185 protein-coding genes and 1 pseudogene (2 of these 186 only partly in view) are annotated in these 230,686 nt (G+C 72.4%); 70 read left to right on the top strand and 116 right to left on the bottom strand.

What is annotated here, in order from left to right; translation table 11 throughout:
- Positions 1 to 12 carry the 5' portion of a carbohydrate ABC transporter permease gene (locus tag SM573_RS18230; protein WP_474609772.1) on the bottom strand. 918 nt of this gene lie to the left of the window's left edge, so the window shows 12 of its 930 coding nt (coding positions 1-12); the start codon lies at positions 10 to 12; its stop codon lies off the left edge, out of view.
- Positions 13 to 73: 61 nt separating this feature from the next.
- Entirely contained in the window at positions 74 to 1,315 is a 1,242-nt protein-coding gene (locus SM573_RS18225) for an ABC transporter substrate-binding protein (protein WP_474616661.1), read from the bottom strand.
- 149 nt (positions 1,316 to 1,464) lie between these two features.
- Between SM573_RS18225 and SM573_RS18220 the strand changes: the two genes are divergently transcribed.
- Positions 1,465 to 2,802, top strand: a complete 1,338-nt coding sequence (locus tag SM573_RS18220) for a Gfo/Idh/MocA family protein (protein ID WP_474616660.1) — start codon at positions 1,465 to 1,467, stop codon at positions 2,800 to 2,802.
- Positions 2,803 to 3,180: 378 nt separating this feature from the next.
- On the opposite strand, the gene SM573_RS18215 is transcribed toward SM573_RS18220, so the two are convergent.
- Positions 3,181 to 3,876, bottom strand: a complete 696-nt coding sequence (locus tag SM573_RS18215; RefSeq protein ID WP_474609775.1) for a DUF1275 family protein — start codon at positions 3,874 to 3,876, stop codon at positions 3,181 to 3,183.
- Between the two features lie 91 nt (positions 3,877 to 3,967).
- Between SM573_RS18215 and SM573_RS18210 the strand changes: the two genes are divergently transcribed.
- Positions 3,968 to 4,669 (top strand): GntR family transcriptional regulator, encoded by a 702-nt coding sequence (locus tag SM573_RS18210; RefSeq protein WP_474609776.1) that lies wholly within the window; start codon positions 3,968 to 3,970, stop codon positions 4,667 to 4,669.
- On the opposite strand, the gene SM573_RS18205 is transcribed toward SM573_RS18210, so the two are convergent.
- From SM573_RS18205 to SM573_RS18155, 11 genes are all read right to left on the bottom strand, one after another.
- Positions 4,651 to 6,441 (bottom strand): gamma-glutamyltransferase family protein, encoded by a 1,791-nt coding sequence (locus SM573_RS18205; protein ID WP_474616659.1) that lies wholly within the window; start codon positions 6,439 to 6,441, stop codon positions 4,651 to 4,653. The two genes, SM573_RS18210 and SM573_RS18205, sit on opposite strands and share 19 nt — an antisense overlap.
- Positions 6,438 to 7,439, bottom strand: coding sequence for an ABC transporter ATP-binding protein (locus SM573_RS18200; protein ID WP_474609778.1), 1,002 nt, complete (start codon positions 7,437 to 7,439; stop codon positions 6,438 to 6,440). The genes SM573_RS18205 and SM573_RS18200 overlap by 4 nt, the downstream gene beginning before the upstream one ends.
- Positions 7,436 to 8,488: an ABC transporter ATP-binding protein gene (locus SM573_RS18195; RefSeq protein WP_474609779.1), complete on the bottom strand. Its 1,053-nt coding sequence runs from the start codon at positions 8,486 to 8,488 to the stop codon at positions 7,436 to 7,438. Before SM573_RS18195 ends, SM573_RS18200 begins: the two co-directional genes overlap by 4 nt.
- Entirely contained in the window at positions 8,485 to 9,369 is an 885-nt protein-coding gene (locus tag SM573_RS18190; RefSeq protein WP_474609780.1) for an ABC transporter permease, read from the bottom strand. Before SM573_RS18190 ends, SM573_RS18195 begins: the two co-directional genes overlap by 4 nt.
- Positions 9,366 to 10,322, bottom strand: a complete 957-nt coding sequence (locus SM573_RS18185) for an ABC transporter permease (RefSeq protein WP_474609781.1) — start codon at positions 10,320 to 10,322, stop codon at positions 9,366 to 9,368. The genes SM573_RS18190 and SM573_RS18185 overlap by 4 nt, the downstream gene beginning before the upstream one ends.
- Positions 10,323 to 10,329: 7 nt before the next feature.
- A complete protein-coding gene (locus SM573_RS18180; protein WP_474616658.1) occupies positions 10,330 to 12,006 on the bottom strand; it encodes an ABC transporter substrate-binding protein in 1,677 nt (558 codons plus the stop codon).
- 129 nt (positions 12,007 to 12,135) lie between these two features.
- Complete coding sequence (locus SM573_RS18175; RefSeq protein ID WP_474616657.1) at positions 12,136 to 13,644, bottom strand: pyridoxal phosphate-dependent decarboxylase family protein; 1,509 nt, start codon at positions 13,642 to 13,644, stop codon at positions 12,136 to 12,138.
- A 57-nt stretch (positions 13,645 to 13,701) separates the two neighbouring features.
- Positions 13,702 to 14,436 carry a cupin domain-containing protein gene (locus SM573_RS18170; protein WP_474616656.1) on the bottom strand — a complete coding sequence of 245 codons (735 nt, stop codon included), beginning with the start codon at positions 14,434 to 14,436 and terminating at the stop codon, positions 13,702 to 13,704.
- 12 nt (positions 14,437 to 14,448) lie between these two features.
- On the bottom strand, positions 14,449 to 15,234 hold the full coding sequence (locus SM573_RS18165) for an ABC transporter ATP-binding protein (protein ID WP_474616655.1): 786 nt from the start codon (positions 15,232 to 15,234) through the stop codon (positions 14,449 to 14,451).
- 5 nt (positions 15,235 to 15,239) lie between these two features.
- A complete protein-coding gene (locus SM573_RS18160) occupies positions 15,240 to 16,244 on the bottom strand; it encodes an ABC transporter substrate-binding protein (RefSeq protein ID WP_474616654.1) in 1,005 nt (334 codons plus the stop codon).
- Between the two features lie 53 nt (positions 16,245 to 16,297).
- Positions 16,298 to 17,236 carry an ABC transporter permease gene (locus SM573_RS18155; protein WP_474616653.1) on the bottom strand — a complete coding sequence of 313 codons (939 nt, stop codon included), beginning with the start codon at positions 17,234 to 17,236 and terminating at the stop codon, positions 16,298 to 16,300.
- Between the two features lie 440 nt (positions 17,237 to 17,676).
- On the opposite strand from SM573_RS18155, the gene SM573_RS18150 reads away from it, so the two are divergent.
- Complete coding sequence (locus SM573_RS18150; RefSeq protein ID WP_474616652.1) at positions 17,677 to 21,138, top strand: ThuA domain-containing protein; 3,462 nt, start codon at positions 17,677 to 17,679, stop codon at positions 21,136 to 21,138.
- Positions 21,139 to 21,234: 96 nt separating this feature from the next.
- On the top strand, positions 21,235 to 22,407 hold the full coding sequence (locus SM573_RS18145) for a sugar phosphate isomerase/epimerase family protein (protein WP_474616651.1): 1,173 nt from the start codon (positions 21,235 to 21,237) through the stop codon (positions 22,405 to 22,407).
- Between the two features lie 62 nt (positions 22,408 to 22,469).
- On the opposite strand, the gene SM573_RS18140 is transcribed toward SM573_RS18145, so the two are convergent.
- The 5 genes from SM573_RS18140 to SM573_RS18120 all read right to left on the bottom strand — a co-directional run bounded on the left by SM573_RS18140 (position 22,470) and on the right by SM573_RS18120 (position 31,095).
- Positions 22,470 to 23,750: an L-lactate MFS transporter gene (locus tag SM573_RS18140; RefSeq protein WP_474616650.1), complete on the bottom strand. Its 1,281-nt coding sequence runs from the start codon at positions 23,748 to 23,750 to the stop codon at positions 22,470 to 22,472.
- A gap of 694 nt (positions 23,751 to 24,444) precedes the next feature.
- Entirely contained in the window at positions 24,445 to 25,908 is a 1,464-nt protein-coding gene (locus SM573_RS18135; RefSeq protein WP_474616649.1) for an NYN domain-containing protein, read from the bottom strand.
- Positions 25,895 to 26,983, bottom strand: a complete 1,089-nt coding sequence (locus tag SM573_RS18130) for a hypothetical protein (RefSeq protein WP_474609792.1) — start codon at positions 26,981 to 26,983, stop codon at positions 25,895 to 25,897. The genes SM573_RS18135 and SM573_RS18130 overlap by 14 nt, the downstream gene beginning before the upstream one ends.
- A 9-nt stretch (positions 26,984 to 26,992) precedes the next feature.
- Positions 26,993 to 30,067 (bottom strand): hypothetical protein, encoded by a 3,075-nt coding sequence (locus SM573_RS18125; RefSeq protein ID WP_474616648.1) that lies wholly within the window; start codon positions 30,065 to 30,067, stop codon positions 26,993 to 26,995.
- A 131-nt stretch (positions 30,068 to 30,198) separates the two neighbouring features.
- On the bottom strand, positions 30,199 to 31,095 hold the full coding sequence (locus SM573_RS18120; RefSeq protein WP_474616647.1) for a hypothetical protein: 897 nt from the start codon (positions 31,093 to 31,095) through the stop codon (positions 30,199 to 30,201).
- A 138-nt stretch (positions 31,096 to 31,233) separates the two neighbouring features.
- Here SM573_RS18120 and SM573_RS18115 point away from each other — a divergent pair, with 138 nt between their 5' ends.
- Positions 31,234 to 31,740 carry a VOC family protein gene (locus SM573_RS18115; RefSeq protein ID WP_474609795.1) on the top strand — a complete coding sequence of 169 codons (507 nt, stop codon included), beginning with the start codon at positions 31,234 to 31,236 and terminating at the stop codon, positions 31,738 to 31,740.
- A gap of 48 nt (positions 31,741 to 31,788) precedes the next feature.
- Here SM573_RS18115 and SM573_RS18110 read toward each other — a convergent pair whose 3' ends face one another.
- From SM573_RS18110 to SM573_RS18095, 4 genes are all read right to left on the bottom strand, one after another.
- On the bottom strand, positions 31,789 to 32,304 hold the full coding sequence (locus SM573_RS18110; RefSeq protein WP_474609796.1) for a hypothetical protein: 516 nt from the start codon (positions 32,302 to 32,304) through the stop codon (positions 31,789 to 31,791).
- Between the two features lie 115 nt (positions 32,305 to 32,419).
- Positions 32,420 to 33,139, bottom strand: coding sequence for a hypothetical protein (locus SM573_RS18105; protein ID WP_474609797.1), 720 nt, complete (start codon positions 33,137 to 33,139; stop codon positions 32,420 to 32,422).
- Positions 33,132 to 33,713, bottom strand: a complete 582-nt coding sequence (locus SM573_RS18100; RefSeq protein ID WP_474616646.1) for an RNA polymerase sigma factor — start codon at positions 33,711 to 33,713, stop codon at positions 33,132 to 33,134. Before SM573_RS18100 ends, SM573_RS18105 begins: the two co-directional genes overlap by 8 nt.
- A gap of 42 nt (positions 33,714 to 33,755) precedes the next feature.
- Positions 33,756 to 35,336 (bottom strand): alkaline phosphatase D family protein, encoded by a 1,581-nt coding sequence (locus tag SM573_RS18095; protein WP_474609799.1) that lies wholly within the window; start codon positions 35,334 to 35,336, stop codon positions 33,756 to 33,758.
- Positions 35,337 to 35,541: 205 nt separating this feature from the next.
- On the opposite strand from SM573_RS18095, the gene SM573_RS18090 reads away from it, so the two are divergent.
- The 3 genes from SM573_RS18090 to SM573_RS18080 all read left to right on the top strand — a co-directional run bounded on the left by SM573_RS18090 (position 35,542) and on the right by SM573_RS18080 (position 40,121).
- Positions 35,542 to 36,108, top strand: a complete 567-nt coding sequence (locus tag SM573_RS18090; RefSeq protein ID WP_474609800.1) for a hemerythrin domain-containing protein — start codon at positions 35,542 to 35,544, stop codon at positions 36,106 to 36,108.
- Between the two features lie 689 nt (positions 36,109 to 36,797).
- Positions 36,798 to 39,239 (top strand): hypothetical protein, encoded by a 2,442-nt coding sequence (locus SM573_RS18085; protein ID WP_474616645.1) that lies wholly within the window; start codon positions 36,798 to 36,800, stop codon positions 39,237 to 39,239.
- 141 nt (positions 39,240 to 39,380) lie between these two features.
- Positions 39,381 to 40,121 (top strand): hypothetical protein, encoded by a 741-nt coding sequence (locus SM573_RS18080; RefSeq protein WP_474616644.1) that lies wholly within the window; start codon positions 39,381 to 39,383, stop codon positions 40,119 to 40,121.
- A 44-nt stretch (positions 40,122 to 40,165) separates the two neighbouring features.
- On the opposite strand, the gene SM573_RS18075 is transcribed toward SM573_RS18080, so the two are convergent.
- The 5 genes from SM573_RS18075 to SM573_RS18055 form a co-directional block, all read right to left on the bottom strand.
- Positions 40,166 to 41,074, bottom strand: a complete 909-nt coding sequence (locus tag SM573_RS18075) for a siderophore-interacting protein (RefSeq protein WP_474616643.1) — start codon at positions 41,072 to 41,074, stop codon at positions 40,166 to 40,168.
- 29 nt (positions 41,075 to 41,103) lie between these two features.
- Positions 41,104 to 43,203 (bottom strand): iron ABC transporter permease, encoded by a 2,100-nt coding sequence (locus SM573_RS18070; protein WP_474616715.1) that lies wholly within the window; start codon positions 43,201 to 43,203, stop codon positions 41,104 to 41,106.
- Between the two features lie 5 nt (positions 43,204 to 43,208).
- Positions 43,209 to 44,192, bottom strand: coding sequence for an ABC transporter substrate-binding protein (locus SM573_RS18065; RefSeq protein WP_474616642.1), 984 nt, complete (start codon positions 44,190 to 44,192; stop codon positions 43,209 to 43,211).
- Between the two features lie 35 nt (positions 44,193 to 44,227).
- Complete coding sequence (locus tag SM573_RS18060) at positions 44,228 to 45,061, bottom strand: ABC transporter ATP-binding protein (RefSeq protein ID WP_474616641.1); 834 nt, start codon at positions 45,059 to 45,061, stop codon at positions 44,228 to 44,230.
- Positions 45,062 to 45,551: 490 nt separating this feature from the next.
- The gene (locus SM573_RS18055) at positions 45,552 to 47,516 is read right to left on the bottom strand and encodes a potassium transporter Kup (protein ID WP_474616640.1); all 1,965 of its coding nucleotides are present in this window, start codon (positions 47,514 to 47,516) and stop codon (positions 45,552 to 45,554) included.
- A 163-nt stretch (positions 47,517 to 47,679) separates the two neighbouring features.
- Here SM573_RS18055 and SM573_RS18050 point away from each other — a divergent pair, with 163 nt between their 5' ends.
- Complete coding sequence (locus SM573_RS18050; protein WP_474616639.1) at positions 47,680 to 48,570, top strand: bifunctional helix-turn-helix transcriptional regulator/GNAT family N-acetyltransferase; 891 nt, start codon at positions 47,680 to 47,682, stop codon at positions 48,568 to 48,570.
- Between the two features lie 39 nt (positions 48,571 to 48,609).
- Here SM573_RS18050 and SM573_RS18045 read toward each other — a convergent pair whose 3' ends face one another.
- Together SM573_RS18045 and SM573_RS18040 are read right to left on the bottom strand one after the other, a co-directional pair.
- The gene (locus tag SM573_RS18045; RefSeq protein WP_474616638.1) at positions 48,610 to 49,239 is read right to left on the bottom strand and encodes a TetR/AcrR family transcriptional regulator; all 630 of its coding nucleotides are present in this window, start codon (positions 49,237 to 49,239) and stop codon (positions 48,610 to 48,612) included.
- 85 nt (positions 49,240 to 49,324) lie between these two features.
- Positions 49,325 to 50,425 carry an aldo/keto reductase gene (locus SM573_RS18040; RefSeq protein ID WP_474609809.1) on the bottom strand — a complete coding sequence of 367 codons (1,101 nt, stop codon included), beginning with the start codon at positions 50,423 to 50,425 and terminating at the stop codon, positions 49,325 to 49,327.
- Positions 50,426 to 50,591: 166 nt separating this feature from the next.
- Here SM573_RS18040 and SM573_RS18035 point away from each other — a divergent pair, with 166 nt between their 5' ends.
- A complete protein-coding gene (locus SM573_RS18035; protein WP_474616637.1) occupies positions 50,592 to 51,848 on the top strand; it encodes a HEAT repeat domain-containing protein in 1,257 nt (418 codons plus the stop codon).
- Positions 51,849 to 51,923: 75 nt separating this feature from the next.
- Here SM573_RS18035 and SM573_RS18030 read toward each other — a convergent pair whose 3' ends face one another.
- Positions 51,924 to 52,889: a hypothetical protein gene (locus SM573_RS18030; protein WP_474616636.1), complete on the bottom strand. Its 966-nt coding sequence runs from the start codon at positions 52,887 to 52,889 to the stop codon at positions 51,924 to 51,926.
- 228 nt (positions 52,890 to 53,117) lie between these two features.
- Here SM573_RS18030 and SM573_RS18025 point away from each other — a divergent pair, with 228 nt between their 5' ends.
- The 3 genes from SM573_RS18025 (at position 53,118) to SM573_RS18015 (ending at position 56,009) form a co-directional block, all read left to right on the top strand.
- Complete coding sequence (locus SM573_RS18025; RefSeq protein ID WP_474609812.1) at positions 53,118 to 53,900, top strand: alpha/beta fold hydrolase; 783 nt, start codon at positions 53,118 to 53,120, stop codon at positions 53,898 to 53,900.
- Positions 53,897 to 55,216, top strand: coding sequence for a cytochrome P450 (locus tag SM573_RS18020; RefSeq protein ID WP_474616635.1), 1,320 nt, complete (start codon positions 53,897 to 53,899; stop codon positions 55,214 to 55,216). Before SM573_RS18025 ends, SM573_RS18020 begins: the two co-directional genes overlap by 4 nt.
- Before the next feature lie 100 nt (positions 55,217 to 55,316).
- Positions 55,317 to 56,009 (top strand): SanA/YdcF family protein, encoded by a 693-nt coding sequence (locus SM573_RS18015; RefSeq protein WP_474616634.1) that lies wholly within the window; start codon positions 55,317 to 55,319, stop codon positions 56,007 to 56,009.
- A gap of 62 nt (positions 56,010 to 56,071) precedes the next feature.
- On the opposite strand, the gene ggt is transcribed toward SM573_RS18015, so the two are convergent.
- Positions 56,072 to 57,862: a gamma-glutamyltransferase gene (ggt, locus tag SM573_RS18010; RefSeq protein ID WP_474616633.1), complete on the bottom strand. Its 1,791-nt coding sequence runs from the start codon at positions 57,860 to 57,862 to the stop codon at positions 56,072 to 56,074.
- 136 nt (positions 57,863 to 57,998) lie between these two features.
- Between ggt and SM573_RS18005 the strand changes: the two genes are divergently transcribed.
- The gene (locus SM573_RS18005) at positions 57,999 to 58,526 is read left to right on the top strand and encodes a MarR family winged helix-turn-helix transcriptional regulator (RefSeq protein ID WP_474609816.1); all 528 of its coding nucleotides are present in this window, start codon (positions 57,999 to 58,001) and stop codon (positions 58,524 to 58,526) included.
- 15 nt (positions 58,527 to 58,541) lie between these two features.
- Here the strand turns inward: SM573_RS18005 and SM573_RS18000 are convergent, their stop codons facing one another.
- The 6 genes from SM573_RS18000 to SM573_RS17975 all read right to left on the bottom strand — a co-directional run bounded on the left by SM573_RS18000 (position 58,542) and on the right by SM573_RS17975 (position 66,497).
- Entirely contained in the window at positions 58,542 to 59,585 is a 1,044-nt protein-coding gene (locus SM573_RS18000; protein WP_474616632.1) for an LLM class flavin-dependent oxidoreductase, read from the bottom strand.
- Positions 59,575 to 61,881, bottom strand: coding sequence for an LLM class flavin-dependent oxidoreductase (locus tag SM573_RS17995; RefSeq protein WP_474609818.1), 2,307 nt, complete (start codon positions 61,879 to 61,881; stop codon positions 59,575 to 59,577). The genes SM573_RS18000 and SM573_RS17995 overlap by 11 nt, the downstream gene beginning before the upstream one ends.
- A 152-nt stretch (positions 61,882 to 62,033) precedes the next feature.
- Positions 62,034 to 63,383: a hypothetical protein gene (locus SM573_RS17990; protein WP_474616631.1), complete on the bottom strand. Its 1,350-nt coding sequence runs from the start codon at positions 63,381 to 63,383 to the stop codon at positions 62,034 to 62,036.
- A 205-nt stretch (positions 63,384 to 63,588) separates the two neighbouring features.
- Positions 63,589 to 64,494, bottom strand: coding sequence for an NAD-dependent epimerase/dehydratase family protein (locus tag SM573_RS17985; RefSeq protein WP_474609820.1), 906 nt, complete (start codon positions 64,492 to 64,494; stop codon positions 63,589 to 63,591).
- 140 nt (positions 64,495 to 64,634) lie between these two features.
- A complete protein-coding gene (locus SM573_RS17980; protein WP_474609821.1) occupies positions 64,635 to 65,516 on the bottom strand; it encodes a peptidase M23 in 882 nt (293 codons plus the stop codon).
- A gap of 342 nt (positions 65,517 to 65,858) precedes the next feature.
- Positions 65,859 to 66,497 (bottom strand): hypothetical protein, encoded by a 639-nt coding sequence (locus SM573_RS17975; protein WP_474616630.1) that lies wholly within the window; start codon positions 66,495 to 66,497, stop codon positions 65,859 to 65,861.
- A gap of 206 nt (positions 66,498 to 66,703) precedes the next feature.
- Between SM573_RS17975 and SM573_RS17970 the strand changes: the two genes are divergently transcribed.
- Positions 66,704 to 67,777 (top strand): hypothetical protein, encoded by a 1,074-nt coding sequence (locus SM573_RS17970; protein WP_474616629.1) that lies wholly within the window; start codon positions 66,704 to 66,706, stop codon positions 67,775 to 67,777.
- 47 nt (positions 67,778 to 67,824) lie between these two features.
- On the opposite strand, the gene SM573_RS17965 is transcribed toward SM573_RS17970, so the two are convergent.
- Together SM573_RS17965 and SM573_RS17960 are read right to left on the bottom strand one after the other, a co-directional pair.
- On the bottom strand, positions 67,825 to 68,802 hold the full coding sequence (locus SM573_RS17965; RefSeq protein WP_474616628.1) for a LuxR C-terminal-related transcriptional regulator: 978 nt from the start codon (positions 68,800 to 68,802) through the stop codon (positions 67,825 to 67,827).
- A gap of 141 nt (positions 68,803 to 68,943) precedes the next feature.
- Complete coding sequence (locus SM573_RS17960) at positions 68,944 to 69,309, bottom strand: MarR family winged helix-turn-helix transcriptional regulator (RefSeq protein WP_474609825.1); 366 nt, start codon at positions 69,307 to 69,309, stop codon at positions 68,944 to 68,946.
- 5 nt (positions 69,310 to 69,314) lie between these two features.
- On the opposite strand from SM573_RS17960, the gene SM573_RS17955 reads away from it, so the two are divergent.
- Entirely contained in the window at positions 69,315 to 69,689 is a 375-nt protein-coding gene (locus tag SM573_RS17955) for a DUF6262 family protein (RefSeq protein ID WP_474616714.1), read from the top strand.
- Between the two features lie 61 nt (positions 69,690 to 69,750).
- On the opposite strand, the gene SM573_RS17950 is transcribed toward SM573_RS17955, so the two are convergent.
- Positions 69,751 to 70,113 (bottom strand): nuclear transport factor 2 family protein, encoded by a 363-nt coding sequence (locus SM573_RS17950; protein WP_474609826.1) that lies wholly within the window; start codon positions 70,111 to 70,113, stop codon positions 69,751 to 69,753.
- Positions 70,114 to 70,179: 66 nt separating this feature from the next.
- Positions 70,180 to 71,148 (bottom strand): NADP-dependent oxidoreductase, encoded by a 969-nt coding sequence (locus SM573_RS17945; protein ID WP_474609827.1) that lies wholly within the window; start codon positions 71,146 to 71,148, stop codon positions 70,180 to 70,182.
- Positions 71,149 to 71,239: 91 nt separating this feature from the next.
- Between SM573_RS17945 and SM573_RS17940 the strand changes: the two genes are divergently transcribed.
- Both SM573_RS17940 and SM573_RS17935 read left to right on the top strand, forming a co-directional pair.
- The gene (locus tag SM573_RS17940; protein ID WP_474609828.1) at positions 71,240 to 71,839 is read left to right on the top strand and encodes a TetR/AcrR family transcriptional regulator; all 600 of its coding nucleotides are present in this window, start codon (positions 71,240 to 71,242) and stop codon (positions 71,837 to 71,839) included.
- A gap of 135 nt (positions 71,840 to 71,974) precedes the next feature.
- Entirely contained in the window at positions 71,975 to 72,826 is an 852-nt protein-coding gene (locus SM573_RS17935) for an ATP-dependent DNA ligase (RefSeq protein WP_474616627.1), read from the top strand.
- 196 nt (positions 72,827 to 73,022) lie between these two features.
- Here the strand turns inward: SM573_RS17935 and SM573_RS17930 are convergent, their stop codons facing one another.
- The 4 genes from SM573_RS17930 to SM573_RS17915 form a co-directional block, all read right to left on the bottom strand.
- A complete protein-coding gene (locus SM573_RS17930) occupies positions 73,023 to 74,003 on the bottom strand; it encodes an NAD(P)/FAD-dependent oxidoreductase (RefSeq protein WP_474609830.1) in 981 nt (326 codons plus the stop codon).
- 65 nt (positions 74,004 to 74,068) lie between these two features.
- Complete coding sequence (locus tag SM573_RS17925; RefSeq protein ID WP_474616626.1) at positions 74,069 to 74,863, bottom strand: SDR family NAD(P)-dependent oxidoreductase; 795 nt, start codon at positions 74,861 to 74,863, stop codon at positions 74,069 to 74,071.
- 86 nt (positions 74,864 to 74,949) lie between these two features.
- On the bottom strand, positions 74,950 to 76,410 hold the full coding sequence (locus SM573_RS17920) for an MFS transporter (RefSeq protein ID WP_474616625.1): 1,461 nt from the start codon (positions 76,408 to 76,410) through the stop codon (positions 74,950 to 74,952).
- A 98-nt stretch (positions 76,411 to 76,508) separates the two neighbouring features.
- Positions 76,509 to 77,210, bottom strand: a complete 702-nt coding sequence (locus SM573_RS17915) for a type 1 glutamine amidotransferase domain-containing protein (RefSeq protein WP_474616624.1) — start codon at positions 77,208 to 77,210, stop codon at positions 76,509 to 76,511.
- 129 nt (positions 77,211 to 77,339) lie between these two features.
- Here SM573_RS17915 and SM573_RS17910 point away from each other — a divergent pair, with 129 nt between their 5' ends.
- Both SM573_RS17910 and SM573_RS17905 read left to right on the top strand, forming a co-directional pair.
- A complete protein-coding gene (locus SM573_RS17910) occupies positions 77,340 to 78,263 on the top strand; it encodes a LysR family transcriptional regulator (protein ID WP_474609834.1) in 924 nt (307 codons plus the stop codon).
- A 69-nt stretch (positions 78,264 to 78,332) separates the two neighbouring features.
- Positions 78,333 to 78,965, top strand: coding sequence for a CG0192-related protein (locus SM573_RS17905; protein ID WP_474616623.1), 633 nt, complete (start codon positions 78,333 to 78,335; stop codon positions 78,963 to 78,965).
- Positions 78,966 to 78,996: 31 nt separating this feature from the next.
- On the opposite strand, the gene SM573_RS17900 is transcribed toward SM573_RS17905, so the two are convergent.
- The 15 genes from SM573_RS17900 to SM573_RS17830 all read right to left on the bottom strand — a co-directional run bounded on the left by SM573_RS17900 (position 78,997) and on the right by SM573_RS17830 (position 94,876).
- Positions 78,997 to 79,716, bottom strand: coding sequence for an SDR family oxidoreductase (locus SM573_RS17900; RefSeq protein WP_474609836.1), 720 nt, complete (start codon positions 79,714 to 79,716; stop codon positions 78,997 to 78,999).
- A 10-nt stretch (positions 79,717 to 79,726) separates the two neighbouring features.
- The gene (locus tag SM573_RS17895; protein WP_474616622.1) at positions 79,727 to 80,524 is read right to left on the bottom strand and encodes a helix-turn-helix domain-containing protein; all 798 of its coding nucleotides are present in this window, start codon (positions 80,522 to 80,524) and stop codon (positions 79,727 to 79,729) included.
- Positions 80,525 to 80,544: 20 nt separating this feature from the next.
- Positions 80,545 to 81,795 (bottom strand): multiple monosaccharide ABC transporter permease, encoded by a 1,251-nt coding sequence (gene mmsB / locus SM573_RS17890; RefSeq protein ID WP_474609838.1) that lies wholly within the window; start codon positions 81,793 to 81,795, stop codon positions 80,545 to 80,547.
- Positions 81,792 to 83,351 carry a multiple monosaccharide ABC transporter ATP-binding protein gene (mmsA, locus tag SM573_RS17885; RefSeq protein WP_474609839.1) on the bottom strand — a complete coding sequence of 520 codons (1,560 nt, stop codon included), beginning with the start codon at positions 83,349 to 83,351 and terminating at the stop codon, positions 81,792 to 81,794. The genes mmsB and mmsA overlap by 4 nt, the downstream gene beginning before the upstream one ends.
- Positions 83,352 to 83,431: 80 nt before the next feature.
- The gene (chvE, locus tag SM573_RS17880) at positions 83,432 to 84,574 is read right to left on the bottom strand and encodes a multiple monosaccharide ABC transporter substrate-binding protein (protein WP_474609840.1); all 1,143 of its coding nucleotides are present in this window, start codon (positions 84,572 to 84,574) and stop codon (positions 83,432 to 83,434) included.
- A gap of 198 nt (positions 84,575 to 84,772) precedes the next feature.
- A complete protein-coding gene (locus SM573_RS17875) occupies positions 84,773 to 86,299 on the bottom strand; it encodes an aldehyde dehydrogenase (NADP(+)) (protein ID WP_474616621.1) in 1,527 nt (508 codons plus the stop codon).
- Positions 86,296 to 87,795 (bottom strand): FAD/NAD(P)-dependent oxidoreductase, encoded by a 1,500-nt coding sequence (locus tag SM573_RS17870; protein WP_474616620.1) that lies wholly within the window; start codon positions 87,793 to 87,795, stop codon positions 86,296 to 86,298. The genes SM573_RS17875 and SM573_RS17870 overlap by 4 nt, the downstream gene beginning before the upstream one ends.
- Positions 87,779 to 88,081, bottom strand: a complete 303-nt coding sequence (locus SM573_RS17865; RefSeq protein WP_474616619.1) for a (2Fe-2S)-binding protein — start codon at positions 88,079 to 88,081, stop codon at positions 87,779 to 87,781. Before SM573_RS17865 ends, SM573_RS17870 begins: the two co-directional genes overlap by 17 nt.
- Positions 88,078 to 89,235: an NAD(P)/FAD-dependent oxidoreductase gene (locus tag SM573_RS17860; protein WP_474609844.1), complete on the bottom strand. Its 1,158-nt coding sequence runs from the start codon at positions 89,233 to 89,235 to the stop codon at positions 88,078 to 88,080. The genes SM573_RS17865 and SM573_RS17860 overlap by 4 nt, the downstream gene beginning before the upstream one ends.
- On the bottom strand, positions 89,232 to 89,912 hold the full coding sequence (locus tag SM573_RS17855) for a GntR family transcriptional regulator (protein ID WP_474609845.1): 681 nt from the start codon (positions 89,910 to 89,912) through the stop codon (positions 89,232 to 89,234). The genes SM573_RS17860 and SM573_RS17855 overlap by 4 nt, the downstream gene beginning before the upstream one ends.
- The gene (locus SM573_RS17850) at positions 89,909 to 90,910 is read right to left on the bottom strand and encodes a proline racemase family protein (RefSeq protein ID WP_474616618.1); all 1,002 of its coding nucleotides are present in this window, start codon (positions 90,908 to 90,910) and stop codon (positions 89,909 to 89,911) included. The genes SM573_RS17855 and SM573_RS17850 overlap by 4 nt, the downstream gene beginning before the upstream one ends.
- Positions 90,907 to 91,812: a dihydrodipicolinate synthase family protein gene (locus SM573_RS17845; protein WP_474616617.1), complete on the bottom strand. Its 906-nt coding sequence runs from the start codon at positions 91,810 to 91,812 to the stop codon at positions 90,907 to 90,909. Before SM573_RS17845 ends, SM573_RS17850 begins: the two co-directional genes overlap by 4 nt.
- Before the next feature lie 44 nt (positions 91,813 to 91,856).
- On the bottom strand, positions 91,857 to 93,182 hold the full coding sequence (locus SM573_RS17840; protein ID WP_474609848.1) for an aminopeptidase P family protein: 1,326 nt from the start codon (positions 93,180 to 93,182) through the stop codon (positions 91,857 to 91,859).
- Positions 93,175 to 94,521 carry an alpha/beta fold hydrolase gene (locus tag SM573_RS17835; protein ID WP_474616616.1) on the bottom strand — a complete coding sequence of 449 codons (1,347 nt, stop codon included), beginning with the start codon at positions 94,519 to 94,521 and terminating at the stop codon, positions 93,175 to 93,177. The genes SM573_RS17840 and SM573_RS17835 overlap by 8 nt, the downstream gene beginning before the upstream one ends.
- 166 nt (positions 94,522 to 94,687) lie before the next feature.
- Complete coding sequence (locus SM573_RS17830) at positions 94,688 to 94,876, bottom strand: ribonuclease (protein ID WP_474609850.1); 189 nt, start codon at positions 94,874 to 94,876, stop codon at positions 94,688 to 94,690.
- A 117-nt stretch (positions 94,877 to 94,993) separates the two neighbouring features.
- Here SM573_RS17830 and SM573_RS17825 point away from each other — a divergent pair, with 117 nt between their 5' ends.
- On the top strand, positions 94,994 to 95,734 hold the full coding sequence (locus SM573_RS17825; RefSeq protein WP_474609851.1) for a hypothetical protein: 741 nt from the start codon (positions 94,994 to 94,996) through the stop codon (positions 95,732 to 95,734).
- Entirely contained in the window at positions 95,731 to 96,075 is a 345-nt protein-coding gene (locus tag SM573_RS17820; protein WP_474609852.1) for a winged helix-turn-helix domain-containing protein, read from the top strand. Before SM573_RS17825 ends, SM573_RS17820 begins: the two co-directional genes overlap by 4 nt.
- Positions 96,076 to 96,140: 65 nt before the next feature.
- Here the strand turns inward: SM573_RS17820 and SM573_RS17815 are convergent, their stop codons facing one another.
- The 7 genes from SM573_RS17815 to SM573_RS17785 form a co-directional block, all read right to left on the bottom strand.
- Positions 96,141 to 96,848, bottom strand: coding sequence for a sirohydrochlorin chelatase (locus tag SM573_RS17815; protein ID WP_474609853.1), 708 nt, complete (start codon positions 96,846 to 96,848; stop codon positions 96,141 to 96,143).
- Positions 96,845 to 97,987 carry a uroporphyrinogen-III synthase gene (locus SM573_RS17810; protein WP_474616615.1) on the bottom strand — a complete coding sequence of 381 codons (1,143 nt, stop codon included), beginning with the start codon at positions 97,985 to 97,987 and terminating at the stop codon, positions 96,845 to 96,847. The genes SM573_RS17815 and SM573_RS17810 overlap by 4 nt, the downstream gene beginning before the upstream one ends.
- Complete coding sequence (gene nirD / locus SM573_RS17805) at positions 97,987 to 98,331, bottom strand: nitrite reductase small subunit NirD (RefSeq protein ID WP_474609855.1); 345 nt, start codon at positions 98,329 to 98,331, stop codon at positions 97,987 to 97,989. Before nirD ends, SM573_RS17810 begins: the two co-directional genes overlap by 1 nt.
- Positions 98,328 to 100,763 (bottom strand): nitrite reductase large subunit NirB, encoded by a 2,436-nt coding sequence (nirB, locus tag SM573_RS17800; protein WP_474616713.1) that lies wholly within the window; start codon positions 100,761 to 100,763, stop codon positions 98,328 to 98,330. The genes nirD and nirB overlap by 4 nt, the downstream gene beginning before the upstream one ends.
- 23 nt (positions 100,764 to 100,786) lie before the next feature.
- Positions 100,787 to 102,223, bottom strand: a complete 1,437-nt coding sequence (locus SM573_RS17795; protein ID WP_474616614.1) for an FAD-dependent oxidoreductase — start codon at positions 102,221 to 102,223, stop codon at positions 100,787 to 100,789.
- Positions 102,220 to 104,274, bottom strand: a complete 2,055-nt coding sequence (locus SM573_RS17790) for a molybdopterin oxidoreductase family protein (RefSeq protein WP_474609857.1) — start codon at positions 104,272 to 104,274, stop codon at positions 102,220 to 102,222. The genes SM573_RS17795 and SM573_RS17790 overlap by 4 nt, the downstream gene beginning before the upstream one ends.
- A 151-nt stretch (positions 104,275 to 104,425) precedes the next feature.
- The gene (locus SM573_RS17785; RefSeq protein ID WP_474609858.1) at positions 104,426 to 105,847 is read right to left on the bottom strand and encodes an MFS transporter; all 1,422 of its coding nucleotides are present in this window, start codon (positions 105,845 to 105,847) and stop codon (positions 104,426 to 104,428) included.
- A gap of 219 nt (positions 105,848 to 106,066) precedes the next feature.
- Here SM573_RS17785 and SM573_RS17780 point away from each other — a divergent pair, with 219 nt between their 5' ends.
- Positions 106,067 to 108,025 carry an ABC transporter ATP-binding protein gene (locus SM573_RS17780; RefSeq protein ID WP_474609859.1) on the top strand — a complete coding sequence of 653 codons (1,959 nt, stop codon included), beginning with the start codon at positions 106,067 to 106,069 and terminating at the stop codon, positions 108,023 to 108,025.
- A gap of 114 nt (positions 108,026 to 108,139) precedes the next feature.
- The gene (bla, locus tag SM573_RS17775) at positions 108,140 to 109,090 is read left to right on the top strand and encodes a class A beta-lactamase (protein WP_474616613.1); all 951 of its coding nucleotides are present in this window, start codon (positions 108,140 to 108,142) and stop codon (positions 109,088 to 109,090) included.
- A gap of 92 nt (positions 109,091 to 109,182) precedes the next feature.
- Here the strand turns inward: bla and SM573_RS17770 are convergent, their stop codons facing one another.
- Positions 109,183 to 112,281 (bottom strand): beta-L-arabinofuranosidase domain-containing protein, encoded by a 3,099-nt coding sequence (locus SM573_RS17770; protein WP_474609861.1) that lies wholly within the window; start codon positions 112,279 to 112,281, stop codon positions 109,183 to 109,185.
- Positions 112,282 to 112,796: 515 nt separating this feature from the next.
- Here SM573_RS17770 and SM573_RS17765 point away from each other — a divergent pair.
- Positions 112,797 to 113,987 carry a cytochrome P450 family protein gene (locus SM573_RS17765; RefSeq protein ID WP_474616612.1) on the top strand — a complete coding sequence of 397 codons (1,191 nt, stop codon included), beginning with the start codon at positions 112,797 to 112,799 and terminating at the stop codon, positions 113,985 to 113,987.
- Positions 113,988 to 114,094: 107 nt separating this feature from the next.
- Here the strand turns inward: SM573_RS17765 and araA are convergent, their stop codons facing one another.
- The 8 genes from araA to SM573_RS17725 all read right to left on the bottom strand — a co-directional run bounded on the left by araA (position 114,095) and on the right by SM573_RS17725 (position 123,775).
- Positions 114,095 to 115,606 carry an L-arabinose isomerase gene (araA, locus tag SM573_RS17760; protein WP_474616611.1) on the bottom strand — a complete coding sequence of 504 codons (1,512 nt, stop codon included), beginning with the start codon at positions 115,604 to 115,606 and terminating at the stop codon, positions 114,095 to 114,097.
- A gap of 30 nt (positions 115,607 to 115,636) precedes the next feature.
- Positions 115,637 to 116,314 carry an L-ribulose-5-phosphate 4-epimerase gene (locus SM573_RS17755; RefSeq protein ID WP_474609864.1) on the bottom strand — a complete coding sequence of 226 codons (678 nt, stop codon included), beginning with the start codon at positions 116,312 to 116,314 and terminating at the stop codon, positions 115,637 to 115,639.
- Position 116,315: 1 nt separating this feature from the next.
- On the bottom strand, positions 116,316 to 117,992 hold the full coding sequence (gene araB, locus SM573_RS17750) for a ribulokinase (protein WP_474609865.1): 1,677 nt from the start codon (positions 117,990 to 117,992) through the stop codon (positions 116,316 to 116,318).
- On the bottom strand, positions 117,989 to 119,008 hold the full coding sequence (locus tag SM573_RS17745) for a LacI family DNA-binding transcriptional regulator (protein ID WP_474609866.1): 1,020 nt from the start codon (positions 119,006 to 119,008) through the stop codon (positions 117,989 to 117,991). The genes araB and SM573_RS17745 overlap by 4 nt, the downstream gene beginning before the upstream one ends.
- Positions 119,005 to 120,018 carry a galactofuranose ABC transporter, permease protein YjfF gene (gene yjfF / locus SM573_RS17740; protein WP_474609867.1) on the bottom strand — a complete coding sequence of 338 codons (1,014 nt, stop codon included), beginning with the start codon at positions 120,016 to 120,018 and terminating at the stop codon, positions 119,005 to 119,007. The genes SM573_RS17745 and yjfF overlap by 4 nt, the downstream gene beginning before the upstream one ends.
- Entirely contained in the window at positions 120,015 to 121,115 is a 1,101-nt protein-coding gene (locus tag SM573_RS17735) for an ABC transporter permease (protein ID WP_474609868.1), read from the bottom strand. Before SM573_RS17735 ends, yjfF begins: the two co-directional genes overlap by 4 nt.
- On the bottom strand, positions 121,112 to 122,677 hold the full coding sequence (locus tag SM573_RS17730) for a sugar ABC transporter ATP-binding protein (RefSeq protein ID WP_474609869.1): 1,566 nt from the start codon (positions 122,675 to 122,677) through the stop codon (positions 121,112 to 121,114). The genes SM573_RS17735 and SM573_RS17730 overlap by 4 nt, the downstream gene beginning before the upstream one ends.
- A 117-nt stretch (positions 122,678 to 122,794) precedes the next feature.
- The gene (locus tag SM573_RS17725; protein ID WP_474609870.1) at positions 122,795 to 123,775 is read right to left on the bottom strand and encodes an ABC transporter substrate-binding protein; all 981 of its coding nucleotides are present in this window, start codon (positions 123,773 to 123,775) and stop codon (positions 122,795 to 122,797) included.
- Positions 123,776 to 124,394: 619 nt separating this feature from the next.
- Between SM573_RS17725 and SM573_RS17720 the strand changes: the two genes are divergently transcribed.
- Positions 124,395 to 126,434: a hypothetical protein gene (locus tag SM573_RS17720; protein ID WP_474616610.1), complete on the top strand. Its 2,040-nt coding sequence runs from the start codon at positions 124,395 to 124,397 to the stop codon at positions 126,432 to 126,434.
- Between the two features lie 145 nt (positions 126,435 to 126,579).
- On the opposite strand, the gene SM573_RS17715 is transcribed toward SM573_RS17720, so the two are convergent.
- Positions 126,580 to 130,272: a S8 family serine peptidase gene (locus SM573_RS17715; protein ID WP_474616609.1), complete on the bottom strand. Its 3,693-nt coding sequence runs from the start codon at positions 130,270 to 130,272 to the stop codon at positions 126,580 to 126,582.
- A 155-nt stretch (positions 130,273 to 130,427) separates the two neighbouring features.
- Between SM573_RS17715 and SM573_RS17710 the strand changes: the two genes are divergently transcribed.
- Positions 130,428 to 131,396, top strand: a complete 969-nt coding sequence (locus SM573_RS17710; protein ID WP_474609873.1) for a TrmB family transcriptional regulator — start codon at positions 130,428 to 130,430, stop codon at positions 131,394 to 131,396.
- Positions 131,397 to 131,480: 84 nt separating this feature from the next.
- Here the strand turns inward: SM573_RS17710 and SM573_RS17705 are convergent, their stop codons facing one another.
- Together SM573_RS17705 and SM573_RS17700 are read right to left on the bottom strand one after the other, a co-directional pair.
- Positions 131,481 to 134,381, bottom strand: a complete 2,901-nt coding sequence (locus tag SM573_RS17705) for a beta-L-arabinofuranosidase domain-containing protein (RefSeq protein ID WP_474616608.1) — start codon at positions 134,379 to 134,381, stop codon at positions 131,481 to 131,483.
- Between the two features lie 355 nt (positions 134,382 to 134,736).
- The gene (locus SM573_RS17700; protein ID WP_474616607.1) at positions 134,737 to 135,738 is read right to left on the bottom strand and encodes a zinc-dependent alcohol dehydrogenase family protein; all 1,002 of its coding nucleotides are present in this window, start codon (positions 135,736 to 135,738) and stop codon (positions 134,737 to 134,739) included.
- Positions 135,739 to 135,850: 112 nt separating this feature from the next.
- On the opposite strand from SM573_RS17700, the gene SM573_RS17695 reads away from it, so the two are divergent.
- Positions 135,851 to 136,432 (top strand): TetR/AcrR family transcriptional regulator, encoded by a 582-nt coding sequence (locus SM573_RS17695; RefSeq protein ID WP_474609876.1) that lies wholly within the window; start codon positions 135,851 to 135,853, stop codon positions 136,430 to 136,432.
- Between the two features lie 178 nt (positions 136,433 to 136,610).
- On the opposite strand, the gene SM573_RS17690 is transcribed toward SM573_RS17695, so the two are convergent.
- The gene (locus SM573_RS17690; RefSeq protein ID WP_474616606.1) at positions 136,611 to 137,570 is read right to left on the bottom strand and encodes a helix-turn-helix transcriptional regulator; all 960 of its coding nucleotides are present in this window, start codon (positions 137,568 to 137,570) and stop codon (positions 136,611 to 136,613) included.
- A 61-nt stretch (positions 137,571 to 137,631) separates the two neighbouring features.
- Between SM573_RS17690 and SM573_RS17685 the strand changes: the two genes are divergently transcribed.
- The 3 genes from SM573_RS17685 (at position 137,632) to SM573_RS17675 (ending at position 139,604) form a co-directional block, all read left to right on the top strand.
- Positions 137,632 to 138,216, top strand: coding sequence for a DinB family protein (locus SM573_RS17685; RefSeq protein ID WP_474609878.1), 585 nt, complete (start codon positions 137,632 to 137,634; stop codon positions 138,214 to 138,216).
- Position 138,217: 1 nt separating this feature from the next.
- Complete coding sequence (locus SM573_RS17680; RefSeq protein WP_474609879.1) at positions 138,218 to 138,655, top strand: VOC family protein; 438 nt, start codon at positions 138,218 to 138,220, stop codon at positions 138,653 to 138,655.
- An 88-nt stretch (positions 138,656 to 138,743) separates the two neighbouring features.
- Entirely contained in the window at positions 138,744 to 139,604 is an 861-nt protein-coding gene (locus SM573_RS17675; RefSeq protein ID WP_474609880.1) for a haloalkane dehalogenase, read from the top strand.
- A 19-nt stretch (positions 139,605 to 139,623) separates the two neighbouring features.
- Here the strand turns inward: SM573_RS17675 and SM573_RS17670 are convergent, their stop codons facing one another.
- The 3 genes from SM573_RS17670 to SM573_RS17660 form a co-directional block, all read right to left on the bottom strand.
- Complete coding sequence (locus SM573_RS17670) at positions 139,624 to 141,516, bottom strand: DUF2207 family protein (protein ID WP_474616605.1); 1,893 nt, start codon at positions 141,514 to 141,516, stop codon at positions 139,624 to 139,626.
- Positions 141,517 to 141,762: 246 nt separating this feature from the next.
- A complete protein-coding gene (locus tag SM573_RS17665; protein WP_474609882.1) occupies positions 141,763 to 142,344 on the bottom strand; it encodes a GNAT family N-acetyltransferase in 582 nt (193 codons plus the stop codon).
- Positions 142,345 to 142,408: 64 nt separating this feature from the next.
- On the bottom strand, positions 142,409 to 142,660 hold the full coding sequence (locus SM573_RS17660; RefSeq protein ID WP_474609883.1) for a hypothetical protein: 252 nt from the start codon (positions 142,658 to 142,660) through the stop codon (positions 142,409 to 142,411).
- 296 nt (positions 142,661 to 142,956) lie between these two features.
- On the opposite strand from SM573_RS17660, the gene SM573_RS17655 reads away from it, so the two are divergent.
- From SM573_RS17655 to SM573_RS17585, 15 genes are all read left to right on the top strand, one after another.
- On the top strand, positions 142,957 to 143,847 hold the full coding sequence (locus SM573_RS17655) for a helix-turn-helix domain-containing protein (RefSeq protein WP_474616604.1): 891 nt from the start codon (positions 142,957 to 142,959) through the stop codon (positions 143,845 to 143,847).
- A complete protein-coding gene (locus SM573_RS17650; RefSeq protein ID WP_474616603.1) occupies positions 143,840 to 144,037 on the top strand; it encodes a DUF397 domain-containing protein in 198 nt (65 codons plus the stop codon). The genes SM573_RS17655 and SM573_RS17650 overlap by 8 nt, the downstream gene beginning before the upstream one ends.
- A gap of 19 nt (positions 144,038 to 144,056) precedes the next feature.
- Entirely contained in the window at positions 144,057 to 144,584 is a 528-nt protein-coding gene (locus tag SM573_RS17645) for a DUF488 domain-containing protein (RefSeq protein WP_474616602.1), read from the top strand.
- Positions 144,585 to 144,669: 85 nt separating this feature from the next.
- Entirely contained in the window at positions 144,670 to 146,334 is a 1,665-nt protein-coding gene (locus SM573_RS17640) for an SLC13 family permease (protein ID WP_474616601.1), read from the top strand.
- Positions 146,331 to 147,389 (top strand): tartrate dehydrogenase, encoded by a 1,059-nt coding sequence (locus SM573_RS17635; protein ID WP_474616600.1) that lies wholly within the window; start codon positions 146,331 to 146,333, stop codon positions 147,387 to 147,389. The genes SM573_RS17640 and SM573_RS17635 overlap by 4 nt, the downstream gene beginning before the upstream one ends.
- Positions 147,390 to 147,604: 215 nt before the next feature.
- Positions 147,605 to 148,426 (top strand): alpha/beta fold hydrolase, encoded by an 822-nt coding sequence (locus SM573_RS17630; protein ID WP_474609889.1) that lies wholly within the window; start codon positions 147,605 to 147,607, stop codon positions 148,424 to 148,426.
- A gap of 66 nt (positions 148,427 to 148,492) precedes the next feature.
- The gene (locus tag SM573_RS17625) at positions 148,493 to 149,194 is read left to right on the top strand and encodes a VOC family protein (protein WP_474616599.1); all 702 of its coding nucleotides are present in this window, start codon (positions 148,493 to 148,495) and stop codon (positions 149,192 to 149,194) included.
- A 127-nt stretch (positions 149,195 to 149,321) separates the two neighbouring features.
- Positions 149,322 to 150,161, top strand: a complete 840-nt coding sequence (locus tag SM573_RS17620) for an AraC family transcriptional regulator (protein WP_474616598.1) — start codon at positions 149,322 to 149,324, stop codon at positions 150,159 to 150,161.
- A 66-nt stretch (positions 150,162 to 150,227) separates the two neighbouring features.
- Positions 150,228 to 150,809, top strand: coding sequence for a dihydrofolate reductase family protein (locus SM573_RS17615; RefSeq protein WP_474616597.1), 582 nt, complete (start codon positions 150,228 to 150,230; stop codon positions 150,807 to 150,809).
- A gap of 50 nt (positions 150,810 to 150,859) precedes the next feature.
- Positions 150,860 to 151,321: a pantetheine-phosphate adenylyltransferase gene (gene coaD, locus SM573_RS17610; RefSeq protein WP_474616596.1), complete on the top strand. Its 462-nt coding sequence runs from the start codon at positions 150,860 to 150,862 to the stop codon at positions 151,319 to 151,321.
- Between the two features lie 135 nt (positions 151,322 to 151,456).
- Entirely contained in the window at positions 151,457 to 151,858 is a 402-nt protein-coding gene (locus tag SM573_RS17605) for a YbaB/EbfC family DNA-binding protein (protein ID WP_474616595.1), read from the top strand.
- Positions 151,845 to 152,165 (top strand): type VII secretion target, encoded by a 321-nt coding sequence (locus tag SM573_RS17600; protein WP_474609895.1) that lies wholly within the window; start codon positions 151,845 to 151,847, stop codon positions 152,163 to 152,165. The genes SM573_RS17605 and SM573_RS17600 overlap by 14 nt, the downstream gene beginning before the upstream one ends.
- Positions 152,162 to 153,442: a WXG100 family type VII secretion target gene (locus tag SM573_RS17595; RefSeq protein WP_474616594.1), complete on the top strand. Its 1,281-nt coding sequence runs from the start codon at positions 152,162 to 152,164 to the stop codon at positions 153,440 to 153,442. The genes SM573_RS17600 and SM573_RS17595 overlap by 4 nt, the downstream gene beginning before the upstream one ends.
- A gap of 3 nt (positions 153,443 to 153,445) precedes the next feature.
- Positions 153,446 to 153,676, top strand: coding sequence for a hypothetical protein (locus SM573_RS17590; RefSeq protein ID WP_474616593.1), 231 nt, complete (start codon positions 153,446 to 153,448; stop codon positions 153,674 to 153,676).
- Between the two features lie 320 nt (positions 153,677 to 153,996).
- Complete coding sequence (locus SM573_RS17585; protein WP_474616592.1) at positions 153,997 to 154,728, top strand: hypothetical protein; 732 nt, start codon at positions 153,997 to 153,999, stop codon at positions 154,726 to 154,728.
- Between the two features lie 76 nt (positions 154,729 to 154,804).
- On the opposite strand, the gene SM573_RS17580 is transcribed toward SM573_RS17585, so the two are convergent.
- Positions 154,805 to 160,798, bottom strand: a complete 5,994-nt coding sequence (locus SM573_RS17580; RefSeq protein WP_474616591.1) for a DUF4011 domain-containing protein — start codon at positions 160,796 to 160,798, stop codon at positions 154,805 to 154,807.
- A gap of 119 nt (positions 160,799 to 160,917) precedes the next feature.
- Here SM573_RS17580 and SM573_RS17575 point away from each other — a divergent pair, with 119 nt between their 5' ends.
- The gene (locus SM573_RS17575; protein ID WP_474616590.1) at positions 160,918 to 161,403 is read left to right on the top strand and encodes a hypothetical protein; all 486 of its coding nucleotides are present in this window, start codon (positions 160,918 to 160,920) and stop codon (positions 161,401 to 161,403) included.
- A 70-nt stretch (positions 161,404 to 161,473) separates the two neighbouring features.
- Here the strand turns inward: SM573_RS17575 and SM573_RS17570 are convergent, their stop codons facing one another.
- Together SM573_RS17570 and SM573_RS17565 are read right to left on the bottom strand one after the other, a co-directional pair.
- Positions 161,474 to 161,725, bottom strand: a complete 252-nt coding sequence (locus SM573_RS17570; RefSeq protein WP_474616589.1) for a hypothetical protein — start codon at positions 161,723 to 161,725, stop codon at positions 161,474 to 161,476.
- Positions 161,722 to 161,973 (bottom strand): annotated as a pseudogene (locus SM573_RS17565) (DivIVA domain-containing protein); the annotation flags it as partial. The gene SM573_RS17570 and the pseudogene SM573_RS17565, both read right to left, overlap by 4 nt.
- Positions 161,974 to 162,313: 340 nt before the next feature.
- Between SM573_RS17565 and SM573_RS17560 the strand changes: the two are divergent.
- On the top strand, positions 162,314 to 162,550 hold the full coding sequence (locus SM573_RS17560; RefSeq protein ID WP_474616588.1) for a GntR family transcriptional regulator: 237 nt from the start codon (positions 162,314 to 162,316) through the stop codon (positions 162,548 to 162,550).
- A gap of 148 nt (positions 162,551 to 162,698) precedes the next feature.
- On the opposite strand, the gene SM573_RS17555 is transcribed toward SM573_RS17560, so the two are convergent.
- The 3 genes from SM573_RS17555 to SM573_RS17545 all read right to left on the bottom strand — a co-directional run bounded on the left by SM573_RS17555 (position 162,699) and on the right by SM573_RS17545 (position 165,815).
- Positions 162,699 to 164,585 (bottom strand): GmrSD restriction endonuclease domain-containing protein, encoded by a 1,887-nt coding sequence (locus SM573_RS17555; RefSeq protein WP_474616587.1) that lies wholly within the window; start codon positions 164,583 to 164,585, stop codon positions 162,699 to 162,701.
- A gap of 264 nt (positions 164,586 to 164,849) precedes the next feature.
- A complete protein-coding gene (locus SM573_RS17550) occupies positions 164,850 to 165,119 on the bottom strand; it encodes a DUF7669 domain-containing protein (RefSeq protein WP_474616586.1) in 270 nt (89 codons plus the stop codon).
- Positions 165,120 to 165,290: 171 nt separating this feature from the next.
- Positions 165,291 to 165,815, bottom strand: a complete 525-nt coding sequence (locus SM573_RS17545; RefSeq protein WP_474616585.1) for a hypothetical protein — start codon at positions 165,813 to 165,815, stop codon at positions 165,291 to 165,293.
- 180 nt (positions 165,816 to 165,995) lie between these two features.
- Here SM573_RS17545 and SM573_RS17540 point away from each other — a divergent pair, with 180 nt between their 5' ends.
- From SM573_RS17540 to SM573_RS17490, 11 genes are all read left to right on the top strand, one after another.
- Positions 165,996 to 168,056 (top strand): SAM-dependent DNA methyltransferase, encoded by a 2,061-nt coding sequence (locus SM573_RS17540; protein ID WP_474616584.1) that lies wholly within the window; start codon positions 165,996 to 165,998, stop codon positions 168,054 to 168,056.
- Between the two features lie 65 nt (positions 168,057 to 168,121).
- A complete protein-coding gene (locus SM573_RS17535; protein ID WP_474616583.1) occupies positions 168,122 to 169,690 on the top strand; it encodes a type I restriction-modification system subunit M in 1,569 nt (522 codons plus the stop codon).
- A gap of 1 nt (position 169,691) precedes the next feature.
- Complete coding sequence (locus SM573_RS17530) at positions 169,692 to 170,909, top strand: restriction endonuclease subunit S (protein ID WP_474616582.1); 1,218 nt, start codon at positions 169,692 to 169,694, stop codon at positions 170,907 to 170,909.
- A gap of 31 nt (positions 170,910 to 170,940) precedes the next feature.
- The gene (locus SM573_RS17525) at positions 170,941 to 174,150 is read left to right on the top strand and encodes a type I restriction endonuclease subunit R (RefSeq protein WP_474616581.1); all 3,210 of its coding nucleotides are present in this window, start codon (positions 170,941 to 170,943) and stop codon (positions 174,148 to 174,150) included.
- Positions 174,151 to 174,522: 372 nt separating this feature from the next.
- Positions 174,523 to 175,050, top strand: coding sequence for a DUF4352 domain-containing protein (locus SM573_RS17520; protein WP_474616580.1), 528 nt, complete (start codon positions 174,523 to 174,525; stop codon positions 175,048 to 175,050).
- Between the two features lie 96 nt (positions 175,051 to 175,146).
- Positions 175,147 to 176,901, top strand: a complete 1,755-nt coding sequence (locus SM573_RS17515) for a DUF6119 family protein (RefSeq protein WP_474616579.1) — start codon at positions 175,147 to 175,149, stop codon at positions 176,899 to 176,901.
- 88 nt (positions 176,902 to 176,989) lie between these two features.
- On the top strand, positions 176,990 to 177,592 hold the full coding sequence (locus tag SM573_RS17510) for a hypothetical protein (RefSeq protein WP_474616578.1): 603 nt from the start codon (positions 176,990 to 176,992) through the stop codon (positions 177,590 to 177,592).
- Between the two features lie 11 nt (positions 177,593 to 177,603).
- Positions 177,604 to 178,413, top strand: coding sequence for an RNase H family protein (locus SM573_RS17505; RefSeq protein ID WP_474616577.1), 810 nt, complete (start codon positions 177,604 to 177,606; stop codon positions 178,411 to 178,413).
- A 134-nt stretch (positions 178,414 to 178,547) separates the two neighbouring features.
- Entirely contained in the window at positions 178,548 to 180,983 is a 2,436-nt protein-coding gene (locus SM573_RS17500; protein ID WP_474616576.1) for an AAA family ATPase, read from the top strand.
- Positions 180,980 to 181,387, top strand: a complete 408-nt coding sequence (locus tag SM573_RS17495) for a hypothetical protein (protein ID WP_474616575.1) — start codon at positions 180,980 to 180,982, stop codon at positions 181,385 to 181,387. The genes SM573_RS17500 and SM573_RS17495 overlap by 4 nt, the downstream gene beginning before the upstream one ends.
- A 114-nt stretch (positions 181,388 to 181,501) precedes the next feature.
- A complete protein-coding gene (locus tag SM573_RS17490) occupies positions 181,502 to 183,418 on the top strand; it encodes a glycerophosphodiester phosphodiesterase family protein (RefSeq protein ID WP_474616574.1) in 1,917 nt (638 codons plus the stop codon).
- A gap of 140 nt (positions 183,419 to 183,558) precedes the next feature.
- Here the strand turns inward: SM573_RS17490 and SM573_RS17485 are convergent, their stop codons facing one another.
- The 3 genes from SM573_RS17485 to SM573_RS17475 form a co-directional block, all read right to left on the bottom strand.
- Positions 183,559 to 183,744, bottom strand: coding sequence for a hypothetical protein (locus SM573_RS17485; RefSeq protein ID WP_474616573.1), 186 nt, complete (start codon positions 183,742 to 183,744; stop codon positions 183,559 to 183,561).
- Between the two features lie 106 nt (positions 183,745 to 183,850).
- Positions 183,851 to 186,223, bottom strand: a complete 2,373-nt coding sequence (locus SM573_RS17480; RefSeq protein ID WP_474616572.1) for a glycoside hydrolase family 95 protein — start codon at positions 186,221 to 186,223, stop codon at positions 183,851 to 183,853.
- A gap of 701 nt (positions 186,224 to 186,924) precedes the next feature.
- Complete coding sequence (locus SM573_RS17475; protein WP_474616571.1) at positions 186,925 to 189,519, bottom strand: M64 family metallopeptidase; 2,595 nt, start codon at positions 189,517 to 189,519, stop codon at positions 186,925 to 186,927.
- 284 nt (positions 189,520 to 189,803) lie between these two features.
- On the opposite strand from SM573_RS17475, the gene SM573_RS17470 reads away from it, so the two are divergent.
- Entirely contained in the window at positions 189,804 to 190,316 is a 513-nt protein-coding gene (locus SM573_RS17470; protein ID WP_474616570.1) for a hypothetical protein, read from the top strand.
- A gap of 36 nt (positions 190,317 to 190,352) precedes the next feature.
- Here the strand turns inward: SM573_RS17470 and SM573_RS17465 are convergent, their stop codons facing one another.
- The 3 genes from SM573_RS17465 to SM573_RS17455 all read right to left on the bottom strand — a co-directional run bounded on the left by SM573_RS17465 (position 190,353) and on the right by SM573_RS17455 (position 193,065).
- Entirely contained in the window at positions 190,353 to 190,745 is a 393-nt protein-coding gene (locus SM573_RS17465; protein ID WP_474616569.1) for a RidA family protein, read from the bottom strand.
- Between the two features lie 105 nt (positions 190,746 to 190,850).
- Positions 190,851 to 192,296 carry a serine/threonine-protein kinase gene (locus SM573_RS17460; protein ID WP_474616568.1) on the bottom strand — a complete coding sequence of 482 codons (1,446 nt, stop codon included), beginning with the start codon at positions 192,294 to 192,296 and terminating at the stop codon, positions 190,851 to 190,853.
- 172 nt (positions 192,297 to 192,468) lie between these two features.
- Positions 192,469 to 193,065 carry a TetR/AcrR family transcriptional regulator gene (locus tag SM573_RS17455; RefSeq protein ID WP_474609920.1) on the bottom strand — a complete coding sequence of 199 codons (597 nt, stop codon included), beginning with the start codon at positions 193,063 to 193,065 and terminating at the stop codon, positions 192,469 to 192,471.
- Positions 193,066 to 193,148: 83 nt separating this feature from the next.
- Between SM573_RS17455 and SM573_RS17450 the strand changes: the two genes are divergently transcribed.
- A complete protein-coding gene (locus tag SM573_RS17450) occupies positions 193,149 to 193,979 on the top strand; it encodes an NAD(P)H-binding protein (RefSeq protein WP_474609921.1) in 831 nt (276 codons plus the stop codon).
- A gap of 208 nt (positions 193,980 to 194,187) precedes the next feature.
- Here SM573_RS17450 and SM573_RS17445 read toward each other — a convergent pair whose 3' ends face one another.
- The 8 genes from SM573_RS17445 to SM573_RS17410 all read right to left on the bottom strand — a co-directional run bounded on the left by SM573_RS17445 (position 194,188) and on the right by SM573_RS17410 (position 207,602).
- Positions 194,188 to 200,187, bottom strand: coding sequence for a ThuA domain-containing protein (locus tag SM573_RS17445; protein ID WP_474616567.1), 6,000 nt, complete (start codon positions 200,185 to 200,187; stop codon positions 194,188 to 194,190).
- A gap of 93 nt (positions 200,188 to 200,280) precedes the next feature.
- Positions 200,281 to 201,132: a sugar phosphate isomerase/epimerase family protein gene (locus tag SM573_RS17440; protein ID WP_474609923.1), complete on the bottom strand. Its 852-nt coding sequence runs from the start codon at positions 201,130 to 201,132 to the stop codon at positions 200,281 to 200,283.
- Positions 201,129 to 202,304 carry a substrate-binding domain-containing protein gene (locus SM573_RS17435; protein WP_474616566.1) on the bottom strand — a complete coding sequence of 392 codons (1,176 nt, stop codon included), beginning with the start codon at positions 202,302 to 202,304 and terminating at the stop codon, positions 201,129 to 201,131. Before SM573_RS17435 ends, SM573_RS17440 begins: the two co-directional genes overlap by 4 nt.
- A gap of 31 nt (positions 202,305 to 202,335) precedes the next feature.
- Positions 202,336 to 203,346 carry an ABC transporter permease gene (locus SM573_RS17430; protein WP_474609925.1) on the bottom strand — a complete coding sequence of 337 codons (1,011 nt, stop codon included), beginning with the start codon at positions 203,344 to 203,346 and terminating at the stop codon, positions 202,336 to 202,338.
- Positions 203,343 to 204,368: an ABC transporter permease gene (locus tag SM573_RS17425; RefSeq protein WP_474616565.1), complete on the bottom strand. Its 1,026-nt coding sequence runs from the start codon at positions 204,366 to 204,368 to the stop codon at positions 203,343 to 203,345. Before SM573_RS17425 ends, SM573_RS17430 begins: the two co-directional genes overlap by 4 nt.
- Positions 204,365 to 205,867: a sugar ABC transporter ATP-binding protein gene (locus tag SM573_RS17420; RefSeq protein ID WP_474616564.1), complete on the bottom strand. Its 1,503-nt coding sequence runs from the start codon at positions 205,865 to 205,867 to the stop codon at positions 204,365 to 204,367. Before SM573_RS17420 ends, SM573_RS17425 begins: the two co-directional genes overlap by 4 nt.
- Positions 205,864 to 206,991, bottom strand: a complete 1,128-nt coding sequence (locus SM573_RS17415) for a Gfo/Idh/MocA family protein (protein WP_474616563.1) — start codon at positions 206,989 to 206,991, stop codon at positions 205,864 to 205,866. The genes SM573_RS17420 and SM573_RS17415 overlap by 4 nt, the downstream gene beginning before the upstream one ends.
- A gap of 179 nt (positions 206,992 to 207,170) precedes the next feature.
- Positions 207,171 to 207,602: a VOC family protein gene (locus SM573_RS17410; protein ID WP_474609929.1), complete on the bottom strand. Its 432-nt coding sequence runs from the start codon at positions 207,600 to 207,602 to the stop codon at positions 207,171 to 207,173.
- A gap of 161 nt (positions 207,603 to 207,763) precedes the next feature.
- On the opposite strand from SM573_RS17410, the gene SM573_RS17405 reads away from it, so the two are divergent.
- On the top strand, positions 207,764 to 208,738 hold the full coding sequence (locus SM573_RS17405) for a hypothetical protein (RefSeq protein WP_474616562.1): 975 nt from the start codon (positions 207,764 to 207,766) through the stop codon (positions 208,736 to 208,738).
- A gap of 20 nt (positions 208,739 to 208,758) precedes the next feature.
- Here SM573_RS17405 and SM573_RS17400 read toward each other — a convergent pair whose 3' ends face one another.
- A complete protein-coding gene (locus SM573_RS17400) occupies positions 208,759 to 209,616 on the bottom strand; it encodes a patatin-like phospholipase family protein (RefSeq protein WP_474616561.1) in 858 nt (285 codons plus the stop codon).
- A gap of 242 nt (positions 209,617 to 209,858) precedes the next feature.
- Here SM573_RS17400 and SM573_RS17395 point away from each other — a divergent pair, with 242 nt between their 5' ends.
- The 4 genes from SM573_RS17395 (at position 209,859) to SM573_RS17380 (ending at position 213,867) form a co-directional block, all read left to right on the top strand.
- Entirely contained in the window at positions 209,859 to 211,079 is a 1,221-nt protein-coding gene (locus SM573_RS17395) for a sensor histidine kinase (RefSeq protein ID WP_474616560.1), read from the top strand.
- Positions 211,076 to 211,729 carry a response regulator gene (locus tag SM573_RS17390; protein WP_474609933.1) on the top strand — a complete coding sequence of 218 codons (654 nt, stop codon included), beginning with the start codon at positions 211,076 to 211,078 and terminating at the stop codon, positions 211,727 to 211,729. Before SM573_RS17395 ends, SM573_RS17390 begins: the two co-directional genes overlap by 4 nt.
- A 159-nt stretch (positions 211,730 to 211,888) precedes the next feature.
- Entirely contained in the window at positions 211,889 to 212,713 is an 825-nt protein-coding gene (locus SM573_RS17385; RefSeq protein ID WP_474609934.1) for an SDR family oxidoreductase, read from the top strand.
- Positions 212,714 to 212,832: 119 nt separating this feature from the next.
- Positions 212,833 to 213,867 (top strand): SEC-C domain-containing protein, encoded by a 1,035-nt coding sequence (locus SM573_RS17380; protein ID WP_474609935.1) that lies wholly within the window; start codon positions 212,833 to 212,835, stop codon positions 213,865 to 213,867.
- A gap of 52 nt (positions 213,868 to 213,919) precedes the next feature.
- Here the strand turns inward: SM573_RS17380 and SM573_RS17375 are convergent, their stop codons facing one another.
- On the bottom strand, positions 213,920 to 214,585 hold the full coding sequence (locus SM573_RS17375) for a hemerythrin domain-containing protein (RefSeq protein WP_474609936.1): 666 nt from the start codon (positions 214,583 to 214,585) through the stop codon (positions 213,920 to 213,922).
- Positions 214,586 to 214,740: 155 nt separating this feature from the next.
- The gene (locus SM573_RS17370) at positions 214,741 to 218,133 is read right to left on the bottom strand and encodes an ATP-binding protein (protein WP_474616559.1); all 3,393 of its coding nucleotides are present in this window, start codon (positions 218,131 to 218,133) and stop codon (positions 214,741 to 214,743) included.
- A 241-nt stretch (positions 218,134 to 218,374) separates the two neighbouring features.
- On the opposite strand from SM573_RS17370, the gene SM573_RS17365 reads away from it, so the two are divergent.
- Both SM573_RS17365 and SM573_RS17360 read left to right on the top strand, forming a co-directional pair.
- Complete coding sequence (locus SM573_RS17365) at positions 218,375 to 219,211, top strand: aldo/keto reductase (protein ID WP_474609938.1); 837 nt, start codon at positions 218,375 to 218,377, stop codon at positions 219,209 to 219,211.
- 143 nt (positions 219,212 to 219,354) lie between these two features.
- Positions 219,355 to 220,395: a methyltransferase gene (locus SM573_RS17360; RefSeq protein WP_474616558.1), complete on the top strand. Its 1,041-nt coding sequence runs from the start codon at positions 219,355 to 219,357 to the stop codon at positions 220,393 to 220,395.
- A 21-nt stretch (positions 220,396 to 220,416) separates the two neighbouring features.
- Here SM573_RS17360 and SM573_RS17355 read toward each other — a convergent pair whose 3' ends face one another.
- The 7 genes from SM573_RS17355 to SM573_RS17325 form a co-directional block, all read right to left on the bottom strand.
- The gene (locus tag SM573_RS17355; protein ID WP_474616557.1) at positions 220,417 to 221,361 is read right to left on the bottom strand and encodes a hypothetical protein; all 945 of its coding nucleotides are present in this window, start codon (positions 221,359 to 221,361) and stop codon (positions 220,417 to 220,419) included.
- A complete protein-coding gene (locus tag SM573_RS17350; protein WP_474609941.1) occupies positions 221,358 to 221,849 on the bottom strand; it encodes a hypothetical protein in 492 nt (163 codons plus the stop codon). The genes SM573_RS17355 and SM573_RS17350 overlap by 4 nt, the downstream gene beginning before the upstream one ends.
- Before the next feature lie 2 nt (positions 221,850 to 221,851).
- Positions 221,852 to 223,066: a macrolide family glycosyltransferase gene (locus SM573_RS17345; RefSeq protein WP_474609942.1), complete on the bottom strand. Its 1,215-nt coding sequence runs from the start codon at positions 223,064 to 223,066 to the stop codon at positions 221,852 to 221,854.
- A gap of 355 nt (positions 223,067 to 223,421) precedes the next feature.
- Positions 223,422 to 224,036, bottom strand: a complete 615-nt coding sequence (locus tag SM573_RS17340) for a GyrI-like domain-containing protein (RefSeq protein WP_474616556.1) — start codon at positions 224,034 to 224,036, stop codon at positions 223,422 to 223,424.
- Positions 224,020 to 224,553, bottom strand: coding sequence for a PadR family transcriptional regulator (locus tag SM573_RS17335; RefSeq protein ID WP_474609944.1), 534 nt, complete (start codon positions 224,551 to 224,553; stop codon positions 224,020 to 224,022). Before SM573_RS17335 ends, SM573_RS17340 begins: the two co-directional genes overlap by 17 nt.
- Positions 224,554 to 224,674: 121 nt before the next feature.
- Complete coding sequence (locus SM573_RS17330; protein ID WP_474609945.1) at positions 224,675 to 225,304, bottom strand: TetR/AcrR family transcriptional regulator; 630 nt, start codon at positions 225,302 to 225,304, stop codon at positions 224,675 to 224,677.
- A 151-nt stretch (positions 225,305 to 225,455) separates the two neighbouring features.
- On the bottom strand, positions 225,456 to 226,214 hold the full coding sequence (locus tag SM573_RS17325) for an SDR family NAD(P)-dependent oxidoreductase (RefSeq protein WP_474616555.1): 759 nt from the start codon (positions 226,212 to 226,214) through the stop codon (positions 225,456 to 225,458).
- Positions 226,215 to 226,523: 309 nt separating this feature from the next.
- Here SM573_RS17325 and SM573_RS17320 point away from each other — a divergent pair, with 309 nt between their 5' ends.
- Both SM573_RS17320 and SM573_RS17315 read left to right on the top strand, forming a co-directional pair.
- Positions 226,524 to 226,688 (top strand): hypothetical protein, encoded by a 165-nt coding sequence (locus SM573_RS17320; RefSeq protein WP_474609947.1) that lies wholly within the window; start codon positions 226,524 to 226,526, stop codon positions 226,686 to 226,688.
- A 92-nt stretch (positions 226,689 to 226,780) separates the two neighbouring features.
- A complete protein-coding gene (locus tag SM573_RS17315) occupies positions 226,781 to 227,494 on the top strand; it encodes a hypothetical protein (protein WP_474609948.1) in 714 nt (237 codons plus the stop codon).
- Between the two features lie 268 nt (positions 227,495 to 227,762).
- On the opposite strand, the gene SM573_RS17310 is transcribed toward SM573_RS17315, so the two are convergent.
- Both SM573_RS17310 and SM573_RS17305 read right to left on the bottom strand, forming a co-directional pair.
- The gene (locus tag SM573_RS17310) at positions 227,763 to 230,012 is read right to left on the bottom strand and encodes an FUSC family protein (protein WP_474616554.1); all 2,250 of its coding nucleotides are present in this window, start codon (positions 230,010 to 230,012) and stop codon (positions 227,763 to 227,765) included.
- 76 nt (positions 230,013 to 230,088) lie between these two features.
- Positions 230,089 to 230,686, bottom strand: partial view of a glutathione-independent formaldehyde dehydrogenase gene (locus SM573_RS17305; RefSeq protein WP_474616553.1) — the 3' portion only. 548 nt of this gene lie beyond the right edge of the window; only the last 598 of its 1,146 coding nucleotides appear in the window; the start codon falls outside the window, past its right edge; it ends in the stop codon at positions 230,089 to 230,091.

The following is a 230,686-nucleotide window of genomic DNA, read 5'->3' as shown; positions in this document are numbered from 1 at the left end:
TAGTGCAACCATCTGAGAAACCTTTCTCGGCGGCTCGCGGTGGGTCGGTCGCCCACCGCGAGCCACGTGGGGATCAGCCGAGCAGCGGAGCGGCCGCCTTGGCCGCGTCGTCGAGCGCCTGCTCCACCGACTTCTTGCCGAGCAGGGCGGCCTGGATCTCGGGGAAGAGGACGCCCTGGACGTCGCGGGCCTTCTCGTGCAGCGGGCCGACGGTGCTGGCGGCCACCTGCTTCTCCTGCTCGCCCAGGAGGGGGTCGCCGGCGTAGAGCGTGCCGGTGGACTTGCGCGGCGAGAAGAAGTTGGAGGCGAGGTCGTACTTCTTGGTGTTCTCGGCGTTGGTCGCGAACGCGATCCACTTGCCGGCGGCGTCCTTGTCGTCGGCGCCCTTGAGCATCGACAGGGAGCCGACGGTGCCGTAGCCGATCTGCTTGGTCTCGGTGAAGTGCGGGACGGCCTGGATGTTCTCCTTGCCCCAGAGCTTCTCGACCTCGGCCACCGGCACGTGCCAGACGCAGCCGACCTTGCCCTGGCCGATGCGGGTCTGCTCCATGGGCGGGACGTTGGTGATGAGCGTCTTGTCGACGTAGCCGCCGTCGACGAGCTGCTTGACGAAGGTGAGCGCCTTCCGCCCGGCGTCGCTGTCGAAGGCGACCGACGTGCCGTCCGGGCCGAAGACGTCACCGCCGGCCTGCCACAGCAGGGGGTAGAAGGTCTGGTTCAACGTCTGCTTGGAGTCACCGGCGTAGGCGGTGATGTCGTAGCCCTTGGCCTTGAAGGCGGGAGCCATGGCGAGCAGGTCGTTCCAGCTCGTGGGGTAGGTCGCCTGGCCGACCGCGGCGAAGACCTTCTTGTTGCAGATCGGTGTGGCCGCGCTGGTGAGGATGGGCGCGCCCAGCATCTTGCCGTCGACGGTCACGGACCGCACCACGTTCTCGTGGTAGTCGCTCCTCGCCGCGTCGTCGAGGTACTTGTCGTTGGGCTCGATATTGCGGGCGTACTTCGGCAGCTGGTCCGGGATCAGGTAGACCACGTCCGGCCCCTTGTTGCCGGCGATCGCCGTCGCCAGCGCCTGGTCCCGGTTGGCCCAGGGGAAGATCTCCACCTTCACGTCGATGTCCGGGTTGGCGGCCTTGAACGCCGTGATGGTCTCGTCCCAGTGCGCGCGGTGTTGCGCCTCGTCGACGATCACCGGATATGTCCACATGGTCACGGTGGCCTTGCCGGAGCCACCGGAGTCGGAGCCGCCACAACCCGTGGCCGCGAGTGCGGCGACGAGCGCCACCGCGACGGCCGACAGGCTCTTGCGAACACGCATCTCGCATCCTTCCGGGGGAGTCAGGTTCGCAGTACATTAACTTACGGTCCGGGCCGATACTAGGGTCGAAAAGTATAGAGGTCGCATCGTTACTGTTCGTACGAATTCCTGGCCAGATCGATCCAGCCCCGTAATAGCGAAGGAATCCGATGACCGTCTCCCTCGCCGTCGTCGGCGCCGGAAACCGCGGCAGCACCTACGCCGGCTACGCCCTGCGATCCCCGGACCGCGCGCGCGTCGTGGCCGTGGCCGATCCGCGCGAGGCGCACCGCACCACGCTCGCCGACGCCCACGCCGTGCCGCCGCGGGGACGCTTCGACTCGTGGCGGTCGCTGGCCGCGCACCCCCGGCTCGCCGACGCCGTCGTGCTCGCGACCCCCGACCGCGAACACGCCGAACCCGCCGCCCGGTTCGCCGAACTCGGCTACCACGTGCTCCTGGAGAAACCGATCGCGCCGACGGAGGCCGAGTGCGTGGCGGTGGCCGAGGCGGCCGAGCGCACCGGCGTCCTGCTCGCCGTCTGCCACGTCCTGCGCTACACCCGCTACACCGACGTCGTGCGGCGGCACGTCGAGGCGGGCGCACTGGGCCGCGTCGTCGGCGTGGAGCACCTGGAGCCGGTGGGCTGGTGGCACTTCGCCCACTCCTACGTCCGCGGCAACTGGCGCCGCGCCGACACCTCCTCCAGCAGCCTGCTCGCCAAGTGCTGCCACGACCTGGACTGGCTGCGCTACATCGTGGACGACACCCCGGTGCGGGTCAGCAGCGTCGGCGGGCTGCACCACTTCCACCCCGGCAACCGGCCCGCCGGCGCCGCCGAGCGTTGCCTGGACTGCCCCGTCGAGTCGCGGTGCCCCTACTCGGCCGCCCGCTTCTACCGGGAGTGCCTGGCCGACCCCGGCCGGCACGAGTGGCCGCTGTCGGTGGTGACCCGCGAGTTGACCCCGGACGGCGTGACCGGGGCGCTGCGCGACGGTCCGTACGGCCGCTGCGTCTTCACCGGCGGCAACGACGTGGCCGACCACCAGACCGTCACCATCTCCTTCGCCGGCGGTGCGACCGCGACCCTCACGATGAGCGCGTTCACGCCCGGCGGCCACCGCCGCACCCGCATCATGGGCACCCACGGTTACCTGGAGGGCGACGGCGAGCAGGTCACCGTCACCGACTTCGTCACCGGGACCACGGTCACCACCGACACCCGGGCCGGTGGCGCGGACGCCGGGTCCGGGCACGGCGGCGGTGACCTGCGGTTGATGGCCGCGTTCGTCGAGGCGGTCGCCACCGGCGACCGGTCCGTGGTGCGGTCGGGGCCCCGGGAGTCGCTGGACAGTCACCGGATGGCCTTCGCCGCCGAGCGCAGCCGGCTCGCGGGCGGCGTCCCGGTCGCGCTCACCGCGCCCGACCCGTCGGCCGAGCGCGTACCGCGGCCCGGTGGGCCCGCGAGGCCTTCGCGCCTGCCGGTCGATGTCGAGCCCTCCGGGTAAGGGCGGCTCGCCGCCCGAGCAGCCCCGCTCTCCGGGGAGGGCGGGGCTGCTCCCCCGTTCGGCACTGCTGCCAGGGCGCGCGGAGGAACGCCGAAGACGCGGGCGCGGCCGGCGCGCCCGCGGCCGTGCGCGACCGGGCCCGGCGGCCCGTTGACCCGCGCGGGCCGCCCGAGACGTCGAGGCGAACACCGGCGGCGGCACCCGGCGGGCCGGTGGTTCCCCTCCGGACCACCGGTCCGCCGTGCTTGCCGGTGGGCAGGTCCCGCACTCCGCCGGGTGCGGGATTACGACAGAATCGGTCAAGCCCGTAATTACTCTAAGTGGACGTTCCGGGGCCCGTCAACGCACCGGCCCTCGGCGCCGACGGCCGGCGGTCGGTCACCTCGGCAGGCGCCGCGACACGGCGAGGACGGTCACCAGGGGCACGATCAGCAGCGTCGGTGCCCACGCGGGTTGGTGCAGGGCGAGCAGGGCACCGGCGGCGGCGCCGACCATGAGGGCCAGCAGGATCTCCGCCTTGGGTCGCAGCCGGTGCCAGGGGCTGCGCGCGGCGACGCCGCCGATCAGGGTGGTGAGGGTGCCGGTGAGGTACGTGGAGGACAGGCCCGGCACGCCGAACCGTTGGATCGCGCTGCTCTGCACACCCAGCGCCGCCGCCGACAGCATCAGCAGGGCGAGGTCGACGTGCTCCGAGTGTTCGGGCAGGTTGACCTCCCAGACCACGAGGAACACGGCGAAGAGCAGGAGCTCCAGCAGGAGGGCCCGGTTGACCGGGCGGGGCCAGACGGGGTCGTCCGGCTGGTGCACCCCGGCGAGGCGGGCACCCGCGAGCACACCGGCGATGAAGCTCACGATGGCCGCGCCGGCGGTGACGGCGAGTTCCGCGTTCCCCCGGCCCGCCGAGAGGCCGAGCAGGACCATGTTCCCGGTCATGACGCTGGAGAAGGCCCCGCCGAGCGAGAGGAAGCCGACCGCGTCGGCACTGCCGGTCAGGAAGGTGAGGACGACGACGAGGGCGTGCCTGCGGCGCAGGAGGATCTCCCGCTCGGTCGTTCGGGCACCGGAAGGACTCACGTCTGGCGGTGTATTCGGCACTGTCGGCCGCCCTTCACAGATTGTTCTTCGTATACGCTTTGCCGGCACGGTTCACGGAGAGGCGATAAGGGTGGCGGAAGACCTGCGGGGCAAGCTCGGCGCTCAACACCTGCCGCTACGCGACCAGGTCCTCGTCGCCCTGCGGACGGCCATCATCAACGGCGACTACCTGCCCGGCGAGCGGTTGACCGAGGACCGGCTGGCCGAGGACTTCGGCGTCTCGCGGAACCCGGTGCGGGAGGCGCTGCGCGTCGCGGAGGCGGAGGGTTTCGTCGTGATCCTGCCGCGCCGGGGTGCGGTGGTCGCCTCGCCGAGCAGCGGCACCATCGCCGACATGTTCGCCGTCCGCGAGCGTCTGGAGGCGCTGGCCGCCCGGCTGGCCGCCGAGCGGGCCACGGCGGCGGACGTGGCCGCGCTGCGGGAGTTGCTCGACCAGGGCCGCGAGGCGACGCAGCGGCAGGACCTGCGCCGGGTCGCCGAGCTGAACAGCGCCCTGCACCTGCGGATCCTCCAGATCAGCGGAAACCCCTGGCTGTCGTCGATCGCCAAGGCGTTGTACCTCCATGTGCAGTGGGTGTTCCGGTTGGGCGCCGCGGAACGCGCGCCGCACTCGTGGGCCGAGCACATCCAGCTCGTCGACGCCATCGAGTCCGGCGACGGGGACCGCGCCGAGCTGGCCGCCCTCGCCCATCTTGATGCCGCCTCCGCCGCGGCGTACGAGAACGCCGAGGGCGGGTACGGCGCGGCGGGTGGTCACCGGCCGCAGGCGTAGCCCTGCATGCCCCGCGGGTTGGCGCCGGCCGCGAGCACGCCGGTGGCCGGGTCGCGGGTCACGGCGCAGAGCCGGCCCAGGCTCCACGCGCCGGAGAGCCGCACCTCGTGCCCGTACGAGCGCAGCGTCGCCAGCACATCCTCGTCGAGCCGGTCCTCCACGACCAGGACGCCGGGTTCGATGTCCCGGGGGTAGAAGGACGCGGGCAGGCTCGCGGTGTGCCACATGGGCGCGTCGATCGCCTCCTGGAGCGACCGGCCCCCGGCGAGGTGCCGCAGCAGGAACAGCAGCTGCCACTGGTCCTGCTGGTCGCCGCCGGGAGTCCCGCACGCCATGACCGGCTCGCCGTCACGGTGCACCAGGGTCGGGCTCAACGTCGTCCGCGGCCGGCGGCCGGGAGCGAGCGACGACGCCAGCCCCTCCTCCAGCCAGAACATCTGCAGCCGGCTGCCGAGGGGGAAGCCCAGCTCGTCGATCGTGGGCGAACTCTGCAGCCAGCCGCCGCTCGGGGTAGCGGAGATCATGTTGCCCCAGCGGTCGACGACGTCGACGTGACAGGTGTCGCCACGGGTGACGCCGTCCGACCTGACCGTCGGCTCGCCCGTCGTGGGGTCGGTCAGCTCGGCGAGCCGTCCGGCACCGCATCGGGCATGGGCCGGCAGCCGGGGATCGAGCCCGTCGGGACGCCCGGGGCGCAGCTCCGCCGACGCCCGCTCACCGACCAGCTCGGCCCGCTCCCGGGCGTACTCGCGGGACAGCAGCGCCGTGGTGGGCACGTCGGCGCTGTCGCCGTACCACGCCTCCCGGTCGGCGAAGGCGAGCTTGAGCGCCTCGGCCTGCGCGTGGATACCCGCGGCCGTCGACGGGTCGTACACCCGGGGGTCGTCGAGCGCCTCGAGGACCGCCAGGGCCTGTAGCAGCACGGGGCCCTGGCCCCAGAACCCGGTCTTCGCCACCGAGTAGCCGTGCCAGTCGAGGGTGACCGGCTCCTCCCAGGTCGCCGAGTAGGCGGCCATGTCCGCGCCGGTGACGAGACCGGGGTGCGCGCGGCCGCTGGAGTCCTGGAACGGCCGCCGGCTGAAGCGGTCCACCGCCTCGGCCACGAAGCCTTCCCGCCAGGCCCGGCGGGCGGCCTCGATCTGGGCCTCCCGGTCGGCCCCGGCCGCCCGACCGGCGTCGACCAGCCGCCGCAGGGTCTCGGCGTACGCGGGGTTGGCGAACATCTCCCCTGCCCGCGGCGGCCGGCCGTCGCGGAGCCAGAGCTGCGCGGAGGTGGGCCAGTGCTCCTCGAAGAGCGCGCGGACGGCGGCCACGGTCTCACCCACCCGCGCCACGAGCGGGTGGCCGGAGCCGGCGTAGCCGATCGCCGGCTCCAGCACCTCGGCCAGGGAGAAGGTCCCGTGGTCGCGCAGCAGCAGCAGCCAGGCGTCCACGGCGCCGGGAACGGCCGCCGCCAGCGGGCCGGCGCCCGGCACGAGGTCCATGCCGAGGGAGCGGAAGTGCGCGATGGTGGCACCCGCGGGGGCGGGCCCCTGCCCGCACAGCACCTTCGGCGTCGGCTCCTGTGCGGTCGTCACGATGGCGGGCACCTCGCCACCCGGCCCGTTGAGGTGCGGCTCGACGACGTGCAGGACGAAGCCGGCGGTGACCGCGGCGTCGAAGGCGTTGCCGCCGCGTTCGAGGATGCCCATGGCGGCCTGGCTGGCGAGCCAGTGGGTCGAGGAGACCATCCCGAAGGTGCCCTGGAGGGTCGGCCTGGTGGTGAACGTCATGAGAGAACCTCGCTCGTGTCGGCGGCGCGTACGTCGGGCCGGGTGCCGTCCGGCTGGACCAGGTGGCAGGCGGCGACGCCGTCGCCGTACGGCACCAGCGCCGGGACCTCTTCGGCGCACCGGTCGAACGCGAGCGGGCACCGGGTGCGGAACCGGCAACCGGACGGCGGGTCGAGCGCGGACGGCAGGTCGTCGCCGAGCAGCACGGGCTGCCGCTGCCGCTGACGGACCGGGTCGGCCACGGGGGCGGCCGCCAGCAGGGCCTGGGTGTAGGGGTGCGCGGGCCTCGTGAAGATCTGCGCCCGCGAGCCGGTCTCGACGAGCTGACCGAGGTACATGACGGCGATGTCGTCGGCCAGGTACTCCACGGCGGAGAGGTCGTGGGTGATGAACAGGCAGGCGAAGCCGATGTCCCGTTGCAGGTCGGCGAGGAGGTTGAGCACCGACGCCTGCACGGACACGTCGAGTGCGCTGGTGGGCTCGTCGGCGATGAGCAGCATCGGTTCGGAGATCAGCGCCCGCGCGATGCTGACCCGCTGACGTTGGCCGCCGGAGAGCTCGTGGGGATACCGGCGCGCCACCTCCGCACGCAGGCCCACCCGGCCGAGTTCCGCGGCGACGCGGGCGTCGCGCTCGCGCCGGGAGACGCGCCGGCCCGACAGCCGCAGGGGCTCGGCCACGATGTCGCCGACCAGCATCCGGGGGTCCAGCGAGCCGGCGGGGTCCTGGAAGACGATCGACACGTCGCCGCGGTGGCGGCGCAGTTGCCGCCGGGTGAGGTGCGTGACGTCCGCGCCGGCGATCCGTACCGTGCCGCCGGTCGGCTTCACGAGCCGCACCACGCACCGGCCCACGGTGGACTTCCCGGAGCCGCTCTCCCCCACCAGCGCCGTGACCTGGCCCTTCGGGATGGTGAGGGAGACACCGTCCACGGCGCGGACCGGCCCGAAGTGCATCACCAGGTCCTCGATTTCGAGGGCGTTCGTCTGGGGGGTCATGCGCTCGTCTCCTCCGGCTGGGTGCGGGGCGCCGGGCAGGGGTGCCAGCAGGCCGCGAGGTGGCCGCCGGCCGTCGCACCGACCGCCTCCAGGGGCGGCGCGGCCTCCCGACACCGGGTGTCCGCGGCCGGACACCGGTCGGCGAAGGTACACGCGTCGGGCTGGGTGGACAGGACGGGGACGAGACCGGGGATCTCCTGTAGCCGCTGGCTGCCGGCGTGCACCCCCGGCGTGGGCGAGGCGGCCAGCAGCCCGGCGGTGTACCGGTGGTAGGGGTGGGCGAAGAGGTCCGTCACCTGCGCCCGCTCGACCACCCGCCCCGCGTACATGACGACGACGCGGTCGGCGATGTCGGCGATCACGCCGAGGTCGTGCGTGATGATGAGGATGGTGGTGCCGAGGCGGTCGCGCAGGTCCCGGAGCACCTGGAGGATGCCGGCCTGGACCGTGACGTCCAGGGCCGTGGTGGGTTCGTCGGCCACCAGGACCTTCGGGCCGCACGCCACCGCCATGGCGATCATGACGCGCTGGCGCATGCCCCCGGAGAGCTGGTGGGGATAGTTGTCGACTCGTGTCGCCGCGGACGGGATCCCCACCAGCGACAGCAGCTCCACGGCGCGGGCCCGGGCGGCGCGTCGGGACATGCGTTCGTGGACCTGCAGGACCTCGGCGATCTGGCGTCCCACGGTGAGCACCGGGTTCAGCGACGTCATGGGCTCCTGGAAGATGTAGGCGATCTCCTTGCCGCGGACGCGACGCAGCACCGACTCGCGGGTGCCCACCAGCTCGGTGCCCTCCAGCAGCACGGAGCCGGTGGTCCTGGCGCTGTCGGGCAGGAGACCGGCGATGCTCATGGCCGTGACGCTCTTGCCGCAGCCGGACTCCCCCACCATGCCGACGATCTCACCGGCGGCGAGGTCCAGGCTCACCCGGTCGACCGCCGAGACCGTGCCGCTCTCGGTGCGGAAGGTGACCGACAGGTCACGTACCCGCAGCACGGGCGCGCCGGCCGTGGCGACGTCGGGTCCCACCCGTTCGGCCGTGGTCATCGCCGGTCTCCCTTCGGGTCGAGGGCGTCCCGGAGGGCGTCGCCGAAGACGTTGAACGCCAGCGCCAAGCCCATGATCACGACGCCGGGCAGGACGGCCGCCCACGGGGCGCGGGCGGCGAACTGCTGGGCGGTGGCCAGCATGGTGCCGAGGCTGGGCGCCGGCGGCTGGATGCCCAGGCCCAGGAACGACAGGACCGCCTCGCCGAGGATCGCGGCCGGGATGGCGACCGTCGCCTGCACGAGGATCACGGAGGTCGCGTTGGGCAGGATGTGTCGGGCGAGAACCCAGAGGTCGCTGGCGCCGTCCACGACCGCCGCGGCTACGAAGTCGAGCGACTTGAGCCGCAGGGTGTCCGACCGCACCACCCGGATCACGCCCGGGATCTGCGCGATCCCGATGGCCACGGCCGCGTTGGTGAGGCTGGCACCGCGGATGGCGGCCAGGCCGACCGCCATGATCAGGAAGGGGAACGCGAGCAACAGGTCGGTGAAGCGGGAGATGACGGCGTCCCAGGCCCGGAAGTAGCCGGCCGCGAGGCCGAGCGGCACGCCGACGACCAGGGAGGTGGCCACCGCGAGCAGCGCCACCTGGAGCGACGCCCGCGCTCCCAGCATGATGCGGGACAGCACGTCGCGGCCGAGGTCGTCGGTGCCGAGCACGTGGCCGGGCGTGCCCGGCGGCGCGAACGTGTGGGCGAAGTCGGTCTGCTCGACCGCGTACGGGGCGAGCCAGGGCGAGAGCACGGCGATCGCGGCCGCCAGCGCGAGGACGACGAAGCTCACGACGGCGAGGGGGTTGCGCCGCAGCCGGCGCAGCACCCGGGCGCGGCGTGTGACGTCGGCGGCGGGCTCCGCCATCGGTACGGTGAGGACGGTCATGCCGGGTCCCCCGTCACGCGGATACGCGGGTCGATGACCGAGTAGAGCAGGTCCACGAGGAAGTTGATGACGATGTAGGCGGTGGCGGTGAGCAGGACGACCGCCTGGATCACGGGGTAGTCGCGCTGGAACACCGCGTCGATGGTCATCTTGCCGAAGCCCGGGAGCCCGAAGATCTGCTCGGTGACGACGGCTCCGGAGATGAGCCCGCCGAGTTGCAGGCCCACGATCGTCACCACCACGATGAGGCTGTTGCGCAGGGCGTGGCGGGTGACGACGGCACGCGGGCGCAGGCCCTTGGCCTTCGCGGTGCGGACGTAGTCCGACGAGAGCGAGTCGAGCATCGCCGACCTCGTCTGCCGCATGATGATCGCGGCGAGCCCGGTGCCGAGGATGACGGCGGGCAGGATGACGTGGTGCAGGTTGTCCACCGGGTCCTCCAGCAGCGGCACGAATCCGGAGGCCGGGAAGAGCCCCGTCGCCACGGAGAGGTAGAGGATCGCGAGCAGTCCGAGCCAGAAGTGCGGCACGGACAGGCCCACCAGTGCCAGGCCGTTGGCCAGCCACTCCGCCGGGTGCCCGCGGCGGACCGCCGCGAGCACGCCGGCGCCGACGCCCAGCGCCGCGGCGATGAGGATCGCCAGGAGCGCCAACTCGACCGTCACGGGCAGGGCGGTGGTGAGCATCGACGAGACCGGTATCCCGGTGCGGATCGACTCCCCGAAGTCGCCCTGCGCCACCCGCCCGACGTACTGCGCGAACTGGATCGGCAGCGGTTGGTCCAGGCCGTAGTGGTGCCGGATCGCCTCCAGCGCCTCCGGGGACCGGTCCTCGCCCGCGAGGGCGAGGGCCGGGTCCCCGGGGAGCGCGCGTACGCCGAGGAACACCACGACCGTCGACAGCAGCAGGGTCAGCGCCGACTGCCAGGCACGTGTGATGAGATACCGGGCCACGGGCGACCTACTTGGTGAATCCGGCGAAGGCGGCCCGGATCACGCCGTCCGGGAAGACCTGCAGACCCTGGATCTTGTTGGTGAACGCGGTGAGGTTGCGCTGCCGGTACAGGTAGATGAGCGCGTCGTCCTGCTGGAGGATCGTCACGGCCTGCCCGTAGAGCTTCCTGCGCTGCTCGATGCCGTTCGCCTGCCGGGCCTGGGTCAGCACGTCGTCCAGCTGAGGGTTGCTGTAGCCGGCGACGTTCTGGCTCGCGCCGGTGCCGACGAAGTTGGTGATGTTGGCGTCCGGGTCGATGCGACCGCTCCAGCCCAGTTGCAGCAGCTCGAAGTTGCCACGGTCCTGCTCGTCGAGGAGCGATGAGTACTCCACCGGGTTGATCTTGAGGTCGAAGCCGCCCTCCTTGACCATGGCCTGCAACGCCTGCGCGAGGCGCAGCGTGTCGGGGGTGTTCGACGCCAGCATCGTGACCGGGTACGGGGTCTGGACGCCGGCCTCGGCGAGCAGCTGCTTGGCCCTGGCGGGGTCGTGCGCGGGGCAGGTCTGCGCCTCGGGCGAGGAGAACGGGCTCGCGGGCGAGATCGGCGAGCAGGCCTCGGCGTGGATGCCGTTGAAGACCGCCTGCACCAGCGCCTTGCGGTCGATCGCGTGCTCGAATGCCTGCCGGATCTTGGCGTTCTGCGCGATGGGCCGGTTGATGGCCTTGGGCGGCGTACCCACGCCGTCGACGTTGCCGACGTTGAACGTGAGGCCCTGGTAGCCCAGCGACTGCGACTGCAGGACGGTGAGGGAGGAGTCCTGCTGCAGCGCACCGACGTCCTGGGTGGAGACGCTGTCGGCCACCTGTGCGTCGCCGGAGCGCAGGTTCGCGGCGCGGATGCTCGCGTCGCTGAGGATGCGCCACGTGATGGCGTCGAGATGGACCTTCGTGGCGTCGTAGAAGTTCGGGTCCTTGACGACCTCGATGGAGTTCTGCGGCACCCGCTTGGCGAACTTGAAGGGCCCCACGCAGACCGGCGCCGAAGCGAAGTTGTCGCCGAGGCTCTGCAGGGCGGTCGGGCTCATGACCATGCCGGCGCGGTCCGCGAGGGCGCCGACCAGGGGCGCGAACGGCTGCTTCAGGCGGATGACGACGGTCTGCGCGTCGGGCGTGTCGACGGCCTCGATGGGGCCGAGCTCGCTCTTGCGCGCCGACCGCGCGTTGGTCAGGTGACGCTCCAGGGTGGTCTTCACCGCGGCGGAGTCGAACGGCGTGCCGTCGGCGAAGCGTACGCCCTGGCGCAGCGGGATGGTCACCGTCCTGCCGTCACCGCTGGTGGTCGGCAGCGCGGTGGCCAGCTGCGGTACGACCTGGGCTTTCTCGTCCACGTCGTAGAGCTTCTGGCACATGGCCTGGAAGACGTAGCGCGAGTAGAGGCTGCGGGACAGGGTCGGGTCGAGCGCGTCGGGCTCCGCGGAGAGCGCGATGACGAGCGTGCCGCCGTCGCGCACCGCGGCCGGGTCGGCCGGCGTGCCGAACGAGTCCTCGCCGGTCGGCCGGTCTCCACCGGACCCGGTGCCGCCCCCGCTGTCCGACACCGGTGAGCAGGCGGCGACGGCGCAGGCCACGGTGACGGCGGCGAGCGCCGTCCGGAGTGGACGCAGCCTCGGTGGACTCGATCTGCGGAAGGGGAGGTTCGTCATCGAGAGCTCCTCTCGGGGGGCGATTCGGGGAGCGTATGTTGTATACGAAGCCGGCGCAAGACCTCCTTCGATGGCCGCGAAACCACCCAGCGTGCATGGCCGAACCGGGGCGAAGCGGGCGTTACCGGGTCAGCTCCCGCTACCGGTCACCTGCTCCGCGGCACGGCGGACGTCGTCCAGCAGGACCTCCATGTCGCGCCGGGTGGTGCGGTAGTTGAGCACGCAGCCGCGCAGCGCGAAGCGCCCGTCGACCGTCGCGTTCGAGAGGTAGGAGCTGCCGGCCTGTTGCAGCGCCACCATGATGCGCTCGTTGAGGCGGTCGAGGGCCGCCTCGTCGGCCTCCGTCCGTGACCCGGCTCGGGCCGAGGGAGGCAGGTAGCGGAAACAGAAGATCGAGAGCCCGACCGGAGCCAGCAGCTCGAAGTCTTCGCTCGCCTCCACGAGGTGCGCGAGGTGCCGGGCACAGTCGAGGTTGGCCTCGATGGCCTCCCCCACCGCCCGTGAGCCGGCGTGGGCCAGCAGCATCCAGACCTTGAGCGCGCGGAACCGCCGGGACAGGTCCGGGCCGTAGTCCCAGAACGCGAACGCCTCGGCCGGCTCGGTCTGCGTGACCCGGGTGTAGTCCGCGTCCAGGCTGAACGCGCCCCGCGTCGCGTCGGGATCGCGGTAGACGAGGCAGCCGCAGTCGGCGGGCAGATAGAGCCACTTGTGCGGGTCGAGCGCGATCGAGTCGGCCTCCGCGAGCCCGTCGAAGAGGGGGCGGGCCGACGGCGCGAGGCTGGCGAAGCCGCCATAGCAGGCGTCGACGTGCATCCACAGCCCGTATCGCCGGGCGACGGCGGCGATGTCGGCGATCGGGTCGACCGCGCCGGTGACCACCGTGCCGGCGGTCGCCACCACGCAGAGCGGCTCGGCGCCCGCGGCCCGGTCCTCCTCGATGGCGCGCACGAGTGCGTCGACGTCCATCCGGAAACGGTCGTCGACGGGGACCTCCCGGACGTTCGCCCGGCCGATGCCGAGCAGCGCGGCCGCCTTGTGGATCGAGTGGTGCGTCTCGGTGGTGACGTAGACGCGCAGCGGCGCGGGGTGGGCGCCGGCGCCGTGCGCCGCGACCGTGTCGCCGCAGTGGCGGTGGCGGGCGGCGGCGAGGGCGGTGAGGTTGGCCATCGAACCGCCGCTGGTGAAGAGGCCGCCGGCCGAGGAGTCGCAGCCGAGCGCCTCCTTGATCCAGTCGATGGTGACGTGCTCCAGCTCCGTGGGGGCGGGCGCCGACCGCCACGCGGGCAGGTTGGCGTTCAGCGCCGACGCGAGAAGGTCGGCGACGGAGGCGACCGCGGTGCCGGGCGCGGAGACGTACCCGAAGAAGCGGGGGTGACCGTTGTGCCGGGTGCCGGGCACGATCACGTCGCGGAAGACGTCGAGCAGGTCGGTGAAGTCACGACCCTCGACGGGGAGCGGCTCGGCGAGCCGCTCCCGCAGGGCGGCGGCGGAGGTGCGCGGCGCGATGGGCAGGTCCCGGATCGAGTCGTGGTAGGCCGCGACCCACTCCACGGCCCGCGCGCCCATCTCGCGGATCCGGGCGGCCGACGGGTCCAGCGGGGAGTCGCCGCTCCCCTGCGCGGGCGAGATCGAATTCATGGGCCCGGAGGGTAGCGGGTCCCTACGACGTCGTGGTGCCCCCGCGACGGTGCCGCGTCAGCCCGTCGGGTACGTGTCCAGGAGGCCGCACATGCCGTGGCGGCCGCGCTCGTGCGGCGCACCGACGTGGTGCACCTCCGCCTCGGCCAGGTGCGGCGCCTCCCCGCGGGCCAGGGCGTCGAGCTGGTGGCCGGTCTCGGTGGCCGCCCGCATCGCGCCGCCCAGCCACCGCTCCCGCCAGGTGTCGACGAACGGGCGGACCAGCCGGACGGCCGCGGTGTGGAAGTCGCGCAGCGGGCCGAGGTCACCGTTCACCGTGGCGGCCCGCAGCCGCACGAATCCGCGCACGGCGAGGTCACGCCGGGCGTACGCGGCGGTTAGGTCCGTGCCGGGTGCGCCACCGCCGGGCAGGCTCGTGGCGGCCGCGTACGCCGCCGCGTCGGTGAGGTGCTCCGGTGGCAGCGTCAGCACGGCGTCACCCGCCTCCGGCAGGCCACTGTTCTGCATGAGCACGACGATCCGCAGGCCGCCGTGGTTGACCAGCCGGTGGATGGTGCCCGGGCCGAACCAGACCACCGCACCGGGGCGCAGGGGCGTCTCCCGGTAGCCGGAGAGGGTCAGGGTCTGCACGAGCCCGGCCCCGGCGGCCACCACGTACGCCTCCGCGCAGCACAGGTGCAGGTGCGGCGTGCCGCCGATCTCGCCGTCGGGCGCCACCGTGTCGTAGACGCACAGGCGGGAGACGCCCACGCCGCCGGGCAGCGGCGCGGCGGGCGCGGCGTGACCGCTCATTCGGCCGTCCTCTCAGTGGTTGGCGCCGGCGCCGAGCAGAGCGCGGATCTCCGCGGCGAGGCGGTCGAACCTTCCGTCCGACATCACCTGCACGTAGTCGCGCTCGGGCGGGATGTCGACCGGGAAGGTGCGGACGATCCGGCCGGGCCGGGGGCTCATCACCTCGACCCGCGTGCCGAGGAAGACGGCTTCGGCGATGGAGTGGGTGACCAGCAGGACGCTCGTGCCGGTGTCCCGCCAGATGCGGTTCAGCTCGGTGTTGAGCTGCTCGCGGGTCAACGCGTCGAGCGCGCCGAACGGCTCGTCCATGAGCAGCACCGGCGGGCGGTGCAGCAGTGCGCGGCACAACGCCACCCGCTGCTGCATGCCGCCGGACAACTCGTGCGGCAACGCCTTCTCGAAGCCGGTCAGGCCGGTGAGGGCGATCAGCTCGTCGGCCCGGCGTCCGGCCGCCGCCCGGTCCAGGCCGCGCATCTCGGCCTGGAGGAGGATGTTCCGTCGTACGCTGCGCCACTCCAGCAGGGCGGGTCGCTGGAACACGAAGCCGATGTCCTGCTGTGGTCCGCGCACCGGCTTGCCGAGCAGGGTGACCGCGCCGCTGGTGGGCCGTACCAGACCGGCGACGACCTTGAGCAGGGTGGACTTGCCGCAGCCGGACGGGCCGACGATGGTGACGAACTCGCCGGGCTCGACGCGCAGGTCGATGTCCTCGACGGCGGTGGTCCGGGACCGCTTGGACTGGAAGCGGACGGTCAGGCCGCTGATGTCCACGGCGGTGCCGGTCAGGGTCGCGGGCACGGCGGTCACCCCTCGTTGCCGTAGGAGCCGTCCCAGTACGTCGAGGCGCCGCCCCCGTCCTGGAGGCCGGCGTACCGGGTCATGAGGTCGATCGTCTCGGTCCACTTCGCCTCGGGGTTGACGCCCGGCCGGCCGCCGGCGCCGATCTCGAGCAGGGGCACCGCCAGCGTGAGCTGCTCGACCAGCACCTGCTTGTCCGGTTCGTTCTCGGCCAGTTCGGCCATGGCGTCCGTGGCGCCGGTGATGTCCCCGGCCGCGTCGGTCCACGACTTCTGGGTGGCGCGGGTGAACGCGCGGACCAGCTCCGGGTCCTCCTTCAGGGTGTCGTCGTGGACCACGAGACCGGTGCCGAGCATGTTCATGCCCCAGTCGGCGTAGAGGAGGTAGTCGACGTCCTTGCCGGTGCGGGCCTCGATCGTCGGTGCCTGGTCGTGGAAGAAGCCCTGGATCGCGTCGACCCGGCCCTCGGCCAGCGCGGCGATCTTGCCCGCCGCGTCGAGGTTGACGACCTTCACGTCCGACTCGGACAGTCCGTTGGCCTTCAGCCAGGCGGGGAAGGTCGCGTAGATGGCGTCGCCCGGAGTGCCGCCCACGGTCTTGCCCCGCAGGTCGGCCGGGGACTTGATGCCCTCGTCGGCGAGGAACTCGATGGAGGCCGGCCCCTTCTGGAGGAAGACGCCCACGCTCTTCACCCGCATGCCGCTGGCGATGCCCTTGAGCAGGGGCGGGGTGTCGGCCCAGCCGAAGTCGGTCTGCCGCTGCGCGACGGCCTGGATGGTCTTGCCGGAGCCGCCGCCGGGGCTGATCGTGAGGTCGATGCCCTCGGCGTCGTAGTAGCCCTTCTTGAGGCCGTAGTAGAAGGGCGCGTGCTCGCCGTAGGGCACCCAGTTGAGCGTGAGCGTCACCTTCTTCTTGCCGTCGGCGGTCGTCGGGCGTTCGCCGCCGCTGCCGCAAGCGGCTGCCGAGACCGTCAGCAGGAGCGCGACGGCCGTGATCACGAGACGTCTCATGGGTGATGCCTCCTGGAGCATTCGGCGGGAAGCGGTGCGGGTGCGCGCGGCGATCAGGACGTGGCGAGCGGTACGCCGGCGCGGCGACTCGCGTGCCAGGGAATGAGCAGCGCCTCGGCGACCTCGACCACGGCGAAGAGCACGATGCCGATCAGCGACATGAGGAACAGGTCGGCGAAGAGCAGGGCCGCGTCGAGGTTGCCGTTGGCGAGCAGCAGCACGTAGCCGAGGCCCTCGTCGGCTCCGACGAACTCGCCGACGACGGCGCCGACGACGGCGAGCGTCACCGCGACCTTCAGCCCGGACATCAGGTGCGGGAGCGCGTGCGGAAACCGGATCTTGCGGAAGGTCTTCCACGGCCCGGCGCCCATGGTGGCCGACAGGTCGAGCAGCTCCGGATCGGTCGACCGCAGGCCGGCCACGCCGGAGATGACGACCGGGAAGAACGCGATGAGCACGGCCAGGACGATCTTCGGCGCGAGCCCCACACCGAACCACACGACGAGCAGCGGCGCGATCGCGATCTTGGGAATCACCTGGGCGAAGAGGACGATCGGGTAGACCGCCTTCTCCATGGTGCGGGAGTAGACGATCAGTACGGCGGTGCCGAGGCCCAGCAGGGCGGCCAGCACGAAGCCGATGACGGTCTCGTACAGCGTCACGTAGGTGTTGCGCATGAGGAAGGACCAGTCCTCGGTCGTGGTCTGCCACACCTGCCCTGGGGTGGGCACCAGGTAGTTCGGCATGTACTCGCGCTCGGCGACGAACCACCAGCCGACGAAGACGGCCGCGAGCAGCAGCGCCGGCCGCCAGAGCGCCTCGACGACACGCAGCAGGTACGCGCCGGCCGGACGGGCGGCGAACCGTCGCCGCGCTCGTGCGGGAGCGCCCGTCGGCGGTGCGACGACCGCCGTGGACGCCGTGGCGTGCGCCGCCGCCGGCTGGTCGTCCGCGGTGAGGGCGGCGCTCCGGTCAGCCGCTCGGTGTGACACGGGCACTCCTCCTCGATGTCGGAACGCGGCGTCGGGCGGCTGCGCGGTCGGCCCGTCTGACGTCCCGGAAAGGGCTTTCCCGCAGCGGTTCATCCGACCGTAACGACGACGAGCGATCCCGTCAACGGCCCGAAACGGTCGGGACACCCCGATTCCGCTCGATGGGATTCTCACCAACAACATTGTCGCCGGCGAATGGGTAGTCCCTGGCGCCGCTGCCCGTGGGGCAGGTTCGGCCTGCCGCCTCTCGGGCCGCGCCAGACAACGAACCCGTCGTCGACGGCCTCCGGTTCCGGCCGGGCGACGCGCGAGCGTCTCAGTCGACGGAACACGCTCCCGTCGACATCGCCTCGGACATTGACCTATCAGAATGCGTCTCGTAGGGTGGTACGGCGGCTGGAAAGCGCTTTCCACTCCCGTCCCTCCCAAGGAGCGCGCGCATGAGACGCCAACGCCAGCTACTTCTCGCCCTGCTCGCGACCGTCGCTCTCGTGTTGACCGGCACGACGGCGACCGGCGCGAGCGCCGCCGGCACCGCCCCCAGCCCCCACTTCCGGGTCCTGGTCTTCTCCAAGGTCACGAACTACCACCACGACTCGATCCCGGCCGGCATCGCCGCCATCCGCAGACTCGGCGCGCAACACGGCTTCGCGGTCGAGGCCACCACCGACGCGGGCGCGTTCACCGACGCCAACCTGGCCCGCTTCGACGCCCTCGTGTTCAACAACACCAACTCCACCCCGACCTCTGGCGACCTGCTCGACGCCGACCAGCGGGCCGCGCTGCAGCGGTTCGTCCGGGGCGGCGGGGGGTGGGTCGGCCTGCACGCCGCCTCGGCGAGCGAGCGGGACTGGACCTGGTACGAGGGCCTCGTCGGCGCCATCTTCGACAACCACCCCGACTTCTCCGGCACGGGCGGCACCTTCCCGGGCCGGATCAAGGTCCTCGACCACGCCCACCCCTCCACCAAGGGCCTGCCGGAGCTCTGGGAACGCAGCGAGGAGTGGTACAACTGGCGGGTCAACCCGACGGGCAAGGTGCACACGCTCGCGCAGATCAAGGTGCGCGACGGCATCCCCGGCCTCGACGAGGGCGTGGACCATCCGTACTCCTGGTGCCAGAACTACGACGGCGGCCGTTCCTGGTACACCGCCGGCGGGCACAGCTCCTCGTCGTTCACGGAGCCGACGTTCCTCAAGCACCTGCTCGGCGGGATCCGCTGGGCGGCGGGCGCGGTGGCCGGCGACTGCGGCGCGACGCGCACCGACAACTTCGAGCGGATCCCCCTGGTCACGCAGGACCTCTCCGACCCGTTCGAGCTCGCCGTGGCACCGGACCGCCGGGTCTTCTACATCGAACGCACCGGCGCGCTCAAGGTCGTCGACCAGGACACACTCGCGGTCACCACGCTGATCGACTTCGCCTACACCCCGGAGCAGACGAGCCAGTCCGACGGCCTGCTCGGCCTCACCCTCGACCGGAACTTCGACCGGAACAGCTGGCTCTACCTGCTCTGGTCGGACAAGGTGGAGAAGCAGCTCAACCTCTCCCGGTTCACGGTCGACGGCGACAGCGTCAGGCTCGACTCGGAGAAGCGCCTGCTCACGATCCCGACCTGGCGCGGCGAGGCCCGCGCGAACTCGCACATGGGCGGCTCCCTGACGATGGACCGGCAGGGCAACCTCTACGCGGCCATCGGCGACAACACCGACCCGTTCGAGTCCAGCGGCTTCAGCCCGATCGACGAGCGGAGCGGCCGTCGGGCCTTCGACGCCCAGGCCACCTCGGGCAACACCAACGACCTGCGGGGCAAGATCCTGCGGATCAGGCCCCTGGCGAACGGCACGTACGCCATCCCGCGCGGGAACCTCTTCGCCCCGGGGACGCCCCGCACCCGACCGGAGGTCTACGCGATGGGCATGCGGAACCCGTTCCGCATCACCGTCGACTCGAAGACCGGCGCCGTGCTCGTGGCCGACTACGGCCCCGACGCCCGCTCGGCCAACCCGAACCGCGGGCCGGAGGGGACCGTCGAGTTCAACCGGATCACGAGCGCCGGCAACTACGGCTGGCCGTACTGCGTGGGCGACAACATCCCGTTCAACGACTACGACTTCGCCACCGGCACGTCCGGGCCGACGTTCGACTGCGCGGCGCCGGTCAACGACTCGCCCAACAACACGGGCCTGAGCCGGCTCCCCGCGGCCAAACCGGCCCTGGTCTGGTACGCGTACTCGGCCTCGCCCGAGTTCCCGGAGCTGGGCACGGGCGGCGGTGGTCCCATGGCCGGCCCGGTCTACGACTACGACCCGTCGAACACGCGGGTGACGAAGTTCCCCGCGTACTTCGAGGACAAGTGGTTCGTCTACGAGCTGACCCGCAGGTGGTTCAAAACCCTCTCGGTCCACGAGAGCGCCCAGCGGTTCCGTGATCCGCGCTTCGGGCCCACCCGGCCGGGTGACCTCCAGTCCATCAACTCCGTCCTCGGCGGCATGTCGTGGATCCAGCCCTTCGAGGCCGAGTTCGGGCCGGACGGCTCCCTCTACGTGATCGACTTCGGTGAGGGCAGCGGCAGCGGTCGGGGTGGCAGCAACGAGGGCGCCGGCATCTACCGCATCGACTACGTCGCGCACAGCCGGCCCCCGGTCGCGAAGCTGACCGCCGACAGGGACAGCGGCCCCGCACCGCTGACCGTCGCCTTCTCCAGCGAGGGCTCCCGCGGGCCGGACGGCACCGCCATCTCCTACGCGTGGGACTTCGACGGCGACGGCAGCGTCGACTCCACCGCCCCCGATCCCCGCCACACGTACGGCACGCCGGGGCGGTTCACCGCCCGACTCACCGTGACCGCCGCCAACGGCCAGACGGCGGTGGCCGTGCAGGAAATCACGGTCGGCAACACCCGCCCGACGGTGACCCTCAGCGTCCCCGACGGCGGCTTCTTCGAGTTCGGTGACCGTATCCCGTACACCGTGACGGTCACCGACCCGGAGGACGGCGTCGTCGACTGCTCCCAGGTGGTCGTGCAGACCCAGCTCGGCCACGACTCGCACACCCACCCCATGGACAACTACATCGGGTGCAGCGGGGTGGCCGTCACCGAGACCAACGGCGGCGACGGGCACGGACCGGGGCAGAACCTCTACACGGTGCTCACCGCGCAGTACACCGACGGCGGCGCCGACGGTGCGCCGTCACTGGTGGGCTCGACGAAGGCGGAGTTGCAGACCCGCAGCAAGGAGGCCGAGCACTTCGACGGTCAGAACGGCATCCAGGTGCTCGACCGGCCGACGGCGAGCGCCGGCAAGCGGATCGGTGACATCGACCACGGGGACTGGATCAGCTTCGCTCCCGTCAACCTCCGCGACATCGACTCGGTCACCGTCGGCGTCGCCTCCGGCAGCGGCGGTGGCGACATCGAGTTCCGGGCGGACTCCCCGACCGGTGACCTCCTCGGCCGGGCCACCATCGGCGGCACCGGTGGTTGGGACAACGTGGTCTCACCGACCGTCGACCTGACCGACCCGGGCCGGACGACCAGCCTGCACCTGGTCTTCGTCAACCCGAACCAGTCCGGGGGCACCCCCGACCTGATGGCGGTGGACTGGCTGCGGTTCAACGGCGCCGGCGTACGCGAGCAGACCGGGGCGACCGTCTCCGCCTCGGCGACACCCGCCACCGGGACGGCGCCGCTGCAGGTCACGTTCACCGGTGCCGCGACACCCGCGCCCGGCCGCACCATCACCGACCACGTGTGGGACTTCGGTGACAACACGACCGCCGTGCACGGGGCGTCGGCCGGTCACGCGTACGCCCGTGCCGGCACCTACACGGCGCGCCTGACGGTCACCGACAGCCTCGGCGCGACGATGGCCGCGACCGTCGTCGTCACGGTGAGCTGAGTGCCGGTGGTGGCGGGGCTCGACGCGGCCCCGCCACCACCGGCCGCGCCGCCCCGCACACCGCCCGATCGAGATCTCGTCCACCTGGGAGGAAGCATGGATCGAAGCCACGCCCGTCCGTCCCGCTCGCTGGCGCGGCCCCTGCTGGCCGTGGCCCTCGTCGCGGCGCTGCTGCCGTTCGCGCCCGCGCCGGCGTCCGCCACCGCGGCCGCCTCCGCGCCGGCCACGACCGACGGCTGCCCCTGGGGCTACACCACCTCGGCCACCGTGTTCTTCGGCGACGGCGCCGACTCGGGCGTGCCCAACCGCGATCTCGGCACCGGCTGCACGGTCATGGACGCCGTATGGGCCGAGGCGCCCTTCGCCACCCACGGGCACTTCCTGCACACCGTCACCCGCCTCACCGCCACGCTGCGCGAGGACGGTGTGATCACCTCCTGGGAGGGGCTGCGCATCCTGCTGGCGGCGGCCGTCTCGGACGTCGGCCGGCGCCCACCCGCGCCCGGCACCCGGCCGGTCCCCGACGACCGGATCGGCCTGGTGCTCTACACGGTGCGGGCCACGATGCCGGCCGCGCCCGAGTCCACGCTGGCCGCCCTCGCCGCCTGCGGGTACCGCAACGCGGAGCCCTCCGGCGGGGTGGACAACTTCTACGGCAGGACAGCCGCCCAGCTGGCGCCCGTCGTGGCCGGGGGCGGCCTGTCCGTCCCGTCCATCGGCATCGGCCTCGGCGACCTGGAGAACAACCTCGACGGCGTGATCGCCAACGCCCGAGCCTTCGGCGCGAGGTACGTCCGCATCTCCGGCTCCGGCTCCTGGGGGCTCGACGACTACTCGCGGGTCGCCGCGACCCTCAACACGGTCGGCGCCAGGCTCAGGACGGCGGGCATCACGGTGGCGTACCACAACCACGGGTTCGAGTTCACCCCGCGCGACGGCGTACGCGGCTACGACGTGCTCGTGCGGGAGACCGACCCGAACCTCGTGGCGATGGAGCTCGACCTCTACTGGGCGGCCAGCGTCGGTGTGGACCCGGTCGAGCTGATCCGGCAGTACCCGGGCCGGTTCCCGCTGTTGCACGTGAAGGACCTGGCCGCCGACGGCTCCTTCGCCGACGTGGGTGAGGGCACCATCGACTTCGCGCGCATCTTCGCGTACAGCAGGATGGGCGGCGTCGAGTACTACCTCACCGAGAACGACAGCCCCCGCCCCGACGGCGTCTCGTCCGCCTGCGACAGCTACGCCAACCTGCGCGCCCTGCGCTACTGACGACCGCGCCGGCCCGCGGGGCACCGCGGGCCGGCGCGTCCGTCGTCGCTGCTCCGGGCCCGTCAGGGGCCGGTGACCTCGTTGTTCGGACGCACCCGCCCCGGCTGGCTCGGCAGCTTGGTGATGGGCGGCAGGATCAGGCCGACCAGGGCGATGATCCCGATGATCGTGAAGGGCAGCGTGTAGCTGTTGCCGCTCGCCTCGAACAGCAGCGACGTGATCAGCGGGCCGACGACGCCGCCGATGCTCCAGGCCACGATCATCGCCCCGTACACGGCGCCCGCGTTCGGCGTGCCGAAGTAGTCCGCCGCGGTCGCGGGCATCGTGCCGAAGCCGCCGCCGTAGGCGAGGTAGACCACCGCCGCGAGCGCGGCGAACAGCGCGAACGCCGACGCGTGCGGCAGGATGAAGAAGCAGATCGCCTGCAACAGCAGCATCCCGATGAACGCGGGCATCCGGCCGATACGGTCCGACAGCCAGGCCCAGGCCACCCGTCCGCCGCCGTTGAACAGGCCGAGGATGCCGACCATCGTGGCGGCCGTCGCGGCGCTCACCCCGGCGATCGACTGCGCGGCGTCGGCCGCCTGGGAGATCAGGGCGATGCCGCAGGCCACGTTGAGGGTGAGGATCGCGGTGAGCATGTACCACTGCGGCGTCCGCAGTGCCTCGCCGAGCGTGTAGACCCGGGTCCCGGCGACGGCCCGGCCCTCGGTCTTCGGCGTGAACCCGGGCACCTGGTAGCCAGCGGGTGGGTTGCGGAAGAACGACGCGCCGAGCAGGACCGCGATGAGGTACGCGATGCCCAGCGGCAGGAACACGCTGGTCTTGTCGGTGGTGCCGTTGAGCAGCGACTTGGCAACCGGAGCGACGATCACGGCGCCGAAGCCGAATCCGGCGACGGCGATGCCCGTGATCAGGCCCCGGCGGTCCGGGAACCACTTGGAGAGCATGGCGATCGGGGTGATGTACACGGCGCCGAGGCCGATACCGCCCAGGACGCCGTACGTGAGCACGAGTAGCCAGAGCTGGTCGCCGGACGAGGTGAGCGACGCGAGGATGTTGCCGACGCCGTAGAGGATGCCGCCGCCCAGCGCCACCGGTCGCGGCCCGCGGCGGTCCTGGATGCGACCGCCGACCAGGCTGCCGATGAAGATCGTTCCGATCGCCACCTCGAACGGCAGCACCGCCTGGGCCTTGCTCCAGCCGAACTGCTCCTGCAGGGGCTGGTTGAACACGCTCCACGCGTACACCGCGCCGAGCGCCAGCTGCACGAGCACCGCGGCGACGACGAGCCCCCACCGCCCCCGGGTCGGTGTGGTGGTCTGCGGACGTGAGTGGGCCATGAGCGATGTCCCCCGTGTCTGCTCATGGGCTGGCACCGGTCGGTGGCCCGCGGCGCGGGTCGGGCCCGAAGGCACCCCACGGTTCGATCCGCCGGCGCCCCGCCTTCGGCCTCGTCTCGCACCCGTCGCGCTCGTCGAGCGCGCGGGAACGGCGGGTCGGGGCGGCACGTGCGGGCCGGTGTACCAGCTGCGGCGCGTACGGACCCGGCCGGGACGCCCGACCGAGCGCGCGGGCCGCGTGCGCTGGCGGTTGACCGGCCTGCCCTCGGTCCGGGTGCGCGGACCGCATGCGGTATCTGGTGGAAATGCGAGCAATTCTGACGATAGAGGATTCGCGAGGCCGCCGCAGAGCGATGGGCACTTCCCCACCGACACGACCACCGGTCCGGTCGTGCGGAGCGTGGAGCAGGCGGCGGCCCGCCGGACGGGAGCGCGACCCGAACCCGGCTCCCCGCGACGGGCATGGGCCGGACGCGGGCGCGCAGCCGGGGCCGGGGCCGGGGCCGGGGCCGGGGCCGGGGCCGGGGCCGGGGCCGGGGCCGGAGAAAGCGAAAGCCCCAGCCAGAAGGCTGGGGCCGGGTAATGAGTCAGATCGGACTTCGGCTACGTCAATTCACCGTCGCCATCCACTGCTCCCCTAACGCACAAGGCTAGCATCCATCACCATCGTCGTCAACCGTACGTGCCGGCTTCGTCACGGCCGCCGGCTCAGGCGGGCGCCCGCCTGCCCCCAGGCGGAGTGCTGGACCGTCACCTGGCCCTGCCGCCACAGGATCAACCGGGACTGGCTGAGGATGCGCAGGATGCGGTGACGGTCGCGGTTGTCGAAGCCGAAGACCGGGTCCGCCCGGTCCCGGTCCCGGTCCTCCATGAAGTGGAGCACCTCCAGCTCCGGCACCGGCTCCCCGGCGGGGGCGAACGACCGGTACAGCTCGTGGTAGGCGTGCTCGAACGGCCGGCAGAACGCCGAGACCGGCGCCATCGCGTGCCGCTTGCCGTCGACGGCCACCACGTCGATCGCGCCGGCGGCGCGCGCGTAGGTGATCGCCGCGTGGATGCGGTTGGCGGCCCGCTGGTCCTGGCCCTGACCGATGCCGCCCTTGTTGAGCAGGAACTCGACCTGGTTGTACGGGATGCTGCCCGTGCCCCGCCGGTAGCACTCCGCGGAGACCGCGCTGTACACGCGCCACAACGGTTCCACGTAGCCCGGCGTCAGGTCGGACGGGACGACACTGTACTTGTTGTCGGCGCTCAGCCGGATCGCCTCGACGGTCAGCAGGGCGTCCAGCGCACGGTCGAGCAACGTGCCGTCGTCGGTGCGGAAGGGGCCGGTGCGCAGGCTGGCGATGGGTAGGCCCTGCGGGCGCGCCAGCAGGCTGCGTACGACGTGGTCGATCGCGCGTACGTCGGCCATCCGCGCGGCGTCCACCTTGAGGTACGTCCGCCAGGACCCCTTCGCGACCCAGTCGTTGCCGACCTTGACGGCCGCCTCCTGCCGGAACACCCGCTCCGCCAGCGAGTCGACCAGCGAGCGGTACTGCGCGTCGTCCTCGTTGGGCAGGAGCCCCCAGCGCGCCAGCGTGGCCGTGCGGCCGTCGCGTTCGGGCCCGCCGAGGATCGTGCCGCGACGCTGGAGCTCCAGGAGCCCGAGCAGGGACCGGCTCCCGGTCTCCTGCCGGCGCTCCCTGAGTTCGGTGATGCTGTCGATCTCGATCGACTTCAGGCCGGGCGTCGCGAACGTGTGCCGCAGCTCGACGGCCAACCGGTTGGGGTCACCGTAGATGACCAGCACCTCGCTGTTGTCGTCGCGCAGGCGCTGGATCAACGGGATGAAATCCTGATCCCCCGTGACCAGGATGAACCGGCGACACCCCTGGTGCAGGTAGTCCATCGCGAGCACGGTCAGCTTGATGTCGGCCTGCTCCTTCGTGCTGCGGACCTCGTCGGCGGTGATGAACCGCTCCCGCATGGCCGTCGCGATGGACGGGTCGAACCGGGCCGCGGCCATGTGGGCCTGCATCTGGCCGCCGCACTCCGCGGTCGCGTACCTCCAGAGGTCGTCGACGATCTGGCGGGTGACCGCCTTGCCGCGACCGATGATGGCGCCGGCCAGGTTCTCCCAGTCGACCAGCAGAACACCCGTCTCATTTGCCACCATCGACCGCCTCCTCGACCCGCCGGTGGACCGGTGCGTCCGCGCCCACCGGCTCCCATGTCTCTCGCAAACCGTTGATCGTGCTCTCGATGTCACCGAGCCCGCGGATGAGCTCGTCGACGAGCGGCCGCAGCAGGGTGACCGGAAACTGGTGCCGTTCGGGGTGCGCCTCCCACGTGAAGTACTCGCAGGTCGCCGCGATCGTGGTCAGCACATGTAGGCCGAACTGCAGGGGCGCTCTCCCACCCACCGCGGCGGTGCCGTTGAGCAGCCCGAGCAGACCCTGACGCCAGGGCCGCAGCTGGCCGTCGTCGGTGACGCCGAGCGCCGCCGCGAGTGCGCCGGCGCAGACCTTCAGGTCCTGGGTGCTGACCTTGCGGCTCGCGTCCCACAGCCGGGCGACGACCGACCTGCTGTATCGGACGGTGGGCCGGTAGCCGTCGGCGTTGACGATGGTCCGCCGGTCCGCGTCCGCGTCGGACAGGACGGAGAGCCACGCGGGGTCGCCGCGCCGGCGGATGACGCCGAACAGGTCGTCCTGCGCCTCCGGTGTCGTCTCGTGCACCTCCACCAGGCGGCGGACGAGCGCGCACTCGACGGCGAACATCTGACGATGCAGGTCGGGCAGGCCGAGTTCGGGGGCGTCCACGGGCACGTCGACCCGCCACGACAGGTCGCAGACATGGCAGTGGATGACGTGGCCGCCCAGGCGCGGCACCCAGTCGGGCAGGGTGACCGGGGAGGAGGACTGTGAGACGACCAGCGGTGTGCGCGCCAGCAGGACGAGAGCGAACCGGTCGGAGCCCGGACCGTTGTGGAGGACCTCGAGGCACTGCGGCTTGTTCCGCTCCAGGATCTGCACCAGCTCCGACATGATGGCGTTCGGGTTGTCGAAGCGTTCCGAGCGGATGATCAGAGGAATGATCGGCAGGTTGGCGAACTCGTCGGCGAGCGCCAGTGCGTACTCGTCCCGGCTGCCGTCGACCGCCACCCAGTAGGCGCACACCTGCCCGGTCTCGCGGGCGAACCGGTCCCGGACGGTGCGGGCGACGTGGGCCACGGCGGAGGCGTCGTGCATCTGCGCCCCTCAGACCGGTGTGACCGCGGCGGCGATCCGGGCCAACAGGGGGATGCGCGGCCGCACCATCACGCCGTCGAACGCCAGGAAGTTGGCGGCCTCGGCGGTGGCCAACAGGTCGGTCGGCGACGCGATCCGTTCCCGCGCCGCGAACGCGTGGTAGTCGTCCTCCGTGAACGACAGCGTCGCCGGCGACTCCAGGCACAGGGCGCGCAGGATCGAGTAGACCGAGTGCAGCCACGGGTTGTCGCGCCGGTCCTGAGCGGAGAGATGCGCCCGCGCGACGGCCTTGAAGAAGTCGTAGTGCCGGCTGAAGACGATCCGGTTGCTCGTCAGGTTCTCCTTCGCGAAGGCGGCGAACAGCTCGGCCCGTACCGGGTGCAGGTGGGCCACCGGGTGGTTGTTGTCGATCAGCCACTGCATGAACGCCACGAGGAGCTTGACGGTGAGGAACGGATGACCGCCGGTCTCCCGGTAGACCATCGTCACGAATTCCGGCTCGAGGTCGACGTAGTTACTCATCACCTTGTGGAGCAGTTCGTAGAACTCACCCGACGTCGCCGTCGCCGCGTCGTGCGTGAACAGCGGGAAGGAGTCCTGCTCGACCACCGGACTGAGCTGGTTCTGGTCGAGCAGGATGAAGTGCGCGTTGGGCTGCTGGCCCACGAAGACCAGGAGGTTGTCACGGGTGAACTCGACCAGTTGGTTCAGCAGGGGCTGGATCACCAGGTAACGCAGCTCCGGCCGGCTCACCAGGTAGGAGTTGAGCACGCCGAACAAGGTCTCGTACTCGTCGAGCACCAGCACGAATCGCGCGGCACCGCCGCCGGCCTGCCCGGTCAGGCACTGGGTCACCGCGTCCGTGACGAACCCGGCCGGCAACCTCTGCCCCCTGTCGAGCGCGTCCTTCACCTGGTCGTAGAAGACACCGCCGCTGGGCAGCTGACCCGTGTCGTCGCAGGTCTGGGTGATCACGACGGAGGTCCCCGTGGTCGACCCGAGGTCAGCCGCGCACGCCGTGGTCTTGCCGCTGCGCCGCACGCTGCACCACAGTCGCACCCCGTTGCGACGCTCGAACGAGTTCATCAGCTTCCGGACGCTGTGCCGGTAGACGTGGTTGTAGGTCAGCGCGTAGAAGGGGTTCTCGATCGGGAACGCGAGTGCGAAGTTGTAGTCGATCGGCCGGTCCAGCTTCGTGTCGTCCGCCGACTTCCAGACCGTACGCTCCAGCATGGAGCTCAGTTGGGTGACAGCACTCACGTCACTGGTCAGCCCGCCGGTCGGCACCACGATCTTCGCCAGCCGTTCCACGGCCGCGACCCGGGCGCGCATGTCCGGCCGCAGCGGCGCGATGACCACGCTGACGCCACGGGCCGCGGCCTCCTCGATGTGATGCCGCTCGACGAAGTCGGCGAGCAGGTAGCACTGCACCTCGACCGGCCGGGCGTCGCTCGCGTTGAGCGCCGGCCGCAGTGACACGTCCAGCCGGCGTGACGCGGGGGCGTACTGGGACAGCGCGGGTAGCGGGGCCCTCGTCGGATCCTCGCGGAGGAACCTGTCCACCACCTCGACGAGCGGCAGCATCGACTCCTGGATGCCTTCCAGGAACTGGCCGGGCTCGATCTGCGTGAAGAGCTCGCTGAGGTCCTCCGCGGTGAGGAACGGCAGCACGTAGGCCCAGGAGCGGGGAAAGCGCGGCAGGATCTGTCTGCCGGTCAGCTCGAAACGCACCTCGGAGTAGCCGTGCAGGATGCCGAAGACCATTGCCGAACAGAGCCGGCGCAGCGACCAGGCGGTGCCGTTGCGGTGCGCGTCGGCGAGGCGGGACGAGTACAGCTCCAGCGGCAGGTCGAGGAACCGCTGCAACCCGCTCAGGGACTTGGTGACCGCGTTGTGCTCAGAGGAGCCCTGGGTCGTGGTCAGGTGGGTGTAACCCTTGGTGAAGATCTCCCGTGCGTGGTGCACCAGGGCGCTCTTCGCGATGTCGAGCACCGGGGTGCGCTCGTCCTCGATGAGCTCGACCAGGAACGCCTCGAAGTACTCGGACAGCTCGTCGCGGTAGAAGGTTGCCCACTGGAAGATGTGGAACCTGCTGAGGCTGTCGAGCGCGTCGGTGAAGCGGTAGCGGATGTACGCCGGGTCGGGGCGCAGGCTCGTGCCGCTCGGACGGAAGGCCGTGCTGCGCCGCGGGGGCACCCGGGGCGGCTCCGGTGTGGGCATCGGCTCGCCCGGCGCGGGCTTCTCCCGCTCGGCGGCGTCGGGCACGCTCGGGGCGTGCGGCAGGGCCGGCGCGAGCATCTCCTCGAGCAGGTCGGTCAGCTCGCGCCGGCGCTTCGGGAGGAACTGGTCGAGAGCCCCCCGCAGCCGGGTCGCGTGACGGCGGAGCGCGTCGTCGTCCAGCTCCTCGACGAGTGCCCGGAAGGCATCGGCCGCCTGGAGCGGCTTCACCTGGTGGAGCAGGTCGGAGACCTCGGCCAGGCGCGCCACGACGGCGGAGTCGGTGAGCCCGTCCCCCGCGGTGGGTGGTGCCGGCGCGGTCCTGGGCGCCGGCACGGCCGGAGCCGGTGCGAACCGGGGCAGCGTGACCGGGTGCGGCGGGTGGCCCGGGCGGACGCGAGCGAGGTCGGTGGGCGTGGGCGTCCCGGCCCGGCCCGAGGGCGCGGGGTGCGGAACGGGAGTCGGGCGGGGCGGGATCGACGGCGCCGGAGCGGGGTTGCCCGCGACCGCCGGGGCGGGGCCCGGCGACTCAGCCGGCGGCACGGAAGGGGCTCCCACCGGACGCGCCGGCCCGGGGCCCGGTGCGGGCGGAGTGGCCGTCGCCGGGCCGGGCGCCGCCGGGGCGGGTGAGGTCGACCCCGAGGCGCCCGAATCGGTCGTGCGGCGGTCGGCGAGCGCGGCCAGGAGCGCCTTCCTGCGCTTGGGCAGGAAGGTCTCGAGAGCCGCCTGGATCTCCGCGTCCCGGACTCGCAACTCCGCCTCGGGCCACCGCTCGACGAGCCGCCGGAACCGCTCCTCCGCCTCGGCGGGCCGAACCGCGTGGTTCAGGTTGATGATCTCTTCGAGATCCGGATGCCGCGCGCCCACGGCGCCATGTTACGTAAGGCATGCAAATGATTGAATTCTCTGCAACGGCAGAGAGATCGGCCGGATGGGTGATCGATCAGTAGCACCATTCCGTGCGGAGCATGAGCTTTTCGCGCCGGTGACCACGGAATTCAGGTGAGGCGCAGCGTGGACACGTTCTCGTGTGAACCGCGGTCGTCGGCCCAACGGACGACACACCGCACCTGCTGCGCAATTCCCATCTGCGTAAGGAGCGCGAATCGCACCTCCCCGCCAGGAGCTATCACGTCGATCGACGGGTCACCGGGCCGGTTGAGCGTCACGGTCCACAGATCTCCCGGGTCCATGAGGTCCTTCTCGAAGCCGAACGTCACGTTGCGCGCCGGGCGGCTCCCGGTGTTGTGGAGCACCAGGTAGCGACTCCGGGTGCCGCCGGCCCACCGACGGTCCGCGGCACTCGTCCGGTCCTCGGACTGCACGCGGGGCCAGACCTCCGCGCCGGGTGGGCCACTGGGGATGCTCAACGTGGCGGCCCTCGTGCGCTGCGCGGAGACGGCCGCCACGAGAATCTTCTCGACGTGGTCGTGCAGGTCGGCGTCGTCGACGTACGCGAGGACCAGCGCCCTGGACTTCAGGCCCTCCAGATAGTCGTTGAGCCTCGACATCTGCGCGACGTCGATCCGACCCGGATCGACCGGCCGGCGGGAACGCAGCACACCGACGTACTTCCCGGCGGCGCCCAGCCGTTCGATCTCCTCGGCGGTGCCGGATGTCGCCGACGCCGTCGGCGTTCCCATCCGGGAGGAGAACATCGCGATACAGACGTCGCACCGGTCGACTATCTGGTCGTTCAATTCCTCCTGCGGTGGTCGGCCGAACGCCGCGGCCGCGTGGGCGCTCCACATGATCGGGATGACCGTGGCGCCGAAGTTCTCGCCGTAGATGCCGTTCCACCTGGTGATCGCCTGCTGGACGATCCGGATGTCCTTCTCGGGAATGTCACCGGGACAGGAGACCAACAACCGGATGGCCAGAGCGCTGTACGGCACCGGAACCTCCACGGCCAGGCTTCGAGACGCGTCGTCGCCACGGTAGTCGACGGGAGGACGGTCGCATGTCCGGCCGGTCGAGGGGTAGGACCCGGTGGGAACGACGAAGAACGCGCAACGTCCGTAAGGAGACTCAGCGTGACAACTGTGCCCGACCCGTCGAAGGTGTCCATCGGTCTTCGGGAGGCGGCCCACGTGGGAATCGCCGTCAGCGATCTCGACCGGTCGGTCGCGTTCTACCAGGCCCTCCTCGGCATGGAACCGGTGGTCCGCGACGAGAGCATGCACGGCCCGGGATTCGCGCAGTCGCAGGGGCTGCCGAGGACCCAGCTGCGGTACGCCACCTTCAACCTGGAGAACATCGGCATCGACCTGATCCAGTTCCAGGATCCGGTCGACGAGCCCTCGCAGCCCGCCGCCAACCGGCCCGGCTCGATGCACCTCTGCTTCACCGTCGACGACGTCGCGGCGGTGTACGAGCGCATGAGCGATGCCGGGTTCGGCTTCCTCGGCCGGCCCTACACGTTCGCGGAGGGAGAGGTGTACCCGGCCGAGGCGCTGGGCACCGAGGTCGCGTACTTCAACGACCCGGACGGCACGAACCTGGAACTCATCGCGCCGAAGGGTGGCTTCGCACGCTCGTAGATCACCTCCGTACGCCCCGGGCGGCCGCCGCCCGGGGCGTACACACGCCTAGCCCTGCGCGTACACCAGGTCCATCGTGTCGGTGTGCCCGGACCAGCGGAGGTCGAGGTGCCAGCAGCCGGCCTGCGGCATGTCGATGATCGACGGGCCGGGGCCACCGGCGACCTCCCGGGTCACCCGGACATCGGTGCCGTCCAAGGTGGCGGTGATGACCAGGTCGGGCGACCTCGACGGGTCGGGTGAGCTCACATCAGGACGGGAGACCCAGAGGATCTTGTTGCTCGATCCGTCGTCCACCAGGCTCAGGGGGTGCCCGAACAGCGCCGCGACGATGTCACCGTTGTCGCCCATGACGTGCGCCATCCGGGCGTCCCCGCTGAACCCGGCGCGGGCCCACTCCGGCAGGGGGCCGGTTTCTACCGGCGAGTCGCAGCCGCCCGCCCCGCTCCCTGACGCCGGGGCGGCCGGCGCGCCGGCCGGACCGGTGGGCCCCGCCGCACTGCTGCACCCGGCCAGCAGGATCACCGCCGCCGCCGGAACAAGGAATCTCTTGCCGGAACCCATCTCGCCCTCCCGTTGACCACCAGGCCTGCCGGTGGCCCGGCAGGTGCTCGCTGCTATCCGGACACCGGCCGCGCGCCCCGGGTTCCGCATCCGTGCCCCGTCGGGCCGGGCGCCCTCACCAGAGCGAGGCCGCCAGGTCGATGGCGTCCTGCTTCGGTAGGTCGCACTCCAGCCGGTAGGTCACGCCGGCCTCCTCCCAGATCAGGGTCGAGGCGGCGAGCCGCGCGGTCTCGACGCGGGTGACGCCGGCACGGTCGACGTAGGTCAGGTCGTGCGGGCCGGCGACCCAGACGGCGAACGCGCCGTCGACCTGCACCCACTCGGTTCCGGGTCCGGTGATCCGCTTCAGGTAGACGACGTCGACCCGGCCGTCGAAGGCATCGAGTCGTAGGGTGCCTCCCCGGTAGACGAGGGTCGCCACCCGGTGGGCGCCCGTGCTGTCGGGATCGGCGACCAGTACCTGCTCGGGTGGTCCCATCCCGGCCGGCGCGCGCAGCGGGAACCGCACCTCGCGCCGGGCCTCCTCCAGGGCCACGGACCGCTCGGACGGCAACGGGGAGGGTGTGCCCCCCGGTGGTGCCGCCGCGGGCGCGGTGCGGACGGTGACGCCGGCGAAGCGCAGCAGCCCGGTCACCGCGTCGGCGAGGGCGGCCCGGCCGGGCGGGAGCAGGGCGACCAGCAGACCGGCGAGCAGGACGGCGAGGGGGTGACGCCATCGGCGCCAGCGCGACCCGGGGGCGGCGATCCGCGCGCGTACGCGGCCGGTCACGTCCGGCGGGTCCGGTGTCCGCAGCCACGGGGACAGGTCGCGCAACTGCGTCTCGAGGTCATCCATGGCGGACCTCCTCCGCGTCGAGCATGGCGCGCAGCTTGGCCAGCGCCCGCGACGTCCGCGACTTCACGGTGCCCCGTGGCCAGCCGAGAACGGTCACCGTCTCGTCCTCGTTAAGGTCGAGGAAGTACCGGCACACGATCACCTCGCGGTCCTTCGCCGGCAGCCGCCGGATCGCCTGCACCAGCATCGTCCGGCGCTCCGCGGCGAGCACGGCGCTCACGGCGTTGTCCCCCGTGTCCTCCGGGTGCGCGCCGACGGCCGCCGCTCGAAGGACGAGGCCGTCCCGCCGGGTGCGGGACCGGTGCAGGTTGCGGGTCTCGTTGGCCACGATCGCCAGCAGCCAGGACCGGAAGGACGCCTCGCCCCGGTACCGGGCGAGCTTGCGGTATCCCTTCACGAAGGCGTCCTGGACGACGTCCTCCGCGTCGGCTCCGGCGCCGAGCAGGACCGCCGTGCGGTGCGCGGACGCGGTGTGCCGGGCGACCAGAAGCTCGTACGCCTCCAGGTCGCCGTGCCGCGCGCGGGTCACGAACTCGTCGTCGTCCAGTGGAACCTCCGGTCCGGTCCCACTCATGACACCGCCCGCGGCGCGCAGGTTCCACCCCGAACCGGCGAGTTACGCCGACACGTGCGCCACGCCGGGCCGCCCGCTCTGCACATGGACACGGGCCCGCGTCGTCACGGGTGCGCCGGGGGCGTTGACGAACGGCACGACCCGGTAGTCGGTGTGCATCTCGTCGCGGCCGAGGTGGCACACCTGGTATCCGCGCTGGGAGTTGTGGAACGTCATGTGCGGGTTCTCGGTCAGCCAGGTCACGCCGAGCGCGTCCATGTCCGTGCCGTTGCCGCCGGAGCTGATCGACGTGCCGAGGAACTCGGTGCCGACGGTCGGCGAGTTCTCGTCGGAGAAGTCCAGCTTGAGGTCGGCGGCCACGCTCCGGTGGGCGTCGCCGGTGATGATGACGAAGTTCTCGACGCGACGCCGCACCACCCCGTCGAACAGCCGCTGACGCGCGGCGGCGTACCCGTCCCAGGTGTCCATACCGAACGTCTCGGCGGGGCCGTCGGTGTGGTCGGCCTCCATCGCGAAGATCTGGTTGCCGAGGACGTTCCAGCGGGCGGTGGACGCGGCGAGCCCGGCCAGCAACCACGCCTCCTGCTGCGCGCCGAGCATCTGCCGGTTCGGGTCCCAGCGCAGCGACTGGTCGGTGAGCTGCTGGTCCCGGAACCGGCGGGTGTCGAGCACGTCGAGCTGCAGCAGGTCACCGAAGCGCAGCCGCCGGTAGACCTGCATCTCCGGACCGTGCGGCAGGGACGACCTGCGCAGCGGCAGGTTCTCGTAGTACGCCTGGTACGCCGCGGCCCGGCGGAGCCGGAACACCGCCGGGTCCTGGTCCGGCTCGGTGTCGGGCTGGGAGTGGTCCCCGGCCCAGTTGTTCTCCACGTCGTGGTCGTCCGGGGCGACCACCCAGGGCGCCGCGGCGTGCGCGGCCTGCAGGGCGGGGTCGAGCCTGTACTGCGCGTACCGGATCCGGTAGTCCGTGAGGGAGAAGGTCTCCGTCGCCGGAAGATGCGCGCGCCCGATGGACCCCGCGCCGCCTCCCTCGTAGATGTAGTCGCCCAGGTGCACCACCAGGTCGAGGTCCTCGCGGGCCATGTGCTCGTAGGCGGTGAAGTAGCCGTCGGTGTACGCCTGGCAGCTGGCGAAGGCGAAGGTCAGCGACCGCAGGCGGGTCTCCACCCGGGGGGCGGTACGGGTGCGTCCCACCGGGCTGACCTGGTCACCGACGCGGAACCGGTACCAGTAGGCACGGTCGGGACGAAGGCCGTGCACCTCGGCGTGCACCGAGTGCCCCCACTCGGGCGTGGCCCGGTGCGCGCCACGGCGTACCACCCGGCGGAAACGATCGTCCTCCGCCACCTCCCACCGGACGGTGACGGCCCGGTGCGGCATGCCGCCGAGACCGTCGAGGGCGAGTGGCTCCGGCGCGAGGCGGGTCCAGAGCACGACCCCGTCCGGTGTGGGGTCGCCGGACGCGACGCCGAGGGTGAAGGCGTAACCCGGCAGGGCGATCCGGTCGTCCGCGACGGCGCTCGCCGCCGACGCGGGCTCGGCGGCGAGGATCGCCGCGCCGGCGGCGACACCGCCCAGGGCGAGGAAGCGACGACGAGGCAGCATCAGGGGGGACTGCGACATGGTGGGGAATGCCTTCCGGACGACGTGGTTGGTGCTGTTGCTCCCCCTCATCACAACTGCCCGATGTGAAAGCGGGCCGAACGCGCCGTGAACAGCGTCGATCTTGGCGAGCGCGCGGTCTGTGCCGTAACTCGGTCGCGCGCTTGGGCGGTCGCTGCGGGGGTACGTGACAGGTGTCCCGACGAAGAAACCCCGGAGGTACACGGTGACCACAGCAGCGCAGAAGCAGGACGTCGTCGACCTGCTGCTCCAGCAGCATGAGGAGATCAAGTCCTTGTTCGCGCAGGTCAAGGCGTCCAGGGGCGACCAGAAGCAACAGGCGTTCCACCAGCTCGTCCGGCTGTTGGCGGTGCACGAGAGCGCCGAGGAGCAGGTCGTGCACCCGGCTGCGCGCGACGACGCCGGCGACGCGGTGGTCGACGCCCGCCTGCACGAGGAGCACGAGGCCAAGGAGACCCTCTCCGACCTCTACGATCTCGGCGTCGACGCACCGGATTTCGATGCCAGGTTCGCGGAGTTCGAACAGGCGGTCCTGGCCCACGCCTCGCGCGAGGAGCGGGAGGAGTTCCCGGAGCTGCGTCGCCGGACCGACCCGGACCGGCTGCGGCAGATGGCCGGTGCCGTTCGTGCCGCCGAGGCGGTGGCGCCCACGCGGCCGCACCCGGCGGCCGGCGAGTCCCCGGTGAGCAACATGATGGCCGGGCCGCCGGCGGCGATCTTCGACCGGCTCCGCGACGCCGTACGCGACTGGCGGCAGTCCCACAAGAGCTGACCGTACGACCGCAGGGCCGGGCGCCGTGGTGACACGGCACCCGGCCCGACGCGCGTCCGGCGTCCTCGCGCGAGCCGCGGGACCGCCGGTCCATCCGTCCGTCCACTGTCGAGGGCGTTGCCCACTCCCCCACCACCGGGCACCATTTCCGGGGCAGCGCCGCAGTCGGGAACCGGTCAGGACCGCGACCGATTCCCGGCGTATTCGGGTCACGTTCACCCCCGCGACGCCCGCGGTGATTGTCCGGCCGCATCGGGACGCAGTGCCCCGTTTTCCGATCGGGCTCGTTTTCGGCGTCGATGGACACGGTTTACACCGTGATATCGAACCGTCCGGCAATTCCCACGGTTGGAAATGGCTCCAGGGCCTCTCACCCGCATACCGCGTGACCTGGGATGACTCCCCACTCCCGCGCCGTCAGCCGCGTGCGGGACACGATGGTGTCCGAGAATCGACACGTCCCCCGACCCGGGAAGGTCGCCGTCACGACCGGAACGCGTAGCCGGGCGAACCCGCGCTTTCCGGCGATTCATGCGATCGACCATTGACAATTCGCGGCGGTCTACATGTCGCCAACCGGTCAAACGCTTTGTCGACCGGCTTCGAATACGCATGCTTCCTCTCGGGCCGAACGCGGCCCGTGTCCACGCAGGGCCGAGCGTCGGCCCACTGTGGGGGGAGGAACATCGATGTTCGACAAGTTGGCCACCAGGCCCGCGAGAACGGCGCTCGCCGTGATCGTGCCGGGCGTCATGGTGGCACTCGCGGGCGCAGCCGTGCCGGCGCACGCCGCGGACCCGGGGGAGGCCGCGAAGGCCCGCAACGCGCCGGCCTACCAGTTGGCGCGCGGCGACGCGTGTGGACTGCGCCCGTCGGCGAGCAAGAGCGCCAAGGACGAGACGCTGAGCTGCCTGGGGGTCGAGGCGAAGCTCGACCGTACGCCCGCGGTCGGTGAGACCGCGACCCTGCGGGTCACCGTGCGCGCCGCGGGGAAGATCGGCCCGAGCGAGATCAGTGTCACGCTCCCGTCCGAGCTGGAGTGGGTGCAGGCGCCGACGGAGCTCGGTGTCCAGGAGCGGCGCAGCGTCCAGCCCGAGCGGGCCGGTGACGTGTCCGTCGCGCGGACGACCCGCGCCCTGAAGGCCGGCGACGACTTCTCGTTCAGCGGCGTGGTGCGGGCGGTCAAGGCCGGCCGGGTACAGATCCAGGCCCGGGCGACGGCGCCGTACGGCAAGGACGTCCAGGCCGGTCAGGACGACGTCTTCCTGACCATCGGTGACAAGGCGGGCCTGTCCCGGTTCGGGCACGCCCCGGCGACGAGCGACAACACCACGACGCGCGTGCCGACCACTGAGCGGGCCCCCCGACTGGCCGGGCAGGCGTCCAAGAGCGTCGGGGTGCAGAGCGTGACCGGTGAGGCGCGCGCCGAGGCGCAGGCCAAGGGGCTCACGGTCATCAGCCCGCAGGCGCCCTGCGACACCCGGGTCGCCGGCAACTGGAGCTTCCAGGACCAGACGGGCGCCTGGCACAACCAGATGAACATGCAGGTCCAGGTCTGGGACGACGACACCTTCGGCGACACGCTGCTGGCCACCGGCGTGACCGACGGCGCCGGCAACTACAACATCTGCTTCGACTCACAGGTGGAGGGCTTCCCGGACAGCGGGCGCGCCGACATCTACCTGCGCTTCATCACCTCGAACTCGCTGTGGCGGGTGCAGCGCGGCGGCAACCCCCTGTCGTTCCAGACCGGTACGACCAACGACGTGCCCACCGGAAGCACCCTGAACCTCGGCTCGCTCACCGCGGCGGACGGGGCGCTGCAGCGCGGCCTGCACGCGTACGACTCGGCCAACGACGCCTGGCTCTGGGTGCCGAAGCCGAACAACCTCTGCTGGGACCAGGACGACGCGAGCTGCCGCCAGGTGGTCATCAACTGGGCGCCCGACTCGACCGACGGCACGTACTACAACCTCGGCAGCAACCAGGTCCACCTGGCCGCCGACGACCCGAACGCGCCGACCACCGTGGTGCACGAGATCGGCCACGCCGTGATGGACGACCTCTACAACGACAACTACCCGTCCGCACCCAACTGCAACCCGCACAGCGTCACCGGCACCAGCTCCGCCGGCTGCGCCTGGACGGAGGGCTGGGCCGAGTGGTTCCCGGCCACCGTCTACAACGACCCCTTCTTCCGCTGGCCCAGCGGCGCCTCGCTCAACCTGGAGAACGCCAGCTGGGGCAACGGCTGGGGCGAGGGCGACACCACCGAGGGACGGGTCGCCGCGGCGCTTATCGACATCACCGACTCCACGAACGAGGCGACCTGGGACCGGTACGGCGAGGGCCCGTGGAACATCTGGACCACGTCGCGGCGGCACAACTCCACGACCTTCGCGAACTTCTGGGCCAACCGCGCCGCCGACGGGTTCAACGTCAGCGACGCCGGGGCGCTGGCCTCGGTCTACCAGAACACCATCGACTACCAGTTCCGCGACCCGCTGGGCAGCTACGCCCCGCTGACCCGTCCGACGCCGACGCCGCCGCACAACTTCGGCTTCTCGACCTCGTCGCCGTACTGGTCCGTGGTGGCGCTCAAGCCGAACTCGGGCGACCTGGACGTGAGCCTCTACGACGACCGGGCGCAGGGCGTCTACCTCAACGGCAGCGCCTACGGCGGCACCACCATCGACTTCGTGGCGGTGGACTCGAACCGTCGGGCGTTGGGCGACTACTACCCGCGGGTGTCCAACTGGTCGGGCGGCGGCGGCTACCGGGTCGAGCTGGCCCAGGGTTCCACGGTGCTGAACGCCGGCAGCAGCACGATCACCATGGGCACGAACAACGTCGTCACCGTGCGGGACACCTATCTGACGGCCGGGGTGCCGGTCACCATCTCGGTGGCGGCCACCAACGCCGGGCAGGACGCCGAACTCTTCGTCCTGGACAGCGACCCGGCCAACTCGGCCACCTGGATCCGGGCCCGGTCGGGCGCGGTGGGCGCCGCCACGAGCGGCGGTGCCGGTGCGACCGAGACGATCACCCTGACCCCGGTGCGCACCGCCTGGTACGGAGTGGTCGTGGTCAACAAGGCGGGTTCCGGCAACTACACCCTCACCCGCTCCTGACCGTCGAGGATCGGTGACCCGGTCCGGGAGCGCCCTGGTGGCGCTCCCGGACCGCGGCCCGTACCCGGCCGGGCCGGTCGAACGGAACCGCGGTCGGCGCGGTGGCGTCCGATCGGCGTGACCCGACACGGAAGGCGACCCGTGCGTCGACTCTTGGCCCTGCTCACCGCGCCGGCCCTGCTCACCGGCGCGGCGGCGGTCGCGGGCTGCGCCGACCGGGGCGACGCGGCGGACCCGCCGACCGGCGGCACCGCTCTGGTCCTGCGCGTGAGCGAGCTGCCCGGCATGCTGCCGCCCGGCGGGACGGCGGCGTCGACCCCGCGGTTCTCCCTGTACGGGGACGGCCGGCTGATCAGTGTGCCGGCCGGGGCCGCCGGTGGTTGGCCGGCGCTGCGCGAGGACAGGGTGCCCTCCGACGACGTACGCGACCTGTTCCGGCAGGCCGCCGCGCTACCGCGGGCGACGACGGCGAATGACCCGGACGGGCCCGTCGTCCGGGTCGTGGTCGGCTCGACGAGCGGGCGGCGCACCGTCACCCTGCCCCGCGCCGACCCGGCGGTCGCACGGCTGCGGGCGGCGCTGGCCGGCCACGCCGACGGGCCACCCGAGCCCTACCGGCCGGCGGCCGTCGCCATCGTCGCGACGCCCGCCGACCCCGTCGAACCGGCCCGGCCGTGGCCGTTGCCGGCGCTGGCCGGCGAACCGCTCGGCGGCACGTCGGCCGGGTCGGCCTGCCTCGTGCTGCGCAACGCCGACCTCGACACGGTCCGGCGGGCGGTCGGCACGGCGGACGCCGCGGCCCGGTGGCGCGGCGACGGACAGGTCTGGCAGGTGGCGCCACGGCCGCTGCTGCCCGACGAGGCGGGCTGCGCCGACCTGTAGCGCCGCCGCCCCGGGGGAGCGGTGCGGCGGCGCCACCGGCCGGCTCAGGCGACGTCGGCGCGGCCGAGTCGCCAGTACCCCATGAACGCCACCGCCCGCCGGTCGAGGCCCCGCTCGGCCACGAGGTGACGCCGCAGCGTCCGGATGACACCCGCCTCCCCCGCCAGCCACGCGTACACCGGCGTGGGCGGCACCTCCGCCGGCACCTCCCAGAGGATCTCGGCGTCCACGTCCACGTCGCTGACCGGGGCGGCGGCGACCGGGGCCCCGGCGCCGGCCACCAGGTCCGCGGCCGCGGCCTCGACGGCCGGCACGAGCCGGCTGCCGTACGCCCCGGCGCCCCGGGACAGCCAGGTCACCTCGACCCCGGGTGGTCCCACCAGCGGGAGCGCGTCGCCGTCCTCCGGCACCTCGATGAGCGCCCGGCCGCACACGTCCAGCGGGAGGCGCTCCAGGATGGCGGCGATCGCCGGCGCGGCCGTCTCGTCCCCCGCGAGCAGCAGCCGTCCCGCCGAGCGGAGCCGGAACTCGATGCCGCCGTGGTCTCCCGGGTAGCCGGCGTCCGGGCCGATGATCGCGGTCGCGTCACCGGGACGGGCCCGCTGCGCCCACCGGGACGCGGGGCCGCCGTCACCGTGCAGGACCAGGTCGATGTCGACCTCGGCCAGGTCCGGGCGGACGGCCCGCACGGTGTAGGTGCGGATGGGGTGGCGCTGCTCGTCCGGCAGCGCGCGCCACTGCGCGTACCAGTCGGGCCCGTCCGGCAGGCTCACGCCGTCGCGCCCCGGCAACGGCAGGGCGAGCTTGATCCGCTGGTCGTAGCCGTTGTCGGCGAACCGGTCCAGATCGGGGCCGGTGAACGTCACCCGCACGAAGGACGGACTCAACCGGTGTACCGCGCGGACCTCGACGGCGAAGACACGCCAGGGGGCGACGGGCAGGGTCTGGGTCATTGGTGCCTCTCTGTGTCGGGGGCGTCGCTCTACCGGGAGGTGGCCGCGGTGGCGCGGGAGCGCCACAGCAGCCAGACGAAGTACGGGGTGCCGATCATGGCGGTGACCAGGCCGGCGGGGACCTGTGCGGGGGCGATGACCGTGCGGCCGAGGGTGTCGGCGACGCTGACCAGCGCGGCACCGAGCAGCGCGGCGACGGGCAGCACCCGTGCGTGCCGGCCACCGACGAGCGCCCGCGCCATGTGGGGCGCGACCAGGCCCACGAAGCCGATGACGCCGACTGCGGAGACCGCGGTGGAGGTGAGCACCGCCGCCGCGGCGAGCGCGACGAGGCGGGTCCGTTCCAGGCGGACACCGAGCACCCGCGGCGTGTCGTCGTCGAGGGCGAGCAGATCGAGTTCCCGGCGCGCGGCGGCCACGGCGGGGGTGAGCACCAGCAGGGCGACGGCCACCGGCAGCACCTGTGTGGCGGTGCGCCCGTAGGTGGAGCCGGAGAGCCAGGTCAGCGCCTTGCCGGTGTTCCACGGGTCGAACGCGACGATCAGGAAGGTGATCACGGCGAGGCCGCCCTGCCACGCCCCGAAGCCGATGAGGACCAGCCGGTCGGAGCTGAGGCCGCCCCGCCAGGCCACGCCGTAGACGAGGGCGAAGGCGAGGACGGCGCCGAGCCCGGCCACGCCGGAGATCGCCCAGACACCGGCCAGCGGGACGAAGGTGAGCAGCGCGACCGCGCCCAGGCCGGCGCCGGCGGTGATGCCGAGGATTCCGGGTTCGGCGAGCGGGTTGCGGCAGACGGCCTGCACGGTGGTGCCGGCGACCGCGAGGGCCGCGCCGGCGAGCACCGCGGCGGCGACGCGCGGCCACCGCTGGTCCAGCACGAAGGTGTACGCCGGCCCGGTGCTGCCGTTGACCCAGTTGACGATGTCACCGACCAGGACCCAGGTGTCGCCGGCGAGCATGCCGACCACCACGGCGGACACGGTGACCGCGGCGGCCACGACCACCACGGTGCGGTGGAACGCCGGGGAGCGGACCGCCGCGTGGCCGCCGGGCGGGCGGCGGGTCGGGCCGGCGTCGCGGTGGCGGCGGGCGAGCCAGATGAGGATGGCGGCGCCCAGCAGCGTGGTGACCACGCCGGTCGGGATGTCCACGCCCGCCTGCCCGCCCATGACGGCGCGGAGCAGGACGTCGGAGCCGAGCACGACGAACGCCCCGACGATGCCGGAGAGCGGCAGCAGGAACCGGTGCCGGTGCACGCCGGGCGCGACGGGGGCGAGCAGCCGGACGATGACGGGCGCGCAGAGGCCGACGAAGCCGACGGGACCGGTGAGGGTGACCGCGGCGGCGGAGAGCAGCACGGCCAGCAGGGTCGCGACCAGTCGGGTCCGGCGCACGTCGAGGCCGAGCACGGTGGCGGTGTCGTCGCCGAGGCCGAGGATGTCGAGGCGGCGGCCGAGCAGCGTGAGGGCGACGACGGCGGCACCCATGACGGGGGCGAGCTGGGTGAGGGCGTCCAGGTCGCTCTGCACGAGCGAGCCGTTGCCCCACGCGAACAGGCCGATGGTGGCCTGCTCGAACAGCAGCAGGAGCAGGGTGGTGACGGAGCTGAGCGCCAGCGCGGTCGCCGAGCCGGCGAGGATGAGCCGGGTGGTGCTGGCCTGACCGCCGGCCGACATGGCCATGACCAGTCCCGCCGCGGCGAGCCCTCCGCAGAAGGCGAGGCCCCCGGCGGGCAGCGCGGGCAGGGAGATGCCGAACGCGGCGACGGCGACGATGGCCAGGTGTGCGCCCGCGTTGACGGCGAGGGTGTCCGGGGACGCGAGCGGGTTGCGGGCGATCGATTGAAGGGTGGCGCCCGCGTAGCCGAGCGCCACGCCGATGGCCAGTCCGGCGAGCAGCCGGGGCAGTCGGGCGGCGACCAGCACCCGGGCGGCCTCGTCGTCGCCGCCGGTGGCGAGCCGCAGCAGGTCGAGGGCGCCGACTGAGGAGGTGCCCTGGGTGAGGTGGACGGCCGCGACGACGATCAGGAGCGCGATCGCGGCGACGAGGACCCCGAGGACCCGGGGGGTGGCGAGGCGCCCGGCCGGAGCCGGCTCGAGAGCCGGCTCCGGGCGCGGGGGTGCGGTCAGGGTGGTCACACCGCGTACGTCTTCACGAGCTGGTCGATGTACTGCTTGCCGGACAGCGGGCCGCCGAAGGTCCAGATCCCGTCGGGCATCCGGTGCAGGTTGCCCTTCTGCACGAAGGGCAGGGACTTCCAGATCGCGTTGCCGGCGAGACCGTCGGCGAAGACGTCGGTGCCGTCGGAGGCGTTGTAGAAGAAGTGCAGGTTCGGGTCCTTGAGCGTGGTGAGGCCCTCGACGTCGGTCTGGCCGAGACCCCACGCCTCGTCGGTCTTGCCGGTCCAGGCGTTGGTCAGGCCGAGCTGGATCCCGAGCTGGGAGACGAGCGAGCCCTGCCCGAACATGCGGATGCTGACCGTGCTGCCCTCCTTCCAGCCGTCGGCGATGGCGAACGGGTGACCGGCCGCGCCGGCGTCGGCGATCTTCTTCTTTCCGTCGGCGAGGGCGGCGTCGAAGTCGGCGAGCAGCTTGTCGGCCTCGGCCGTCTTGCCGACGGCCTTCGCGATCATGTTGAGGTCGCTGCGCATGCGGCCGAGGTTGTCCGTGGCGTCGCTGCCCTTGGTGACGAGGACGGGGACGTACTTCTCCAGCTGCGTGACGAGCGCGCCGCCGCGGTCGTCCTCCATCACCACCAGGTCGGGCTGGAGGGCGACGACGGCGTCGACGCTGGGCTCGCCGCGGGTGCCGACGTCCTTGACGCCGGCGTCCAGCTTGGCGGCGGTGACCCAGGTGCCGTAGCCCTTGGTGTCCGCGACGCCGACGGGCATGACGCCGAGGCTCACCAGCATCTCGACCTCGCCCCACTCGAGCCCGACGACCTTGGTCGCCGGAGCGTCGAGCTTGATCTCCCTGCCGCGACTGTCGGTGACCGTCACCGGCCCGGCCGACGAGGCGGACGGCTCGGGCGTGGCGGCCTTCTCGGTGGTGCCGCACGCGGTGAGCAGCAGGGCGGCCGCCGCGCTGACGGTGGCGGCGATGACACGGCTACGCTTCATGTCGTTCTTTCTGCGATCAGGTACGGGGATGCGTTTCAGCCCGGGATCCGGGCCAGGTGGCGGCCGACGGGACGGGTGGTCACCAGCCCGCTGACGGGGTCGGCGATCACCTCGATGCGGATGCCGTAGGTGTCGGTGAGGGCCTGCTCGGTGAAGACCTCGGCGGCGGGGCCGGCGGCGCGGACGCGGCCGTTGTGCAGCAACACCACCTCGTCGGCCACCGCGGCGGCCTGGTTGAGGTCGTGCAGGACGACGCCCACCGCGACGTCGTGGTCGTCGGCGAGGTCCCGGATCAGGTCGAGGATCTCCACCTGGTAGCGCAGGTCGAGGAAGGTGGTGGGCTCGTCGAGCAGCAGGGTGGGGGTGTCCTGCGCGAGGCAGGTCGCCAGCCACACCCGCTGCAGCTCGCCGCCGGACAACTCGTCGACGGGACGGTCCGCCATCGCGGAGACCCCGGTGACGTCCATGGCGCGGGCGATGGCCGCCGGCCCGTCCGGGTCGTCGGCCCGCCAGCGTCCCCGGTACGGGTGGCGCCCGTAGCTGACGACGTCCCGGATGGTGACGCCGCTCGGCACGGGCCGGGTCTGCGCGAGCAGCGTGACCCGGCGGGCGAACTCCCTGGCCGGCAGGTCGGCCGCTGACGCGGCGCCGGCCAGGTGCACCGTGCCGCCGGCGACCGGGTGCAGGCGGGCGAGTGCGCGCAGCAGGGTCGACTTGCCGCTGCCGTTGGGGCCCACGAGCGCCGTCACGGTGCCAGCACGCAGCGCGATCGACGCTCCGTGCACGACGGGCTTTCCGTGGTAACCCAGGCGCAGGTCGGCGGCCCACAGGCTCCGCCCGCCACCGTCCGGGTCAGGTCCGGTTGACATGAGGTTAGGCTAACCTTAGTCGCGGTTCCCATGTCAAGCCGGTCCTTCCAATCCTGTCCGAACGACCCGGCCCAGCGCTGCCACCACGCTCCGTGTCCGTCTCGCCGCCGCCGACACCTCGCCCCGCCCCCTTTGCTCTGCACCCGCGGACGCACCAGGCACGGTGAGTAACACGCGATCCTCCGCGAGGGACGACCCCGGCCACCAGGTAAGCAGCTCAACGGGGTGGTGCAGATTGGACAGCAGAGCAAAGGCGGCGAGGGAGCGATGGCCTCTCCATCGAGGGAACCGCGCAGGGTACCGAACCATTGCCGTCACGCAGCGTGCTCGCCAGGACGGGGCGGCCCGGCCACCCCAGGCTCGCGCGACCACGCGCCGCGCGCCGACGGCGCCGCTCCTCGGCGCCTCCACCGCACCGTGCGCCGGCGGCACGCAACCCCCGACCGCGCGCGGGAGCGCACCCCCGCCTCCGGGCGGAGGGAAGCGACGATCACAGGTCGATGCGCGAGCCCATGATGACGGTACGGTCGCGTGGCAGGCAGAAGTGTTCGGCGGCGTCGGCGGTGACGTAGGAGGTCGCGAGGAAGAGTCGCTTGCGCCAGCGGGACATCGTCCGCCGGTCGCCGACCCGAATGTCGATCTTGGACAGGAAGTAGGAGGCACCCTCGACCTGCACCTGCCCCTCGGTCGCGTCGGCGTCGAGCTTGCGCACGATCTCGGGCACGTTCGGTGTCTCCATGTAGCCGAACCGGGCGGTGACGTGGGTGATCCCGTCGTCGGCGTAACCGAGGTCGTCGACGACGATCTGCCGCTCCGGTGGCACCCGGGGCGTGGGCTCCGTGTCGATCGAGAGGATGACGACGTGTTCGTGGCGGACGTGGTTGTGCTCGACGTTGGCGCGCATGGCGAGCGGCACGGTCTCCCGGCCGCGGTTGAGGAAGATGGCGGTGCCCGGGACACGGCGTGCCAGCGTCCCGTCCCGTCTCAGCCTCTCGACGAAGTCGCGCAGCGGGCCCTCACGGCGTCGGCGTTCCTCGCTGATGATCTCGCGACCGCGCTGCCAGGTGGTCATGACCAGGAAGGCGGCCAGCCCGATGACCAACGGCACCCACGCGCCGTGGAGCAGCTTCGTCCCGTTGGCCGAGAGGAACAGGAGGTCGACCAGCAGGAGCGGGACCGCGCCGAGGCCGAGCAGCCACAGCGGGACCTGCCACCGCCAGCGGCCCACGTAGAAGAACATCAGGGTGGTGATCGTGATCGTGGCGGTCACCGCCATACCGAAGGCGAAGGCCAGCGCCGTCGAGGTGCGGAACGCGAGGACCAGGGTGAGCACCCCGACCAGCAGCAGCCAGTTGACCCACGGGACGTAGACCTGGCCGACCGCCGACTCGGAGGTGTGCGTGATCCGCAGCCGCGGAAGATAGCCCAGCTCGGCGGCCTGCGACGCGACCGAGAACGCTCCGCTGATCACCGCCTGGGAGGCGATCACCGTCGCCGCGGTGGCCAGCAGGACCAACGGCAGCCGCCCCCAGCCGGGCACGAGCAGGAAGAACGGGCTGCTGATGTTGCTCGGGTCGTCGAGGATCAGCGCACCCTGCCCGAGGTAGCTCAGCACGCAGGCCGGGAACACCAGGGACACCCAGGCGCGGGTGATGGACCGGCGGCCGAAGTGGCCCATGTCGGCGTAGAGCGCCTCGGCGCCGGTGACCGCGAGCACGATGGCGGCGAGCGCGAAGAAGGCGGCTTCGAAGTTGCCGAACAGGAAGGTCAGCGCGTAGGACGGCGACAACGCCCTGAGGATGCCCGGGTGGGCGGCGATGCCCCGCACCCCGCAGAGGGCGATGACCGAGAACCAGACGATCATGATGGGCCCGAACAGGCGGCCGACCGCCCCGCTCCCCCGACGCTGGGCCAGGAACAGCACCACGATGATCACCACGGTGATCGGCAGGACGAGGTCGTGCAGCGGCGGGTCGACGACCCGGAGGCCCTCGACGGCGGAGAGCACCGAGATCGCCGGAGTGATCATGCTGTCGCCGAAGAACAGCGCGGCGCCGAAGACGCCGAGCGCGGCGAGCACCCTCGCCGAGCGCCTGCTGCGGCGGGCGTTGCGCCGCAGCAGGGTGATGAGCGCCATGATGCCGCCCTCACCGTCGTTGTCGGCGCGCATGGCGAGCAGGACGTACGTGACGGTCACGATGATCATCACGGACCAGAACACCAGCGACACCACGCCGTACACGTTCTCCGTGCCGACCTCGACGGGATGCGGGTCGGCCGGGTTGAAGACCGTCTGGAGCGTGTAGATCGGGCTGGTGCCGATGTCGCCGAACACGACCCCCAGCGCGCCGACGACCAGCGCCAGTCGCACGGTGTCGCGCCCGACCGGACTCGCCGCACCCAAGGACCGCGCCACCGGCCCGGTGTCCGGCGCCGGTTGCTGCCGCTCGCTCACGGCGATCCCCCTGCGGCCGGCGACGACATCCCTCGACGCCCTGACACACCCCGCCTGGCGCCGCAATCGGGACATTACCGACGGGCGGCGCGGTGCGCAGCGGGTTCCACGAGCGTCGCCCCCGGAGTGACCGCCGGAGAGATGCCTGACTAAAGTCAGGTACATGACGTCGGAGTTGGTCACCGCGGTACGGCGGTTCAATCGCACGGTCACCCAACGGGTGGGGGCGCTCGACGACGAGTACATGGCGCGGGGTCGCCCCCTGGCGCAGGCACGCCTGCTGTGGGAGATCGGCCCCGGCGGCGCGGAGGTCGCCGCGCTGCGCGCCCGACTCGGCCTGGACTCCGGGTACCTCAGCCGCCTGCTGCGCACCCTGGAGAACGACGGCCTGATCACGGTCGGCCCCGCCGGCGGGGCCGGTGACGCCCGGGTCCGCGCGGCGACGCTCACCCCCGCCGGCCGGGCGGAGTGGACGGAGCTCGACAAGCGGTCCGACGCGTTCGCGTGGTCCATCCTGGAGCCGCTCGCCGACCAGCACCGCCGGCGGCTCGTCGCGGCCATGGCCGAGGTCGAACGCCTGCTCATGGCGTCGATGGTGGTCATCGAGCCGTGCCCGCCGGCCGACCCGCGGGCCCGGGCGTGCCTGCGCGCGTACGCCCGTGAGGTCGCGCGACGTTTCGACGCCGGGTTCGACCCGAGCCTGAGCAAGCCGGTCCGCGACGACGAGCTGGTGCCGCCCGCCGGTGTGCTCCTGTTGGCCACGCTCCACGGTGAACCGGTGGGGTGCGGCGCGGTCAAGCTCCACCCGAACGCGCCCGCGGAGATCAAGCGCGTCTGGGTGGCGGACAGTGTGCGCGGCATGGGGGTCGGGCGGCGGATGCTCGGCGAACTCGAGAAGTACGCGGCCGAGCGCGGCTGGGACACGGTACGGCTGGACACCAACCGCCACCTGACCGAGGCGATCGCCCTGTACCGCGCCACCGGCTACCGGGAGATCGAGCCCTACAACAGCGAGCACTACGCCGACCACTGGTTCGAGAAGCGGATCGCCTGACGGTGGTTGCCGCCGCACCCGGTCCGGCCGTCGTACGGCTCACCAGGGCGGCGGAGCGGCCTCCGGTGGCCCGGCGGTGGCCGGCCGGAGGCTGTCCACGGCGCGGTCGAGCGCCGCTTCGAGGTGGTCGGTGGTCCCGGTGGCGAGCATCAGCAGTACGCCGCCCTGGATGCCCGCCAGCAGCGCGGCGGCGGCACGGTCGGCGTCCACCCCGGCGGTCATCTGACCGGTCGACTGCATGTGCCGGATGCCGTCGGCGATCGCGTCCTGCCACCGTCTCATCAGCCCCACGAGCACGGCGCGGGCGGCCGGGGCCCGTCGGCCCGTCGGCCCGAGCAGCCCGTTGAGGGGGCACCTCTCGCCCTGTTCCCGGTAGCGCCGGATCAACAGGTCCCGCCACGCCTGCCAGGTGTCCCAGGACGTGAGGTCCCCGAGCATCGGCTGCTGGTCGTCGAGCACCTGGTCGGCCTCGTGCTGGGCCACCGCGAGCAGCAGCTCCTCCTTGCCGCCGGGGAAGTAGTGGAAGAGCTGGCTCTTGCTGGTGCCGGTGCGCGCCATCACGTCCTCGAGGCGGACCTCGTCGACGCCGCGTTCGCGTACCTCCGCGGCCGCCCCGGCGACGATGCGCGCCCGGGTCGCCTCCCCCTTGCGGGTCAGCGCACGTGTCACCGCGGCCTCCTTCCGGCACGTCCGGTCAACGGTATCCCCGCGACGACCTCCGCGGTGGGCGCGCGGGCGCCCACCGCGGGGGGTCTCAACCGACCGGCTGGGCGGCGCCGTTGAACACCGGCGGCGCGTACCCCGCCGGCTTGTCGCCGATGCCGAGGCCGGGGCTGACGATCCAGGACTGGTACTCGGGCGTGAACATCGAGTACGGGGCCGGCAGCGGCTCGGCACTTGCCTTGTCGAGCCGGTCGCGCAGCTCAGCGGGGATCTCGAAGTCGAGCGCCGCGACGTTGCCGTCCACCTGCGCCGGGCCGCTCGCCCCGATGATCACGGACCCGACGGCGGGCTGCGTGGCGACCCAGTTGATGGCGACCTGGGCCATGCTCCGGCCCAGGTCGGTGGCGACGCTCTCCAGCGCGCCGATCACCCGCCACTCCCGGTCGGCGACCGGCCGGCCGTTCGCCCCGGTGACGCCGAGACGGCCGGCGCCCTCCAGGCCGTCCGCGGTCCGCCGGTACTTGCCGCTGAGCAGCCCGCCGGCGATGGGACTCCAGGCGGTCAACCCCAGGCCGAGGGCCTGCGCCATCGGCGCGTACTCCGGCTCGATGCCCCGCGCCAGCAGCGAGTACGGCAGCTGCAGGTTGATCATCGGGGTCAGCCCGTGGGCCTCGGCGAAGCTCTGCGCCCGAGCGGCGTACCAGGCCGGAACGTCGGACAGGCCGGCGTAACGGATCTTGCCGGCGCGCACGAGGTCGTCGAAGGTGCGTACGACCTCCTCGACCGGCGTGATCCGGTCCCAGGTGTGCAGCAGGTACAGGTCGAGGTAGTCGGTGCCGAGCCGTCGCAGGGACGCCTCCACCGCGCGGATCATGTGCTTGCGGCCGTTGCCGCCCGCGTTCGGGTCCGTGGGATCGATGGTGTTGGTGAACTTGCTGGCCAGCACCAGCCGGTCGCGCACGCCGGCGGTCGCGATCAGCCGCCCGAGGATCCGCTCGCTCTCCCCGGCGGTGTAGAAGTCCGCGGTGTCGACGAAGTTGCCGCCCGCCTCGAGGTAGCGCCGGAAGATGGGCTCGGCCTCCGCCTCGGTCCTGCCGTACGCGGCGTGGAACCCGGCGGTGCCGAAGTTCATCGTGCCCAGCGCCAACCGGCTCACCCGCAGCCCGGACCGGCCGAGCAGGTAGTAGTGCATGGTCTGGTACTCCAGTGCTCGTCTGTCTGGTTCGTGGCCGGTCCCGTCCGGACCGCCTGACCGCGACTGTGTCGCGGAAAAAATGGACCGGCAAGTCCAGAATTCGGGGAGAGAAGCGTCGTCGGCCCGCTGCCGTCAGGCGGGAGGCGATGCGCGATCATGAGCCATGCTCGACGGACTCGACGACATCGAGTGGCGGCGGCTCGGCCACGCCTACGGGGCGGCCGACGACGTGCCGGACCTGATCCGCGCCCTGCGGTCCGCCGATCCGGAGACTCGGGACGGCGCCCTCGGCACCCTCTACACCAACGTCTTCCACCAGGGCACCCGCTACCAGGCGAGCGCGTACGCCGTGCCGTTCCTGCTGGAGTTGCTCGCCGACCCGGCCACCCCGGACCCGGCCGGCGTCCTCGCCCTGGTGACCTCGCTCGCGATCGGCTACGACGAGGCATCGCTGCCGGACGGTTTCCCCGTCGGCGAGTACCGCCGGGCGGCCGAGGGCGGACGGGACCTCCTCGTCGGGAAACCCGCTCCGTGGGTGGGCGGGGAGGGCGACACCAAGGAGTACGTGGAGTACGCGTACGTCGAGTCCCTGGACGTGGCCGACCAGAACCGGATGTGGGCGTACATCCACCTCGCGGTGTACGACGCCGCGCGTGCCGGGGTGCCCCTCTTCCGCCGCCTGCTCGGCCACCGCGACCCGTGGGTGCGGACCGGGGCGGCGTACGCCTTGGCGTGGTTCCCCGAGGAGGCGGCCGGCAGCCTTCCCCCGCTGACCCAGGCGGCGCGGGCGGCCGCAGCGACGGAAGCCGCGCGGGAGGTCGCGCCGGCCGGGCCGGGGGCGGGCGAGGCGGCCACCATGCTCGTCGCCGCCGGGTTGCTCGGCGTGGCCCCGGACGTGCGGCTGCTCGCCGATCCGCACCCGGTGATCCGCTGGGCCGCCGCGGTCGGACGGGCCCGGGTGCTCGGCCCGCAGGCCGACCCCGCGACGGTCGAGGAGCTGCTGACCTGGGCCGCCGGGCCGCCCGTCGGGGCGGAGAGCCCGACGAGCGACGGCGGCTTCGTGCCCTTCCTCGACGGCGACCTGAGCGGCTACGCGGGTCTCGCCCTACGGCAGCTCGGCGCCCGGCACGCCCCGCGCGCCTTCGACGCGCTGCTCGACCGGCTGCCCGCGGTCAGCGGCGACCGGTCGCTGATCGTGTTGGGCGAGACGCTCCGGCTGGCGTTCCCCGACGGACCGCTGCCGCCGGGCGTGCCGGCCGCGGGGCTGGCGCCCCGGCAGCGGCGGCTGGTCGAGGTGCTGAGCCGCGCCACCGAGCCGTGGCTCATCGACGGGCAGGAGTTCGGCAACGTCGCCATGCTCGTCGAGGAGTACGGGCTGCCGGACAGCCGCGCGGCACTGTCCGCGTACCTCGCCGACTAACGGACGCCGGTCAGCGGCTCAGGGCACACCACAGCGGGTGGCCGGAGTGAGCCGCCGGTCCCGGCGACCGTCGGGTCACTGTTCGAACTGGCCCGGACCGAGCACCCTCCAGGCCGGCGCGGCCGGGGCGCTGATCGACCGGAACGGGACGGTGAAGCTGAGCGCCTGCTTGGCCGAGCGCTTGATCGTCCACAGCCTGGAGCGGTCGCCCGCGTGCTCCCAGGCGATGCCCTGACCCTCCACGCCGGGCAGGGTGACGGTGCCGGCCCACACCAGTTCGGAACCGGCCGACGGCAGCGTCATGACGTACGCCTCGCCGAGGTCGTGCCCGGTGAGCCAGAGCCGGCCGTCCGGTCCCCAGGACCCCCCGGAGTTGCTCATCGGCTTGAACCGGTCGAGGATCGGCTTGGGGATGGTCCACGCCTCGACGACCTGGAAGCGGTCGTCCAGCTTCACGACCTGCGTCTGGTAGGTGCCACCGTAGGGCTCGGTGCCGCCGTCCGGGATCTCGTCGTAGTTGGCGAAGCCCGCCCACCACGCGCCGTCGTGGCGGTCCAGCCAGGTCAGCGAGCCGCGGTAGATGCCGAAGCTGTGCGTCGCGACGTGCCGCATCGTGCGGGTGTCGAAGACCTCGATCGAGCTCTCCATCGGGGACTCGTCGTAGTTCGAGTGCGACGCGTAGAGCTTCCCGTCGACCACGACGGCGCTGTCCAGGTGGATGAGGGGTCCGTCCGGATCGGAGACGAACTGGAGCAGCGGCCGGCCGGTCGCCTTGTCGTGCTTGGTGATGCTGCGGTTGTCCGCGACGTAGAAGTACCGGTCGTCGACGGCGATGCCCTGCCTGGCGTCGAACGCGTCGTAGGCCCTGGCGAGGGTGGCGGTGACGACCGGCGGTTCGGTCACCGCGGTGGCGGCGGCCGGCACCGGGCCGGGGTGGGTCGACGCGGACGTCTGGACGGGCACCAGGCCGGCGGCCAGGGCCACCGCGCCGGCGGCGGCCGAGGTGGCCAGGCCGGCGACGATCCGGGTACGGGTAGACATTGACTTCCTCCGTACGGTTTTCGGGGACGCCGGGACGGCGTCCCGTCGACCCTGTCCGGCCGTCCGCTCCATCCTCCGAACCGGACGGGTCACCCGGATGAACTGCTCGTGACGGGGCGGCCGGTCCGCCCTTCCCTTCGGTCGACGCACGGACTACGGTCGCTTACACATCGCCAGCACCTCGTCGCGGACCGTCCACGTGGGCCGCGCCAGCGGGAGGGTCGCGTCATGACGATCAGCCACCACAGCACCGGTGACGCCGTCGGCCCGGTCACGATCGGCCACGGGCCGCACAAGGTGCTGGCCCTGCACGGCTGGTTCGGTTCCGCCGAGGGCTGGGGCTGGCTACCGCAGTTGATCGACCCTGAGCGCTTCACCTGGGCGTTCCTGGACTACCGCGGCTACGGGGCGCGCGCCGAGGTGGCAGGCGAGCACACCCTCGCCGAGATCTCCCGCGACGCGCTGGACCTCGTCGACACGCTCGGCTGGGCGACCTTCTCGGTCGTGGGGCACTCCATGGGCGGCATCGCCGCCCAGCGGGTCCTCGCCGACGCGCCGGGGCGGGTCGGGCACCTCGTCGGCATCAGCCCGGTCCCCGCCGGCGGCGTGCCGTTCGATCTGCAGAGCTGGGCGCTGTTCGACGGGGCCGCGGCGAACGCCGACAACCGGCGCGCGATCATCGACCTCACGACCGGCAACCGGCTGTCCGGTCGCTGGCTGGACGAGATGGTCCGCTTCTCGGTCGACCACTCGGCCCGGGAGGCGTTCGGCGCCTATCTCACGGCCTGGGCCCGCACCGACCTCACCGACGAGGTGAAGGGCAACCCGGTGCCCGCCCTCGCGATCGTCGGGGAGCACGACCCGGCGCTGGGCGCCGACATGATGCGCGAGACCTGGCTGCGCCACTACCCCAACGCCCGCCTCGAGGTGCTCGCGAACGCGGGCCACTACGCGATGTACGAGACCCCGGTGCGCCTCGTCACCGTGATCGAGGAGTTCCTCGCGCAGTGAGGGCCGACCCCACCCCTCTGGTCGATCCCCGCACCTACGTCGACGGCGTCCCGTACGACCTGCTCGCCACGCTGCGCGCGAGCGATCCCGTGGTCCGGGTGGCGGAGCCGCCGCTGCTCGGGCTGCCGGGCGGGCCGGGCTTCTGGCTGGTGCTCCGGCACGCCGACGTCACCGACGTGCTGCGGCGGCCGGCGCTCTTCTCGTCCTGGCTCGGGGCGACCCAGATCCGCGACCCGGCGACCGCCGAGGATCTCGGTTACGTGCGGCGGATGATGCTCAACATGGACCCGCCGGAGCACGGCCGCCTGCGCCGTCCGGTCGCCCGGTCGTTCACCCCGCGCGCGGTCGCCGCGCTGGAGGCGTCGATCCGCGCGAACGCCGTGGCCCTCGTCGAGCGGGCACTCGGCGACGCGCACGAGGGCACCTGCGACTTCGTCGGTGACCTCGCCGCCGACCTGCCGCTGCTCACCCTCGCGGACGTGCTCGGCGTGCCCGAGCCGGACCGCTGGCTGCTGTACGACTGGTCCAACCGGGTGATCGGCTTCCAGGATCCGGACTACGCCGGGTCCGCCGTGTTCGATCCGGGCACCGGCACCGCGGCGGCGCGCGAGGCGCTCCGGCACCGGCCCGTCCCCGACTCCGACGGACGGATGCCCGACCCACGTACGCGCGCCGGCATGGCGGACCTCTACGCGTACGCGCACCTGTTGGCCGAGTCGAAGCGCCGCGACCCCGGCCCGGACATCATGTCCGTCCTGCTGGCGCAGCGGGGTGACGACCGGCTGTCGGTGGCGGAGTTCGAGAACATGTTCTGGCTCTTCGCGGTGGCCGGCAACGAGACGGTCCGCAACGGACTTCCCGGCGCGATGATCGCCCTGTTGGAGAATCCGGAGCAGATGCGCCGTCTGCGGCGGGAGCCGGCCCTGTTCGACACCGCCGTCGACGAACTGCTGCGCTGGTGGACGCCGGTGATGGTCTTCCGGCGTACCGCCACCGCGGACACCACCGTCGCCGGGGTTCCGGTGCGCGCCGGGGACAAGGTGGTGGTCTCCTTCGCCTCGGCCAACCGGGACGCGCGCGTCTTCGCCGACCCGGACCGGCTCGACCTCGCCCGCCACCCCAACCCGCACCTCGTCTTCGGGCACGGGCCGCACTTCTGCCTCGGCGCGCACCTGGCCCGCTGCCAGGTCCGTGCGCTGCTGGCGGCGCTGCTCGCCCGCACGGCCGACGTCACGTACGCGGGCCCTCCCGTCTACCTGCGGTCGAACTTCCAGCGCGGGGTGAAGCGCCTGCCGATCCGCTGGCGCCGCCGCTGACCGGGCCCACCGCGACGGCTGCCGCCGCTACGCTGTTCACCGGTTGCCGGTTGGCAGGAGGGACACGAGCGGGTGCGACGGCTGTCGGGGGAGGCCGCGCGTGGGTGAGGTGACCGTGCCCGCCCGTCCGTCGGCGTGGCGGCGGCGCCTCGTGTGGGCCGGCGCGCTGGCCCTGGCCGGCGCGCTGCTGAGCAGCGTGCCGTGGCTCTGGACGACGATCGGCGCGCGCGCCCACGTGTACGAGGAGGCCGACGCGCCGAGTGCCGACGTCGTGATCGTGTTGGGCACCGCCGTGGCGGAGGACCGCCGCGCACCGGGGGTGCGGCTGGCCGGTCGTCTGGAGACCGCGGCCGAGTTGGTGCGCAGCGGCCGGGCCCGGGCAGTCCTGGTGTCCGGGGACGGCGGCGGAGCCTCCGGGGACGAGCCGGCGGTCATGACCTCGTACCTGACCGAGCGGCTGGGGATCGATCCGCGGCGGGTGGTGGCCGACCCGTTCGGTCTGGACACGTACGACAGCTGCCTGCGGGCCCGCGAGGTGTACGGGGTCGAGCGGGCGCTGGTGGTGACCCAGTCCTACCACGTGTCGCGGGCGGTCACGCTGTGCCGGCACGTCGGCATCGACACCGACGGGGTGGTCGCCCGCTGCGCCGAGTGCGGGCCCGCCCTGCTCGCCGAGAAGACGATCCGGGACTACCTGGCCAGCGGCAAGGCCGTTCTCGACGCCGTCCGGGACAGGCCGCCCGCGGTCAGCTCACCGGCCGATCCGGCCGTGCGGGACGCGCTGCGGCCCTGACCGGTCGGCGGCGACGACCGCGCGGGGTGAGCCGTCGCCGCCGACCGGTCGGCCGAGGGGTGTCACCAGCGCGCGACCACCGCGGCCGCGCCGCCGCCGCGGCGTACCGGCTCGGCCGCGGCGAGCATGCGCCCGTCGCGCAGGAACTCGATGCCGGTCGCCGCCCCGATCTCCGCGGTCTGGGAGAACGCGTGCCCGGGCGGGAGGGCGTCGGCGTACGCGGCGACGAACGCCGGTTCCGCCTGCGTGGTGCCGTTGCGCTGGGAGGCGCGCGGCGCGGCCAGCGCCTCCGGCAGGGTCATGCGGAGGTCGACGCGGTTGACCAGCATCTGCAGGACGGTCGTGATGATCGTGGCGCCGCCGGGGGTGCCGACGGCGAGGAACGGGCGTCCGTCGGCCAGCACGATGGTGGGCGCCATGGAGCTGCGGGGGCGTTTGCCCGGCGCGGGCAGGTTCGGGTCGGGCGCGTCGCCCTGGGTGGGCGCGAAGTTGAAGTCGGTCAGCTCGTTGTTGAGCAGGAAGCCCCGGCCCGGGACGACCATGCCGTTGCCGCCGGTCGCCTCGATGGTCAGCGTGTACTCCACGACGTTGCCCCACCGGTCGGCCACGGTCAGGTTGGTGGTGCTCTTGCGGTCGTCCCGGGTGTCGGCGGCCGGCGCCGCCGCGCATCCGCCGTAGGTGCCGTCGGGCACCCCGGGCGCCACCGGCTTGGGCAGCGCCGCCGAGGGGTCGATCAGGCAGGCGCGGTCCTTGGCGTACGCGTCGGTGCGCAGCTCGCGGAGCACGCGGGCCGGGGTGTGGTCGCCGACGTACCGGTTGCGGTCGGCGAACGCGAGCGCGCTGGCTTCCAGGTAGTGGTGCATGGCCTGGGCCGGCGTCATGCGGCGCAGGTCGTAGCGTTCGAGGATGTTGAGGGCCTCCGCCACGGCGGTGCCGCCGCTGGACGGGGTGGACATGCCGTACACCTGGAGCCCGCGGTAGTCGGAGCGGGTCGGCGCGGGGAAGCGGGTGCGGTAGCCGGCCAGGTCGGCGGCGGTCATGCGGGCCGGGCGGATCGGGTACGGCCAGCTCTGCGTGGGCCGGGCCGCCAGCGGCGGGTGCTGCACGGTGGCGGCCAGGTCCCGGCCGACCTCGCCGCGGTAGAACACGCCGGTGCCCTTGCGGGCGATCAGCTCGTAGGTGTCGGCGAGGTCGGGGTTGCGGAAGGTGCTGCCGACCGCCGGCGGCCGACCGCCGGGCAGGTAGAGGTCGCTGGTCGAGCTGAACTGCGCGAACGCGGCCTGGTTCGCCGCGACCTGACCGGCGAAGGTCTCGTCGACGGTGAAGCCGGTCTCGGCGACCCGGGCGGCGGGCCGGAGCAGCTGCGCCAGCGACCGGCTGCCCCACCGGTCCAGGGCGTCCTCCCAGGTGCGCAGCGTGCCGGGGACGCCGACCGACAACCCGCTGATCCGGGCCTCGTCGAACCGGTACGGCGCTCCGGTGGCCGGGTCGACGAGGCTGGTCGCGGTCATCGACGCCGGGGCCGCCTCACGGCCGTCGATGGTGTGCACCCGCCCGGTCCGCGCCTCGTAGTAGAGGAGGAAGCCGCCACCGCCGATGCCGGCCGAGAAGGGTTCGGTGACGCCCAGCGTGGCCGCCGCGGCGACCGCCGCGTCGACGGCGTTGCCGCCACGGCGCAGCACGTCCAGGCCGACCGCGGTGGCGGTCGGATCCACGGTCGACACCGCGCCGCCGCGCCCGAGCGCCACCGGCTCCTTCGGCGGTGCGGCGGGCTTCGCCTGGGCGGGGACGCCGGTTCCGGCGAGGAGGGTGGCCAGCGCGACGGCCGCGGTGAGGAGGGCGCGAGGTCTCATGTCGTCTCCCGGGATCGACATCGGTGGACCTTCTGCCTACTCCCCCGGCGGGCGGGAGGCAACCGCTGGCGGCGGCGACTCGGGTTGGTCGGCAACCGATCTACTGATCAACACATACGGCGCTAAACTTGGGCGCATGTCCGTCACCGCGAATCCGTCCGACCCCACCGGCCGCCAGCGCGGCTCCAACTTCGGCTGGTCCCTCGGCATGGTGCTGCGCCGGTGGCAGGAGTACGTCGAGGAGGCCCTGACGGACCTCCCGCACGGCAGCCGGGGCTACCACATCCTGTCCGTGGTGGTCCACGAGGAGGTGCCGACGCAGGGCGCCCTCGCGGCCCGGCTGGTGATCGACCGCAGCGTGCTGACGTACGTGATCGACGACCTGGAGAACGCCGGCCTGATCGAGCGACGGTTGGACCCGCGCGACCGGCGGGCCCGCCGGATCGTGGCCACCGAGCACGGGCGGCAGGTGCTCGCCGAGGCCGAGAAGCGCGTGGCGCACGCCGAGGACCACGTGCTGGGCGGGCTCCCCGAGGAGCAGCGGAACGCGTTCCGCGACTTCGCCGAGCGCGCCGCCGAGGCGATCCACACCGCCGCGCCCGGCACCGACCCGTGCGTCGCGGTGTCGAGCGTCCTCCCCTCGGCCGACGAGCCCGCCCGTTGAGGTGCGCGCGCCGGGTCAACTGAGTTCCCGGCGGAGCACCGGGGCGACCTCGGTGGCGAGCCGCTCCACCGACGCGAGGAGCTGCGCCTGGGGCATTCCCCCGAAGCCCATGTGCAGCATCACCCGGCTGATGCCGTACGCCTGGTGGTAGGCGGCGATCTTGTCGATCACCTCCTGGGCGCTGCCGACGACGAGCGCGCCCCGTGGCCCGGTGAATCCCTCGAACCGCTCCGGGGAGAGCACGAACCCCTGACCCCGCTGGTGGTTGTTGTCACGGAAGCCGGCGGTGAAGTACGGGTACATCGTCCGCCGGGCCTCCTGGCTGGTGCCGCCCACGTGGCCCTGCACGCTCAACCCGACCCGCAGGCTGGCCGGGTCACGGCCGGCCTGCTCGGCGGCGCGCCGGTAGAGGGCGACGATGCCGGAGTGCCCGCCGACGGTGCCGAGCAGCACGCCGAGCATCATGGGCAGGCCCCGGGCGCCGGTCTCGACGGCCGAGCTGGGGGTGCCGCCGACGCCGACCCATACCGGCAGCTCCGGCTGGAGGGCGCGGGGTGCGATGTCCGCCTCGTGCAGCGGCGGGCGGAAGCGCCCGCCCGGCCAGCTGAGCGGATTGCTCTCCCGGATGCGCAGCAGCAGGTCCAGCTTCTCCCGGAACAGCGCCGCGTAGTCGGCGAGGTCGTAGCCGAACAGCGGGAAGGACTCGGTGTACGACCCACGCCCCGCGATGATCTCCGCGCGGCCCCCGGAGAGCAGGTCGAGGGTGGCGAACTGCTCCCAGACGCGAACCGGGTCGTCGGAGCTGAGCACGGTCACGGCGCTGGCCAGGCGGATCCGCTCGGTGCGCTCGGCCATCGCCGCCAGGACCACCGGCGGCGCGGTGGCCACGAAGTCCGACCGGTGGTGCTCGCCGACCCCGAGCACGTCCAGACCCGCCTGGTCGGCGACCTCGGCCAGCTCGACGACGCCGCGCAGGTGCCGCGCCGGATCGGGAACGCGGCCGGTGGTCGGGTCGGCGGTGAGTTCGCCGAACGTGATCAGGCCGATCTCAAACGTCATCGTCGGCCTCCTCCTCGGTGGGCACGCCGGAGGCCGGCGGGATGGGGAAGTTGCGGTTGAAGACGTTCTCCGGGTCGTAGGTGGCCTTGACGGCACGCAGCCGGCTGAGCGTGGGCTCGGGCCAGGCGTCCAGGAGCCGTTGCGGGCTCGTGTCCGACTCGAAGCTGAGGTACATGCCGTCGAGGTGCTCGTACAGGTCGGCCCAGAGCTTGTCCAGCTGGCGCCGGCGGTCCGGCACGGTGGCCGCGAGCACCGAGAAGTTCTGCTCCCGGTGCGGGTAGGCGGTGGCGTCGCGGGCGACGTCGTTGACCGCCCCACCGACGGACCGGAACTGCATGACCATGACGTCACCGGAGCGGATCATGGTCGCCATGGCGTCCGCCGCCTCCGGCGTGATGTGGTGCAACAGCCCGCTGTGGGTGTCGACCAGGCCCTGGCCACGATGCTGGTTTCCGGGTGGCGCGACGATCGCCGGGTACGGCACGAGCTCGGCCCGCTGGTCGAGGATCGGCCCCATGCCCAGGAACGGGGTGAGCGCGGCCTGGGCCGCCGCCACGTCGTCCCCGGCGTAGACGAGGGTCGCCTGAGCCATCGGTGGGTTGCCGCGACGCCCGGGGAAGAGGGACAGGAAGCTGGTCAGCTCCCGCGGCGCGTCCTCGACGAGCTGGCCCCAGCGACGCAGCACGTCGGCGGCGTCGGTCGCGTCGACGACGAGCTGGGCGAAGACGACATCGCCGACCTCGTACGCCTCCAGTTCCAGGGCGGTGACCACGCCCATGTTGCCGCCCGCGCCGCGGACGGCCCAGAACAGGTCCGGGTGGTGCTGCTCGTCGACCCGCAGCAGCCGGCCGTCCGCGGTCACGATCTCGGCCGCCACCACGTGGTCGATGGTCAGGCCGTACTTGCGCGCCAGGTAGCCGACGCCGGCGGTGGTGGCGAGGCCACCGACGCCCACGTCGCCGTAGTCACCGGAGCTCATCGCCAGGCCGTGTGGGGCGAGGGCCTTGGCGACGTTGCCCCAGCGGGCGCCCGGCTCGACGCGGATGCGGCGGGTGGCCCGGTCGAGCACCTCGACCTTGTTCATGCGGGACAGGTCCAGGACGATCCCGCCGTCGTTCGTCGACCGGCCGCTGATGCCGTGGCCGCCGCTGCGTACGGAGATGGGGACGTGCTGCGCCCGCGCGTACGCCAGGGCGTCGACCACCTCGGCGGCGGTCGCGGGGCGGATCACCAACCCGGGGGACCCCGTCCAGCTGTAGCTGTGGCGTACCCGCTCGTACTCCGGGTCGCCGGGTTCGACCGCCGTGGTGGCCAGGGACGGGGGCAGCCCGTCGTAGTCGATGCCGGGCTGCCGCTTGGCCAGGGCGATGGCCGGCCGCACGGGTCCGGTGACGGTCCCGCTCCCCCGGCGTTCCCGGGCGACCGCCTCGCGCAGCGCCGGCGCGACCTCCTGCCCGAACGTCTGGATGAGGCGCGGGTCGTCACGCCCGACGAGGAACGCGCTGAACCCCTCGTCGAGGACGAGCGGGAGCAGCTGCTCCACCCACTGCTCCGGCCGGCCCTGGAGGAAGCCCTCGGCGTCCTGCCCGAAGGCGACCTGGAAGAGGTTGAGCAGGCGGCGGATCTCGCGGGGATCGCGGCCGGCCTCGACGGCCGCATCGTCGATCATCCGGTTGGCGGTGACACGGTCGGGCGACCGCAGGTACTCCAGGGTCGGCAGCCAGCCGTCGGCCTTGCGGCCGGTCAGCGCCAGCATCCGCGGCTGGTACGACCCCAGCCAGATGCCGATGTCGTGGGCCGGCGCGGGGCCGCGCCGCATCCCGGGAACGGGATAGTGCCGGCCCGGCAGGCGCAGCGGCTCGTGGGCCGTGTCGTCCCATACGCCGCGCAGGATGTCGATGGCCTCGCTGAGCGCCTCGACCCCCTGGCCGGCGGTGAGCCGCCGGCCACCCATGCCCTCGACCCCGTCCCAGAACGCGCCGGCGCCGAGGCCCAGCTCGAACCGGCCCTTGGAGAGCAGGTCCAGGCTCGCCGCGGCGCGGGCCAGCACCGCGGGCGGTCGCAGCGGCAGGTTCAGCACGTTGGCCGAGACGCGGAGCCGCTCGGTGCGCGCGGCGACCCAGCTCAGCAGGGTCCAGGTGTCGAGGAACTCGGAGTTGTACGGGTGGTCCTGAAAGGTGGCCAGGTCCAGGCCCGCGGCTTCGGTCAGCTCTGCCAGCGCCACCACGCGGTCGGGGTCGTGTGCGCTGGGCGTGATGAACGTCCCGAACAGCAGTTCGTGGCCGTAATCGGGCATAGCCCTACTCCCTCATGCTTGGTCTGGCATCAAGTCTAGGTGGCAAATCTTTTGGTTCACAACCTAGTTGAGGGCACGCCTATTCCACCCCGCCCACGACTGATCGACCGCCCGGCAGGCGGGTTGCGGAGGGCGGGCCGGGCCGGCCCGGGTCACCCGCGGGTGAGACGTCCCGTCCGGTGGCGGCGCCAACCGCGGCCACGCCGGGCTCTCATCCCGGCCCGGTTCATGGCACGGACCATGAACCAGCAGACGAGGGAGAGCGAGCCGAGCAGGACGAGGGTCCAGACCCGCCACGCGGTGTTGAGTTCGAACAGGTCCGGATAGAGCCCGACGACCCCGGCGACGGCGGCCACGGCGAACAGCAGTTGAAGGCGCCGCTGGAAGGACGCGGTGCGCAGGGTCGAGACCTGTTCGAGGATGGCGCGTACCTGCTCCAGCCGGCGCTGGGCCGCCTCCGCGTGCCGCTCCACGCGCAGCGCGTCGATGAGAAAACGGGCGACGGCCACCCGCACCGGATCGCGGAACATCAGGTCCACGTTGCCGATCTCGGCCAGCCCGTGCACGAGTTCCAGCTGCACCCGCGCCAGGTGCGCGACCCGGCGATCGCTCGTCTCGGCCGGGTTGGTGATCAACCGCTCGTCCTCGTGGTCGCCCGGGTCGACGCCGATCCAGAGCTGGCAGAAGAACCACTGCGCGTGGATCTGCCCGTACATCTCCTGCACGATGTCCAGCGCGTCGGTCGTCGCCGCGCCGCGCAGCACCGCCACGGTGGACCAACCGCTGGACCGCACCACGACGTCCTCGACGCGGAGTTCGGGCCACTGGTCGACGGATCCGTCCCCGGAGCGCGGAGTCCGCGCGGTGAGCCCGAGCAGGACGTCGACCAGGTCGAGGTCCGCGGGCTCCTCCGCGACCTCGCGCAGCACGAAGAACTGCCGCATGTTCTGGAAGGGGTAGCAGCGCTCGCGCGGGCGGAACGCGGGGCAACCGAGCAGCGCCCGGCGCAGCCGGGTGACGTGCGGGGCGACCACCCAGCCCGCGTGCGCGCTCCGGTTCTCCTCGGCGGAGCGGCGGTAGGAGGCCAGGTTGGCCGACAGCACGCCGACGTCGTCGAGGTAGTCGAAGTAGTCCGCGTTGTTGGCGGCCACGTGGTCGCCGTAGAAGCGTGGGAGATCGTCCTCGGTCAGCGGCCGCGACGGTCGGGACAGGCGCAGGTCGACCGACACCACGCCCAGGGCGGAGTACACGACCAGTTCGGTGCTCACCTGCCAGGTGACGTCGCGCAGGCGCACCTCGGAGTCGGGCAGCCGGATCGTCAGCGTGGGCGGGTGGGTCGCCAGGTAGGAGATGTTGTAGGAGCGGGCGTCCCGGTCGTCGACGGCGTCGATGGACACCTCGCCGAAGCCCTGGAGGACGGGCATCACCTGCCACACGTCCTCGATGACCCCACCGAGGTCGAACTTGACGGGCACGTAGACGTGATCGATTTCCAGCGACACGCGGACTCCGGAGTGATCGAGGACGATGCCCGACCCTAACCTGCCGGCGCACGCGGTCAGCCGCGGTCGTCCACACCGGACGGCGTCCGGCCGGTGTGGACGAACCGGGCCACGGCGCCGGTCACCCGACCGGTGCGCCCCCGAGGGCGCCGGCGGGCGCCGGATCCTGAGCCTGCCGGTAGCGGCTCACGGCTCGGGAGCGGAGCTACCGCGCGTCCTCGCGCACGTGGTCGCGCCACGAGTGCCGGGGCTCGTAGCCCAGCATCCGGCGGGCCTTGCCGATGCTGAGCAGGGTCTCGTGCTCGCCGAGATCCTTGCGGATCTCGACACCGGGGTACACCTCGGCCATGAGGTCGGCGCTGGACCGGCTCATGACCGTGTCCGCGTTGGCGATGATGAACACCTCGGCCCCGGGCCGGTCGTACGCGAGCGCCCGCTCGACCGCCTGCGCGCCGTCACGGGCGTCGATGTAGCCCCACAGGTTCCATCGACGCAGCCGAGGGTCGGCGTCGAAGGACGGGAACCGCGCGTAGTCCTCGACGTCCATGACGTTGGAGAAGCGCAGGCCGACCATGACCAGCTCCGGGTCCCAGCGGCAGAACTGCCGCGCCATCTCCTCCTCGAGCACCTTGTTGAGCGCATAGGTGGACTCCGGGCGCGGCGGGTACTCCTCGTCCACCGGCGCGTACGGCGGTGGGGTGTCGAACGGCAGCCCGAGCACCGTCTCGCTCGACGCCCACACCACCCGCTTGATGCCCGCCGCCCGGGCCGCGGCGAAGGTGTTGTACGTGGCCGCGGAGTTGTTCGCGAAGGTCGAGGCGTTGGAGAGCAGCCCCGGTGCCGGGACGGCCGCCAGGTGCACGACCGCGTCGATACCGCCACCATGTTCGTCGACGCCGCCGGTGAACGCCTCGACCACCTGTCCGTAGTCGGTGAGGTCGACGAGGAGGAACTCGCCGTCGACGTCGCGGGGATCGCGCCCGGCGGCGCGGTCCACCGCGAGCACGTCGACGCCGACGTCGCGCAGGTGCGCCACCACGGCGCGACCGAGTTTGCCGGTGGCCCCGGTGACGACGACGCGCCGAGGACGCGCGGAGATCGCTTCGCTCATGGTCACATCCTCGCTCCCGTCACCCGGCGACGGGAACCCGGCCTCCGGTGCGGCGACGCGACGGGTCGCGTCCCGCGGCCGGCCTCCGCGACACCCCCGGTCCGGGGAGGGCGCGACGAGCGCGGACGCGACCGGCCGGCTCAGGCGAGGATGGCGTCGACCACCTCGGTGGCGCGCCACTCGTGCTGGGCGTACAGCCAGCCGAACGCCGACACCTGCACGGCCTGGGCCGCGTCGGTCAGCGGGAGGTCCTGCCAGCCGGGCACCTGCTCCAGCGCGGCGAGGAACTGTCGGGTGGCGTACGCCGGGTCCATCAGGTCCTCGACGCTGCCCCAGCCGGAGCTCGGACGCTGCTGGAAGAGCCCGACCGAGTCGTGGTCCCAGCCGATGGCCTGGTGGGGGTAGTTCTGCGACTCGGGCAGCACGCCGCTGGCGTAGTTGTAGAGGTTGCTCTCCTGCATCGCGGTCGCCACCGCGATGACCAGCGCGCGCCGGGGCACGCCCATCTCGCGACCGGTGCGGACGATCGTCTTCGCGTTGTTCATCTGGGCCTGGTCCAGGCCGGCCACGGGAAGGATCCGCTTGCGCTTGGGGGTCGTCTTCTTCTTGGCGGTGGGCTTCGCGGCCGGCGAGGAGGAGGGCACCGGGGCCGTGGTGGCGGGGGCGGAGGTCGGGTCCACGGGCTGCCGGGACAGCCCCCGGGAGGCGGCGTCGGCCTCCGCGCGCTGGGCGATCTCGGCGCGCTGGTCGGGGGTGGCGGACCGGCCAACGGGGTCCGCGCCGATCAGGGTGACGCCGACCAGGCCGAGGCAGCAGACCGCGCCGGTGGCGACGGTCATCCGGTTGCGGCGGGGACGGGCGATGAGGCGGTCGCCCAGGCGGGCGAGGCGGGTGCGGAGCGATCCGACCGAGAGCCGGGGCGGAAACACGCTCGCCGGCCGATCGGTGGAGGTCGTGTCGTCCGAACGGTCAGCCGGGGTGCCGGGGCCCTGGGGGTCGTCGAGGTTGCCGTCGTTACGCATTCGACGAGGCTAGACAGGAGTAACCGCCGTGACCCGGGGTGATGGGGTGGGAGGTGTCACACTTTCCGCCGCCACAACGGGAGTCCCGGGGCCAGGCCGCCGACGCCGGGGACGACCCTCACGATCAGGGCGAATAACCCATCGGCGTTCCCGGGCGTCGCCGCGGGCAGGAAGGGCACGGAAGACCGGAGGCCACACGGTGATCCACTAACTCACCCTTTCGGGTGAAGTCCGATTCCCTCTTTCGGGAGGGTCTCGTCCGTAGATCGTGGCATTCGCCCGGCAATGGGCGCTCGTTCTGAACGGTGATCATTTGCCGGCACGGTGGCGATCCGTCCACCTTCACGCCGGTACCGGCCTGGGCCGCCGGGACCCGGCCCAGCGGCGCCGGCAGGACAGGACCACGATGATCAGGATCAGGGACAGCAGCGGCATCGGGTGGCCCAGGACGAGGGCGAGCGTCAACTCGGCGATCCCGCCGAGGACGGCGGCGACGAAGACCCAGCGCGGCCCGGTCCCCGCCACGGCCCGTCGGCCCTCGCGGACGGTGCCCCACGGCTTGCGTACGGACAGCCACCCCTGGAACGCGATCGCGCCGGCCATCAGCGCCGTGCCGACGACGAGGCGCAGCGAGGGCCCGGCGGTCATCGACTCCGTCAGCGTCGGCGACAGCACGAAGATGCCGAGGTAGACCTGGACCATGCTGATCGCGAACTTGATCAGCACCCACCAGTGCACGAAGAAGCCCCAGGGCGTGGCCGCGGCGAGAACGATGCCGGTGCAGGCCGAGACGCCGGCCATCGGGGCGAGCAGGCGGCCGTCGACATGGTGTGCCATCGAGGTCGCCGCGTCACGCACGGCCAGGTCGTCCGCGGCGAACCCGACGGCGAGCAGCACGCACAGCGTCATGGCCTGCGCCATCCACCCGACCGAGGTGAGGATGTGCAGCCACACCGTGAGTTGACGCCAGCGCTTGACCATGCGTCCGATCGTCCCCGCGGCCGGGCCCGACCGTCATCGGAGAAAACCCGGGAACCGGTGCCAGGGTTCTCCCGGAGACGAGTGCCCACCGTCGATCCCTCCTGTCGAATGCCATCTATGTTCCCGTCGCCGTACGGACACGGACCGGGCGTCCGGGACCGCGATAATCCATCGCAGTCCATCGATCCCTCGGACGAGGAGCGCACATGCTCGACAAGAACAGGACGTCCCGGCGCCGCCGGGTGGTGAGGGCGCTGGCGGCGGCCGGCGCCGCGACGGTGCTGGCGGTGACGCCGGTCGCCGCACCCGCGCCGGCGAGCGCCGCCGTCAGCCGGGCCGACCTCGCCCTCCGCTGGGCGCCCATCCACTACCAGGACGTCGACGCGACCGGCGCCCACGCCCTGGGCGGCCGGGCCGACTACATCACGAAGGTCGACTTCGACGGCGACCTGAACGGACGCAACAACTGGGACCGCGCCGGTCAGGCCGGCACGTCGCTCGCGGCGCACGCGTACTACTCCGTCGTCGAGACCAGCACCCACTGGTACATCACGTACCTGTTCTTCCACCCGCGGGACTGGACCGACCACCCGTTCTTCGAGACCGAGCACGAGAACGACGGTGAGGGCGTGCTGCTCGCGATCGAACGGGACGGCTCCACGTACGGCGTCCTGCGCGCGGCCGTCACCGTGGCGCACAGCGACTTCTACTCCTACACGCCCAGCGGCAGCACCTGGGCCTCGGGGCGGGAGTCCGTCGACGGCACCCTCCAGTTCCAGCCGTCACCGCACGACGCGTTCACTCATCCGGTGACCGCGCAGGAGGCACAGGGCCACGGCCTGAAGGCGTACCCGCAGTACACGATCAACGGCGACGGCCTGGTCTACTACCCGTCAACCGTGGCCGAGACGCCGAGCGACGGCAACGACCGGGACGTGCGGTACGAGCTGATCGACATCTTCGCCGCGGACGGCCTGTGGGCGCAGCGATCGAACTCGACCCTCTTCGCCGGCCTCGGCACGTTCGCCGGCGACACCTCGGGCGACTGCGGATCCGGCACGTGGAGCTGCTCCACCAACTCCGCCAACGCCCCCTGGGGCTGGGACGACGGCAACGACCTGCCGGCCCGCGGTGAGATCGCCAGCGACCCGGCGAAGCTGTCCGCCGAGTACTTCACCGTCCCGGCGGGCCTCGCCCGCAGCTACACCTACAACCCGTACGCCGGTGCCGCGGCCGCCCTCGCGGAGGCGGCCCGGACCGCACCGCCCGTCGTCGACTGACCGGCGCGGCGGGGGCGTGGCCCGTCCGGCCACGCCCCCGCCCGGCCTCACGCCCACCCCTCCTGGCTCAGCCGGATGCCGAGCTGGAGCCGGTTGTGGACCCCGTAGGCCTGCATGATCCGGTGCACCCGCCGCTGCACGGTCCGTTCAGCCAGGGCGAGCTGGCGGGCGATCGCCTTGTCGGTCAGCCCGGTGACCAGCAGGTGGACCACCTCCTGGTCCTCCGGGTCGAGGCGGGACCCGGCCTGTGACGTCCTCGTCGCCGGTTTCGGGGCGAGCGGCGTGGCCTGCTGCCAGAGCGTCTCGAACAGCAGGCACAGCGAGTCCAGCAGGGACGACGGGTGGATGACGGCGGCGACCGAGATGGCCTCCGGCGCGGTCTCCATGGGCAGCATCGCGATCCGCCGGTCGCCGATCACCATCTTCAGCGGTATCCCCCGGATCACCCGGGCCACCTCGCCGGCGTCGATGAGGGTGCGGATCGCCTCGTACTTGCCGGGCACGTTGAGGGCGGTGTGGTCGTAGAGGCAGCGGTAGCTCGTCGTCCCCTCCGCGAGCAGCTGGCTCTCCAGTGGGTTCCCCGGCTCGTCGCTCGCGTACGGCGGCGCGTCGATGATCAGGACCTCGCTGGAGGTCCGCTGGATCTGCTCGAAGCGTTGCAGGCTGGCGCCGCGGCCCACCGCGATCTCGATGAGTTCGGCGGGCGCGGTGGCGCGTCCCGCCCGGCGCCACCGATCGGCGAGCTTGCCGGCGAGGGCGCGGGCCTTCGCGATCTCCTGCTCCCGCACCCGGGCCAGGTTGTCGAGCGCGACGTCGGGGGCCACCGCGGTGTGCCGCGTCGGCAGCCCGGCCAACGTGGTGACCAGTCCCTTGGCCTCCAGTGCCGCCAGCACGGCGGCGGTGGAGCCGGCCGAGGCCGGGCTCCAGCTCGCGGCCAGCTCGGCGGCGGTCACCGCCGGCCGGTCCACCAGCAGAAGGTAGAGCGACGTCTCGTCGGCCGTCAGGCCCAACGGTTCGAGATCCACCGCCACCGCTCCCCGAGGCTGACATGTTCCCGCCGATGGCGTGAAGACGATCGGTCGATGCTAGCCGACATTGATCCACACCGCGATCCGGCGCTGCGCGGGCCCTCGCCTCGCCCGCCAGGCCGGCCCGCGCCGGCACCCTCAGGAGACGGGACGGTCCTGACGACCGCTCCGGCCCCGGTCCGGCTGGCCCGGCGCGCCCTCGTCGAGGACCGTCAGCAGCCGGCGTACGGCCGGCAGGGCCTGGCGGATCGCGTCCCGCTCGGCCTCCTCCAGACGCGCCAACGCCGCCGACAGCACCTCCTCGCGGGCCCTCCCCCACCGCGCCAGCCGGTCCTCGGCCGCCGCGGTCAGGTGCAGGCGGGCGACCCGACGGTCGGTCTCGTCCCGTACCCGGGTCAGCAGCCCCGCCGTGACCAGCTCCCCCACGATCGTGGACACCGTGTTCGGCACGAGCTGGAGCCGCTCCGCGACCCCGCCGGTGCCGATGCCCGGGTGCTCCTCCACCGCGCATCGCGGCAGCGCGCCGACGACACGAGCAAACCCTCGCCCGTGCCCGCACAGCACTGCGCCAGTTCGAAACCACCGGCGAGCCCGTCACCTACGCCAAGGTCGCCGCGGCGGCGAAGGTCAGCCGGGCCCGGCTATACAGCCAGCCTGACGTCCGAGCAGCAGTGGAACGGCTACGCGATATCAACAACCGATCCACTGGCGTCGCCGTCCCCACCCGTCAGCGCACGAGCGAAGCCAGCCTGGTCCGCCGCCTTGAGACGGCGCACCGCCGCAACCGGGAACTCACCCGGCAGGTCGCCGAGCTCCGAGAACTGCTTGCCGCTGCCCATGGGGAATTACGCGATAGCCGCGCCGGACGCACCACACCTATGTGATGAGCAGCGGTTTCACTCACGCGCACGGCGCTGCGTCGGCTTGGGTTTGCGGATGAGTCGTTCAGGCTGGGTCGCGCGAACTGAACTGGATGCCGGCGAGTCGCCACCCGTCGGGTAGTTCGATCCATGTCTGGCTCAGGCGGACTGTCAGTGTCATCACTTCACCACGCCAGGTCGCCCGGCTGAGCTGGACGCAGCGCACGATCGCGGCGCGGTCGTAACAACGTACGTCGAGTTCGGTTGTCGTCAGGGACAGGTAGGCGAAGTCGGCGTGTCGGTCGATCCACTGCCGTTTGTCCAGCAGGTAGCCCCGCTCGCCGATGGACATGAAGTCATCCGCCAGCAGGGCGTTCAAACGGTCCGTGTCGGCGTGCAATTCAGCGTGGTCGAATGCTCGCTGGAGTTCGCGGATGTCGGCTGTCACGTGAGGGTCCTGTCGCGCGTGTTGTCTGGGTAATCGGATTGCGAGAAGCGCCGATGGCAGTGTGTTTCACATCGTGACGACGAGTTTCCCGGTCGTGTGCCGGCGGACGAAGTCGACGCATGCTTGAGCGCCCTGGTTGAGGGTGTAGCGGCGGCCGATCGTGGCCGGTAGTTCTCCGCGGATTGCCAGTTCACCGACCTCGCGCATCCCGCCGAAGGTGCCGTCCATGTCCAGTACGAAATGCAGACCGACGTCGTCGCGGCCGATCCAGTCCTGCCGCGGTACCGGGTAGGTGATCGTGAGGAGGCGTCCACCCGAGCGGATGACGCCGGCGACTCCGGCAAGGTGGTCACTCGGCAGGACCAGGTTGAACGCGATGTCGACGTCGGAGGGGTATTCGGATTCCGCGTACCCGATGGTGTTGTCGGCGCCGAGAGCGCGGAGGATGCCAGCGTCAGCGGCGGTCGCGGTGGCGATCACCCGCGCCTTCGCGGCGGCGAGCAGCGGGATCACCGCGGTTCCGACGCCGCCGGTGGCGCCAATGACCAGGGCGGTTTCGCCGGGTTTCACCTTGGCAGTGGCCATCAGCGCGCGTGCGGTCAGGCCGACGGTGGGCAGGGCGGCCGCCTGTTCGATGTCGAGGCCGGCCGGGCGGTGCGCCAGGAATGGGGTGTCGGCCTCGAAGACCGCGTACTCGGCCAGTGAGCCGGTGCTCAGCGACGGCCGGGTCGCACCGGCCATCGCCCGCAGCGCCCGCGGCACGGCCTGGCCGAAAATCTCGTCGCCGACCTGGTAGGCCGTCACGCCCGCGCCGACCTCGCTGACCGTGCCTGCGAAGTCGTTGCCCGGAACGTGTGGGAACTCCAGTGGCACGACGTCACGGAAATCGCCGCTGGGCAGCCGGACGTCCGCCGGGTTGATCGAGGCGGCGGCGATCCGGACCTGGATCTGCCCCGGCCCAGGCTGGGGCACCGGCACATCTCCCACGGTGTATTGCTCGGGCGGCCCGTATCGGGTCACGACAACTGCCTTCATGCGTTCCTCCATAAACGGACCGATCGGTCATGTTATTGGTGGCGAAGCTAGCAATAAACGGACCGCGCGGTCAACTTGTTAGGGTGGCAACGTGACCTCGACCCGCCCGTTGCGTGCTGACGCCGCCCGCAACCGACGGCTGCTACTGGCAGCCGCCGCCGATGAGTTCGCGGAGCGTGGCCTTGACGTCTCGGTCGCCGACATCGCCCGCCGGGCCGGTCTCGGCAAGGGCACCCTGTTCCGTCACTTCGCCACGAAGGATGACCTGCTCGCCGCGATCGTCCTCGATCGGATTGGCGCGCTCAACGCCGTCGGCGAACAGCTGCTCGACGCGGCGGACCCGGGCGCCGCGCTGCTGGAGTTCCTCACCGTCGCCGCGGACCAACAACGGCAACGCGACCTGTCGTTCCTGCAGGAAGCCGGCGAGCTGAACGCGGACGTGATCAGGGCCCGCGAGCGGATGTTCCGGATCGTGCACGAGCTTGTCGACCGGGCTCGTGAGCACGGCGCCGTACGAGCCGACGTCACCGGCGCCGACGTCATCCTGCTGATGTGCGCACCCAACTACGTCACCAGCTACGCGCCAGACGCCCCTCCCGACCTCTGGCGGCGATACCTCGCCATCATCTTCGACGGCCTACGCCCAGAAGGGGCCCACCCGCTGCCCCACCCGCCGCCAGCCGCCCCTTGACGCCGCAACACAGGGTCTGACCGCTGGTGCTGCTGGCGCGTCTGGGTTCGCTCGGCTGAACGCACTTACGGGGGAACGGAGACCGCCGGTTGCACCTGGTTGAGCACGTTGGCAAGCAACGTCATGGACATGTCCATGACGCAACATCACCGCACGAGCCACCAGCCGATTGGCCGACCCGAGATAAACGGCGAACTCGTCGTGTGGGACCGCGGCCGCACCAGCTTCGCGCAGCTCCAGCGCCGCGTCACGGCCGGGCGGGGACTGCTGCGCGTGACGCACGAGCGCCCCGCCCACTATGTCCTGTTCGACCTGCTCGCCGACGCCGGCGGGCAGCCGATCCTGGACCTCCCGCTGTCCCAGCGGCGGGCCCGCCTGGAGCGGTTGCTCGCCGGCGCCCCCACCCAGCTCACCCTCACCCCACAGACGACGGACATGCGGCAGGTGGCGGACTGGCTGACCCACTGGACCGTCGCCACGGGCATCGAGGGGGTCGTCAGCAAGCGACGCGGCGGTCGGTACGAACCCGGCCGGCGTGGCTGGTCCAAGTACCGCACGCGAGTGACCACCGAGGCGATCGTCGGTGGGGTGACCGGCGGCATCGGCGACCCGGAGACCGTCCTGCTGGGTCGCTTCGACCGGCGCGGGGCCCTGCGGTACACCGGCCGGACCCATCCGCTCGGTGCCGACCAGCGGGCCGAGCTGGGGGCGCTGCTGTCCCCGCCGCGCCTGCCGCGTCGCGGCGCCGGCGGACATCCCTGGCCAGAGCCGCTGCCGGCGGCCTGGTCCGGGCAGCTCGACCACGCGGAGCCGCTGCCGTACGCGCGGGTGGATCCCACCGTGGTGGTGGAGATCGACGCCGACATGGCCTTCGAGCACCAGCGATGGCGGCACCGGGTGCGGTACACGAGGGCCCGGCTCGACATGTCGGTCTACGACGTGCCGCTGCTCCTCGGCGAGGAGGAGGGCTACTTCGGCGAGCCGTGACACCGCCCGGTGACGGCGGGGCGGCGGTGACGAGGTCGGGGTCCGCGAACGCCGGCGTGCCACGGCGGCGTCCGTCGCCCGCGGCGAGCTGACCCAGCGGAGTCCGCGCCACCGTCCGCGACGAGCGCCCGCGCCCGGTCGCGGGTGCTCGTCGCGGAGAAGCCCGGCGTCGACGACGAGCGGCACGCCGACCCGGTCACGCAGCCCCTGCACCGGCGAACCCGCCGGCTGGGGGTGCACCACGCCCGCGATCGGCCAGGGCGAGCCGGATGTCGTCGAGGACCAGTGCGTGGTGCAGCGCGCCAGCGGCGGCCGCGCCCGCGCCGATCGACATGGCCACGTTCGCCATGGCGTTCACCACGTTCCCGGCCGCCCACACGCCGTCGACGCTCGTCCGGCCGCTCTCGTCGACGGTCACGAACCAGCCCCACGGGTGCTCCGTGCGGTCGGCACCGAGCTGCCGGAGGGGCTCGTCGCGGGGGATCAGCCGCGGGATGGTGAAGATGGCGTCCAGCTCGACCTGCCGGCCGTCGGCCATCTCCACCCCGACAAGCCGGTCGTCGCGGGAGACGACACGCCGCACCGGTCCTTCCTCGATCCGGATGCCGCGCGCCTCGAACGCCGCGAGCGCCTCCTCGTCGGGCACGCCGACCGCGTCGGGCAGGTAGGTGATCGAGGCGGACCACTGCCGCAGCAGCTGGGCCTGGAACACGCTGCCCGGGCCGGTGGCGAGGATCCCGATCCGCTGGTCCCGCACCTCGTAGCCGTCGCAGTACGGGCACACCGCCACGCCGCGACCCCACCGTTCGGCCAGGCCGTCGAGGTGGGGCAGCTCGTCGCGGGCCCCGGTCGCGACCAGGAGCGTGCGGGCCCGCACGATCTCGCCGTCGGCGGTCTCGACGGCGAACCCGTCGCCGTCGCGTCGGGTGGTCGCCGCCGCGGCGTCCAGGATCGTGCCACCGTACGACTCGACCTCGCGCCGCCCCGCCGCGAGGAGGTCCGCGGGCGGCTTGCCGTCGTGGCCGAGAACAGCGTGCATGTGCGCGGCGAACCGGTTGCGCGGCGCGCCGCTGTCGAGCACCACGACCCGGCGCCGCGCTCGCCCGAGGGTGAGCGCGGCGCTCAGGCCGGCGGCGCCGCCGCCGATCACCGCGGCGTCCCAAGAGATCTGATTCATGCGTCCACGGTGCGCCGGACACCTTCACACCGCAAAGAAAGTTGCTATTTCCGCAAAATGAGCGGTCAGCGACCGGCCAGCAGGTCCGCCGTCAGCGCGCGCAGCCGCCGCCGGAAGCGCGGATCGTAGGCCTCGTCCGCGGCGCGCGCCTCGTGCCCGCTGTCGAAGTAACGGCCGGTCACGCCCGCGAGGTCGGCACCGTCGACCAGCCGCCGCACGGCGGACACCCCCTTCTCCAGGGTGTCGACGACCTCCAGGCCGGTCCGGCTGGACATGGTCGTCGGCATGTACGACGCCGGGTGGACGCTGTTGGCGGTGACGCCGCTGCCCGCGAGCTCCTCGGCCAGGTCGATGGTGTGGCTGATCAGCGCGAGCTTCGATCGGCTGTACGCGGCCGGCTCGCTGAAGTCGTGCGCGAACTGCGGGTCGTCGAAGTCGATCGGTTGCTGACCGATCGAGGCGACGTTCACCACGCGTGCGGCCGGCGCGCGGTGCAGCAGCGGCAACAGTTCCCGGGTGAGCAGCACGGGCGCCAGGTAGTTCACCGCGAGACGCAGCTCGTGGCCGTCGCGGGAGAGCTGTCGGGTGGTGCCGTCCACGTGGAAGCCGACGCCGGCGTTGTTGACGAGGACGTCCAGGCTGGCGTGCGCGCCGGCGACGTGCGCCGCGAGGCGCTTCACCTCGTCGAGAGAGGAGAAGTCCGCGCGCAGTGGGGTGCCACCGGTGGCCCGGGCGACCTCGGCGAGCCGCCCGGCGTCCCGCCCGTGCAGCAGGAGCTGGTGCCCGCCGGTCGCGGCGAGGTCCTCGGCCAGCGCGCGGCCCAGGCCGTCGGAGGCTCCGGTGATCAGAATCAGTGACATCGTCCGGTCCTTTCGTGGAGTGCGCTGCCGTGGCAGCGTGGGATGAGCGCCCGGCGGGCGAGGCGAGGGAGTCGCGGGCGCCCGGCTCACGGCACGGCGGGCGCGGCGGGGTCGGGCCGCCCGGCCGGTGGGCGACGCCGGCGTCCGACCAGCGCGACACCGGCGACGATCGCGAAGGCGACGGCCGCCAGGGCGAAGGCGAGCGTGAACCGGCTCTGCTCGGGCGGGGCGGCCGACGCGCCGCCCGTACGGTCGGCGCCCCCGGTGACGAGCAGGGCACCCAGCAGGGCGCTGGCGAGGGAGCTGCCGACCGAGCGGAAGACCGAGTTCACGCCGTTGGCGGCGGCGGTGTGCGTCAGCGGGACAGCCTCGTGCAGGACGGCGGGCAGCGTGGCGAACCCGAAGCTCACCGCGACACCCACGAGCACCCCGCCGGTGAGCACGCCGGCGGCCTCGGTGAAGGCGGCGGACAGAATTCCGAAGCCAACCACCCCGGCCGCACCGCCGGCGGCGAGCGTGCGGCGTGGTCCGACCCGGCGGGCCAGCGCGCCGGCGATCCGGGCTGCGGCGAGCGAGGCCACCGCGGGCGGCAGGAGGTAGGTGACGGCGGCCTGCGACACGCTCGCCCCGAGACCGTAACCGGCGGGCGCGGCGGGGATCTGGACCACCGCCGAGACACCGATGAACTGCATGAACATGGCAAATCCCAGGAGGAGACCGGCGAGGTTCGCCAGCGCCACGGCGGGCCGGGCGAGGATCGACAGGTCCACCACCGGGTCCGGCCGTCGGCGTTCCACCGCGACCCACGCGGCGGCGAGCACCACGGCGCCGGTGAGGCAGCCCAGACCGGCCGCTGAGGACCAGCCCCAGTCGGTGCTCCGTGACAGCGGCAACAGCAGCGATGTCAGCACCGCCGCGAGGAGCAGCGCGCCGAGCCAGTCCGTGCGCCGCGCGCCGGCGCTCACAGTCGCGGGAACCACGAGGGCGGTGCCGGCCAGGGCGAGCGCGCACACGGCCGCCGCGAGCCAGAACACGAGGTGGTAGTCCGCGGCGGGCTCCCGGCCGAGCAGGCCCGCGCCAGCGAGCGCGACGCCGTTGCCGACGGCCAGCGCGCCGCTGATCGTTCCCATGCCGGCCGGTAGCCGGCCGGCGGGCAGTTCGCGCCGCAGCACCGCCTGGGCGAGCGGGAAGACCGCGGTGGACGAGCCCTGCATCGCCCGGGCCGTGACGAGCGAGGGCAGGGTGTCGGAGACGGCGGCGATGACGGACCCGGCGAGGGCCAGCGCCAGGACACCGATCAACACCCGGCGGGCGCCGTACTGGTCACCGAGCCGTCCGGCCAGCGGTGTGCTGACGGCCGCCGCGAGGAGCGTGCCGGTGGTGAGCCACGTGACGTCCGCCGGGGAGGCGTGCAGATCACGCTGGATCACCCCGAGGAGCGGCACGACGAGGGTCTGCATCATCGACACGGTCACCGCGCCGAGCGCGAGGACCGCGACCAGGGCCGGTGCGGCGGAGCGGGGGTTCGGAGGTACGTCGGATGTCATCAGGGATGGGCCTTCGGGGCTCGGGGGCCCGGCCCCCGGGTGTGCGCCCGCGCGGGACGTTCCCGCACCCGGGGCCGGGGGGTAAGGGTCGCGCCGGGTCAGACCGCGCCGAGCCGGGCGCCCAGGGCGGCGGCCAACTCGGCGGAGGAGCCGGGGTTCTGCCCCGTCAGGAGGTTGCGGTCGGTCACGACGTGCGACGACCATGCGGCGCTCTCGGTGAAGTGCAGGCCCAGTGCGACGAGCCGGTCCTGCAACAGCCACTTCGCGCGGTCGCCGAGGCCCGTCTGCGCCTCCTCGGTGCGGGTGAATCCGGTGACGCGGTACCCGCGCAGCGGCGAGCGGCCGTCGGGGCCCTCGGTGGCGAGCAGCGCCGCGACGCCGTGGCACACCAGTGCCAGGGGTTTGCCGGAGTTCAGGGTCGCGGTGATCACCCGGGCGGACTCCGGGTCGGCGGAGAGGTCCTCCATGGGGCCGTGGCCCCCGGGGTAGAAGACCGCCGCGTAGTCGGCGGGGTCGACGTCGGCGAGCGGGACCGGTCGGCGCAGCGGCGCGGCGCTGTCGAGCAGCGCGCGTACGGCGTCGGCGCCCTCCTGGCCGCCGTTCATCTCCGGGGTCAGGCTGACCCGGTCGACGGTGGGGACCACCCCGCCCGGGGTGGCGACGGTCACCTCGTGGCCGGCGTCGGTGAGCGCCCGGTACGGGGCGGCGAACTCCTCCGCCCAGAACCCGGTGGGGTGCTTCCCCCCGTCGGCCAGCGTCCAGTGGTCGGCGCCCGTCATGACGAACAGAATCTGTGCCACTTCGCGTACTCCGTTACTCGTTCCCGGGCCTCGGCCCGGAGATCCGGCGGTCGGCGCGGAGCCACCGCGCCGGTTGACGGGCTCGACGCTAGGTCGGCGCGCGCTCAGTCCACCAATAGGATTGCTGGCATGGCCCCAAAGAATTCCGATGGCTCCGCGACCGGCAGACCGCTGGACCTCACCCAGTTGCGCACGTTCCTGACCGTCTATCGCGCGGGGTCCCTCACCGAGGCCGCGCGCCGCCTGGGGCTGGCGCAGCCGACGGTGACCGGCCAGATCCGCGCGCTGGAGCAGCAGCTGGACCGCCAACTGTTCGAGCGTCTGCCCCGCGGGGTGGCCCCGACCGCCGTCGCCAACGATCTGGCCGCGCGGATCTCGGCGCCGATGGACGAGCTGGCCCTGGTGGCGGACCGTGACGCGACGGCACCGACCGAGCCGGTGCAGCTCGGCGGTCCGGCGGAGATGGTGGCCGTCCGGGTCCTTCCGGCCCTCGCGCCCCTCGTCGCGCGGGGCGTACGGGTCCACGTGACCGCGGGGCTCGCCGACGACCTGCTCGACGGTCTGCGCGCCGGTCGCTTCGACCTCGTCCTGTCCGCGGTCCGGCCGCGTGGGCGGTCCGTCCTGGCCGTCCCGCTGATGGACGAGGAGTTCGTCCTGGTGGCCGCGCCGACGTGGCGGGACCGTCTCGGTCCCATCGGCGCGGCCGACGCGGCGGCGCTCGACGGCGTGCCCCTGATCAGCTACGCGGAGGACCTGCCGATCCTCCGCCGCTACTGGCGACACGTCTTCCGGCAGCGCCTGGCCGCGCGACCGGCCCTGGTGGTCCCCGACCTGCGGGGCGTGCTGGCGGCCGCCGTGGCCGGCGCGGGCGTCACGGTCCTGCCGCGTTACCTGTGCGCCGGGGAACTGGGCAGCGGTGCCCTGGTGGCCCTGCTGGAGACCGACGACCCGCCCATCAACACCGGGTTCATCGCTCACCGGGCGAACACGGCGCTCGGGCCGGAGGTGACCCGGGTCCGCGACACGATCCTGCGCGCCGCCCGCGACTGGTGAGCGTGCGGGGGTGGTCCCGGCCGCCGCACCGCTGCCGCCGCCCGCGCCGCCCCTCCCTAAGATCACCGTATGGCGTTGCTACACCGGGCCGAACTGCGCCCCACGAAGCTCGAACTCCTGGCCGCCTGGCTGCCGGGCCGCCCGTGGTTCCAGGGTGAAGCGGGAGCGGACCTGAACCGGGTCGCGTCGTACCGCTTCGACGATCCGGCCGGGGAGGTCGGGATCGAGACTTTGCTGGTATCCGCCGGCGGCGGGCCCGTCCACCACGTGCCCCTGACCTACCGGGGCGCGCCGCTGGCCGGGGCCGAGTCGTGGCTCGTCGGCACCTGCGAACACTCGGTGCTGGGTCCGCGCTGGGTGTACGACGCCTGCGGCGACCCGGTCTACGCGGCCGCCCTGGCCGAGGCGGTCCTCGCCGGCACCGGCCAGGCCGAGGAGTACTTCGAGGTCGACGGCCGGCGGGAGTCCCGCGAGCCGAGCATGGGAATCGGCAGCGACGGCACCCGGCCGGCGGACCTCCCCGTGATCCGCGCGATCGAGCGGATCGAGAACGGCGATCCGACCCGCGTCGTCGCCGACTCCGTGGAGCTGGCCGTGGTCCGGCGGCTCGGTGGCGACACCGGACTGCCGGGGAACCGGCTCACCGGCACCTGGCAGGGGCAGGCCACTCCCCTGCCGCTGGCGTACGTCACGCTGCGCTGACGGCCGGCGTCCGGCCCCACCCGGTCGTCGCTCAGAGCAGCAGCCCACCCGTGGCGCGGATGTTCTGACCGGTGATCCAGCGCGCGTCCGGCCCGGCCAGGAACGCCACGACGTCGGCGATGTCCTCGGGGCGGCCGAGCCGGCCGAGCGCCGTGAGGGCCGGCGTCTGGGCCAACGCCTCGGGCGGGTTGGATTCGCGCAGCAGGTCGGTGTCGGTCGCGCCCGGCGACACCGTGTTGACGGTGATGGACCGCCCGCCCAGTTCGCGCGCGGCGACCGCCGTGAACTGTTCCAGAGCGGCCTTGCTCGCGCAGTAGAGGGCGTGACCGGGCGCCGGCACCACGGTGTTGAGCGACGAGATGGTGATGATTCGGCCGTGGTCGCGCATCATCTCGGCGGCGCGTCTCATGGCCAGCACCGGGTACTTCGTGTTGGCCGTCATGACGCGGTCGAAGTCCTCGCCGGTCAGCTCCGCGAGCGGGACGCGCGGGTTGATCGCGGCGTTGTTCACCAGGATGTCCAGGCCGTCGGGCACCGCCGCGAACAGCGCGTCGAGGGTGCCCAGGTCGGCCTGGTCGGCGCGCACGGCGGTCACCCCGTCCAGCTCGTCGGCCAGCGCCGCGGCGGCGGTCGTGTTCTCCCGGTAGCTGAAGACGACCGACGCCCCGTCCCGGGCGAGGCGCCGCACGACGGCCCGGCCGATCCCCCGCGAGCCTCCGGTCACCACCGCCGTCTTACCGCGCAACGTCATGCCCGGGACGCTAACCGGCCGGCTCCCGCAGGTCTTGAAGGAATGCGAACAGCGCACCCGGCGTGACGCCCGTCATCGCGCGGCACTCGCGGGTGAAGTGCGGCTGGTCGGCGTACCCGCACCCGGCCGCGACGGCGAGCCCGGCGCCGGGCCGACCGAGCCGGTGCACGGCGCGCTGGAGGCGGGCCACGCGCGCCACGGTCTTGGGTGACATGCCGATGCGCCGCCGGAACCCGAGCTCCAGGGCGCGCCGGGTCAGGCCCACGTCGGCCGCCACGTCGCCGACGGTCCACCCGGGCCGCTGGAGCCGCCACCAGGCGCGGGTCACCGCGTCGTGCGCCGCCCGGTCAGGCCGCAGCCAGCGGCTCAGGAGGGCGTCCAGCAGCGCGAACCGGGTGGGCCAGTCGGGTGCCGAGCCCAGCCGGTCGGCCAGCTCGCCCGCCCGGGGGCCGAGCAGCGTCTCGGGGCGCACCGTCGCGCCGACCAACTCCGGCGCGGGTACGCCCAGCAGCGCGGCCACCCCGGCGGGGGTCAGCCCGATCGCCACGCCGTGCCGCCACTCGGCCAACTCGTGTACGACGTGGACGCTGCGCGGGCCGGTCACCCAGCCGCCCGGCCCGGCGAAGTCCACGATGACCGTGGTGACGGTCAACGGGAGTATCCGGCGTCGCAGCCGCCCGTCGAGGAGGGTGCGGAAGCCGCCGTAGCCCAGGACGTACGGGCGCAGGGCACGGTGGGCGAGTCGGCTCGCCGTCTCCCCGCAGCGGGGTGACGGCTCGGCCGGCAGGGAGTGCAGCAGTGGCAGCACCCCCTCATGGTGCCTCGTCGTCAGCGGCTCGCCCCGGCACGGCGCTTGTTGTACACGTCGAAGGCCACGGCGACGAGCAGGACGAGCCCCTTCACCACCGACTGCATGGACTGGTCGACGCCCATGAGCTGCATGCCGTTGCTCATCACCGCCATGATGAGGCCGCCGACCATCGCGCCCACCACGGTTCCCACGCCGCCGGTGACCGCCGCACCCCCGATGAACGCCGCCGCGATCGCGTCGAGCTCGAACATGTTGCCCGCGGCCGGCTGCGCTCCGTTGGAGCGGGAGGAGTAGATGACTCCGGCCACCGCCGCCAGGAAGCCCATGTTGACGAACATCCAGAAGTTGACGGTGCGGACCTTCACGCCGGAGAGGGTGGCCGCGGAGAGGTTGCCGCCGATGGCGTACACCCGGCGACCGAAGACCGTGCGTCGGGTGACGAGGCCGTAGACGAGCACGAGGACGGCGAGGACGATCAGCACGATCGGCAGACCGCGCGCGTGCGCCAACTGCCAGGCGAAGTACATGATGACCGCGCCCACCAGCACGACCCGGGCCACGAAGAGCGGGAACGACTCCACGGGCTGCTGGTAGCGGACGCGGGCGAGCCGGGTGCGGAACACGCTGACCGCGTAGCCCGCCACCGCGACCGCGCCGATGAGCAGGGTGAAGGCGTCGTAGCCCTGGCCGCCGAGGAGCCCGTTGAGGAAGCCGGCCGCGACCCGCTGGTACTCCGAGGGGAACGGCGACAGCGAGATGTTGTCGAGCACCCGCAGGGTGAGACCCCGGAACAGGAGCATGCCGGCGAGAGTGACGATGAACGCGGGGATGCCGGCGTACGCCACCCAGAAGCCGTGCCAGGCGCCGACCGCGATCCCGACGGCCAGCGCGGCGAGGATGCCGATCCACCACGGGTAGCCCTCGCGGATGACGAGCACCGCGGAGACCGCGCCGGTCAGGGCGACCACCGACCCCACCGACAGGTCGATGTGACCGCCGATGATCACGATGACCATGCCGATGGCGAGGACCAGGATGTACGAGTACTGCAGGACGATGTTCGTGATGTTGCCGGGGCTCAGCGAGACACCGTCGGTGAGGATCGCGAAGAGGGCCACGATCACGACGAGCGCGATGTAGATGCCGCTCTGGCGCAGGTTGCCCAGGATCAGGGCGCGCGGATCGCTGGTGCCGGTGTGCAGGGCGGCGCTGGCTCCGTCGTCGGACGACGCCCGCTGCGGGGTCGCCGACGGCTTGGTGGTGGTCATCGGACGAGCTCCCTGTCCATCGTCATGAGCTCCATGAGGTTCTCCTGGGTGGCCTCGCCGACCGGCATCTCGCCGGTGATCCGGCCGGCCGCGAGGGTGTAGATCCGGTCGCACATCCCGAGCAGCTCGGGCAGTTCGGAGGAGATGAGGACGACCGCCTTGCCGTCGGCGACCAGCCGGTTGACGATCGTGTAGATCTCGAACTTGGCGCCCACGTCGATGCCGCGCGTGGGCTCGTCGAGGATGAGGACGTCCGGGTCGGTGAAGAGCCACTTCGACAGGACGACCTTCTGCTGGTTGCCGCCGGAGAGCTTGCCGACGACGGCCATGACGCTCGGCGCCTTGATGTTCATGTCGCGCCGGCCGTCCTCGGCGACCTTGATCTCCTCGTTGCCGTTCACCCAGCCGAGGCGGGCGAGCCGCTTGAGCGCGGCGGCCGAGATGTTGCGGCGCACGTCGTCGATGAGGTTGAGCCCGAAGCGCTTGCGGTCCTCGGTGGCGTACGCGATGCCGTTCTCGATGGCCTCGGCGACCGTGCGGGCCCGGACCTCCCGGCCACGGACGAACAGCCGGCCCGCGACGTGCCGCCCGTACGACCGGCCGAACACGCTCATGGCCAGCTCGGTGCGGCCGGCGCCCATGAGCCCGGCGATGCCGACGACCTCGCCCGCGCGGACGGTCAGGTCGACACCGTCGACGACCAGGCGGTCCTGGGTGGGGTGGCGCACGGTCCAACCTTCGACGCGGAGCACCTCCTCGCCGGGTGAGGACACCCGCTCGGGGTAGAAGGTCGACAGGTCCCGCCCCACCATGCCCCGGATGATCCGTTCCTGCGTCGCCTCCGGGGCGGCCATGTCGAGGGTCTCGACGGTCCGCCCGTCCCGGATCACCGTGGTGGAGTCGGCGATCGAGGTGATCTCGTTGAGCTTGTGCGAGATCATGATGCAGGTGACGCCCTCGTCGCGCAGTCGCCGCAGCAGGTCGAGCAGGTGCGCCGAGTCGATGTCGTTGAGGGCGGCGGTCGGCTCGTCGAGGATGAGCAGGCGCACCTTCTTCGACAGCGCCTTGGCGATCTCGACGAGCTGCTGTTTGCCCACGCCGAGCTGGATGATCGGAGTGACCGGGTTCTCCCGCAGCCCGACGGAGGCGAGCAGTTCGGCCGCGTCGGCGTTGGTCCGGTTCCAGTCGATGAGGCCGCCCGCGCCCCGGCGCTCGTTGCCGAGGAAGATGTTCTCGGCGATCGACAGGTGGGGCACCAGGGCGAGTTCCTGGTGGATGATGACGATCCCGTGTGCCTCGCTGTCGCGGATGCCGCGGAAGTGCACCGGGGCGCCGTCGAAGACGATCTCGCCGTCGTACGACCCGGTGGGGTGGACTCCGGAGAGCACCTTCATGAGGGTGGACTTGCCCGCGCCGTTCTCGCCGCAGATGGCGTGGATCTCGCCGCGCCGCACGGCGAGCGAGACGTCCTGGAGCGCCGTCACCCCGGGGAAGGTCTTCGTGATGTGACGCATCTCGAGGATGTTGTCGGCCGTCGCGGCCGTCCTGTCGGTCATCGTCACCGTCCTGGTCGTACCCGTCATGGATGGTCCCGCGGGGCCCGGTGCCGGCACGGCGGCACCGGGCCCGGGGTGCGTCAGCCCTTGGCCTGGCCGCTGGCGACCTCCTCGGCCGTCCAGTAGCCGGAGTCCACGAGGACCGGCTTGATGTCGTCCTTGTAGACGGTCTGGACGGGCAGGAGGTACGACGGGACGACCTTGACCCCGTTGTTGTACGTCGTGGTGTCGTTGGCCTGCGGGTCCTTCTCCTGCAGGAACGCCTCGGCCGCGATCACGGCCTGCTCGGCCAGCAGCCGGGTGTCCTTGAAGACGGTGGAGTTCTGCACGCCGTCGTTGATGAGCTTGACCGAGGCGATCTCGGCGTCCTGGCCGGTCACCACGGGCATCTTGGCACCGGAGCCGCCGTAGCCGGCGTTCTGCAGGGCGGTGATGATGCCGCGGGACAGGCCGTCGTAGGGCGAAAGCACACCGTCGACCTTCGTGCCGTCGTTGTAGCTGGAGGTCAGCAGGTCCTCCATCCGCTTCTGCGCGGTCTCCTGCTGCCACCGCAGGATCGCGACCTGCTCGATGGCGGTCTGGCCCGACTTCACCCGCAGCGACTTGGCGTCGATGAACGGCTTGAGCGTGTCCATCGCGCCGTCGAAGAAGAAGTGGGCGTTGTTGTCGTCGAGCGAGCCGGCGAACAGCTCGATGTTGAACGGGCCGGTGGCGCTGCCCTTCGAGCCGTCCTTGTTCTGCAGGCCGAGGCCGGCGAGCAGGGCGGTGGCCTGGGCGACTCCGACCTTGTAGTTGTCGAAGCTCACGTAGAAGTCCACGTTGGGGCTGTCGCGGATCAGCCGGTCGTAGGCGATGACCGGGATCTTGGCGTCGGCGGCGGCCTGCAACTGCCCGCTGAGGGCCGTGCCGTCGATCGCCGCGATGACCAGGACGTCCGCGCCCTGCGTGATCATCTGGTCGACCTGCTGGGACTGGGTGGGGATGTCGTCACCGGCGTACTGCAGGTCGACCTTGTAGCCCTTCGCCTCCAGCTTCTCCTTCACCGCGTTGCCGTCGGCGATCCACCGCTCCGACGTCTGGGTCGGCATGGAGACGCCGATGGTCAGGTCGGAGGGCTTGTCACCGCTGGTGTCGCCGCCGCCACCGGCACCCTCACCGCTGCACGCCGCGAGGCCGAGCGCCAGCACCGCCGCACCTGCGGCGGCCAGGAATCGTCTGCCCACGTTGTCTCTCCTCTCCGGACTCGCCGGAATCACGGGTGGCACTGCCGCAGTGTTAGCGCTCACATCGATGGCGTCAACACCTCCTCTCGAAATACTCCCGTCACGGTCTCGTAACGGTGTCGCCGCCGCGTCGAGCACCTCGCGGGGCGCGCCGGCCCGTCGTGGCGGCGTGACCCTCCGTCGCCGGCCCGGCCGCCGTCAGCCGACGCGGACCCCGTCCACGGTGCGCGGCAGGCGCAGCGGATTGGCCTCGCGCAGCTCCGGCGGCAGCAGCGGATCAGGGACGTCCTGATAGCAGACCGGGCGCAGCCAGCGCTCGATGGCGCTGCTGCCCACCGAGGTCGAGGTGCTGGTGGAGGCGGGGTAGGGGCCACCGTGCTGCATGGCCGGCGAGACCGTCACACCCGTCGGCCATCCGTCCACCACGACCCGACCGGCGAGCCGGCTCACCGCGGCGACCAGGTCCGCCGCCGCGCCGTCACGCTCGTCGGCGGCCAGGTGCACGGTGGCCGTGAGGTTGCCGGGCAGGGCGTCGAGCAGCGCGTCCCGCTCGGCCGTGGAGCCGTAGCGCACCAGCACGGTGACCGGTCCGAAGCACTCCTCCAGTAGCTCCCGGTGCGGCCCGTCGTCGAGGAGGCGGGACGCCGCGACGGTCAGCACACCCGGTCGTACGGCCAGCGGGGCCGCCCCGTCGCCGGCCTCGGCCGCGACGAGCGGTTGCCCCACACCCGGCAACGCGGCCCGGGCGCGGACCCCGGCGAGGAACGCCGCACGCATGCGCGGGTCGAGCATCGGCCCGGACGGCACCGTCGCCGCGACGACCGCCCCGACGAGAGCGTCGCCCGCCGGTCCATCCGGGAGGAGGACGAGACCCGGCTTGACGCAGAACTGGCCCATACCCAGGGTGTACGAGACCACCAGCCCCGCGGCGATCTCCTCGGCCCTGGTCTCGGCCGCCCGCTCGGTCACCACGACCGGGTTGAGGCTGCCCAGCTCGCCGTGGAACGGGATCGGTCGCGGCCGGGAGGTGGCGATGTCGAACAGGGCGCGGCCACCGCGCACCGAGCCGGTGAAACCCACCGCCGCGGTCAGCGGATGGCGTACCAGCTCCGGCCCCGCGTCGAAGCCGTGGACCAGGCCGACGACCTCCTCGGGCAGCCCGACCTCGATCGCCGCCGACCGGAGGATCCGGGCACAGAGGACGGAGGTGGCGGGATGGTCGGGGTGCGCCTTGACCACGATCGGGCATCCCGCCGCGAGGGCGCTCGCGGTGTCGCCGCCGGGCACGCTGAAGGCCAGGGGGAAGTTGCTCGCCGCGAAGACCGCCACCACGCCCAGCGGCACCTTGTGGCGACGCAGGTCGGGGCGGGGCGCGGGCTGCGCCGACGGGTCGGCGTGGTCGATGGTCACGTCCAGGTACGCACCGGTCTCCACCACGTCGGCGAACGCCCGGAGCTGATAGCACGTCCGGGCGAGCTCACCGCGCAGCCGCACCTCGCCGAGCGCCGACTCCGCGTCGGCGGTCGCGACGATCTCCTCGCCGTTCTTCTCCAGGAGTGCGGCGGCGCTCCGGAGCAGCTCCACCCGGCGGGGGCGGTCCCCCAGCGCCTCGCTCGCGGCCGCGGCGGCCCGCACCGCCCGGTCCACGTCCCGCGCGGTCGACTCCGTCGTGACGCGTCCCCGTGGCCTGCCGGTACGCGGGTCGACGCTCAGCACGTCACTCACCGTCTCGTCTCCTCTCCTCGGTCTTCCTCGGCGGGTGGTGTGTCCTCGGCCAGAGCGGCGAGCTCCCCGAGGGGCACCGGCACGGCGAGGCTGCGGGTGGCCAGCGGGCGCAGATCCTCCGACGTGGTCTCCCGCCCCGCCAGCCAGGCCGCGATCCCCGCGGTGGCGAGGCCGCACACCCGGCCCTGACACCAGCCCATCCCCGGCCGGGCCAGCATCTTCACCGTGCGCGGCTCCGCCGCGCCCAGCTCGTCGTGCGCGCGGCGCAGGTCACCGTAGGAGACCTCCTCACAGCGGCACACCAGGGTCGTCTCCGACAACCACTGTGGCCAGGCGGGCGGCACGGGATACGTGCGGTGCAGGGCGGCGGCGAAGCGGCGGCCCCGCCGGACGGCGCGGTGCGACCGCCTCCGCACGCCCGGATCGGTGGGGCGGCCCCGCGCGGCGGCGACGGCGAGCGCCGCCGACCGTCCCTCGTGGACGGCAAGCGTCGCGCCGCCCACACCCGTCGCCTCGCCGGCCACGTAGAGCCCGTCGACGCTGCTGCGCTGGCCCTCGTCGACGGCCACGACGAGCGATCCGTCGGCGTCCCGGGCCGTGTCGGCGCCGAGCATGAGCGGCAGTTCGAGTGAGGGGGTGAAGCCCCAGCCGAACGCCACGAGGTCGACGGCGATTTCCTCGTCCGGCCCGGTGGCGCGGCCGTCGCGGTCCACCCGGGCGACGCGGACCGCCTCCACCCGGTCCCGCCCGAGCACCTCCCGGACCACGGTCCCCGTCCGGTACGGCACGCGATGGCGGGCCATGAGGGTGGCGTACCGCAGCGCCTCGACGGCCTTGCCCGGCGCGGACATGGCACCGACCGGATCTCGCAGCCAGCCCCGGGTCCGGTTGGCCTCGACCACGGCGGCGACGGCGACCCCGGCCCGCGCGAGACCGGCGGCCACGGGAAGCAGGAACGGGCCGGTACCGGCGACGACCGCGCGCCGTCCCGCCGCCGTGCGATGCCCCTTGAGCAGGGCCTGCGCTCCGCCGGCCGTCAGCACGCCGGGGAGGTCCCAGCCCGGCACGGGCAGTTGCCTGTCGTATCCGCCGGGGCAGAGGATCAGTGCCCGGGTGACGATGCTCCGGTCCCCGCCGTCGGGCACGCCGGCGGGGGCGGGAACGGTGGACGTGGCGGCCGTCAGCCGGAGGGTGAACGCGCCGGTGTCGTCGCGGGTGACGAGCCAGACCTGGTGGCCGGGGAGGTAGCGGATCCGGCCGGCGTCGCGCAGCGCGGCCAGCCGGCCCCGCAGCCGCAGGAAGAGCGGCCAGCCGTGGTGGCCGGCGCGGTCCTCGGGGCGGGCGTGGGCGGCGTCGTAGTGCCGCCAGTACTGGCCGCCGGGCTGCGCGGCGGTGTCGACGAGGGCGACGGTGAGCCCCGCCTCGGCGGACTCGACGGCGGCGGCGAGGCCCGCCGGCCCGGCGCCGACCACGGCGACGTCAGGGGTGTACGGCATCGTCGTCCCCCTGCTCGACGGGGCGGTCGGGGTCGGTGCCCGGCCCGGCGTCGTCGCCGAGGCGCATGCCGTCCGCGGCGGTGACGAGGCAGGCGCGCTGGTCGGGGACGCCGTCGACGGTGATGAGGCAGTCGAAGCAGATGCCGATGCCGCAGAACAGCCCGCGTGGGCGGCCGGCGCGGGTGGTGCGCCAGTCCAGGATCCCGGCGGCGATCAGTGCGGCGGCCACGCTCTGGCCGGGCTCGGCCGGCACGTCGGCGCCGCGGAACGCCAGGTGGCGGGTCATCGGGTGACCCCCTCGACGTCCGGGAACCGGTCCGGCGCGAACGGGGTGAGGTCCAGGTCCGTGTCCCGCCCCACGAGTGCCTGGCCGACGAGCTTCCCGGTGCCGACGGAGAGGCCGATGCCGGCGCCCTCGTGGCCGCACGCGTGCCAGAGCCCGGGCGCGCGGGGGTCGGGGCCGATGACGGGCAGGTGGTCCGGGCAGTAGGGGCGGAAGCCGAGGTAGGTACGCATGGCCCGCACGTCGCGGAGCATCGGGAACAACGCCACCGCCTTCGCCGCGAGCGCGCCGATGGCGGGGACGGACACGGTCCGGTCGAAGCCGACACGCTCGCGGGACGCGCCGATGAGGATCGTGCCGGCGGGTGTGCCCTCGACGACGGGCGAGGTCTGCAGCGCCGCGTCGGAGCTGGCCACGTCACCCACGTACTCGGCGGCGTACACCTTGTGCCGGATCGTCCCGGGGGGCATCGGCTGGGTGACCAGGACGAAGCCGCGCCGGGGCAGCACGGGCACCCGCACCCCGGCGAGGCCGGCCACGTCGCCCGCCCAGGTGCCGGCGGCGTTGAGCACCGCCCCGGCGGGGATGTCGCCGTCCGGCGTCCGCACGCCCGTCACGCGGGTGCCGGCGCGCAGGAATCCGGTGACCTCGGTGTGGGTACGCACCCGCGCGCCCCGCTCGCGGGCCAGTCGCAGCAGGTGGGCGGTCACCAGCATCGGCTGCACCTGGGCGTCCTGCGGGTAGTACGCGCCCCCGGCGAGCCGTGGGGACAGGTGCGGCTCGTGGTCGCGCAACTCGGCCCGCGGGACGTCCCGCACCTCGACGCCGCAGCGACGCTGGTGGGCGGCGAGGTCGCGCAGCGCCGCGAGGCTCCGCTCCGACGCCGCGACGACCAGGCCGCCCTTGGCCTCGAACTCCCACCGGTCGCCGTGCTCGGCGAGGTCGTCGCGCCAGACCCGCTGGGAGTACAGCGCCAGGTCGAGTTCGGGGCCGGCCTCCTTGTCGGACACCAGCACGTTGCCCTCGCCCGCGCTGGAGGTGCCGCCGGCGATCGCGCCGCGGTCGACGACGACCACTCGCAGGCCGGCCCGCGCCGCGAAGTACGCGCAGGCCGCGCCCACCACGCCCGCGCCGACGACCACCAGGTCCGCGGTCACGCCGGGTCCCTGCCGCCGGCCCACAGGCCGCGTACGTGGCCGATGTGGCGGTGCATCAGCAGCTCGGCTCCGGCCGGGTCACGCGCCTCGACGAGATCCAGCAGCTCGTGGTGCTCCGCGGCCGAGCGGCCCAGCCGGCCGCTCTCCAGCAGCGGGGTCAGGCCGAACAGGCGGGTCCGCGACCGCAGGTCGGACACGACGTCCACCAGGTAGCGGTTGCCGCTGTAGCCGAGCAGGGTCAGGTGGAAGACGTGGTCGGCCTCGATGTAGCCCACGAGGTCGCCGCGCTCCGCGGCCTCGACGATGGCCTGCGCCAGGTCGCGCAGCCCGGGGAAGTCCTCCTTCGGGATCACCGGCACCACGTTGCGTACGGTCGGCGGCTCGATGAGCAGCCGCACGGCGGCCAGGTTGTCGAGGTCCTCGTCGGAGACGTCGGTGATCCGGAAGCCCTTGTTCGGATGGGGGACGACCAGCCCGGCGGTCACCAGGTCGAGCATGGCCTCGCGCACCGGGGTGGGCGAGACGCCGAGCTGCGCGGCCAGCGCCGGAGCCGAGTAGACGACACCGGGCTCCAGGCGCCCGGAGATGATCGCCGCGCGCAGCGCCTCCCTCGTCCGGTCGCGGAGGTTCTCCCTGGGGCCGACGCCGGGCAGGTCCGGCACGGGGGCGGGGCTCACAGCCGGAACCCCGCGGGAAACGGGTCGGTGGGGTCCAGGTGGAACTGCGCCGTCGCCGTGACCCAGGCCCGGCCGGTGATCGACGGCAGCACCGCGGGCCGCGACCCGACGGTGGTCTCGCCGAGCAGCCGCCCCGTGAAGCGGGTCCCGATGAAGGACTCGTTGACGAAGTCCTCGCCGATGCCCAGTTCGCCGCGCGCGTGCAGTTGCGCCATCCGGGCGCTCGTGCCCGTGCCGCAGGGGGACCGGTCGAACCAGCCGGGGTGGATCGCCATGGCGTGCCGGGACAGCCGGGCGGTCGAGCCGGGGGCCTTCAGGTAGACGTGGTGGCAGCCGGTGATGTCGGCGCGCTCGGGGTGGACCGGGGGGTCCTGCGCGTTCACCGCATCCATGATCGCGAGTCCGGCGGCCAGCAGGTCGCCGGCGCGGGAGCGGTCGAAGGGCAGCCGCAGGTCCGCCAGGTCCACGATGGCGTAGAAGTTCCCGCCGAAGGCCATGTCGTACGGGACGGCGCCGAAGCCCGGCACCTCGACCTCCCGGTCGAGGGCGTGCACGAACGACGGGACGTTGCGGATGGTGACCGACTGCGCCGCGCCGTCGCGCACCGCCACCTCGGCGACGACCAGCCCGGCGGGGGTGTCGAGCCGGATCGTGGTCACCGGTTCGACGACCGGCACCATCCCGGTCTCGACGAGGACCGTCGCGACGCCGATGGTGCCGTGCCCGCACATCGGGAGCAGGCCGGAGACCTCGATGAACAGCACGCCGTAGTCGGCGTCGGGTCGGGTGGGCGGCTGGAGGATCGCACCGCTCATCGCGGCGTGGCCGCGCGGCTCGTACATCAGCAGGGTGCGGACGTCGTCGCTGTGCTCCATGAACCACAGCCGCCGCTCGGCCATGCTCGCCCCGGGGATCGTGCCCACGCCACCGACGACGACCCGGGTGGGCATGCCCTCGGTGTGCGAGTCGACGGCGTGGAACGTGCGGCGGGACCTCACTTGTAGCCCTTGGCGAGGACGGCTTCGGTGTCGGCCGTGATCCTGGCCGCGATGTCGGACGGCAGCGGCAGGCGCGGCGGCCGGCAGGGGCCGCCCCGACGACCGCAGACGTCCATCGACAGCTTGATCGACTGGACGAACTCGGTCCGGGAGTCCCACCGCAGCAGCGGGTGCAGGTCACGGTAGATCGGCACGGCCCGGGCGATGTCGGCCGGGTCGCCCGAGGTGACGAGCCGGTAGAGCGCCACGGTGCTCTCCGGGATCGCGTTCGGGTAGCCGGCGATCCAGCCCACGGCCCCGGCGACGCCCAGTTCGAGCAGCACGTCGTCGGCGCCGACGAGCAGGTCCAGGTCGGGGGCGAGTTCGGCGATCTGGTACGCCCGGCGCACGTCGCCGCTGAACTCCTTCACGCCGACGATGAGTCCCTCGCCGAAGAGTTCGGCGAGCAGGTCCGGGGTCAGGTCGACCTTGGTGTCGATGGGGTTGTTGTAGGCGACGACCGGCAGCCCGACGGCGGCGACCTCGCGGTAGTGCGCGACGACCGCGTGGCAGTCGGCACGGTAGGCGTTCGGCGGCAGCAGCAGGACGGAGGTGGCCCCGGCCTCGGCGGCCTGCTCGGCCCAGCGGCGCGCCTCGATGGCGCCGTAGGCGGCCACGCCGGGCATCACGCCGAATCCGGCGGGGGCGGCCTGGACGGCGGTCTCGACGACGCGTGCCCGTTCCTCGGGGGTCAGCGTCTGGTACTCGCCGAGCGAGCCGTTGGGGGTCACCCCGTCGCAGCCGCCGGCCGCGAGGAACCGGACGTGCTCGGCGTACGCGTCGTAGTCGACGGACAGGTCGTCGTGCAGGGGCAGCGCCGTGGCGACGTGGACGCCGCGCCAGGGCCTGGTGGGGGTGGTCATGCTGGCTCCTCAGCGATCGTAGGGGGGTGTCGCGCCGCGCGACATCACCGGGATTGAGCGGCCATCCACGTCTGCAGACCGGCGGCGTCCAGGGGCAGCGCGCCGGAGAGCACCTCCGCGCCGTCGCGGGTGACGAGCAGGTCGTCCTCGATGCGGACGCCGATGCCGCGCAGCTCCGGGGGCACGGTCAGGTCGTGGGCGTGGAAGTAGAGTCCGGGCTCGACGGTGAGCACCATGCCGGGCGTCAGGACCGCGTCGTGGTACGCCTCCGGCGTGGCCCGCGCGCAGTCGTGCACGTCCAGCCCGAGGTGGTGGCCGATGCCGCACACCAGGTGCCGCCGGTGGTGCTGCCCGGTGTCGGCCAGGGCCTCGTCGACGGAGACCGGCAGCAGTCCCCAGTCCGCCAGGCCCCGCGCGATCACCTCCATCGCGGCGTGGTGGAACTCGGCGAACCGGCGGCCCGGGCCCACCGCCGCGAGCCCCGCCCGATGGGCCCGCTCCACCAGGTCGTGCACCTGCCGCTGCACGGGCGAGAAGCGTCCGGAGGCGGGGAGGGTGCGGGTGACGTCGGCGGTGTAGCAGCTGGTCGCCTCGACGCCCATGTCGAGCAGGACCAGCTCGTCGCGCCGCACCGGGCCGTCGCAACGCACCCAGTGCAGGGTGGTCGCGTGGCGGCCGCCGCCGACGATCGTGGCGTAGCCCGGCCCGTTGCCGTACGCCCGGGCGTAGCGGTCGAAGGTGCCCTGCAGCCACCGCTCCCCCGGGCCCTCGACGGCCGTGGGGAGCTCGCGGACGACGGCGGCGAAGCCCTCGACCGTGCGGTCCACGGCCTCCCGGAGCTGGCCGACCTCCCACGCGTCCTTGTGCATCCGCAGCTCGGCGAGGGTCCGGGCCACGCCCTCGTCCCGGGTGACGTCCTCGGTCAGCTCGGCGAGGGGTCGGACGGCGACGCCCAGTGCCCGCGCCCAGTCGGCCGGACCGGGGGCGGCGCCGACCCACAGCTCGCCGTGGCGGGGGTCGGCGAAGAAGCCGGGGTCGCCGGGCCGGGCGGGCGGCGGGAGGTAGAGGGTGGCGTCGCCGTCGCGCAGCACCACGACGGCGTTCTCCACGGCACAACCGGTCGTCCAGAGAAAGTCGCTGTCGGGCCGGAAGTCGTACGTCGTGTCGTTGCTGCGCACCGGCGCCCGCCCGGCCGCCAGCACGATCGTCCGCCCGGGCAGCGCCTCGGCGAGGCGGGCGCGGTGGGCGGCGGCCGCCTCGGCCGCGCCGGGCACGACCGGCGGCGTGCGGTCGGGCACGCCCCAGCCGGTGGCCATGTACTCGCGGAAGGCCGGGACCTCGGACAGCCTCGGCGGCCGGGTGTCACGCACCGGACGCCCCCTCCTCCGCCGGCCCGGAGGGGCGCGGGCCGCCCCGTCCGTCGTGGATTCCGCCGCCAGTGGCCCGGACCAGCTCCGTGAGCCGGACGAACACCCGCTCGTCCTCCCGTACGCCGTCGTGTTCGTACTCGTTCGTGATCCAGGTCTGGACGTTCCCGACCCGGGCGGCGGTGTCCAGTTGCAGGCCCGCGTCCACGTACATGTCGTCGTGGTAGACGGCGGCGGCCACCGGGATCTCGTTGCCGGCCAGCCGGTCGGGGTCGTAGAGCGGCGGCCACTCGTCCCGGGTGGCCAGCAGCTCGACGGCGCCCCGGAAGGGCCGCAGCTCGGCGATCTCCTCGAACATCCAGGGATAGATCATCTCGCCGGTGAACAGCAGCGGCCGGGCGTCCTCGGCGAACTGCGGATGCCGCGCCCGCTCGGCCTGCGCCGCCCAGCCCGTGGCGCCCGCGCCGTGCCCGTAGATGCTCTCGTGTAGGGCCGCGAACAGCGGGTTGTCGGCGTACGACGTCCGGGCCAGCACCTCGTGCAGGAACGTCGCCGACAGGTCGTCTCCGGTGAACGCCTCGTCCAGCAACCAGTGCAGGCGTTCGAGTCCGGGTTTCATGCCGAGGTCCATGCCGAGGGACTGGAACCGTCGCACGGTGAGCACGTCGCCGTCCGGCAGCCGCACGTCGCCCTCGGCCAGCCGGTCGGCGATCCGGCCGGCCTGGGCGACCTGGTGCGGGTACCGCCGGTGGAACTCGCGGTTCTTCGCCTCCACCCGGGGGTAGGTGCGCCGGTAGACCTCCGCGGCGGACGGGTCGAGCGCGGGCAGGCCGCCGGTGACGTAGCAGGCGCTGAGGCCGTCCGGAGCCGTCGACAGGTAGGTGAGGGTGAGGAAGCCACCGTACGACTGCCCGAGGGTGGACCAGCGCCGGCCGCCGAAGACCGCCTTCCGCAGGTGCTCGTGGTCGGCCACGATGGAGTCGGCCCGGAAGCACGCGAGGTAGTCGGCGGCCTCCTCGGCGGTCGCGAAGGCGCTCATCCGGCGGCCGTCGACACGGCTGCTGCGGCCGGTGCCGCGCTGGTCGACGAGGACGACGCGGTGCTCGCGCAGCGCGTGGCCGAGCCAGCCGGAGCGGGTGAGGGGGCGGGGCGCCTTCCCGCCGGGCCCGCCCTGGAGGTAGACCAGGCAGGGCAGGTCCTCGTCGTCCCGGACCGGGTCGACGACCTCACGGGCGAAGACCTGGATGGTGCCGCGTCCGGGATCGGACCAGTCCAGCGGCACATCGCTGACGTGGTCCCGGACGCGCATGCCGGGGATGGTGTAGGTGGCGGTGACGGTCATGGGCGTGCCGCCGGGCCGGACGGCCGCCGGACGTCATGCCACTCCGCAGTACGGTGTGCCATTGCACTGATCGTAGGTGCGGAAGTGATCTCTGCCAAGAGCGCGGCCGCGCCGACGCCGGGCCCCCGGCGCCGCGTCGGGCCTGGCCGGCTCCCCGCCGCGTCGGCTAGTCCTCCGGCACGCCCGGTCCGACCTCGCCGCGGCTCAGGTGCTCGGCGTTGCGGTCGGCCTCGCTGTCGGCGTTCGCGATCCCGGCCCGAGGGTCCCGCGTCCGTCGCCCCTCGGCGTCCTGGAAGACCTCACCGCGTTCGAGTGCTTCTTCCTGCCGCTGGGGGCTCGCATCAGGTGTCGTCACGACGACCCACCTACCCCACAGCGGCACCGGCAAACGAGGCACCCGGTGGCGGCATCGGTCCGGTAGACTTTGCTTTGCAAAGCTATCGCTGCCGCAGAGCACGGATCGAGGTGCGTCATGGACCGGAGCGCCACCGCACATGCCGAGCAGACCCTCGCCCACCTGACGCGGCTGCGTCGACGCGCCCACCGCCGTGCCCACGCGGGTGTCTGGCTGCCCGCCATGGGCGTGGCCGTGCTGCTGCTCGCCAGCACAGCCCTCTACCGGCACCCCTTCGCCTCACCGCCCTCCATCGTGGCCGAGCACCCCTGGTGGGCGGGGCTGCCCGACGAGCAGCGCCACCCGGTCGCCTCGTACGCGTTCTGGTTCGTGGGCACGCCGGTGCTCTTCGCGGCCACCGGCCTCTGGTACCGCCGGCGTGCCCGCCGGCTCGGCGTACGGGTGGCCTGGCCCCTCGTCGTCGGCACCGGTCTCGGCGTGTTGGCGTTGCTGGCCGTGCTCGCGGCAGTGCCCACCGGACCGGCGCCGGAGGGGCTCACGACGGTCGACGGACCCTACTGGCCCGGGCTGCTGACACCCCTCCTGCCGCTCGCCGCCGCGGTCGTGGTGCTCGGCTGGGCGGAGCGCAGTCCCGCTCTCGTCGCCGCCGGCGGATGGATGGCCCTGCTCACGGTCTGGCTCTGCACCTCGTACCCGCTGGGCGCCCTGCCCGGCTGGGCCAGCTCGCTGCTCGGGGCCGGCCCGTCCCCGGGTGGGCAGCTCGCGCTGCGGCCCGGTCACTGTCTTGTCCTGATGGCACTGCCCCCGCTCGCCGTCGCCGCCGTCCGGTTGCTGTCCGGCCTCCGGGGCCGCGCGTGACAGGGCCGCAACCCCCGCATCCCGCCACCGCCCTCGACGACGTCGTCCACCAGCGGGTGCGGCTGGGCATCCTCACCGTGCTCAGCGAGGCACACGAGTGCCGGTTCGCCACCCTGCGCGACGAGCTCGGCCTGACCGACGGCAACCTCAACCGGCATCTGCGGATCCTCGAACAGGCGGGGCTGCTCCAGGTGACCAAGGGCTACGAGGGGCGCCGTCCGTGCACGTGGCTGCGGCTGACCCGGCAGGGGCGGGCCGCGCTGCGCGCGGAGGTCGCCGCGTTGGAGCAGCTGGTCGCACGGATCCGCACGGCGACGGACCGCCCGGACCCCGGCTCCTGAGCCGGGACCGCGTCGCCGTCCGCACGGCCCGCTCCTCCTCGCTGGGCTGCGTGGACGGAGCCCCGTCAGCCCGGCGGGGCGGCGGGTCCGCCCGCAACTGCGCAGGCTGTGTGCCGGTCCGCCGCGGCGGCGTAGCGGCGCAGCACCAGTCGGGCGATCGCCGGGTCCGTCACGAGTGGCTCGGTGACGACGTCCGCCTCGGCGCGACGTACCTGGCGGTGGAAGAGCCCGTCGGCGAGCAGGTACGCCGCGACCAGGATCCGCCGGGCACCGCCGGCGCGCAGCCCGGCGACCACCTCCGGGATCGCGGGGCCGCTCGTCGCGGCGTACCCGACGTGGACGGGCACGGGTAGCGCCCGGGCGACCGATGCGACGTCGGCCCGGGAGCGGGCGTCGCTGGAGCCGGCGGCGGCGAGCACCACGGCGTCCGCCGGGCCGGCGGAGGTGATCCGCCCGGCGAGCACGTCGACCAGCGCCGGATCCGGACCGAGCGGCGGTGTGACGGCGACGTGGCGGCCGGCAGTGGCGCGCGGGATGTCCACTCGGACGTGGTATCCGGCGGTGAGCAGCAGCGGGACCACGACGGCGGGACGGTCCAGCTCCGCCATCACCTCCGCCAGTCGCGGTCGCTGCACGTCCAGGTAGGACAGCCGCACGGCCAGCCCCCGCGCCCGCCGGGCGACCGCCCGCGCCAGCTCGCGGATCTGGGCCTGACCGACCGGTGCCCGGGTGCCGTGCGCCGCGAGGAGCAGGACCGGCCGCGCGCCGGTCATGCGTCGACCCGGAGGCGGAAGCCGCGCTTGACGACCGTCTCGACGTAGCGGTGGGAGCCGAGTGCCGCCCGCAGCCGGGCCACGGCCTGGTTGATGGCGTGGCCGTCCTCGCCGCGGGGCAGGGCGGCGGAGAGCTGCGCCCGGGAGACGACGGCGCCGGGCCGGGCGGCGAGGCGGGCCAGGATCGCCATCGACGCGGGAGGGAGGGTGCGCAGTTCGCCGTCGATCACGACGGCGTGCCCGCGCAGCTCGACGAGGGTGCCGGCGACCGGAATCCGCCGGGCGCGGCGGGGCAGCTCGTCGGTGACCGCCTTGACCAGGGCGCCGAGTCGGGCGCGGTCGGGCGTCAGCACCGGCGCGCCGTGCGCGCGCAGCGGTGCGGCGGTGACCGGGCCGACGCAGGCCGCGAGGATCCGCTCGGAGAAGAGCCGCAGCAGCCGTGGCGCCCGAGGGCCGGCCGCGTCGAGGAGCGCCCGCGCGGCCGGGGCGCTGGTGAAGGTGACCGCGTCCACCTGACCGGCCAGGGCCAGGTCGACCAGGCGGTGCAGCGGGCCGGTGTCGTCGGGGACCCGCCATCGGTAGACGGGCACCTCGACCACCTCGGCCCCGGCCGACCGTAACGCCCCGACGAAGTCGTCCTGGGGCCCGCCGTGCAGCTGGACGGCGATCCGCCGGCCGGTGACGCCCTCGTCGAGCAGGCGGCGCAGGATCTCCTCGCAGGACTCCGTCGGTGCCGACCACTCCTCGCTCAGCCCGGCGGCCCGGATCGCGCCACAGGGTTTGGCGCCGCGGGCCAGCAGCCGGGCCTGACGCAGCCGAATCCGCAACGGGTCGCCGACGCCCCACCCCTCGGCGGCCTCCAGCCAGCCGCGGAAGCCGATGCCGGTGGTCGCGACCACGATGTCCGGCGCCTGCCCGACGCACGCGAGGGTCGCGGCGTGCAGCGCCGCGTCGTCCAGGAGCGGCACGATGGTGATGGCGGGCGCGGCCACCACCCGGGCGCCACGCCGGCGCAGCAGCGCGGCCAGCTCGTCGCGCCGCCGCTCGGCGGTGATCGCCACGGTGAAGCCGGCCAGCGGCGGTGTGTCGCCGCTGGCCGGTGCGGTGCGGCCGCCGGGGTCGGCCGGGCCGCCAGCCATCACCGCACCACCACTTCGACCAGGCCGTCGCGGACCCGGGCCGGGTAGGCCGGGACGGCCACGCCGGGCAGGTCCAGGCACTCCCCGGTCGCCAGGTCGTACGCCTGCTTGTGCATCGGCGACACGACGATGTCCCGCCCGCCCCGGGTGCCGACGATGCCCCGGGAGAGCACGTTGGCTCCGCAGAGCGGGTCGTGGTTGCCGATTGCCCGCACCGTGCCGTCGTGCAGCCGGAAGACCGCGACCTGGACGTCGCCGAGCAGCGCGGCCGCGCCGCGTTCGGGGAGCAGGTCGGCCAGGCGGCACACCTGGCTCCAGCGGGTGCCGACCGTGGTCGTCGTCATGGGGTCACCTCCGGCATTCCGAGCATCACCTGGGTTGGGGCCGGCACCGGTTGGTCGCGTTCGACGACGAAGGTGATCGACGGGTCCGGCGCGGCGGGGTCGTTGACGAACGAGACGAAGCGGCGCAGCTTCTCCGGGTCCTCCAGCACGGCACGCCACTCGTCCACGTAGGAGGTCACGTGCCGGGCCATCGCCGCGTCGAGGTCGCCGCAGATGCCGAGGCTGTCGTCGACGATGACCGCGCGCAGGTGCTCCAGCCCTCCGTCGAGGGATTCCAGCCAGGCGGCGGTTCGCTGGAGCCGGTCGGCGGTGCGGATGTAGAACATGAGGAAACGGTCGATGGTGCGGATCAGCTCCTCGGTGTCGAGGTCGGCGCGGAACAGGTCGGCGTGGCGGGGGCGGAAGCCTCCGTTGCCGCCCACGTAGAGGTTCCAGCCGTTGTCGGTGGCGATGACGCCGAAATCCTTCCCCCGCGCCTCCGCGCACTCGCGGGCGCAGCCCGAGACCGCGGCCTTGATCTTGTGCGGCGCGCGTAGCCCCCGGTAGCGCAGCTCCAGCGCGATGGCCAGCCCGACCGAGTCCTGGACGCCGAAGCGGCACCAGGTGGAGCCGACGCAGGACTTGACGGTCCGCAGCGCCTTGCCGTACGCGTGGCCGGATTCGAATCCGGCGTCGACCAGGCGGCGCCAGATCGCGGGCAGTTGCTCGACCCGGGCGCCGAACAGGTCGACGCGCTGCCCACCGGTGATCTTCGTGTACAGGTTGTAGTCGCGGGCCACCTCGCCGAGGACGATGAGCCTCTCCGGGGTGATCTCGCCGCCGGGCACCCGGGGCACGACCGAGTACGTCCCGTCGCGTTGCAGGTTCGCCAGGAAGTGGTCGTTGGTGTCCTGCAGCGCCGCCTGCTCCCCGTCGAGGACGTGTCCACCGCCGAGGGAGGCGAGGATCGAGGCGACGGCCGGTTTGCAGACGTCGCAGCCCCGCCCGGTGCCGTACTGGCCGATCAGGGCCGAGAAGGTGGCGATTCCCCGCACCCGGATCAGGTCGAACAGCTCCTGCCGGGAGTGGGTGAAGTGTTCGCAGAGCGCGGTGGACTGGGCCACGCCGTGCTCGGCGAGCAGCGTCCGCAGCAGCGGCACACAGGACCCGCAGGTCGTCCCGGCGCGGGTGCGCCCCTTCAGGCTCGGCACGTCGGCACAGCCGTCGGCGATCGCCGCCACGACCTGATCCTTGGTGACCGCGTTGCAGCTGCACACCTGGGCGGCACCCGGCAGCGCCACGTCGGATGGGCCGGCGGCGAGGAAGTCGGCGAGCTTCCCGGGCACCGGGCCGCCGACCGCCGCGCGCAGCACCGGGTACGCCGAGGTGTCCCCGACCAGCACGCCACCGAGCAGGGTGCGGGCATCGTCGGTGAGGACGAGCTTGGCGTAGAGGCCGTGGGCGGGGTCGGCGTAGACCACGTCGAGCGGTCCGGTGGTGGCGCCGAAGCTGGCGACGTCCACGCCGAGCAGCTTGAGTGTGGTGGCGGTGTCGGCGCCGGGGAACACCGCGTCGCCGTCGACCAGCCGGTCGGCCACCACGTCGGCCATGGCGTAGCCGGGGGCGACCAGCCCGTAGCAGCGCCCGTCGACCGCGGCGCACTCGCCGATCGCGAAGATCCGCTCGTCGGCGGTGCGGCACGTCGCGTCGACCAGCACGCCGCCGCGCGGGCCGAGCGGCAGGCCCGCCGCGCGGGCGAGGTCGTCGCGGGGGCGCACCCCGGCCGCGAAGACGACCAGGTCGGTGTCGAGGGTGAGCTGCCCGGCGGTGCGTAGCCGCAGCCGCTCGCCGGTGGCGCTGATGCCGGTGACGCCGGTCCCGCAGTGCACGGCGATGCCCATCTCCTCGATGCGACGCTGGAGCATCCCGCCGCCGGCCCGGTCGAGCTGCATCGGCATGAGGTGCGGCGCGAACTCCACGATGGAGGGGCGCAGCCCGAGCAGGCGCAGGGCGTTCGCGGCCTCGAGGCCGAGCAGTCCCCCGCCGACGACGACTCCGGCGTCGCGGCCGGTGGCGTAGCCGCGCAGCGCCTCCAGGTCGTCGAGCGTCCGGTAGACGAAGCGGCCGGGTCCGTCGGCGCCCGGCACCGGCGGCACGAACGGCCGCGAGCCGGTGGCGAGCACGAGCACGTCGTACGGGTGCGCGCCGCTCGCCGTACGCACGACGCGGGCGGCCCGGTCGACGGCGACGGCGGGCTCGCCGAGGCGGAACTCCACCCCCGCGGGCACCCCCGCGGGCGCGAGTGTCAGCTGCTCGGCGGTGACCCCGTCGAAGTACGCCGAGAGCCGCACCCGGTCGTACGCCGGCCGGCGCTCCTCGGCGAGCACCGTCACCGACCAGCGCCGGCCGGTGTCCCGGGCCGCCAACGCCTCGACGAAACGCTGGCCGACCATGCCGTTGCCGATCACCACGAGTCTCACACCGACACCTCCTGGGTCGCGTCCGCCGGGGCCGGGTCCACGGTGGCCAGCCAGTCCACGATTCCGGTGACCGCGTCCGCGCAGCCGCCGCAGCCGGTGGTGGCCCGGGTCGCGGCCACCACGTCGGCGATCCCGCGGGCACCGGTCCGCCAGCAGGCGGTGATCGCCGCCTTCGACACGCTGTTGCAGCGACACACCACCGCCTGGTCGGGCATGAAGGCGGGCGACTCGACCGGCACGGAGGACGCCCCGAGCGCCCGGCCCAGCAGCAGGGACCGCCGGTCGGCGGGCAGTTCGCCGTCGCGGTCGAAGAGCTGCACGAGCGTGCCGACGGTCGGGTTGTCGCCGAGCAGCACCGCGCCGGCGAGCCGGCCGTCGCGGACCACCAGCTTGGCGTACGTGCCCCGGGCCGGGTCGGCGTAGCTGATCGTCTCGGCCTCCGGACCGCCGTCGAGGCAGCCCATGGCGGCCAGGTCCACGCCGCCGGCCTTGAGCCGGGTGACCGGCCGGGAACCCCGGTAGCGCGTGGCACGGCCGGTGAGCCGGTCGGCGACCGCGGCGGCCTGCTCCCAGGCGGGGGCTACCAGACCGTAGACGGTGCCACGGTGTTCGGCGCAGTCACCGATCGCGTAGACGTGCGGGTCGCTGGTGCGCAGGTGGTCGTCGACGAGCACACCCCGGTCGACGGCGAGCCCGGCCGCGGCGGCCAGCGCGGTGTCGGGGCGTACGCCGCAGGCGACGACCAGCAGGTCGGCGGGGAGGGCGCTGCCGTCGGTGAGGCGCAGCGCGTCGCCGGTCCATTCGGCGGCGCGCACGCCGAGCCGCACCCGCACGCCGAGGTCGGCGAGGGTGCGGCGGAGCACGGCGCCGGCCTGGGGGTCGAGTTGGCGCTCCAGGAGGTGGGTGCCGCCGTGCGCCAGGGTCACGTCGATTCCTCGGCCGGCCAACCCCCGGGCGGCTTCGACGCCGAGCAGCCCGCCGCCGAGCACCACGGCGGTGTCGGCCTCCCGCGCGTCGGCGGTGATGCGCCGGCAGTCGTCGAGGGTGCGGAAGAGCGACACCCGGTCGGCGGGCACCTCGTCGCCGCCCGACCGGGTGAGCCCGGCGACCGGCGGCAGCACGGGGCGGGCACCGGTCGCCAGCACCAGCGCGTCGTACTCGTGCTCGTCGTCCCCGGTACGCACCACCCGGCGGGCCGGGTCGAGTGCGGTGACGGTCACCGCGAGGCGTACGTCCACGCCGGAGGGCGGTGCGGTCACCGGCAGGTCCTCCTCGTGGACCTTCCCGGCGAGCAGGGTCGACAGGAGGATCCGGTTGTACGCCGGGTGGGCCTCGGCGCCGAAGGCGGTGACCTTGACGTCGGCGTCGCGGGTGGGCAGCTCGGCGGCGAGGCGGGCGCCGGCCATGCCGTAGCCCACGATGACCACCCTCATGAGGGCCCCCCACCTGGTGCGGTGGCGACGGTGATCCGTGCCGCGCACACCTTGAACTCCGGCATCCGGGAGATCGGGTCGAGGGCGGTGTTGGTCAGGGTGTTCGCGCGGGCCGCGCCGGGATAGTGGAACGGCATGAAGAGGGTGTCGGGCCGGATGGCCTCGCTCAGTCGGGCCGGGGCGGTGGCGCTGCCCCGGCGGGTGCTGACCACGACGGGCGCGCCGTCGGTCACGCCGAGCCGGTCGGCCAGCTCGGGGTGCAGCTCGACGTACGGCTGGCCGGGGAGCGCCGTCACCCTGCGGGTCTGCGCCCCGGACTGGTACTGGGTGAGGACCCGGCCGGTGGTCAGGTAGAGCGGGTACGCCTCGTCGGGCTCCTCGGCGGCGGGCCGGTGCTCGACGGCGACGAACCGGGCCCGGCCGTCCGGCGTGGGGAAACGGTCCAGGAACAGCCGGGGGGTGCCGGGGTGCTCCGGGGCCGGGCAGGGCCAGTGGACCCCGTCCTCGGCGTCGATGCGCGGGTAGGTGATCCCGGAGTAGTCGGCGGGACCGCCGGCGCTGGCCCGGCGCAACTCGTCGAAGACGGTCTCCGGGTCGTCGCTGGCGGGCACGCCGAGCCGGGTGGACAGTTCGGCCAGCACGCTCAGGTCGGTGCGTACGCCGGGCGGCGGGCCGGCCAGGCGGCGACGCCGGATGACGCGCCCCTCCAGGTTGGTCATCGTCCCGTCCTCCTCGGCCCACTGGGCGACCGGCAGCACCACGTCGGCCAGTTCGGCGGTCTCGGAGCGGACCACGTCGGCCACCACCAGCAGGTCGAGGGCGCGCAGGCGGCGTTCCACAGTCGTCGCGCGGGGGGCGGAGACCACCGGGTTGGAGCCGAACACCAGCAGCCCTCGCGGGCCGCCCGGGGTGCCGAGCGCGGTGAGCAGCTCGTACGCCGACGGCCCGGGCCCGGGGATGGTCCGCGGGTCGACACCCCAGACCGCGGCGACGTGCGCCCGGGCCGCCGGGTCGTCGATGCGGCGGTAGCCGGGGAGCTGGTCGGCCTTCTGGCCGTGCTCGCGGCCGCCCTGCCCGTTGCCCTGGCCGGTGAGGCAGCCGTACCCGGAGCCGGGGCGCCCGGGCAGGCCCAGGGCGAGCGCCAGGTTGACGAAGGCGGTGACGGTGTCGGTGCCCTTGGCGTGCTGTTCGGCCCCGCGGGCGGTGAGGACCATCGCCGTCGGTGCGGCGGCGAGATGTTCCACGGTGGCGTACAGGTCGGCGATCGGTACGCCGGTCAGCCGCTCGACGCGGGCGGGCCAGTAGCCGGCGACGGTCCGGCGGACCTGGTCGAAGCCGGTGGTGCGCCGGGCCACGTACTCCCGGTCGACGAGCCCCTCGGTGACGGCGATGTGCAGCAGTCCGTTGGCGAGTGCCAGGTCGGTGCCGGGGGTGGGTTGCAGGTGTCGGGTGGCCCGCCGCGCGGTCGGGGTGGCCCGTGGGTCCACCACGGTCAGCCGGGCCGGGTCGAGGTGGCGCAGGAACGGCGGCATCGTCTCGGCCGGGTTCGCGCCGACGAGCAGCACGGCCTCGGCGTCGGCGATGTCGGTCACCGGGAAGGGCAGGCCCCGGTCGATGCCGAACGCGCGGGCGCCGGCCGCGGCGGCGGAGGACATGCAGAACCGGCCGTTGTAGTCGATCATCCGGGTGCGCAGCGCGAGCCGGGCGAGGCGCCCGAGCGCGTACGCCTTCTCGTTGGTCAGCCCGCCGCCGCCGAAGACGGCGATGCCGTCGCGCCCGTGCCGGCGTTGGATCTCGGTGATCCCGGTGACGATCCGGTCGTATGCCTGCGCCCAGCTCGCAGGGCGCAGCCGCCCGTCCTCCCGCAGAAGCGGAGTGGTGAGGCGCCGCGGGTGGTGCAGCAGTTCGGCGGCGGTCCACCCCTTCTGGCAGAGCCCACCGCGGTTGGTGGGGAAGTCGCGGGCGTGCACGGTCACCGCGCCCTCGACGCGGGTCAGGGTCATCGCGCACTGGAGGGCGCAGTAGGGGCAGTGGGTGGCCGCCGCCGTCATGTCGGCAACGCTCGGCGCTGGCTGTTTCCGCGCCGACAAGCCTTCGTTACCGGTCTGGAAATCACGTGTCACATCGGTCTCCCGGCGGTGGTGAACCCCGACCGGCCGCAGCGGTGCTCGGCGGGGCGGGCGTCGGTCTTTTTGGTGGCCGTCAGACGGCCGCGTCGGCCAGGCTCGGCGAGAACCGGACCAGCACGGTGCGGAGGTAGAACCACCAGGTGACGGCGAGGAGGGCGGCGTAGGCGGCGAGGAAGGCCAACAGCGCGGCGTCGATCGAGCCGGTCCGCGCGACCGACATGCCGAAGGCGCGCGGGATGAGGAAACCGCCGAGCGCCCCGACTGCCGAGGCGACGCCGATGACCGCGGCCGCCTCGGTGCCCGCCCGCGCGACCGCGTCGGGCTCGCCGCCCGGGTCGGCGCCGGCCCGGCGGGCGGCCTCGCTGCGGAAGATCGCGGGGATCATCCGGTACGTCGAGCCGTTCCCCACGCCGCTGGCCACGAAGAGGAGCAGGAAGGCGGCGAGGAAGGGACCGAAGCGGTGTGCGGTGAGGCCGGCCAGCACCGCACCGACACCGAGCGCCATGAGCAGGAACGTCGCCGCGGTGACCCGCGCGCCGCCGAGGCGGTCGGCGAGCCACCCGCCGGCGGGCCGGGCCAGCGACCCGACCAGCGGGCCCAGCGCGGCGTAGAGGAGGCCCTGCCGCTGCGGGAACTGCGACGTGATCAGCAGGGGCAGCGCCGCGGAGTAGCCGATGAAGGAGCCGAACGTCCCGATGTACAGCCCGGACATGATCCACGTGTGCCGGTTGCGCAGTACCCGCACCTGTTCTGCCAGGGAGGCCCGGACCACGCTGAGGTTGTCCATGAAGAACCAGGCGCACAGCGCGGTCACGACCACCGGGGCGAGCCAGAGCAGTGGGGCGTTCTGCAGCCACAACCCGTCGGCCTGCGGGCCGCCGAGCAGCGGTACGGCGACGACCAGGGGCACCACGAACTGCACGACGGCGACCCCGACGTTTCCGCCGGCGGCGTTGAGGCCGAGCGCGAAGCCCTTGCGCCGCTGCGGATAGAAGTACGAGATGTTCGCCATGGAGGAGGCGAAGTTGCCGCCGCCCAGTCCCGCGGTGGCCGCCGCCACGAGGAAGCACCAGTAGGGCGTGCCGGGTCGGGTGACGCAGGCGGCGAGCAGGGTGATCGGCAGCAGCAGCAGGACGGCGGAGACGACGGTCCAGTTGCGGCCGCCGAAGCGGGCCACGGCCGCGGTGTACGGGATCCGCATGGCGGCGCCGACCAGGTTCGGAAGGGCGACCAGCCAGAAGAGCTGGTCCACGGTGAAGGGGAAGCCCGCGGCGGGCAGGCTGACCGTGACGGCGCTCCAGAGCAGCCATACCGAGAATCCGACGTGCTCGACGAGGATCGAGTGGATCAGGTTGCGGCGGGCGATGCGGTGCCCGGGACCGTTCCAGAACGCCTCGTCCTCCGGGTCCCAGTGGGTGATCCAGCGGCCTCGGCCGGTGGCCGGGGCGGCCGTCGCGGTGCCCGGTGCGGCGTGGGGGGCAAGCGTGGCAGGCATGGCGGTAACCTCCGGTCCCGGCGTTGCGGGGCGGTGACCCGGGCGGTGCCGGTTGCGTGAAATAGCCGTCACCACCGTGCGGAGCCGATGGTGACCTCCCGGCGTTGTCCGTCTTGGCACGTACCGATCAGCGCCGATGACTATCCGTATTGGCTTCGATGCGAGCCGCAACGAGAATGCGGGTGGCCAGCCCAGACGCCGATCCCGGGAGGTACGCCCATGACCGAGACCGCGACCACGGAGGCGGCACCACCGCCGGCTCGGCGCGCCGAGCCGACCCGGACGGAGTCGGTGCTGCCGGAGCTGCGGGAGATGTGGTGGGAGAGCGGCATGCGGGCGCGGGCCCAGGCCGGCATGTCCGCCGTGTTCGCGGAGTTGCCCCAGCTGGTCTGGGCGGCGTTGAAGGTCAGCTGGCGGGCCGACCGGGCCCGCACGGCGGTGGTCGCGCTCACCACGGTCGGTGCGGGCGCGATGGCCGCGTTCGGTCTGCTCGCCACCCAGCGGGTGCTGGTGGAGTTGTTCGCCGGCGGGCCGACCGCGGACAAGGTCGTCGCGGCGCTGCCGGCGCTGGCGGCGCTCGCCGCGGCCACCGCGCTGCGCGCCGGCATGGCCACGGCGATGGGGTACGCCCAGAACGGCCTGACCCCGAAGGTGGATCGTGAGGTGGAACGGGGCCTGTTCGAGGTGACCACCGCGGTGCGGCTGGAGGCCTTCGACGCCGACGCGTTCGCCGACGACATGGAACGCGCCACCCGCGGGGCGGAGGAGACGACCGAGCTGGTGCAGGCCTCGATGAACCTGCTCGCCGGTCTGACCGGGCTGCTCGCCGTGACCGTGGCCGTCGTGGTGATCCACCCGCTGCTGCTGCCGGCGCTGCTGGTCGCGACGGTGCCCAACGCGTGGGCGTCGCTGCGGGCGGGGCACCTGCGCTACCAGACCTACGCGGCCGGCTCGGTGCGCCGTCGGCGGATGTGGCTGCTGCACCGGCTGATGGCCGAACGCGTCTCCGCGCCCGAACTGCGCTCCTACGGCCTGCGCGGGTTCCTGCTCGACCAGTACGACCGCGTCATGGGCGTGGAGACCGACATCCAGCTCCGGCTGGCGCGGCGGGTCACCACGACCACCACCGTCGGGTCGGTGATCGCCGGTGTGGCCACCGCCGCGGTCTACGTGCTGCTGGGGCTGCTCCTGATCGACGGGCAGATCCCGCTCGCCGCCGCGGCGACCTGCGTGGTGGCGGTGCAGTCGGCGCAACGGTCCCTGGCGATCGCCACGTTCCAGATGGACCGGGTCTACACGGAGGGCCAGCACTTCCGCGACTACACCGGCTTCATGGCGCGTGCCGCCGCCTACCTTCCCGAGCCGGCCCCGGACGGCGCGGCGTCGCCCGGCCCGCTGCGGGAGCTGGCCATCAGGGAGGTGAGCCTCCGCTATCCGGACCGGGACGCCCCGGCCGTCGACCGGGTGAGCCTGACCATCGAGGCCGGGCAGACGGTGGCGTTCGTCGGGGAGAACGGCTCCGGCAAGTCGACCCTCGCCGCGATGATCGCCCGGCTGCGCCGCCCCACCGAGGGCACCATCCGGTGGAACGGCCGTCCGCTGTCGGAGTGGCATCCCGACGCGCTGAACGCCCGCATCGCGGTCGTCACGCAGGAGTACCACAAGTGGCCGTTCACGGCGGCGACGAACATCGCGATCGGCGAGGTCGACGCCGAGCCCCGGCAGGAGCGTATCGAGGCGGCCGCCGCCCGCGCCGCGGCCGATGAGATGATCAAGGAGCTGCCGCACGGCTACGAGACGCTGCTGGACCGCACCTTCGCCAACGGCCAGGACCTCTCCGGCGGCCAGTGGCAACGCATCACCGCCGCGCGCGGCTTCCTGCGCGACGCCGAGCTGCTCATCATGGACGAGCCCTCCTCCGCCCTCGACCCGCGCGCGGAGGACGCGCTCTTCCAGGCCATCCGCGACCGGCAGGGGCGGCTCACCACCATCCTCATCACCCACCGGCTGGCCAACGTCCGCCACGCCGACCGGATCTACGTGCTGCACCAGGGACGCCTGGTGGAGGCCGGCAGGCACGACGACCTCATGGCCGCCGGCGGCCGCTACGCCGAGCTGTTCACCCTTCAGGCGGCCGGCTACCAGGCCGCGCCGCCGCCGGGAACCACGTCCCCCTGAGCCGGGCGCCGGGGCGTCGGTGACGCCGGCCCGGCGGGATGCAACCGCACCCACCGCCCCGCGCGTACTCCCCCTGTGGCTTCGCGATCGTCGACTCAGCAGCGGAGGGCGAGCATGACCTCCACCCGACCGGCCGTCTCCCGGCGCCTCCTCCTGGGCGCCGCCGCGCTCCTGCCGGTGGCCGCGTGCACCCGGGGCGGCGGCTCACCGTCGCCCCGCGCCGCGACGCCGTCCGCCACCGCGCCCTCCCCCGCCGCTCCCTCGCCGTCCGCCGCCGGCGGGACGGACCGGCACGACCGCCTGGTGGGGCTGGAGCGGCGATTCCACGCCCGGCTCGGGGTGTACGCCCTGCACACCGGCACGGGCGCGACGGTCGCCCACCGGGCGGACGAGCGGTTCGCGTTCTGCTCCACGTTCAAGGGGCTCGCGGCGGCGGCGGTCCTGCACGCGCACCCGATGTCGCACCTGGAGACGGTCGTCCGCTACGGCGAGGGCGATCTCATGAAGAGCTCCGTCGTCACCCGGCGTCACGTGGGCACCGGGATGACGATCGGGCAGGTGTGCGACGCCGCGGTCCGCTTCAGCGACGGCACGGCCGGCAACCTGCTGCTGCGCGAGCTCGGCGGTCCGGCGCGGCTGACGGCGTACGTGCGCGGGCTCGGCGACGTCGTCACCCGGATGGACCGGGTGGAGCCGGCGATCGTGACCGCGACACCCGGCGACCCCCGGGACACGTCCTCGCCCCGGGCCATCGGCACCACCTACCAGAGGATCGTGCTGGGCGACGCCCTGCCGGACGACAAGCGCGCCTACCTGCGCGATTTGCTGGTGCGCAACACCACCGGCGCCCAGCGCATCCGGGCCGGCGTCCCGCGCGGGTGGACGGTGGCGGACAAGACCGGGACCGGTGACCACGGCACGCTGAACGACATCGGCGTGGTGTGGCCACCGGGATCGGCGCCGCTGGTCGTCTCGATCATGTCCAGCAAGGAGAGCCGGGACGCCCGCTACGACCAGAGGCTGCTCGCCGAGGCCGCCGCGTACGTCGTGGCGGTGCTGACGTGAGCCGTCCCGCCACCGTGTGACGGCGGTCCGGTCGAGCGGGTCGGCCGGACCGCCGCCAACTGGGCCTCTGCGGCCCCGTAGAGGCACGGCACCTACGGAGCGAGTTCCTTGTTGGCTCGGGCGGCGGCCACGAGCACGCGCGCCGCCTCCTCCGGAGTGAACACCCGCGCCTTGACGAACGCCTCGGTGGTACGGGCCACGACCGAGACGAACTGGCCGTGGTTGGCGAACGGCGCCTCGTCCCAGACCAGGTCGAGGAAGGTCGGGCCGTCCGTGCCGGGCGAGGGGATGCCCGTCACGGGGACGTCGTAGCGGGGCAGCCCGTCGTTGCGCTTGCGGTTGGGCACACCCGTGTCGACGGACCCGAACACGATCGTCGGCTCGACCCGGCGGAAGTACGACGAGACGGGCTGGGTGTCGCTGATGTAGTACGGCCGCAGGGTGAGCTCGTGCGTGGTGAAGAGCATGTCGCCGGCGTCGGTGGTGCTCGCGTGCGTGATCGCCGAGCGGGCGTAGTCACCGTCGCGCTTGAGGTGGCGGTAGAGGGACAGCTCGCGGTAGCCGCCGGCTCCCGGGTCGCCGAGGATCTGCAGGAGCACGGGCCCCCAGAAGATCGCCTGCGTGTCCGGGCGGTCCAGGGCCCGCTCGACGCGGATGCTGAACGGCATGCGGATCTCGACGACGTCGCCGCGCTTCCACGTCCGGCTCACCGTCAGGTAGCTGCCCGGCTTGGCCTTGGTCTTGACCGGGGTGCCGTTGACGGTGACGAAGAAGCCCTTCTGCACCCAGCCCGGCACGCGCAGCTTCAGGTCGAGCCGGCCCTTGCCGTTGATTACCAGCTTCGTGCGGTCGCTGCGCGGGTAGGTCGTCTCCTGGGTGACGGAGAAGCCCTTCTCCGCCCAGGTCAGGGTGGACGGCAGGTACAGGTTGACCCAGAGGCTCCGCCCGTCCGCGGACTTGAAGTAGATCGTCTCCTGGTACTTGGTGTGGTTCTCCAGGCCGGTGCCGCCGCAGCAGGTGCCGGTGTTGCCGTAGCTGCGGTTGGCGCCCGGGGTCAGCGGCTGGAAGTAGGTGACCTGCGGGTTGCTGACGCTCGCGGTGTCGGCCCGGGAGCCGGTGATCATGTTGAGCAGCCCGCGCTCGTAGTAGTCCATGTACGCCGGGTCCTGCTCGTGCAGGAACAGGTTGCGGGCCAGCTTGATCAGGTTGTAGGTGGTGCAGGTCTCCGCGCCGCCCTGGGCGATGGCGTTCGCGATGTTGTCCCGGTTCTGGAACATCTCGATGTTGTTGTTGGAACCGGGGTAGTTGCCGCCCGTGCCACCGTTGGCGAACATGCGGTGCGGGACGACCATGCCGAAGAAGTTCTTCGCGGCCTGGAAGTACTCGTGGTCGCCGCTGTGCTCGTACACGCGCAGGTACCCGATGAACTGCGGCACGTGCGTGTTGGCGTGCAGCCGGTCGGGGCGCCGGCGGCCGGGCCGGTTCTCCGGCGTCACGACGAGGATGTCGCGGTTCTGCACGGCGGCGTCGAAGAGCGACTCCCGGTTGTCGAAGCACCTGGCGGTCTCCAGGTGCTTCGCGTCGCCGGTCAGCGCGTAGATCTCCGGGAAGACCTCGTTCGCGCCGCCGAACTCGCCGGCGATGTAGAGGTCCCACATGTAGTTGAGGTTGTCGCGCGTGATCGGGCCCGCGTAGTCGGGGTGGTTCTTGTCCCCGACGGTCAGCGCGAGGTGCGCCCAGTCGGCCATCTTGACGGCGACGTCGAGCGCCTTCTGGTTGTCGGTGTGGTAATAGGCGTCGAGCAGGCCCCGCAGGATCTTGTGCTGGGTGTACCAGGGCGCCCACGTGTTGGTGCTCAGGTTGCCGCCGTAGACCGCGTACCGGGGCGGGCCGAGCCGCAGCACCGCGTCCTCCGGGATGGCACCCAGGTATCCGGGGTGGGTCGGGACCCACAGGGCGGCCCCGTCGCCCTGGCTCGCCACGATGCCGCCGTCGCGGCCGTTGGGCGAGGAGTCCTTGATGGTGGAGCCGTCCGCCTCGTCGAAGCGATACCACGCGATGGTGCCGCCGCCGGTGGTGCCGGCGGGCGAGTCGACCAGGGACCGGACCTCCTGCGCGTTCAGCGCGCGGTCGAAGATGTGGAACTCGTCGATGGTGGCGTCCAGGAACGGGTCGCCGTACTGCGAGCGTCCGATCCAGCGGTTGCCCGGGTTTCCGAGATGGGACGGGTTGAGGGTCATGTTCGCGTTGGTGCCCGCGACCTCACCGTTCACCCAGAGCGTGCCGGTGTTCTGCGACAGCGTGACGGCCAGGTGCACCCACTGGTTCGTCGGCAGCGCCGTGGTGCCGTTGATCTGCTGCTCCCCGCCGGAGCCGCCGACGGTGATCGCGAAGCGCGGCACGTTGCCGGTGACACCGGCGCGCGCGGTCAGGAACATGTTGACGGTGCTGTTCTGACCGAAGTCGAACACCCGGCTCCAGTTCTGGGCGGACCCGAGGTTCACCCAGGTCGCGATCGTGAAGTCGGTGAGCTGGCTGATCGCCTCCTGGGGAAGGGTGACGTGCTCCGCGGCGCTCGGGCCGTTCAACCGCAGGCCGTTGCCGAACTTGCCCGGCACCCGCCCGATCTGCGGCTCCTGCGGGTCCTCGCCGCCGGGGCCGCCGTTGCCCATCCGGGCGGTGATCGCGTCCTGGCAGGCCGCGAGCTCGTCGACCATCCAGTCGAGCTTGCTCTTGAAGATCGGCTCGCCCTGGTCGGCGTAGGCCTGCGCGAGGGCGGTCAGGAAGTGGCCGGCCCAGTGGCCGCTGAGCAGGCCGCCGTCCTCCCAGCCGCCGGGGACCGCGACGCCGGCCGGGTTCGGTCGGCCGGCCTGGTTGTTGAAGAGCACGAGGAAGCGGCGCTCGTCGTACTGCCGGAGGTAGTTCTTGATGCGGTCGCGCTTCTCCTGGAGCAGGCCGTCGCCCAGCCGGACGTCGCGCAGCTGGAACGGTCGGACCGGGGCCGTGCCGCCGGGACCGGGGTCGGGCGGGATCGGGCCGTGCGCCGCCGGGGCGGTCGCCGGTGCGCTGTCCGGCGCGGCCTGGGCGGGTGTCGCCACGAGGGCGCCGGAGGAGGCGACGGCGACGGCGCCGGCCGCGGATGCCTGGAGCAGCTGGCGTCGGTTGACGGAGACCTTGTCGGAGTGGGCCACTTCTGGGTTCGTCCTTCCACGTGGGTGTGTGGGGCCGATCGCGTGCTCGGGGGGCTGCTCGCGGCACCCGGGTCCGTGGTGCGCCGGGCTCGCGCCCGTGGCGCCGGCCGCCCGGGTCGCGGCGGCGACGCCGGTCGTCCGTGTCGCGTCCGTTGGCGTCCGTTGGTGCGGCCGGGGACGGCGGAGGTCCGTTGCGGAGGGCTCGCCCGACGCGGTGGTCGCGTGTGGTGCATCGGCCTCGCCGTCGACGCCGGTGATCCGGGGCTGGGCGTCGGTGTGGAGTTCGACCGATGTCAGGAGTGTGAGCGTTAACAAACGGCTTCGTCAATCCCTACGAACAAGTAAGGTCCCAGGATTGACACGTTCCGGAAACCTGCCTATGTTAGCGCTCACCTCCCTTCCTCCGGCCTTGCGAACCGCCCTCGCCGCACGACGCCCGTCGATGAGTCGGCCGCCGAGAGCGGCGCCGCACCCTCCCCGCGGGCACCGCGGACTTCCCTGATCGAGGAGGCGGCGTGACCGCCAGGTTCGGCACGTCCGAGTTGTGGGACCCGGCGGTCCGCCGCGATCCGCACGAGTTCTACGACCGGGTCCGCGACAGCGGACGGCCGGTGCTCCAGATCGATCCCGCGGGCGAACGGTTGTGGGTGGTGGCCGGCCACGCGGACGTCCTGGCCGGGTTGCGTCACCCGGCGATCGGGCACGAGGTCCACCGCCACTGCCCCCGGATGGGCCCGCCCGCCCGGCACCACCTGCCGGCGGTGGCCAGGATCGAGGCGCGCCAGCTCATCACGATCGACCCGCCCGACCACACCCGACTACGGGGACTGGTCAGCGGTGGCTTCACGGCGCGGGCGGTGGCCCGGCTGGAGCCGTGGATCGGCGACCTCGCCGACCGGTTGGTCGCCGACGCCCGTGGGCAGGGGCACATCGACGCGGTCGCCCACCTCGCCGACCCGGTGCCGGTGAACGTCATCGCCGAGCTGGTCGGCGTTCCCGAGGCGGACCGGCCGCGGTTCCGCGCCTGGTCCGCCGAGATCGTGTCGGCCGGCCCGGGCGGCCCGGCGGCCACCCTCGAGTTCGCGGCGTACCTCGACGAGCTGGCGGTCCGGCGCCGGGCGGCGCCGGAGGACGACCTGATCTCCACGCTCGTGGCCCTCACCGACGACGGCGACCGGCTCGACCGCGACGAGCTGGTGGCGCTCGTGCAGCTGCTGCTCATCGCCGGTCAGGAGACGACCGTCGACCTGATCGTGAACGGCATCCGCCTCCTGCTCACCCATCCGGAGCAGTGGCAGGCGCTGCGCGCGCAGCCGGCGCTGGCGGCCGCCGTGGTGGAGGAGACCCTGCGGTTCCGCGGCCCCGTCGAGATCGTGCCGCCCCGGTACGCGTTCCAGGACATCGAGCTGGGCGGTGGACGGATCCCGGCGTACGACCGGGTGGGGTTGTCGTTGTGGGGAGCCAACCGCGACCCCGCCGTGTTCGACCGGCCGCACGTGTTCGACATCCACCGCACCGACGTGCGCCGGCACATCGCCTTCGGCCACGGGATCCACTTCTGCCTCGGCGCACACCTGGCCCGGCTGGAGAGCCGGGTGATGTTCGAACGGATCGCGCGGCAGCTCCCCCACCTCCGTCTCGCGGTCGACCCCGGGGCGCTGGACTCCTTCCGGCTGCACCACGGCGGCCTGCCGCTGCGGGTGTGAGCCCCCGCGCCGGCCACGGCGGAGCCGGCGCGACGCCGCGCCCGCCCGGTGCGGTGTCGGGCCCGCGGTCACGCCCTCGGCGGCGGCACAGGCGGATTCGCGGGGTGTCAGAGCCGAGCGGCGAGGCGGTGGTAGGCGGCGCTCCACCGCAGTTCCCGTTGGAGCTCCTCGGGCGTGGTGGTCGCGTCGATGACGACGAGTTCCGTGCGCAGCATCTCGGCCAGCTCGCGGAACTCCTGCGTACCCACCGCCTTGGACAGCACCGTGTGGTGCGGACCGCCGGCGAGCAGCCAGCACTCGGCCGAGGTCGACAGGGTCGGGCGGGGCTCCCACACGGCGCACGCGACCGGGAGCAGGGGCAACGCCTCGTCGGGCTCGACGACGTCCACCTCGTTGAGGGTCAGGCGGAACCGGTCGCCGAGGTCGCTCAGGCCCACCACCACGGCGGGGCCGGGGGCGGCGGTGAACCGCAGCCGGACCGGGTCCTCCCGGTTGCCGATGCCGAGCGGGTGGACCTCGAGGGTGGGCCGGCGCCCGGCGATGCTGGGGCAGACCTCCAGCATGTGGGCGCCGAGGATCTTCTCCTGCCCCGGCACCAGGTGGTAGGTGTAGTCCTCCATGAAGCTGGTGCCACCGGGCCGGCCCGCCTCCATGGCCTTGGCGGCGCGCAGCAGGACGGCCGTCTTCCAGTCGCCCTCGCCGCCGAAGCCGTAGCCGTCGGCCATCAGCCGCTGCACGGCCAGGCCGGGCAGTTGGCGCAGCCCGCCGAGATCCTCGAAGTTGGTCGTGAAGGCGCGGAAGCCGCCGTCGGTGAGGAAGGTGCGCAGGGCCGCCTCGATCCGGGCGCCGTAGCGCAGCGAGTCGTGCCGGTCCCCGCCCGGGCGCAGTTCGGCGGCCACGTCGTAGCTGTCGAGGTATTCGCGCACCAGGTCGTCGACCACCGCCTCGGAGACCTGGTCGACGACCTCGACCAGCTCGCTCACCCCGTACGTGTTGACGGAGACCCCGAAGCGCAGCTGCGCCTCGACCTTGTCCCCCTCGGTGACGGCGACGTCGCGCATGTTGTCGCCGAACCGGGCCAGCCGCAGCGTCCGCAGCTCGTGCGCGCCGAGGGCGGCGCGGGCCCAGGTGGCGACGCGGTCGACGACCGCCGGGTTGCTCACGTGCCCGGCGACGATCTTGCGAGCCACGCCGAGCCGCGCGGTGAGGTAGCCGAACTCCCGGTCGCCGTGGGCGGCCTGGTTGAGGTTCATGAAGTCCATGTCGATGGTGGACCAGGGCAACTCCGCGCCGGCCTGGGTGTGCAGGTGCAGCATCGGCTTGCGCAGCGCGTCCATGCCCGCGATCCACATCTTCGCCGGGGAGAACGTGTGCATCCAGGTGATGACGCCGATGCACCCGCCGGCGGCGTTGGCCGCCAGGATCTGGGCGTGGATGGCGGCCGCGTCGGTGAGGACCGGCTTCCAGACGACCTTGGCGGGCAGCACGCCGCTCGCGTCGAGGTGCTTGGCGATCGCCTGCGACTGCTCGGCGACCTGGCGCAGCGTCTCCTCGCCGTACAGGTGCTGGCTGCCGGTCAGGAACCACAGCTCCGGGGCGGGGTGGGGGTCAGCACGCATGGGTGGGTCTCCTCGAGTTGCCGGGGCGGATCAACGCTGCCCGTAGACGTTCTGGTAGCGGTCGTAGAGGGAGTCGATGTCACGCTGACCGATGGGCAGCGGCTGGCCGAGCTGACGGGCGATGTGGACGGTGCGGGCGACGTCCTCGCACATGACGGCGGCCTTCACGGCGGCGCGGGCGTTCGGGCCGATGCTGAAGACACCGTGGTTGCGCATGAGCACCGCGGGCGACCGGCTCTGCGAGAGGGTCTGCACGATCCCGCGCCCGATGGAGTCGTCGCCGATGAGCGCGAACGGGCCGACGGGGATGTCGCCGCCGAACTCGTCGGCCATCATCGTCAGCACGCACGGGATCGGCTCGCCCCGCGAGGCCCAGGCCGTCGCGTACGTCGAGTGGGTGTGCACGACGCCGCCGACGTGCGGCATGTGGCGGTAGACGTAGGCCTGGGCGTCGGTGTCGGACGAGGGGGCGTGGTCACCGTCGACGACGGTGCCGTGCAGGTCGCAGACGACCATGTTCTCGGGGGTGAGCTTGTCGTACGCCACGCCGCTGGGCTTGATGACCATGAGGTCGCGGCCGGGGACGCGCGCCGACACGTTGCCGGCGGTCCACACCACGAGTTCGTAGTGCGTCAGCTCGGCGTGCAGCCGGCACACCTCCTCCCGGAGGTTGCGGATCGTCGCGTCGACGTCGGTCAGGACGGTCACGTCAGATCTCCTCTCGGGCGGCGCCGCCCAGGGCGGAGCGGCGGATCTCCTTGAGCCGCTTCATGACCGGGTTCGCGCCCCGGCCGAAGTAGTCGTGCAGCGTCAGGTACTCGGCGTACAGGGCGTCGTAGGCCGCCGCCCGCCCCTCGTCGGGCACGAACGCGGCCCGGGTGACGCGGCCCATGGTCTTGGCCGCGGTCGTGATACCGGGGTACGCGCCGGCGGCGACCGCGGCGTGGATCGCGGAGCCGAGGGCGGGGCCCTGCTCCGAGCGGAGGATCGACAGCGGCATCCGGGTGACGTCGGCGTAGATCTGCATGAGCAGGCGGTTCTTCGTGAGGCCGCCGGCGACGATGAGCTCCTCGACCGGCACGCCGCTGTCGCGGAAGGTCTCGAGGATCACCCGGGTGCCGAAGGCGGTGGCCTCCAGCAGCGCGCGGTAGACGTCCTCGGGACGGGTCGCGAGGGTCTGCCCCACGACGACTCCGGAGAGTTCGTGGTCGACGAGGACGGACCGGTTGCCGCTGTGCCAGTCCAGGGCGACCAACCCGTGCTCACCGACGGCCTGGCGGGCGGCCCGCTCGGTGAGCAGCTCGTGCACCGAGACGCCGCGTTCGGCCGCCTCGGCCTCGTACGCGGCGGGCACGCCCGTGCGGGTGAACCAGCCGAAGATGTCACCCACACCGGACTGCCCGGCCTCGTAGCCCCAGAGGCCCGGAACGATGCCGCCGTCCACGACGCCGCACATGCCCGGCACCTCGCGCAGCACGCTGCTGGACACGACGTGGCAGGTGGAGGTCCCCATGATGGCCACCATCTGGCCCGGCTCGGTCGCCTGGGCGGCGGGCGCGGTGACGTGGGCGTCGACGTTGCCGACGGCCACGGCGATCCCCTCGGGCAGCCCGGTCCAGGCAGCCGCCTGCGCGGTGAGCCGCCCGGCGGCCTCGCCGAGCTGGCCTACCGGGTGCGCGAGCTTGTCGACGACGAAGTCCGCGAAGCCGGGGTTGAGGGCGGCCAGGTACTCCGGTGTCGGGTACGTCCCGTCCTGGAGGATGCCCTTGTAGCCGGCGGTGCAGGCGTTGCGGACGTACCTGCCGCACAGCTGCCACACGATCCAGTCGGCGGCCTCCACCCAGCGCTCGGTCGCGGCGTACACCTCGGGGTCCTCCTCCAGGACCTGGAGCGCCTTGGCGAACTCCCACTCGGAGGAGATGAGCCCGCCGTAGCGTGGCAGCCACGCCTCCCCTCGCTGGCGGGCCAGCTCGTTGATGCGGTCGGCCTGCCCCTGGGCGGCGTGGTGCTTCCACAGCTTCACGTAGGCGTGCGGCCGGTCGGCGTACGGCGGCAGCTCGCACAGCGGTGTGCCGTCGGCGGTGGTCGGCAGGACGGTGCAGGCCGTGAAGTCGGTGGCGATGCCGATGACGTCGGCCGGGTCGATGCCCGCGTCCCGCACCGCGGCCGGCACCGCCACCCGGAGCACCTCGCGGTAGTCCTGGGGCACCTGCAACGCCCACTCCGGCGGCAGCGCCGGCCCGGCGGGGAGGGCGTCGGTGAGGACGGCGTGCGGGTACTCGTGCACGGCCGAGCCGAGTTCGGCGCCGTCCGACACCCGGACCACGAGGGCCCGGCCCGACAGGGTCCCGAAGTCGACGCCCACCACGTACTTGTCACTGGTCATGTGCTGGTCCTTGTCGGCGGCGTGGTGCTCTCGCGCACCACGAGCGTGGGAATGACCAACGGCGAGGGGTGCAGCTCCTCGCCCCTGATCGCCTGCGTGACGACCTCGATCGCACGGCGACCGACGGCGTCGAAGTCCTGCTGGATGGTGGTCAGCGGCGGGATGAGGTAGGCGGCCTCGGGGACGTCGTCGAACCCGACGACGGAGATGTCCTCGGGCACGCGCCGGCCCCGCTCGTGCAGCGCGCGCAGCACCCCGATGGCCATCTGGTCGTTGGCGGCGAACACCGCGGTGGTCTCGCTCATCTCCGAGATCCGCAGCCCGGCGGCGTACCCGCTGCGGGAACTCCAGTCGCCGGGTACGGGTTCGGCCGGGCGCAGGCCGGCCTCGGTCATGGCGAGGCGCCAGCCTTCGACGCGGGCGCGGGCCTCCGCCCAGTTGAGCGGGCCGCTGACGTGCACGATCTCCCGGTGCCCCAGCCCGAGGAGGTGCTCCGTCGCCAGGCGGGCCCCGAGCACCTGGTCCACGCCGACGGTGAGGGACGCCTTGGACAGGTCCCCCTCCACCACGACGAAGGGGACGCGGGAGGGCTGCATGCGGACGACCTCGAGGGCCTCGTCGTGGCCGGCGATCATGACGATGCCCTCCACGCCGACGCGCATGAGGTGCTCGGTGGCGTCGCTCAGGGCGTTCCTGGTCACCTCGCTGAGGCTCACCGAGGTGGCGAAGAACCCGGCGGAGCGCGCCGCGTCCTCGACGCTGCGGTGGATGCTGGTCGGGCCGAACAAGGTCCGGGCCGTGCCGATGATGCCGATCATCCCGGAGCGTCCGCGCACCAGCGCGCGGGCGGCGGTGTTGGGGCGGTAGCCGAGCCGTTCGATGGCCTGGAGGACCCGCTCCCGGGTTTCCGGCTTGATGCTGGGCGATCCGTTGATCACCCGTGACACGGTCTGATGGGACACGCCCGCCAGGCGGGCGACGTCGGCCATCACCGGCGCCCGGGAGGCAGCCGTCACCGCTGCCTCCGCATGGAGATTCGCTGCATGACGACGAAGAGGAGCAGCAGGGTTCCGATCGCGATTTTCGTCCACCATGAGCTGAGCGTGCCCTGGAAGGAGATCAGGGTTTGGATGACGCCCAGGACGAGCACGCCGAGCAGCGAGCCCAGGACGTAGCCGACGCCGCCGGAGAGCAGGGTGCCGCCGATGACGGTGGCGGCGATGGCGTCCAGCTCCATGCCGACGGCGTGCAGTCCGTAGCCGGAGAGCATGTAGAGCGAGAAGAGGAGCCCCGCGAGCGCGGAGCAGAGCCCGCTGATGACGTAGACGCCGACCTTCACCCGGGCGACGGGCAGGCCCATGAGGGTGGCGGAGCCCTCGTTGCCGCCGATGGCGTACGCCGTGCGGCCGAAGCGGGTGCGGTGCAGCACCCAGACGGCCACCGCCACGACGGCCAGGGCGAGGACCACGCTCCAGGTGATCGTCACGTCACCGGTCAGCGGGATGGCCGTGGTGGCGAAGGTGCGGAACGTCGGGTCCTTGATGGAGATCGACTCGACGCTCACGACGAAGCACAGACCGCGGGCGAGGAACATCCCGGCGAGCGTCACGATGAACGGCTGGATCTCGAAGTAGTGGATGACCAGGCCCATGAGCAGGCCGAGTGTCGATCCCATGAGCAGCACCAGCAGCACCACGAGCGGCATGGGGATGCCCGCCCGCAGGCCGGCGGCGGCCACCATGGTCGACAGCGCGACCACGGCGCCCACCGACAGGTCGATGCCGCCGGTGACGATGACGAAGGTCATGCCGACGGCGAGGACGATGAGGAAGGCGTTGTCGATGAACAGGTTGGCCACGACCTGGCCGGACATGAACCCGTCGTAGCGGGCGGTGCCGACCCCGAAGAGGAGCACGAACAGCACGAACGTGGCGATCACGGGGACGACCCGGGCGGAGAGCGACCGGCCGTTCGGAAGGGCTCCGATCGGGGCCTTGCCCTTGACGGGCGCTGTCGAGGTCGTCATGGCTGGGCCACCTTCTCCACCATGGGCGTGGTCGGGGTCTGCGGGTGCTGCGGGGCGTCGGTCCCGGCGTCGGGCGGCGCGTGGCGTCGCCGGGTGCGGCGCAGCAGGGCGGCCCGCGCCTTGGGCGCCTGGAGCAGGCACACGGCGATGACGACGACGGCCTTGAAGACCAGCGTGATCTCGGGGGCGATGCCCATGCTGTAGACGGTCGTGGTGAGCGTCTGGATGATGAGCGCCCCGAGCAGGGTGCCGGTGAGGCTGTAGCGGCCACCGGCGAGCGAGGTGCCGCCGATCACGACGGCGAGGATGGCGTCCATCTCGATCCAGAGCCCGGCGTTGTTGGCGTCGGCGGCGCTGACGTTCGAGCTGATCATCAGGCCGGCGACGCCCGCGCAGATCGCGGCGAACACGTAGACCGTCCACTGGATGGTGGCCGAGCGCAGGCCGGCCAGCCGGCTGGCCTCGGGATTGATGCCGACGGACTCGATGAGCAGGCCGAGCGCGGTTTTGCGGGTCACGAGGGCGACGAGCGCGAACACGGCGACGGCGATGAGGATCGAGACGGGCAGCAGCAGGAAACCGGCCCCGACCGTACGGAAGGTCGGGTTGCGTACGGTGATGATCTGGCCGTCGGTGATGAGCATGGCGATGCCCCGGCCGGCCGTCATGAGCACGAGCGTCGCGATGATCGGTTGGATGCGCAGGGCGGCCACGAGGAATCCGTTCCACAGGCCGAGCACGGCGCACAGCGCCAGGGCGATGCCCATGCCGGCCAGGGCGGTGCCGGCGCTGGTCGGGTCGCCCGCTCCGGCGATGAACCAGCAGGTGACCGCGCCGGAGATGGCGACGACGGCGCCGACCGAGAGGTCGATGCCCCGGGTGGCGATGACCAGGCACATGCCGAGGGCGATGAGCATGGTCGGCGCGCCGTTCTTCAGGATGTCGATGAGGCTGCCGTAGAGGTGGCCGTCCTGGATGCGCAGGGCCAGGAACGACGGGCGTACGACGGCGTTGGCGGCGAGCAGCAGCACGAGGGCCACGAGGGGCCAGAGCAGCCCGCTGTCGCGGAACCGGTCGAGGGCGCGCGTGGAGGTCATGCCGCCACCGCCTCGGAGGACTCGTCGACGTGGGCGATGAGCCGCATGATGTCGTCCACGGTCGCGTGCTGGTCGAGTTCGGCGACCTTGGCCCGGTCCTTCATCACCACCACGCGGTGGCTCAGGCGCACGACCTCTTCGAGCTCCGCGGAGATGTAGACCACGCCCATGCCTTCCTGCGCGAGCTCGGCGACGAGCTTCTGGATCTGCGCCTTGGCCCCGACGTCGATGCCGCGGGTCGGCTCGTCGAGGATGAGCAGCTTCGGCCGGGTGACCAGCCAGCGGGCGAGCAGCACCTTCTGCTGGTTGCCGCCGGAGAGCCGGCCGACGAGCGCGTCGGGGTTCGCCGGGCGGATGTCGAGCGCCTTGATCCACTTCTCGACCAGTTGGTCCTTGGTCCGTCGCGGGATGGGCCGGGCCCAGCCGTTGGCGGCCTGCATGGCGAGGATCAGGTTGTCGCGGATGCTGAGGTCGGCCACGACGCCCTCGCCCTTGCGGTCCTCGGAGCAGAAGGCGATGCCGGCGGCGATGGCGGCGCGGGGGCTGCGCAGGTGGACCGCCTTGCCGTCGACGGTCACCTGACCGCTGTCGGGCCGGTCGGCGCCGAACAGCAGCCGGGCGAGTTCGGTGCGGCCGGAGCCGAGGAGGCCGGCGAGGCCCACGACCTCGCCGCGGTTGATCTGGAGGTCGAACGGGGCGACGGAGCCCTTGCGGCCGACGCCGGTGGCCTTGAGCAAGGGGACGCTGCTGGCCTCCTCCCCGGCCTGTTCGGCGAGTCGCTCGACCTCGGCCAGCGTGCCGAGCTCCCGTCCGATCATCAGGGAGACGAGGTCGAGCCGGCTGAGTTCGGCGGTGCGGTACTCCCCCACGAGCCGGCCGTTGCGCAGCACGGTCATCCGGTCGGAGATCTCGTAGACCTGCTCGATGAAGTGGGAGACGAAGAGGATGGCGACGCCGCGTTCCCGCAGGACGCGCATGATGCGGAAGAGTTCGGCGACCTCGTCCTGGTCGAGGCTGGAGGTCGGCTCGTCGAGGATGAGGACCTTCGCGTCCACGGCGACGGCGCGCGCGATGGCCACGAGCTGCTGGACGGCGATGGGGTGCTCGGCGAGGACGGACCTCGGGTCGATGTGCAGGCCCATGTCGGCGAGCAGTTGCGCGGCGCGGGCCCGGGTGGCTCTGCCGTCGATGGCGCCGAAGCGCCGGGGTTCGCGTCCGAGCAGGATGTTCTCGGCGACGGTGAGGTTGGGGCAGAGGTTCACCTCCTGGTAGACGGTGCTGATCCCCGCGTCCTGGGCCTCTGCCGGGCCGGAGAAGGACACCGTCCTCCCCTCGAGGGTCGTGACGCCGGCGGCCGGGGTGTAGACACCGGTCAACGCCTTGATGAGGGTCGACTTTCCGGCGCCGTTCTCGCCCATGAGGGCGTGCACCTCGCCGGGGAGCAGCCGGAAGTCCACCTCCTGCAGGGCCTTCACGCCCGGGAACTCGACCGAGATCCCGCGCATCCGCACCAGGGCGGCCGGTTCGGCCGCGTCCGGTGCCTGCTTCGCGTCCACCGACATGGTGGTCCTCCATCAGGTGCTACGTGCCATGGCCGGCCACGGGCCGGACGTCGGGGGTGGGCGCCCCCGCCGTCCGGGTGGACGGCGGGGGCGCCGGTGGGCGGGGTCCGCCCGACCTCAGTACTTGCGGTTGGGCAGCTCGGTCTTCGCCTGCTCCTGAGTGAACGTCGTCTCCTCGGTCACCACGCGCGGCGGCACCTCCTCGCCGTTGACGACCTTCTTGGCGAGCTCCATGAGCTGGGGGCCGAGGAGCGGGTTGCACTCCACGATGAAGTTGATCTTCCCGTCGGCGAGGGCCTGCATGCCGTCACGCACGGCGTCAACCGTGATGATCTTGATGTCGACACCCGGCTTCTTGCCGGCCGCCTCGATGGCCTCGATCGCGCCCAGACCCATGTCGTCGTTGTGGGCGTACACCACGTCGATCTTCGGGTTGGACTTGAGGAACGCCTCCATCACCTGCTTGCCGCCGGAGCGGGTGAAGTCACCGGTCTGCGAGGCGATCACCTTGATCTGCGGGGCGGCCTTGATGGCCTCGGCGAAGCCCTCCTTGCGGTCGATGGCGGGAGCGGCGCCGGTGGTGCCCTGGAGCTCGACGACGTTGACCTCCGGCTTGCCGGCCGACTCCTTGACCAGCCACTCGCCCGCCTTCTTGCCCTCCTCCACGAAGTCCGAGCCGAGGAAGGTCTTGTAGAGCGAGGTGTCCTCCGAGTCGACCGCGCGGTCGGTGAGGATCACGGGGATGTTGGCGCGCTTGGCCTCCAGCAGCACGGCGTCCCAGCCGGTCTCGACGACCGGGCTGAAGGCGATGACGTCGACCTTCTGCTGGATGTAGCTGCGGATCGCCTTGATCTGGTTCTCCTGCTTCTGTTGAGCGTCGGAGAACTTGAGCTCGATCCCGGCCTCCTTGGCCGAGTCCTGGACGGACTTCGTGTTGGCCGTACGCCAGCCGGACTCGGCGCCGACCTGGGCGAAGCCCATCGTGATGGTGTCATTGCCGGAGCCGCCCGCTCCGGACGAGGACGACTCACCGCCACACGCGGTCAGGCTCGCGGCCAGCACCACGCCGGCGACGACCGCGAGGAACTTCTTCGACATCGGTCTTTCCTCCAACTTTCTGACGCCTTGGTGGGCCCTTCCGTGCGGCCGGCACCGCGCTCCGCCGCCTGGCAGCCACTGCCCATCTGGCGCAGAAGTGTGAGCGTTAACATCAAGTCGTGTCAACCCCCCGTGTCCACTTTGTCAACGGGAGATGTCCTCGCAGGTGGGAGTATTGACACGATCGAATGCAATGCGTATGTTGACCCTCGCCTCAGCGCATGTTAACGCTCACTTCGCAGGTCACGCGTCCACCGCCGGCCCCGTGACCGCCCCGACATCACCCGGGCCACCCACCGATGCCCGGTCGCCGGAGCTGTCCGACCGGCCCGGTGTCGACGTCCGCCACGACAAGGGCAGCCTGACGGTGGGCGGACCGTCCGGTTCCAGGTCGACGTTCTGGCTGAGCCGACGGCGCACGGGCCCCACCGCGAACCGGTGCGGTCGGCCGGGTCACGGCTCGTCGCGTCGAACGACCCCCGCGGCCCGGCCCGTCGGGGCCGCTCTTGCCTCCCGATCATTCGCGGGCGTAGGAAGAACAACACCGCCGCGCCCCGACCCCTGATCCACCGCCACCGCCGGCGCGGCGCACCGTCCCCTCCGTCCACCATCGAAGGAAATGCGTGTGACCCTCCCCCGACGGCTCCGTCTCGCCGCGTCGGTGCTGGCGACCGCCGGTCTGGTGCTGGCCGGCACCGCCGCGGCCGCGGCGCCCCCGCTACGGCCCCAGCCCCCCGCGCACGGCGACTGCGACCCGATCGACCCGACCGCCTGCCTCCTGCCGTTCCCGAACGACTACTTCACCGTTCCCGACCCGGCCAGCCCCACCGGCAAACGGGTGCGGTTCGCGCCCTCCTCGATGCCGGCCAACGTGCAGGGCAGCCCGATCGACCCGACCGAGTGGAACCGGCAGGACGGGTTCAGCCCGGGCTCGCCGATCCTGGTGCACGTGCCCCGACTCGACGCCACGGCGACGGGGATCGCGCCGGTCACCGACATCGGCCGCTCCCTGGCCCGGGACGCGCCGATCGTGCTGCTCGACACCACCACCGGTCAGCGCACGCCCTACTGGGCCGAGTTGGACGCGCACGCCGCCGACCGACCCGACCGGCAGGTGCTCATCATCCGGCCGGCGGTCGCGCTGACCGAGGGCGCCCGGTATGTCGTGGGCCTGCGCGACATGCGCGACGGTGACCACGCGCGCATCCCGGCGCCGAGGGCGTTCCGGGCGTACGTCACCGGCGGCGGGATCTCACCCCGCGACCGTCGCGCCCCACAGATGAAGCGGATCCTCGCCGACCTCGGCCGGGCCGGGGTCAAGCGCGGCGAGCTCTACCTGGCGTGGGACTTCACGGTGGCGAGCCGGAAGGGCCTGACCGGGCGGATGCTGGCCGTGCGCGACGACGCGTTCGGCCGGCTCGGCCGGGCCGCGCCGACGTTCACGGTCGACCAGGTCACCGACTACACCCCGGAGCAGGACCCGCGGATCGCCCGGCAGGTGACCGGCACCGTCGACGTGCCGTCCTACCTGACCGGCGACGGCGGCCCCGGCTCGCGGTTGCACTACGGGCCGGCCCACGGTGACGGGACCGCGCGCACGCCGTACGCCCTGCCCACACCGTCGGGCACCACGCTGCGGGCGGACTTCGTCTGCAACATCCCGCGCAGCGCCTCCGCCGCCCGGCCCGCGCACCTGTCGCTCTACGGGCACGGCCTGCTCGGCCGGCCCACCGAGATCAACGCGGGCAACGTCAAGACCATGTCGGCCACGTACGACTTCACCTTCTGCGCGACCAGCTGGATCGGCATGGCGGCGGCCGACGTCCCGTTCGTGGCCGGCGCCTTCACCGACCTCAGCGTCTTCCCCGCGGTGGCGGACCGGCTCCAGCAGAGCTTCCTGAACTTCCTCTTCCTGGGCCGGACGATGATCCACCGCGGTGGGTTCGCCGCGCACCCGGCGTTCCAGGACACCCGGGGGCGTCCGCTGATCGACGTGCGGGGTGGGCTGCACTACGACGGCAACAGCCAGGGCGGCATCAACGGCGGCGCGCTCACCGCCGTCGCGCAGGACTGGACGCGCTCGGTGCTCGGTGTGCCCGGTATGAACTACTCGACGCTGTTGCAGCGCAGCGTCGACTTCGCGCAGTTCCAGCAGATCATGGACGGGTACTACCCGGACCGGGTCGACCAGCAGCTGATCTTCGCGCTGTTGCAGATGCTGTGGGACCGCGCCGAGGCCAACGGGTACGCCCAGCACATGACCGACGACCCGCTGCCGCGTACGCCGGCGCACCAGGTGTTGATGCACGTGGCCTTCGGCGACCACCAGGTCTCGCCCGCCGCGGCCGAGGTCGAGGCGCGCACCATCGGCGCCCGCCTGCACACCCCGGCTCTCGCCCCCGGCTGGTCGCACGACGTGGAGCCGTACTGGGGCATCCCGCCGATCCGCCGGTACCCGTACGCGGGCTCGGCGATCGTGATCTGGAACAGCGGCGCGACGTCGGCGCCACCGCCGACGAACCTCGCCCCGGTCGGCCCCGAGTACGGCGACGACCCGCACGAGCACCCGCGCGCCCAGCCGGGCGCGCAGCGGCAGAAGGCGGTCTTCCTGCTCACCGGCAAGGTCGTCGACGTGTGCGGGGGCGGCCCCTGCGCGTGATCGCGGCACGAGACGGTGCCGGGCGACGGAGGGTGGAGTCGCCCGGCACCGCCGTGCCGTGGAGAGCGGCCGGAGAACACCCTCCACGGGTGCCGTCGGGTCCCGCGTCGCTCGTGTCCGCGCCGCGGCCCGACGGCGGGTCAGGTCAGGGCAGCACCTTCCAGGCCCGCGTGATGGTCTGGTCGATGCGATTGCCGTCGCGGTCGGTCGCGGTGACCCGGACGGTGGCGAACCGAGCGCCGGCCGGGGCGGCCGGCATGGTGGCGGTCACGGTCCCATCGCCGCGTGTGGGCACGGCGTGCCAGTGGGCCCCGTCGTCGTGGGACACCCACACCCGCACCTCGAACCGGCCGCGGCCGGTCGCGCCCGGCTGGTAGCCCGGCGTGAGCCGCAGCGGGTACGGCCGCCCGGCGCGGACGGCGTTGGTCAGGTCCGTCCCGATCGCGTACCCGATCTGGGGCAGCGGCAGCACCGACGGCTGCTCCCCCTTCGGCCGCTGGGAGCGGAACGTCCAGGTGGTGGACGTCGCGATCGAGGTGGTCCACCAGACACGGTCGGGGAAGGTGTCCCGGGTGACGTCCAGCGTGAGCTGGTAGGTCCGGTTGCCGTTGTCGACGGTGAACTGGTGCGACGACGCGGTGGTGGTGCCGATGACCCGGTCGCCGCGGCGCAGCGTCAACCGCGCCCGGTCGGACCGCCCGTCGATCCAGCCGTACGTGCCGGCGGCGCCGTCGGCGTACTGGGGGACGGCCACCCGGATGGTGTCGTGCCAACGGTTGATCGGGGTGCCGTGCGCGTAGTCGGGCGAGGCCGCCGGCACGGCGGGTCGGGTCAGGGCGGGGAACCACACCGCTCGCGCCCGTTCGCCGGGGGCGTACGCCCGCAGCGGGCCGTGCATGGCGCCCTGGGTGCCGCCGAGGTTCTCGGCCTCGGCGGTGGCCTCCGCCCGCCAGAGCACCCCGCCGGTGACGTGGTCGGTGCGCCGCTGCCCGGCAGTCACCGGCCGGTTGAACGAGAACGCGACGTCCACCCCGGTCGGGTAGCCGGCCCGCGACTCCAGCGCCCGCAGGTCCGACCCGTGCTGGTGGAACTCGCTCTCCACGGTGGCCAGCGCCAGTTCCCGCGGCGTGTAGTGCAGGTCGGCGGGGATCCGGCCGGGCTCGGCGAGCAGCAGGTCGTAGTGGTAGGGACTGCGCGCCACACCCGTGAGGGCGAGCGTGGTCGCGCCGGCGGCCAACCGCTCGCGCAGCCGTCGGCCCTCGTCGTGGTCGATCTGGTAGGCGGGCACCGACGAGCCGGCGCCGTTCGGGAGGATCGTGACCGGTTCGGTGGGTGCGAAGAAGACGACCGTCGCGCCGGCCTCGGCGGCGGCCCGCAGCTGTCGGGCGACCGCCTCGTCATCGACGTACCGCAGCAGCAGCGCGGCGCCGCGGGCCGCGCCCAGCTCGGCCGGCGTGCCGTCGCCGCCGTCGACCAGCGGCAGGGTGCGGACGCCGTCGAGCAGTGGCGCGTTGTCGACGGGCAGTGGACGGGTCAGGCGGAAGCCCCCGGCACCGGTCACCCGGGCGGTCAGTTCGGGTGCGCTCAGGTCCCATCGGCTGAAGAACTGGAACGTGCCGGTCTGCACCGGCCGGGTGGGCACGGCGTAGACCCGCCGGACGTTGCGCGGGTTGAACGACCAGCCGGACACGGTCGAGTGGGGGCCGGCGGTGCGCTGCCAGGAGACCGCGCCACGGGTGACGACCGTCGCGTCGGGGGTGTCCATGCGGATCTCGTGGCCGGCGCGCGCGTCGAAGCGGACGGTGCGGTCCCGGTCCACGACGAGTTCGGGCTCGCCGGTGAATGTGAGGTCCTTCTCGACGCCGCTGGCGTCCAGGCTGTGCACGTACGCCATCACCGCGTACCGGCCGGCCGGCAGCTCCACTCTGGCCGGGGCGCCGGTGAAGAACGCGTAGGACAACTGCCCGGTGTCGAGGTTCCACAGCTCGGCGCGGCTGCTGAATCCGGATGCCGGCCGGCCGTCCCGGTCGGTCGCCTCGATGGTGAGCGTCCGCGTCGGCGGGGTCACGGTGACGCCGACGGGAGTGCGCAGCCGCTGGCCGGCAGCGGTCGCGGTGAGCGTCCCGGCGTACCGGTTCGGGCTGGTCGCCGTGGCGTCCAGCCGTACCGTCGCGGTCGCGCGCCCCCCGGCGGGGACGGTGAGCCGGGCGGGCGTGACGGTCAGCGCGGCGGCCCGGCCGGTGGCACCGGTGTCGGCGGCGGTCACGGCGAGATCCAGGGTGACCCGCTCGCGGCCGGTGTTGCGGTAGACCACCTCGGCGGTGCGGGGTGCGGCACCGGCGGGCACCTGCCCGAGCACGAGGTTGGCGGTGTCGACCCGGACGGTCTGCGCCAGCGCCGCCGGCACGTCGACCCGACCGACGCCCTGCGCCCAGACCGGTGCGCTGCCGCCCGGCCGGGCGCTGGCGACCAGTGCGGCCTTGAGCTGCTCGCCCCGCCAGTCGGGATGGGCCTGTGCGAGCAGCGCCGCCGCGCCGGCCACGTGCGGCGCGGCCATGGAGGTGCCGGACATCGCGGTGTAGGAGGCGTCGACCACCTCCCCGAGGGAGGTGCCCGCGGCGCGCGCCGCGACGATCCCCACGCCCGGTGCGGTGATCTCGGGTTTGACGGCGCCGTCGTCGGCGCGCGGCCCTCGGCTGGAGAAGTCGGCGAGTTCGTCCCGGTCGGAGACGGCGCCGACGGTCAGGGCGGCGGTGGCGGTGCCGGGCGTGCCGAGGGTCTGTGCGCCGGGGCCGGAGTTGCCGGCGCTCACCACGAAGAGGGCGCCGGAGGTGGCGCTCAACGCGTCGACGGCCTCGCTGACCGGGTCCGGCCCGTACGCGGGCGCGCCGAGGCTCAGGTTGACCACGCGGGCACCGTGGTCGACCGCCCACTCCATGCCGGCGATGACCGCCGAGAGGTCGCCGGAGCCGGTGTCGTCGAGGACCTTGCCGATGAGCAGCCGGGCACCCGGGGCGACGCCCTTGCCGCCGGCCCGTCCCGCACGTCCGCTGCCGGCGATGGTGGCCGCGACGTGGGTGCCGTGCCCGACCCGGTCGATCGCCGTCGGGGTGTCGGAGGTGAAGTCGGCGGTCGCCGCGACGCGTCCGGCGAGGTCGGGGTGCGTGGGGTCGTAGCCGCTGTCGAGCACGGCCACGGTGACCCCCCGCCCGTCGTACCCGGCCTGCCACGCCGCGGGCGCGCCGATCCGCGGCACGCTGTCGGTCAGGTCGGCGCGGACCCGCCGGTCCAGCCAGACACGTCGGGCACCGCCGGCGAGGGTGCGCGGGCCGGTGGTCAGCGAGTCCCAGAGCGCCGCCACCTCGGTCTTGGGTTCGGTGACGGCGACCGCCCCGATGCTGGACAGGACGCGGGTGCGGGTGGCGCCGGGCGGTGCCTCGGGGACGGCCGCGCGGGTCCGGGCGGTGGCGGGCGCCCCGGCGACGAGCAGCGGGAGGGTCGGGCTGGCCGCGTCGTGGTAGCCGTCGGCGACGAGGTCCGTGATGTTGAACAGGGCCTGGTCGACGAGGCCGGCGGAGACGTACGGCAACGCCTCGTCCGGCACGACGTAGACGTCACCGTCGCGTTCGGACAGGTGGAAGCCGCGCCGGTCGGCGCGTCCCCGGTCGTCGATGCTGGCCTGCTGCCGGCCGTCGGCGAAGCGGGTGAGTCGGACGACGTCGCCGGTGATCAGCGTGACGGTGTGGGTCGCTCCGCCGGGTGGGGCTGGCGCAACTGTGTCAGTCGCGGTGGCGGCGCCGGCCGGTGGCATGGCGGTGAGGACGGTGATGACAGCCACCGTGACGGCGAGCACCTTGCGTAATGAACCGACCACAGTATCCCCCTTGACGTGCCGGCGGTACGGCAGGCAGCGTCACACTTCGTCAGGGAGGCGGGAAGGATCTAGGGCCAGCGCAGCTGCGCCATGGCCCAGATGCGCCAGGGAGGACGATCGTGCTGGGACCGGCGGGGCTGAGCGTCGCGGAGGAGTCCACCTACCTGGCGCTGGTGCGGCAGGGTGGGGCCGCGGTGACGCAGCTCGCCACGCGGACCGGTCTCACCGTCGCCCAGGTCCGCCGTGCCGTGCTCTCCCTGCACCGCAAGGGTTTCGTGCACCACACGCCGGGTCCGGAGGAGCGGGTCGTGCCGGTGCCTCCGGAGTTGGCTGTGGAGCAGCAGGTCCGCCGACGGCAGGAGGAGCTGGAGGGCGTGCGGGCGGCGGCGCGGCGGCTCGCGCAGGAGGCCCGTAGCCGGGCCGCCAACCGGCGTACCGAGGAGCTCATCGAGATCGTCTCCGGTCGGGCGGCGGTCGCGCAGGCCTTCGAGCGGTTGCAGCACGTCGCCCGGCGGCAGATGCGGGTGCTGGTCGCTCCGCCGTACGCGGTGCCGAAGGCGGTCAACCGCCAGCAGCTCGACCGGCAGGCCGCCGGGGTCGTCTACCGGGCGGTGTACGACACGGACGCGCTGACCGACCGGACGATGCTGGAGAGCGTCGTCGTCCACGTGCAGGAGGGTGAGCAGGCCCGGCTGGCGTACGGCCTGCCGACGAAGCTCGCCGTCGCCGACCGGGAGCTGGCCCTGCTGCCGTTGGCGTGGACGCAGTCGGCGCACGACGCGGCGCTGCTGGTGCACCCGTGCGGCCTGCTCGACGCGCTGATCGCGCTCTTCGAGACGGTGTGGAACCAGGCCACCCCGCTGTCCGTGGCCGACTCCAGCGGGCTGGCCGCCGCCGTACCGGTGTCGGCCACGGACCGGCACCTGCTGTCCCTGCTCGTCGCCGGCCTGACCGACGAGGCGGTGGCCGCTCGTCTGGGGGTCAGCCGCCGCACGGTGGTTCGCCGGGTGCAGCACCTCATGGAGTTGACGAACTCCCGGTCGCGGATGCAGCTGGGGTGGCAGGCCCGCGAACGCGGCTGGCTCTAGGCGCGCGCGGCGTGCCGCGCGCTGGCCCCGCCCGGCGTGTGGCCGTCGGGGCCGGCGCCGGCCCACCTCAGCCGCTGGCGCGGATCACGGTTCCAGGTCGCGCCTCGACCGGGCGGCGGCCAGGTGGATGACCTTCTGCTGTGCCCGCGTGTGCCGTCCGGCGCGGACCCAGTCGTCGGACACCCGGTCCACGTGGCGGAGGAACTGCCCGTGGTTGCGGAACGGCGCGGCCTCCCAGACCCGGTCGAGGAACGTCTCGCCGTCCTCGTCGCGTAGCGCGTCGTTGGGCACGCCGGTGGCGGCCGAGCCGAAGACGACCTCCGGCTCGACGCGCCTGACGTACGGGTGGTAGGCGTTGAACTGCCCGGGCACCGGGTCGGCGATGTAGTACGGCGCGAGCGTGTAGCCGTGGGTGGTGAAGTGCATGGGGGTGCTGGTCGGCGCGATCGAGGCGGCCAGGTCGCCGTCGAGCTTCAGGGCCTTGAAGAAGGAGAACTCCCGGTAGCTGGGGGTGTCGTCCCGGACGACCATCAGGACCGGGCCGTAGAGGATCGACTGCACCGACTTGTCGTCGAGGGCCTTCTCGACGCGGAAGCCGAACGGAATCGCGATGTCGATGGTGTCCCCGCGCGACCAGCGGCGGTCGAGGGTGACGTAGCTGCCGGGTCTCGCGGTGAGTCGCTGCCGGACGCCGTTGACCGTGACCTGGTAGCCCTTGACCGCCCACGAGGGCACCCGCAGCTTGATCGCGAGCCGGCCGCTGCCCTTGTCGAAGCGCAGCCGGGTGGCGCCCTCGGCCGGGAAGCGCGTGTCCTGGGTGATGACGAACCCGCGGCCGGCCAGCGTCAGGGTCGAGGCGATGTAGAGGTTGACGTAGAGCGTCGACTCGTCGGCCGACTGGAAGTAGACGGACTCCTGGTACTTGGTGTGGCTCTCCAGACCGGTGCCGTTGCAGCAGCTGCCGTTGCCGCCGTAGCGGCTGTACTCGACGAACGTGCCGATGCGCCGCGAGCGGCCCGGCCACATGTTCTGGTGGTAGGTCACCTCGGTGGCGGTGACGCTGTCGACGTCGCGGCGTGAGCTGAGGATCTGGTTGTAGAGCGCCTTCTCGTAGAAGTCCATGTAGGCCGGGTCCTGCTCGTGGAAGAACAGGTTCCGGGTCAGTCGCAGCATGTTGTACGCGCAGCACGTCTCGGCGTGCCGTGGGTCCGAGTTGGAGGTGAACCCGGCGGTGATGACTCCGCGTACGCCGAAGTGCTCGCTGCGGCCGGCGCCGCCGTTGCTGAAGGTGCGGTGCGGCACGACCATGGCCCAGAAGTTCCTGGCCGCGGTGTGGAATTCCTCCTCGCCGGTCTGCTCGAAGATCCGCAGGTAACCGATGTTGGGCGCCATGTACTGGTTGGCGTGCCGGCCGTTGAGGATGTCCTGGTCAGCGCGGGTGGCGTCGAACAGGGTGGTGAAGGTGAACGCCTTGGCGGTGCGCAGGTAGCGGGCCTTCCGGTCGGCGTCCGGTGCCAGCGCGAACAGCTCGGCCATGACCTCGTTCATGGAGCCGGCCTCGCCGGCGCTGTAGATGTTCCACATCTGGTCCAGCTCGGCCTGGCGGTACCGGCTGAGCCGCTGGTGCGCCCAGTCCCCCATCCGGAAGACGATCTCCAGCGCCTCCTCGTTGCCCGTCAGGTGATAGGCGTTGAGCAGGCCCCGCATGATCTTGTGGCAGGTGTACCAGGGCGCCCAGACGGCGTTGGCGCCGCTGTTCGGCCGGAGTGTCGGTGGTTCGAGGCGGCTGAACTGGCCCTCCGGGAACGCGGAGAGGTAGCCCGGGTAGCTCGTGCCGATGATGGTGGCGTCGCGGTCGTTGCCCGAGTGGTCGGCGGCGGTCTCGCCCTCCTCCTCGAAGCGGTACCAGGTCACCAGGTCCGTCCGCTCCGGCGCCGGGTCCGTGGTGGCGAGCGCCTGCACCTCGGCGCCGGTCAGCGCCCGGCGGTAGATCCGGAAGTCGTCCACCGTGGCGTCGAGGTACGGGTCGTTGTTGCTCGCCGAGCGTCCGATCCAGTTGTCGGTCGTCGCGGGCAGGTCCGCGGGGGTGAGTTGGACGGCGTTCTCGCCCACCCGGGTCCCGTTGACGTAGAGCCGGGCGACGCCCTCGGACGCGGAGACGGTCACGGCGACGTGCGCCCACTCGCCGATCGGGACGGCGTCCCGCGTGCCGTCGACGCGCTGCTCGTGGGCGCTGCCGCTGACGGTCACGGCGAAGCGGGGACCCATGGTGGCCGAGACCCACGGCGACAGGGACAGGTAGATGTTCGCGCCGACGCCGAAGTGGAAGAGTCTGGCGTTGGTCTGGCCGGCGGCGAGCCGCACCCAGATCGCGAACGTCGCGTCGGTGACGCCGTCGAGCAGCCCCGTGGGCAGCAGCACGTACTGGTTGGGGTGCGGGTCGCTGAGCCGTACGGCCTTGCCGGCCCGGCCCGGGACCCGGCCGACGGGCCGCGCGTCCAGCGCCCGCTGGCACTTGCCCAGCTCCTCGACGAGGTAGTCGAGCTTGTCGAGGAAGATCTCCTCGCCGGTGTCGGCGTAGCACTGGGACAGCATCGTCATGTAGTGGCCGGTGAAGTGGCCGCGCAGCAGGTGGTTCGGGGTGTCCCAGCCGCCCGGCCAGGTGCCGGGGGCGGGGAGGCCGGCGTTGGCCCGGAAGAGGTGCAGCATCCGGTCCGGGCCGTCGAGCACGCCCCCGGTGCCGGGGTAGTTGCGGGCGTAGTTCAGCATCCGGTCGCGCTTCTGCTGGAAGATGCCCTCCCTCAGGGCGACCTGGTCGAGGGCGAACGGCTTGAGGGCGCCACGGCCGTGACCCGCGCCGCCGTGCGTGGCGGCGGTGGTGGTGTCGGCCGAGGCGGCAGTGGTGGTGATGGCCAGGGCGGCGGGGGCGGTGGTCGCCAACGCGCCCATCTGGAGCAGGCTCCGTCGGGTGAACTGCTTTGCCACTTCTCACTCTCTTTCGTCTGGCCGGCAGTCGGACCACCGCGGCGGATCCGACGGATCCGCTGTGGCGGGACGGCGCGGGACGTCCGGGTGGCGTGACGCCCCGCGACGGTCTCGCGCGACCTCGGGTGACCCGGCTTGTCAACGTGCCCGTGGTGAAGGACCGTGGGCGCGGACACCGGCAGGTGAGGCGGGACGGTGAGGACAGTGTTAGCGCTAACATCACGAGTGTCAATACACCTGCGGCGGGCGCTACGGTGTCCCACCAGGACGGACGGCTGCGCGCCGGCGGTCGGTAGCGCGTCGGCGCGGGCGGGCTCCGGGCGGCCCGACCGGCCCGGAGCCCGGCGCGAGCCCGTCAGACGTCGATGACGATCTTCCCGAAGACGCCGCCGTCACGCAGGACGGTGAACGCGTCGGGCAGCCGGTCGAAGTCGACGCGCTCGGAAATCACCGGATGGATGTCGTGGTCGGTCATGAACTCGGCGAGCTCACGGTGCATGCTGACGCTGCCCACGGCGACGCCCCGAACGGCCAGTTGGTTGGCCGTCAGCAGCATGGGGTCCGGCGCCTGCGGTGCCGGGTCGTAGAGGCCGAGAAGGGCCTGCTCGCCTCCGGGCGCGAGCGCGGCCAGGCACTCGTTCAGGACGCCCGAGCCCACGGCGTTGACGACCTTGGTAGCGCCTCCGGAGAGGGCCTTCGCCCGTTCGCCCCAGCCCGGCTCGGTGGTGTCGACGATGCCGGCCACCCCGAGGTCCTTCCATCGCGGGTCGTCGTGCCGGCTGCGCAGCCCCACGTAGATCTCCGCGCCCGCGGCCCTGGCGAGTTGCAGCGCGTACAGGGACACACCGCCGCTTCCGGTGACCAGCACGCGGTCGCCTACCGTGACCGGGTTGGCACCGAAGACGGCGTTCCACGCGGTGACTCCGGCTACCTGCATGGTCGACGCCTCGGCGTCGCTGAGGTGCGGCGGGGTGGCGACGAGGGTGCCGGCATCGAGAACGACGTACTCGGCGGCGGCACCGGGATCGTCGAGGCTGCCCGCCCCGATGCCGAACGGCACCGGGCGTCCGGTGATCCAGACCGGTGCGTGCGCCCGGGTTACCCGGTCACCGACCTCCCACGCGTCGACGTCGGCGCCCACGCGGTCCACCACGCCCGCCAGGTCCGACAACGGCACCAGGTCGACGCCGGGTCGCCGCCCGAACGGGCCGGAGAGGATGAGCCCGTCCCGCGCGTTCAGCGACAGCGCGGTCACCCGGACCCGCACCTGACCCGGTCCCGGCTCGGGAATGACCACATTCTCGGTCCTCAGTTCGGCCGGTTCGGTGCCGTCGGCCGGGATGATCCACTGCTTCATGATTTTTTCCCATCTGGGTCGCGAGACCCGAGTTCACTAGTTGGTGACCTAGCAAGGACAGCTCGCGGAACCCTCTTACGTCAATCACTAGTGAGTGAACTAACCTTGACCCATGTCACCCCGCGACGCCGCCGAGACCCGGAAGCGAATCCTGCAGGCCGCCATCGCCGAGTTCTCCGCCGTCGGGCTCGCCGGAGCGCGCGTGGATCGGATCGCCGCCAACGCCAAAGCGGACAAGAAGCTTATTTACGTCTACTTCCAGGACAAGGAGTCCCTATTCTCGGCGACCCTCGACCACGTGCTCAGGCGGCTGATGGAAGCCGTTCCCGTGGACGAGAAGGACCTGCCCGGGTTCGCGGGACGGCTCTTCGACTACATCCACGAACATCCGGAGGCGCTGCGGCTGTCGATGTGGCGCCAGCTTGAGCGTCCCACCCTCGGCCCGAGCAACAAGGCCGCCTACACGGCGAAGGTGGCCGCCATGGGATCCGGCGACGACACCACCGAGACAGGCGGCGTACCTCCGGTCGATCTCCTCGTTCTCATCCAGGGCATGGCCAGCGCCTGGATGTACACCCCACGGGATCTCCTCACCGCTGACGGCTCCGACCCGGATTCACCGGAGCGGATCGCCGTCCACCGCCGGGCCCTGATCGCCGCCGTCGAGCGCCTTACCAACCCGCCCCGGCCCTGACGCGGACCGGCCGCCCCGACCCGGCGAGGTGACCATGCCAGGTCATCGCGACGCGTTCCGGCCGGACGGTCGGTCACACGCCGGCGGTCACGTGCGCCAGTACGGCGTCGAGCCCGGGCGGCTGCCGCCCGGTCCAACCCACCGGATCCGACCGGCGCGTGGCGCGCGAGCGGGATCGTCAGCCCGCCCCGCCCATCGCCGCGAGCCGGCGGGCGAGCCGGGCGGCGACCTCCCGCAGCTCCGGCGGCTCCAGCACCTCCGCCTCGAAATCCAGCCGGGCCACGTGCGCGGCCAGCCAGTCCAGGTGGTCGCCGCCGACGCTGAGCACGCACCACCCGTCGCGGTCGTCCTCGACGCGCCCCACCTGGGGCGGCACCAGGTCCCGCACCTGCTCGGGTCGGGCGTGCACCCGCACGCGGGCGAGATACCGGTAGGGTGCGGCGGTGACCGATCGCTGCACGTAGTCGACCGGGTCGGGGTGCGCGGTCGGGCGGAAGCGCCACGTGGTCGCCACCACCTCCCGCATCCGGTCCAGCCGGAAGGTACGCCAGTCGTCGCGGTCGACGTCGCGGGCCATGAGATACCAGCGGCGGCCGGTGGTGACCATCCGCACCGGCTCGACGGTGCGCTCCCCCTCCTCGCCGTCACGGCCGACGTAGCGGAACCGCACCCGCACCGCGTCGCGGCAGGCCCGCGCGAGCCTCACCAGAACCTCCGCGTCGATCTCGACGCCGGGGGCGACGAGCGTCTCGGTGGCGCCGTGCACCGCCCGCACCTCGGCGCGCAGCCGCGCCGGCATCACCTGGTCGAGCTTCGCGAGCGCCCGCAGGGCCGCCTCGCCGGCCCCGGTGACCGTGCCGCCGGCCGCGAGCCGCAGGGAGATGGCCGTGGCGATGGCCTCCTCGTCGTCGAGGAGCAGCGGCGGCAGCCGCGTGCCCGCGCCGAGCTGGTAGCCGCCGCCGACGCCGGGCGTCGCGTGCACGGGGTAGCCGAGGGCGCGCAACCGCTCCACGTCGCGGCGCACGCAGCGGTCGGTGACACCCAGCTCGGCGGCGAGTTGGGCGGCGGTCCAGGACGGCCGCCGCTGCAACAGCGCCAGCAGCCGCAGGACGCGCTCGGTGGTGGCTTCGACGGTCACGTGCTCATGGTTCCACAGATCACGGAACAACCCTGTCCGCTATTTACGACAGGCTGGGGCCATGACCGAACTGACCTGGAACTCCCTGCTCCGAGAGCAGGTCGCCTGGCACTGGACCGCACAGCTGCGCGGGCGCCTCGACGGGCTCACCGACGACGAGTACTTCTGGGAGCCGGCGCCCGGCTGCTGGAACGTCCGACCGCGAGGCACCAGCACCGCACCGGTGCAGGGCGGGTCCGGCGCGATGACCATCGACTTCGCGATGCCGGAGCCCGACCCGTCGCCGTTCACCACGATCGCCTGGCGACTCGGGCACGTGATCGTCGGCGTGCTCGCGGTGCGCAACGCCGCGCACTTCGGTCGGGCGCCGACCGACTACCAGTCGTTCGCGTACGCCGAGAGCGCGGCCGGGGCGCTGGCTCAGCTCGACGCCGAGTACGCGACGTGGCTGGCCGGGGTGGAGTCCCTCGGTGAGGCCGGCCTCGCCCGGCCGTGCGGGGAGGCGGAGGGTCCGTACGCCGGCCTCCCGATGGCGGCGCTGGTGCTCCACATCAACCGTGAGCTGATCCACCACCTGTCCGAGGTGTGCCTACTGCGCGACCTCTACCTGCACACCCACCGGCGGGTCCGGCAGGAGGCGAGCTGAGGTGGCCCGCGACGTACAGATCACCTTCGACTGCGCCGACCCCGCCGCGTTGGCCGGGTTCTGGGCCGAGGTTCTCGGCTACCGGCTCCAGGACCCGCCCGCGGGCTTCGGGTCGTGGGAGCAGGCGCTGGACGCGTTGGGTGTGCCACCCGAGCGCCGTAACGACGCCTCGGCGCTGGTGGACCCCGAGGGCGCCGGTCCGCGACTGTTCTTCCAGCGCGTGCCTGAGGGCAAGCAGGTCAAGAACCGCGTCCACCTCGATGTGCGCGCGGCCCCGGGGCTCGAGGGGGGCGCGCGGATGGCGGCCCTGGAGGCGGAGGCCGACCGGCTCGTCGGTCACGGCGCGACCCGGTTGCGGCGCCACGAGCCCGCTCCCCCGCTGGGCGCCGGTCACATCGTGATGGCGGACCCGGAGGGCAACGAGTTCTGCCTCGACTGATCCCTCCGCACGACCCCTTGCGTTGGTCGCGCCAACGAACTAGTTTTGTTGGCGCGACCAACGTTAGTGCGATCACCGGAGGAACGCCATGCCCGTGGCCACCGTGCTGGACTCGACCATCCACTACGAGGAGACCGGCGACGGCGCCCCCGTCGTCTTCCTCCACGGCAACCCCGGCTCGTCCCGCCTGTGGCGGCGGGTGCTGCCCGCGATGGACCTGCCCGCCCGCCTGCTCGCCCCCGACCTCGTCGGCATGGGCCGCTCCGGCAAGCCCGACGTGGCATACCGGTTCGCCGACCACGCCCGCTACCTCGACGGCTGGTTCGACCGACTCGGCCTCGACGACGTGGTGCTCGTCGGCCACGACTGGGGCGGCGCCCTCGCCTTCGACTGGGCCGCCCGCCACCCGGCCCGGGTCCGCGGCGTCGCCTTCTTCGAGACCATCGTGCGACCGATGTCCTGGAGCGAGCTGGGCGATGGGCCGCGCGCCCGCGCCGAGGCCATGCGCGGCCCGCAGGGCGAGGCGCTGGTGCTCGACAGCGACTTCTTCATCGAGTCGGCCTTCACCGGCGGTGTGCTGACCCCGGTGAGCGAGGAGGACCTGGCGGCCTACCGGGAGCCGTACCCGACGCGGGAGAGCCGACGACCGGTGCTCCAGTGGGCGCGCTCGATGCCGCTGGACGGCGAGCCGGCCGACGTCACCGAACGCGTCGAGCGCTATGGCACGTGGCTCGCCGCCAGCGGCGACGTCCCCAAGCTGCTGCTCACCTTCGACTCCTCGCCGACCCTGCTGATCGGCAAGGAGATGGCCGACTGGTGCGCGGAGAACATCGCCGGCCTGGAGGCCCGCCACTGCGGCCCGGCCGGTCACCACGCACCCGAGGACCAGCCCGAGGCGATCGCCGACGCCATCAGCTCCTGGGCATGGCGGCACAACCTCACCCGCTGACCCGGCGGGCCGGCGCCGCTCAGGCCGGGTTGCCCGCGACGTCCGACGGCAGGCGGGACAGCGCGGTCGCCAGCAGCCCGGCCAGCGCCGGCACGTCGGCGGGCGCGCCACCAGGCCGCATGAGGACCACCACCACCTCGCCGCGCCGGGCGGCCATCCGATCCGGCGCAGCGTAGGCCTCGTCGCCGACGCCGGGCAGCACCCGACCGAGCGCCCGGCCCATCGCCACCGCGAACCGGGCCGTACGCCCGCCGGCCGCGACGTGCACGGCGAGCACGGTGGCACCGCGGCCGTCGACGAAGGTGGCGACGCCGCGCACCTGCCCGTCCGGCTCGGGCCGCGTCAGGGACACCCGCGTGCCCAGTGCCGCGCCGACCTCGGCGGCGGTGAGCAGACGCTCCGGGTGGATCGTCGCCCGGCCGGCCGTGGCGGGCACCGCCGCGCCGCGCAGCCGGTCCTCGTCGTCGAGCACGTCGGGCGGCCCGACCGGCTCCGGTGCGGGCCGATGGAGGGTGACCTGCGTGACCCGACGCGTCCACGGGCGCGCCCGGACCGTGACCAGGTCCCCGACCCGGCACTCGCCCGCGATCTCCTCGGGCAGCACCCAGGCCCGCAACTCCTCGGCCCGCCCGTCGTCCACGACGAGATGGTGGTTGACCGGGACCGCGCTCCTGCTGCCCTCCGAGATGCGGCTGCGCCACACCTGGTGCCAGAGCACCTCACCGGTGACGGTGGCCGGTGCCACCAGGTCGACGAGGACCCGCAGGCTCAGGTAACCGGCGTACCCGAGCAGCACGAACCCGAGCGCGATGAGACCGAGCGAGACGGGGTCGACGTCGGACAGCCGCGACCACAGGCCCCGCTCCGTCCCGGGCGAGCCGGGAGCGGGGTCGAGCAGGCGCGGGCCGACCACCCGGGCCAGGGTCCAGCCGACCATGGCCGCGAGGGCCGCCCGGAACACGATCCAGCCCAGCGCCTGGCCGTACCGGGGCTGGCCCGACGGGTAGCTGACCCGCACCTGACGCCAGTCGCCGGCGGCGGACGACCAGAGCCGCCCGCGGTCGGCCAACCCGAGATCGATCACCCCGGAGGCCACCCGCGTGACCCCGAGGGCGGCCCCGTACGGCAGGTAGCGGCCCCAGACCGCGACGGCGGCGGGCGGCAGGTCGGCGAACGACTCGTGACCGGTGAGCCAGGCGCGCAGGCCGAGCCAGCGTGCGGCGGCGGCCCGGCCGGCCGGGGTGTCGCGTTCGCCCGGGTCGCGGCCGGCGAGACCGTAGAGCGCGGCCGCCGTGACGACGAACGCGGCGACGCCGCCGAACTCGTCCTCACCGGTGCGGCCCAGGTAGTGCCACGCCCCGGCGGCGACGGCCGCCGCGACCACCAGGCCCAGCAGGCCGAGGGCCGTCGCCGCCCCCGCGGAGAACCGCCCGCGGGAGAGCCCGAGCCGCCGGGCGTCCGCGATGACGTGGCGGCGCATCCGCTTCGACCAGCTCGCCGCGCGCGTGGTGTCGGTGAAGCTCAGCGCGGTCAACGGCACCGTGCCGTCGACCGCGCGCTCGCTCACCCGGCCGTGGACCATGCGCTCGTACCGGTTGAGGTCCTCGGGCGACCGCCCGGTCAGGTGCACGGTGGTGTGGCGGGGGCCCGCGTCGGCCTGCCGCAACTCGACGTACCCCCGCGCGGCGAGGTCGAGCAGGGTGGACTTGGCGGCGTCGCCGGTGACCTGCCACCGGTTGGCCAGCAGGCTGACCACCGCCGGGGACTCCGGACCGGGAAGGTCCATCGCGGCCCGCCCCGGCGCCACGCCCGCCGGCCGGCTCGCCAGCCGGACGACGCCGTAGCCGGCGGCCCACAGGCCCAGGGCGGCCACCGGCAGGCCCAGCTCGATGACCATGTCGCTGAGGTTCATCCTGCCCTGCCTTCTCCGCACCGGACGCGGGCGTCCGCCGGACACCTCGCGGCGGTCGCACCCATGATGATCCGCGTGACGCGCAAGGGCATCGGCCCTGTCGCCGATGGCGCGGTCGTCCCTCGGGGCGGACTTCCGGGGCGAACGGCGACGGCGCGCGTCGGGCCGTGGGGGCGGTGCCTGTCGCGCGGGTGCGCGCCACGGTGTCGACGGCCCCGCAGCGCGCCGGCAGCGGGTGCCCGAGCCTCAGACCGACGCGTGCTCACCGCGACGGGCGGCCGCGCGGGCGCGCCACTCGTCGGCGAGCACCGACCAGACCTCGAGGTCGATGCGCCCGCCGGACCCGTCCGGGTAGACCGCCCGCAACGTCCCGTCGCAGCTCATGCCCAGCCGCCGCGCGACGGCGATGCTGCGGACGTTCTTGGCGTTCGTGCGCCACTCGACGCGGTGGATGCCGCGCTCCTCGACCGCCCAACCGATGATCCGCTCCGCGGCGAGGGTGATCAGCCCGCGTCCCTGCGCGCCCGGCTCCAGCCAGCAGCCCGCCTCGCACACGCCCGTGGCGGCGTCGAAGGTGACGAGCATGACGCCACCGACGAGCACGTCGTCCAGCCAGATCCCCCACGCCGCGCCGGCGTCCTGCGCCCGCTTCTCCGCGTAGCGTCGCAGGACCCCGCGCGCCTCGGTGAGGTCCCGCGCGACGAACGAGGGCCCCACCCACGGCGCGATGTGCTCGCGTGCCCGGTCCATGTGGGCGAGGAACTCCTCGGCGTGCCAGACGTCGAGCGGACGCAGCTCGGCCGAGCCGGTGAGGGGCAACGCGAACATTCACAGCCTCCAGAGGGTCACGAACGGTGGGAGTCTGCCACGCGGGCCGGTGTGCGGCGGCCGGTTATCGGGGCGGCCGGCGGGCGCACTCACCGTCGTGGCCGGCGCGGAGTCGGCAGCGCCGGCCGCCTCCCAGCAACTGGTCGCAGAAGACGCGGTGGCGCAGGAACTGCTGATCCTCCTCGGAGACGGTCATCTCTCCCGGGTCCATCATCGGCAGCACCGTCATCCACCGGCCGACCACCCGGGCCAGCCGCTGCGCGGCCGGCAGGTCGGCGGCCACCACGGGCAGGTGGATCACATACCGTCGGCTCATCACACGCACCCCCGAGCTGTTCGCTGACCCACGCCTGACCCGCCCTCCGGTGTGGATTGGACGGGTGGGGCCCCCGCCCTCCCCGCACGACCGGCCCCACCCCGCCGTGCCACCGCAGCTTCGTTCAGCGGTACGTCGGCACAGCGCTCGGTGGTCAGCTTGTGACACGACGCAGTCTCTGCGCAACGTTCCACAGCGGATTTTCCCCGGCGTGTATTGACTTTCTTTACTGCAACCTGTACGAGTTGCAGAGCGGCGTCACGCAGTGTTGCAGGACGGAATCAGGGAGTGCCCGAATGGCCGAGGAGATCGGATCGACCGTGCCGCGTCGGCAGCTCGGACGGTTGCTGCGTCAGTACCGCACCGAGGCCGGCGTCACCCTCGACGCCGCCGCCGAAGCCCTCGAATACAGCCGCCAGAAGATCTGGCGCATCGAGAGCGGCCTGGGCCCCGTGCGCGTGCTCGACGTCAAGGCGATGTGCGAGCTGTACGGCGTGTCGGCCGACATGACCGAGGCCATGCGGGGCCTCGCCGCCGAGACGAAGTCGAAGGGCTGGTGGCACGCGTACGGCGACGCGGTCCCGAGCTGGTTCGAGCTGTACGTGGGCCTGGAGTCCGCCGCCGCGCACCTGCGACGTTATGACGAATCGCTGGTTCCCGGGCTTTTCCAGATTCGGGAGTACGCACAGGCCATCTACCGGCTCGACCGGCCGGACGCCAGTGAGGAGGACCGCGAGCGGGCGGTCCGGGTCCGGCTGCAACGACAGGCACTGCTGACACGTCGGCTGCCGGCGGCTCCGCGGGTGGTGCAGGTGTTGTCCGAGGCCGTCCTCAGACGAATTGTCGGCGGACCGGGCACTATGCGAGCCCAGCTCGACCATCTCACTACGTTGTCCGAGCTGCCGAACGTCACCCTCAGAGTGCTTCCGTTGGCGGTCGGCCCGCAGCCCGGTGCGGTCGCCGGATCGTTCGTCATCCTCGACTTTCCCCCGACCAAGGGCGGCCGAGCCGCACCTGAGCCCTCCGTGGTCTACAGCGAGTCGCTCACAGGCGCGCTCTACCTGGACAAGCCTGACGAGCTACAGGCATATGAGCGGGCGTGGAACGGTTTGGATGCGCTCGCGCTACATGAGGCAGAATCGAGAGACATGATCAAGCGAATGATCGGGGAGATACGGCATGACTGACCTGACCAGCGCCGTATGGCGCAAGAGCACCCGCAGCGGCGGCAACGGCGGGGACTGTGTCGAGGTCGCCATCAACCTCCCCGGCCTCGTCGCCGTACGCGACTCCAAGGATCCCCACGGCCCCGCCCTGGCTTTCGACCCCGACGCCTGGCGGCGCTTCGTCGCGGATACTCGCACCAGGTCGTCGTGACCACGGTTGACTGTCCCCCATGGCAGAGGCGCTCCTGACCGTCGGCCACGGCACCGCCGGCCAGGCGGAGCTGACCGACCTGCTGCGGGACGCGGGGGTGACCCGGCTGGTCGACGTACGCCGCTATCCCGGCAGCCGCGCCCACCCGCACGTCAAGCGGGAGGCCCTGGCGCGGTGGCTGCCGGAGGCCGGCGTGGACTACCGGTGGGAGGAGCGGCTCGGTGGCCGCCGCCGCGTGCCGGCCGACTCGCCGGACCGGTGGTGGCAGGTCGAGGCGTTCCGCGGGTACGCCGCCCACATGCGCAGCCCGGAGTTTCTCGCGGCCGTCGACGCGCTGCTGGCCGAGGCGCGGGAGTCGCGTGTCGCGATCATGTGCAGTGAGAGCGTGTGGTGGCGCTGCCACCGCCGGCTGATCGCCGACTTCGCGGTCCGTGCCCGGGAGACGCCGGTGTGCCATCTCGACCATCAGGGCCGGCTCAGCCCCCATCCCGTCGCCGCGGGAGCCCGGCTCACCTCCGACGGAACGCTGGTGTACGACCAGGACTGAGGTTGGCCGGCGTTGCGCGCCTCGTCGACCGGCTCCGCGCCCCGAAGGGCTTGCGTGGCGCAGGTCACAGTCGGATCATCGACAGATGGCAGACATCGATGCTGATGGACGCGATTCGCGAACGACCGTACCCGAGCAGCGACGTGACGGCCGCGCGGACGAGCCGGCCCAGGTCGACGTCGACCAGGCCCTGCTCGGCGGCGCCACCTACCGCGGCCTGGCCGAGCAGCGGCTCTCCCCCGCCGAGGAACGCTTCGAGCGACGCCGCCGCACGGTGGGCCTCGTCCTCGCGCCGGCCCTGGCACTGATCTTCCTCGCCCTGCCGCTGGACATGCCGCCCAGCCAGCAGACCCTCGCCGGGATCCTGATCGGCGTGATCGCGTTGTGGATCACCGAGGCGGTGCCGATCCCGGTCGGCGGCCTCATCGGGGTCGGCGTGATCGTGCTGATGGGCGTCGCCCCGGCCGGCGACGTGCTGCAACCGTTCGGCTCGTCCACCGTGTTCACCTTCATCGGCGCCTTCATCCTCGCCCAGGCCATGCTCAAACACGGCCTGGCGCAACGGTTCGCGTTCCGCATCCTGTCGCTGCCGGGCGTCGGCAGGACCACCGGCCGGGTGGTCATCGCCTTCGGCGTCATCACCTGCCTGCTGTCGGCGTTCGTATCCAACACCGCGACGGTGGCGATGCTGCTGCCCACCGCGCTCGGCATCCTCGCCGTCATCGCGAAGCTGCTGCAGAGCCGCGGCCTGACCAAGCCGGGCTGGGACCCGACCCGGCTGCGGGTGGGCTTCGCGCTGATGCTGATGCTGGCGTACGGGGCGAGCGTCGGCGGCCTGCTCACGCCCGTGGGCACACCGCCCAACCTGATCGGCCGGGCCCTCATCGAGGAGGCCACCGGGGAGCGCATCTCGTTCGCCGACTGGATGATGACGGCGTTCCCGATCTGCCTGGCCATGTTCCTGGTCCTGGCGACCATCCTGCTGCTGCTCAACAAGCCGGAGATCCGCCGCATCGAGGGCGTCGAGGAGTACGTCGCCGCCGAGCGGGCCCGGCTGGGCAAGCTGTCCCGGGCCGAGAAGAACACCCTCGTCGCGTTCGGCGTGACGGTGGCACTGTGGATCTTCCCGGGCCTCGTCGCGCTGGTCGCCGGCACCGAGTCCCGCGTCTACGAGACGGTCAGCGGCCGGCTCAACGAGGGCGTCGTCGCCGTGCTCGGCGCGTCCCTGCTCTTCCTGCTGCCCACCGACTGGCGCAGCCGCGAGTACACGCTCAACTGGAGCGACGCCGCCCGCATCGACTGGGGCACCGTCCTCCTGTTCGGCACCGGCATCATATTCGGCGCGCTGCTCGACGACACCGGCCTCGCCGAGACCATCGGCAACGCCAGCTCCGACTGGCTCGGCCTGACCAACGCCTTCGCCATCACCGCGTTCGCCGTGCTGCTGGCCATCATCATCTCCGAGACGACCAGCAACACCGCCTCCGCCGCGGTGGTCGTACCCATCGTCATCCCGGTCGCCGCGGCCGCCGGCGTGGACCCGTTCGTACCCGCCCTCGCGGCCACCTTCGCGGCGTCCTTCGGCTTCATGCTGCCCGTCTCGACACCGCAGAACGCCGTGGTGTACGGCTCCGGCACCGTACCGATCACCCGGATGATCCGCTCCGGCGCCTCGTTCGACGTCATCGGGGCCCTCCTCATCCTCCTGCTGCTGCCCCTCATGGTCGCCGTCGTGGGGCTCGGCCGATGAACCAGCGGATCGCCGTCATCCCGGGCGACGGCATCGGCGCCGAGGTCACCGAAGCCGCCCGCCGCGTGCTCGACGCCGCCTGCCGCCGGCACGGCATCTCCCTCGACTACGACGAGTACGACTGGTCGTGCGAGCGCTACCTGCGGGAGGGCGCGATGATGCCCACCGACGGGCTGGCGGTGCTGCGTCCGTACGACGCGATCCTGCTCGGCGCGGTCGGCGCGCCCGGCGTGCCCGACCACGTCTCCCTGTGGGGTCTGCTGATCCCGATCCGGCGGGCCTTCCGGCAGTACGTCAACCTGCGTCCGGTGCGGGTGTTCGAGGGGGTCGACAGCCCGGTGCGCGGCGCACGGCCGGGTGAGGTGGACCTCGTCGTCGTACGGGAGAACGTGGAGGGTGAGTACAGCGAGATCGGCGGGCGCTTCGGCCGCGGCCACCCGGACGAGACGGCGGTGCAGGAGGCGGTGTTCACCCGGGCCGGGGTGGGCCGGATCGCCGACTACGCCTTCGGGCTGGCCCGCACCCGCCGCCGCCACGTCACCTCGGCCACCAAGTCCAACGGCATCGTGCACACCATGCCGTTCTGGGACGAGGTCGTGGCCGAACGGGCGGCGGCCTTCCCCGACGTGCGGTGGCGCGGCGAGCACATCGACGCGCTCGCCGCGAAGTTCGTGCTGCAACCGGGCAGCTTCGACGTGGTGGTGGCGTCGAACCTGTTCGGCGACATCCTCAGCGACCTCGCCGCGGCGGTGGCCGGCTCGATCGGCATCGCCCCGTCCGGCAACCTCGACCCCACCCGCACGTACCCGTCGATGTTCGAGCCGGTGCACGGCTCGGCGCCGGACATCGCGGGCAAGGGGGTGGCGAACCCGGTCGGGGCGGTGTGGTCGGCGGCCATGATGCTCGACCACCTCGGGCACGCCGCGGCGGCGCGGGACGTGCTGGACGCCGTCGAGGCGACGCTGCGCGAGCCCGGCACGCGCACCCGCGACCTGGGCGGCAGCGCCGACACCCGGGAGGTGACGGCCGCCCTCGTCGACCGGCTGGCCGGCTGAGCGCGCCCCCGCGCCCATGTCGCCGACGAGCGTCACAGAACGCTCAGGAGCCTCACCGCGGCCGACCCGCGGGAGAAGCGCAGATTGGCAGGCAGCGGCGCGTGAGAAGGCAGGCGGAGCGGGAACAGCCGCCTGGACGGGCTGAGGCGCCCCACGTGACGTGGGGCGTCGGCGGGGGCCGGCCAGCCCGCCGTTCGCCGTGGGGAGGGCAGGGCATGGGCTTCATCAGCGCGAAGGACGGCACGGACATCTACTACAAGGACTGGGGCAGCGGACCGGTCGTCACGTTCTCGCACGGGTGGCCGCTGAACGCGGACGCGTGGGACGGCCAGATGTTCTTCCTGGTGCAGAACGGGTTCCGGGTCGTTGCGCATGACCGCCGGGGGCACGGCCGCTCCGGGCAGGCCTCGGCCGGCAACGACATGGACGGGTACGCCGACGACCTGGCCGCGGTGATCGAGGCTCTCGACCTGACCGACGTGACGCTGGTCGGGCACTCGACGGGCGGCGGGGAGGTCGCCCGCTACATCGGGCGACACGGGACCGCTCGGGTGGCGAAGGCCGTCCTCATCTCCGCGGTGCCGCCGATCATGGTGCAGACCCCCGACAACCCCGAGGGTCTGCCGATCAGCGTCTTCGACGACCTGCGCGCGAAGCTGTTCCAGGACCGGTCGCAGTTCTACCAGGATCTGGCGCAGATGTTCTACGGCGCCAACCGTCCCGGCGCGACCGTGTCCAAGGGCATCCTCGACCAGTTCTGGCTCTGGAGCATGCAGTCGGGGATGAAGAACGCGTACGAGAGCATCAAGGCCTTCTCGGAGACCGACTTCCGCGACGACCTCGCCAAGTTCGACATCCCCACGCTGGTCATGCACGGCGAGGACGACCAGATCGTGCCGGTGAAGGACTCGGCGCACAAGACCGCCCAACTGGTCGCGGACGCCCAGGAGATCTACTACCCGGGTGCGCCGCACGGGATGACCGCGACGCTCCAGGACCGGGTCAACGAGGACCTGCTCGCCTTCCTGAAGGGCTGATCCTCGCAGCGGGCGGGAGCCGCTTAATGGCTTGTCGCCGGGTCGGGCGGTGCCTAGTGTGCGGTGATGCTCTCGCCACTGCTGACGGTGACCTTCGACGCGCAGGACCCGGCCCGGCTGGCGCGTTTCTGGGCCGACCTGCTCGGCCGGCAGGTCGTCGAGGACGCCGGTGCGCTCCTGCCCGGCGAGGACGGCCAGCTCGGTGTCCGGTTCGTCGCCGGCCCGGCGCGGCCGGTGGGGCCGCACCGCCACCTGCACCTCCACCTCACCAGCACGGACCCCGCCGACCAGCAGCACAGGGTGGCGACCGCGCTCACGCTCGGCGCCGGTCACCTCGACGTCGGGCAGCGCCCCGAGGAGGGACACGTCGTCCTGGCCGACCCGGAGGGCAACGCGTTCTGCGTGATCGAACCGGGCAACGGCTTCCTCGCCGGGTGCGGCCTGCTCGGGGAGCTCGCCTGCGACGGCACCCGGGAGGTCGGCCTCTTCTGGAGTGAGGCGCTGGGCTGGCCGCTGGTGTGGGACCAGGATCAGGAGACCGCGATCCAGTCACCGCTGGGCGGCACGAAGGTCGCGTGGGGCGGGCCGCCCGTGGCACCGAAGGTGGTGCGGAATCGGCAGCGCTTCGATCTCACGGTCGAGGGCGATCCGCGGGCACAGGTCGACCGGCTGGTCGCGCTCGGCGCCACCCGGCTGGAGACCGGCGCCGACGGCGCCGTCGAGCTGGCCGACCCCGACGGCAACGAGTTCTCCGTACGCGGCCGCTGACGCCGGACGCGCAGGGTTTGCGAGCGCCCCGTGTTGCGTCCGGAAACGGCACGACGGTGGCGGACCGTCCGGCGTGGCTGGAGCATCCAGGCGCGCGATGCCGTGGGGCGTCGGCGATGCTGTGGGCATGGAGTACGTGTCCAGAGTGCCTCGACCGCCCCTGGACGGGCTGATCGACGACCTCTACTACCTGGAGGGTGCGTCGCCGTACGCCCTGCTGACGCTGCCGCCCGCGCCGTCGGCGCTGCTCATCGTCAACCTCGGGGCGCCGTTCCGCATCCGCGGCGGCACCGACATCGAGACGGCCGAGTACGCCGACGGCTGTGTGGTCACCACGCCCACCCGGGCGTGGGAGTTCGGCTACCCACCCCGGACCCGGTCAGTCGGCGTGCACTTCAAGCCGTGGGGGCTGGCGCCGTTCGTGCCGATGCCCGCGGCCGAGCTGTGTGACCGGCCGGTGACGGTAGAGCAGGTCTGGGGCCGACCCGCCATCGCTGAGCTGCGAGACCGACTGGCCACGGCGGACGGACCGCACGAGATGCTGACGCTGCTCGAGGAGGAGCTGATGCGACGGCTGTGCGAGACCGCCGGCCTGGGGCTGGTCCGCCACACGAGCAGCGTCATCGCGGCGACCAGCGGAGCGGTGGCGATCGGCGACCTGAGCGTGGCAGCCGGTGTCAGCAGCACCCATCTGGCACAGCGGTTCAAGGAGCTCATCGGCGTCACGCCGAAGCGGCTGGCCCGCACCTACCGCTTCACCGCCACCGTGTTCGCGATCGACCCCGCCGGACCGATCGACTGGGGCGACCTCGCCTACGACGCAGGCTACTTCGACCAGGCCCACTTCAGCCACGAGTTCCGGGCGTTCACCGGGCTCACGCCGACCCGGTACGTCGAAGTCCGGCGGCGGTTCCTGCGCGAGCATCCCGGCCACGCGATGGACGGCTGGCCGCTGCCGGCGGATTGATTTCTTACAAGAGCGACAGCCCACGACACGCTAATTTGGGGGCATTCCAGAGCAGAGGAGAGCCCCGTGGGCAAAGTCGTCATGTACGCCTCCGTGTCGGTGGACGGCTTCATCGCCGACGAGAACGACCAGCCCGGACCGCTGTTCGACTGGTTGTCCAGCGGTGACGTCCCGTTGGACGAGAGCGGCGAGCTGAAGGTGTCGCAGACGTCCTACGACTACACCCGGCCGTACTGGGACCAGATCGGGGCGACAATCGTCGGCCGCCACGTCTTCGACCTGACGGACGGCTGGGACGGGAAGCCTCCAGGCGGGGTCGACCACGTGGTCGTCGTGACGCACCGGCCGGAGCCCGAGGGCTGGGACCCCGAGGCGCCGTTCCACTTCGTCGATGGCGTCGAGGCAGCCGTGGTCAAGGCGCAGGAGCTCGCGGGTGACCGCATGGTCGAGGCCGCCGCCGGCGACGTCGGTGGCCAGGTGCTTGCCGCGGGCCTCGTCGACGAGGTGCGCATGGACGTCGTACCCGTCGTGTTCGGGTCCGGCAAGCGCTACTTCGGCTCGGTCAGCGCGCAGCACCTGTTGGAGGATCCTGACGTGGTGATTCAGGGCAACCGGGTGCTTCACCTGCGCTATCGGGTGCGCCGTTGACCGATCTGAGTGGGTCGGCGGATCCGGCAGCCGATACCTACAGTCTGGCCATGAGCACCGACAGAGGGGGACGTGATCGGGTAGGCGTGCGAGCCGTCTACCCCGGCAGCTTCGATCCGTTCACCCCGGGGCATTTGAATGTGGTGGACCGGGCGCGCGCACTCTTCGACGAAGTGGTCGTGCTCGTCGCGGTCAACAGCGCCAAGCATCCCGGCACCGACGAAGCGGAGCGAGCGGCCGCCGTTCGGGCCGTTCTGCCGGTCGAGTGGACCTCCGTCACGGTTGTGGCCTGGAGCGGGTTGACCTCCACCTACTGCCGCCGCCACGACGTGGGAGTGATCGTCCGCGGGGTGCGTAACACCACCGACCTCCAGACCGAGTACCAGCTCGCCGCGATGAACCAGTCGCTGGGTGTCCCCACGGTGCTCCTGCCCGCGCAGCCCGACCTGGCCGCGGTGTCCTCGACGGCGGTGCGCGCACTGAAGATGGGTTCTTCGCTCCCTCGGTCGTAGACGGCCAGAGGTTGGCGAACCTCGCCGAACCAGCGTCAGAACCCGTTGGACGGCCGCCACCTCGACGGGACAGCACGTACAGCGACCGGTTGGTAACGTGCCGGTGATCGTCGCGCTGTTCCTGGGGAGGGTCGCGTGTGGGCGGACGAGGCTGCGCTGGATGCGGTGGGGCGGCGGCTCGACGAGTGGGAGAAGGGCATCGCCGGCCGGGCGGCGCGGGCAACGGCCCTGTCGTCGCGAATGCGGGCGCTGACCGGCATCGCGCGCAGTCCCGACCACCTGGTCGAGGTCACCGTCGACTCCCGCGGTGCCCTGGTGGTGCTCCGGCTCGACGAACGCGTCCGGCAGCGGCCCGCCGCCCACACGGCCGAGCAGATCCTGACGACCACCAGGGCCGCGCACGCCGACCTGCTGCGCCAGGTCACCACTGCCGCCGCCGAGACGCTCGGCGACGGCGACCCGACGGCGCAGGCGGTCGTCGACTCCTACCGACGCCGGCTCGACGCGCGCCCGGGCTCCCCGGATGACCTCCGGTGACGAGGTCCGGGTCGATCCCGACGACCTGACCGCGCACGCCGGGCGGCTCGACCGCCACGCCGACCGCCTCGACACCGCCCGGCAGGCGGGCCAGCACGTCCGGCTCGGCGCCGACGCGTACGGTCAGCTCTGCGCGATCATGCCCGCGCTGCTCGACGGCCTGCAACGCACGCTGGTCGACGGCATCGGCACCGCGGGCCGGTCGGTGCGCGACACCGCGGGTCGGCTACGCACGAGCGCCGACCGCTACCGGGCCACCGACACCGCGATCTCTCAGCAGCTCGACCGGATCCGGGACCGGTTGTGACCACCAACCCCCTGGTCGCCGCACCGGCGGACACCGCACCAAGCCCCTGGGCCGGCGTGTGGATTCTCGAGGACATCGAGCTCATCCACCAGGGCGTCCGGAACGGCAGCTGGATCGACGGCACGCTCGGCGTGGTGAGCGCCGGCCTGGACGCCCTCGCCTTCGTCTCCGATCCCGCCGGCGCCCTGCTCCAGTACGGCATCGCCTGGCTCATCGAGCACGTCAAACCCCTCAGCGAGGCCCTCGACTGGCTCGCCGGGGACCCGGCACAGATCATCGCCCACGCCCAGACCTGGCGCAACGTCGCCGCTTCGCTGCGCGAGGAGGTCGACGCCCTCGCCGGCGCCGTCCGTCATGACGTGCCCGAGTGGAACGGTGCCGCCGGCTCCGCCTACCGCGCCTGGGCCGCGGAACAACAACAGGCCATCACCGGTCTGGCGGCGGGCGCCGAGACGATGGCCACCATCACCGAGGCCACCGCCGGCCTCGTCGCCGCCGTCCGGCTCCTCGTCCGCGACGCCATCGCCACCTGCGTCTCCCGCCTCATCGTGTACGCCGCCGAACTCGTCGCCACGGCCGGGCTCGCCACGCCGCTCGTCGCCGAGCAGGTGCCGACCCTGGTGGCGGCCTGGGCCGCCCGCATCGCCAAGCTGCTCCGCGCGTTGATCAACAGCCTGCGCCGCCTCATCCCGGCGGTACGTCGCCTCGCCGAACTGATCGAGAAACTCAAGCAGGCCCTGGGCCGACTCAGAGGTTCGTCTGACACGCATTCCGTTCGGGGCGCAGAAGAGGGGATGGTTCATGGCGGCCACACCACACGACCTCGCAACATCGCCGACTACGATCGTCAAGAGCGTTGGGCCGGTGAGGCATACGAGGCGATTCGTCAAGAGGAGGACGCTGATGCCATAGCACGGCATGTGGTCGACGCCCCTCGGCTCGACGGCTCCAGAGGCTTCTCCCTGGACGAGATCCGGCAGATCCGTCGGCACGTCTTCTTCGAAGAGCATCCCATGGACGACTATGCGGGCGGCATCATCCATCAGCGATACGACCCAAGCGCGCCGATGGCCGAAGCATGGCTGCGCCTCCGTCGCGGCAGCCCACTGCCGGAAGACTATGCGTTGCTCGAGCACGAGTTGGCCGAATCCAACTATTACCGCACGCACCCGCAGGCGGACTATCGAGAGGCTCACGCCGCGGCGAACCGCATATCGAATTGGGAGAGATCGGTTCCCGATCCAACCTACGAGGACTACTCGATCTTTAGAGGATAGGCCATGGGAATGATGGTAGCGGCGCGGCGTGTGGAGATCGCGACGAGCGTCGTGCGGTACGAGTTCGGATTCGAGGATCACTTCGACCGGGTCCTGACAATCGATCCGACGACCCTTGAGGCGCGCGTCGAGGACGGGAACTTCGATTCCGCGGCGAGCGCCATCACGGCGAAGATCGTCAACGCGTGGCGATCAGGTGGCGAATTCCCGCCGCGGATCATCTTCGCAAGTTGAGTCCGCTGGCCAACGGCCCCGACGTATTCGGCCTCGCCTAGGCGTACCACTGGTCGGTTCACCCGCGGACCGGCTCCTACCGTGATCACCGACGAGCCGTCCACACTCTGTAGTCAAAACGTCAGACCTGATCGTGGAGGCCTGCCCCGGCGTAGGCTGCTCGACTGCGACCCAGGTGGACACTGCTCGCCCCTCCCCGCCACAGGCGTCTCAATCAACGAGTTCGCCCATCAACACGGTGTCCACCGTTCAACGACCTGACTGACGGTTCGCTCAGCTGGTCGAGTGGGCGCCTTGACGCGATGGCGAAGGAGCAAGGCATGGCAGCAGGTGCCCTCGACGGACCAGTTCCGGAGGCAGCCGTACGTGGGCAGCGCGTCCTCGATCTTCTGGACAAGGCGATCGCCGTCCAGAGCCCGCTGGTGCGCAAGAACATCGCCCGGGCTCGCCAGCGGAACCCGGAGGCGACACCAGCAGAGGTGATCCGCAATCTGGAACGGATGTACGTCAGCGCCTTGGCCGGGACGGGTGCCGCGGTGGGAGGAGCCGCCGCCGCGCCCGGCGTCGGTACGGGCGTCGCGCTGGCGCTGTCGGCCGGCGAGGTTCTCTCGTCTCTTGAGCTGAGCGCCCTCTTCGCGCTCTCGATCGCCGAAGTCCACGGCGTCCGCATCGATGAGATCGAACGCCGACGAACGATCGTGATGGGCATCATGCTCGGCGGATCGGGGTCTGCCACCATTGGCAAGGTCGCCGAGCGTACAGGGCAACACTGGGGACGCCAGGTCGTCGCCAAGGTACCTCTCGAGACGCTGCATCAGATCAACAAGATCTTGGGGAAGAACTTCATCACGAAGTACGGGACCAAGCAGGGAATCATCGTTCTCGGTCGAGTGGCACCGTTCGGTATCGGTGCCGTGATTGGTGGTGGCGCCAACGCTGCCCTCGCCACTCTGGCCGTACGCGCGGGTCGTCGCGCATTCGGGCCGCCTCCGACGTCATGGCCGGAGCAGACGGCGGACACGCCGCCGACGTCCGAGGACTCGCAGGACTGACCCTCGGTGCGCTGGAGGGCGTCGAACACCCGCCTCCGCCACCGGAGTCCACTCCGGGGAACTGGTTCTCCTGCCGTCAGCCGAGCGTGAGGCGGCCGTCCTGGTCGTAGCGGAGACGGCCGCTGGTCACGGCGACGTGCAGGCCGTACCGGAGCAGTTTGTCGATCTTGTCGGTACGCCGGCGGTAGCCGAGCCGCTCAAGGCCGGCGCGCAACAGCCGCTCCTCGTCCATGCTCGGTACGCCGTGCAGCGCGTGCACGAAGGCGTTGGCGACCTCCTCCGGCGGGACCTCCTCGAACGCCCGGTCGTTGCTCGCCTGCGTGACCCGGTATCCCCGGTACGTCTGTGGGTCGGTGCCGTCCGGCCAGGCGTACCGGCCCACGGTCGGGTGGGCGTGGAGGCGTCGGGAGTCCACGAGCGCGAGCACGGCGAGGCGCCGGTCCTCGCGTGTCCGGAGGAAGCCGAACCGGGCGAGGGCCAGGCGGGCGAGGCGGTGCTGTTCGACGGGACCCTCCACCTCGATGATCTCGCGGAGGGACTCGCGCATGAGCTCGCGTATCCGCTGGTCGGTGGCGAGCAGGTCAAGGTCGGCCTGGTCGCCGAGTGGCGTCGGGGCGTACGGGATGAAGGCGCGGACCGTGATGTCGTCCGCCGCGGTCACCGACGTGACCGGCGCGGGCGGGGCGGCGAGGGCCGTGACGGGCGTCGGCTCGCCGACCTGATCGCCGTCCGCCGCGGGGAGCGGCTGCGCCGTTCCGTTCAGGGACTGCGGAAACTCGATGTCGGCCGCGGATCGAGGCTGGGGCAGCGCGACGTCGGCGTCCGGCATGGCATCACCCGCGGGCTCGGGCATCGGGGCGACGGCCGCCGGCGAGGCGTGGGGCGTGGGCGCCTCGGCGCGGGAGACCGCCTCGTCGACGCGGTCGAGCAGGGCGGACCGGTCGTGGATCCACGCCGGCAGCCAGAAGCGGACGACCTCCGGCCAGCCCATGATCGAGCGGAGCAGTGTGGGCGCCGAGTCGCGGTCGGCCACCGTCGGACGGGCGCTCCAGTCAGGACCGTCCAGCATGACGGCCACCTGCCAACGCGGCGATCCCGGTGCGCGGACAGCGATGTCGACCGTGAAGTCGGACAGGCCGTGCGAGGTTCGGACCTCGTGGCCGCGCTCGCGCAGTGCCCCGGCCACCTCGTCGCGGATCCGGCTGCGCCGCTCGCTGCGGTCGGTGGCGAGGTCACCCAGGCGGTCCGCACCCGCAGCGGCCATCTCGCAGTACGCGCGCAGGTGCTGGGTGCCCACCGCAGACGTCCGGGACAGGTCGATGTCCGACGGGTCGAACGAGGAGTACAGGACCACCTGGCGGCGGGCCCGGGTGATGGCCACGTTGAGTCGCCGCTCGCCGCCCGCCTGGCTGAGCGGACCGAAATTCAGTGGAAGCTGCCCGGTCTCCGGGTTGGTGGAGAAGGCCAGCGAGAACAGGACCACGTCACGTTCGTCGCCCTGCACGTTCTCCAGGTTCTTGACGAAGATCGGCTCTGGGACGGCGCCGGAGAGGTGTTCCCGGATGATCGGGTCGCTGCTGTCCTCCAGCAGGTTGAGGATGAGGTCGCGCTGCTGGATGTTGAACGTCACCACCCCGATGGACTGGCCGGCGGTGGCCGGGTCGTGCAGACGCCGGGTGATGTCGGCAAGGATCGCGCGCGCCTCGACCTCGTTGGTCCGTGAGCCGCCCCGGTCGTACTGGCCGTCGACCCGGCGCCAGGTGATGCCGGCGGAGCTGCTGGCACCGGGCGAGGGAAGGCTGGACAGCTTGTTGTCGTAGTAGTAGCGGTTGGAGAAGGCGATGAGGGACTCGTCGTGGCTGCGGTAGTGCCAGGACAGCCACCGCTGCGGCAGCCCTGACTCGACGGCCTCACTGAGGATGCTCTCCAGGTCCTCGGGCACCGGTCCGTCGCCCTCGTCGACCTCGTCGATGGTGTGGCTGGCCTGCATGATGCTGCTCGGCGGCATCTGCCTCGAGTCGCCGACCACCACCACGGCGCTGCCCCGGCCCATCGCGCCGATCGCCTCAGCCACCCGGATCTGCGACGCCTCGTCGAAGATGACCAGGTCGAAGCGTTGGCTTCCCGGTGCGAGGAAGTTCGCCGCCGACGCGGGGCTGACCAGCACGCAGGGTGTCAACGCGAGCACGGCGTCGGCGTACTGCGCGAACAACTCCCGGAAGGACTTGCCACCGCGCTTGCGACGCAGTTCGGCGGCGAAGTCGGCGAAGCGACCCCGGCGGTCGGTCGGGCTGAACGGGCGGCGGCGGATCAGCACCGAGGGCAGTCGTTCGGGCAGCGCCGACCGCAGCTGATCAGCGGAGGCCTCGAACTGGGCGATCTCGTCGTCGTGGAGCTCCGGGTCGAAGTACTGCAGGCCGCCGGCCCGCACCCGTTCGGCGAGGGAGGCCGCAGCGACCCCCCGGCGGTAGATCTCCTCGGCGAGCTGGCCGTTCACCTCACCGCGGAGCAGCTGGGACCGGTAGTCGGCCAGACCGGCGGAGGCGAGCACGTCGGCGTGGGCGAGGACGGTGGCCCAGCGACGTAGCGGAAACAGCTCCTCGGTGTGCAGGTCGTGCAGCCAGGTCGTGCCGTCCCGGTGCCAGGCGTCGACCCAGTGGGTGTTCGCGGCCCACAGCGCCAGCTCCGGCTCCCCGGAGTGCAGCACGCCGCGCCAGGCCCGCCACCGGGAGGCGACACGGTCCAGCAGGGCGGCGTCGACGTCGGTGATCCCCCGCTGGAACACGTCCCAGGCCTGCGGGTGCCGCGCCAGCAGCGCCCGGCCGGCGCGGGTCGCCTCGACCGCCTCGGTCAGCCGCTCCTGCGCGTCCGGGTTCGTCGGCTGCCACCCGCGCAGGTACAGGCCGCCCAGCGCGGCCGCGTTCTGGTGCAGCGCGGCGGCCTGCGCCTGGGCGGCGACCAGGCGGCCGGTGGTCACCTCGATCCGCTCGACGTCGAGCGTCGCGCCGGCGACCAGGTACACGGCCAGCTTGTCGGCGACCGCCTGCCGGCGCTTGCGCTTACCGAGCAGCTTCTTCGCCGCCTCCTCCGCCTCGGCGTGCCAGAGGGTCAGCTCCTGGCGGGCGTACACGTCGGGCCGGAAGGTGGCGAGTTCACCGGCGAAGCCCTGGTGGAAGGCGGCCAGGTCGGCCTGGAGCCGGGCCACCGCCTCATCCCACCCCCGGTCGCCGGCATGCAGGGTCGTCTCGCGATCCGGCAGCAGTCCGCGTACGGCGAGCCATGCGCCAGCCTGCAACTCGGTGACGGTCTCCGGGGTGGGCAGCGTTCGCAGCAGCCGGACGAGGTGCGGGTGCGCGGCGAGGTCGGCGCGGAGACGTTCGAGCTCAGCGGCGATCTCGGTGACGGCCGCGGCGTGCAGCCCATCCAGGGTGCGGCAGCCACTGAGGGCCCAGGGATGCTCGGGCCGGAGCCGCGCCGAGCGGGCGGCCGCCGGGAACTCACGCAGGGCCCGCTCCACCTGCGCGCGTACGTCGGTGGGTGCGTGCAGGTAGCTCACCGGGATCGGGGCGGACGGCCCGTCCCCGTACGCGAGGACCTGCTCGTACGCCGACCAGAGCGACATCCCGACGGGGTTGGTTGTGTGGACCTGCTTCGGGTATTCGACGAGCGGGGCCAGCCGGGTCCGGTAGGCCGTCTCGACGGCCGTCCAGTCGCCGTCGCCGGCGTCGTCGTAGTGATCGAGGGCCTCCCGCAACTGCTGACGGATGGCGTTGAGGGACTGCTTGCGTCCGTGCAGGTCCAGGGCGAACGGCCCGAGGCCGACCTGCTTGAGGCGGCGCTTCACGACCTCGAGGGCGGCCTGCTTCTCGGCGACGAACAGCACCGACCGGCCGGAGGCGACCGCTCGGGCGATCATGTTGGTGATGGTCTGCGACTTACCCGTGCCGGGCGGGCCTTCCAGAACGAAGGATTGGCCGCGCTCGGCCATCACGATCGCCTGCATCTGCGAGCCGTCCGCCGGGATCGGCAGGTGCAGCTCGGCCTCGTCGACCGTGACGTTGGTGTCGTGGTCGGGGCGGGCCGGATCGTCGAAGGTCGCGCCGGAGGATTCCACCAGGTGTCGGACGACCGGGTTCTCCATGAACCGCGGCCAGTGGTCGCCGAGGTCACGCCACATCTGGAACGTCGAGAACTGCAGCAGACGGAGGCTCGCGGTCTCGTCGATGCGGTAGTTGAGCCGGTTGTCCAGGAGGCCGGCGCTGATGGCCGCCAGCGTCTTGGCGATGTCGATGCCGTGCTCGTCGAGCACCGGCTGCTCCAGTTCGGGGATCCGGACGTTGTGCTTGACCCGGAGCCACTCGATGAGGCAGTAGTTGGGACTGGCGACCTCGGTGCCGTCGATGACCATCGCGTACGGGCGACGCCCCGTGCCGCCCTCGATACGCACCGGCAGCAGGAACAGCGGCGCGTACGCCTCTCCCCCGGTGGTCTTGGTGTGCACCAGCGTGCCGATGGTCAGGTAGAGATAGTTGCTCCCGGTCTCCTGCTCCATCGTGCGCGCCTCGCGCTGCAGCGCCCGCATGGCGGTCTTGTACCGGGCATCGGTGACGGCGCCGTAGACCCGGCGGTCGGTCCGCAGCTCCTGGGTCAGCATCTCGGCGTCGAGGTCCTGCGCCCGGCGGGCCCCCGCCAGTTCGTGGACGTGGCTGATGTCGTCCTGCGGGATGATCTGCACCTGCCGGCCGTCGTGGATGAGGTCGTCGAGCAGTGCCAGCGCACCGGACGGCACGTGCAGGTCCAGCCCCCGGCCGCGCTTCGGCAGGTTCAGCAGCGGGTTGCGCAGGCTGAGGTCGAGCAGCGACTTGCGCCACTGGTGGACGCGTGCCGGCGAGCCGTCGGAGGGCGGCGTCACCTCGTCGCCCTCGTCGGCGAGCTGGCGGAGCTTCGCGGCGGCGACACCGGGTGGTAGGTCGAGGGACGCGGTGGCGGTTTCGGTGCCCGATTCGGCGGTGACCGGCACGACCAGCTCGTCGGCGGACGGCAGCGGCCGGATGCCGGAACGGTGGGCCAGGTGAACGTCGACGACGCCCTGCAGCCGGTGGCCCTCGCCGCGGAAGTGGCCGAGCCCGACCCGTACCGCCTCGGTGAAGGTGGCCGACTGGGCGCCGGGCCCGATGCGGGTCAGCTCGACCGGCACCGCCCGGCCCGAGTCCACCATCGATATCAACAGGTTCGTCTCGGTGACCGCCGCGGAGCCGAGTCGCTCCTCTTCCAGCAGGAAGCCGCCGAAGGCGTGTCCCTCGCTGATGAAGACGAGTGGATGCAGACCCGCCGCCTCCAGGCAGGCGGCGTACGTGACGGACAGGTCGAGGCAGTTGCCGAGCCGCCCGTCCAGCACCGCGGCCGTCGTCCGCACCTTCTGGCCGGTGTTCTCGAACGACGCCGGCAGGGTCTGGTAGGTGATCTCGAGCTGGCGCAGCGCCTCGTACACCGCCCCGGCGATCAGCGCCGCCCGCTCCGAACCCTCCTGGTAGCCCTGCAACGAGCCGGAGCCGGTGCGGGCGAGGAGGAGCTGCGCTGCCGACCGCAGGACCGCCTCCACCGCGCGGGTGTTCGGCTGCACGAAGGCTGCCAGGCTGTCGTAGAGGGCGGGGCTGTTGAACCACTCGTTGTGCGCCAGCACTCTCGACGGGGCGACGAGCGTCAGTTCTTTGTCGGCTGCGTGGGCCGTCAGGCGGTAGTCGACGGGGAACGCCTCGTCCGTGCGGTAGAGCAGCGCGCGGTCGGGGGTGACGTCCCGGAAGTCGTCCCAGCCCGTGCTCGCGCCGGGCCGCAGCGGCGCGGCGAGGGTACGCGCCCACGGCTCGGTGAGGGCGCCGTCGGGCCCTCGCAGGTCGAGGGTCAGCGTCACGTCCGACAGCGGCTCGGTCCCCCGATTGGTCAGCGTGAGGTGGCGGACCAGCGGCACCCGGTTGTGCACCAGGGCGGCGTTGATCGCCGGCTGCACGAGCAACGCGACGGCGAGCTGGTCGTCGTCGGCGGTGAACTGCGCGAAGACGCTGTCGGACATGGGTGTTTCTCCAGGTGGGGAGGCCAGCGAGGGCCAGCCTAGCGGTCACCCGACCGGTGGACCGTCCCCCGGCCATCTGACGATCTTGGAAGTCGTACGCCTGAGGCAGGATGTGCGCCATGACAACGCACCACCCGACCAGCCTGCGCCTGGTCTACGGCCACGCCAAGAACCACGACTGCCTCGCCTTCGCCGACGCCGACATCGCCGCCGGGGAGGCCGCGGAGATCCGGGCGCTCGCCTCCGCTCGTACCTGGGGCGAGGCCCGACAGGTGCAGATGACCCACCTGTCGAACCCCGCCGGCCCCGACTGCTACGACGAGGACGACTACGCCGACGACAAGCCCTTCGACATCACCGAGGTGGGTGCGGTCGTAAACATGAGCTGGCCCGAGATGGTCACGGCCCGCGCGTTGAAGGTGCTGCCGGAGGACCTGCAGGACCGGTACGGCAAATTCGTGCTCACGGTTCACGACGGTGAGTACCTCGAGATCCCGCTCGACGGCGAGGCTGAGCTGGTCGCGGAGCTGCGCGAGCGCGGCTACGAGGTGACCCGCGACGACGAAACCATTAACCTGGTCGACGGCGTCGGCGTCGGCCGGTGACCGACTGAGGAACCCAGTTCTCCCGCCCGCACCTGAGGTGACCCGTGCTCCCCGCCGCCTCCCCCACCCATTACCGGTACAGGCGGCGGGTGCACTCGCCCTCGTGGCCGTCGCGGAGCACGCAGCGCCGGCCACCCGGCAGCCGCAGGTCGCAGAAGACACGGTGCCGGAGGAATTGCTCGTCCTCCGCGGAGACGGTCATCTCCCCCGGGTCCATCATCGGCAGCACGGTCATCCAGCGGCCGACGACCCGCGCCAGGCGCTGAGCGGCCGGCAGGTCAGCGGCGACCACGGGCAGGTGGATCACGTACGGTCCACTCACCGGCGGCCGCCTTTGTCCTGCTCGGACTGCCACCGGCGCAACGCGACCTTGATCCGCAGGTTCTCCTGGCGTTGGTTCGTGATCTCGGCGTAGAGCGCCATCATGTCAGCTGCCAGGCGGTCGAGGAAGGCGTACACCTCGTCGGGGTTGAGGCCGCGGCGTCCGGGGCGTGTCGGCCGAAAGCGGCGCTCGCGCACCTGCCATGGCAGCAGATGCGGGTACGCGGTGAAGCGATAGGTCTCGCCACCGCTCGTCGGCTTCTGGCTACCGACACTCTCATTTCCAACCTGCCTCCCTGGTACGGCCGCTCGTAAACGACCGCGCCGTCACACCGCGAGGTCACCCGCCCATCTAGCACGGAGTCCTCCTCCATCGGACGCCGGTAGTGGCATGGCACGTCGCCGTGCGGCACGACCTGCCCCACCACGTCGATCGCCGCACTACCCGGCCGCAAGAACCACTTCCATCGCCCGCTCATGCATCTCCCGTCCTCGGCCCGCTGCAGGAACACTATCAGACCTATAAAGCCTGTAAAGATAGGATGGGGATCCTTTACATGCCCGTCGCCGCGACTGCTTTGCTGGCCGCATGCCGTACGCCCAGCCGCTCTGGCGCCAGATCAGAGATGATCTCCGCGCCAAGATCCGGGCTGGCATCTACCCGCCGGGCAGCAAGCTCCCGTCCGCTCGCCTCCTCGCCGAGGAGTACGACACGAGCCACATGACCGTGCGGCGTGCTCTGGACTCGATGATTGAGCTGGGTGAACTCGTCGGCCGGATGGGCATTGGCGTCTTCGTTTCCGACACGTCAGAGCAAGACTCATAGGCCGGAATCAGCCTTCGCCGTCCTCTACCCCGCCCACCAAGGCGGCCGATCAACTCCCCGGCCTTCCGTGATCTACAGCGAGTCCCCGGGAGAGCCGTACCTCGACAAGCCCCGCATGAACTGGCCGACTACGAACGCGTCTAAGCCTTCAGCCAGTCTCCTCGCTCGGGGCTTCGTCGCTAATATCGGGGTCCTCGCGCTCTGGGGCGAACGCCTCGGGAGCCTCGTCACCGCCACTCAGTTCCCCAGCATCGACGTCCCGCTGCGCCCGCTTGCCCATGGCCAGCTCCACCAGTTCGAGCAGCGCCCGTCGGCGGGCGAGGAAGAAGCGTTGAAAGTCGGCGGCCCGCAGGGCCGCCGTGTCGATCAGATGGGCGCCGATGATGCCGTCCAGCTCTTCGGCGGTGACGCCAGCGGCTGCTTCCAGTTTCGGCACGTAGCTCGCCGGCGACGCGCCCCCGATGAGCCGGTTCGTCTTCGCCGCCAACGGCGTCTTGTTGACGATGCTCTCGCGCAGATTCGGGTTGATCTTGTTGTCGTCGCACCACTTCTTGGGAAAGACGTGGTGGATGTCAACATCGAGGGCCACGTAGTGGGTGTGGTCGAAGGTCTGGTTGAATCGCCAGTCCTTCGCTCCGCGGGCCATGAGCAGCGCATGCAAGCCCTTGTAGGCGGCGGACTGACGAGTGCGCAGTGACAGCAGCCGCGACTCCGCGAAGGTGGCCGCCGACACCGTGACCGGTAGTTCCGCCGTGTCACCGGACACTGCCGCCCGCGCCCAGGCCGGAACCTGGTCGACGTCACGGGCGAATCTGGTCTCGGTGGCGCCGCCGTAGAGCTCACCCAGGATCCCGCACCAAAACCACTGGCGCAGCCGATTCCGGACGCCGTGCACGTCCGCGTCCTCGCCGAGGATCACCCGGATCACAGCCAGCGGCACCAGCTGGGTCGGGTACGGGATGTCGCGTGCCCGGTGAATGTGCTCGTCCCTGAGAAACTGCGCCACCCACACCAGCGCCGCCCGAACCTTCTCGGCCCACGGCAGGTACTGGCGTAGCTCCAGGCGGAGCACGTCCTCCTTGCGAGCGGAGGTGAACGAGCTGCCATTCGCGGTCACGAGCAAGGTGACCGCCTGGAGGAAGTCGGTGTTGCGGATGCCGTGCAAAACCGGATGCGCGGCGATGACCTGCTCGGTGAGTTGCCAGTCGTCGTTGAGGCGGAAGTCGTCGCCGTGCTCCGCGAAGTAGGCTGCGTCGCCGGCGAACGTCGCCGTCAGGAGCTCGAAGACGTTGAGCGGCAGGCCACCGGTATTCACCTTTTCGAAGACGGTGGCAACCGCGCCCTTGGTCGTAAGTTTGTCGAGCTCGATAGCAGGAATCTCGTAGCTCTGCATCGGTGTGAGGATCTCGGCCTGGAAACGCTGGATCAGAGCGATTCGCTCGGCCGCGTCCCCCGTTGCACCCGGGAACTGCCACAGCCAGTCGAGCTGACCCGGCTGGTCGTACACCAGGCGGAACGGGAAGTAGCCCTGCTTGCGTTCCTTCTCCGGCGTCGACACGTCGAGCTTGATGTCCTTACCGAAGTTGGTCCGCTCGATGCCATCACCAGGCAGCGCGACCACGGCCTCATCCCGACGGGCCGGATCCGCGAGCGCCCGCACAATGTCGATGTAGAACCGCCGCTTGACCTGCTTCTTCCGGACATCCTCGGTGTCGACCACCCCGGTACCGGTCAACGACTGGTAGAGCGACGTCAGCCGCTGTTGACCGTCGAGCAGGAGAAGGTCCGGCTCGGTCTTTCCGGTCTCGGGCGCCGTCCCCTCAAGCGCCTTCGGCTTGAACCGCACCTGATCGTTGCCGGTCTGCAGCAGCATGAGTACGCCGAGCGGGTGACCAAGGGTAACGGTGACGAGCAGGGATCTGATCCGTTCCTCGTCCCACTTGTATCCACGCTGGAAGTCCGGTAGCTGAATCATGCCGCTGCCGGCTTGTTCCAGAAGCTTGGACAGCTTGTACTGCGGCGTCTGGAACCCCACGATGCTCCCCACAAGATCGATCGGCTTGCTGGTCAGGCTACCGGGAGACACCTCGTTGCGCCGTCCCACGAAGAGCCAGGAGTTCCGCGAGGAGAAGGCATGCAGATGCTCGATGCCCGGCTAAGCGGGCAGGACGGGCGCCGGCCAGCAGACCCCTCGCGCCACGGCTCTCAGAGCGTGACCGGCGGTCACCGTCACAGTCGGCGGGAGCAGGGGCCGTCTTGGTCGGCGCGGAGCAGGCAGCGCCACCGCGACCACGGCGAGTTATCCCGCCGGGTGACCAGGACCTACGGCAAGTCGGTACCGTCCCCTCTCGTCCCGCACAAAGTCGCCGTAGCGGGTTGCGTGATGCGCCGGTGCATTCACGCACATGCGGGAAATGACGTGGGTACGGATGGTCGTCTCAGCGTAGGTCGTGCCCCTGCTGACCAGGAGTCGGACGATCTGGTCAGGGGTGAAACCGCCGTCAAAGCTTCGCGCCGCAAGCTCCCTGGCTGCTTGCAGAACTTCGTCTCGACAGGTCGGCCTCCCCATGAGCAGACCCTACGAGCATGGATCTTTATCTGGATCCGCCGAATGTCCACTGCTCGGGCACAAGGGCATGGCTGTTGTCCCATGAAGCGGTCGATGACGTCGCGGACTTAGCGGAGGACGTGCGCGAGCCGAATCTAAGGGTCTACCCCGAACCACCTAGCCCCGCCCGCCTTACGCCAGGTAGCGGTTCAGAATGGTGTCGTCATAGATGATTTCGTGCCCAAGCTCGCGCAGCGCCGCCTCGATGGCGACCTGATCGTCGAGCGGCAACCAGGTCGCCGGCTCGTAGTCCATGCCGTGCCCGTGGTCCTCCCGGCCGAAGGCAGCAAGCAGGCTGGGCGGCGCCAGCTCCGCCGTACGCAACCGCGGATCCGGCCGCCAGTAGACGTCGAGTTCGTCATACCAGTCGAACGCGACGTCGTCCCCCAGTTCGTTGAACGCCGGCTCACCGTCCACGGCCGCCCGCTCGTCGAACAGGGCCTTGACCAGTGGAAGCGCGAGCGGTGACCGGCGCACCTCCCCCAGCGTCTTGGGCTCGACGACCGCCTTGATCAGCTCCACGTCACGCAACGCCACTTCATGAGGGATGACTGCCAGCCAGTCCTGCGGATCTTCCTTGAAGTGTCGCTTCATCTCGGGTCGCTCGTCGAGCCATGAGCGGTCGGTCCGCCCGTAGGTGCCCACGAAGTACCGCACGGTCTCCCTGCCGTTCCATGTCGGTGATCTTGATGTCGACCTTGGCCTTGTCCGAAGTCGTAGGCGTCGGTCGCACCAGAACACACCCTCCGTGGTGCATCGTTGATACAGGCAGTCGATAAGAGGGGTTATCAAGTCGCATCATTGACGACAACCGCCGAGCGGCTACAGTGATCCTCCTTGATCGCGGAGGAGGTGAAGAGCGTGGCCACCGAACTGATGTCATACAGCGAGATCGCCCTGTTGGCCCAGGTTGAGCGCCCAGTCGTGACGACTTGGCGGCGCCGCCACCCCGACTTCCCCGCCCCGGCCCCCGGCAGCAACGGCCAGCCGCTCTTCCCCGCCGACGCCGTCCTCACCTGGCTCATGGACCGCAAGCTCGGTAACGCCGACGCCGACAGCTTGCGCGCCGAGCGCGCGATGCACACCTTGACCGCGTACGCCCGTGAGCACGGCGGCCGCCGCCTGGTGCTGTCCCTGGGCGCCGCCCTCTGCCTGCGTCACCTGGCCGGACGGCCGTTGCCGGCCGACCCGCTGCCGATGGCCGAGCGTCTGGACCCCGATGACGAGTTCCTGCTCACCAACCTGCAGGAAGCCCCGGCGTTGGCCGATCTTCCGGGCATGGTCGAGCAGTTGATCGAGGGTGCCTACGAGGCGAGCCGGGCGTACCAGTTCCTGCTCGGCAACTGCGCTCGCTTCGGTTGGCCGGAACTGGCCACCGATGCGCTCACTCCCCACCTGGTCACGCTGATCCGGCTCGCCGCCGACGTGCCTGGTCGATTGAGCAACGGCGGCCGTCTCACGGTTGGCGACCCTCATGCGGGCTCCGGCGATCTCCTTGCCGCGCTCCTGGTCGACCAAGAGCCGGAAGCGTTGATTTTCAACGCCGCGCAGCCGGACCCAGAGTTGGCCCGTCTGATCCGTCGCCGCCTGCTGCTGGCCGGCGTCCCCGAGTTCAACTTCGCGGTGCTCCCGGACGACCTGAACGACGACTTCGCCGACGTGAACGTGGTCGTCACCAGGCTTCCCTACCAGCCCGCCGAGCTCTGCGACCCGGCCGAGGATCTCGCCAGGGTCAGCGACATCGCCGATCGGCTCGGCCCCGGCTGCACGGCCGTCGTGGTCGGCCCCGCCGCGAGCCTGGTCGATGCCCTACGCGACACCGACGCGATCACCAAGCGGGTGAATCTGCTGACCAGTGGTCTCGTGGAGGCTGTGGTGCGGCTCCCCGGAGGCGTCTTCCCGGCTCGCCCCGGCCACTCCGCCGCGCTCTGGGCGCTGACCCGCGATCCTGTTCCGGCCACCCAGGGCCGCCTGTTGCTGGCCGACCTCAGCGGGAGCGCCCTCGATCAGCGCGTCGTGGAGTCCGCGGCCGAGGACATCCTGTTGTGGCGTGCCGAGGGACACCGTCGTGACGGGCACGACCCGCGGACGGGCCTTGTGGTCCCGCTCGACGCCCTGGACCTGCGCCGCGGCGCTGCGCTGCGGCCGCCAGGCCCGGCCTCGATAACCCTGCGGTCCCGGCAGGCCGCCGACCGGCCCGCGCTGATCGGCGAGGTCGAGCGCCGTCTCGCCGACGCCGAGCAAGAGACCCTCCGGTACGCCGAAGAGCACGGTGCCCTCAACACCGGGGCGGTGCAGCGCGACGGAGCCCGGCCGAGGGAGCTCTCCCTCGGCGCACTGCGCGCGGCTCGCCGGGTCCGTCTCCTTCCGGGGCACCGCCTGTCACCCGAGCATGTCGGGCCGCGCGGCCATCATCGGGTCATCGGCGCTGCGGAGGTCGTCGGGCAACCGTCGAATCGCTGGATGGACCGGCTCACGCTCGCCGCCGAGTACCCGCACGTCGCCCTCACGGAACCGGGTGACCTCATGGTCACCACGGTGCCGCATTTCGGTGTGTTCCTCGACGAGCACGGCTTCTCGGTGCTCGAGTTTCCGGCCCGCGGTCTGCGCCTCTCCCCCGGCGACGCCCTCACCCCGCGGGTGCTGAAGGCGCTCCTGGACACCGCCCCCAACACCGCACGTAGCCCCGGCGCGGTGCGCGGCCCACGGCTGCGCGACGTGACGATTCCCGACCTGAGCCCGGACGAGGCAGTCCGCCTGAATGAGATGCTGCGCCGCCTCGACGAACGCGAGCGCCTACTGCGACGGCAGGCCGACCTCCTCGCCGAACTGCGCGAACTCGCCGTTACCGGCTTCGCCGACGGCACCCTCACGACTCTTTACGGTACGAACTTGTGAACGAGAGAACGGAACACACAGTGCCCCCACGCAAACGTGCCAACGGACAGGGCGAGTTGCCCGGCATGTCCAGCACCAAGCAGATCCAGGACATCCTGTGGAAGGCCGCAGACAAGCTGCGCGGCTCCATGGACGCCGCGCAGTACAAGGAGTTCGTCCTCGGCCTGGTCTTCCTCAAGTACGTCTCCGACGCATTCGCCGAGCGCCGCGACCAGATCGCCGAAAGCCTCACCGACATCCCTGAGAACCGTCGCGCCGAGTTCCTCGACGAACGTGACGAGTACACCAGCGCCAACGTCTTCTGGGTCCCGGAGAACGCCCGCTGGGACTACCTCGTGGAGAACGCGCCCAGCGGCGTCGGCGAGCTGCTCGACGACGCCATGGACGCGATCATGCAGGAGAACCGATCCCTGACCGGCGTCCTCCCGAAGATTTTCAACCGGGACAACGTCGACCAGAAGCGGTTGAAGGAACTCGTTGACCTGATTAGCGATGCCCGCTTCACCGGCCACGGCGACCGGAAGGCACAGGACGTCCTCGGTGAGGTGTACGAGTACTTCCTGGAGCGCTTCGCCCGCGCCGAGGGCAAGCGGGCGGGCGAGTTCTACACCCCGTCCAGCGTGGTGCGAGTCCTCGTTGAGGTGCTGGAGCCCTACGAGGGCCGGGTCTACGACCCGTGCTGCGGATCCGGTGGCATGTTCGTGCAGTCAAAGAAGTTCGTCGAGGCCCGCGCCGGGCGAAACCACACCGACGACATCGCCGTCTACGGGCAGGAAGCCAACGAGCGCACCTGGCGGCTGGCGAAGATGAACCTCGCCATCCACGGAATGGACCCGGTCGGCATCGGCGACCGATGGGCCGACACGTTCGCAGACGACAAGCACCCGGACCAGCGGGCTCACTTCATCATGGCGAACCCGCCGTTCAACATGAGCGACTGGGCCCGCCGCGAGAGCGATCCACGCTGGCGCTACGGTGTGCCGCCGCAGAGCAACGCCAACTACGCCTGGCTCCAGCACATCCTCTACAAGCTGGGTGATCGCGGGAGCGCGGGCGTCGTCCTCGCCAACGGCTCGATGTCCTCCAAGCAGTCCGGCGAGGGCGACATCCGCCGCGCGATGGTTGAGGCAGACGTGGTGGCCTGCATGGTCGCACTCCCGGCGAACCTGTTCCGCACCACCGCGATCCCCGCCTGCCTGTGGTTCCTCACCAAGGACAAGACCCCGCAAGGCGCAAAGGCGCTGACCGACCGGCGCGGCGAGATCCTCTTCATCGACGCCCGCGCCTTCGGCACCATGGTCGACCGCACCGAGCGCATTCTGACTGACGACGACATCGCCAAGGTCGCCGACACCTACCACGCCTGGCGCGGAACCAAGTCCGCCAAGATTAAGGGCCAAACGTACGAGAACGTGCCCGGCTTCTGCTACTCCGCGAAGCTCGACGAGGTCGCCGCCCACGACCACGTCCTCACCCCCGGCCGGTACGTGGGCGCTACCGAAGCCGAAGAGGACCCGGACGCCGAGCCGCTCCCGGACCGCATCGATCGCCTGACAAAGGATCTCTACGCGCACTTCGACGAGTCCGCCCGCCTCGAACAGGCGGTTCGCACACAGCTGGAAGGACTCGCCTGAAATGTGGCCGACGCTCAAGTTCCAGGATTTGGCGTCCGCCGACCGATGGTCCTTCACAATCGGCCCGTTCGGCTCCAAGGTGACTACTGCTGACTACCGGCCGAGTGGCGTTCCGTTCATCCGCGGCGTCAACCTCGCCCGCGGGGTCTTCCTGGATGATGAATTCGTCTTCGTTGACGACGCCAAGGCCGACGAAGTCCGGTCGGCCAATGTGGAGCCGGGAGATCTCGTCTTCACCCGCAAGGGCACTATCGGGCAGGTCTCGATGATCCCACGCAACCCACGATTCCCCCGGTACGTGATCTCCGGCAGTCAGATGAAGGCACGACTCGACCCTGCCCTCGCCGTGCCGGAGTACTACTACTACTGGTTCCGATCGCCGGCGGGTCAACACGCGCTGCTCTCGCACATGGTCACGGTGGGCGTGCCGAGCTTGGCGAACTCCCTCGAGACGCTGCGGAACATCGTCGTACCGCACCCGCCGTTGAAAGAGCAGCGAGCCATCGCGGCCGCACTCGGCGCACTCGACGACAAGATTGCGGTCAACGACCGCATCGCCGCAACCTATGAGGACATTTTCCAGGCGAAGTTCGCTGCTCTCGGCACGGCAGAGGAGGGCGACTGCGCCATCACCGAGTTGGTGAGCTTCAATCCCCGGACGCCGCGCCCTGCTCAGGATAACGCGGTCTACGTCGACATGGCGGCGCTACCTACGCGCCAATCCTCTATCCGAACCTGGACGCACCGCCCCCCGAAGGGTGGTAGCCGCTTCCAGAACGGCGATACACTACTCGCCCGCATCACTCCATGCTTGGAGAATGGCAAAACGGGATTCGTGGACTTCCTCAAGGAGGAGGAGACCGGAACTGGGTCGACTGAGTTCATCGTGATGCGATCCAGGAAGGGCGTGCCACCCGAGTTCTCCTACTTCCTTGCACGAGATGAACGCTTCCGGAAGAACGCTATCCGCAAGATGGTCGGCTCCTCTGGACGCCAGCGAGTGAGTGCTGCCGACGCGGCGCATTTCTACGTGCACCGGCCGGATCCCGGCGAGCTGTCGGCCTTTGGAGCCGAGGCTGGGGCCGCGTTTCGCCATCTGAAGTCCCTGATGGAGGAGTCTCGTTCCCTCCAACGCTTGCGGGACACATTGCTGCCGGAGCTGACGTCGGGGCGGTTGCGGGTCAGGGACGCCGAGAAGCTTGTCGAAGAAGCGGTTTAGGTAAGCCAACGGTTTACGGGGAGGGGTTGTGGTGGGTGCGGGCGGGTGGATGAGCGAGGCGGACTGGGAGGCGCTGGCGCTGGATCACCTCGGCGAGCTCGGGTGGGAGCCGGGCGCGGGGAAGGACTTCGCGCCAGGGTCGGGGCAGCGGCAGACCTGGGCCGATCTGGTGCTCGTCGAGGACCTGCGGGCCGCGGTCGAACGGCTCAACCCCGACCTGCCGCCCACGGCGGTCGCCGACGCGGTGCGGGCCGCCACCGACGTGGCCTCCCGGGAGGCGTTCGCTGAGAACCGGGCGGCGCACGAGCGGCTGGTCCATGGCATCCGCTCGATCACGTACACCGACGCGTTCGGTGCCGAACATACCCCCACCGTGCGCCTGGCCGACCTAAACGGCCCCGGCCGCAACGTCTACCGGGCGATCAACCAGGTCACGATCGTCGACGGCGAATTCCGGCGCCGGTTCGACATCGTGCTGTACCTCAACGGTCTGCCGGTCGCGATCGTCGAACTGAAGAACGCCACGGACGAGAACGCCACCCTGACAGGCGCGCACGCCCAGCTTCAGGCGTACCTCGCGGAGTTCCCACTCGCCTTCCGGCACACCGTCCTGTGCTTGATCTCCGACGGGGTCACCGCGAAGTACGGCACCCCGTTCACACCCTACGAGCACTTCGCGCCGTGGAACGTCGACGACGAGGGGGAAAGCGTCGACACCACCGCGCCCGACTACGACGGCCCGGAAGCGCTGGTCGTCGCCCTCTACGGACTGTTCAACCAGCGGCGTTTCCTGGAGCTCACCGGCGGCTTCGTCAACTTCACGTCGAAGGCGAAACGGATCGCGAAGGCGCACCAACACTTCGCGGTCGTCCGGGCCGTCGAGTGCATCGTGCGGGCATCGCAGAGCGACGGGAAGGCGGGCGTCGTCTGGCACACCCAGGGCTCCGGCAAGTCCGAGGAGATGGTGTGCACGGCAGCGTTGACCGCCCGCCACCCCGCCCTGAAGAACCCGACCATCGTGGTGCTCACCGACCGCAACGACCTCGACGACCAGCTTTTTGACACGTTCCTCGACAGCCAGACGCTGCTGGGCCAGGAGCCGGAGCAGGCCGACTCCCGCGCCGAACTGCGGGACAAGCTGTCGAACCGGAACGCCGGCGGCATCATCTTCACCACGTTGCAGAAGTTCGGGCGTACGAAAGAGGAGCGCGACGCCGGCAGGCCGCATCCGCTCCTCTCCGACCGGCGCAACATTCTGGTGATCGTCGACGAGGCGCACCGCAGCCACTACGACAGCCTGGACGGCTACGCCCGGCACCTGCGCGACGCGCTGCCGCACGCCACGTTCATCGCCTTCACCGGCACCCCGATCGCCACCGCCGAGGTGAACACCCGCGCCGTCTTCGGCGAGTACATCGACGTGTACGACCTCAAGCGTGCCGTCGACGACGAGGCGACCGTGCGGGTCTATCACGAGCCGCGGATCATCCCGGTGTCGCTGCCGCCGGACATCGACCCGGAGAGCATCGACGAGCAGGTAGAGCAGCTCACCGCCAGCCTGGACGACGCGGAGCGGCGTAGGGCCGAGGCGTATGCGGCCACCATGAACACCGTCTACGGCGCCCCCGACCGCGTTGAGACCCTCGCGAAGGACCTCGTCGAGCACTGGGAGAAGCGACGCGAGCTGATGCGGCCGCAGCTCGGCGGACCCGGCAAGGCGATGCTGGTCTGCGCGACCCGAGAGATCTGCGTCCGCGTCTTCGACGCCATCAAGGAGCTGCGGCCCGACTGGGCGGATCCCGCCGTCGACAAGGGCAAGATGAAGATCGTCTTCCATGGGGTGCCCAGCGACAAGGAGGTGCTACGCCCGCACCACCTGCGGCCGTCGCAGCAAAAGACCATCCAGGCCCGTGCGAAGGACCCGGACGACGAGCTGGAGCTGCTGATCGTGCACTCGATGCTGCTCACCGGCTACGACGCCCCGCCGATCCACACCATCTACATGGACCGGCCGATGAAGGGCGCCAACCTCATGCAGGCGTTGGCCCGGGTCAACCGCCGGTTCCGGGAGAAGCAGGACGGCCTGCTTGTCGGCTACGCCCCGCTCACCGAGAACCTGCGCAAGGCGCTCACCGAGTACACGCCCAGCGACCAGGAGGACCAGACCCTCGGCCGCGAGATTGACCGCGCGATCAGCGAGGTTTACAACGAGATCTCCATCCTCGAGGCCATGCTGACCCCGGTCAAATGGCGGGAGATGCTGGACGACGAGACGGACCCGACCCGCTGGCGTCGAGCAGTGAAGAAAGCCGCCAACTTCCTGCGCAACCCGCGAACCCCAGGCAACGACGTCGAACCCGGCACGAAGCCACTGCACCGGCGTTTCCGGGACTCAGCGGGCCGTCTGGAACGGTTCTACACGCTCTGCGCCACCAGCCGCGACTTCGCCGAACGCGCCGGCGACATCCAGCGGATGCGCCGCGACATCCACTACTTCCGTGACGTCCGGGTCTGGATCGTGAAGGAAGAGGCAGCCGACCGGGAGGCCAAGGGCCTGCCCAACGCGGCCGAGGTGGAGCGCTACCTGTCCCAGCTCGCCGCCGAGGTGGTCGACGCCGCCGACATCACGGACATCTACGAGGAGGCCGGCCTCGGCAAGCTCGACATCACCGAGCTCAACGGGGTGGCGTTGGAGCGCCTACAGAACTCTGAGACCCCGCACCTGGCCGCCGCAGCGCTGCGCCGGCTGATCGAGCGAAAGATGCGAGAGGTCACCAAGCACAATGTGGTCCGTCAGGAGCGCTTCTCCGCCCAGCTCGAAGACCTGATGAACCGCTACATGCGTCAGCAGCTGACCAGCGCGCAGCTGATCGTCGAGCTGGTTGAGCTGGCCAAACAGGTGTCCGCCGACGCCCGGCGAGGCCAGCAGTTCGACCCTCCGCTCAACCACGCGGAACTGGCCTTCTACGACGCCGTCGCCCAGAACGGGGCGGCTACGGAACTCATGGGCGTCGGCACTCTCGCAGAGATCGCACGAGAGCTGGTGAAGTCGATCCAGTCGTCGATCACGGTGGACTGGTTCTCCCGCGAGCCGGTACGCGCCAAGCTTCGCAGTCACATCCGCCGGCTCTTGGCGCGCTACGACTACCCGCCGGACCACGAACGCGCAGCCGTCGACCTGGTCATCCGCCAGATGGAGACCTTCGCCAACGAATGGTCACCCGGGGCGACCTCGAAATAGCCACAACGGCACTCGCACCCCGGCGAACTGCTGAAGGCACGGTGAGCGGTCGCCTTGCTTGCTTCTCGTTTACAGGAGGCGCCACGGGGCGACGACGGCCGCCGCACTCCGACCAGCACGTCACTCTCGGGCAGCGTAATGAGGTCTGCGCTCACCACAAGCATGTCTGCACCTCCCTGTCTCGGGATCACCACTAGCTTGCGCCGTTAGTCGAACGCGCATTAGCGCAATTGTTGGTAACCGGGGTTATCAGCCGTTCGAAGCTCTCGTGCTGGACTCCAGGTCGTGGCTCCTGCTGTGATTCATGGGCGTTGACGAAGCGCCGATCCGGCGAGTCGACAGCAATCCCCTTCTTCCAACAGGAGCCTCACCATGCGCAAGATCACTACCCTCGGCCTGCTCGCCACCGGCCTCATCGCGCTCGGCTGCGGTGCCGGCACCACCGATGACGCGACCAGTAAGGCCGACGCCGGCGGCGCCAAGGGCGACGACAAGCCGAAGACCGCGAAGATCGGCCAGCCGGCCCGGGACGGCAAGTTCGAGTTCACGGTGAAGTCGTCCAAGTGCGGCGTCGCCAAGGTCGGCACCGACCTGCTCGGCGCGAAGGCGCAGGGCCAGTTCTGCCTCGTCACGGTCAACGTGAAGAACATCGGCAAGGAGTCGCAGATGTTCGACGGCAGCAGCCAGAAGGCGTACGCCGCGAACGGCACCGAGTACTCGGCGGACGGCGAGGCCGCTCTCTACGCCAACAAGAACGCCGACACGTTCCTCAACGACATCAACCCCGGCAACCAGGTCACCGGCGTGGTCGTCTTCGACATCCCGAAGAACGTCAAGCTCGCGAAGCTCGAGCTGCACGACTCGCCGTTCTCCGGCGGCGTCACCGTCGCCCTGAGCTGACTCCCCGGCGTTGAGGGCGGGACCCGCGAAGCCCGCCCTCAACGCGCCCCCACCCCGCACAACCGGCAACACGAATCTCTACGCGAGGAGTTCGAGATGCACAGTGCGATGACCCCCCGTGCCAGAACCGTCCGCGCCTCGGTCCGCAAGGACCGTCGGCGCCCCGTCTCGCCCCAGCTCGCGCTCTTCGAGTGCCCGCTCCCGCCCGCTCCGCCGGGCACCTACCCGACCACGGTCTACCGGCTCGACGTGCCTGCGACGCCCGAGGGGCTGATGACCGCGCTCAACGACGACTACCTTCGCGAGCACGGCTTCGAGCCGAGCGCCATCGAGGTCGCCGGCGTGCCGGCGGTCCTGGTGCACGGCAGCGTAGCGCGCCCACGGGCCGAGTGGTGCGACGTGCTGGCCGGGCTCGTCGGTCGGGACATCGACCTGGGCTACAGCAACGGCGGCGGGGCGCTGCTCCTCGCCGTCGACGAGCGCGCGTACGTCCTCGCGTACGGCACCCTCGGCCGCTTCCTGGTCGTGCGGGAGAAGTTCGACCCCACCTTCGGGGTGTCCTTCGCCGTGCGCGCCCTCCTGCCGAGCGAGATCCGCCAGGTTCGCCGGCGGATGGTCGGCGCGAGCGGGCGCGTGGACCGCAGCCTGGTGCCGGGCGGTCAGCCCATCTGGAGGTACGGCATCGACAAGTGGGGCGAGATCGTCGGCCAGGTGTGTGGCCGTACGGACAACCCCAACCTGACCGCGTGCCGCCGCACCGGCAGGCCGGTGAAGGTCGACGGCGGCGAGGCGCTGCACCTGCCCCTCAGCGTCGACCCCGACGGACTGCTGGCCGACCTTCGCGAGATCGATCGGGTGTGCCGGCAGGAGTCGCCGCTGGCCGACCTGGAGTTCATCACGCAGATCCGCCCGGTGCCGGCGAACGACCATCGCCTGCCGGATCTCGACGACGAGCTCGACCAGCGGCTGGCTCTGACCGACCCGGAGAACCTCGGGGTGGCCGTGCCCGGCGACCTCGTCGGCGACATCGAGCACGTCGCCTCGTACCGGATCTCCGTGCCGAAGTCCGGCCGCGCCGCGACCCGCACCACGGAGCTGGACCTGCCCACGATCCTCGCCCACGCCAACGGCGCGCTCGACGGTGACCGGTGGACCGGCCTCCGCAACGGGCGCCTCACTCTCTACACCGACATCGCCGGCGCGGACGAGATGACGTCGACCCCGATCTCCCGCTGGCTCACCGCAGAGGTGGCGGTCGGTGGCAGCCACCTGCTGCTGCACGAGGACCGGTGGTACGAGATCGGGGACCGGCACCGCGAGTTCCTGCGCCAGGAGATCGCCCAGATCCTGGATCGGTCGTCCGACATCGTCCTGCCGCCGTGGACGAGCGATCTGGCCGACGAGGGCGCCTACAACCGCGCGGCCGCCGAGGGCGACGCTCGGTTCGTCCTGCTCGACAAGAAGCTTCTCCGCACGGCGCAGCACCCGCGCGGCATCGAGGCGTGCGACCTGCTGGGCCCCAACGGCGAGCTGATCCACGTCAAGCGGGCGTCGGGCAGCTCCCCGCTGAGCCACCTCTTCGCCCAGGGGGTCACCTCCGCCGAGGCCCTCCGCTACGAGGCCGACGCCCGCACCGCGTTCCTCGACCTGGTGCGTCAGCAGCCCGGAGCGCCCGAGCTCACCGACGACTTCCGGCCGCGCAAGGTCGTCTACGCCATCGCCCTCAGGTCCGGTCGGACGGTCACCGTCGACACGCTCTTCACCTTCGCCCAGGTCGCGCTCTACCAGGCGATGAAGACCCTGCGCATCGACGGCGTCGACGTCGAGGTCGTCACGATTCCGTCGGCCTGACGCGCGATCCACCTCGTTCCCCACGCACTGCCATCCACCCGGTCCGCCGGGCCCGTTCCCCTGCCCACCTACAGAGAGGGAGAGAGTCATGACGCAGCCCCAGTTCCCGCCGCCGGCCGGAGCCCAGCCCGACGCACCTGGGATCGAGAACGCCCAGCCCGCCGGGACCAGACGGAAGCCCTTCATCGGATGGATCGTGGGTGGTGTCGTCCTGGTGCTGCTGCTCTTCTTCGGCGCCTGCGGAGCCCTGCTGGCCACGAAGGACGACGGGCACACCGCGGAGCAGGGCAAGGCCGCCAGCTCGGCCACTCCCACCGCCCCGGTCACTACCGCGGCGCCCACGACCGCCGTGGCTGCCCCGACGACCACCGAGCCGGCGCCGCTCCCCGTCTACGCGACGCCCACGAAGAACGACTTCAAGCTGAAGGTGAAGATTCTCCGCAAGCAGTGCTTCGGCAGCGCGGGATGCAACGTCACCTATCGGATCGACGTGACGTACACCGGCGACGGCGACCTGGACCCGTCCAAGACGTACGAGGTGACCTACCAGGTCAAGGGCGCCGAGGACCCGATCATCAACACCTTCGAGGTGACCGGCGACTCTGCCTCCGTGCAGGAAGAGGAGATGGCGAGCACCAAGCGCTCCGGCGACAAGCTGACCGCCGCCGTCACCGATGTCTCCGAGTTCTGAGAGGAGCCGTCATGCGTCCCGATGAGTTCCTTCGCACCCTGGACCTGCTCCCCACACCCCTGCACGACCGTGCCCTCGCCCTCCGCGCCTACGTCAAGCCCCGGCGCTGCGAGCCCTGCACCTCGGTTGGCGACGCCGTCCGGCTGGCGCTGACCGCCGCCCGTTACGACGAGTTCGGCGAGGCGGCGCAGCTGCTCGACACCGCCGAGCAGCTGGCCGCCCGCCACGAGCTCGCCTGCCGGCCTGAGCACCAGCCGGGCCGCGGCCAGGTCGGCCGCTGGGCGACGACGTCCGCGCCCCTGGTCGCCGCGACGGACGCCAGTTGGAAGGGGCGTGCCGGCGGGATCGGGTACGTTGTCAGCGACGGCCGGTACGGCGTACGCAGTCGCCGCCCGGGTCGTACCGACCCGACGGGCTGTTCGCGGGTGCTGGTGAGCGAGCTGCGGGCGGTCGAGTTCCTGCTCACCGCGTACGACACGCCGCCGCCCGGGATGACGGTGCTGGTGGACTGCCTGCCGGCGGTGACCTACCTGCACCGCTGGCAGGGCGGCGACGTCGAGGCGATGCCGGCCGGCTACGACCTGCGTCCCCGGCACTCGGGGCTGAAGCCCACCCTGGTCCGGCTCGCGGAGCTGGTCGCCGAGCGCCCGGACCTGACGTTCACGCATGTCAAGGCCCACGCGCACCACTGCCTGAACGAGGCCGCCGACAGCCTGGCGCACATGGCACGCCGCCGGGTCGAGGAGACCTTCGACGTACGCCAGCGGGCGCACGACCTGGTCGAGGCGTTCCTGCGCGACTGGCACGCGCTGGCGGCCTGACCGCCGAACCGGCGCTCTGAGCTGAGCCGTTACGTCGAGCCCGGCCGGCGACTCACGAGAAACCAGCGGACCGGCCCACGCCGGCCTCGCCGGCACCGCACGCCCTCCCCCACCGACGTCAGCCGGAGGTCCTCATGACCCGCACCGATCCCCTGGTCGAGCTGATCTTCAACCGGCTCGCCGACGACCACGTACCCGACGACACCGCCGAGGTCGTCCTCGCCGCGCTCACCGGCGAGACCGACCTGGCCGCCGCCCTCGACGGCGACTCGACGAGCCTGGCCCCGGCCACGCCGGCCGCCGCCGAGCCGCCGGCGCAGATCTGGCTCTCCTCGATCACCGTAGCCGGATTCCGCGGCGTCGGTCCGGAGCGCATCCTGCCGATCGGCCCGGGGCCCGGCATCACGCTGGTGGTCGGGCGCAACGGGTCGGGCAAGTCGAGCTTCGCCGAGGCCGTCGAGCTGGCGCTGACCGGCGACAGTGCCCGGTGGGCGGACCGCACCAGCGTCTGGCGTACCGGGTGGCGCAACCTGCACACCCCGGACCCGTGCTGGATCGACGTGCAGCTACGCGTCGACGGTGTGGCCAGGCCGGTGACGGTGTCGCGGTCGTGGCCGCTCGGCGCGGACCTGACCGACGCGGAGGTGACGGTCACCAGCGAACGGGGGCGGCACGCGGGCCTCGCCGAGCTGGGGTTGGCGCGTCCGCTGGCCCTGTACCGGCCGTTCCTCACCGCCGCCGAGCTGGGCCGGCTCACCGCGGGCACGCAGAGCCAGCTCTTCGACGCGATCTCCGCGATCCTCGGCCTGGAGGCGATCACCGACGCCGACCACCGTCTGATGGCCGCCGCCCGGCCCGTCGAGACGGCCATCAAGGAGGTACGCGCGCAGAGGACGGCTATCGCCGGGCGCCTGGCCGAGGTGGACGACGACCGGGCTCGGCGGGCGGCCGCGCATCTGAAGGGACGCGGCCGGGTGGATCTGGCGGCGCTGACCGCGATCCTCGACGAACCGGACGAGGTCACCGCCGACGGGCCGCTGCTGCTGTGCCGGGCGCTGGTCGAGCTGCCCGTGCCGGCGCCCGAGCAGGTGGCGGGCCTGGCCGCCCGGCTCGCCGACGCCACGGCGGAGGCGCGGCGGCACGACGGCGGGCGATCGCGGGCGGCGCTGCGCAGTGCGGAGCTGCTGCGCCTGGCCATCGAGCACCACGAGGACACCGGCGACGGCCCCTGCCCCGTCTGCGCTGTGGGCACGCTCGACGCCGATTGGCGTACGGCCGCGGCCGCGTCGCTGGTCCAGCTGCGGGACCGCAGTCTCGCCGCGCAGGCGGCGGACACCCGGCTGGACGCGCTACTCAAGCAGGTGCGGCACTTCGTCGACGATCTCGCGGTGCCCGATGGCGACGCTCCGGGGGTGCCGGTTGACGCCCTGCGGAGTGCGGTGGCCGAGCTACGGAGGGTACCGGGTGAGCCGGCGGAGTTGGCGGCGCACCTGGTCGCGCGGTACCCGGCGGTCGTGGACGCGGCGCGGGCCGCCCGCGCGTACGCCGAGAAGATCCTGCGGGAGCGCGACACCGGCTGGCGGCCGGCGGCGGTCGAGCTGCGGGCCTGGGCGGACGCCGCCGCCCGACTGCCGGAGCGGGAAGCGACGCTGGCCCGGCTGAAGGCCGCCCGGGGTTGGCTGAAGGACACCGCGACGGATCTGCGCAACGAGCGGTTGGCGCCCTTCGCGGAGCACTCGCAGCGGATCTGGTCGCAGCTGCGGCAGGAGAGCAACGTCGAGCTGGGCGCCATGAGGCTGGAGGGGAACAACACCCGGCGGCGGGTGGTGTTCCCGGTCAGCGTGGACGGCGCCGACAACGGCACCGCGCTGGGGGTGATGAGTCAGGGTGAGATGCACGCGCTCGGGCTGGCCACGTTCCTGCCGCGCGGCTGCGCGCAGGAGAGCCCGTTCCGGTTCATCGTCGTGGACGACCCGGTGCAGAGCATGGACCCGGCCAAGGTGGACGGGCTCGCCCGCGTCCTCGCCGAGCTGGCCGAGCAGCGGCAGGTGGTGGTTTTCACCCACGACACCCGGCTGCCGGACGCGATCGGCCGCCTCGACCTGGGCAGGGCGCGGATCGTCGAGGTGACCCGGGCGGAGCGGTCGGTGGTGACGCTCCGTGCCGCGTCGGATCCGGTGTCCCGTTACCTGGACGACGCGTACGCGCTGGCGCGCAACGACGAGATCGCCGCGGAGGTGCGCGGGCCGGTGATCGCGGAGCTGTGCCGCTCGGCGATCGAGGCTGCCTGCCACCGGCGGGTCTGGCGGGTGCGGGTGGGGCGCGGCGTCCCGCACGCTGACATCGAGACTTCGGTCAGCTCGGCATCCCGCCGGCTCGCGACGGTCGTCGCCCTGGCCGTGTTCGACGACGCGGAGCGCGGAGGGGACGTGTTCGGCTGGCTGCGCCGGCACGGGCCGCGGGCGGTCAACGCGTACCAGGCGTGCCGGGAAGGGGTCCACGGGGCATACCTTGCGGACCTGCCCGGTCTGGTGGCGGACGTCCGTCACCTCGTGGGGGTGCTGTCGTGACCGCGCCGACGCCGCAGCGCTGCTTGGCGGCGGCCGACGAGTTGCTGCGCGGCGCGGGGGTGCTCGGCGCGGCCGCGGTGACCGCCGGGTGGTGGCCGCGGGCCTGCGCCTGCCTGATCCGGCTCGCCCTCGAAGGCGGCATCGACGGCTACTGGCGGCGGGTGAAGCCGTCGGTGGCCGCGTGCCGGCAGGGCCGCGCCAAGCAGTTGATGCTGCGCGGCCGGCTCGGCCCGGGCGGGGACGTCGCCCGGCGGGTGGCCTTCGCCTGGGCGACGCTGTCGGCCGCCGCGCACCACCACCGCTACGAGCTGGCCCCCACCGCGACGGAGCTTCGCCGCCTGCACACCGAGGTGGCCGCCCTGCTCACCCGGCTGCAGGTCGACTCCGGGCCATCCTCGACCTGAGCGCTCACGAGCCTCTCGGATGAACCCCCGACGACGGGGGCGTACACCGAAGGTTCCCGCGTCGGCCACGCGCGGTTGATCACGCGGCTGGTTCGGCTTCGTACGGTCACGCTCATGACTGTCCTCTCCGCATCTTCGCCGCTCGGCCGCGCCGTGACGAGGTTCGTCGCGACGCGGACCCGGGCCGCCGCCGTCGTCGCCGCGCTCGCCGTGACCGGCGCCGCCGCCGTGGTGGCCGTCGCGACCTCGTCGCCGGCCACCGCCGAGCCGGGTGACGTCGTCGTCTCGGAGAACTTCTCCTCCGGGTCGCTGCCCGCCGGCTGGAACGCGGTCGACGGGACCTGGAAGGTCGAGAACGGCCGGCTGTACGGCACGTCGGCCAGCTCCAGCGCCAACAACAAGATCACTTTTGGTCGGCACCTGAACGACTTCCGGTTCGAGGCGACCATGCGCTTCGAGTCGGTGCAGGCCGCCACCCGCTGGGCCTCGCTCGGCATCGACGTGCCGGCCGACGGCGCGACCCCGTGGTGGATCGCCACCATGCGCAGCGGCACCACCGCCGCCAATGGCCTGGAGTTCGCCCAGCGGACCACCGGCAACGCGTGGGTCGTGACGAACACGGCGGCCGCCCCGTACGCGGCGGGCACCGGTCGGGACGTGCGCGTCGCGGTCGAGGTGCACGGCAACCAGGCCCGTTGGATCTTCGACGGGCGGGAGATGATGCGGACGAGCAGCCTCCAGCGGTCCGCCAACGGGATCCAGGCGCTCTTCGTCAACGGCGGCACCGTCTCCTACGACGACGTGGTCGTCACCGAGCTGCCGCCGAACGGCTTCATCCGCCCGGAGGGCGGCCCCTTCACGGTGATCGCGCACCGTGGCGCGTCCGCCGCCGCCCCGGAGAACACCCTGGTCGCGCAGGAGATCGCGCGTAAGGGCGGCGCCGACTGGATCGAGAACGACGTCCAGCCGAGCAAGGACGGCGTCCCGTTCGTCCTGCACGACGGCACGGTCGACCGGACCACCGACGGGACCGGCAACATCCGCAACCTGACCGCCGCGCAGATCAAGGCCCTCGACGCCGGCTCCTGGTTCGCCCCGCAGTACGCCGGTGAGCGGGTGCCCACCCTGGCCGAGCAGCTCGCCGACCTGCGCACCCGGGGTGGCAACCTGCTGCTGGAGATCAAGGGCAGGCACACGAAGGACGAGGTCGGGCGGATCATCCAGGTCATCCGGGACGAGCAGATGACGAGCCGGGTGTTCGTGCAGAGCTTCGAGGTCGACGCCCTGCGCTACACGTACGAGCTGGCACCCGAGCTGCCGCTGGGCCTGCTGCGCAGCAGCCTGGACGCCGACCCGGTCGCGATCTCCCGCGAGCTGCACCTGACCGCGTACAACCCGGAGGGCAACGCGCTGCTGGCCAGGCCGGAGGTCGTGGCGCCGCTGCACGCCGCCGGCGTGGCCGTGATGGCCTGGACGATGGACTCGGCCAGCCTGTGGCAGCGGCTGGAGCGCATCGGCACCGACGGCGTCATCACCAACCGCCCGGCCGAGCTGGTCGGCTGGAACTCGGCCTTCCTGCAGCGGCCGGCCGCCGAGCCGACGGTGGCGGTCACGTCGCCGGTCGACGGCACCCAGCTCGACCGCGCCCAGTCCCCCGTCGTCGCGGTCGCCGCGACCGGCGCGGACACCGTGACCGTCACCCTCGACGGCGAGAAGATCGAACCGGGGCGCGCCCTCGATCTGCGCACGCTGGCCGCGGGCACGCACACCATCCGCGCCGAGGCGACCGGGCCCGACGGCACCGCGACGGCCACCAGCACCTTCACGGTGACGGCGAGCCAGGCCGGGCTCGGCTACGTGATCCTCACCTCGGGCGCCGAGCAGTCCGCGCTCACGGCCATGACCGCGCTGCTGAGCCAGGGCCAGTACGGCACGCTGGCGACGTACGTGAAGGTGCAGGCCGGGAAGCAGGTGCCGGCCGCCGCGGCGGACCTGATCGCCGCCGACGCCCGGACCCTCGCCCAGAGGTAGTCCCCGCACCACCGGTCCCCGCCGTCGGCTCCGACGGCGGGGACCTCACGCGGGAGGGCTCAGCCGACCCCGACGGGTCGACGCGCTCCGGGGGCAGCTCGGCGGCTACCACCTGTGGCACGCCGCCCGGGCCGACCTGCTCACTCGTAGACCTGCGTCATCACGTCCTGCTCCTCGGCCGGGGACAGCGTGGTCCACTCGCGGTCGTCGCGGAACAGCAGCATCGCGTACTTCGTCCTTGCTCCTCGTGGTGGGAAGCGCTGCGTCGTCCTTATGACGAACGGCCGGCACCGCTCCTCGACACGTCGCGTCGAATCTCCTGCCACTGCGACCGCTGGCCGCGATCCCGGGCTGATTCCGCCGTGCTTGACTGCCGGATGGAGCTGGACGTCGACGTCGAGGACGCGACGAGGAGGGTGGCGTCACGGTCCCTCATCGGCCCGGCGTCAGGGTCACCTCCTCGCCCGGTCGCAGGGTGACGCGCCGCCGCCAGGTGCCGGCCCGCACCTCGGTGGTGGTGCCGCCGACGCTGCGGACCGTCGCCCGCAGGACGCGACCGTCGCGCCAGGTCAGGTCGACCTCGAAGCCGCCCCGGGCGCCGACGCCGGTGATCGAACCCTTGGCGGCCCAGGCGGGCGGTAGTGCCGGCAGCAGCTCGATCACGCCGGGACGGGAGTAGAGCAGCATCTCCAGGGCCGCGGCGGCGCCGCCCAGGTTCGCGTCGATCTGGAAGATCGTGTAGCTGCCCTGGCTGTACATGTCGAAGAGGTTCGCCGAGGTGCCGTTGCCGTTGTTCATCGAGGGGCGCATGACGGTCAGGTACAGCTGGTACGCGCGCTCCGCGTCCTTGAGTCGCGCCCAGCACAACGAACGCCACGCGCAGGCCCAGCCGTAGCTGTCCATGCCGCGCGCGACAAGCAGGTTGCGTACGCCGTCGAGCAGTTCCTTCGGGCTGGTGTCGGAGGCGATCCGGTCGCCCGGGAAGAACCCGACCAGCGGGGACAGGTGCCGGTGCGTGACCTCGCCGAGGTTCTCCGGGGTCATCCACTCCTCGAGCCAGCCGGTCTTCGGGCTGACCCTCGGCAGGTAGAGCCGAGCCTGCAGCTCCTTGAGTTCGGCGGCGAACTCGGCGTCCCGGCCGAGTCTTTCGCTGGCGATCTGGATCTGTTGGAACAGGTCCCAGGCGAGTTCCTGGGCGTAGGTGGTGCCCTTGGCGTCCGGCCCGTGCTCCGGTGACCAGGCGGTGTCGTCGATCAGCACCTCCCGGGAGGTGCCGTCGGGGTCGGTGACGGTCGTGGTGACGAGTCGGGACTGCCAGAACTCGGCCGCGCCCCGGAGCACCGGGTAGATCTTCTCCAGGTACGCACGGTCCTGGCTGTACTCGTAGTGTCGCCACAGGGAGTTGCACAGCCAGGCGTTGCCGGAGGGATGCCACACCCAGCCGCTGCCGCCGTAGATGTTGGTGGAGAACGCGATCGCCCAGCCGGCCAGCCGCCCGCTGCTGTTGCGGAAGCGGTTGTCGGGGTTGTTGAAGAGCCGCCGGGTCACGTCCGTCCAGACCGGCAGCTGGGACACGCAGTAGTCGGCCAACGCGTCCGCGCACTCGCCGAGCCCGGCCGGGTCGGCGAGCCAGTAGTTCATCTGCACGTTGATGTCGGTGTGGTAGTCGGCGAACCAGTCGGGGGTGTTGTTGTGGATCCACAGGCCCTGCAGGTTCATCGGCAGGCCGTCGCGGGAGCCGGTGATGGTGAGGTAGCGCCCGAACTGGAGGTACGTGGCCTCCAGCTCGGGGTCGGCGGTGGTCGGGTCGGTGTGGCGCACCGCGATGCGTGACCACGTGTCGAGGGCGCGCTGCACCTGCGACGACTCCCCGAGGTCGACGGTCATCCGGTCGTACAGCCGCCGGTAGTCGGCCACGTGCGTGGCCAGCAGTGCGGCGGCGCCGGTCGTGACGGCGGCGGCGACCTTCTCGCGGGCGAGCGCCAGCGGGTCGATCGAGGGGTCGCGGAAGTCCTTCGCGGCGTCGGGCGAGTAGTCGGTGCCGCCGCAGATCACCACCAGCACCTCCGGACAGCCCTCGAAGGTGACGGTGGCGCCGTCGGCGCGAACCCGGCCGCCGCTGCCGATCGCGGTGACCGCCGCGCCGTACCGCAGCCCGTTGGGGAGGGTCCCGGCGAAGCCCGCCCGGTTGCCGTTCGCTGTGGTCGTCTCGCCGTGGGTGCCGGTCAGGGCGATGGTGCCGGTGTGGCTGCCGCGGCCGGACCGGGTGAGTCGCAGGACGATGACGTCGTCGGGGTGGCTGGCGTAGACCTCGCGTCGGTAGTGCGTCGTGCCGATCCGGTAGCTCGCCGAGACGATCCCGTTGCTGAGGTCGAGCTGCCGGCGGTAGTCGGTGTACTCCTGCGGACCGTGTCCGGCCAGCGTGACGTGCACCTGGGCGAGCACGCCGAAGCTGCCGAAGCCGTTCGCGTCGTAGTGCAGTTGACCGTCGCTGGTCAGCGTGTCGTTGCGCCCTCCGGTCCAGAACGAACCGTCGGTGATGTACAGCGCGTCGTCAGCCGGGTCTCCGCTGACCAGCGCGCCGAGGCGACCGTTTCCGATTGGTAGGCCCTCCCGGATGATCTGGTCCTCGCGGGCCGGGGTGCGGTACCAGAGCGTGGTGGCGCGGTTCTCGGGAACCAGTTCCGCGTCGGCGGGGCGGGCCGGCGCGGCGTGCGCGGCGAACGGGCGGACACCGGCGAGCGCGAGGCCGGCCCCGGCGGCACCGGTGAGGCGGAGGAAGTCACGGCGGGACGATTCGAGCACTTCGTCTCTCCCTTCGAGGCAAGTGATCGGACCTTTCGTGGCTATGGGCGCGGTCGAGTGGCCGCGCTGAGGCGAGGCGGCGGTAGAAGGTCCGATGTTTTCGGAAAATACGGGGGAGGTTTCACGGATGTCAATAGCCGGTGTCCAGACCGCCGCCGGCGCCGCCGATGCGGCCGCCCGGCCACGGGAGGTCACGGGAGGCAGGCGGGTGAGTCCGCGCGACGAGCCGTCCGGCGCGGGGCCCGCGATGCCGCCGGCGGAGCAGCACCGGGCGGGGAGGCCGCGACGCCGGCGAGGGGATCGAATCCGGTCGCGGCGCCGGCGTACGCTCCTGCCCGCGTGCCCGCTCACGGAGCGCGCTGGGCGGCGTGCCGGTTCGCGGAGCGCCCGCCCGCGTGGCGGGTCGCGGAGCGCGCCGGGCGATGTGGCGCTCGGGGGCGCACGCCCGCGTGGCGGCTCGCGGAGCGTCGGACGGCGTGGCGGAAAGAGGGGCGCGGCGGCGTCCGTGCCGCGGGTGAGCAGCGTGAAGAGGCGGGCGTGACCCGCGTCGGCGCGCCCGATCAGCGGCGGGCGGCCGAAGGCGCAGCGACGGCGTCAGGAGCCTTCACGGGCCGCCCGGGTCGCTCAGGGAGGCACGGTCCCGCGAGGGCGTGGTGGGCCGGCGGTCACCGGCCCACCACGCGGGTGCGCGGTCGGCGCGGTCAGAGGGCGGCGCAGTCACCGCCCTTGGCGCTGTTGATGGTGTTGGGCGCGCCGAAGTCCTTCACCGGCGCGCTGTTGCCGGCACAGCCCAACGAGCCGTTGACCCGGCTGCCGACGAGGATCGGCCCGTACGCACCGGCCAGCCGGCTGAACCGCTCGTTGGCGCTCACCTGGACGTTCTGCGACAGATTGAGCGCGCCGTTGAAGGTGCTGCCGGCGATCGTCACGTCCCGGGTGGTGCCGACGATGCTGGTGGAGCCGTTCACCGTGCTGCCGAACAGCTGCACCGCCTGTGCCCCGGCGGCAGAGAACGCGCCGTTGATCGCGCTGTCGCTGACCACCAGGGAGGCGCCGGGCCGCACCGACACCCCGCCGGCCACCCGCGCGTCACGCAGACAGGTCACGCCCTCGGAGGCGACCACCCGCGGCTGCGCTCCGGTGAGCGTCCGGGTGCACTCCGGCGACGAGCCCGGCAGCACGGTGGCCCGGTACGCGCTCGCCTCGCCCACGTTGCCGGCCGGGTCGATGGCCCGGTGCTCCACGAGGTGGGTGCCGAAGCCCGGCACGAACCCGCCGCCGGGGTGGTCGTCCGGCAGCGCCTGCTCGAACGCTGCCTTCGACAGGCCGCCGGTGCCGAGGTTGCCGTACGTCAGCGCCTTGATGTCGGTGCCCGAGTGGCGGAACTGGAACGGTGACTCGGGCATCGGCTGCTCCGGGAAGCCGAAGTAGTTGAACCAGCCGTCCTTGTCCAGTCGGAGCTGACCGACGACGTGCCGGTCCTCGGTGTAGCCGGTGCGGTCGTCACGCGGGTCCAGCCACATGTCCCAGCCGTTGAAGTACACCGGGTGCTCGGTGCTGCCGGCGAGGCGGGTCAGCGGCTGCGACAGGGTCCGGGGCGCGGTCGGGCCGGCGTTGTCGACGGTCCACTCGACGCGGTCGGTGACGCCGGGGTCGGCCGGGTCGGTCACCGTCGCGGCCAGCGTGTGGGTGCCCGACGGAAGCCGGAGCGCGCCGAGGTCGAGGTTGCGGCTGTTGTGCGGGTTCGGCACCGGCTTGCCGTTCAGCGACCAGCTCACGTCGAGGATCCGGTCGGCGAGGTGGTTCGTCCGCACGTACACGACCTCGTCACCGGCGACGGGCTGGGTGTTCATGGTGTGGCCGGTGAACGTCGCGGCCGGCGCCGACGGGGTCACCGTGGTGTCCCCCACCGTCCACTGCCGGGTCTGCACGAAGCGGGGTCCGTTGAAGCCGGAGTTCGTGGCCGTGTTGCCGGTGGACGGGTTGCGGACCCAGTCGATGCCGTCCGGGCCCACCGGGTCGCGCACCTCGACGTGCACCACCGTGCCGGCGGGCAGGTGCAGCGGGTCGAGGTCGAGCTCACGGCTGTTGTGCGTGTCGAGCACGGTGCCGTCGGGGCCGCCGACCCGCCAGGTCACCTGGAGCTCGTGGTATCGCGGCTGGCCCGTCTCGACCCACAGCACACTGTCCGACGGCACGGTGCCGACCGGCGTGTGCCGCACGTTCATCTGGCCGGAGTTCCGCATGCCGGTGACCCGCGCGACCATGTGCTCCAGGCCGACCTGGTCGAAGTCGAAGCCGATCCAGCGCATCATCGAGTGCTCGCTGGGCCGTCGCTGCCCGCACGGGTAGGTGCCGCCGCCCTCGTGCAGCCCGATCGTGCCGCCCGACAGGCTCTCCTCACCGATCCAGCGCCACCATTTGTGCTGGTCGTCGACCATCTTCTGCGGGTCGCTGTAGGTGGTGTGGTGGAAGCTGTTGGGCTCGCCGCCGGTGTAGCAGGGCCGCACCACGTCCCGCGAGGAGTACGGGTACTCGTCGGCCAGGGTGCCGAGGGAGTGGCCGATCTCGTGCAGCGAGATCAGCGGGCCCTGCGGGGAGCCGCCCGAGGTGGTCGCGTTGGTGCCGCCGATCCCGCCGTAGGTGAACGTGTTGAAGATCGCGAGGGTCTGCACGTTCTGGGCGGTACGCGGAATGCCCAACACCGGCGCCACGTAGGTGTCGAGGATCCGGTTGTGCGCCTGGTTGCCGGTCTCGCACGGGTTCACGCCAGGCGGGTAGTACGCGGCGTCGTCCTGGCAGTCCACCGGCGCGCCACCGTAGACGGTTCCCCGCGACAGCGGGTCGGCGCAGCCGTTCTGGTAGATCATCCGCAGCGCGGTGTTCTTGGTGTTGATCGGCCCCTCACGCTGGCCGGTGTCGCGGATCGTGCCGTCCGGGTGTCGGACCCGGCCGTCCGGGTCGCACCGGACGCCGTAGTCGATCGAGGCGATCTCCACCGCGTACACGTTGATGTAGTCGCGGTAGGTGCGGAACGGCTCGGTGGCCCACATGACCGCCAGGTTGCGGTCGACGTCCTGGAGGAAGAGCCGCTGCTGGTCCCACTGGTAGCCGTCACCGAGGATGATCAGATTCAGTCGCTCGGCCGCCGGCCCGGTGACCTGGATCGGGTGCACCTTCGGGTCGGGCAGCGGCATCGGCGGGCCGTCCGCCGGGGCGCCGCTGGCCGGACCGACCCCGGTCAGGAGGCTGGCCACCAGGGCCACCGCCGCCAGGGCCGCGAGCTTGCGTTTCACGAGATCCCCACCTCACCTTCGTCCGCCGGCAGGTCCCTCCGGCCACCAGACGCTAGTTCGGCACCCGTGGCGAAATCACCAGACACCTGACGGAACTTCGGTCACCGCCGGCCGTTCAGCCGACGGGACGGGCGTCGTGGCGTCGGGTTCGAGGTCCACCCGCCACCGCCGGACCTGCCCGCGATGTGCGTGTCCCGTGCGCTGATCCCGTGGCTGACCGGTCCGGTTGACTCGCTCGCCATGCGGGAACCGAAGCCGTCGTCGCCCGTACCCGAGGAGGCTCCATGCGAAAGCCGGCCAAGACCGCGGCCGTCCTCGTCGGACTGGGCGTCGGCGCCGCGGTCGGCCCGTCCCTCGGGCCGGCCGCCGTCTGGTCCGGCGTCGCGGTCGCCGTGCTCGGTGTCGGGCTCTCCCAGCTCGGCACGACGGAATCCGATCTCGTGGGCGGCGGCCTGGTCGACCGGGAGGCGGAGGCCTCCGGAATCGGCGCCGAGGCGGGCACGGAGGCGGCGGCCGTCGCGGAGCAACGGCGGCGGGACCGGCTGCGCCCCACCCTGAGCGGCCTGGGCACCCGGGTGGAACAGATCCTGGAAATCGCCGAGGCGCAGGCCAACGACCATCGCGCCGAGGCGCGGCGGGAAGCGGAGGGGATCGTCGCCGCCGCCCGCCGGGAGGCGGAGGCGATCCTCGACCGGGCGCACCAGCAGGCGGCCGGCATCACCGGCACCGGCACCGATCTTCCTCCGGCACCGCCGGCCCGGGCACCGTCGGACGACGACCCGACCCGTCACCCCTGACGGATGCGCAGGCACCGACTTCCGAGGGGGGTCGCGTCAGGCGGCGACGTCCAGGCGGACGACAGCCCCGATCTCGACGAGCTGGGCCGGTAGCGCCAGCTCCACCACGCCACTGACCGTGCTGGTCGGACGGTGGTCGCCGAAGTAACGGGAGTGCGCCGCGGCCACCGCGTCGAAGTGTTCGCGCAGCCCCACGACGAGGACCGTGGTCTCCACCACCTGGCGTCGGGAGGCACCGAAGTGCGCCAGCACCCTGTCCAGATTGTCGAGAGTCGCCTTCACCTGGGCGTCGAAGTCGCCCTCCCCCACGAAGTTCCCCTCGGCGTCGTGCGCGAGCTGCCCGGAGACGTAGACCGTGTCGCCGACCTGCATCGCCTGACTGAACCCGTACAGCCCCTCCCAGGGAACGTCGTAACTGAACGACTTCACCGTGGCGCCCAAGGCTCCTCCGTTGCGATCGAGTGGGGTGCGCCGGCGCACCGACATCGATCGTAGCGTCACCCACGGCGACAGGTCGATGACATACGGATGTCCTCAGGAGTACGACCTGAGCCCGGCCGCCGTGGTCTGCTCGTCGGTCGACTCCTCCACCGTCGGTTCCTCGGTCGGCTCCTCGGCGGGGTCCGTCGTCGGCTCCTCCGTCGGCTCCGCGGTCGGGCCGTCCGTCGTTCCGCCCGTCGGCGTTCCCGTCGGCTCCTGGGGCGCGCTCGCCGACGCGGTGGGGCGCGGCGAACCGGAATCGGGTCCGCCCGAGGGGGTGGCTCCCCCCGCGCTGCTCTCGGGCGCGGGACGGCTCGCCGTCGGGGTGGGGGATCCGGGCGTACGAGCCGGCGTGCCGGCGGACGTGCGGGCGACCGGTTCGCCGCCACCGGCCCCCGGGCCCGGTCCGGTCTGCGCCGACCGGGTCGACGGCGACACCGTGGGAGAGACCGCGGGTGGCTCCGGCGGTCGCCCGGTCCGGTCCGACATCAACCCGGTGGGGTCGGCGAACGTCAGGACGGCGGCCGCGGCGGCCACCGAGCCGAGCAGCACCGCCGCCTTGGTGTTTCCGCCGCTGACGAGCCGACGGGAGGCCGGCGGCCGGGAAGTCAGGGGCACGGTCGGCGGCTCGACCCAGGCCGCGCGGACGGTGGTGCTCCCCTGCCGGTCGTACGAGTCGGCGAGGGTCTGCGCCGCGGCGGCCATCGCCGCCGCGGTCGGGAACCGGTCGGCGGGTTCCTTGGCCATGGCGGTGGCCACGAACTGCCGGACCTGCGCCGGGACGTCCTGGGGCAGCGGCGGCGGTTCGTCTTCGAGGTGCCGCAGTGCGACCGCGACCGCGTTGTCCCCCTGGTAGGGCGGTCGACCGGCGAGGCAGTGGTAGATGACGGCACCGAGCGCGTAGATGTCGATGGCGGCGGTGGTCTCGTTCTTGGACACCTGCTCGGGTGCCATGTACAGGGGGGTGCCGACCACCTGGTTCGCCGCGGTGAGGCTCGCCGCCTCCTGTGTGACGGCGACGCCGAAGTCGACGAGGACGACGTGCCCGTCGGGCTCGATGATGAGGTTGTTGGGTTTGACGTCGCGGTGGACGACGCCGGCGCGGTGCGTGGCGTCGAGGGCGCGGGCGGTCTGTGCCGCTATCGACATCGCCTCGGCCGGGTCGAGCCGCCCCACCTCGGTGATCCGTGCCGCCAGGGGCTGTCCCTGTACGCACTCCATGACGATGTAGGCGAGGGCCGGCTCACCGGGCAGGGACATTTCACCGTAGTCGTAGACCTGGGCGACACCGGGATGGCGCAGGGCTGCCATCGCCCGCGCCTCGCGGCGGAACCGTTCGCCGAATTCGGCGTCGGTGACCAGGCGGGAATGCAGCGTCTTGACGGCGACGCAGCGGTCCAGCGTCTCATCGACGGCCCGCCACACGTCACCCATACCGCCGCTGGCGATCGTTTCGACCAGGCGGTAACGGTCTCCGACGAGTTGCCCCACACTCGGCATGGTGGTTTCGGTACCCCGGAGCCGCCGGTCTCAAGCACGGATGCGCCGTTCGGGCTCTCGTCGCCGTCGCGCCGGCTCTCCGCACCAGGCGCTTACCGGCTGTGCCCGCGTCGATGGGATGTCACGCCGCCGGGGCCGGCAGCCAGTGCTGGCCGGCGGTGTCGCGCTGGTCTCAACGGGCTGCGAGAGAGTCGAGCCAGGCGAGCAGGCGGGCGCCTTCGCGGTCCATGACGCCCGGCTCGCGCAGGGCGTTGGCCAGCAGTGACATGCCCTGGTACGCGCCGACCAGTGTCAGGGCGAGCCCGTCGGGCTCCGGCAGGCCCAGTTCGCGGAACTGTCGCTCCACCCAGTCGAGCAACAGCCGGATGACCTTGCCCGCTTCGGCGTCCAGTCCACCGTCGTCCCGCTTGTCCAGCTCCACCGCGAGCGTGCCGGTGGGGCAGCCGTACCGGGCGGCGACGTCACGCTGGCCGACCCACGCCTCGACCAGCCCTCTGAGCCGTTCCCGCGGGTCGGAGAGCTGGTCGAGGCGTGCGGTGAGCAGCGCCAACTGTCGCGCGTGCTCCGACAGCGCGGCGCGGACGAGTTCGTCCTTGGTCTTGAAGTAGTAGTACACGTTGCCCACGGGGACGTCGGCGAGGCGCGCGATGTCGGCGATGGTGGTGCGCTCGACTCCCTGCTGGTGCACGACCCGCGCGGCGGCCACCATCAGCCGCTCTCGCTTGGCGCTGGCCGTCCGGGAGCGGGCCGACGGGTTCGAGTCAGTCACCTGACTAACTATAGGTGCCCGTCTCGTGCTACGGTCAGCGGACCCATTAGTCAGTTGGCTAACTAACTTAGGAGCGACATCTCATGATCGTTGTCACGGGCGCCACCGGAAACGTGGGCCGCACCCTGGTCCGCACGCTCGCCGAGCAGGGCCACGAGGTGGTCGCCGTGTCCCGCGGCAACACCACCTCCGACCTGCCGCGCGGCGTCCGCACCGTCACCGCGAACCTCGCCCAGCCGGCCGCCGACCTGCCCAGCGCCGACGCGGTGTTCCTCCTGATCGGCGGAGACCTGATGATGACCGGCGACCCCACCCAGGTCGTCGCCCAGTTCGCCGGCGCGGGCAGGATCGTGCTGCTCTCCTCCCAGGGCGTGGCCACGCGCCCGAACTCCGTGTCACATGGCCGGGCGTTCGCCGCCTTCGAGCAGGCCGTGGTGGAGTCCGGCAGCGAGTGGACGATCCTTCGTCCCGGCGGGTTCGCCTCCAACTCCTACGCCTGGGCGCCGTCCATCAAGGCCACCCGCACCGCCGCCGCCCCCTTCGGCGACGTCGGCCTCCCGCTCATCGACCCCGACGACATCGCCGCCGTGGCCGCCGTCACGCTCACCCGGTCCGGCCACGCAAAGTCGATCTACGAACTCACCGGCCCCGAGCTGACCACCCCGCGTCAGCGCGCCGCCGCCATCGCCGACGCGATCGGTGAGCCCGTCACCTTCGTCGACCAGAGCCGGCAGGCGGCCCGTTCCCAGATGCTCACGTTCATGCCGGCCCCGGTGGCCGACACCACCCTGGACATCCTCGGCACCCCCACCGCCCGCGAACAGATGGTCAGCCCCGATGTCGAGAAGGTCCTGGGTCGGGCTCCCGGCACCTTCGCCGGGTGGGCCAGGCGCAACGCCGCGGCGTTCCGTTGACGCCCTTTGGCAACAAGACGTGTGGCCGCCGGGGCGAGGACAGATCGCGTCGACGGCGCGCCGACGTCGGAGCGGCGGCGCGGCCCAGGGCGCCGGGTCCGCGGAGCATCCGCCGCTGGACGGCCCGCCCCGGCACCCGGTGCCGGAGCACGCAGGCGTGCTCCGGCACCGGTCGGGAGCCGGCCGGCACCGGCTCGCCGTCATCCCCTCACAGGTGGGCCCGGAGGTAGGCGCCGGCCGCCACCAGGTGGGTGCGGGCCTGCTCGTCGGTGACGGTGCGGGCGGTCGCCGTGAACCGGTCGAGCGCCGCCCGGGCCTGCGTCTCACGGCCCGCCGCCGCCAGAAGCCGTGCCGCCTCCAGATGTGCCTTGAGGACCGTCGCGCGGGCGGTCGGGATCACCCGCTCGGCGCGGTAGCGGTCGACGAGGGCCCTCGTGTTCGCGAACGTGGCGACCACCTCGAACTGCGCCGCCGATTCGGCGGCGTTGCCCGCCTTGTCGGTGACCACGGCGGTCACCCGGTGGGTGCCGGCGGTGGGCGCGACCGCCCCGGTGACCGGCACGCCGTCCAGCTGGACGACCGTCGACGCCACACCGGACGCCGGATCCTTCCCCGAGGCCGTGATGGACAGCTCCTTGCCCAGCTGGTAGGAGCCGCCGTCGGCCACCCCACCGAACGACACCACCGGCGCGGTGGCGTCGACCTGCAGCGACACGACCGACTCGGGTGAGACGTTGCCCGCCTCGTCGACCGCCCGGAACCGTAGCTGGTGCCGGCCGTCGGCGGTCACCCCGACCGGTTGCCGGTAGTCGGTCCACTCACCGTCGCCCGCCGCGTAGGAGATCGCGACCGGGCGGCCGCTGTCGTCGGTTCCGGTGGCCGACACGGTGACCCGGGAGACGTACCAGCCGTTCTGCCCGTCCGGCGTCGCCGGGTCGACGGTAACCGACACCGACGGCGCCGTCGTGTCGACGATCCGGAAGTAGTCGAAGGCCACCGTGACGGGCGTGACCTGCTCCGGGCCCAGCGCCATCAGGCCGAACGACGTCATCTCGGCGTCGTTGGTCACCGGGTCGCCGAGCGGGGTCCAGGTGATCCCGCCGTCGCTGACCTCCGCCGAGTAGGAGTTGCCGGTGCGCTTCAGCCGCAGGTTGTACCAGCCGCTCTCGGTCGCCTCGGCGACGTCGACGGACCGGTTGCCGCCGTTGCCGAACTGCCCGTCGCGTTCGGACACCAGCTCCGCCCGCAGGTCGGTCGGTGATCCGTTGGTGTTCGTGGCCACCACGTCGAACTTCACGTAGTTGTCGTCGTCGGCGTACACCAGGAGCCCGGCCAGCTGCCAGCGGTGCAGCATCGCCGGGGTCAGCCGGGTCTCGACCGTCCAGTCCCCGTCCGGCAGGTCCTGGAGGATGAAGTTGCGCGGCGAGCCGTTGTCGTCGCCGTTGATGTCGCCCGGCTGCGTCTCGATGCGCAGCTGGCCGTCGGTCACCGCGACCTTCGACGAGTCGTAGCGCACCACCGCGTCCCAGCGGCAGCCGTCGACCGCGTCGCCGTCGAACTCGTCGGCGGGGCCGCGTACGCCGTCGTCCGTCGAGTCCGGGGTGACGGTGAAGTGGTCGAACACGGCCTCGACCTCGGCGGCCGCCGTGTCGCCGGCGGCCATCGGGCCGATGGTGGCGCGTGGGAGGACCGTCGCCGAGCCGGCCAGCGCCGTCCAGGTCCGGCCGTCGGTGGAGTACGCGGCGGTCAGCCTCGACCCGTCGCTCACCAGCCGCAGGTGGACCACCGGCGGGAAGTCCGCCGGCAGGTCGACGTTGGCGTGCCAGGTCCGGGTGCCCGCCGCCTCCGTCTGGAACTCCAGCAGCCGCCCGCCGGAGGCGTTGCGGGTGAACGCCAGCTTGACGTAGTCGTTGTCGCTGCCGTGCATCAGCAACCCGGCGTGCTGCCACTGCCGGCCGTGGGCGATCGACACCGTCGTCTCGACCGTCCACGCCCCGGAGCGCACCGGCTGGCCGACGTAGCTGATCGGGCCGGTCGCGCCCTCGTTGATGTCGCCGTTGGTGACCGGCAGCACGAGCGCGCCGTTCGCCAACCGCACGGGGAGGTCCGGCGCGTGGCGTACGACCGTCCAGCGGGTGGTGTCGAGCGCGTCGCCGTCGAACAGGTCGGTGCCCTTGACGACGCACCCCGGCGCCGGTTCGGGCTCGGGTTCCGGGCCCGGGTGGATCACCTCGTCGACGAGGCTGAAGCCGCTGAACTCCACCTCGCTGGTGGCCGACGTGCTGTGAGCGGTGACCGCGAGGCCGATGTCCTGAGGGCTCGCCGCGCCGGGCAGCGTCACCGGGTCGCCGACGCGGGTGAAGGTCGTGCCGTCCTTGCTCCAGTAGCCGTAGTACTGGTCGCCGTCGCGCACGATGCGTACCCACGCGGGGTAGCTGGTGGTGTTGGCGCCCGTGCTCGCGTCGAGCTGGCCGTTGCCGTCGGTGTCGCGCAGCCACTCGAAGCCGAGCCCGGCTCGCAGCGTCATCGCCGCGTAGCCGGGCGAGCTGCCCGGTTGGGTGACGTCGTTGCGGACGACGAGCCCGGCCTTGGCCGACGGGTTCGAGTTGCCCTGCCGTTCGATCTTGACGGTGGCCGTCCACTGGTTTCCGGCGGCGGCCGGGAGGTACACCGCGCCGTACTGGTCGGTGCCCTGCCACATGTTCGCGCCGCCGGAGTTGATCACCCAGGTGTCGGTGTCCGGCCGGTCGACGGTGGCGTCGGTGTTGCTGAAGGTCTGCCAGTCGCCGTACAGGTCACCGACCTCGACCTCGACGATGCGCGAGGTGGTGGTCGCGCCCTTGTCGTTGGTGGCCACGGCGGTCAGCTGGTAGCGCTTCTGGGTCGTGGCGTTCCACGTCACCGCGTACGGGGCCGTCGTGTCGGCGCCGATCGACGTGTCGTCGACGAAGAACTCCACCTTGGTGATGGTGTTCTCCGCGTCGGAGGCGTCGGCGGTGACGGCGATGGCGCCCGGTTCGAGGTCGTCGTCCGGCTTCGGGGCGGTCACGGCGACCCTCGGCTTGGTCGTCGGGGAGATGCCCTTGCCGTCGGCCTCGATGAAGTTCAGCCGCCGCTCCCCCGCCCCGGGGAACACCGCGTACAGGGTGAACGTCTCGCCCGGGTCGGTGACGTCGACCGGTACGTCCACGTAGCGGCCGGCGGGTGTCGCCGGGACCTGGGCGGTGCCCAGCAGCGCGCCGTCCGGTGCGCCGCGGCGCAGCTCGATACTCCCCGCTCCGGCGGCCGCCACGCGCAGCACCAGCCTGTCGACGCCGCGCAGGTTCACCGGGTCGTACGACGTCCACGCGCCGTTCTGGCCGGTGACGGCGTTGGCATGGCCCTCCACGTCCCGCGCCGGCCCGACGGTGACGCCGTGGGAGGAGTCGAAGAACTCCGCCTCGCGCTGCTTGGGGAAGAGCAGCGTGGTGTCCGACCCGGTCAGCGGCGGGACGCCGTTCGCGCCGGAGTCGGTGTAGCGACCGTCGAGGGCGTAGAAGACGTTCATGTCGTCGCTGTGTCCGCCGCCCAGCGAGGTGGCGACGGTGCCGGTCCGCCCGTGCAGCGGGTCGGCCGGGTGCGCGTGCTCGTCGTGGCCGAGGGCCGGTTGGATCACCACGTCGGCGTCGTCGATCTGGGTGTCCTCGGCGTCGGTGACCGACAGGTTCCAGCTGATCTCGTCACCGAAGTCGAAGAACCCGCCGTGGGGCGGGAGGTCGAACCGCACCTCGGGCCGGGTGTTGCCGACGGTGATCGGCACGGTCGTGGTGCCGGTCTTGCCGTGTGGGTCGGTCACCGTGAGCCGCGCGTCGAAGACGCCGTTGGTGGTGTAGGTGTGGGTCGGGGCGCGGTCGGTGGAGTCGACCGTGCCGTTGCCGTCGAAGTCCCAGGCGTAGGTGAGCTGCTCGCCCTCGGGGTCGGACGACGGCGCGCCGTCGAAGCGCACCTCCAGCGGCGCGTGCCCGGAGTCCGGGGTGGCGGTGGCCTTGGCCTCCGGGGAGCGCGAACCGGAGATGTAGTCGATGCGGTACAGGCCCGAGTTGGGGTTGTCGCGGCCGAAGCCGCCGCCCCAGTCGAGCACGTACAGCGAACCCTCCGGCCCGAACTTCGAGTCGATGGGCGCGAGGAACTGTTCGTCGGGCAGGAACGGGTTGACCTTCTCCACGGCGCCGTTGCCGCCCGGGATGATCGAGTACATCTTGTTGCGGGACCACTCGTAGAAGAACGGCTTGCCGTCGTAGTACGCGGGGAACTTGGTGTCCGAGTCCAGCTCCGGGTCGTACTGGTAGAAGGGACCGCCCATCGGCGCGAGGCCGCCCCCCTGCGGGATGACCGACGGCACCGAGGAGCGCTTGTAGCCGTACCACATCTTGGCGGGCTTGGCCGGCGGCAGGTCGGTGAGGCCGGTGTTGCGGATCGAGTCGTTGACCGGGTTGGCGCAGTCGAAGTACCCGCCGACGGTGACCGGGTTGGTGCGGTAGTCGACGTCGCGGAACGGCTCGTTGTTGCCCATGCACAGCGGCCAGCCGTAGAAGCCGGGCTCGGTGATGAGGTTCCACTCGGCGATGCCCGCCGGGCCGCGGTCGGGGTTGTCGTTGCTGTTGTCGGGCGAGTAGTCGGCCACGGCCAGGGCGCCGGACTCCGGGTCGATGGCGAACCGGAACGGGTTACGGAAGCCCATCGCGTAGATCTCCGGGCGGGTCTTCTGGGTGCCCGGCGCGAACAGGTTGCCCTCGGGGACGGTGTAGGTGCCGTCCGGCTCGGGGTGGATGCGCAGCACCTTGCCCCGCAGGTCGTTGGTGTTGGCCGAGGTGGCCCGCGCGTCGTGGAACGTGCCGTCGCGCTCCGACAGGGGCGCGTAGCCGCCGGAGGGCTCCGAGTGCGGGTTCACGTCGTCGCCGACGCCGAGGTACAGGTTGCCGTCCGGGCCGAAGTCGAGGCCGCCGCCGGTGTGCCCCGGCTCGTCGGGCAGCCGCCGCGCGGGCACCTCCAACAACACCTTCTCGCTGGCCCGGTCGATCTGGGAGCCCTCGCCGACGGTGAGCCGGGACAACCGGTTGACGAAGTTGTCCGGGTTCGTGTCGTCGCCGCTGGCCGGCGAGTAGTAGACGTAGAGGTGGCCGTTGGTGGCGAAGGCGGGGTCGAGCGTGATGCCCAGCAGACCGTCCTCGCCGCCGGAGTACACGGGGATGGTGATGGCGGTCGACGTGGTCTGCGTGCGCGGGTCGTACACCCGGATCTCGCCGCGGACCAGCTCCGTGTAGAACACACGGCCGTCGGGCGCGACGTCCATGGCGTACGGGGCGCTGGTGTTCTGGTCCAGCGGCACGCGCTCGAACTTGTCCCACATGGTGGCGCCGCAGTCGCCCTCGACCATGCCGGCCGCCCACTTCACGCCACCGGTGATGTGCTGCACGAGCTGCGTCTCGCCCGTGTAGTGGGCGCCGAAGTGACCCATGCCGGTCATCCAGGCCCGGCCGCCGTCGTACGGCTTGCACCACGAGATCGGGTGGTCGTAGCCCATGGCGTTGCCGCCCGGGTCGTACGTCGTCTCGTCCATCGTGGCGAGCACGTGGGCGTCGCCGCGGACGTTGAGCGCGAAGTTGTACCACTCGTCGGCCCGGTTCCAGCGCTGCGGCAGGTGGCTCGTCGACGGGTGCGTCTGGTCCTCGACGCGGACGGTGCCGGGCAGGCCGGGGCTGCTGCCGGTGGCGGCGTGGCCGGGCATCAGCGTGCCGATCATGTTGTCCCACCACGCGTAGTTGCCGCGCATGTCCGTGGCGTTGTGGATGGCGACGATGCCGTGGCCGGCCTGCATGTAGCGTTCCATCGCCGCCTTCTGGTCGGCGGTCCACGGATCGCCGGAGGCCTGGAACATCACCAGGGCGTCGAAGTGCGCGAGGTCCTCGTCGTTGAAGATCGCCGAGTCCTCGGTGTGCTCGGAGGTGATCCCGGCGTCGGCGAAGGCGGCCTGGAGCACGGGCACGCCCTGCTCGATCGCCTCGGTGTGCCGGAACTGGGTGGTCTTGGTGAAGATCAGGACGTGGGCGTCGCCGTGCGCGCCCGGGTGCGCGGCGGCCGGCGGAGCGCTGATCATGGACATCGCGAGTGCGGCGGCGACCGGCATCGCGAGCAGCCGTCCCCACCGGGGACGCCGGGTCACGTTCATGAGATGCGAAACCTCCTGGGACGCGAGCAGTGGATGCTGCCGTGACCGTGCGGCGTGCCGGCGCCGTCGGACTGGGTGGAGCGGGCGGTGGGTCTAGGGCGTCACCTCCCGCAGGAACGTCAGGCCGTCCACGGCGAGGGCGTCCTGGCTCGCGGCGAGGGGACGCCAGATGGAGGCGGCGGTGGCGATCGTCGCGTTCTCCGCCGTGAACGACTCGATGCACAGCGGGCCGGTGTAGCCCGCGGAGTCGATCGCGGCGAGGATCGTCGGCCAGTCGAGGTGGTCGGCGCCGGGCGCCCCCCGGTCGTTGCCGCAGACCTGCACGTGGGCGACCCGGCCGGTGGCGGCGCGGACGGCTCCCGGGATGTCGGTCTCCTCGATGTTCTGGTGGTAGAGGTCGAGGGCCACCCCGCAGTGCGGCAGGTCGTCGATCGCCTCCAGGGTCTGGCCGACGGTGTTCAGCAGGCTGGTCTCGTAGCGGTTGAGCGGTTCGACGGCCACCGTCACCCCGGCCGCGCCCGCGTGGGCGACGACCGGGGCGAGGCTCTCCCGCAGCTGCGCGTACGCCGCGGCACGCTCGGCGGGGGTCATCCGCCAGGTCCGGCCGACGGAGGCGTACGCGGGCCCGGCGATGACGGGCGAGCCGACAGTCGCGGCGGCGTCGATCACGCGGAGCAGGTAGTCCTGGGTGGACCGGATGGTGGCCGGGTCGGCGGCGACGAGTTCCCGGCCGGGTGGCATCACGAGGCAGACGGTGGCGCCGAGGCCGTGGTCGTCGAGCACCCGGGCGGCTCGATCCGGCGCCCAGTCACCCGGGTGCTCCACGGGCAGTTCGAGCACGTCGAAGCCCCAGGCCGCGACCTTGGCCGCGAGGGCGGCCAGGGTCGCGTCGGTCAACGGCGAGGCCCACACCCACGTGTTGACCCCGAGGGGGTGTCCGGTCACTTCCACGGTCCCGGGTAGCCCGGCATGTCCTCGCATCCGCACATCGCGTAGTGCAGCGGCGGCATGTCCTGCTTCACGTACTCGCGGACGTTGTCGCTGGTGATGCGCGGCTGCGGCAGCACCCACTCCTTCGGCACCTGCTCGCCCTTGAGGATCTTCACGGCGGCGATGACCGGGGTGCGCCACTGGTAGGTGGGGTAGGTGGGCGCGACGGCGTTGAGTCCCTCGTCGACCCAGAGCCGCAGGAAGTCCTGCTGGTCCTCGCCGACGATGGCGGGCACGTCGACACCGGCGTCCTGGAACGCCTCGACGGCGGCGACGGCGGTGGCACCGGCGTCCATCCACACGCCGTCGATCTGGCCCTCGCGCTGGATGTAGTCGGCCACGATGCTCTTGGTCTTGGCCGCGTCCCCGTCGGTGAACTCGACCCCGACGACGTCGAGTTCGCTGCCGCCGAAGATCTCGTTGGCGGCCGCCCACCGCTGTTCGAGGACGTCCACGCCGGGCAGGATGCGCAGGGCGAGGACCTTGCCGCCGGGCTTGACCTTCTCCTTGAGGAACTCCGCGCCGTTGGCGCCGAAGGCAAAGCCGCCGATGGGGTGGATGAAGGTGACCGGGCATTCGGTGTTGACGCCCCGGTCGAACACGATCACCGGCACGCCGGTGGCGCAGGCCTGCTCGACGGCGGGAGTGAGGGTGGCGGTGGTGTTCGGCGAGATGATGATCGCCGAACAGCCGCGGCCGGCCAGCGACTGGATGTCGCTGATCTGCTTGTCGTCCTTGGCCTCGGCGTCGAGCACGACGAAGTCGGTGATCTCCGGGTGCAGCTTCACCTCCTGCTGCATGGTCTTGTAGCCCACCTGCCGCCAGGGGTTGTCGACCGCGGCGTTGGAGAAGCAGAGCCGGTAGTTGCCGCCCGGCTTGGCGAACTTCGCGGTGTCGACCATCTCCGGCTGGAGCATCTGCTCCCACGGCCTGCCGTCCGGGCCCTGCGGCGTGGCCTCGCGGAACGCGAGTTGGCGGTCGTACTCGGCCTGGTCGAAGAACTCCGACTTGCGGGTGTCGGTGCTGGACGATTCCCCGCCGGGGGTGGTCTCGTCGGGCAGGTCGCTGGAGCAGCCGGCGAGGGCGAGGACCCCCACCGCGGCCATCAGGGCCCATCGTCTGGTCATATCGTCGTTCTCCTTACTGGCCGGGGGGACGTCAGGAGGGAGCGGGACGCACGGGCGGGCCGGTGGGCCGACTCGCCCGCCGGCGCAGCCGTAGGCGTAGGCCACCGCCGAGGGAGGCGTACGCGACGGCGGCGATGATGATCACGCCCTGCACGGCGGATTCGAGGGCGCCGCTCACGCCGAGCAGGTTGAGCAGGGTGAACAGCGCCTCCAGGGACAGCGCGCCGGCGGCGGCCGCGACCACGGACCCGCGCCCGCCGCCGAGCAGGACCCCGCCGAGCACGACGGCCGTGATGGCGCGGAACTCCAGGCCGTTGCCGACCTGGGCCGAGACGCCGGCGAACCCGCCGAGCAGGATCGCGGCGACCGCGGCGAGCAGGCCGGAGAGGGCGAACGCGAGCAGCCGGAGCCGATCGACCTGACCGCCGGACAGTCGCACGGCCGCCTCGTTGTCTCCCACCGCGACCAGCGCCCGGCCGGTGCCGCCGCGCATGAACAGCGCGGCGGCGACCAGGATCGCCAGCAGGATGAGCACCGACCACGGGATCTCGCCGAGCAGCGGGACGTCCAGGGCGCCGCGCCCGAACGTGCGGAAGCCGGTGGACAGCGCGCCGCGGGGGGCGCCGTCGGTCCACAGGAACACCGCGCCGTCGAGCACGAGCAGCATGCCGAGCGTGACGATGAACGACGGCACCAGGAGCTTCGTCGTGACGAGCCCGTTGACCAGGCCGACGAGCAGGCCGAACCCGAGCACGAGCAGGATCACCCACGTCGTCGCGGACTCGTCGCCGTCGATGAGCCGGGCGGCGATGACGACCCCGGCGGTCACCAGCGCACCGACGGACAGGTCGAACCCACCGGACACGATGACGAAGTACTGCCCGATCGCCAGGATCATCAGCGGCGCCGCGCGCTTGAGCAGGGCCAGGTAGCCGGACGGCTCGTCGTAGGCCGGGCCGGTGACGGCGAGGCCGACCAGCAGCGCGAGCAGGACGACGAGCACCGGCCCGGTGCCCTCGGCGAGTCGGGGTCGCCAGGTCATGACAGCCTCCGGCGGGCCCGGTTGGCGCTCATGCGCCGGGCGTAGAGCGCGACGGCGGTCACGAGCACGACGCCGCGCACCACGTCCTTGAAGAACGGGTCGACCTCCAGGTCGTCGAAGATGGTGTCCAGGGTGGCGAGGATGAGGACACCGCCGATGGTGCCGACGACACCGCCCCGGCCGCCGGCGAGCAGCGTCCCGCCGAGCACCACCGCGGCGATCGACTCCAGGTCGTATCCGGCGTCGGTGCCGACGTACGGGGCGCCCGACCCGAGACGGCTGGCGAGGTAGATGCCGGTGAGGCCGGCGGCGAGCGAGCACAGCACGTGCGCGGTGACGATGACCCGACGGGTCGGCACCCCGGACACCCGGGCCACCTCGATGTCGCCGCCGACGGCGTACATGTGGTAGCCGGGGCGGGTGCGCGACAGGTACCACCAGGCCAGGGCGGCGACGGCCAGCATGAGCAGTGCCGCGACGGGCACCGGGCCGATCCGGTCGTAGCCGAGGTGCTGGAAGCCGCGGGGGACGTCCCCGGCGGGGCCGGTGTAGTTGTCCTCGAGGTATCCGCGCAGGATCAGCGCCACGCCGAGTGTGGCGATGAACGCGTTGGCCTTGAGGACGGTGATGACCAGACCGTTGACCAGGCCGACGCCGGCGGCCACGGCGAGCGCGAGCAGCACGCCGGGCACGATCATGCCGTCGCTGCCGGCCATCGTCTGCGCGGTGACGAGCGAGGTGAGGCCGATCAGGTACGCGACGGACAGGTCGAGGGAGCCGGTGAGGATCACCATCGTCTGTCCCACGGCGACGAGGCCGAGGGCCGTGGCGCGGGTGAGGATGTTGAGGATGCCGGCCTGGTCGAGCAGGACCTCACCGCGCAGGCCGACGAGCACGCTGCCGACGACGAGCAGGGCGACGAGCGCGAGGTAGACGATCACGACCGGGGTGAGCCGCCGGCGGACGTCGGGCCGGGCGACGTCGCGCCCGGCGGTGGCGGGCTTCTCCTGGAGTGTGCTCATGCCACCGCACCGATCCCGTGCCCGGTGGCGAGCGCCATCACGGCCCCCTCACTCGCGCCGGCGGGCAGCTCGCCGGCCAGCGCGCCGTCGTGCATGACGAGGATGCGGTCGCTCATGCCGATCAGCTCGGGAAGCTCCGAGGAGATCATCAGCACGGCGACGCCGCGGCGGGCGAGGTCGCGCAGCAGTTCGTGCACGGCCCGCTTGGCGCCGACGTCGATGCCGCGCGTCGGCTCGTCGACGACGAGCACCTTCGGCGCGACCGCGAGCCACTTGGCGAGGACGACCTTCTGCTGGTTGCCACCGGACAGGTAGCGCACCTCCTGGTGCTCCCCGCGGGCCACCACGGCCACGATGTCGAGCAGCGCCGACAGGTCCGAACGCGCGCGGGCCGGTGCGCCGCGCAGGGCGGCACGGCGGACCAGCAGGGTGTTGTCGCGTACGGATTGGCGCAGCGCCAGCCCGTCGCCCTTGCGGTCCTCGGTGACCAGGGCGATCCCGAGGCGTACGGCGGTGCGTGGGCGGGTGACCCGCCGGGCGACGCCGTCGACCTCCAGCACGCCGCGGGTGAGCGGTTCGACGCCGAAGACCGCCCGCGCGACGGCCGAGCGGCCGGAGCCCTGGAGGCCGGCCAGCCCCACGATCTCACCGGCGCGAACCTCGATGGTGAGGTCGCGGACCCGCTCGTTGCCGGCGTCGCGCAGCGCGAGGCGGACCGGCCCGAGGTCGCCGGCGGCGGCCCGCTCCGGGTAGTACTCGCCGAGATCGCGGCCGACCATGTGCCGGACGAGGGCCTCCGAGGTCAGTTGCCGGGTCGGGGCGCAGGTGACGAACCGGCCGTCCTTGAGCACGGTGATCCGGTCGGAGAGGTCGAACACCTCGCGCATGCGGTGGGAGACGTAGAGGATCGCGATGCCGCGCTCGCGCAGCCGCCGTACGAGGTCGTAGAGCAGCTCGACCTCGTGGTCGGCGAGGGCGGCGGTCGGTTCGTCCATGCCGAGCACCCGGGCGTCGGTCGAGAGCGCCTTGACGATCTCGACGACCTGTCGCTGGGCAACCGACAGCGACGACACGGTGTCGGTGGGATCGATGCCGTCCTCGCCGAGCCAGTCGAGCAGGTTGCGGGTGTCGGCGATCATGCGGCGCCGGTCGACCTGCAGGCGTCGGACCGGCTCACGGCCGAGGTAGACGTTCTCGGCGACGCTGCGGTGCGGCAGGAGGGTAAACTCCTGGTGGATGATCGCGATACCGGCCCGTTGCGCGTCGGTGGGGCCGGCGAAGGAGACCTCCGCGCCGTCGACCTCGATGGTGCCGCTGTCCGGCCGATGCACACCGGCGAGCACCTTGAGCAGTGTGGACTTGCCGGCGCCGTTCTCGCCCATGACCGCGTGCACCTCGCCGCCGCGCAGCTCCAGGTCCACGCCGTGCAGCACCGGGACGCCGAGGAACGACTTGGTGATGCCGGTCAGCCGTACCCTGGTGGTCGCGCCGGGCGTCATGTCGGCACCTCGGCCCACGCGCCGTCCGAGGCCGCCGAGGCCAGCACCGTGTCGGTGATCCGGACGGCGCGCAGGCCGTCGGTGAACGTGGGCAGGCCGTCCGGCACGTCCTCGCCGCGTACCGCCCGGTAGGTGTCGGCGACGAACGCGTCGAAGCAGTCCTGGTAGCCCTGCGCGTGTCCGGCGGGCAGCCGGACGTAGCGGGCGGCGGAGGGGTGCAGCGACCCGGGGTCGCGCAGCAGCGTCTGGCCGCCCTCGCGGCGGCCCACCCACAGTCGCTCCGGGTCCTCCTGGTCGAAGCCGAAGCTCGCCTCGGTGCCGGACAGTTCGAGGTGCAGCCGGTTCTTGCGACCCGCGGCGACCTGCGAGACCACGAGTGTGCCGACCATGCCGGCGGCGGTGGTGAAGTGCACGGCGGCGAGATCCTCGGTCGGTCGTCCGTTGCCTCTGGGGCGGTCGTGGACGATCGCGGTGCGGGCGGAGAGACGGGCGATGCGGTCGCCCGTCACGAACTCGAACAGGTCGCACCAGTGGGAGCCGATGTCGGCGAATGCCCGCGACGGCCCACCGAGGGCCGCGTCGACCCGCCAGTCGTCGTCGGAGGGCTGGGACAGCCAGTCCTGGAGGTAGCCGCCGGTCACGCTGGCGACGACGCCCGCCTCCCCCGCGGCGAGGCGGGCGCGCAGCTCGCGCACCATCGGGTGGAAGCGGTAGACGAACGGCACGGTGGCGACGCGGTCGCCGGTCGCCGCCACCAGCGCCCGGGCCTCGGCGCTGCCGGTGGCGAGCGGCTTCTCGCAGACGACGTGCACGCCGGCGGCGAGCGCGGCGGTGACGACGGGGGCGTGCGACGCGTTGGGGGTGCACACGTGCAGCACGTCGACCTCGACGTCGCCGAGCAGGGCTGTCACGTCGGGGTAGCCCTGGTGGGCGCCGACGGCCCGGGCGGCGTCGGCGGCACGGTCGGGGCGCGACGCCACCGCGGCCACGACGCTCGCCCCGGCGCGGCGGGCCGCCTCGGCGTGCACCTGCCCCATGAACCCCGCGCCGGCCACGGCGACGCGCAGTGTCCGCCGCGCGGATTCGAGGCCACCGGGGGCCGCTGTCACATCGGCCATCGACATGCGTCGACGGTATCGGCCACTTATGCCTCGGTCAACCGAAAGTCAGACCGATATCGCGGATAGTTAACTGATCGGTGGCGAAAGTCCGGTGTGCACGGACAGAACAGCGAGGCGCGGTGGGGCCCTCCGTCCTACCGGACGGAGGGCGCACGGCTCCGCGGCCACGAAGGCGCGAGGGCTCAGCGGGCGAAGACCTGTGAGTCGTCGGCGAACGCCTTGAACTCCAGGGCGTTTCCGGCGGGGTCGAGGAGGAACATCGTCCACTGCTCCCCCGGCTGCCCGGCGAAGCGCAGGTAGGGCTCGATGACGAACGCCGTGCCGGCGGCCCGCAGCCGCGCCGCCAGTTCGTGGAACTCCGCGACGGCGAGGAGCAGGCCGAAGTGCGGCACCGGCACGTCGTGGCCGTCGACCTGGTTGTGCGCCGACGCCCGACGACCGGGGGCGAGGTGCGTCACGAACTGGTGGCCGCGCAGGTCCCAGTCGATCCACCGGTCCGCGCTGCGCCCCTGCTCGCATCCGATGACCTCGCCGTAGAAGCGGCGGGCGGCGTCGAGGTCGTCGACAGGCACGGCGAGGTGGAAGCGAGGAAGGGACGGGTTGGCTGTGGTCACGACGTGCTCCTCTCCCATAGGGCTCGTACGGGGCGTCGTACCACACGTCGGTGCGGACCGACGACCTCCTACCGTGGGAGGAGGCGCGTCTCGCACCCGGGGCCGCCGGGCGGGGACCTCGGACGGGCGCTTCCATGCCGCCGTTGCCCGACGGTGAGGGCATGACGTACTCACCGGTCTCCCTGCGGCGGGCGCTGCGCTGGCACCCGCCACTGATGGTCGTCGCCGCCACGATGGCGGCGCTCGCGCTGGTCTCGCTGGTCGGTCTGGCCGTCGACGACCGGATCCTGGTCGGCGCGCCGATCTGGCTCAAGCCGTTCAAGTTCGCCGTCTCGCTGTTCGTCTACGTGGTGACGCTGGCCTGGATGATCCCGCTGATCCGGCGGGGCCGGCGGGTCGCCTGGTGGGCCGGCAGCACCGTCGCGGCGTCCGGCCTCGTCGAGGTGGGGTTGATCGTCGCCCAGGTCGTCCGCGGGCGGCAGAGCCACTTCAACGTCGCCACGCCGCTGGACAGGACGATCTTCCTGGTGATGGCGCTGCTGATCGGGGTGCTCTACACCGCCACGCTGGTCATCGCCGTCGTGCTCATGGTGCAGCGCCTGCCGGACCGGGTGATCGCGTGGACGCTGCGGCTGGGCCTGCTCGTCGCGGTGGTCGGGATGGGGCTCGGCTACCTCATGGTGATGCCGACGCCCGCGCAGGAGGCGGCCGACCCGGTGACGCTGGTGGGCGCGCACAGCGTCGGGGTGGCCGACGGCGGTCCGGGGATGCCCCTGACCGGCTGGAGCACCACGGGCGGAGACCTGCGGATCCCCCATTTCGTGGGCATGCACGCCCTGCAGGCGTTGCCACTGCTCGCGATCGCGCTCGGTGCGCTGGCCGCGCGGGTCCCCCGGCTGCGCGACGATCGGGTGCGGCTCCGGTTGGTCGTGGTGGCCACGGTCGCGTACGCCGGTCTGCTCGCGGTGGTGACCTGGCAGGCGCTGCGCGGTCAGCCACTGATCCACCCGGACGGCGCGACCCTCACCGCGGCCGGGCTGCTCGCCGTGGGCACCGTCGTCGGCGTCGCGTTCGCGCTGCGCCGGCCGGCGCCGGCACCGTCCGGGAAGGACGAACGGTCCGAGGTGTACGCGTAGCGGAGGCGCACGCGCGCCGGCTAGGGACGGGTGGTCGTCGCGAGTGCGGCGGCCACCCGGGGCGCCTCGCGCCGGCCCTGCTCCCGGGCGGCGGTCACGAGCGCGGGCACGACGGACGGATCCATCACGTTCCTGCCCTGCGCGCGCTTGCACGCGGCATCGGGCAGCAGGAGCTCCACCGGGCGACCCGCGCCCAGCGCGCCGCGCTGCCTCCCGATGCGCGCCCACGGCCCGATGGCGGCGGTGCTCGGCGCGAGGGCGACCACCGGGCCGTCGCCGGGGGCGAGGTCGAGGTTGAGGGTCGAGCGCATTCCGCCGTCCATGTAGCGCCGGCCGTCGATGGCCACCGGAGCGGCGGAGAGGGGCATGGCGCAGCTGGCGGCGACGGCGTCCACGAGCGCCACACCGTCACGCCTGGTGATGACGCGGGCGACACCCGACTCCGCGTCGACGGTGACGATGCGCAGGTCCGCGTCCGTCCAGGTGTGGTCCGGCAGCCGGGCCTCCGCGATGCGGCGGGGCCGCTCCGGATCGACGATGTCGGCGGCGAGAGCGAGTCGGCCGATGCGGCGCGCGGCGTGCTCCGGGCCCCGGGCGAACAGCTGCGCCAGCCCGAGCCGGAGCAGATCGGTGAAGCGGAGCCCGCCCGAGGTCTCGTACGCGACGCCCCGGCGTTGGCGCTCGAAGAGGTCTGCCAGCGGGGTTCCGCTGGCGACCTGGGCGCCGACGACCGCGCCGGCGCTCGTGCCGAGCAGCACCGCCTCCGGGGCCACGGTCACTGCCGCGTCCGCGAGCCCGGCCAGGACGCCCACCTCCCAGGCGATGCCTGCCACTCCCCCGCCACCGAGCACCCAGACCGGCCGACCGTCGTCTGTCATCAGTACCTCACCCGAGTCCGGTTACCACGAACTTACTGCGAACAGCGTTTGCGGTTTCACCGTATCAAGGAGGACGGATGCGCGACAACCCGCCGACCTGCCGCCGGGCTCCGGCCCGCCGGCGGGCCTCCGTCCCGGACGGTCCGCCCGGCCGCCGATCACGAGACCCGGCGCGGCCGTCGCCGCACCGGCCCGGCCCGCCGGTGTCCCCACGCGGCGCGCACCGGGCCTACCCTGGCAGGGTGGTCACACGCTGGGTGTCACGGCTCTTCGACGACCGCTACGCGTGGCTGCGGCTGACCCTGCTGACCCTCAGCGGCATCGGCTACCTGCTGCTGCGCCCACACCCGAGCGACCCGTACGCCCCGGTGGACTGGGCGTTCGCCGCGGCCGCTCTCCTGCTGGCGCCGCTGGGCGCGCGCTGGCCCTTCGCGGCGGCGCTCGTCGCGGCGCTGGTGTTCGGCCTCGCCGACTGGTTCGGTCAGGCCGAGCCGGTGGTACCGCAGGTCGGCGCCACCTGGGCGGTCGTGGAGCTCACGCTGCGGGCGTCGATGCGGCAGGTGGGCATCGGCCTGGTGGCCCTGCTCGCCGCCTACGCCGTCGACTCGCTCGACGAGCTGCCGACCGGCTGGGCGACCTGGCTCTACGGGGTGACCCTGGTGGCGGGGGTGCCGGTGCTCGTCGGGCTCAACATCCGGGCCAGCCGTCAGCTCGCCCGCAACGCGGAGCAGCGGATCGCGGTGGAGGCTCGGGCAGCCCGGGCCGGCGAGCGGGCCGCCATCGCCCGTGAGCTGCACGACCTGGTGGCCCACCACGTCGCGTCGATGGTGCTGCGGGTCGGCGTCGCGCGGCACGTCCTGGGCGGCGATCCCCGGGTGACCGAGGTCTTCGACGACCTGCACGCCAGTGGCAGCGCCGCGCTGGCGGACCTGCGGCGGCTGGTGGCGGTGCTGCGCAACCCGGCCCTGGCCGGCGACGGCTCGGGGTACGTCCCGATCGAGCCGGGCGCGCTGCCCGGGGCGCTGGCCGAGGCCGTGGACCGGGCGGCGAAGACGGGGCTCACGGTGGACGCGACGATCGACCCCGAGGTGGCCACACTGGACGCCGTACGGGGGCTGGCGATCCTGCGGCTGACCCAGGAGGGTCTGGCCAATGTGGCCAGACACGCCGGGCCGGCGGCGCGGGCGCGGGTCCGCGTACAGATGCGGGATGGCGACGTGCACTGGGAGGTCAGCGACGACGGCGGCGGGGCCCACGGCCCTGATGCCGGCGCCCGCGCGGGCGGTGTCGGCAACGCGGTGCGGCCCCCGGCACGACGCCCGGAGGCGGCGGTGTCCGAGCCCGGACACGGGCTGACCGGCATGCGCGAGCGCGTCGAGCTGCTCGGCGGGACGCTGGTGGCCGGGCCGGACGGCCCCGGATGGCGGCTGCGGACCGTGCTGCCGGCGGGGGTGGGCCGGTGATCCGCGTGCTGCTCGTCGACGACCAGCGGCTGGTGCGGGCCGGCCTGCGCATGCTCTGCGACTCCGCGCCCGACATGACGGTCGTCGGCGAGGCGGAGAACGGGCAGCAGGCGATCCGCCTCGCCGAGCAGGTGGCGCCGGACGTGGTGCTGATGGACCTGCGGATGCCGCTCGTCGACGGCACCGCCGCGACCACCCGGATCCGCGCGAGCCGCCCCTCGGCGCGGGTGGTAGTGCTGACCACGTTCGACGACGACGACCACCTGTTCCCCGCGCTCGCGGCCGGCGCCTGCGGGTTCCTCGTGAAGGACGCGTCCCCGGACGAGCTGCTGGCCGCGATACGCCAGGCGGCGGCCGGCGAGACGCCGTACAGCCCGGGGGTGCTGCGGCGGCTGGTCGACCAGGCGGTGCGGGCCCGGCTCGGCGAGCCGCCCGTGCCGGCGCTGCCGCAGACCCTGACCGCCCGTGAGCGGGACGTGCTGGCGCTGGTCGGGGCGGGCTTGTCCAACCGAGAGATCGCCGACCGGCTGCACCTGGGCGTGACCACGGTGAAGACGCACGTCACGAGCCTGTTGGCCAAGACGGACACGGGAAACCGGATCCGGCTGGCGCTGCTGGCCGCGCAGGCGGGGCTGGTCGCCGAGGAGTGACGGCGGGCCGGCACGCCGGATCAGGTCCGGGCCCGGCAGCAGCCCCGGCGGATACCCGACGAATCCGCTTCGCGACAGGCCACATCCCTTCAGCTCCGCCCCCGGCGCTGACACGCTGCGATCGGCATCTCACTGCGGGTAGGACGGGTAGGGGTCATGATGAAGCGTTGGTTGGTCACGGGGTGTTCGAGTGGTCTCGGGCGGTCCCTCGCGGCCCGGCTCGCCGCCGAGGGCGAGCAGGTGGTGGCGACGGCCCGACGGCCGGAGTCCCTGGTGGAGTTGGCCGCGCGGCACCCGGGCAACGTCGTCACCGCGGCGCTCGACGTCCGGGATCCGGAGCAGTGCGCCGCGGCGGTCCAGGCGGCGGTGGCCGCCTTCGGCGGCGTCGACGTGTTGGTGAACAACGCCGCCTACGGCCAGTTCGGCACCTTCGAGGAGGTGTCCGACGCCGAACTCGCCGAGCAGTTCGACACCAACCTGTTCGGCGCCTGGCGGCTGACCCGCGCCGTGCTGCCGCTGTGGCGGGCGCAGCGGTCCGGGCACGCGATCTTCGTCAGCTCGGTGGCCGGCATGGTGCCGTTCCCGGGCCTCGCCGCCTACAACGCGAGCAAGTTCGCCCTCGAGGGGGCCGCCGAGTCCCTCGCCGCGGAGGCCGGGCATCTCGGCGTGCGGGTGACGATCCTGCAACCCGGCGGCTTCGCCACCGGCTACAGCGCCAACCTCACCATGGCGCGGAACCGGATCGCCGACTACACGCCGGTCAGCGACGGCATGCTCGGTGCCCTGCGCGGCATGAACGCCAACGCGGAGATCAACCCGCCGGAGTTGTTCGCCGACGTGGTGTGGCGGCTGAGCCGGATGGAGGCGCCCCCGCTGCGGCTACCCGTGGGCCCGGACTCGGAGGCGTACCTGGAGGCCTCCTACGACGCACGGCGCAGCGAGTACGACCAGGTCGTCAAGGCGGGGCACCACAGGCTTCCCTGACCGACGGGCGCGCTCCACGAGCCGCTGGTGCGGGCGCGCCCCCGACCCGCCCCGCCGTGAGATCGGCGTAACAGGTGATCATGCGGCGGTTGAGGTCACGCCGGACGTACCGTGAGATCGTGCCGACGAAAGACATGATCACACCCGCTGACCTCGCCGAGATCCGCCGCACCGCGCTCGGCGCGGCCGACCCGCTCGGCCTCGCCGCCGACCTGGCCGACGCGGCGGAGCAGGGCCGGTTGACGGAGCCCGACAGCGCCGGGGACGCGCTGACCCTGGCCGCCGAGATCGCCGAGGTCCGCTCGCGCCTGGACGCCGCGCTGCGCTACGCGGACGCGGCCGTGCGGGCGTACCCGTCCGGGGACGACGCCCGGGCCGGGTTCGCCCGGGCCCTGCGCGCCCGGATCCTGTTCCGGACCGGCGGCCGGGAGGACGAGGCGATGGCGGAACTCACCGCGCTGCGCCCGCTCCTGACCGCGCAGCCCGACGCGCCCGCGTACGTCAGCGCCGCACTGGACGCCGGTGGCCGCACGAAGATCGCCGAGGAGTGGCTGAGCGAGGCGGTGGACACCGTCCTCGGCCAGCGCGCCGGCGAGCAGCAGGCGATCACCGCCACCGAACCGGCGGTCGAGGTCGGGCCGCCCGAGGCGCCCGGCGTGTCGTTCTTCCTGCTCCAGCAGCGGCACCGGGTGCGCCGGGACCTGAACCTGCCGCACGACCGGCAGGACGACCTGGCCGACCGGCTGGAGGCCCAGCTCGTCCGCCGCGCACAGCAGCAGGCCGGCGAGACCGACCTGCTCTTCTTCCCGCGGGCCGAGTTCGACCGCCTGGTCACCGACCAGGCCGACCTCACCGGGGCGTACGGATCGGACTGGGACGAGCACCGGGCGCGGCTGGAGAAGGAGCTGGTGCGGCAGGCCAACGCCGGCGGCACCGGGCTGCACGTCCTGCGCGCGTCGGTGGACGGGTTGACCGGCTACGCCGGCCGGCAGGGCGGCGCGCCGGCCGATCAGCAGGTCCGGGCCGGGTACGCCCGGGAGCTCGACGCCCGGCCCGACGCGCGGGTCCCGTGGCCGCCGGAGCGCAACGACGCCTGCTGGTGCGGCTCGGGACTCAAGTACAAGAAGTGCTGCCTGCCGCGCTCGCGCGGCTGACCCCTGGCGGCCCGGGGAGCCCACCTCCCCGGGCCGCCGGTGCGGGCCGCCGCTAGGCCGAGGCGCCGATGCGCGGCGGGGTGGCGGTGCCGTGCACCCGCCGGGCGTGCGCCGCGTAGCGCCGGCGCCCCATGATCGGCACCAGCAGGCGGAGCGGCGGCGGCGCCGACGCGAGCACGCCCTTGATCACCGCGGGGTCGGCCTCGTACATCGCCATGCCGAACACGAGCGCCAGGTCCTTCTTCGGGGTCTTGCTCATGCCGTGCTCGCCGAGCTGGTGCCACTCCGCGGCGGTGACGTACCGTTCGGCGAGGGGCAGGATCTCCTTCTCCTCCATGGCCATGTGTTCGACCAGGACGGCGTGGAGGCGTTCGCAGGCGTCCGCGAGGGCGTCACCGCCGCGCCCGGTGCGCCGCCAGCCGGGAACGAGGCGCACCACCTCGGCATGCGCCTCCTCGATGGCGTGGTGCTGCGTCTCCATCGTCACGACGATGGCCTCGGCCGCCGCACCGGCGCGCTCGTGCAGGCGCGGCCACAGCAGCTCGTCCTCGCCCTCGTGGTGCAGGTGCAGGACGCGGCACACGAGTTCGGCGTGGGCGCCGACGATCTCCGCGCGCCGGGTGTCCCCGGGTGCGACGTCGCGGACGAGCTGCGGAAGCAGGCTGAACTCGCGACGCAGCGCGGCGTGCGCCATGTACATGTCGCGCACGTCGGCCATGGCTTCGTGGTGGTTCCGGTTCACGGTGACCTTTCCGAGGGGTGTCGACTGCCCGCGCCCGCTCGGACACCGGGTGGCGCGGCGGGCACAACGTCTCTGATCGTGACCCGCGGCGCTTGCAGCCGACTTGGAACCGGCCAGCGGTCGGGGCCGGCTCAGCGGGCGAGTGCGGCCGTCGCCTCCGCCAGCCAGTGCGGCGACCCCCACCGGTGGGCCACCGTGGCCGCGAGCGTGAAGTGGTGGATCGCCTCGTCGTGGCGACCCAGCAGGCGGAGCAGCTCCCCGAGCGTCAACGCGACCGGGCGTACCACGAACGTGGTGGTGCAGAAGCCGGCCAGCTGGTCGCGTACCGGGAGCAGGTCGTCGAGGACGGACTGCGCGAGGTCCCTGCGCTCCAGCGCCACGGCGACCATCGCACGCACCGAGAGCAGGGCCGACCGGAAGTAGTCCGGGCGGTAGGAGTGCGCCCCGAGCGGCATCGCCCGCGCCTCGTCGGCCCGGCCGCTCTCGATGAGGGCCAGCGCCAGCAGGTCGTCGACGAGCGGCCCGAGCATGCCGCGTGCCCGGCGGGTCGCCTCCAGGTGCTCGGCGAGGCGCCCCTGGCTGAGCAGCAGCGTCGCGCGGGCGAAGTAGTGGAGGGCCTCGCCGTGCAGGGAGCCCTGCCGGCGCATCTCGGCCGCGGCCTCGTCGTAGTAGCGCTCGGCGGCGGCGAAGTCGCCGGCCACGTGCGCGAGGCCGCCCAGTGAGGTGAGGTGGATCGCCCACGCCTCGTTGAGCTGGTACGCGCGGGCCATGGTCCCCTGCTGGGCGACGCTGGCGCGTACCTCGTCCGGTTCGTTCAGCGCGGCGGCGGCCTGGCCGAGCACCTGCTCGGCGAACCACCGGTACACCACGAGGCCGTGCTCGTCGGCAAGGTCCCGCAGCTCCCGGGCCAGCTCCCGGCGCCGCGCCGCCGCCAGCTCGTACGACAGGGTCCGCAGGCGGGCGGCCAGGCCGAGGGCGCGCAGCTCGGGATCGCCGAGCCCACGCGAGATCTCCAGGGCTTCCTGTCCGGCCTGCGCGCCGCGTGGGTCCGCCTCGCCGTCGAGCTCGACCGTCAGCGCCTCGAGGACGCGGCAGCGGTCCGCCGGGCCCAGGTCGGGTCGGCGCAGCAGTCGGGCCAGCAGGTCGACGATCCGGTGGTCGACGGCGCCGTACGGGCGCGTGAGCCATGGTGTGGGAACCGTCCACGCGGTGAACGCCGCGACGAGCAGCTCGTCGCGGTCGGACGCCACGGCGACGTCGACGACCCGGCCCCGGGTCTCGCGGGCGGCGGTCAGCGCACCGGCCCGGGCCTGGGCGCGCAGCAGCCGGCCGAGCAGGTCGACCCGCAGCGCGTCGCGGTCGCCGGTGACCGTCCCGGCCGCGTCGAGGGCATGGGTGAGCAGGTCGATCGCCGTGTCGTAGGCGAATCTCCGCTCGGCCAGGTCGGCGGCGCGGATCGCGTGGTCGACGGCGAGCGGCGCGGTGTCGGGCGACGCGGCGCGGGCGTAGTGGTGCGCGAGGGCCGGGTGGTCGTCGGGCCGGAGCCGGCTGATGGCGGCGGCGACGCGGGCGTGCATGCGGGCGCGGCGCAGCCGGGTGAGGTCGGTGTAGACGGTGTCGCGGACCAGCCCGTGCACGAACCGCACCCGCCCCGGCGCCGGTTCGGTGAGCAGGCCGGCGGAGAGCGCGGCCTCCAGGGCGTCGACGACGACGTCCTCGGCGGTCTCGGCGGCCTCCACCAGCGTCGCCACGTCCGCCTCCCGCCCGACGACCGCGGCGAGCCGCAGCATGGGTACGGTCGGCGCGGGCAGCCGGGACAGGCGCCGGCGCAGCACGTCCCGGACGCCCTCCGGCACCTCGGAGGTGGCGACGAGCGTGCCCTCGGCGGCGAGCAGGCGGGCCGACTCGCGGACGTAGAACGGGTTGCCGCCGGTGCGTTCGGTCAGCGCGGCGACGGTGTCCGGGTCGACGGTCGTCCGGGCGACGCCGACCACGAGCCGCGCGACGTCGGCCGGCGCGAGACCAGTGAGGTGGATCCGCAGGGGCGAGCGGCGCGCCAGGGTGGCCAGCGTCTCGTTCAACCGCTCACGGTTCTCGGCGGGCCGCAACGCGACGACCGCCAGCAACGCGGCGTCGGTGACCTCGCTGACGGTCCGGAGCAGCAGCAGCGTCTCGGCGTCGGCGGCGTGCAGGTCGTCGAGGATCACGGCCACGGGGCGGTGGGCCGCCGCGGCGCGCAGCCAGGTGGCGACGGCGCGGTGCAGCCGGAACCGGCCGGCGGTGGCGTCGCCGGCGCCCGGCTCGCCGTCGGTTTGCCCGAGCAGCGGGGCGAGCGTCGGCGCGAGGTCGCCCGGGGGCGCCGCCTCGGCGAGCTGCCGCAGCGCCTCCACCCACGCCCAGGCCGGTGGGGCGCCCTCCACCTCCGGACAGCGGCCGACGGCGACCAGCCAGCCCCGGGCGGCGAGGTCGTCGCGGAGGCGGCCGAGCAGGCTTGTCTTGCCGGCGCCCGCTTCGCCGGTGAGCAGGGCGAAGCGTGCCACGCCGGTGGACGCGTCGGCGGCGGTCCGGCCGAGGGCGGCCCGTTCGGCCTCCCGCCCGACGAACAACTCGTCCGGGGCGACCTCGACCCGGGGCGCCGGTTGCTCCGGCGGCGGCGGTCCCCCCACGGCTGCGATCCGCCCGGCCGGCGGGGTCGGGGCGGCCGGGGTGCCGGCGGCGCCGGCCGGGCGGGCGCCCGGCAGCATGGACGACATCGCCGGCCCCGCCGGCGCAAGCAGGTCGAGCCGCTGGTGGCGGATCGCGTTCTCCAGTTCCACCAGCGCCGGGCCGGGGTCCAGGCCCAGCTCCTCCGCGAGGACCTCCCGTGCCCGGCGCAGCGCGGCGAGCGCGTCCCCCTGTCGGCCGGTGCGCCACAGCGCCAACGCCAGCAGCCGCCAGCTCTCCTCGCGCAGCGGCGCCTGCCTCGTCAACACCTCCGCCTCCGCCACCGCCTCGGCGGCGGCACCGGCGCGCAGGCTCACGTCGAGCAGCAGCTCCCGGGCGACGAACCTCAGCTCCTCCAGCCGGGTCACCTCCGGCTGCGCCCACGGCTCGGCCGCGAACTCGGCGTACGCGGGACCGCGCCACAGGGCGAGGCCGTCGGTCAGCAGCCGGCGGGCACGCACCGGATCGGCGGTGCGGGCCTCGGCGAGCAGCGCCTCGAACCGCCCGGCGTCGACGGCGTCGGCGGGCAGGCGCAGCGCGTAACCGGGCGGCGCGGTCACCAGCACCCGGGCCGGGGCCCGCCGCTCGCGGTCGGGCTCCAGCAGACGGCGCAGGTGGGAGACGTACGCCTGGAGGGTGGCCAGCGCCCGGGGTGGCGCGGCGCCGCGCCACAGGTCGTCGATCATCCGGTCGACGGGGACGACCGCGCCGCGGGCCGACAGGAGCAGCGCGAGTACGGCACGCTGGCGGGGGCCGCCGAGGTCGACCGTTCCGCCTGGAGGGATCTCGACCTGGAGCGGCCCGAGCACCCGGAGCAGCATGACGCGGGCCATCCTATCGGCGCCGCGGCCGTTCCCGCCGAGGTCCGCAGCGGACCGGGACCCAGGGCACCGGCGTGGTCAGCGGGCCCGGGCCGGTATGCCCGACGTCACCCCGACGCCGTTCGCGGCGGCGGTAGGGTCAGGGGCTGGCACCGGAGGCCGACGCGCGGGCTGTCGCGGGGCGCTCGGCGGACGGCCGGGAACACCGGCCGGCACCCGGTCGGAGGAGGGACGATCGACGATGACGATTCCCGGCTTGACGGCCGCCGACGGCACGACGCTGCCGGCTATCGGTCTGGGCACCTACCGGTTGACCGGCTCGGACGGCGTCGACGCGATCGGGCAGGCCATCCGGGCGGGCTACCGGCTGATCGACTCCGCGGTGAACTACGAGAACGAGGGTGCCGTCGGGCGGGCCGCGCGCGCCGCGGGCGACGTCCGCGACGAACTGATCGTCACCTCGAAGCTGCCGGGGCGGCACCACCGGTACGCCGAGGCGTTGACCACGATCGAGGAGAGCGTCTACCGCACCGGTCTCGACCGGGTCGACCTCTACCTCATCCACTGGCCGAACCCGAAGGTCGGCCTGTACGTGGAGGCGTGGAAGGCGCTCATCGAGGCGCGCGAACGGGGCCTCGTCCGCCACATCGGCCTGTCGAACTTCCTGCCGGAGCACATCGAGCGGCTGCGGTCGGAGACGGGTGTCGCCCCGGCCGTCAACCAGATCGAGGTGCACCCCTACTTCCCGCAGCAGGAGGCCCTCGACTACCACCGGGAGCACGGGATCCTCGTCCAGGGCTGGAGCCCGCTCGGCCGGGGCAACGACCTGCAGGAGAACCCGACCGTCGTCGAGATCGCGGCCGCGCACGGCGTCACCCCGGCGCAGGCCGTCCTCGCCTGGCACGTGGCCCGGCAGGTGATCCCGCTGCCCAAGGCCGCGTCACCGCAGCGGCAGAAGGAGAACCTCGACGTCTTCGACATCGGGCTCACCGACGCCGAGGTCGAGGCCATCACGGCGCTCGGTCGGCCCGACGGGCGCCTCGCCGGCCAGGACCCGGCGGAGTACGAGGAGTTCTGACGGCGGCCGCGCCGGCAGCGTGGTCGGATCGCGGGCCGCCGGGTGCCACCGGACGGCGGCTCGCCGACGGGGTGGCCCGGCCGGCCACCGGAGCCGTAGCATGTGCCCACGTGCATTGATTGACGACGATGTTCGGGGGACGCGTGGCCGATCAGCAGATCCAGCGTGTGTTCGCACCGCCGTCGGACGCGCCCGACGCACCGTCGGCGCCGCCGCTGAGCCCCGCGCGGATCACCGGCGTGGCGGCCGGCTTCATGACCGCCAAGGCGCTCTTCGTCGCCGCCGAGGTGGGCCTCTTCGCCGCCGTGCCCGCCGAGGGGGCCACCGCCGCGACCATCGCCGAGCGTTGCCACCTGCCGGTGCGCAGCGCGCGCGCCCTCGCCGACCTGCTGGTCGCCACGGGTCTGCTCGAACACGACGGCGAGTGTTACCGCAACGCCGCCGACACCGAGGCTTTCCTCGCCGGTCGGGGTCCGCTGGACATGCGCCCCATGCTGACCTACTGGGACATGGTCAGCTACTCGGCGTGGGCCCGGGCGTCGACCGCGTTCCGCACCCGCCAGGGGGTGCGCGCCGATCTCGACGAGGCGCAGGTCCAGGCGTACGAGTCGTCGGTGGCGCTGGTGACCGCGGAGACGGCCGCCGACCTCGCCGCGGCGTACGACTTCGGCCCCCACCGCCGGATGCTCGACGTCGGCGGCGGCGTCGGCACGTTCGCCAAAGCCGTCCTGAGCGCTCATCCGCAGCTCACCGCGACCCTGGTCGACCTGCCCGAGGTGGTGACGGTCGCCCGCGACGCGGTGGGCGGCGACGGGTTCGCCGATCGGCTCGACCTGGTCGGCGCGGACGTGTTCGTCGACCCGCTGCCGGCCGGGCACGACGTGGTGATCGTGGCCAACTTCCTGCACCTGTTCTCCCCGGACCGCAACACCGACCTGCTGACCCGGTTGCGGGAGGCGGTCGCTCCAGGAGGTCGGCTGTTGCTGGTCGACTGGTGGCGTGACCCCGTGGCACCCCACCCGGCCACCCGCCTCGGGGCGGGGGAATTCCTCATGATCAGTGGCGGGGACACCTACGAGGCGGACGAGGCGGCACAGTGGCTCGACGCCACCGGCTGGCGACTGGTGGCGCACGTGCCGCTGGCCCCGCCGGCCGGCCTGATCGTCGCCGAGGCGGCGGGCTGACGGCCCGTCACCACACCCGATCTACGTCCGCTGGCGCTCGGCTGCCTCGGTCGGGCCGAGCCCGTTCCGGATCAGCGAGATCACGGTGTCGGCGGTCCGGTCGAGGTGACTACGGCCGTCGGGCAGCCGGGCCGCCGGGCTGATGTAGCTGGCGGGGCCGACGTGGGTCGCCGGGTCGAGTCGGTGGACGGTGATCTTCCCCTCGCGCGCGGCGCGGTTCCATCCGCTTCCGCGCAACAGTCGCCACCGCTGCGGGAACAGCCACGTGCCGACCCGCTCGATCCAGTCGCCGCCGCTGGTGAGCCGGCAGAGCTGCTGGGCGTGGGTGATGTCGTTCGCGCCGTTGTGGAAGCCGCCGAGGGTGATCAGCCGCAGCGGGCAACGCAGCTGGGACCACAGTTCGTTCACCGCGCCGGTGGCGACCTGGGCGCCGCCGCTGTAGCAGAGCAGCACCACGGGGATGCCACTGTCGTCGCGGTAGCCGGCGAGCCGCAGCTGGGTGGCGATCTGCGAGCCAACGGCGCGGTTGTAGAGCGGGCGGTACCGCCGGTCGGCCGCGACGAAGATCTGCACCACGTTGTGCAGGAACAGCACGAGCCCGACGCGGCGGCGCAGCCACACCCACACCGGCCGGTTGGCCAGCGGGTTGGCCAGCGGCGAGTAGGGCTGCACCTGGCCCAGCACCCTCAGCTCGGGGGCCGCCTGGATCAGGGCCTTGACGAGCCGGCCGCCGTCGCGGGTGTCGTGGAAGCGGCGTTTCCCGATGCCGTCGAGGTAGACCAGGTAGGCGTCCGGGGGACGGTCGGGGTCCGCGCCGCGGGCGTGCGGCATCCCGCTGGGCAGGTCGGTGACGGGTGGCCGCCAGCCCGCGGCGTACGCCAGCACCTCGTAGCGGGCCAGCAGCGCCTCGGCGAGCAGGACCGGGCCGATCCCGGCGAGCAGCAGCAGGAGCACCAACTCGATCACGCGAGTCGCTCCGGTGCTCTTCTCGTGTTGAGCCGCGCGACCAGGCGGCGGACACCCTCGACGGCGAGCCCGAGCGCGATCCCCGCGACGGCCACGCAGCCGGCGGCCTCCCACCAGCCGACTCCCGCCATCCCGGCGAGCGCACCGGCGAGACCGGCGCCGACTCCCACCATGAGCACCAGGTGCAGCAGCGGCCCGAGCAGCGGGAACGCGAGGACCGCGGCGAGCAGCAGCGGGGCGGCCAGGCCAGGGGTCCAGGCGAGCGCGGTCTCGTCGGAGGTCGCGGTGGGCAGCACGAGCTCGGCGAGGGTCCACGCGGACAGCGGCCAGAGCGCGAACACCGCGCCGTCGACGACGGCGCCGAGCAGCATCAACCCGACCACCCTCGCGCGTGACGCGCCGGACAGGCGTGCCACCACGGGAAGGAGACGCCCGGCGGCCTCGGACAGGCCGCCGAACAGCAGCAGCACGACCACTGCGGGGGACACCGTCAGTCCCGCTTCGCGTGGTCGGCGGAGGTGTGCTGCCCGGCCTCCCGCGCGTAGCGCTCGAGTTCGTCGGCGGCGCGCGAGTACCCGCCCGCCTGGCGCTGGGCGGTCTGAAGGGCGGTCGCGGCGGCCCGGAACCGGGGCTCGTCGAGCAGGCGCCGGGCGAGAGCGCGGACGCCCTCCACGGTGATGTCCTCGGTGCGGATCGACAGGCCGGCGGCGAGCTCCACGACGCGGGACGCGACCAGCGACTGGTCCGCGCCCTGCGGTACGACGAGCATCGGGACGCCGGCGTACAGGGCCTCGTTGACGCTGTTGACCCCGCCGTGGGTGATGAACAGCGCGGCGCGGGACAGCACCTCCGGCTGGGGTACGGAGCGGTGGGCGAGCACGTTGGCCGGGAGCGGCCCGAGCGCGTCGGGATCGGTGTGTCCGGTGGAGAGGACCACGGTGCCGCCCAGCGGGGCGAGCGCGGCGGCGAGGCTGCGCAACAGCTGTGGGCCGGCGGGGAAGACGGTGCCCATCGAGGCGTACAGCACGGGGTCGCGCAGGCTGTCGACCGGGAAGGACGGGTCGGCGGGGCGGGCGCCCACGCTCGGGCCGACGAAGCGGTAGGACTCGTCGAAGTTGTCGGCGTCGGGGTGGAACGCCCGCGAGGTGTAGACCAGGTTGAGCGGCTGGCGGATGTTCGCCAGGTCGATCAGCGGCACCCCGCGCGTGTCGTAGTGGCGGCGCAGCTCCCACCGCGATCTCAGGTATCCGCCGGTGTTGCGGGGCAGGGCCGCCGCGGCGGTGAGCAGCTCCCAGGAGCCCCGGGTGGGGCTGGGCACGTGCCGGTTGAACGCGAAGGTGGTGAACGACGAGGCGGCCGCGACGTTCAGTTGCCGGGCGGCCACCGGCCCCCACAGGCAGAGCGAGTCGTGCACGATCAGGTCGGGGCGGGTGCCGCGCAGGTCGGTGAGGACGCCCGGCAGCACGCGTACGGCCGTCCGCGCGAGCTGCTCCATCACCGTGACGGGCGTCGGCGGGCCGGAGAGCGGCGGCTCGTCTCCGGAGTAGAGCAGCACACGGGCGCCGGTCGCCGCGATCCGCTCGGCGTGGGCGGACGTCGCGTGGTAGGTCACGGCGTGACCGCGACGGACCAGCTCGGCGGCGATCGGCAGCGTCGGGTTGACGTGCCCGTGCATGGAGATGTTGAGGAAGGCGATGACGCTCATCGGCCGGTCCGGGCCGGAAAAGGAGCCAGTGCTCGGCAACTCGCAGCGCTCATGATCCGCCCTTCTCGCCCGACGCGGCATCGCGTCCGTCCGCGCCGCCGCGGCAGCCGCCCGTCCGGAGGGTCGACCGGTGCCGTGGTAAGCGCAGTGCAGCCACCGTCACGCGCTGCGTCCGGGGACAGCAGCCGCATGGTGCGGTGGCCGCAGGTCACAGCGTAAACGGTGGCGGTTCGCGGCAGGCGTGGACCTGCACTCCCCCGTCCGGGGCAGGGCGGGCGCAGCTCGCCGCACCCTCCCCACCACCGACGGTCCTCGCCGGATCGTCACGCGGCGAGGACACCGTCGGTGGAGGCGCCTACGTGCTGACCGGCTGCCTGAGGATGGTGCGGAGCTTCTCCGGCGCGACCTTGCGAAAGTCGCTGAGGTAGATCTCGTGGTGTTTGCCGACCATGGTGAGCCCGTTGTCGGGGATGAACTCGCCGTGCATGCGTGCCAGCACGTCGGCCTCGTCGTCGAAGGAGCCCACGTGCAGGGTCTGCACGCAGCGGCCCTCGGAGAGCGAGCCCAGTCGTACGTCGTGGAGGCGCCGCGGGTGGCCCTTGGCCGCGATCTGATCGCGGACGTCGGCGAACATGTTCTGGTCGATCCAGTCCGGCACCATGATCATGAGGGTCCAGTCCCACCGGGACTTGTCGCGGGACGCCGTGAACGCGTCCATGTCGTCGGCCCACCACAGGCCCTCCAGGGGCATGACGACGTAGTCGCGCCCGAGGGTGCGCTTGCTCGCGAACTTCAGTTTGTAGGCCAGCGGGTAGAGCGCCTCGACCGCCTCGGTGAAGGCCTCGGTGTTGGGGTCGCCGTGGCCGTCGATCATGAGGTATCGCAGGTCGGGCACGTCCACGACCTCGAACCGGCCACGCGGCGGGCGGTAGACGTCGATCTGCCGCTTGAAGTCAATCTTGTCCGTCATCGGGCACCTGGGCTCGCGCCGCGAGCCACGACCTTTCCGCCTCGAGGAGGCTCAGCGAGTAGGAGAAGACCTCGCGCGCCGCGAGCGCGAGGGGTGCCTGCGCCGACTCGGCCGCCTGCACGGCCGCGATGTGGGCGTCGACCTGGGCGAGTCGGTGGCGGAGCGCACGGGCGTAGGCCCCGGCGGGGAGCAGGGGCAGGTTCGCGATGCCCACGAGAAAGGGCTGCGGGACAGGGCGCGCCTGCTCGATGAGTGCGAGCGCGTTGCGGGCGGCGGCCTCCCGCCCGGTGGCCGTGGCGTGGAAGACGCGCCGGGACTTCGCGGCCGTCGGGGCGTCCGGAGCGTGGACGAGGCCCCGCTTCTCGAGCTTGGCGAGCAGGTAGTAGATGGACGAGAAGCCGATCTCGGTCCATTGCCGGATGCCGCGGCGCTCGATGACCCCTTCGAGGTCGTAGCCGTGTCGGGGACGCTCGACGATCAGCCCGAGGACGACCAGCTCGGCCGGCGTGAGTTCCACGAGCCTATTCTAGGGCTAGAATAGGGCTGCGGGAAGCATCCACCGTCGGGTCGCTTCCGCGCGCGTCACGCCGCCGGGCCCACGCCTCCGGCCCGGCGCGAGCCGGTGGCGCCGGGGCGGGTCACTGTGGCCGGTGGACCTGCGGCGCGTCGCCTTCCAGCGGGCTTCGCCCGGGGGCGCGTAGCCCGTCGAGCAGGATCGTGACGACCCGCCGCCAGCCGTCGGGCCCGGCGTCGACGCCGAGGCAGTGGTCGGTGTCCAGGGGTGCCCGCGAGAGGAGCAGGACGTCCTCCCAGGTGACGTCCGGACGCAGGACGCCGGCGGCGTGGGCCCGCTCGGTCAGGCTCGCCACGGCCTCCTGCAGCGCGGTGGTCCGCTGCGCGAGCTCGGGCGTCGGTGGCCGCTCGCAGGCGGCCGTGACCTCGGCCAGCCCGCGGCTGTCCCGGTGCGCCCCGGCCAGCTCCCGCACGAACTCCGCCAGGCCCTCCCAGGCGTCCGGGCGCGTCAGGCACACCTGCGCGGTCTCGCACAACTCGTCGTACAGGCCGAGTACGACGTAGTCGAGCAGCGCCTCCTTGGTGCCGAAGCGCCGGTACAGCGTGCCCACGCCCACGCCCGCGGCCGTCGCGATGTCCAGGGCGGACACCTCGAGCCCGCGGGCGGCGATCGCCTCGCGGGTCGCGATGATCAGCTGGCGTCGGTTGTGTCGCGCATCGGCCCGGACGCCGCGCGAGGGGTCCAGTTCAGGCATCCTGGAAGGGTAACACAAGCGGACGATATCCGTCCGAATGCCGCTCGCGCATCCCGCACGGCCGTGGGCACGGGGGAAGTGTCGGCTCCCGGCTCGGGCGAGCCGGGAGCCGACACGGCGGGCGGGCCGGCCGCCGCCTCGGTGCACACCGCTACGCGGCGGTGAGGCCGCCATCGATCGCGAGCGCGGCACCCGTGATGAACGGGGCCTCGTCGCTGAGCAGGAAGGCCGCGAGAGCGGCGACCTCCTCGGGCCGCCCGATGCGGCCCACGGGGTGCATCGCGTTCGCGGCGCGGAGGGCCTCCTGCGGGTTCGGGCCCATGTTGCCGCGCAGCAGCGGGGTGTCCACGCCGCCGGTGACCAGCGCGTTGACGCGGACGCCCGTCGTCGCGACGTCGAGCGCGGCCGACCGGGTGAGCCCGACGACCCCGTGCTTGGCGGCGCTGTACGCGGCCATGCCCGCCATGCCGGTGACGCCGACGTTGGAGGCGTTGTTCACGATCGAGCCGCCGCCGGACGCCTGGAGCGCGGGGACCTGGTACTTCAGTCCGAAGAAGACGCTGTCGAGGTTGAGCGCCAGCTCGGCGCGCCACGCGTGACCGTCGACCTCGGTGACCGGACCCGTCGCGGTGGCCGCGCCGACGTTGTTGAACACGCCGTCGAGCCGGCCGTAGTGGTCGACCGCCCGCCGCACCAGCTGCGCGACCTCGGCCTCCACCGTCACGTCGGTCGGCACGAAGAGGGCGTCCCGCCCGGCGGCCTGCAACTCGGCGGCGAACGCGTCGCCCGCGTCCTTTCCGCGGGCCGCCAGGACGACCTTCGCGCCCTCGGCGGTGACCCGCTCGGCGAGCGCCCGCCCCATCCCGGACGTGGCGCCGGTGACCAGAATGACCTTGTCGGTGAAACGCATGGTGACGATTGATCCTTGTCTGTCGTCGGAGAGGTCGGTGGTGGTTCCCGGGGCGATCACGATCGAGCGCGCCCGCCGATGCCCGGCCACCATCAAGCGGACGCCCTTCGTCCGCCCCGGAACCGTACTGCAAGAGGACGACAATCGTCCGCTTCTCCCGGTGGCCGACCCGGTGACCCTGGCCACCCCTCGGCCGGGAATAGCACCGGCGCACCGATCGAGACGCCCGACGGCACGTGCCGAGGCAGAAGATCATCCGGCCGCGGCGGGACGGTCGAACGTCAGGACGCCACCGCGACGGCCGACGAGATGCGCCGCAGGTGGAAGCGGGTCGCCCGGCAGGTGGCTCTCACGAGCCTGCTGGTCGCTCCGGTGATGTTCGTACCCCCGCTGCCCACAGATCCCGGTGACACCGGTGCGGGATCCGCCGACTCCGGTGACGGCGGCGCCGGTGACGTCGGCTCGTACCTCTGATCCCGCCAGCGCCCGGCGTGCCGCGGCGGCCAGCCCGCCGGGCGACGCGGTTTTCCCGTCCGCCCGCCACCTGCTGACTACGCTGCCAGAGAGTGACGCCCCGACGATCCGACGGTCGGGCGCCGGGCGAGGGGCCGGCCGACGAGACGGACGCGATCCTGCACGGCCTCGCCCGGCGGCTGGACAAGCCGATAGGCGCCCTCGGCATCCTGTTCCTGCTCCTGGTGCTCGGGCAGGCGTTCGCGCAGGACGCCGCGCTGTCGCACGCGCTCTCGGTGGCGAGTTGGGCCCTGTGGGCGGTGTTCGTCGGCGAGTTCGCGCTACGCGCCTGGTTGGCCCGTCACCAGGCCGGCCGGTTCTGGCGCCGCAACTGGTGGCAACTGATCTTCCTGGCGGTGCCGTTCCTCCGCTTCGCCCGAGCCGTCACCCTCCTGCGTGCCGCCCGCGGCACCGGCGTCGTGGCGGCGGCGGTGCGCGGCTCGCGGTCGGCAGGACGGCTGCTCACCGATCGGCTGGCGTGGCTGGCCGTGGTGACGACCGCCATCGTGCTGGCCTCCGGGCAGTTGCTGGTCCTGACCCGCTCCTACCGGACGTACGGGCAGGCGCTGCACGACGTGGCCCTCAGCACCGTCACCGGGATACCCCTGACCGCGGACGACGCGTTCGCCCAGGTCCTGGAGCTGCTGCTCGCCGTGTACTCGATCGCGGTCTTCGGCACGTTGGCGGGCGCCGTCGGGGCCTTCTTTCTCAGCCGGGACCGTGGTGGCGGGCAGGATCGATCCGACGCCCGGCAGGCGCGCCGGTGACCACCTGCCGCTCGGGGCGCCGATGCTGATGTGGTCGTTCAACCGCGACGGGCAGTGCGACCCGGCCCTGGAGGAGCACCGCAACCAGGTCATGGGCGTCGACCGCGCCGAGCGACGCGCCCCCGGTCCAACCTGGTCGACCGGGCACACCCGCAGGACGGCGTGGCGTTCCTCGACCGCGCGTTCCCGGGCGGCACGCCGCTGGTCCAGGTGGTGGACCGCGCGGAGGCCATCTGACCGCGGTGACCGGCGCGGGGCGCGGCCCTGGTCAACGCCACCACGGCCGGCCGGCCGCGACCGTCGCCCGGTCGACCGGCTCCGCCAGATCACCGCAGACCCGGGCGAGACTGCGGATCCACTCCGCCGCGACCACCAGCACCATGGCCGGCCCGGCGAGTCGGTCGTCCCGGCGCCACCGGTGCAGGCACGCCCGCACCGCGACGTCCGGGTCCGGAAGCTCGGCCGGTGGGGGCGGAGCGTCGTCGGCGCCGGCCAACCGGTCCGCCGCCCGCTCCAGCCCGCGCAGGAGGACCTGCTGCGCCGACCGCACCGGCTCGACCACGTCCGCGCACCCGTCGATGCGTCCACCGAACTCGACCACCGCACCGTCGAGCAGGCTGGCCGCCATGGCCAGATAGTTCGCGCTCGCCACGACGACCACCGCGCTGGCGGGGTCGAGTGGGTCGGTCGGCCGCTCGGACAGGTAGTCCCCGAGCGCGAGTTCCGCCCGCACCCGCGGCCCCGCGGACGGAGCCCGTCGCGGACCGGCCGCTCCCCCGGTCAGCGCCCGGTCGAACGCGCCGCGGAGCTGCCCGATCGCGCTGCGGTGGTAGTCGGCGGCGCTGCGCACCAGTTGCCGGCGCGCGCCGTGTGGCCACATCAGCAGACTGAGGACGACGCTGAGGCCCACTCCGACGCCGACGTCCACGAGCCGGACCAGGCCGAGTTGCCAGCCCACCGGGGAGAGCAGATTGAAAATGATCATGAGGTTGATCGTGAAGGCGGCCTGGCTGAGCAGGAGACGTTGTCTGCCGGAGGTATGCGCGGCCAGGAACACCGCGACCGGTAGCAGCGCCCAGAGCACCGCTGGTCGGTCGACGGCCACCGCGATCAGGGCCGAGCCGACCGCCACCCCCGCGATGTTCCCGGCGACGGCCCGGGCCACCGAGCGGGCGGTGCCGATGGCGCCGGTGCGGAGCACCTGCAGGGTGCCCAGCACCACCCAGAAGGCGTGCGGTAGGCCCAACCGCCCGGCGATCCACACCGACAGGGCCAGGCCCACCGCGGTACGCAGGCTGTCCCGCAGGGCGGTCGAACCGGGCGCCGCGGACGCGGCCAGCCACCCGGTCCACCGGTGCCGGAACCGCTGGTCGCCCAGCACCTCCCGCGCCGGTTCGCGGTGCCCTGACGTCGTGTGCTGCCCGACCGCCACGCCGGCGTTGGTCGCCACGGCGCCCGACAGGTGCGCCATCACGCGCAACGTGTGGTCGACGGCCAGGGCATCGAGGATCTGCCGGGTGGGCGTCGAGCGGGCCAGCAGGTCACGCGCCCACCGCTCCAGCGCGTGCCGGTGTGCCCTGCGGCACCGCTCCACGGTGCCGGGGTCGGGTGGCCCGCCGGTGCCCTGGAGAGCGTCCGCGCTGGCCCGCAGCGCCGCGGAGACCGCCGTGACCAGGCGCCCGCCCGTGCCGCTGCCCTGCCGGGTCAGGTGCGGCCGGTAGAGCGGATGGCCGGCGACGCCGACGAGCAGCTGCAGGTCACCGATGAGCTCGGTGTACGCGTGTCGTCGGCGGCGTGACCGGACCGCCCGGTGCGCCGTCGCGGCGAACTGGGCGCGCACCCCGGCGAGCGCCGCGGCCGCCGCGTCCCGGCACTGGTGCAGCTCGGGACGATCGGGACCACGGGCCAGGGCGTCGACCAGGTCCGCCACGGCGCGGCAGGCCGCCGCGGCGGCCCCGTTCAACACCGACGGGCCGCCCCGGGGCAGCACCACCAGCCCGGCGAGGGTCGCGGCGAGCCCGGCGAAGACCCACCCCTCCACTCTCGTCGGGATCTGTGTGCCGGCCGGCGGCAGCGTGACCGACAGGACGAACGCGAGCAGCAGACCCAGCCGGGCGGAGGCGACGTGGCCGCCCAGCACGGCGGAGAGCAGCGTGAACACGAAGGCGACCAGGAACATCACCAGCGGTACGGCCACCTCCGAGCGGGACACCAGCGTGCCCAGCGCCACCAGACCCGCCCCGACCGCCGTCGCCATGAGGTACGAGCGGAGCCGCTCGCGGACCGTTCCCCCGAAGTCCGCCATGATCAGGAGGGCGAAGCCGCCGAAGACGGCGAACGTGGCGAAGGACTGTTCGCCGACGACGTAGCGCCCGATCGCGAACACGGCCGGCAGGACGAGCGCGGCGCGCACCGCCGTCCGGGGTGCGGTCCGCTCGGGATCCGTCACCGTCGAGACCAGGCCGCGCATCGCCCACCCGGGACCGCCCCGTGCGTTCAGCACCCGCACCTGGTCCACCGCCCGTACCTCGCTACGCCGCACACCCGCAGGCCCGGTCCGTTCGCACTCGTCGGTCAGATCGGCGAAGGTGCTGTCACGCGCCGGTGGGACGCAGGAGGACCTTGGTCCAGCCCTGGTCGCGCCGGTCGACGTGTGCGTACGCCTCCGGCGCCCGGTCGAGGGGCAGCTCGTGGGAGACGAGGAACGACGGCCGGGCCCTACCGGCGATGATGAGGTCGCGCAGCTGCCGGTTGTAGCGCATGACGGGGCACTGTCCGGTGCCCATCTGCTGGCCCTTGCTGAAGAACGTGCCGTACTGCCAGCCGACGCGGCCCTCCCGTTCCCGCTGGTCGGGGCCGTTGGGGTCCTGCGGTACGTACACCCCGACCACGCCGATGCCGCCGGTGGAGCGCACGACGCCGACCAGGTTGTCCAGGACCAGTTCCGGGTGCTCGTGGCCGGACGGGTCGTGGGCCTGGAAGCCGACCGCCTCCACCCCGCAGTCGGCGCCGACGCCGTTGGTCGCGTCCATGATCTGCCGCACGGGGTCGCCGTCGGCGAAGTTCACCGGGATGCCGCCGATCCGCTCGGCCATCGCGAGGCGGTCGGGCTCCTTGTCGACCACGAACACCCGGTCGGCACCCTTGATCAGCGCACTGTGGGTGGCCATCAGCCCGACCGGTCCGGCGCCG

Source organism: Micromonospora xinjiangensis (genome assembly GCF_056150165.1).
The sequence above is the reverse complement of the archived record's forward strand: the minus strand, read 5'-3'. Positions and strand labels throughout refer to the sequence as shown.

What these genes read in the sequence shown, in the direction of transcription:
- SM573_RS17630 (WP_474609889.1), top strand. Translation starts at nt 147,605, where the DNA reads ATGGGCTTCATCAGCGCGAAGGACGGCACGGACATCTACTACAAGGAC.
- SM573_RS18100 (WP_474616646.1), bottom strand. Translation starts at nt 33,713, where the DNA reads ATGAGTGGGACCGGACCGGAGGTTCCACTGGACGACGACGAGTTCGTG.
- SM573_RS17845 (WP_474616617.1), bottom strand. Translation starts at nt 91,812, where the DNA reads ATGACCACCCCCACCAGGCCCTGGCGCGGCGTCCACGTCGCCACGGCG.
- SM573_RS18130 (WP_474609792.1), bottom strand. Translation starts at nt 26,983, where the DNA reads ATGCACGACGCCTCCGCCGTGGCCCACGTCGCCCGCACCGTCCGGGAC.
- SM573_RS18105 (WP_474609797.1), bottom strand. Translation starts at nt 33,139, where the DNA reads ATGGATGACCTCGAGACGCAGTTGCGCGACCTGTCCCCGTGGCTGCGG.
- SM573_RS17625 (WP_474616599.1), top strand. Translation starts at nt 148,493, where the DNA reads ATGCTCTCGCCACTGCTGACGGTGACCTTCGACGCGCAGGACCCGGCC.
- SM573_RS17520 (WP_474616580.1), top strand. Translation starts at nt 174,523, where the DNA reads ATGCGCAAGATCACTACCCTCGGCCTGCTCGCCACCGGCCTCATCGCG.
- bla (WP_474616613.1), top strand. Translation starts at nt 108,140, where the DNA reads ATGACCTCCACCCGACCGGCCGTCTCCCGGCGCCTCCTCCTGGGCGCC.
- SM573_RS17980 (WP_474609821.1), bottom strand. Translation starts at nt 65,516, where the DNA reads ATGCGTAACGACGGCAACCTCGACGACCCCCAGGGCCCCGGCACCCCG.
- SM573_RS18025 (WP_474609812.1), top strand. Translation starts at nt 53,118, where the DNA reads ATGACGATCAGCCACCACAGCACCGGTGACGCCGTCGGCCCGGTCACG.
- SM573_RS18170 (WP_474616656.1), bottom strand. Translation starts at nt 14,436, where the DNA reads ATGAGCGGTCACGCCGCGCCCGCCGCGCCGCTGCCCGGCGGCGTGGGC.
- SM573_RS17675 (WP_474609880.1), top strand. Translation starts at nt 138,744, where the DNA reads ATGCCCGTGGCCACCGTGCTGGACTCGACCATCCACTACGAGGAGACC.
- SM573_RS18145 (WP_474616651.1), top strand. Translation starts at nt 21,235, where the DNA reads ATGGATCGAAGCCACGCCCGTCCGTCCCGCTCGCTGGCGCGGCCCCTG.
- SM573_RS18200 (WP_474609778.1), bottom strand. Translation starts at nt 7,439, where the DNA reads ATGACCCCCCAGACGAACGCCCTCGAAATCGAGGACCTGGTGATGCAC.
- coaD (WP_474616596.1), top strand. Translation starts at nt 150,860, where the DNA reads ATGAGCACCGACAGAGGGGGACGTGATCGGGTAGGCGTGCGAGCCGTC.
- SM573_RS18140 (WP_474616650.1), bottom strand. Translation starts at nt 23,750, where the DNA reads ATGGCCCACTCACGTCCGCAGACCACCACACCGACCCGGGGGCGGTGG.
- SM573_RS17505 (WP_474616577.1), top strand. Translation starts at nt 177,604, where the DNA reads ATGCGTCCCGATGAGTTCCTTCGCACCCTGGACCTGCTCCCCACACCC.
- SM573_RS17640 (WP_474616601.1), top strand. Translation starts at nt 144,670, where the DNA reads ATGGCAGACATCGATGCTGATGGACGCGATTCGCGAACGACCGTACCC.
- SM573_RS17910 (WP_474609834.1), top strand. Translation starts at nt 77,340, where the DNA reads ATGGCCCCAAAGAATTCCGATGGCTCCGCGACCGGCAGACCGCTGGAC.
- SM573_RS17975 (WP_474616630.1), bottom strand. Translation starts at nt 66,497, where the DNA reads ATGGTCAAGCGCTGGCGTCAACTCACGGTGTGGCTGCACATCCTCACC.
- SM573_RS17920 (WP_474616625.1), bottom strand. Translation starts at nt 76,410, where the DNA reads ATGACATCCGACGTACCTCCGAACCCCCGCTCCGCCGCACCGGCCCTG.
- SM573_RS17620 (WP_474616598.1), top strand. Translation starts at nt 149,322, where the DNA reads ATGGAGTACGTGTCCAGAGTGCCTCGACCGCCCCTGGACGGGCTGATC.
- SM573_RS17370 (WP_474616559.1), bottom strand. Translation starts at nt 218,133, where the DNA reads ATGCTGCTCCGGGTGCTCGGGCCGCTCCAGGTCGAGATCCCTCCAGGC.
- SM573_RS18110 (WP_474609796.1), bottom strand. Translation starts at nt 32,304, where the DNA reads ATGGGTTCCGGCAAGAGATTCCTTGTTCCGGCGGCGGCGGTGATCCTG.
- mmsA (WP_474609839.1), bottom strand. Translation starts at nt 83,351, where the DNA reads ATGACCGACAGGACGGCCGCGACGGCCGACAACATCCTCGAGATGCGT.
- SM573_RS18040 (WP_474609809.1), bottom strand. Translation starts at nt 50,425, where the DNA reads ATGCACTACTACCTGCTCGGCCGGTCCGGGCTGCGGGTGAGCCGGTTG.
- SM573_RS17425 (WP_474616565.1), bottom strand. Translation starts at nt 204,368, where the DNA reads ATGAGCACACTCCAGGAGAAGCCCGCCACCGCCGGGCGCGACGTCGCC.
- SM573_RS18005 (WP_474609816.1), top strand. Translation starts at nt 57,999, where the DNA reads ATGTCCGTCACCGCGAATCCGTCCGACCCCACCGGCCGCCAGCGCGGC.
- SM573_RS17550 (WP_474616586.1), bottom strand. Translation starts at nt 165,119, where the DNA reads ATGGGGAGGCCGACCTGTCGAGACGAAGTTCTGCAAGCAGCCAGGGAG.
- SM573_RS17810 (WP_474616615.1), bottom strand. Translation starts at nt 97,987, where the DNA reads ATGGCTGGCGGCCCGGCCGACCCCGGCGGCCGCACCGCACCGGCCAGC.
- SM573_RS17870 (WP_474616620.1), bottom strand. Translation starts at nt 87,795, where the DNA reads ATGCCGTACACCCCTGACGTCGCCGTGGTCGGCGCCGGGCCGGCGGGC.
- SM573_RS17670 (WP_474616605.1), bottom strand. Translation starts at nt 141,516, where the DNA reads ATGAACCTCAGCGACATGGTCATCGAGCTGGGCCTGCCGGTGGCCGCC.
- SM573_RS17780 (WP_474609859.1), top strand. Translation starts at nt 106,067, where the DNA reads ATGACCGAGACCGCGACCACGGAGGCGGCACCACCGCCGGCTCGGCGC.
- SM573_RS17660 (WP_474609883.1), bottom strand. Translation starts at nt 142,660, where the DNA reads ATGAGCCGACGGTATGTGATCCACCTGCCCGTGGTGGCCGCCGACCTG.
- mmsB (WP_474609838.1), bottom strand. Translation starts at nt 81,795, where the DNA reads ATGACCACCACCAAGCCGTCGGCGACCCCGCAGCGGGCGTCGTCCGAC.
- SM573_RS18030 (WP_474616636.1), bottom strand. Translation starts at nt 52,889, where the DNA reads ATGTCTACCCGTACCCGGATCGTCGCCGGCCTGGCCACCTCGGCCGCC.
- araB (WP_474609865.1), bottom strand. Translation starts at nt 117,992, where the DNA reads ATGACCAGTGACAAGTACGTGGTGGGCGTCGACTTCGGGACCCTGTCG.
- SM573_RS17460 (WP_474616568.1), bottom strand. Translation starts at nt 192,296, where the DNA reads ATGCCGAGTGTGGGGCAACTCGTCGGAGACCGTTACCGCCTGGTCGAA.
- SM573_RS18225 (WP_474616661.1), bottom strand. Translation starts at nt 1,315, where the DNA reads ATGCGTGTTCGCAAGAGCCTGTCGGCCGTCGCGGTGGCGCTCGTCGCC.
- nirB (WP_474616713.1), bottom strand. Translation starts at nt 100,763, where the DNA reads ATGGTCGGCCAGCGTTTCGTCGAGGCGTTGGCGGCCCGGGACACCGGC.
- SM573_RS18050 (WP_474616639.1), top strand. Translation starts at nt 47,680, where the DNA reads ATGACGTCGGAGTTGGTCACCGCGGTACGGCGGTTCAATCGCACGGTC.
- SM573_RS17790 (WP_474609857.1), bottom strand. Translation starts at nt 104,274, where the DNA reads ATGACGGCGGCGGCCACCCACTGCCCCTACTGCGCCCTCCAGTGCGCG.
- SM573_RS17930 (WP_474609830.1), bottom strand. Translation starts at nt 74,003, where the DNA reads ATGAATCAGATCTCTTGGGACGCCGCGGTGATCGGCGGCGGCGCCGCC.
- SM573_RS17650 (WP_474616603.1), top strand. Translation starts at nt 143,840, where the DNA reads ATGACTGACCTGACCAGCGCCGTATGGCGCAAGAGCACCCGCAGCGGC.
- SM573_RS18085 (WP_474616645.1), top strand. Translation starts at nt 36,798, where the DNA reads ATGTTCGACAAGTTGGCCACCAGGCCCGCGAGAACGGCGCTCGCCGTG.
- SM573_RS17510 (WP_474616578.1), top strand. Translation starts at nt 176,990, where the DNA reads ATGACGCAGCCCCAGTTCCCGCCGCCGGCCGGAGCCCAGCCCGACGCA.
- SM573_RS17530 (WP_474616582.1), top strand. Translation starts at nt 169,692, where the DNA reads ATGTGGCCGACGCTCAAGTTCCAGGATTTGGCGTCCGCCGACCGATGG.
- SM573_RS17330 (WP_474609945.1), bottom strand. Translation starts at nt 225,304, where the DNA reads ATGCCTGAACTGGACCCCTCGCGCGGCGTCCGGGCCGATGCGCGACAC.
- SM573_RS17430 (WP_474609925.1), bottom strand. Translation starts at nt 203,346, where the DNA reads ATGACCTGGCGACCCCGACTCGCCGAGGGCACCGGGCCGGTGCTCGTC.
- SM573_RS17720 (WP_474616610.1), top strand. Translation starts at nt 124,395, where the DNA reads ATGCGTGTGACCCTCCCCCGACGGCTCCGTCTCGCCGCGTCGGTGCTG.
- SM573_RS17435 (WP_474616566.1), bottom strand. Translation starts at nt 202,304, where the DNA reads ATGACCAGACGATGGGCCCTGATGGCCGCGGTGGGGGTCCTCGCCCTC.
- SM573_RS17825 (WP_474609851.1), top strand. Translation starts at nt 94,994, where the DNA reads ATGGACCGGAGCGCCACCGCACATGCCGAGCAGACCCTCGCCCACCTG.
- nirD (WP_474609855.1), bottom strand. Translation starts at nt 98,331, where the DNA reads ATGACGACGACCACGGTCGGCACCCGCTGGAGCCAGGTGTGCCGCCTG.
- SM573_RS18060 (WP_474616641.1), bottom strand. Translation starts at nt 45,061, where the DNA reads ATGTCAACCGGACCTGACCCGGACGGTGGCGGGCGGAGCCTGTGGGCC.
- SM573_RS18160 (WP_474616654.1), bottom strand. Translation starts at nt 16,244, where the DNA reads ATGAGACGTCTCGTGATCACGGCCGTCGCGCTCCTGCTGACGGTCTCG.
- SM573_RS17945 (WP_474609827.1), bottom strand. Translation starts at nt 71,148, where the DNA reads ATGAAGGCAGTTGTCGTGACCCGATACGGGCCGCCCGAGCAATACACC.
- SM573_RS17400 (WP_474616561.1), bottom strand. Translation starts at nt 209,616, where the DNA reads ATGACAGACGACGGTCGGCCGGTCTGGGTGCTCGGTGGCGGGGGAGTG.
- SM573_RS18220 (WP_474616660.1), top strand. Translation starts at nt 1,465, where the DNA reads ATGACCGTCTCCCTCGCCGTCGTCGGCGCCGGAAACCGCGGCAGCACC.
- SM573_RS17500 (WP_474616576.1), top strand. Translation starts at nt 178,548, where the DNA reads ATGACCCGCACCGATCCCCTGGTCGAGCTGATCTTCAACCGGCTCGCC.
- SM573_RS17925 (WP_474616626.1), bottom strand. Translation starts at nt 74,863, where the DNA reads ATGTCACTGATTCTGATCACCGGAGCCTCCGACGGCCTGGGCCGCGCG.
- SM573_RS17365 (WP_474609938.1), top strand. Translation starts at nt 218,375, where the DNA reads ATGACGATTCCCGGCTTGACGGCCGCCGACGGCACGACGCTGCCGGCT.
- SM573_RS17985 (WP_474609820.1), bottom strand. Translation starts at nt 64,494, where the DNA reads ATGAGCGAAGCGATCTCCGCGCGTCCTCGGCGCGTCGTCGTCACCGGG.
- SM573_RS17405 (WP_474616562.1), top strand. Translation starts at nt 207,764, where the DNA reads ATGACGTACTCACCGGTCTCCCTGCGGCGGGCGCTGCGCTGGCACCCG.
- SM573_RS17575 (WP_474616590.1), top strand. Translation starts at nt 160,918, where the DNA reads ATGACAACGCACCACCCGACCAGCCTGCGCCTGGTCTACGGCCACGCC.
- SM573_RS18065 (WP_474616642.1), bottom strand. Translation starts at nt 44,192, where the DNA reads ATGAAGCGTAGCCGTGTCATCGCCGCCACCGTCAGCGCGGCGGCCGCC.
- SM573_RS17900 (WP_474609836.1), bottom strand. Translation starts at nt 79,716, where the DNA reads ATGACGTTGCGCGGTAAGACGGCGGTGGTGACCGGAGGCTCGCGGGGG.
- SM573_RS17325 (WP_474616555.1), bottom strand. Translation starts at nt 226,214, where the DNA reads ATGCGTTTCACCGACAAGGTCATTCTGGTCACCGGCGCCACGTCCGGG.
- SM573_RS18180 (WP_474616658.1), bottom strand. Translation starts at nt 12,006, where the DNA reads ATGACGAACCTCCCCTTCCGCAGATCGAGTCCACCGAGGCTGCGTCCA.
- SM573_RS18190 (WP_474609780.1), bottom strand. Translation starts at nt 9,369, where the DNA reads ATGACCGTCCTCACCGTACCGATGGCGGAGCCCGCCGCCGACGTCACA.
- SM573_RS17420 (WP_474616564.1), bottom strand. Translation starts at nt 205,867, where the DNA reads ATGACGCCCGGCGCGACCACCAGGGTACGGCTGACCGGCATCACCAAG.
- SM573_RS17695 (WP_474609876.1), top strand. Translation starts at nt 135,851, where the DNA reads ATGTCACCCCGCGACGCCGCCGAGACCCGGAAGCGAATCCTGCAGGCC.
- SM573_RS17515 (WP_474616579.1), top strand. Translation starts at nt 175,147, where the DNA reads ATGCACAGTGCGATGACCCCCCGTGCCAGAACCGTCCGCGCCTCGGTC.
- SM573_RS17580 (WP_474616591.1), bottom strand. Translation starts at nt 160,798, where the DNA reads ATGTCCGACAGCGTCTTCGCGCAGTTCACCGCCGACGACGACCAGCTC.
- SM573_RS17785 (WP_474609858.1), bottom strand. Translation starts at nt 105,847, where the DNA reads ATGCCTGCCACGCTTGCCCCCCACGCCGCACCGGGCACCGCGACGGCC.
- SM573_RS17995 (WP_474609818.1), bottom strand. Translation starts at nt 61,881, where the DNA reads ATGCCCGATTACGGCCACGAACTGCTGTTCGGGACGTTCATCACGCCC.
- SM573_RS18035 (WP_474616637.1), top strand. Translation starts at nt 50,592, where the DNA reads ATGCTCGACGGACTCGACGACATCGAGTGGCGGCGGCTCGGCCACGCC.
- SM573_RS18195 (WP_474609779.1), bottom strand. Translation starts at nt 8,488, where the DNA reads ATGACCACGGCCGAACGGGTGGGACCCGACGTCGCCACGGCCGGCGCG.
- SM573_RS18135 (WP_474616649.1), bottom strand. Translation starts at nt 25,908, where the DNA reads ATGGTGGCAAATGAGACGGGTGTTCTGCTGGTCGACTGGGAGAACCTG.
- SM573_RS17905 (WP_474616623.1), top strand. Translation starts at nt 78,333, where the DNA reads ATGGCGTTGCTACACCGGGCCGAACTGCGCCCCACGAAGCTCGAACTC.
- SM573_RS17590 (WP_474616593.1), top strand. Translation starts at nt 153,446, where the DNA reads ATGGGAATGATGGTAGCGGCGCGGCGTGTGGAGATCGCGACGAGCGTC.
- SM573_RS17345 (WP_474609942.1), bottom strand. Translation starts at nt 223,066, where the DNA reads ATGAGCGTCATCGCCTTCCTCAACATCTCCATGCACGGGCACGTCAAC.
- SM573_RS17535 (WP_474616583.1), top strand. Translation starts at nt 168,122, where the DNA reads ATGTCCAGCACCAAGCAGATCCAGGACATCCTGTGGAAGGCCGCAGAC.
- SM573_RS17320 (WP_474609947.1), top strand. Translation starts at nt 226,524, where the DNA reads ATGCGCCGCAGGTGGAAGCGGGTCGCCCGGCAGGTGGCTCTCACGAGC.
- SM573_RS17585 (WP_474616592.1), top strand. Translation starts at nt 153,997, where the DNA reads ATGGCAGCAGGTGCCCTCGACGGACCAGTTCCGGAGGCAGCCGTACGT.
- SM573_RS17730 (WP_474609869.1), bottom strand. Translation starts at nt 122,677, where the DNA reads ATGTCGGTGGACGCGAAGCAGGCACCGGACGCGGCCGAACCGGCCGCC.
- SM573_RS17445 (WP_474616567.1), bottom strand. Translation starts at nt 200,187, where the DNA reads ATGAACGTGACCCGGCGTCCCCGGTGGGGACGGCTGCTCGCGATGCCG.
- SM573_RS17600 (WP_474609895.1), top strand. Translation starts at nt 151,845, where the DNA reads ATGACCTCCGGTGACGAGGTCCGGGTCGATCCCGACGACCTGACCGCG.
- SM573_RS17735 (WP_474609868.1), bottom strand. Translation starts at nt 121,115, where the DNA reads ATGACCTCCACGCGCGCCCTCGACCGGTTCCGCGACAGCGGGCTGCTC.
- SM573_RS18075 (WP_474616643.1), bottom strand. Translation starts at nt 41,074, where the DNA reads ATGACCCAGACCCTGCCCGTCGCCCCCTGGCGTGTCTTCGCCGTCGAG.
- SM573_RS17375 (WP_474609936.1), bottom strand. Translation starts at nt 214,585, where the DNA reads ATGGCCGACGTGCGCGACATGTACATGGCGCACGCCGCGCTGCGTCGC.
- SM573_RS17340 (WP_474616556.1), bottom strand. Translation starts at nt 224,036, where the DNA reads ATGACGGACAAGATTGACTTCAAGCGGCAGATCGACGTCTACCGCCCG.
- SM573_RS17385 (WP_474609934.1), top strand. Translation starts at nt 211,889, where the DNA reads ATGAAGCGTTGGTTGGTCACGGGGTGTTCGAGTGGTCTCGGGCGGTCC.
- SM573_RS18205 (WP_474616659.1), bottom strand. Translation starts at nt 6,441, where the DNA reads ATGACGTTCACCACCAGGCCGACCCTCCAGGGCACCTTCGGGATGGTC.
- SM573_RS18095 (WP_474609799.1), bottom strand. Translation starts at nt 35,336, where the DNA reads ATGTCGCAGTCCCCCCTGATGCTGCCTCGTCGTCGCTTCCTCGCCCTG.
- SM573_RS17560 (WP_474616588.1), top strand. Translation starts at nt 162,314, where the DNA reads ATGCCGTACGCCCAGCCGCTCTGGCGCCAGATCAGAGATGATCTCCGC.
- ggt (WP_474616633.1), bottom strand. Translation starts at nt 57,862, where the DNA reads ATGAGACCTCGCGCCCTCCTCACCGCGGCCGTCGCGCTGGCCACCCTC.
- SM573_RS17685 (WP_474609878.1), top strand. Translation starts at nt 137,632, where the DNA reads ATGACCGAACTGACCTGGAACTCCCTGCTCCGAGAGCAGGTCGCCTGG.
- SM573_RS17415 (WP_474616563.1), bottom strand. Translation starts at nt 206,991, where the DNA reads ATGTCGATGGCCGATGTGACAGCGGCCCCCGGTGGCCTCGAATCCGCG.
- araA (WP_474616611.1), bottom strand. Translation starts at nt 115,606, where the DNA reads ATGCGTGCTGACCCCCACCCCGCCCCGGAGCTGTGGTTCCTGACCGGC.
- SM573_RS17795 (WP_474616614.1), bottom strand. Translation starts at nt 102,223, where the DNA reads ATGAGGGTGGTCATCGTGGGCTACGGCATGGCCGGCGCCCGCCTCGCC.
- SM573_RS17700 (WP_474616607.1), bottom strand. Translation starts at nt 135,738, where the DNA reads ATGAAGCAGTGGATCATCCCGGCCGACGGCACCGAACCGGCCGAACTG.
- SM573_RS17470 (WP_474616570.1), top strand. Translation starts at nt 189,804, where the DNA reads ATGCGAAAGCCGGCCAAGACCGCGGCCGTCCTCGTCGGACTGGGCGTC.
- SM573_RS17665 (WP_474609882.1), bottom strand. Translation starts at nt 142,344, where the DNA reads ATGTTCGCGTTGCCCCTCACCGGCTCGGCCGAGCTGCGTCCGCTCGAC.
- SM573_RS17815 (WP_474609853.1), bottom strand. Translation starts at nt 96,848, where the DNA reads ATGACCGGCGCGCGGCCGGTCCTGCTCCTCGCGGCGCACGGCACCCGG.
- SM573_RS17865 (WP_474616619.1), bottom strand. Translation starts at nt 88,081, where the DNA reads ATGACCCGCCACCTGGCGTTCCGCGGCGCCGACGTGCCGGCCGAGCCC.
- SM573_RS18000 (WP_474616632.1), bottom strand. Translation starts at nt 59,585, where the DNA reads ATGACGTTTGAGATCGGCCTGATCACGTTCGGCGAACTCACCGCCGAC.
- SM573_RS17635 (WP_474616600.1), top strand. Translation starts at nt 146,331, where the DNA reads ATGAACCAGCGGATCGCCGTCATCCCGGGCGACGGCATCGGCGCCGAG.
- SM573_RS17725 (WP_474609870.1), bottom strand. Translation starts at nt 123,775, where the DNA reads ATGTCGAAGAAGTTCCTCGCGGTCGTCGCCGGCGTGGTGCTGGCCGCG.
- SM573_RS17935 (WP_474616627.1), top strand. Translation starts at nt 71,975, where the DNA reads ATGACGCAACATCACCGCACGAGCCACCAGCCGATTGGCCGACCCGAG.
- SM573_RS17970 (WP_474616629.1), top strand. Translation starts at nt 66,704, where the DNA reads ATGCTCGACAAGAACAGGACGTCCCGGCGCCGCCGGGTGGTGAGGGCG.
- SM573_RS18150 (WP_474616652.1), top strand. Translation starts at nt 17,677, where the DNA reads ATGAGACGCCAACGCCAGCTACTTCTCGCCCTGCTCGCGACCGTCGCT.
- yjfF (WP_474609867.1), bottom strand. Translation starts at nt 120,018, where the DNA reads ATGACGACCTCGACAGCGCCCGTCAAGGGCAAGGCCCCGATCGGAGCC.
- SM573_RS17835 (WP_474616616.1), bottom strand. Translation starts at nt 94,521, where the DNA reads ATGACCGTCACCGCCACCTACACCATCCCCGGCATGCGCGTCCGGGAC.
- SM573_RS17645 (WP_474616602.1), top strand. Translation starts at nt 144,057, where the DNA reads ATGGCAGAGGCGCTCCTGACCGTCGGCCACGGCACCGCCGGCCAGGCG.
- SM573_RS17490 (WP_474616574.1), top strand. Translation starts at nt 181,502, where the DNA reads ATGACTGTCCTCTCCGCATCTTCGCCGCTCGGCCGCGCCGTGACGAGG.
- SM573_RS18175 (WP_474616657.1), bottom strand. Translation starts at nt 13,644, where the DNA reads ATGAATTCGATCTCGCCCGCGCAGGGGAGCGGCGACTCCCCGCTGGAC.
- SM573_RS17450 (WP_474609921.1), top strand. Translation starts at nt 193,149, where the DNA reads ATGATCGTTGTCACGGGCGCCACCGGAAACGTGGGCCGCACCCTGGTC.
- SM573_RS17655 (WP_474616604.1), top strand. Translation starts at nt 142,957, where the DNA reads ATGGCCGAGGAGATCGGATCGACCGTGCCGCGTCGGCAGCTCGGACGG.